Raw genomic sequence first — 230,686 nt, 5'->3', positions numbered from 1 at the left:
CATGATGTATGCTTTCGCGGAACGCATGGCAGCTCCTCTTTCCGACCGTATCATCACAGTGTCGGAGTACGATTTCAAGCTTGCATTAAGTCATCGAATTGCAAAAGCGGATCGGCTGGTCGTCGTGCACAACGGAATTCCGGATATTACGCCTGCGCTCCGGGCCCAACCTGAGAACGGACCGGTTTGTATGGTGATGGTGGCGCGTTTTGAACATCAAAAAGATCATGGAACTCTCATTCATGCTCTAGCCGAGTTGAAAGCATTAGAATGGAAATTGGAGCTCATCGGCGACGGGCCGTTGCGGGAGCAGGTTAAAAACGAAGTAGAGAAGCTCGGTCTTCACGAACGCGTGTCCTTCTTGGGTGCCCGGAAGGATGTGGCGGAGCGGCTGGCGAAAGCACAGATCTTTGTTTTAACTTCCAAATGGGAAGGGTTTCCGCGCAGCATTCTCGAAGCGATGCGCGCCGGCCTGCCGGTCATCGCATCGGATGTGGGCGGTGTGCGCGAAGCGGTCATCGATGGTCAGACAGGTTACTTAATCCCTCGGGGAGACCAAGAACGGTTACAAGAACGCCTCAAACAATTGATCTTAAATCATGAACTGCGAGCCCAGATGGGAACGGCAGGCCGTAGACGCTATGAAAAGCATTTTACCATTGAACGAATGGTAGAAAAAACGTTGGCGGTGTATGAAGATGTTGTCGCTCGTCGTCGAAAGCGATAGAATGAGGGCACAGATGATGAAAGCAGAAGCGTAGATAATGAAAGCAAAAGCGTGGATAATGAAAGTGAAGTTGCGTTTAGGTAAAGATTAAGCAGAGTCGAGGTGAAACCATGCGCCGGTTTCTGGTCACCTACTTTCGTCTAAGCAAAGTGGCGGTCACGGTTGTTGATCTTGTCTTACTCCTCGTTGGCTTTGCGCTGGCGTATCTGTTGCGGTTCGGCTTCGATATCCCGAGAGAAAACATATCACCGTTCATGCAGCTCATTCCAATTATCGTGGGAACGGGATACGTGCTTTTTTCCGTCTACGGCCTTTATTCGATCGCCCGTAAGCCTTACGGAGACATCGTTTTTTCCTTAGGGATCGCCCTTGCCCTGCTTCAATTGATGACGATGGCTGCGACATTTTTGATACGCGAGTTCGCGTTTCCGCGCAGCGTTTTTATGATCGCCTTTGTTCTTCAGTGGGGATTGCTTTCGGCCTGGCGCTATGCGGTGTTGCGCGTTAGAAGGGCGGTTCACGGTGAAAAGCAGGTGCTAATCATCGGGGATCGCGAAAGGATCGAAAGGATTGGTCAAAAGCTGCTCGAAGGGGCGATCGGCTGGTATCGGATTCGCGCGGCTCTCGAGCCGGATCATTATGAAGATCGCCGGGATGTGGTCTGGGACGAGATCGACACGATCGTCATCGGAAACGGCATAGATGAACGGATAAAAGCGAAGATCATCGAAGACGCCATCCGTTCGCACAAACATGTGATGCTCGCACCGGACGCCACAGATATTCTATTCACCCGCCCGCAGTTGATGCTGATCGAAGATGTGCCGATGGTTGGACTGACGGATTTTGGCCTTACGGAAGAGCAGAAGTTGATCAAGCGTGGCTTGGACATCGTGCTTTCGCTCGTCGGACTGATTGTGGCGCTGCCGCTTATGCTCATCATCGCGCTTATGATCAAGGTGACCTCGGAGGGGCCGACCCTCTACGTCCAAGAACGGGTGACCGAAGGCGGCCGGACGTTCAAACTGTACAAATTCCGCACGATGGTCAAGGACGCGGAAAAGCTCACCGGGCCGGTGCTGGCCACAGAGCGGGATCCGAGGGTTACCAAAGTGGGACGATTTCTTCGGGTCACGCGCTTGGATGAGCTGCCGCAGCTTTTTAACGTGCTTAAAGGGGACATGAGCTTTATCGGTCCTCGTCCTGAGCGTCCGCATTTTGTCAAGCAGTTTGAAGCCCAGTTACCGGCCTATACATACCGGCATCGCGTCAAGGCAGGCATTACCGGACTTGCGCAGGTCGTCGGACGGTATGCGACCGAAGTCGAGGATAAACTTGCGTTGGACTTGTACTATATAAAAAATTATTCGCTACTTTTGGATTTGAAGATTTTGATGATCACGCTCAAGGTTGTCCTGACCAAAGAAGCGGCGGCTGGAGTACGACGCAAGTTTATTCAGTCGGAAACACTTGAGCAAAGTGGCGCAGATGTTTGATGACGCAGCCTACATCTGAGATGCTTTCTCTTAAGATTCGTATTGCCCGAGATCCATGTGAGAGAAGCGCGGGAGGTTAGAAATGAACGGAAAGAGGCGCCAAAAGCGTCGATTCGCGGCCCAACGCACGCCCCATCGCGAATCCAGGATGCTATCGTCTTTTTCCCAGTGGATGGTTGCTTTATGGGCATTCGCTCTCGTCGCGTTTCCGTATTACCGGGGCTTATTCTTTTATGAAGACATGCTTTTTGCTGATATGATCATAGGGTTCTGGTCTCTTGCGGGGTTTGCGGTAGGGGGCTATTCTTTGTGGCTGTCGGGCGATGATAGGGGCGTCTGGGCGAGGATGGGAGGCGATCTGCTCTGGCTCCTTGGTGTGACCGCTTCCCTCCTTCTCATGCTTCAGTACGGTATGATGGCTCTCTTAGGAGTGCAGGCTTCGCATGCTTGGGATCAGGCTTACCGTATGGGGACGGTCCTGCTCAGCTTTATTGCTTTAACCGCTCTTTTGGTGGCCGCAGGGGAGAAAGGACGCCGGATCGTCTTTGTCGGTACGGCCATCTCGATCGGCTGGACGGCCTTGTTTCCTTTTTTGACCATTGTTGGACTCACTCGGTTCCCCGATTCGGTGCTCGGGACGCGGTTTTCGTCCGTTTTCCAGTATCCGAATACCTACGGTGCGATGGTGGGGGCCGTCATGTTGATGACGCTCATCGCCTTAAGCGACCCGCCACAGGATCTCCGAGCTTGGCGCTGGCGATTTCCCGCAGCATGGGTGTTGGTCTCATTTTCTGTTGGATTGATTTTCAGCGCTTCGCGCGGCGCATGGGTTTTGTGGCCGGTTGCGTGGTGGCTTGTACTCTGGCTGGTGCCAATCGTTGTGCAGCTTCGCATGATCGTTTTGACGCTGCTGCTTTTTCTCATCGTGGCGCCGATCCTCCCCGTTTTTCCGGCGTGGCAAGAGAAGAGTTCGTGGGTGGTCATTATCGCACCTATGGCGCTTGGCGCTGTCTATGCCGGTACCGTCATTCTTATCGATCGGTGGACACTGCAAAACAGGGTTGTATGGGAACTGTCGTCTGCCGTTTTATCCGCAAAGGCGTGGGAGAAGCGGGCCATCATTCCACTTGTTTCGATGGTTCTGGGTGTCCTGAGCTGGCTTGCACTTCGCTTGCCTCTCGTTTCGCGCGTGATGCCGGAAGCGGTAGCATTGCGGCTTGCTGACATCAGTCTGAGCACACAGAACGTTTCCGAGCGGTTCGTCTTCTTCCGCGACAGCTTGAAGTTGATTCGTGAGCACTGGCTGTTTGGCGCGGGTGGCGATGCCTGGCGCGATGTCTTTTTGCATTATGCTTCTTATCCGTACTATTCTACGCAGACACACAGCTTTATTTTTCAGCTGGCCATTGAAGGGGGAATCGTAGGTGTTCTTCTCTTTGCTGCCGTTCTGCTGTCCGCGTTCGGACTCGGCGTGCGTGCCTATTTCCAGGGCGAGGTTCACGAACGATATCGCGTCGTCAAGGTAGCCGCACCGGCGCTTTATCTGCTGGCGCACGGGCAGATTGACTTCGACTTTTCGTTCGGGTATGTTTTGCTTGTCTTTTTTACTTGGCTTTCGATCCTCGCAGCTTCGGGCCTTACGGTCCAGACGTCGGATTGGACGGTCCGAACGAACGTCTTGGAGCCTCAGGGGATGAGAAATGGCACTCGACTGTGTGCGTCCTTCGTCCGATCATCTCGTTTTGGGGACGTTCTTTTCCTCGGAGCATTAGCAATGGGGCTTATTCATACGGCTCTCACTGTGCGTGAGGGGTATGCCATCCGGCTTGAGCCGGCCGGCCGGAGTCTCGATGACGTCAGGCAGATCATTGATTATAAGGCGCGCGTGCGGTATCTTGACCGTGAGATGCGTTTTATGAAGATCGAGTTTTATCGGCAGGCTTGTGAACAAACCCGTGATCCGTCATATTGCTCAATTGCGCTTCAGGAATTGGAGTCCGTGCACTCGATGTCGGAAAAAGATCCGAGGACGCTCATGAGGCTGGCTCGAATTTATGCGGACATGGGGGAGGAGACGGCCGATCGGCTTTATGCGCAAGCGGTGGAGACGGCCCCCCTCTTTCTTCCGGCTTATGAAGCCCGTTATGAATGGTTGGGAAAGCGGGCGCTTCAGGCGGTCAGATCAACAGTGCCGGAAAACACAATCGGCGCTCAGGGAGAGGCGAACCGGGCGATAGAGATCGTTCAATACGCCGATAAGGAAATGCGGAAAATGCAGCAACGAATCGAAGATGAACGGCGAAGGTTGGACCGCGAGTCGTCGGGACTCAAATATCCGGAGTTTACGGAGACTCCCATGATGCTGGCGTATCGGGGGATCGTGAAGCTCCTTAGCGGTGATATCGCAGCAGGACGGAACATCCTGGAAAATAAGGTGGATCAACTTCGGGATACCGAAGATCGGCTGGATGCGCGCTTGCTTCTTGCGGCTGCAGCAGAACACATGTCGGATCACGATTCGAAAGACAGATGGCTTCAGGATGCGCTGAAGTGGCAATCGCAGCATGAAGTGCTTGGTCAGATCAAGCTGGAGGAGCGATATCATCTTTTTTTGAGGTGGCTCGGAAAATTGTCCATATCGAGTACGAGATAAAAGGAATCCAGCAAAACTTTGGGCGTGCGCAAGCGTATAAGCTATTGGCCGGGAAATGGGCCTGCCAGTGCAATCAGCGCTTCGTATGACGGCGCTGGGGGCATTTGGTAGGGTGGCCTCGCTTTTAGTGAGGGCGAAAACCGCAACTTAAACCGGACATAGCCGTATAATCTATACGGCGTGGCCGGTAAACCTGCGGCTTCGCCCAAGTGGTGCGGAAGTCGCGGAGAAAAAAGGCGGGAAGGAGGCATGCGCTGCCGAACGACGGTTGGCAGGCCGAAGACAAATAAAGATGGTAGAGGAGAGCAAGGAGGTATAAATGCATGCGCGGCAGCAAAGTGCTGTCCATTGTCCTTTCGCTTGCGCTTGCGCTGACGCTTCTGCCCTTCGGAGCGTTCCACGCAAGTGCGGCGAATGCGTCGGTGAGCTTGGTGGGCTCGCAAAAAGTTTACACAGACGAAAAGACGACCAGTGAGTCAATAACCGTTTATTTCAAGCTCGATCCGGCCAATGTAGCCAAGTCAAGCGCATTTTTGTCTCTGGTCGACGATAACGGGAAAAAGTTTAAATTTACGGCTGCGAAAGATCCTAACTATACAGCGAATCCTCCCGTGAGCTTGAATGTTTACGAAAGCAGCGGTGGCGAAAGAACAACTTGGGTTCTTCAAGTCGAACCTGATACTGGAAAAAAGAATGAATTCCAGCTTGTAATCACCCCTGAGGCTGGCCAGGACGGCGTCGGAACGCTGTACCTCCGCATCGATCCGGCATCGCGAAATGATGAGTTCAGCTATACCGAGCTCAAGGTAGCCCAATTTAGCTCGCGGGATCCGCAGATCACCGTGATCGACAAGGATCGGTCTATTAGTGACGAGGGCGGAACCGTTCGATTCCAGCTCAGCGAGGAAGTGCCGTATGTCTTTGATTCCAATAAGACCATTACGTTGACGTTGCCGGATGGCTTTGCGTGGGGCAGCGCGGACGTTGCGGCTATCGTATCCGGCGAGATTGCGAAGACCGACATTGACATTAAGACGAACAACAAAGACCTGAACATCAAGGTTACTCCCAAATATACAGCCAGCAACCCGCAACGCATTATCTTCGAAGTCGAAGCGGGTGTGAATGTCGTCAAGTCTTCCACGGCACGCAAGGGCGAAATTCGTGTTGCCGTATCCAACGCTGAGCCGCGGACCATCATCATCGGAAAATACGGCGACTACGAAGTGACCGTTACGAGTGAACCGGGTGAGATCTGGGCCGGTCGGAAAGTGGAAACCGGTGAAATTGCCGGTAAGATCGTTCTGGAAGAATACCTGGCGGGCTCGCTTGTCGAGGGTCGCACCATCAAGCTGACCCTGCCGGTCGGTGCGGAGTGGCCGGAGAACCCCAACGACGCTTTCGACTACGACAAGGGCTCGAACAAAGCCAAGCTGCGCTGGGCTGGATATGAGCGGCTCGACGGGAAAAACCGCGTCGCCAAGTTTGCGGTTGATCGGAAGTCCACTTCTTCCGGTAAGACTGTCATCGAAGTAAAACAGGTCTTTACGGAAGCCAAGTTTCCTGAAGGGCCGTTAACGGTTGAGGTTACGGGCTCGGGTGTTCCGAGCACGAAAGTGACGCTTGCCAACGTGAAGCATATCGTCAGCGTCGCTTCTGAGAACAAGACGGGTGCTGTGATCGGTGCCCAGGATCAACCGCTTGGTAACATCGTAATTAAGGAAACGGTTGCCGGTGCCCTTCGTGGCGGGAAGTCGATCATTATCAACGCCGGTGACTTCATCACCCAGTTTACTGCCGTGGACCCGGTCGTCGAGGTCCGGAGCGGCGACATTGAACTCGGGAATGCTCGACTTGAGGATGCATCTTACTGGAATCTGGATAAATACTATGAGCTGGGTACTTCAAACCGGAACATTGTAATTGAAGTACGTCGGGCCAGCAATGAACCGAGCGAAATCGTCATCAAAGGCGTCCGGGCGACGATTGATCGTACGGCGCCGGAAGGCGAGATTCCGGTTAAAGTTGCCGGTTCTGCCGTTGTGGATTCGGACGAACCCAGTAAGGTGCTTCGCGACAACGGTAGTGATGATTTTGATTACAAGTACATTGAAGTCAGCCCTGTTCGCGTCGTGACACCCGCTGACAAGTCCAAAGACTACAGGGCCAAGTTTACGATTGATCAGACGTCTTACAGCGTGAATGGCGAGACGAAGACCATGGACGTCGCGCCGTACATTAAGGATAATCGCACCTTCGTGCCGGTGAAGTATGTTGCAGAGGCACTGGGAGTAAAGGATACCGATATTATCTGGAATCCGTACGCGAAGAGCGTGACGATCTTCAAGGGTGACCGCGTCATCCAGATGAAGATCGGCTCGAAGACGCTTCTCGTGAACGGTTCCGCGATCGAGATGGACACCGCGCCGGAGATCAAGAATGCCCGAACGATGCTTCCGATCGCCTGGGTCGCCAAGGCGCTCAACGTCGAGTACAAGTGGGTCGACGATGAGCGTTCGGTAGAGTTCTACAACACCGCCCAGTAATGAAACGGTCACAGATCTGACGAGACGGAAGCCCCCTCTGAATCTTGATTCAGAGGGGGCATTCTTTTATGATGGATGCGTCATTGTTATGACTGGACGTCCAGTCAGAAGGGGGGAGGACGATCGTGTCCCGTCGCCGTCAGGCCGTCCTGGCCTTGATCGCGATCACGGCATTTACCGCCTTGGCTGCGTGCAGCCGGGCTCAGGAGGCGTCCGCGCCGGCGGAAGAACCGATCCGCACGGTAGAAGTGGCGGACGTCACGGAAGGCGTGCTGGACGAAGGGGTGACGTTGAGCGGGAAGGTGAAGGGCCACATCGAGGTCCCGATTCTCCCGAAGGCCTCCGGGCGGATCGAGTCGATCGCCGTGGCGGTCGGAAGCCGGGTGCGCCCGGGCGATCTCCTCATCCAGCTCGAGACCAAAGACGTCATCGCCCAGGTCCATCAGGCGGAAGCGGCCCTCCGGGCGGCCGAAGCCGGCCGTGAAAGCGCCGAAGCGCAGACGACGACGCAGATCCTGGGCGCCGAACAGGCCGTCAAGCAGGCCGAGGAGGGCGTCCTGCAGGCGGAAAAAGGTCTGGCGGCGGCCGAGAACGCCCGTGACCTGGCGAAGAAAAACGCGGAGCGGCTCCGCACGCTTTTTGAAAACGGGCTCGCCTCGCAGGTGGAGCTGGAACAGGCGGAGAACCAGCTGAAGCAGGCGGAGGCCGGCCTGCAGCAGGCCAAAAGCGCCCATGAGAACGCGAAAAAGGCCCTCGAGGTCGCGACGGAGAATCTCAAGATCGCCCGGGAGCGCGTCGCCGTCAAAGCGGCGAATGCTCAGGTCGAACAGGCCCGCGCGGGGCTGGAGGCGGCCCGACGGCTTCTCGAGAACATGCGCGTCACCGCGCCCGTCGGGGGGACGGTGGCCTCGCTCCCCGTCAGCGTCGGGGATATGGTGAGCCCGCAGGTGGTGGTCGCCACCATCGTCGACATGAATCCGGCCATCGTGACGGTCGACGTGCCGGAGCAGGCTTACCGCAGTGTGGCTGTCGGCGATCCGGTCACGGTTGCCGTCTCCGGGGAACGGTTCCAGGGAAAGGTTTCTAAGAAAGATCTGACGCCGAATCCGCAGACGAAGGCGTACCGCGTGGAGATCGAAGTGCCCAATCCGGAGGGGAAGCTCGTCTCGGGCCTGAGCGCGGACGTGACGTTTGCCCCGAAGGGAGCGAAAAAGACGCTTCTCATCCCGGCTGAGGCGTACATGGCGAGCGCCAAGGGCGGAGAAGGGCACGTGATGGTCTACGAAGACGGCATCGTCCGCGAACGGAAGGTCACCGTCGGTCGCATGACGACAAACTACGTGGAAGTCACCTCAGGCCTGAAAGCAGGCGAGAAAGTCGTCATCAAAGGCCAGTATCTCCTCAAAGACGGCGATCCGGTGAAGCTTCAGGGAAGCGAAGGGGAGGAAGATCAGAAAGCGGGGGGCGGGAAGACTTGAGCATTGTCGATTTTTCCGTACGTCGACCGGTCTTCATTACCGTGCTCATCGTCGGTCTCATGATGACCGGCTTTTACTTCCTGCCGACGCTTCCCGTCGAGCTCTTTCCGGAGATGAACCTTCCGGTGGCCGTCGTCGTCACCGCCTATCCCGGCGCCTCGCCGGAAGAGATCGAGAACCTCGTTACCAAACCGATCGAGAACGTCGTCGGGACGGTGGACAACGTCGACAAAGTGGAGTCGCAGTCACAAACCGGTGCCTCGCTCGTCATCGTCCAGTTCAACTGGGGGACAAACATGGACACGGCGCTGATCGATCTTCAACGGCAGGTCGATCGCGTCGTGAACCAGCTGCCGGAAGACGCTCAAAAACCGCTCGTCCTCAAAATCAACCCCAACGACCAGCCGATCATGTTCGTCGGCCTGAGCGGACGGGAACCGCTCAATGTACTGCAGAAAATCGCCGAAGATGACGTCGAGCCGGAGCTCCGCAAGCTGGAGGGTGTGGCTTCGGTCGGCATCATCGGCGGAGAAAAAGAAGAAATTCAGGTGATCCTCAATCCCGAGCGCCTGGAGAACTACGGGCTCACGCCGGCGTACCTTTCGCAGGTGATCGCCCAGTCGAACATCCTCTTTACAGCCGGATCGGTCGAGCAGGGCGACAAGAAGCTTGCCATCCGCTTCGACGCCGAGCTCACCCGGCCCGAGCAGATCGCCGCCGTGCAAATTCCCCTGCCCACCGGGGGGAAAGTCGCGCTCGCCGATATCGCGGACATTCGCCGGGATTTTGCCGAACGAACCCAGGAGGCGACGCTGAACGGCGAGCCGCTCGTCATCCTGAGCATCATGAAATCGACCGGCGGCAATGCCGTGAAAATATCGGACGAGGTCCACAAGGAGATCGAACGGTTAAACGAAACGCTGCCGGAAGGGACAAAGCTCACCGTCATCTACGATGCGGCGACGTTCATCAACCGCTCGATCCGCACCGTCGTCGAGCACGGCCTCGTCGGTGGGGCCATCGCGATGGCCGTCCTGTACCTCTTTCTCGGCAATCTCAGAACGACGCTCATCGTGGGGACGATGCTTCCGGTCTCGGTCATCGCCACCTTCACCCTGATGGCCCTGGGTCACCAGTCGATCAACCTGCTCACGCTCGGCGGGCTGCTCATCGGGATGGGATCGCTCGTCGACTTCGCCATCGTGGCGATCGAAAGCATTCACCGCCATCGCCTCGCCGGAAAAAGCGGCGAAGAAGCGGCCATTATCGGGACCAAGGAAGTCGCCGCCGCCGTGACCGCGTCGGCGCTGGCCCAAACGTCGGTATTCGTGCCGATGCTTCTCGCCACCGGGCTCGCGCGGGAGCTGTTTGCGCCGATGGCGCTGGCCGTCATTTTTTCCCACGTCGCGGCGTGGTTCGGTTCGATCACGTTTGTGCCCATGCTGGCCGGGCGTTTTTTGAAGCAGCACGCGGCCGAAGAAGATAAAGCGCGTCCGCCGCGCTTCCGGGCGAATCCGCTGCGCGCCTTTCAGCACTTCATTAACGGGCTGGAACATCAGTACCGGCGGCTGCTCACCTGGGGGCTGGACCACCGGTTGCTCGTCATCGGGCTTTCTTTTGCCGTCTTTGTGGCGTCTCTGGGGCTCGTCCCCATCATCGGCGCCGACTTCATCCCCCAGACCGATCAGGGCGTGGCCATGGTGGAGCTGGAGCTGCCGGCGGCCACCAAGCTTGAAGAGACCGCCCGAACGGTGGGGGAGCTGGAAGCGATTCTGCTCGGTTTTCCGGAGGTCAAGGAAGTCGCCAGCATGATCGGTTCGACCGCCCAGGGGCAGGTGGCCGGGACGACCGCCTCGAACACCGCCACCCTCTTCGTCAATTTTAAGCCGCGGGCCGAGCGCGAGCGCACGGTTCAGCAGGTGATGAACGCCTTCAACGACCAGGCGTCGAACATCCCGGGACTCACCCTCTCCATCAGCACCCAGATGTCGCTGGCGGCCTCCACCGGCGTTCAGGTGAACATCTCCGGTCCGAACACGCAAGTCTTAGAGGCGCTTTCGAACGATATCCGGAATCGCCTGGAAGCCATCCCCGGGGTGTCCAGCGTCGACAGCAGCATGAAGGTGGCCCGTCCCGAGGTGGCGGTGTACATCGACCGCGCCCGGGCCGCCCAGTACGGCCTGTCTCCGGCGGAGATCATGACCGCCGTTCAGGTGGCCTTCGGCGGGAAAAAGGTGACGGTCATGCGCGACGGGGAAGACGAGTACGACATCATCCTGAAGTTCCCGAAGTCCTGGCAGGAAGAGTACGCCCATCTGGACCGGCTCGTCGTCCGGAGCCAGACGGGCGCCGTCGTCGCGCTGGGCGATGTGGCCCGGGTCGTCACCGAAGGGACGCCGAATGCCATCAACCGCAGCGATTATCAACGCCAGGCGCGCCTCACGGTCTATTCGACCGGAGAACGCTCGCTGGGGGCGCTGACGACCGACATCCAGCGGGTGCTGCAAAGTCTGTCCCTTCCGGAAGGGTATTCGTGGTCGCTGGGCGGAGAAGCCGAACAGATGGGCGAATCGTTCACGTCGCTGACGCAGGCCATGGTGCTGGCCATCCTGCTCATCTACATGATCATGGCCGCGCAGTTCGAGTCGTTCTTCCAGCCGTTCGTCATCATGTTCAGCCTGCCGCCGACGTTCGTCGGGGCGCTCCTGGGGCTCCTGACGCACCGCATGCCCATCAGCGTCACCGCGCTCATCGGGATGATCATGGTCATCGGGCTTGTCATGAACAACGCCATCGTTCTCGTCGATTACACGAACCAGCTGCGCCAGCGGGGCATGAGCGTGAAGGAGGCGCTTCTCACCGCCGGGCCGGTGCGCCTGCGACCGATTTTGATGACGATGCTCGTCACCAACTTTGAGCTCATTCCTTTTGCGTATTTTGGCGGAGAAGGATCTGAAGCGCTCGCGCCGCTCGCCATCGTCGTCATCTACGGCCTGCTTCTCTCGACGCTTGTCACGCTGCTCCTCGTCCCGGCCGTCTACAGCCTGACGGACGAGTTCTTGGGACGCCTGCGCCGCCGTTTTTCGGGGGCTCAGACGATGCCCCGGGCGAAGGATTACCATGTGACTCCATGAGAGGCAATGAGGGGAATGGCGATGAAGACTCGCCCGCCTGAATTGCCGTGGGATCCGGCCCGCAGCAAGCGCGACGCCATCCTGCTTAGCGCGTACAATACGTTTGCAGACTTCGGCTACGCCAACACGAAAATCGAGACGATCGCTGAGCGGGCCGGCGTCGGGAAAGGAACCGTCTACCTCTACTTTAAGAACAAGGGAGATCTCTTCCGCCGAATGATTCAGGAGCTCATCGAGTGGCACCTGACCCTCCTGCGCGAACAGATGGCCGGCCCGCGATCGGCTCTGGAGCGGCTGCGCGCCTTATTTCAGGTCCATCTGGAGCTGATCGCCGGCCGAAAGTATCCCTTAAATCCGCATGGTCGGGAGATCGGCCACGTAGACGAGGAACTCCGCGCGTGGCTTCGCGATGAGACTCAGCGCTTCCTGGCAGATCTTCGGCGGCTCATCGAGGAGGGGATCGCGGAAGGCGTATTTCGCGCCGTCACCCCGGCGCTGGCGGCGCTCTGGCTGTTTGCCACGCTGGGGGTGACGTTCTCCCTCGAGGAGCCCCTTTCCGCCAGGCAGGTGGAGGAGCTGGTGGACCTGGTCGAGCGAGGTTTGCGTGCCCGATGAGGGCGGTGCTCGAAACGGATGCCGATCGAGCATGGAAGCCGGCTTTTAAGGAGGCGATTCTGAGTGATTCCGTATGCGGGTCCGTCGTGGAAGCGGAAAGCCGTGGTCGGCCTCGTCACGCTGGGGCTCGTGTCCGCCCCGCTTCCGCTGCCGTTTTTCGCCGATGCGCCGCTCCCAATCGGCGCCCATGCCCGGGCGGCGGCAGAAGAGAGCGTCTATCGCTCGCTCACGCTCCAGCAGGCAATCGACCGGGCGATTTTCATCGATCGAAACAAGCGCATTCTGGAATACGCGCTCAAAAATCTCGATCTGAACAAAAAAGACCTGGAAGACGCCCGAGACGACCTCGACGACGCGCGGGCCGAGCTCAACAACGCGATCAACGCTCAGTGGAGCATGATCTTAAACTATGCTGAAGCGGCCAGGCAGGGGAAAGCGACGGATCCGCCGATCGACGTCCTGGATCGGCAGCTGCAGGAAATGGAAAAGCAAAGAGACAATCTCGACTACCAGAAAGACACGCTCGACGAAACGCTCGACGAACTCAAACTTCAGCGAAAAAAGCTTGAGCTTCAAGATGCGGAACTGCGCGAAGCGATCACGCTGGCCGTCACGCAGCTTTATACCGGGCTCCTTTCGCTGAACGACAACATCCGGCTTCTTGAGGACAATTTGGATCAGAAGAAAAAAGATCTTGCCGCGGTCACGGCAAAAGAGAACATCGGCATGGCATCCAAAGAAGAGATCGACAAAAAAGAGCGCGAAGTGACCGACGCCGAGCGCACGCTGAGCAATGTGCGCATCCAGTATCACAAGCTGCTGGGGCAGTTCCTGTACCTCCTGGATATTCCGTTCAACCCCGACATCCGGCTCGAACCGGTGAGCCTTCCGGGGGCGGCGACCGTGAACATGCCGGGCGACGTGGAGGCGCTTGCCGCGCAGACGTTCAAGATGCAGCAGGCGGAGCTGGATCGTCGCCTGGCGAAGCAGCAATACGATTTTGCCAAGGAGCAGGAGCGGAAGAACAATCCCGAATACTACAACCGGGACAAAGATCGTTATACGACAAAGAAAAAACAGGCCGAGAACGAGTGGCTGTCCAAAGAAGAACAGTGGCAAAACACCAGACGCGACGTGCTGACGGCCATCGAAAATCTGTATCGGGAGGCCAAGGACGCGGAAGAGGCATACCTTCGGGCGCGTCAGAAATGGGCCGAGGCCAGCCGGGACAAAGACAGCTTGCGCACGCGGTACGAGCTCGGCTTCGTCTCCAAACATGATTATGACGCCTATCAGCTGGCGGTGATGAAAGCGCAGACGGAGATGGACGCGGCGAAGTACCGCTACTTCGTCGCTCTGGCCAAGCTGGACGCCTTGAAACGCGGCTATGTCGACCTCTCCGGCGCTTCCGCCGGCGCGTCCGTTACAGCATCCTGAACCGTTGATTTACAAGCATGAACGCCCGTGCTAAAATAGCGACGTGAATGAACGCTCGTGCTAAAATAGCGACGTGAAAAGCGCGAAGCAGCGGTCAAAGAATCGAAAAGGGGCTCAGACGGATGAAGGACCCGCTTTCTGAATGTCGGTGGCTCCGAAGGTTGAAAGGGGCCGCCGTCCTTTTGTTGTCTGTCATGCTTGCAGGCGGTCTTGCCGTGCCCGTGTTCGACGTCCGAGCCCAGGAAGCAAGCGGTTCACAGGGTGGGCATGAACCGGCTGCCGGCCGTCTTCCGGTGGAGGCTCGCATGCCACTGGATGCCGGGGTCTCCAATGGGCATCCCGGCAACGAAAGCTCCCCACCGGACCCTTCGGGGGCGGCGGAGGCGCCGCCGACCAAAGACGTCCTCGCCGCCCGGGGCGAGGCGCCGGCGCCGGAGGACCTCATCCCCGGCGAATGGATCGTCGCGTGGCGGACGCCGCCGGCGCCGGGCCCGGTTCCCGGGGCGCCGTATGCGGTCGTCGACGTCGACCCGGAGTCCGGAATCGGCCGCATCCGGGCGCTTCCGGGCCGGGAGGGAGACGTCGTTTCGGCCCTCGAGGCCGACGCGAACGTCGTCCGCTACCAGCCGAACAGCCGGGTCCGAGTCAGCGGCGCCGGAGCCGCCCTGCCGCAGGGGCCGGCGTCCGTCCCGCCGGCGATCGAGGCGTCCGCCCTGTCGGCCTTCCATGCGTCCGCCCTTTCGGCCCTCCATACGGCCGCCCTTTCGGCCCAGTGGTACCTTGAGCGGCTTCGGGTGCCGGAGGCGCAGCGAATCGCCGACGGCCGCGGAGTGACGATCGCCGTCGTCGACACCGGCGTCGCCCTCGACCATCCGGCGTTTCGGGGCCGTCTCGAAAGCGGGGTGAACCTCCTCACCGGCGGAACCTCGTACGACGACAACGGCCACGGCACCGCCCTCGCCGGCATCCTCGTCGGCGGCGGGCGCCTTCAGGGGATCGCGCCGGCGGCGAAGGTGCTCCCGATCAAGGCGCTCGACGCCTTCGGAAGCGGCAATTCGTACACCGTCGCCCGGGGCATCCGGGAAGCCGTCGACCGGGGGGCGAAGGTGATCGTCCTGTCGCTCACCGACCCGGTCTATTCGTTCGCCATGGAAAACGCCCTCGAGGAGGCGGAGCGGGCCGGGGTCGTCGTCGTGGCCGCCGCCGGCAACGACGGCGGCAAGGTGCCGTACCCGGCGGCCTACCCGACGGTGCTCGGCGTCGGCGCCCTCGACGAGCGGGACCGGCCGGCGCCGTTTTCCAACCGGGGCGATGCGGTCGACGTCGTCGCCTACGGCGTGAACATTTTCACCGCCCGCCCCGGCGGGTACGACGCCTACTCCGGGACGTCGATGGCGGCGCCGCAGGCCGCCGGCGTGGCGGCGCTTCTCATCTCGAAAAAGCCCGGCCCGGCGGAAGCCGTCCGGGATCAGCTCCGGGCGACGGCGTCTCCGATCCCCGGCGCGCCGCGGCCGTCCGTCGGCTTCGGCCGCGTCGATGCGTATGCGGCGCTGTCGACGTGGCAGGGCGGGCCCGTCACGCCCTACGGGGGCAACACGGCGCCGGACCGGGCGGCGCCGCTTCCGCTGGACAAAGCGGTCGGCGTCGCCGTCCCGCCCGGCGGGTCGGTCTATTTTGCCCTCGACGCCCCGTATGCGGGGAGCGTTTCGCTCACGGCGTCGGGGCTCTCCGTGCCGCTCACCGTGGCCACGGTGGATGCGAAAGGGCAGGCGCAAAAGACGATGCGCCTTGCGGAGGGCGGGAGCACGAGCGTTGCCGTGCCGAAGGGCCGGACGGTCCTCCGCCTGACGAATGGTGATAAGGCGGCGGCCCGGTTCACCCTCCGGGCGAGCTTTACGATCTACACGGCGCCGTACGGGGACAACGGTTCGCCGGCCAGGGCGTATCCGATCGATCTGTTCGAAAGGACGGGGCTCGTCGGGACGCTCCCCCGGGCCGGCGATGAGGCCTGGTTCCGCCTGGAGCTTCCTGAGGACGGCCGGCTTACGGTGCGGGCGGAGACGAACGATCCGGCCCTCGACCTCGTGCTCATGCTCCAGGACGATCGCGCGACGCGGGTCATCGACGACAACGGGCCCTACAACGGCCGGCTGGATGAAGCAGCGGAAGTGCCGGTGAAGGGCGGTTCGGTCCTCAAGGTCGGGGTGCGGAACTTTTACCGCGCCGGCGTGAACGCCGAGTACCGCCTCTCCTTCGACTACCGGCCGGCCGCCACCGTAGCGGCCGCTCGTCCGGATACGCTTCCCAAGTCGAGGGCCCTTTTCTTCGGGAAGTCCGCCTTCGGCGTGGTGCCGCGGGCGGACCGGGCGGAGCATTACCACGTCTACCTCGACCGACCGGGGTTCGTGCGGGTGGACGTCCGCGGGTTTCCGCCGGGCACGGGCGGGACGCTGGAAGCGCTGGACGGAAAGGGGGGCCTGATCGAGCGGGTGCGCCTCCCGGCCGGTCCGGACGAGGGGCGCCTGACGCACGTCTTCATGCTCCCGGCGGGGCTCAGTTATCTCCGGCTTACGGCGGAGCGGCCCTTTACCGATCGCTTCTATGTCCTCCGGGCGACGGCGGCGGACGGGCCGTTCGTCGACATGGCGTCTCACTGGGTACGGGAGGCGCTTTCCGCGCTCAAAGCCCGGGGGGCGGTGGCGGGCTATCCGGACGGGACGTTTCGTCCGGATCGGTCCATCACCCGGGCGGAATTCGTCGCGCTCCTCGCCGGCCGGCTCGGGCTGCCGGCGGCTCGGGCGCCGCTTCCGACGTTTGTCGACCTCCCGGCCGGGCACTGGGCCGCCGACGCGCTCCGGCGGGCGGCGGCCGCGGGGTGGCTTTCGGGCTATCCCGACGGCGGCATCCGGCCGGATCGGCCGATCACGCGGGCGGAGATGGCGGCGATCCTCCGGCAGGCGCTTCGCACGTCTCCCGTTCCCGGCCTCGACCCGGACGTCACGACGGATGCGGCGGCCGAAGCGTTCCGGGACGTGCCCCCGACGCACTGGGCGCTTCCGGCGCTCAGCCTCTTCGTCGAGGCGAAGCGGATGAGCGGCTATCCGGACGGGACGCTCCGGCCGGACGGGACGGCGACCCGCGCCGAAGCGGCGGCGATGATGGCGAAGCTCTGGCCGTAGCGGCGAGGCGCAGCGGCGAGGCGTAGGGGCGAGGCGTCAAAGCGATGCGACGTCCTTCCCTAGAAAAGGCGCCGCACACCCGGTACAATGAAAAAGGCGAAGCGGGCTAAGGTCGCGTGCCGACGCCCCTCGTCCTTCGACGGCGGGGGCGTTCGAGGGTGAAGCGGAGGGCACGACGGTGAAAAGCGGCGGAAGGGTGACGGACGGATGACGATGCGAACGCGGCTTAGGGCGCTCGGGGCGGGGGTTCTCCTGATCGGCGTCGCTTCGTTGGCATACGCCGACGCGAACGCCGGCATCCCCGGCTCGGCGGACGATCCGCTCGTGACGAAAAGCTACGTGGACGAGAAGCTCGAGGCGCTTCGGGCGGAGCTGCGGGGGACGGCGCCTTCTTCCGGCGCCGGGTCGAACGCGCCGGCCGGCGCGCCGACTTCCGGGAGCGGCTCGGGAAGCGGGAGCTCCGGCGCTTCGGGCGGGGGCGCCGCGGTCACGGCGATGCCGTACCAGGTGCTCGCCCTCAAGCCGGGGGACATCCTCCGCGGCGGAAGCGGGACGATGCTCATCGTCCGGACGGGGAAGGCGCTCGCCATCGGCAATGCCGGCGGCAACGGCCTGTCGGACGTGACGGCCGGGATCGACGTCAAGGACGGCCAGCCGGTCAAATACGACCATCTGCTCGTCGTGCCGTCGAAGGACGGCCGGGGCATCCGGGTCGTCGGCGACGCGACGTGCTACGTCACCGTCTGGGGGCCGTATGAGATCGTTCGCGGCGGGTCGGGGCGCTGAGCGGGCGCATAAGCGGCGATCGAGCGGCGTCGAGCGGGCGCATGAACGACGATCGGGCGGCGCCGGGCGGTTTTACGGAAACCCCCGGCGAAAGCCCCGGAATTCATGCCGGGGAGGCGGTCCGGGGCTCGGCGCCGGGACAGGCCCGTGAAGGCGCCGGCGCCGCAAGAAACCGCAAGAAACCGGGTGAAGACGCGTGGCGCTCATGAAGCGATGGGCCGACCGGCTGATCGTCGCCGGCCTGGCCGCCTTCGGGCTTGCGGCGATCGTCGGGACGGTGCGGCACTTCGGCGGCATCGTCGCCTTGGGCGGGGCGGCGCCGGCCGCCGGCGGAGCGGCCGCGGCCGGCGCCGGGTTCTGGCTCATTTGGCGAATGAGCCGCCTTCCGGCCCGCTTCGTCGTCCCGGCGGCGATGCTCATCGCCTTTGGCCTTCGGGCGGTCTGGATCGCGACGGTGCCGACGGCGCCGGTGTCCGATTTCCGCACGATGGCGGAAGCGGCGCGGGCGGTGGCGGGAGGCGACGTCGGTCCGCTTCGTTCGGAGTATTTTCAATTGTGGACGTACCAGGTCCCGTTCGTCCTGGGCGAGGCGGCGCTTTTTCGTCTGTTCGGGCCGGATCTCGCCGTTTTGAAGTGGGCCAACGCCGTCGTCCTGGCCCTCCTTCCGGCCGTCGGCTACGCCCTCGGCCGCTCGGCCGCCGGCGGCGGGCGGTCCTTCGGCGCCGGGCAAACGCGCCGGGCGGGCGGCGCGCCGGCGGGGCCTCCGGCAGACGGCACGGCGGAAGCTGGCGCTCCGGAGCCCGGATCCCGAGACGGTGGGGTCGATGCGCCGGAAGTCGGAAGGACGGATCCCGGACCCCGGCACGGTGCGGTCGGTGCGGCGGCAGCCGGAGGGACGGATCCCGGACTTCGGCACAGTGCGGTCGGCGCGGCGGGAGCCGGGGCGACGGAGGCCGAACCTCGGGACGGCGCGGCGGAAGCGGAAGCGGCGGAGACGGCGGGCAAGCTGGCGGCGCTTCTTTTGGCCGTCTACCCGTCGACGGTGATGATGGCGAGCGTGCTTACGAATCAGCACCTGGCGGCGCTTTTGGCGTACGGGGGGCTGTTCGTCTGGGGGCGGGCGCTTCGGCGCTTAAGCGGCGGAAAGGGAGGTCGCGCCCTCATGCTGACGGGAGCGGCGGGGGCGCTTTTGGCCGCCGGCGATCTCGTCCGGCCGATCGGGATCGTCTTCGTCTCCGCCGCCGTGACGGGCGCCCTTCTATTCGCCGGCGAGCGACCGAGGCTGTCCGGCAAAGAAGGTCGCGCCCGATTCGGTTTTTTCGGGCGGCTCGGTCTTGCCCTCGGGCTTGTCGCCGTCTTTTTCGCCGGGCGCACCGCCGTTTCGGTCGTCCTCGTCACGACCGGCGTGACCGACCGGCCCCTCGGCAATCACGAGCCGCTCTGGAAGTTCGTCGCGGGTCTCAACCGGGAGACGATCGGGCACTTTTCCCGGGCGGATTACGAGGCGGTCATGGGTCTTCCGGCCGGCGAGGCCCGGTCGGCCTTCGAGCGGGCGCTCATTGCCGAGCGGCTTCGGGCGCCGGGGCTGGGGGCGTTTTTCATGGAGAAGGCGGCGTATCTGTGGGGGTTTCCCGATCAGGCGCCGATCTGGAGCGGCTGGGCGCCGCCGAAGCCGGTGCTGGCGGCGGCGCTCGCCTTCGAGCGGGTCCTCTTTCTCCTTGCGGCCCTTGGGCTGGCGGCGTTCGGTCGCCTGCGGCGGCCGGAGATCGGCCCGAAAGCGGCCGTCCTCGCCCTCTTTCTCCTCGGCTATGCGGCGGCGCACCTCGTGATCGAAATCCAGGTGCGCTACCGCTACGACGCGCTCCCGGCGCTCCTTGCCCTCGGGGCCGTCGGGTGGACGAAGCGCCGGCGAAAGTGACGTTCGCCGGCCCCAAGAAGCGAAACGGCTCGAAGAAGCCAAAACGCGTTGGAGGAGCGAGGGGCAATGCTCGAATCCGGTCGGGGGCCCGGTCGACGAAAGAGGAGAAAATGGGCGGTCTTGCTCGCGCCGGTCGTCCTGATCTTGCCGTGCTGGATTTTGGGACCGCCGGCCGCGGCGGGTTTTTCCGGCGCTCCTCCTTCCGGCGGGGATGCTCACCCTGTCTACTATCAGGATAAAGTCGCGGTGCTCATGTTTCATCACCTCGACGAGACGTTCCGTTCCGCTTTTAAAAAAATACGGGATGACGGCCACTAATTTTCTGATCGTGAGCTTTGCAGAGCGGCCACGCCGTTCGGCGGCTTTATCGTATCTGGATTGGCAGGCAATTGAAAATTTGTATCGAGAGGGTTTGGATTTTTACTCTCATACGTACAACATGCATGATTGGGTCATGGGGCGAGGCTGTCCACACCCTTGCGGCAGTGCCCTGACACACCGGCGTTATTTAAGCGATCGTCATCGGATGGAGACGACCCAAGCGTATCGCCGGCGGATTCAAGAAGACCTGTCCGCGGCCAAGCAGGCGCTGGAACAGCACCTGAGCGCGGGCGAAAGGCGCCATGAAGAGCGCTTTTTCGCCTATCCGTACGGCGAAACGAACGCGGATGTGGTGGCGGTGCTTAAAGAGCTGGGATACCGCTGGATGTTTACGACAAGGCCCGGTCTCGTCACGCGGACGTCCGATCCGGTCCGCCTGCCGCGGATCAACGCCGGAGCGCCGGACATCACCGCCGAAAAACTGGAGGAGCGCCTTCGGTCGCTGGCCGGGCGGCGTCCGGCGCTGCCTTGACAGGCGTTCGGGGGTAGGATACAATCTCTAGACAGTTATGGCGCCGGAGACACGCGGACGAAGCTGCGCCTTTTCCTCTGTGGCCGGGGGAAGGCGCTTTTTCGTTCGTTTGTGTGCCTGATCGTCGCGGGTTTTGTCGGCTGCGCCCCTTGGAGCGTTGCGCTGCGGCTTTTGGAGCGTTGCGTTTCGCTTTTTGAAGCGTGTCAGCGAGGACCGCGTCCTCGCCCGGGCCGGCCTTTCGAGCCGGAGCCGCGTCGGTTTTTCAATCCGCAGAAGGGAGGCCCCGTCATGCGCCACCTGAAAGGCCGCCATCTGTTCACCTCCGAATCGGTCACCGAAGGCCATCCGGACAAGATGTGCGATCAGATCAGCGACGCCATCCTCGACGCCGTCCTCGCTCAGGACCCGAACGCGCGGGTGGCGATCGAGACGACGGTGACGACGGGGCTCGTCCTCGTCGTCGGCGAGATGACGACGTCCGGCTACGTCGACATTCCCAAGGTCGTCCGGGATACGGTCCGGGAGATCGGCTACACCCGGGCGAAGTTCGGCTTCGACGCCGACACGTGCGCGGTGCTCACGTCCATCAACGAGCAGTCCCCCGACATCGCCATGGGCGTCGACCGGGCGCTCGAGGCGCGGGAAGGGCAGATGAGCGAAGGCGAGATCGAAGCGATCGGCGCCGGCGACCAGGGGCTCGTTTTCGGCTTTGCCGTCAATGAGACGCCGGAACTGATGCCCCTTCCGATCGCCCTCGCGCACCGGCTCGCCCGGCGGCTCGCCGAAGTGCGGAAGGACAAGACGCTCCCGTACCTCCGGCCGGACGGAAAGACGCAGGTGACGGTCGAGTACGACGGGCCGAAGCCGGTCCGGGTCGATACGATCGTCGTCTCCGCCCAGCATGACCCCGACGTCGATCAGGCGACGATCCGCCGGGACATCCTCGAGCACGTCATCCGGCCGGTCGTGCCGGCGGCGTATCTCGACGCAGAGACGAAGTACTTCATCAACCCGACCGGCCGCTTCGTCCTCGGCGGCCCCCAGGCGGACGCGGGGCTGACGGGCCGGAAGATCATCGTCGACACGTACGGCGGCTACGCCCGCCACGGCGGCGGCGCCTTCTCCGGCAAAGATCCGACGAAGGTCGACCGCTCGGCCGCCTACGCCGCCCGTCACGTGGCGAAAAACATCGTCGCCGCCGGCCTTGCCGACATGTGCGAGGTGCAGATCGCCTACGCCATCGGCGTCGCCCGCCCGGTGTCGATCCGCGTCGATACGTTCGGCACGGGGAAGGTGCCGGAAGGGGTGCTCATCCGCCTCATCGAGCGGCACTTCGACCTCAGGCCGGCCGGCATCATCCGCCGTTTCGACCTCCGGCGACCGATCTACCGCCAGACGGCCGCCTACGGCCATTTCGGCCGGACGGACCTCGATCTTCCGTGGGAGCGGACGGACGTCGCCGAGGCGCTCCGGCGGGACGCCGAAGCGTACGTAAGCGGCGCCCAGGCGGGGAACCTCTGAAGGGCCGTCGCCCGGCGGGGGGCGCCGTCTGCGAAGGGTTGCCGTCCGCTCTCGATCGCCGTCTGCCGCGGCCGGGCGCCGTTTCCGCCTCAGGATCGCTTCCGATGCCGATCGCCCGATCGGCGGCCGGAGGCGATTTTTTGCGCGTTTCTTGTCGTCTACAGGCGAAATTTGGGAAGCATTGCCTAGGCCATATGGAGGATGAAAATTTAAAAAATGCGCCACACGGCCGGCAGACGGCATTCTATCAATGTGATACAATGAAGGCGATGCCGACGAGGTGATCGCCTTCATGGATCGGTGGTCGGAGAACGGGGCGCAGTCCGCCAGCCGGGCCCTCGACCGGGTGCTCCGGCGGGCGATCGAGACGATGGAGATGAGCCGCGATCAGATCTATGAGATCGCGGAGCACGCCCGGGAAGAATACGAGGCGCTCAAAAAGGAGCTCGACGCCGTCCGGGAGGACGTCCGGCGGCACATCGAGCAAAACGACGCCCTGGAACGGGAAGTCAAGAAAATGCGCCGCCGCCTGATGGAGGTGAGCCAGCACTTTCACCGCTACCGGGAGCCGGACATCCGGGAGGCGTATGAGGCGGCCCACCGGGCGCAGATGGCCCTCACGCTCAACCGAGAAAAAGAAATTTTTTTGCGCAAACGGCGGGATGAGCTCGAACTCCGCCTGAAAAACCTCGAGCGGACGCTCGAGAAGGCGGACCGGCTGCTCGCTCAGGTGAGTGTCGTCTTGAGCTACCTGCAGGGGGACATCGCCCGGATGACGGAGGCCCTCGCCTCGGCGGAAAGCGGGCAGCTTTTCGGCCTCAAGATCATCGAAGCGCAGGAGGAGGAACGCCGCCGGGTCGCCCGGGAGATGCACGACGGGCCGGCCCAGTCGCTCGCCCACGTCATCCTTCGGCTCGAGATCATCGAGCGGACGCTGTCAATAGCGGATTAAAACTCCCCAAAAAAATCGCGTTCGATTCCCCACAAACAGCGGATTCAGTTCCCCAAAATCATCGCGCATCATTCCCCAGACGTATGTTCGATCTACGCGGTCACCTCCTCCTTCAGCGCATGGGTCACCCCGGCGCGCAGCTTGTCCTTCATCCGGTAGCTGTTGCCGCGGATGTTGATGGTGGTGGCGTGGTGCAGGAGCCGGTCGAGCAAGGCAGAGGCCAGCACCTGGTCACCGAAGAGTGTCCCCCAGTTGGTGAAGCTGGTGTTGGACGTGATGATCAGGGAGCCATGCTCGTAGCGCTCCGACACGAGCCGGAAGAAGTTCGCGGCGTCCAAGGCGTCAAGCGGCAAGTAGCCGACTTCGTCGCAGATCAGCAGCTTCGGCTGGGTGTAGATGCGCAGGCGCTTGTCCAGCCGTCCCTCTTGGTACGCCCGTCGCAAGTCAGCGACCAGCTTCTGCATGGTCACGAAGTAGACGCTCATGCGCTGTCGAATCGCCTCCATCCCCAGGGCCACCGCAAGGTGGGTCTTGCCCACCCCCGGCGGTCCCAGGAAGATGACGTTGCTGCCCTCCCGGATGAACGTCAAGCCGGCCAGTTCGCGTATTTGTCGCTCATCGACGGACGGCTGGAACGAGAAATCGAAATCTGCAAGGGTCTTGTGATACGGGAAGTTGGCCATGCGGAGTCTGGCGTGCATGTAACGGCTGTATCGCTCCTCCTGCTCAGCATCCAGCAGTCTGTGCAGGAACTCCGCATAGGTCGCCTGGTGCCCCGCTGCCCACTCCACGCACGCCGGCAGCACCGCCGCGGCGCGCTTCAATCCCAGCTCCAGCAGCTGCTCCTCGGCCTTGGCCAAAACCAACGCCTCACTCATTGCCCCTGACCTCCCATCGCGATCTGCTCATAGACGGACAGCTCCCGCTGCTCCACGTCCGGCCCGATTTGCAACCCTGGCACCTTGCCTCGATCCGGATGAGGCGTCCCAGCCGGGATGCCCTTGAAGTGCTCAGGGTCGGTTGAGACCTGGTGCCTGCCTGTGAGCACGCGGTGTTCGGCAATGACCTGCCCGCCGTACTCGATCTGCAGGCGGCCTGACTCAAACTCCCGGACCAGCACGGTGTGCCCCACATACCGCCATGGAACGGTGTACATGTTCGTGTTCCAGGAGATGCGACAATCGCTCATGACCTTGCGCATATCGGCGTACGCCAGCGTGTACCGGCTCTTAGGCAGGGGCTTAAGCGTCTCGGCCTGAAACCGCACCACCGGCTGCTCCCGCGTCGTGCCGTGGATGCGCACATTAGCCACCGTATCCCGCCAGATGGCACCTTGCCGGTTCAGGTCGTCATGGTCCACGAACGAAACCGGCCAGAAGCTGGACCGGATATACCCGATGGGCCGTTCAATCTTCCCTTTGGTGCGACTTCGGTAGGGCTTACAGGCCTTGGGCACGAATCCGTAGTACTTGGCGAAGTCCATGTACGCCGGCTGCCAGTCGACGTGTCCATGACCGTCGTTGGCCACGACCAGCGGGGAGCAGTTGTCGCTGAGCATGACCTTTGGAACCCCGCCGAAGAACTCCAGCGCGTTCCGGAGCGCCTGGAGGATATGCCGTTGGTCCGCCGCTCTGATAAACTCCAGGTAGAGCATGCGGGAGTAGGCGAGGACCATGGCAAAGCACCATACCTTGCGCCGATGGCCCTGCGGATCCAGGTAGGGGAATGCGCCCAGGTCGATTTGCGCTTGTTCCCCCGGAGCCGTCTCAAACCGCACGGTTGCCTTGGCAGAGACAACCGGGCGGAGAGGGTGCATGAACTCGCGCAGTACGGTAATTCCGCCGGTATATCCCTGCTCCCGGATCTCGCGAAAGATTCGCTCCGCATTGAGGACGCCGATACGCATGCGCTGCTCCACATAGGCCTTGTACGGCTCCAGCTTGTGGCCTTTCACCCTACGGCTGCGCGACTTCACCCTCCCCTCCTCCTGCTGCCTCGGCTCACTCACAGCCTTGCGGATGGTTTTGCGGTCATGGCCGTATCTTCTGGCCAGTTCCGAGATGCTGACGCCCTCCTCATACAGCTTCCTGATCTCCATCTTCTCACTCTCCCTCATCACCGGCACCTCCCCAAAAGTGATGGCAGGTGCCATAGTTCGACACAGGGGTGGGGAATTCATCCCGATGATTTTGAGGAAATCATGCCGGTGATTTTGGGGAATCTTTATCCGCTGCTATTGGGGATTTTACATCCGATGTTGACAACGCTCGATGGTGGCGATCTGGACGCCGTCCGGGCGGAGCTTCGGGCGCTTCGGGAAAGCGTGCGGCGGTCGCTGGCCGACGTGCGGCGGATCATCTACGACCTTCGGCCGATGGCCCTCGACGACCTCGGCCTCGTGCCGGTGGTCAAGCGCCTCGTTGAAGAGTATAACGAAAAATACCCTTTTTACATCGAATTCCGGGTGCACGGGCGGGAAGAGCGCCTGAAGCCGATGATCGAGGTGGCCCTGTTTCGCATGATCCAGGAGGCGCTGAACAACGTCGTCAAACATGCCGAGGCGACCCTGGTCCAGCTGGTCCTTGAATTTTTGCCGCTCAAAGTGCGCCTCCGGATCAAGGACAACGGCAAAGGCTTTGACCTCGAGGCGCTCAAGGATCGGCCGACGTTCGGCCTCATGGGCATCCGGGAGCGGGTCAAGCTCCTCCGCGGTGAGATCGACATCCAGACCCGCCCCGGCGCCGGGACGGATCTCCGGATCGAGGTGCCGATCTACGATCAGGGGACCGGAACGGCAAAAGGGCCGGAAGACAAGACAGAGAGGGACGACGGATGAGAGAGAGGCTGCCGATCCGCCTCCTGATCGCCGACGACCACACGCTGTTTCGGGAGGGGTTAAAGCGCATCCTCGAGATGGAAGAAGACCTGGAGATCGTCGGCGAGGCGGGGGATGGCGAAGAGGCGCTCCGGCTCGTGGAAGCGCTTCGGCCGGACGTGATCCTCATGGACATCAACATGCCGAACCTAAACGGCGTCGAAGCGACGCGGGTGATCCACGAGCGGCATCCGGACGCCAAGATCATCGTCCTTTCGATCCATGACGACGCCCAGTACGTCTACCGGGCGCTCCAGCTCGGCGCCACGGGGTATTTGCTCAAAGAAGTCGACGCCGAGACGCTCGTCGAGGCCGTTCGGCTCGTGGCGCGCGGCGAAGGGTACATACATCCGCGGCTGACGCCGATGGTGATCAACGAAATGCGCCGCCTTCGTCGGCTGAGCGAAGGGCTCGTCGGCGAAGAGATCGTCGAGGGGGGCAAAAAGGCCGATCCGTGGCACCGCCTCACGGATCGGGAAAAAGAGGTGCTCCGGCTGATCGTCCGGGGGCTCACCAACCGGGACATCGGCCGGGCGCTCGGCATCAGCGACAAGACGGTGAAAAACCACATTTCGAGCATCCTGTCGAAGCTCCGCATTCCCGATCGAAAGCAGCTCATCATCCGAGCGCTCGAGGAAGACTGGCTGAAGCGCTGAACTGGCCCCTCTTCATCCCGCATAGACATGGGATGAGGAGGGATCGGCGATGACCGAGGCGCTGTGGATCGGCCTTGCGATGGCCGGCTGGCTGGTGCTTCTGGCGCTCATTTTCGGCGGCCTGGCCGTTCGGGCCGCCGGGCGGGATCGGGCGCTCATCATCCGCCTGGAAGCAAAAGACGCCGCCGGGGAGCTGGAGCATGTCGTCGGCAGCCTCGTCCGCTCCGCCCGGCGGCGGGGGGTGGCGATCACGCTGCTCGCCCGGGACGGCGGTTCCCGGGATGAGACGCCCCGGGTGCTGGAGACGCTCGAGCGCCGCTACGCCGGCGCCGTCATCCGGGAACGGGCGCCCCGGCGGGAGGCGGGAGCCGACCGCCGCCCGGACGCCGAGGGACGGGGGTAAGCTCCGAGGGGCGCCGCTCCGGTTTTGCGGCGCTTCGAGATTTGATACAATCCGGATAAACGAAAGCGCCTTCCGGCGGGCGCCGACGACGGGTTCCGGCGGAAAGCCGCGCGGTGCGCATCGGCAAGCGGCTGCGGCGCGCTTCGGCAAGAAGCCGCGGTTCGCTTCGGCAAGAGGCCGTGGTGCGCATCGGCAAGAGGCCGCGGTTCGCTTCGGCAAGCGGCTGCAGTTCGCTTCGGTAAGAGGCCGCGGTGCGTTTCGGCGAGAAGCCGGCGATGGGCCAGAAGGAGCGAAGGCCGGGAAGGCGAAGCCGGAAGCGGGGGCCCGGAAACCGAAGCCGGAAGGTGCGGACCGGGGAGGTCGGGCTCGTTGGCCCGCATCGCGTGGATTACCGATTCGACCGCTTACCTGGAGCCCGCGTTTGCGCAGGAAAAAGGAATTCACATCGTGCCGCTCAGCGTCGTCTTCGGCGACCGGAGCTATCGCGAAGGGGAGGAGATCGACGAGGCGACGTTTTACCGCCTCGTCCGGGAATCGCCGGCGCCGCCGACGACGTCACAACCGTCCCTCGGCGATTTCGTCGCCTTGTACGAGCGGCTGAAGGCGGAATACGACGTCGGCATCGCCGTCCACCTCTCCGGTGGCATCAGCGGTACGGTGGAGACGAGCCGTCAGGCGGCGGCGATGGTCGGCTTTCCGGTACACGTGATCGATGCGAAGATCACCACGTATCCGATGGCGTTTATCTTGAAAGCCGGGATCCGCCTCGCCGAGGCCGGCCGGCCGGTCGAGGAGATCGTCCGCCACATGGAGGACGTCCGGGACCGGATGCGGGCGCTTTTTCTCGTCCGCGACCTTTCCTATCTCCATCGGGGCGGGCGGCTGAACATGGCCCAGTACGTGGTGGGAAGCCTCCTTCAGGTGAAGCCGATCCTCCACTTCGTGGCCGGCCGGATCGTGCCGCTGGAGAAGGTGCGGACGGAGAAAAAGGCCGTCGCCCGGGTGTTCGAGCTTTTCGACGAGGCGGTGCGGAATGTCCCGCGGGCCCGGGTGGCGATCATCCACGCCAACGTGCCGGGGGAGGCGCTCCGCTGGCAGGCGCGCCTCGGCGAGCGTTACGATCACCTCGACGTCGTCGTGTCGACGTTCGGTCCGGTCATCGCCACCCACGTCGGCGAGGGGACGATCGGGTTTGGCTGGTACCCGCTTCGGGAAGGCGAGGCGTGACCGGACGCACGAGGCGGAAGGCTTCGAGTCCCACGACGTATGTTCCTCACGTGCGGCGTGACCGGGCGTACGGGGCGGAAGGGCGCACGGGGCTGAAAGGCGCACGGAGCGGAAGCTCGGGGCCTCAGGACGGCGCGGCCGGGCGCCGGGCGAGGCGGTTTTGGGGCCAAAGGCTTGGGGCATCCGGCGAGGCGGAACCGGCGCATCGGGTGGCGAGATCGAGGCGGAAGCACCGCGGTTCGGAGCGAGCGGGGCAGTGTCGAATCGGGCGGGCGGTGTCGAAAGGAGGGAGGACGGTGGCGGAACGGGTCGTCGTCGGCATGTCGGGCGGCGTCGATTCGTCGGTGGCGGCGCTCCTTTTGAAGCGGGCCGGGTACGACGTCGTCGGCGTGTTCATGCGCAACTGGACGGAGCCGGACGCCGCCGGCCGCTGCACGGCGGAGGAGGATTTTGCCGACGTGCGGCGGGTGGCGGAGGCGATCGGCATCCCGTACTACGCGGTGAACCTGGAGGCGGAGTACCGGGCGAAGGTGTTCGCCTACTTCCTGGAAGAATACCGCCGGGGGCGGACGCCGAACCCGGACGTGATGTGCAACCGGGAGATCAAATTCGGCGATTTTCTCGAGGAGGCCCTCAAGCTCGGGGCGGATTACGTGGCGATGGGGCATTACGCCCGGGTACGCCGGGAAGGGGGGCGGGTGCTCCTTCTCCGGGGCGTCGATGCGGCGAAGGATCAGTCGTATTTCCTCCACCAGCTGTCTCAGGCCCAGCTTTCCCGGGCGCTTTTTCCCATCGGAGCGCTCACGAAAGCGGAGGTGCGGCGGATCGCCCGGGAGGCGGGGCTCGCGACGGCGGACAAAAAAGATTCGACGGGCATCTGCTTCATCGGCGAGCGGGATTTCCGGAAGTTCCTCCAGGCGTATCTGCCGGCTCAGCCCGGCGAGATCGTGAACGTCGACGACGGCCGGGTCCTCGGCCGGCACGAGGGGCTCATGTACTACACCTACGGCCAGCGGCATGGCCTCGGGATTGGCGGCGGATTCGGGCCGGGGCCGTGGTTCGTGGCGGAAAAAGACCTCGTCCACAACCGGCTGTACGTGGCGGCGGGGCGGGATCACCCGGCGCTTTTCGCCACGGCGCTCCTGGCGGAAGACGTCCACTGGATCGCCGGGACGCCGCCGGATCGGGTCTTTCGGGCGACGGCGAAGTTCCGCTACCGGCAGCCGGACCGGCCGGTGGAGGTGGAGGTGCTGGACGAGCGGCGGGCCTTCGTCCGCTTTGAGACGCCGGAGCGGGCGATCACGCCGGGACAGTCGGTCGTCTTTTATGACGACGAGGTCTGCCTGGGGGGCGGCGTGATCGATCGGGTGCGCCGGCCTTACTTTGAAAAGCGGCGCGGGGAATTCGGCGACGTCTTCGATCGGGTTCTCCTGTGACGGGCCAAGGCGGAAAGAGCGGAAGGCAGGGCGACCGAGGGGCCGTCCGTTCCGCCACCGGTGCAAAACGCGGCAGTTCCGGTCGCCTTCCGCCGGTGTACACTGAGAACGGCTCCGACCGGGCCGCTGGCGTCGGGTCGCCCCCGGCCGGGTCGCCGGACGACGCTCCGGCGGGCCGCCGGGCCGCCATCGGCGGGCTGCCGGGTGGCGCTCCGGGCGGGCTGCCGGGCCGCACGCCGGACGGCGCTTCGGCCGGTCGCCGGCCCGACACACCGTTCGGGCCACCGGACCGCCGTCGGCGAGCTGCCGGGCCGCCCCTGGGCGGTCCGCCGGAACGAATCCCGGCGGGCTGCGGCGGCGCCGCCAGGGCGCGGGAAGGGGGCCGATTCTGGGACCCGGGGAGGAAACGGGGATGGAGTGGATCGTCGTCCGGGACTACGACGCGATGTCCGAGGAGGCTGCCCGGCGCATCATCGAACGGATGAAGGCCCAACCCGATCTTGTGCTGGGGCTCGCCACCGGATCGACTCCGGTCGGGACGTACCGGCGCCTCGTCGACGCGTTCCGGCGGGGTGAGATTTCGTTTGCCCGGGTTCGGACGGTGAACCTCGACGAGTACGTCGGCCTCGCGCCGGACCATCCGCAGAGCTACGCCCGCTTTATGCGGGAGCAGCTGTTCGATCATGTCGATCTGCCGGCGGACGCCTGGGACATCCCCCGGGGGACGGCCGCCGACCTCGAGGCGGAGTGCGCCCGTTATGAAGCGCACATCCGGGAACTCGGCGGCATCGATCTGCAGCTTCTCGGGATCGGCACGAACGGCCACATCGGCTTTAACGAACCGGGAACGCCGTTCGATGCCCGGACGCATGTCGTGGCGCTCACCGCCTCGACCCGGGAGGCGAACGCCCGCTTTTTCGAGCGGCCGGAAGACGTGCCGACCCACGCGGTGACGATGGGCCTCGGGACGATCCTCGAGGCGCGGGAGATCCTCCTGCTCGCGAGCGGGCCGTCGAAACGGGAGGCGATCCGGCGCCTGTATCACGAGGGGCCGTTGCCGGATCTTCCGGCGTCGGTGCTGAAGCATCATCCGCGCGTCACCGTCATCGTCGACGAAGCGGCGGCGACGGACATCCGCTGACGGCTCCGAGGCAAGCGGGCCGGCGGGCCGTCCCCGGAAAAGGGCGGCGCCAGGCGACGAAGGGCCGAGCCGGGCCGGGAAAGCGGAACCGGGATGGCGGCGGAAGGATCCGGACGGGCGGAGGTGAAAAAATGGGGCGGATGGCTGCGGTCGCCGTCGGCGCGCTGGCCGTGGCGCTGGCGGCGGCGTTCGTCGGGCTTAAGTTCGGCTTCGCTGACGGGATCGGGCGCTCCGGATCCGCTGTGGAGCCGCCGGGGCTCGGCGCCGGCGGGGCGGGGGCGGTCGCGGGCGGCGGGGCACCGGCGGCGCCGACTCCCCCCCGCCCGGGGGGGAGCGATGCCGCTTCGGGCTCTGAAGGCCCGGGAGCGGGCCGATCGGAGGGCTCCCCGTCTGCCCCGCCGGAGAGCGAGGCGCCGGATCCTGCCGGGAGCGGAACGGGAGCCGGCGGCGCGGGCCTCTCACCGGCGGGCGCGGCCGGGAGCGGCCCTTCGCCGGCAGGCGGGGCCGGGGCGGCGGATCCGTTCAAAGTTCCGGCAGCGGTGACCGAGGTGGCGGATCCCCTGTCGCTCCTCGTCCTGGTGAACAAGGCCCACCGGCTGCCGCCGGATTTTCGCCCGCCGGATCTCGTTCCGGTCGCCATCCCCTTCGACAAGCCGGAAGGCGACGAGGGGCGGCTCATGCGCCGGGAGGCGGCTCGGGCGATCGAGGCGCTCGTTAGGGCCGCCGAAGCGGACGGGATTCGCCTCATCGGCGTGTCGGCCTTTCGTTCGTATGAGCTGCAAAAGCAGATTTTCGAAGCCAACGTGCGGCGGAAAGGCGAGGCGGAAGCCTTGAAGGTCAGCGCTCCGCCGGGGATGAGCGAGCACCAGACGGGGCTCGCCATCGACGTCGCCGATCGTAGCCGCCGCTGCCTGCTCGAGCCGTGTTTTGGAGCGTCGGCGGCCGGCCGGTGGCTCCAGGCTCACGCGCCGACGTTCGGTTTCATCATCCGCTATCCCGAAGGCCAGGAATCGGTCACGGGGTACATGTACGAACCGTGGCATCTGCGCTACGTCGGCGTCGACGCCGCCCGGGCGATCGCGGAGCGGTACGGGACGCTGGAGGCGTATCTCGCCGCCCGGCCACCGGAGCGGGAGGTTTCGGCGCCGGCGGAGCGCCGGGCCGACGGTTCGGCGGAACCGCAGGCGGCCGGAACCGCGGGCTTCCAAGGCGGACCGCCGGAGCGCGGCGGGAGCGGTCCGCCGGAGCGACCGGCGGAAGGGCCGCCCGCGCGGCCGGCGGAAGGGCCGCCCGCGACGGGTCCCGCCGCGCCCGTGTCGGATCCCGCCGCACCGTAGCTTTCTTCCGGCCCTCGGTTCAGAAGAAAAACCCGCCCCAGGGCGGGCTTTTTTGCGCCGGAAAGCCTCCGGCTTGCGGGCGTCCGGTTCCGGTCAGCCGTCGCTCCGGCCGGTCGGCGGCCGGTAGCACATCCACCAGTCGTAGCACTGGATCTCGCCTTTTTTGAGCTGCTCCATCCGTTTCTGGATTTCGGCGACGGAGCCGGCCGGCGGGACGAAGACGTTGGCGCCGATCCACTCGTTGTGGGGCCAGTTGGCCGGCGTCGAGACGCGCTCTTCTTTGGCCACCCGGAGGGCTCGGACGGCCCGGACGATTTCGGGGATGTTTCGGCCGACGTTTTCCGGGTAGGAGAGGATGAGGCGGACGATGCCCTCATCGTCGACGATGAAGACGGCCCGGACCGTGCGGGGGCTCGCCTTCGGCAGCATGTTGAGCCGCCGGGCGACTTCGCCGAGGGGATCGGCGATGATCGGGAAGGTGATCGGGACGCCGAATTTCTGCTGAATCCATTCGACCCATTTCAGGTGGGCGTACACCTGATCGACGGAGAGGCCGATGAGCTCGGTGTTCATTTTCTGAAATTCCGGCAGGTGGCGCTGGAACGACAGAAATTCGGTCGTGCACACCGGCGTAAAATCCCCCGGGTGGCTGAAGAGGACGAACCACCGCCCCCGGTAGTGATCCGGCAGGGTGAGGGTGCCGTGGGTCGTCGCGACCGTCATCGCCGGAAACGGATCCCCGATGACGAGCGGGCGGGGGGGTTCTTCCGAGGCGGCGGTCGGGCGGGCGCTTTCGGCCATCCGCGTGTTCCCTCCTTTGTCGGTCGCCCCCGGCCCGTCTGACCGAAACCGGGCGCTCCCGATTGCGGGCGGGCCGGGCCATCGTCACGCTTTCAACCTATGCGAAGGAGCCCGGAAAGGTGCCCGACATCGCCGTCCCGTCGAGGGCCCGCCCGCGCAAAAATGCAAATGTCAACGCGGCGCGGCGGTTCAGTCGGGGGATGTCCCCCCGGCGTAGGCGGCGATGACGTCGGCCACGGCTTCCGACCGGGCGATGAGCCCGTCCCGCGCCTCGAGCAGGCGGCGGCGGATCGCCTCGGCCTCCGTTTCAAGCGCCGTGACGGCCTGAAGGAGCGCCTCCGGCGTCACCGCCTCGTCGGGGAGCACGCGGGCGAGCCCCCGCCGCTCGAAGGAGCGGGCGTTTTCGATCTGATCGCCGCGGCTTTGCGCCCGGGAAAGCGGGACGAGGAGCATCGGGATGCCGAGGGCCGCGAGTTCAAAGATCGTGTTGGCGCCGGCGCGGCTTACGGCGAGGTCGGCGGCGGCAAAGAGGTGGGGAAGCTCCTCGCGGGCAAAGGCGAACTGGCAGTAGCCCGGCCGCCGCAAGGACGGATCGTACCCTTGTTCGCCGGTCAGGTGGATGATGGCGTAGCGGGCGAGAAAATCGTCGAGGCGCGCCCGGAGCGCTTCGTTGAGCTTCCGGGCGCCGAGGCTTCCGCCGGTGACGAGGAGGACCGGTTTGGCCCGCCCGGACCGGGCCCGGTCCTCGGGGGACGAAAAGCCGCAGAGGCGGCGGCCTTCCTCCCGCCGGCCGTCAAAAAGCGCCTCCCGGACGACGCCGCCGACGAGGCGCACCCGCGGGTGCTTGAGGCGCGCTTTCGTCTCGGGAAAGGTGACGAGCACTTCCCGGACGAAGGGGAGCGCGATCCGGTTGGCGAGCCCCGGCGTGAGATCCGATTCGTGGGCGACGACCGGAAGGCCCCGAAGACGGGCGGCGAGGACGACCGGGACGGCGACAAAGCCGCCTTTGGAAAAAACGACGTCGGGCCGGAGGCGGCCGAGCAGCCGGGCGGCTTCGACGACGCCGACGGCGACGCGGAAGGGGTCTTTGAAGTTTTGCCAGTCGAAATAGCGCCGGAGCTTGCCGGTGGACACGGCGTAATACGGCACGTCGGGCGCGGCGGCGGCGAGGAGCCGGCGCTCGAGGCCGTCCCGCGAACCGATATAGGCGACGTCGATCCCCCGCGCCCGGAGGTGGGGGATGAGAGTGAGGTTCAGCATGACGTGCCCGGCGGTGCCGCCGCCGGTCAGGACCGCTTTCGGCATGAAGGCCCAAGGCTCCTTTCCGGATGTCCGGATCGAATTCTGGCTGGATGGCGCCTTCCATTATGCCATATTCGTTTTGTACGCGCCGCCGGCGCCTTGTATACCGGTGGGGAGCATGTTAGAATCGGGGAAAAGGCAAGCGGCGGGGGACTTCGATGGACGAACAGCGCAATCTGAACCCGCCCGTCGCGTCGACCGGCGCCGACCCCCGTCCCGACCGGGAGGCGCCGGAGGCCGGCGAGGCGGGGGCCATCACCTGCCATCTCCCGAGCGGCCGGCGGGGCAAGATCTCGCCGCAGCTTCGCCGGGATCTCGAGCGGCGGATGAACCGCATCGAAGGGCAGGTTCGGGGCATCAAAGGGATGATCGACGCCGGCGCGTACTGTGACGACATCCTGCATCAGATCACGGCGGTGCAAAACGCCCTGTCGGCGGTGGCCCGTCTTATCCTGGAGAGCCACATCCGGACGTGCGTCATTCCGCGCCTGAAGGAAGACGATCCGGACATCCTGGAGGAGTTTTTGCGGACGGTCCGGGCGATGATGCGGACCGGCGTCTAGGCGCGCCCTGCGGCGATCGGGCGCGGCGCGAAGCGGGAGGCCGCCATGAAGACCATTCGCGATCCGGTCCACAACCTGATCCAGTTCGACCTGAAGACGGAAGGCCTCATCGTCCGGCTGATCGACACGCCGGAGTTCCAGCGGCTCCATCACATCCGCCAGCTCGGCCTTTCGTTTTTCACCTATCCCGGGGCGACCCACACCCGCTTCAGCCACTCCATCGGCGTGGCCCACCTCATGAAGCGGTTCGTCGACCGGCTGCTCGCCGATGAGGGGGCGCGCCGGGCGGCGCCCGGCGGCGAGCGCCTGAAGGAAGATCGGCTGCTTGCCATGGCGGCGGCGCTTTTGCACGACATCGGCCACGGGCCGCTCTCTCACGCCATCGAGGCGGTGACGGGGGTCCACCACGAGGCGTGGAGCCGCCTCATCGTCACCGGCGGCACGGCCGTCACCCGCGCGCTCGAAGCCGAACGGCCGGGGCTTGCCCAGGAGGTCGCCGACGTCATCGGCCGCTCCCACGCCAACCGGGTGATCGTGAAGCTCCTATCCAGCCAGCTCGACGTCGACCGGACGGACTACCTCCTCCGGGATGCCCACATGACGGGCGCCCGCTACGGCGCCCTCGACCTGGAGTGGCTCATCCACTCCCTCCGCCTCGGCGTGTCGGTCCCTCGGGAGGGGAGCGTCGAGGCGGAAGTCGGCCTCGACCTGGAAAAGGGGCTCAGCATCGCGGAAGATTTCATGATGGCCCGCTTCTACATGTACCGCCACGTCTATCTGCACAAGACGACCCGGGCGGCGGAACTCATGGTCCAGCATCTGCTGCTGCGGGCGGCGGAACTCGCCGAGGCGGGGGCGCTTACGCTTCCGCCGGCGCTCGGGGCGGTGCTCGCCCTCCGGGCCCGCCGGGATCCGGAGCAGGCGGCGGAGGCGATCCTCGGGGCGTTCCTCTCTCTGACCGACGCGACGGTGTGGTCGGCGTTTTTCGACTGGCAGGAGCACCCCGACCCCGTCCTTCGGACGCTCAGCCGTCGCCTCGTCGCCCGGGACCTCTACAAAGCGCTTCCGCTTCCGGAAGGGGGCCTGCCGACGGATCGCCTCTACGAACTGCATGAGGAGGCGGCCGATCGCCTGCGGGCCCGGGGCCTCGCCGGGCCGGACGGCCGGCCGATTCCCGGCCGATATGCCCTCTTCCTCGACACCGAAGAGACGATCCCGTACAAAGATCCTTATCTTCTGCCGGCTGGCCGGAGGCCGGCGGCGGTCGGCGGTTCGAAAAAAGAAAGCGACGGTTCGGAAAAAGGCGGCGCCGGCGGGACGGCGGTCGGGGAGGTCCCGGCGCCGGCGGAGGACGATGCCCGGGCTCCGGGGGGCGAAAGCGCCGCGGCGCCGGCGGACGGCGACGCCGAGTCGATGGTCGCCGTCTGGATGATCGACCGGGAGGGCCGGGCGGTGGAGCTTTCCCGGGCTTCGGAGCTCATTCGTTTTCTCCGCGAGCACCGGCACGCCTACCGGCGGGTGTACGTCCCGCGGGAGATCCGGGAAGAGATGGCCGCGCGGCTTCGGGCGCTCCGTTAAAATAGGCCAAAAAACGGCGGCGCCGGCGCCCGGCCGGAAGACGCCGATATCACCGCGGGAAGGGGGGATCGGGGATGGTCGACGTGTTTCGCTCGACCCATGCCCTGCTCAAGATGCTGTCCATCGCGCCGATCGTCGGCCGGAAGAGACTTCAGAAGACGGTGCATCTTCTGAAAGTCTCCGGCGCGCCGTTTCCCTACCCCTTTCAGTACCATCACTTCGGGCCGTACGCCCACACGCTGCAGGAGGCGATCGATCGGCTCGTCGAAGACGGCCTCGTCGAAGAGCGGACGGGCCCGGACGGGTACGAATACCGCCTGACGGAGCGGGGGCGGTCGTTTTTGGCCCGGCTCGAGGCGGACGGGTACCGCTTTCCGATCGACGCCGAGCTCTACCGGTCGCTCATCGCCGAACCGGCGTCGTTTCTGGAGGTGCTCTCCACCTACGCCTATTTTCGCCAGGCGGGCCTTGCGCCGGAGGCGGCCGAGGCCAAAGTGGCCGCGCTCAAGCCCCACCTGGCCGCCCTCCTTCCGGCGGCGGCGGCAGCGTACGCCGCCCGCCTGGAAGGCCGCGCCGGCGGATGACCGCCGGCTTTTGATTTGCCCTCGCAGGGGAGCTGTTTTAAGGAAAGATGTATTTCTGTCATATTGCCCTTCTGCCGCCTTTCCTCTACAATAAACGTAGAAATGCAAAAGGTGTATCAAACACGGGCGCGATCTGTACTGATACACCGAACCGGAAAGGAGGCGGCGGGCGTGGAGACGATCCGCACCCTCGAGTGGAAGGTCGGCGGCCAGCAGGGCGAAGGCATCGACTCCACCGGGGAGATTTTTGCCCGGACGCTCTTTCGTTACGGCTACTACGTGACGACGTACAAGCAGTTCATGAGCCGGATCAAAGGCGGACACACGAACTACAAGCTTCGGGCGACGCCGTACCCGACGCAGCACGCCGGCGACTTCGTCGACATCTTGCTGGCCCTCGACGACGAGACGATTCCGGTCAACCGCCACGAGCTTCGGCCCGGCGCGATCGTCATCCAGGAAGGGAAGGAGACGGCGATTCGGGAAGAGGACGGGTATCTTCTTGCCGTCTTTCCGTTGAAAGCGATTGCAACGGAGCTCGGAAACCCCCTCGCAAAGAACATGATCGCCCTCGGCATGAGCGGCGCCCTCGTGTCGCTGCCGGTGGAAGAGTTTTACGCCTTCATCGAGAAGCAGTTTGAGAAAAAAGGGGAAAAAGTCATCGCCTCCAACAAGGCGGCGGTCGACAAAGGCTACGCCCTCGTCCGGGAGCACCTCGCCGATCGGATGAAGCGCCTCGAGCCGCTTCCGCGGTCGACCGAGCGGCTCTACATCTCCGGGAACGAAGCGACGGCGTTCGGCAGCTTCATGGCCGGCTGCCGCTTCCTCTCGGCGTACCCGATCACGCCGGCGTCGGAGATCATGGAGTGGATGGCGGCGCACCTTCCGGCGGTCGGCGGGACGATCCTCCAGGTGGAAGATGAGATCGCCGGGATCACCTTTGCCGTCGGGGCGGCGTACGCCGGCGCCCGGGCGATGACGTCGACGTCGGGCCCCGGGATGTCCCTGAAGACGGAAGCCCTCGGGATGGCGGCGATGAGCGAGACGCCGATCGTCATCGTCGACTCCCAGCGGGCGGGCCCGTCGACGGGGCTGCCGACGAAGCACGAGCAGAGCGACCTTTTCCACATGCTCTTCGCCACCCACGGCGAGATCCCGCGGATCGTCGTCTACCCATCGAGCATCGAGGACGCGTTCTACGTCGCCGCCGAAGCGTTCAATCTGGCGGAGCGGTATCAGACGCCGGTCATCCTCGCCCTCGACCTCGTCCTTTCGATGAACCGGACGACGATCCCGCGGATCGACGCGAAGCGGGTGCCGATCGACCGGGGGAAGATCGTCACGCCGGAGGAAGCGAAGAAGTACGGCGAGTTCATCTTCAAGCGCTACCGCTTCACCGAAGACGGCATCTCGCCGCGGGCGCTACCGGGCAACCCCTACGGCGTCCATACGGCAAGCTCGAACGAGCACGGCGAGGACGGCTACATCACGGAAGATCCGGTCATCCGGACGAAGATCATGCAGAAGCGGATGGAAAAGGTGAAGACGGCCCGCCTGAGCCGCCCGTTTTACGTCCAGGACGGCGAGGCGGACGTCATGCTCGTCGGCGTCGGTTCGGCCCGAGGCGTGATCGAGGAGGTCGCCCGGCGGCTTCGGGAAGACGACGGCGTGACCGTCGGCGGGCTCTTTATCCAGCAGCTGAAGCCGCTTCCGGTGGAAGAACTTCGGCCCTATCTCGCCGGCAAGCGGATGATCATCACGGTGGAAAACAACTACTCCGGTCAGCTCCTGCAGTGGCTCCGGCAGCATTTCCCGATTCACGACCGGTCGACGGCCATCACCCAGTACGACGGAAATCCGTTCCGGGTGACGCGGGTGGCCGGGGAAGTCAAGGAGGTGCTCGATCGTGTCCGTCGAGCTCAAGAAGCCCACGCTTAAAGATTACAAGGGCGACCAGCCGACGTGGTGCCCGGGCTGCGGCCATTTCAGCGTGATGGCCGGCCTGCAGCGGGCCCTCGTCAACCTCGGCCTCCACCCCCACGAGGTGATCATCGTCTCCGGCATCGGCTGCTCGAGCAAGCTGCCGGAGTACACCCGCGCCTACGGTTTCCACACGATCCACGGCCGGGCGCTTCCGGTCGCCCAGGGGGCGAAGCTGGCGGCGCCGGAGATGCACGTCATCGTCACCGGCGGCGACGGCGACGGCTACGGCATCGGCGCCGGGCACTTCGTCCACGCCGTCCGGCGAAACATGGACATCACTTACCTCGTCATGGACAACAGCATCTACGGCCTGACGAAGGGCCAGACGTCGCCGACGAGCCCCCACAACTTCGTCAGCAAGACGACCGTCAAGGGGAACAAAGAATACCCGATGGACGGGCTTTCGATCGCCCTCGCGAACGGGGCGACGTTCGTCGCCCAGGCCTTCTCCGGCGACGTGAAGCGCATGACGGAGATCATCGAGGCGGCGATCAAGCACAAGGGCTTTTCGCTCGTGAACGTCCTTTCGCCGTGCGTGACGTACAACAAGGTGAATACGTACGACTTCTACCGCGAGCACCTCGTCGACGTGCCGGAGCCGCTCCCGACGCGGGAGGAGGCGATCCGGGTCGTGAAGGAGCACGGCGGCCACGTTCACGGCATCCTCTACGTCGAAAAGCGGCCGGACTTCCAGACCCTCCTCGGCATCGACTGGAAGATGCGGGACATCGCCGCCGGTCCGATGGACGAGGCGACGATCCGGGAGATCGAAGCGGAGTTCATGTGAAACGAAGCGGGGCAAAGAGGGTCCGAGCGAGAAACGCAAAGCGCCGCGGCATGACGCTGCGGCGCTTTGCGTTTGGACGGCGGTTCGGCGATCTCAGCCGACGTACGTCGTCAAAAATTCCCCCTGGATGGCGTAGTAGAGGGTGTTCAGCTCGGCGATCTTCCGGGCGACGGCGCCGGCCCGCTCGAGCGCTTCGAAAAATGCCGCGTCGTCCGCCTCGCCCGCCGCTTCGGCCTCCCGAAAGAGGGCGAGGTAACGGGCCTCGAGGGCCCGGATGCGGTCCGGGATGAGGCCGCTCAGCTTTTCCAGCTCGAGGGCGAGGGCGTCTTTTTCCGCCGGGGTGAACGCCTCGAAGGGCTTTTTGAGCTGCGGGATCTTGAGGCCGAGGTCCGCGTCATCGACGAGCTCGAACGCCGCCTCCGGACGGTCGTGGGCTGCCATGGCCTGACTCCTTTTTTCGGTCGCGTTCTTTTTTATACACTCAGTATACCACACGGAAAAACTTCCGGGAGGGAAGGCGCGTGATCGTCGGCGTCGGCATCGATCTGGTCGACCAGGCCCGCCTCGCCCGCCTGCTCGAACGCCGTCCGCGCTTCATCGAGCGGGTGCTCACGCCGGCGGAACGGGCGGCGCTTCCGGCCGAGGGGCGGCGCCGGCTGGAGTTCGTCTCCGGCCGCTTTGCGGCCAAGGAAGCCCTGGCGAAGGCCCTCGGAACGGGCATCGGCGGGCGGTTTTCCTTTCAGGACATAAGCCTCCTTCCCGGCCCCGGCGGCCGTCCGGCGGTCCGGGTGGAGGGGGACCGGTTGAAGGCGGCGCTCGGCGCCCCGGGCGACGTCCGGATTCACGTCGCCATTTCCCATGAGCGTTCCCACACCGTCGCCGTGGCGATCGTCGAGCGGTGGTCTAGCGCCCCCCGCTTGGACATAGACATGGGATGACGAAGTCCTCGGGAAGGGGTGGAGCGCGTGGCCCGACGGTGGACGGCGCGCATGGTGTGGGCGCTTTTGGCCTTTCTGATGGTGCCGGGCATGCTCGCCGGATGCGGCGGCAAGAAAGACGCCGAGGGGGTGCTTCAGGACCTCGAGCGGAAGGCGAAGTCGATTCAGGGGTATCGGGCGGAAGGGACGCTCACCATCGCCACAGGCGCCCATCCGGTCGACTATGCCGTCGAAGTCAAGCATTTGAAGCCGGCGTACTACCGCGTGTCGCTTTCGAACGCCGCCGGCGGCATCCGGCAGGTGATCGTCAAAAACGACGACGGCGTCTTTGTCGTCACGCCCAACCTCGGGAAGACGTACCGCTTTCAGAGCCGCTGGCCGGAAAACCAGAGTCAGGTCTACCTCTTCGAGTCGCTCGTCCGGAGCATCGCCGCCGACGGCGCCCGCGTGTTCGAGGCGGCGGACGACGGCTACGTCTTCCGGGTGAAGGCCGAATATCAGAACCGCCTCCTTTCGACGCAGAAGATCTGGTTCGACAAGCGGACGCTCGCGCCGAAGCGGGTGGAAGTGCTTGACGCCGACGACCGCCCCCTCGTCGTGCTCGTCTTTTCCCGGTTCGAGTGGAATCCGCCGCTTAGGCCGGAGGATTTCAAGCCCGACGCCGCCGGAGAAAAGCCGTCTTCGTCGGCCGGTGAGACGGCTCCCGCCTCGGCCGGCGTCGAGTACCGGGAGCCCCTCTGGCGGCCGCCGGGGATGGAGCTCATCGGCGTGGAGAAAAAACCCGACGGGAGCTACACCCTCACCTACGGCGGGGCCTTTCGCCTCACGATCTCGGCCCAGCCGGCCCGGGCGGTGGAGGTCGTGGCGCCGAGCGGCGAGCCGGTGTGGCTTTCCGGCGGGGCGATCGGCGTCCTCACCCGGATCGGCGAGCTCACGACGCTCCGGGTGACCGCCGGCGGCGTCGACTACAAGCTCACGACGGTCGACCTGGCCCGGGAGGACCTCCTCCGGGTCGCCGAGTCGCTCCTCGCCCCCGCGGAAAAATAGCGGCCATCCGGCCCGCGGCCTCCTTGCCTCTTCTCCCCGATTCGCGGTAAGATGAAGGAACGAATGCCTTGCCGATGAGGAGAGAGGCCCGTGAGCCGGATCGCCTGCCGTTCGACGACGATCGTCCTCGACCTTTCGGCCCTCCGGCACAACCTGCAGACGATTCGCGCCCGCCTGCCGCAGGGGACCGGCGTCATCGCCGTGGTGAAGGACAACGCCTACGGCCACGGCGCCCGGGAGATCGCCGAGGCGGCCCTCAGGGCCGGGGCCGGAGCGCTGGCGGTGGCCACGGTCGGCGAGGCGCTGGAGCTTAGGGCGGCGGGGATCGGCGCGCCGGTGCTCGTCTTCGGCCCGTATGCGGCCTCGTGCGTCGCCGATGCCCAGGCGCAGGGGCTGACGCTCACCGTGTTTGACCGCCATCAGGTCGACCTCATCCGGCAGGGGCTCTCACCGCTCCTTCCGCCCCTTCGGGTGCACCTCAAGGTCGACACGGGAATGCGCCGCTACGGCTTTCGTTCGCCGGACGAGGCGGCGGACGCCGTCCGGGCTTTAAGAAGCCTCGGCCGGGTGGAGGTCGAAGGGCTCTACAGCCACTACGCCGCCGCCGACGATCTGGACGGCGACTCGGCGGACGGCCAGTTTGCCCGCTTTCAGGCGATGGCGGCCGCCCTCGGGGAGGCGGGGCTTTTGCCGCCGGTGCTCCATTTTTCCAACAGTGCGGCCGCCCTCCGCTATCCGGAGCGGAGCCTTTCGGCCGTCCGGCTCGGCATCGCCCTCTACGGCCTTTCGCCGGCGCCGGGCTTTTTGGAGCGCCTCGGGATCGCGCTCCGGCCGGTGCTCTCGCTACGCTCGTCGATCGCCCAGGTGGTCGACGTGCCGGCCGGCACGGCGGTGAGTTACGGCGGCTCGTACGTCGCCGACCGCCCCCGGCGCCTGGCGACGGTTCCGGTCGGGTACGGCGACGGGTACGATCGGCGGTTTTCGAACCGCGGCGAGGTGCTCGTCGGGGGGCGCCGGGTGCCGGTCGTCGGCCGGGTGACGATGGACGCGATCGTCGTCGACGTGACCGACGTGCCGCAGGCAGCGCCGGGGGAGGAGGTCGTCGTCATCGGCCGGCAGGGGTCGGAGGCGATCACCGCCGAGGCGCTGGCGGAAGCCCTCGGGACGATTCCGTATGAAGTGGTGACGCGGCTTTCCCGGCGGATTCCGCGGGTCGTCGTCGAGGGCGAAGCAGACGGACCCGCGGCCGGCGCGGTCGGGGCATAAAGCCGCCGCCGGCGCGGTCGGAGCGCAAGGCCGGCGCCGCGGCCGGGGCGGTCGGAGCGCCGCCGGCGGCCCGGCGCCCGCCCGGAGCCGGCGCGACACCGTTTGCGGCGGGGCCTGGCGTCTGGTACAATGCTACACAGCGGAAATCGACGCTCTTTCCGGCGCGGGGCCGGGGCGACGGGCGGAGGTGGATCGGTTGGGCAAAGAAGGCGCGGTCAAGCGGATCGTCGTGAGCGTTCCGCAGGACCTTCTGGCCGAGGTGGACGGCCTCGCCGAGCGGGAGCGGTCCAGCCGGAGCGCCTTCATCCGAGAGGCGATGCGGCACTACGTCTGGGAGAAGCGAAAGGAGCACTTAAGAGCCCGGATGGAAGCCGGCTATCAGGAGATGGCCCGGATCAACCTGGTCATGGCGGTGGAAGCGCAGCCGGCGGAAGAGGAAGCCGATCTCACCATTTTGCGCATGGTGAGCGGGGTGTAGGGATGATCGTCCGGCGCGGCGACGTCTTTTTTGCCAATCTTTCCCCCGTGGTCGGCTCCGAGCAGGGGGGCATGCGACCGGTCCTGGTCATTCAGAACGACATCGGCAACCGCTTTAGCCCGACGGTCATCGTCGCCGCCATCACCTCGCAGATCCAGAAGGCGAAGCTGCCGACGCACGTCGAGATCTCGGGCAAGGCCCACGGCCTCGATCGGGATTCGGTCATCCTCCTGGAGCAGATTCGCACGATCGACAAGCAGCGGCTCACGGACAAGATCACCCACCTCGACGACGAGGTGATGAGCCGCGTCAACGAAGCGCTCATGATCAGCCTCGGCCTGGTCGATTTCTGACCGACCGACTCCGGCGCCGGCCCGTCCGCTTCGGGGGTTCCCGAAGCGGTTTTTTGGTGTCGAGATCGTTCGAACGTCCTATAAAACGCCGGCCGAAAGATGTCGATAAACCCTTCCAGAGGGAAATGGAGGGACTGCGATGGGCGATCCGCAGAGCTTCGGCCGGCGCGTCGCCGCCATCGGGCGGCTGGTCGTTCGAACGTTCGTCGCTTGGCTCGGGCGCCTCGGGCCGGTCCTCGGTCGGGGCCTTCAGGCGGTGGGGGCTTCCGCTCGGCGCATGCTTCGGACGATGCAAGGCGCCGGGGCATCGGTCGGGCGGCGGGCGCCGGAGGACCGATCCGGCGGTGCCGGCGTCTCGCCGGGAGACCCGTTGGGGCCGGCGCGGTCGGCGCCTGGCGCCGTGCCGTTTTTCCGCTCGCTCCGGTTTCAGATCTTGGCCCGGTTTTTCATCGTCATCGTCTTCATCGCCATCGGGCTCCAGGCGGTGGTGACGCCGACCATCGCCGCCAAGCTGGAAGAGCGCATCATGGACCAGATGCGCTCCAAGGCGCAAAACACGCTGGCGCGCCTTTCGGCGTTTCACGATATGTTGCTCGATGAGATCAAGGCCGTCGCCCAGTCGTTCGGGAAAACCGAAAGCGAAAACGAGGCGATGCTCACCTTCCTCAACATCAAATCCGCCTCGAAGCAGCTCCGGGAGCTCGCCCTGATCGATCTGGACGGCCGGGTCGTCGCCCGCCTCGGGTTTTCCGCCGACGGGGAGAAGGTCGGCGACGGCGTGAGCTTCAAAAACGAACCCTTTTTCGAAGGCGGCCAGAACAAAGACGGCTACATCGGGCCCCTTGAGCCGAACAAGGCGATCCCGACGCTCTTTGAGATCAACTACGCCGCGCCGGCGCTCGATCTGTTCGACCGGGTGCGGTATGTGCTCGCGGCCAAGGTGAACATCCAGCTCCTCTGGCCGACGCTCCGGGGGCAGTCGGTCCAGGGGCAGACGGTCTTCCTCCTCACCCGCGACGGCCTCGTCGCCGCCGCCGACGACGAGCGGCTCTTGCAGGCGCAAATGTTCGACGCCGAAGGGACGGCGCTCCCCCGGGAGAAGTGGGACCTCGACTTTATTCGCAAGGACGGCGCCGTCGCCCATTACTTTGACCATAAGGCGGAAGCCGAGGCGGGAAAAGTCTTTACGCTGAGGACGAAAAACGCCTTCGGCGAACCGGTGCTCGCGGCGTACGCCGCGGACCCGACGCGGGGCTATGCCGTCTTCGTCGAAATGCCGGAGGCGCTCGCCTTAGGGCCGGTCCGGGACGTGTCGCGGCTCATGCTCATCGTCCTTCTCGCCGGCGTCGTCTTCCTCGTCCTCGGAGCGCTTTTGACGTCCCGATCGGTGACGCGGCCGGTGGCGCGCCTCCTTGAGGCGACGGAAGCGGTCGGCCGAGGGGATCTCACGGTGAAGATCGCCCTGACCCGGCAGGACGAGCTGGGGCGCCTCGCGGCGGCGTTCGACCGGATGGTGGGGGACCTCCGGTCGCTCGTCCGGGCGGTGCAGGCAAACGCCGCCGCTACGGAACAGACGGCGGAGCGCTTTCGGTCGGCGTTCGACGACGTCGCCGCCGCCACGGAACAGGTGGCGCAGACGATCGAGGAGATCGCCCGGGGCGCCGAGGAGCACGCCCAGATCGCCCAGAAGACGGACGAAAGCGTCCACGCCCTCGATCGCCACGGGGCGCTCGTCGCGGAACGGGTCGAGGCGATCCACCGGCGGGCGGAGCAGGCGATGGTGGCCCTCGCCCAAAGCGCCGCCGCCCTCGACGGCCTCGTCGCCGGCGTCGAGCGGGCGTCGGCGACGTCGGCGGAGCACGCCGAGGCGGTCCGGGCGCTCGCCGACAAGATGCGCTCGATCGTGAAGATCGCCGCGGCGGTCGGCGAGATCGCCTCCCGGACGAACCTCCTTGCCCTGAATGCGGCGATCGAGGCGGCCCGGGCCGGGGAGCACGGCCGCGGCTTTGCCGTCGTCGCCGCCGAGGTGCGGAAGCTCGCCGAATCGAGCGCCGAGTCGGCGCGGGAGATCGAAGCGATCGTCCGGGACGTTCTCCGGACGATGGAGGCGGTCGAACAGGCGATCACCGCCGGGGCGGCGGCGATCGCCCGGGAGGGCGAAGGCGCCCGGGCGGCCCGGGACACGTTCTCCGGACTCGAAGCGCTCATGCAGGAGGTCGAGCAGGCGGTCGGCGAGATCGTCCGGGCGGTCGAAGAAGAAAAAGCCCTCATCCGCGCGCTCGCCGAAGAAGCGCAGACGGCGGCCGCCCTCGCCGAGGAGACGTCCGCCGGCGCCGAAGAGGTGGCCGCCTCCTCCGAGGAGACGAGCGCGACGATCGGCGACCTGAAAAAGACGCTGGAGGAACTGGTCGACGCGACCCGATCGCTCCGGGAGCGGGTCGAGCGCTTTCGGGTGTAAGAAAGCCAAACGGGATCGACGGGGCGGTCTTGCCGGACGGCGGGCCGCTCTTTTTTCGTCCGGGCGGGCCGCTCTTTTTTCTTCCGGCCGCGCCGCCGGCCGGCCGTTTTCTCCGGCCCGAAGTTGCGGTATGATGGGCGGGAAAGGAGGGTTCTGCGTTGGGCGGTGAGGCGGTGACGCGCACGATTCCGACGCCGGAGGCGATGCGGGCGTTCGGCCGAAAGCTGGCCGCGGCCCTCCGACCGGGGGACGTTCTGCTCCTGTACGGCGACCTCGGCGCCGGGAAGACGACGTTCGTCCAGGGCCTCGCCGCCGGGCTCGGGGTGGCGGAGCCCGTCCGAAGCCCGACGTTCGTCCTCATCCAGTCGTACCGGGGGGTTTTGCCGCTGCATCACATGGACCTGTACCGCCTTCCGCCCGGGGAAGATCTCGGGTTTGACGAATATCTATCCGGCGACGGGGTGGTCGTCGTCGAGTGGCCGGAGGCCGGGGAAGCGTTCTGGCCGCCGGAGGCGCTTCGCCTCCGCCTCGAAGGGGCCGGCGACGGGCCCCGCCGGGTGCACCTTCAAGCGCCGGCCGACCGGCTTCCGGCGATCCGGGAGGCGATCGATGATGCTGACGCTGGCCTTTGATACGTCGGCGCTCCCCCTGTCGGCCGCCCTCGTCGACGGGGAGCACATCCTGGCGGAGTGGACGGCGGCGGCACGCCTGAACCACGCCGAGGCGCTCTACCCGGCGCTTCAGGCGCTCTTTGACCGGGCCGGCGTCGCCAAGCGGTCCGTCCAATCGATCGTCGTCGCCCGGGGGCCCGGGTCGTACACCGGGGTCCGGATCGGCGTGACGGCGGCGAAAGCGCTCGCCTACGCCCTCGGCGTGCCGCTCACCGGCGTCTCGAGCCTTGCCGCCCTTGCGCTGGCCGTCCCGCCGGGGGTGTCGGGGCGGATCGTGTCGCTCATCGACGCCCGCCGGGGGCGGGCGTATGCGGCGGTCTATCGCTGGGAAGGGGCTCGCCTCGTCCGGGAGCGCGCGGAGGGCGTCATCGAGGTGGCGGCGCTCGTCGCCGAGCTCGCCGACGGAGGTCTCCGGGCGGTAGGAGACGCGCCCTTCGGTGAAGGCGCCGGCGGAGCCGGCGAAAAAGGGGGCGGCGAAGCGGCCGGCGCAGCCGCCGGCGAAGGGGGCGGTGCTTTCGCCGGCGCGGCGTACGCCCGGCGGGGGGCGTTTACGCCGGAGGCGCCGATCTACTGGGTCGCGTATCCGGAGGTGCCGGATGGGGCGGCGGTGCGGGCGGCCTTCGGCGCCCGGGCCGTCCTGGTGCCGCCGGCCTGGGCGGCGCCGCGGGCGGCGCGGCTCGCCTGGGCCGCCCGGTACGGGCTGGGCGAGGCGGTGCCGCCCGGGGACGTGGCGGCGCTTTCGGCCTATCAGCCGGCCTATCTTCTCGCGAGCGCGCCGGAGCGGGCCCGCGCCGGCGAGGGGGGCGGGGGGCGATGACGGCGGAGCCGATCCTCCGGCCGATGACGGAGGACGACGTCCCGGCGGTGGCGGCTCTGGATCGGGCGGTGTTTACCCTGCCGTGGAGCGAGGCGTCGTTTCGCCACGAACTCCGGCACAACCCGCTGGCCCGGTATTTCGTCCTCGAGCAGGCGGGGCGGATTCTCGGCTACGCCGGGATGTGGCTCGTCTTCGACGAAGCCCACGTGACGAACATCGCCGTGGCGCCGGACGTCCGGGGACGGGGCTACGGCACCCGGCTCATGCAGCACCTCATCGACGTGGCGCGGGACCACTCGGTGCGGCGGATGACGCTCGAGGTGCGGGTCACGAACACGATCGCCCAGCGGCTGTACGCCAAGTTCGGGTTTCGGCCGGCCGGAGTCCGGAAAGGGTATTATGAGGACAACGGGGAGGACGCCCTCATCCTGTGGGCGGACCTCGAAGGGGGGACGGACGGTGCCGCGGCGGATTCTCGCCCTCGAGACGAGCTGTGACGAGACGGCGGCGGCGGTGGTGGAAAACGGCGAGCGGGTGCTTGCGAACGTCGTCGCGTCGCAAATCGACCGGCACCGGGTGTTCGGCGGCGTCGTCCCGGAGATCGCCGCCCGGATGCACGTCGAGGCGGTGATCGCCGTCGTCGACGAGGCGCTCCGCCGCGCCGGCGTGCCGCTTTCGGCGATCGATGCCGTCGCCGTCACCCACGGCCCGGGCCTCGTCGGCTCCCTGCTCGTCGGGGTGCAGGTGGCGAAGGGGCTCGCCTTCGCCCGGGACGTGCCGCTCATCGCCGTGCACCACCTTGCCGGGCACATCTACGCCAACCGGTTCGTCCGGCCGCTTCGCTTTCCCCTCGTTGCCCTCGTCGTCTCCGGCGGCCACACGGAAATCGTCTACATGCCGGAGGACGGCGCGTTCGTCCCTCTCGGCGGGACGCTTGACGACGCCGTCGGTGAGGCGTACGACAAGGTCGGCCGGCTCCTCGGCCTTCCGTACCCGGCCGGGCCGCACCTCGACCGCCTGGCGCAGGAGGGGACGCCCCGCTTTTTGCTCCCGAGCCCGCGGCCGCGGGAAGGGGACCGGTATGCCCTGAGCTTTAGCGGCCTGAAGACGCACCTCCGGCGCTTGCTCGAGGAGGCGGAGGCCCGCGGGGAGACCCCGCCGGCGGCGGATGTGGCGGCGAGCTTTCAGCAGGCGGTCGTCGCCGCGCTCCGGGAGGTGGCGGCGGAAGCGCTCCGGGAGACGGGGGCGAGGCAGCTCGTGCTCGCGGGCGGGGTGGCGGCGAATCGGGACCTCCGGGCGGCGCTCCGGGCGCTGGCGGAGGAGGCCGGCGTCGAGTTCGTCGTGCCGCCGCCGGAATTGTGCACGGACAACGCGGCGATGATCGGCGCCTACGCCGACGTGCTGTACGTCCACGGGGTGTTTGCCGACTGGTCCCTCGGGGCGGCGGCCGATCTTCCCCTCGCGGCGGCTTCGCTTCCGGGCCGGCCGACGATCCGGGAGGCGCCGCCCGGGCCGACGAGGAAAGCGGCTGCGGTCATCCCAAGGTTTTCCACAGAACCTGTGGATGTTGGGGATAACCCGGGGATAACCCGGGGATAGCCGGTGGAAAACCGGCGGCTCTTTGGGGACGGCGTTTTTCGACAGCCGGAAAAAAACGAGAGAAAACCGGGGAGCGGCGGGAACGGAGCGCTCCGTTCCGCAAAGGAGCGATCCGGTGCAGCGCGACGGAAGAGAAGACGGGTGCCGCCGGGGGAGGATCCCCCGCCTGGCGGCAAGCGTCGTCGCCATCGGGGTGGTGGTCGCGGCGGCGTGCGGCGCCAAGGGCGCGGTGACGGCGTCGTCCGGCGCCAAGGGCGCGGTGACGGCGTCGTCCGGTGCGAGAGGCGGTGCTGCGGCGTTCGGTCAAGCGGAAGCGAACGTCCAAGGGGAAGGGGCGGCCGGAGCCTCCGCCAAAATCGCCGTCGTCGACGTCGGCGGCCTTTCCTTCGCCGCGCTCGAGCGGCTCGCGGCCGACGCGGCGTTCCGGGCGCTCATCGCCGAGGGGGACTGGGCGCTTTTGACGACCCGCACGCCGTCGAGCCGAAGCCGGGTCAACGTCCTCCGGACGATCGCCTGCGGGCGCCGGGCGGACGTGCGCCTCCCGGCCGAGGCGCCGTGCGGCGCGGCCGGAACGCGGCCGTTTCCGGCGCTCCTTCAGGCGTCCGGGCGAACGGTCGCGGCGGTCACCGTCGAGGCGCCGTCCCTCGGCCTTGAGGCGGAGGACGCCGGCCGGGCGGTGGAAGCGGGGCTCGGCCTTCGCCCGTTTCGCCTGCAGGGGGGCAAAAGCGCTGAAGCGGTGGCGGCGGCGGTGCGGGACGCGGCCGCCGGCGCCGACTGGGCGTGGGTGGCGTTCGATCTGGCCGGCGGCGTCGAGCCGGACCCACGGGCGGCGAGCGTCCTTCGGGCGGTCGTGGAGGCGCTCCGGGAGGAGGCCGACGTTTTTTTGCTTGCCCATCCGACGCCCCGGGAAAGCGGCCGGGGCATCCCCCTCGGTCTTTTCGAAAGGCGCCGTCCGGCTCACGGAGCGCCGCCGGAAGCCGGCGCGACATCGGGGAGGCGGCCGCCGTCGGAGCGCGGCGGATCCCCGAAAGGGCGGCCGATCCCGGTGCGCGACGGGGCGCTCGACGTTCGGGCCCCAGCGGGAACCGGCGGATCACCCGAGGGTCGGACCCCGTCGGGAACGCTCCTCACGGCGGCGACGACCCGATGGCCCGGGATCGTCGCGGCCGTCGACCTTGTGCCCACGTGGGCCGAGCGGCTCGGCCTTCGCAGCGAGCCGTCGGAAGGGGCGCCGGTTCGGCTGGCGGAAGGAGCGCCGATTCGGCCGGTGGACGCCGCCGACGTGCCGAAAGCGCCGGACGGCGCGGCGCTCCCCGGAGCGGCGGGCGCCGCCCGGGCGATCGAGGTTTCCCTCCGACACCTCGCCGCCGTCCGGCAGGCCGTGATGCCCGTCTACGTCAACGCGGCCGTCGGCCTCACCGCGCTCGCCGGAGCGCTCGCCGTCCTCCGGGGGCGCCGGGCGAACCGGCATCCGGCCCGGGGCGCCGGCCTCGGGCGCCGCTTCGTCGCCCTGGCCGCCGGCGTAAGCCTCGGCGTGCCGCTCGCCGATGCGGCGTTCGGCCCCCTTCTCGGCCTCGGCCGGCCGCCGGAGGGCGGACCGCCGCCGGCGGTCGTCGGTCTTCTCTACGGCGGCGTCGCGCTGGCCCTGGCCTGCCTCTGGCTTCGCCTCGGTTTCCGCCGGACGCTCGCCGGCGTGGCGGCGGCGTTCCTCGGGCTTTTTGCCCTCGACCAGCTCGGCGGGTACGCCCAGAGCCGCTACAGCCTCTTCGGCTACGATCCTTTGCTCGGCGCCCGGTTCTACGGTCTCGGCAACGAGCGGATGGGACTCGTGGTCGCGGGAGCGGCCTACCTCCTCGCCCGGATGCGGCCCGCCCTCCCCGTTCGGGCGGCCGTCTATGCCGCTCTTCTTCTCTTTTTGGGAGCGCCCTGGGCCGGGGCCAACTTCGGCGGGTCCGTGGCGTGGCTGGCGGCCCTGCCGGTTCTTTTTCCGGAAAGCGTTCGGCCGGCGGCTCCGCCTCGGCGCCTCCGGCAGGCGGTTTTCGTCGGGGCCGGGGCGGTTCTTCTGGGCGTCGCCGGTCTTTTCGCCTGGCATGCCGTCGCCGAGACGCCGAGCCACCTTTCGCGCCTCGCCGAGGCGGTGGCGGCGGAGGGGGTGGCGCCGCTTCAGGAGACGATCGTCCGGAAAGGGGCGATGAACGTCCGCCTCATGCGGACGTCGCTGTGGGGCCGCCTGTTCTTCGTCGCCTTCATCGTCGCCGCCGCGCTGGTGCTCTTTTGGGCCAGGCGGGCGGCGGGCGTCGAGGCGGCCGAGCGTCGGGGCGCCGTTTCCGCCCTCTGGGTAAGCGCGGTCAACGCCGTCGTGAACGACTCCGGCGTCGTCGCGGCGGCGCTCGGGCTTTTGTTTGCCGTCTATCCGATCGCCGGCGCCGCGGGGGAAGATCCTGGACCGGACGAGGCGTCGCCCCCGGCCGGCGCCGGCTTGGCGCCGGGTCGGTCGCCGTAACGGTCGGAAAGGGGCGATCGCCTAGGTCAGGGCGGCCTGATCGTTCTTGAGGCGCCTCGACAAGACCGGGGAAGGAGGTTCGACATGGCCGGTTCAGACGGTGCGCTCGATCGGGAAAAGGCGGCCCTCCGGCGGGCTTTTCGGGGACAAAAGGTCCCGCCGGAGGTCGCGGCCGACCTTTCCCGGCGGATCGTCGCGCATCTTTTGGCCCACCCGGCGTACCGGGCGGCCGCCGTCGTCGCCGCCTACGCGCCGCTTCCCGGTGAGGTGGACGTCCGTCCCCTTTGGACGGCGGCCTGGGAGGCCGGGAAGACGCTCGCCCTGCCGCGGGTCGAAGGAAGGGGCCGGCCGCTTCGCTTTTACCGCGTCGAGCCCACCGCCGACCTGAGCCCGGGCGCCTTCGGCATTTTGGAGCCGCCGCCCGAGGAGGCGGTGGACGGGGCGGCGATCGACCTCGTCCTCGTGCCGGGGCTCGCCTTTGATCGCCGCGGCGTGCGGCTCGGGTACGGCGGCGGGTTTTACGACCGGACGCTGCCCGGACTCCGGCGGGCGCTCCGGATGGCGCCGGCGTTTCCCTGGCAGGTCGTCGATCGGCTCCCGGCGGCCGCCCACGACGTTCGGGTCGATTTTCTCTTTTTGCCGGACGGACCGGTGCCGATCGCGGGGAGCGAAGGCGCGGAAAAACCGGCAAAGAAGGAAGAGCTTGCCAAAAGCGTAGGGAAAGACGTTGCGGAAGAAAAGGCGGAAGTCCCGGCGGATGGCTTCAAGAAGTCGTCCGGCGAGGCGGACGGCGGATGACACGGCGGGGCCGAACCTCGCCCAGGTGAAAGGTTGGGGCGGGCAACCGGCGCACCGGGTCGCTTCGTCGGGCGCAGTATTCGACCGTATAGGTACAATACCCGGTATAGTATTTTGAATAATGTATAGTATTCACCCTATCCATACTTGACATACCGTATCACGTTCGGTATGATGAACGATGAAGGCGCTTACCGTCTTACTTATCGAAAAAGAATGTTAAGAACAAATTGCAGGCCAAAGACGCGAACTCTGGGAGGGATGGCCATGGAAGAACGGCGCCGGATCGCCGAACCGCCGGTCGGGGCCGAAGGGTGCGGTCACGATCACGCCTGCGGGTGCGCTCATGCGCTCGGAGAGGCGCGGACGCTCACCCGCCGGGAGGTGCTCAAGTTCATCGGTTCCGTCGGCGTCGGCCTCGGGCTGTACCCGATCGTCACGGGGCTCGCCGCCGGGGAGCGGGCGTACGCCAAGGACTGGTCGGTGCCGCCGCGGAAGGTGGTCCAGCTCACCTTTCTCCACACGACGGACATCCACGGCCAGGTGCTGACGCACCCGGAGATGTTTCGGGTGAACGGGAAGAACGTCTTCAAACCGGCCGGCGGCATGGCGCGGCTTAAGACGCTGTTTAAACTCATCCGGGCGGAAAACCCGGGAAACGTTTTTATCGTCGACACCGGCGATTGCTATCAGGGCTCGGCCATCGCCGCCTTGAGCCGCGGCCGGGCGATGATCGACATCATGAACCGCATGGGCTACGACCTCGCGCTTCCGGGAAACTGGGAGGTCGTCTACGGCCCGGCGCGGCTGGTGGAGCTGGCCGTCGGCTACCACTTCCCCGTCATCTGCTCGAACATGGTCTGGGATCAGGAAGGGCTCGATCCCGGCTATCCGCTTTACCCGAACTATTTTATCGCCGAGATGGGCGGCGTCCGCATCGGCTTTATCGGCTACAACGATCCGCTGACGAAAATCCGCCAGGCGCCGGCGTATCATAAAGGCATTCAGTTCAGCTTTCCCGAGGAGACGGCGCCCCGGCTCGTCGATCTCGTCCGGACGCGTTACAAATGCGACATCGTCATCATGCTCGCCCACCTCGGCCTGGCGCAGCAGGTGACGTTTGCCCAGAAACCCGAGGCGAGCGGCATCGACTTCATCTTCGGCGGCGACACGCACCAGCGGACGTACGATCCGATCACCCTCGGCGTGCCGGTGACCGAGGCGGGCGCCTTCGGCTCGTTCGTCGGCCGGCTGGACGTCCTCGTCGAAGACCGGAAGATCAAAGATTACCGCTACGAGCTCATCCCCGTCCTCGCCGAGCGCTACCCCGAAGACGAAGAGGTCAAAAAGGTCGTCCTGGAAGTCCGGAAGCCCTACCGGCCGATCATCGAGCGGAAGATCGGCGAGACGAAATCGTACCTCTACCGCTACAACGTGCTGGAAAACCCGATCGACAACCTCATCACCGACGCCATCCGCGAAGCCACCGGCGCCGACATCGGCATCTCCAACGGCTTTCGCTTCGCGCCGCCGGTCGCGCCGGGGCCGATCACGGTGGAAGACCTCTGGAGCTGGCTCCCGGTCAACGCCCCGATCAAGACCGGCATCGCCACCGGCGAGATGATCTGGCAGTGGATGGAGCGGGAGCTCAACAACGTCTTTACGAACGACATCCCGAAGCGGGTCGGCGGCTGGGTCGTCCGCTTCTCCGGCATGAAGGTGAAAATGTTCATCGACCGGCCGATGGGGAAGCGGGTTCAGTCGATCGAGATCGGCGGAAAGCCCCTCGAGCGGGACAAAACATACTTCGTCGCCGCCTGCGATCGGGAAGGAGACCCGCCGGAGATGCTCTGCCGCCTGAAGCCGGTCAAAGAGCCGAAGGTGCTCGACGTCGACCTGCACACGGTGGTGGAACGGTTTTTGCAAAAGCACAGCCCGATCGACGTCGGCATCGAAGGGCGCGTCGTCGCCCTCGACGCGAAAGACGTGTTCGCTTTTGCGGAGGGGTTTGGTCCTGAGGAGGTGTACAACGAGCCGGTCCCCGGGACGACGTACAGTTTCCGCTGATCAAAAAACGCCGGAACCGCCGGATCGCCCCCGTTTCGCGGGGCGAAGGAAACGCCGGACGCCGTCCGTTTCGCCGATCCAAAGCGATGCCGTTCGCCGCTCGGGACGCCGAGCCAAAGCAACACCGAATGCCGGCGGCGGTAAGCGGTTTCGCCTTGAGTTCCCCCGCCGGTTGCGTTATGATGGGAACACAAGGGGGCATCGGGCTTGGATTGGCGATTCGGCATCTTGTGGATCAGCGACCGCGGCGCCCGCGGGGAGCGGGAAGACCAAAGCCGCGGCATCATCACCGACCTCTTGGAAAAGCGGATCGGCGGCCGGGTGGTCACGTACAAGGTCGTCCCGGACGAGATCGAGACGATCAAGGAGACGATGATCGACATGATCGAGCGGGACGGGGTGGACCTCATCGTCACGACCGGCGGCACCGGCCTCGGTCCCCGGGACGTGACGCCGGAGGCGACGCTTCAGATCGTCGACCGGGTCATCCCGGGCTTCGCCGAAGAGATGCGCCGCCGGGCGTCGCAAGTGTCGCCGAACGAGCTTTTTTCCCGGGCCGTCATCGGCACCCGGAAGCGGACGCTCATCGTCAACCTTCCCGGCGCGCCCCGTTCCGCCGAGATCTGCCTGAGCGCGATTCTGGAATTCATTCCGCCGGCGCTGGAGCTTCTCGCCGGCAAAAGGGGCTGATCCGCCGTGTTTCAAAACATCGGCATCCCCGGGCTCATCCTCATTCTGATCCTCGCGCTCATCATCTTCGGCCCGAGCAAGCTGCCGGAGATCGGCCGCGCCTTCGGCACGACGCTCAAAGAATTTAAAAAGGCGGCCCAGGAACTCACCGACGACGACCAGAAAAAATCTCCGCCGTCGTCCGGCGCCGGCGCCTGATGCCGGCGCTTTTTTTATGCCGGCCGGGGGCATCGGTTGGGCCGGCGACATCCAGGAATATGCAAAAACGACAAATCCGCTCCCCTTGCCTTTTGCCGGGCGGATGATTATGATGAGAAGTGGTGTTAGCACTCGGATCCATTGAGTGCTAACAAGGCCGCGGAGAGCGCCGCGGGCGCGACGAACGAAGATCGAGTGGCAAAGGAGGGATCGCCGATGCTCCGTCCGTTGGGCGACCGCGTCATCGTCGAACCCGCCGAGCGGGAGGAGAAGACCGCGAGCGGCATCGTCCTGCCGGATACGGCCAAGGAAAAGCCGCAGGAGGGCAAGGTCATCGCCGTCGGCACCGGCCGGCTGGAAGACGGCAAGCGGGTGCCGCTGGAGGTCAAGGAAGGGGACCGCGTCATCTTCTCGAAGTACGCCGGCACGGAAGTGAAGTATCAGGACAAGGAATACCTCATCCTTCGGGAGTCCGACATTCTCGCCGTCATCGACTGAGCCCGTCGGCGTTCGCCGTCGGATCCGCCGCGGGTCAGCGGAGAAAAGGTCGACGGCGTCGACCGGCGCGCCGTCCGGCGGCCGGCAGGAGTTGGCCCGGGCCGAAGAAGGCCGGTGATGGGCCGGGTCTCGGACGGCGGGGCACATACGGGGCCGGCGCCTTGGGGCGCGGCCGAAGCGGTCTGTCCATAGACGACACCGAAGGAGAAGGAGGGATCGATCGTGGCCGCCAAAGAAGTCCGGTTTGCGGAAGACGCCCGTCGGGCGATGCTTCGGGGCGTCGACGCGCTCGCGAACGCGGTGAAGGTGACGCTCGGGCCGAAGGGCCGGAACGTCGTCCTGGAGAAGAAATACGGCTCGCCGCTCATCACGAACGACGGCGTGACGATCGCGAAGGAGATCGAGCTGAAGGACCCGTTTGAAAACATGGGCGCCCAGATCGTCAAGGAGGCGGCGACGAAGACGAACGACGTCGCCGGCGACGGGACGACGACGGCGACGGTGCTCGCCCAGGCGATCATCCACGAGGGGATCAAAAACGTCACCGCCGGCGCGAACCCGATGATCATCCGCCGGGGGATCGAACGGGCCGTCGAGGCGGCGGTGGCGGAGATCAAGCGGATCTCCAAGCCGGTCGAAGGGAAGGACGCCATCGCTCAGGTCGCGGCCATCTCGGCGAACGACGAAGAGATCGGCAAGCTCATCGCCGAGGCGATGGAGAAGGTCGGCCAGGACGGCGTCATCACCGTCGAGGAGTCGAAAGGCTTCCAGACGGAGCTCGACGTCGTCGAAGGGATGCAGTTTGACCGCGGCTACATCTCCCCGTACATGGTGACGAACACGGAGCGGATGGAGGCGGAGCTCGAAGATCCGTACATCCTCATCACCGACAAGAAGATCTCGAGCATCCAGGACATCCTGCCGCTCCTCGAAAAGATCGTCCAGCACGGGCGGCCGCTTCTCGTCATCGCCGAAGACGTTGAGGGCGAAGCGCTGGCGACCCTCGTCGTCAACAAACTTCGCGGGACGTTTACGGCGGTGGCCGTCAAGGCGCCGGGCTTCGGCGACCGTCGGAAGGCGATGCTGGAGGACATCGCCATCCTCACCGGCGGCCAGGTCATCACCGAGGACCTCGGACTGGAGCTGAAGTCGACCCGCATCGACCAGCTCGGCCGGGCCAAGCGGGTCATCGTCACGAAGGAGACGACGACGATCGTCGAGGGCGCCGGCGACAAGAAGAACATCGAGGCCCGCATCAAGGCGATCAAGCAGCAGATCGAAGAGACGACGTCGGAGTTCGACAAGGAAAAGCTCCAGGAGCGGCTGGCGAAGCTTGCCGGCGGCGTCGCGGTGATCAAGGTCGGCGCGGCGACCGAGACGGAGATGAAGGAGAAGAAACTCCGCATCGAAGACGCCTTGAACGCCACCCGGGCGGCGGTCGAAGAGGGCATCGTCCCCGGCGGCGGCACGGCGTTCGTCCGGGCGATCGCCGCGGTGGAGAAGCTCGAGGCGGCAGGGGACGAGAAGACCGGGGTGAACATCGTCCTCAAGGCCCTCGAGGCGCCGGTGCGGCTCATCGCCGAAAACGCCGGCTTCGAAGGCTCGGTCATCGTCGAGCGGTTGAAGAAGGAGACCGGGAACGTCGGCTTCAACGCCGCGACCGGTGAGTGGGTCGACATGATCCAGGCGGGCATCGTCGACCCGGCGAAGGTCACCCGCTCGGCGCTCCAGAACGCGGCGTCGGTGGCGATGATGTTCCTGACGACGGAGGCGGCCGTCGCCGAGATTCCGGAAAAAGAAAAAGCCGCGAACCCCGGCATGGGCGGCATGGACGACTTCTGATCCGTCGCCTCGGCGGAGGGGTCCGGCGGAAAAAGCGGGAGCCTTTCGGCTCCCGCTTTTTTGCGTGCGCTCGTTTTGGCGTTCGGCATGGGCCGGTTTTCGCGTTCCACGCCAGGGCGCGATGGGGCGCTTCCCGTTCAGGTTCGGATCGGCGCAGGGGTCGGGCCGATCGAAAAGCGGTCAGTCGTAAAGGGCGAAAAGGGCGATGAGGATGAGCATGACCCCGCTTAAGAGCGTGCCGAATTGTCCGACGGTAAACGGGCCGAGCCGGAGGCGGCTTACGCGTTCCCCGACGGCGACGCCGCCGGCGACGCTTACAAAGCTGCCGATGGCGGTGATGAAGGAAAGCCAGAAGGGCGAGAGGCCGAACAGCCCGGCGCCGACGCCGTTTGTGAGGGCGTTGGCCGAGAGGGCCGCCCCGAGGACGATCGATTCGCCGAGGCCGATCGTCTGGGAGCGGTCGACGTCGACCTGTTCCGGATGCTTCAGGATGCGGGTGAGACACCCGCTCGGTCGGGGGGCCGTCGCTTCGGCGTCTCGATCGGCCGCCCCGGCGCCTCCCCGCTGGCGGGCGCGGCGCTGTTTCGGCCAGTCGCGGGGGACGGCGAGCAGGATGATCCGGAGGCCGATGACGACGAGGAGAAACGAGCCGAGAAAGACCGGAAGCATCCCCGGGAGCACGTCGGCGATCCACCGGCCGAAGAGGATGCCGGCGAGGCTGAAGAGAAAGGCGATGGCGGCGATGAGCGCATTCGAGGGGATGGGGATGCGGATGCGCCGGAGGCCGTAGGTGATGCCGACGCCGAAGTTGTCGACGCTCGAGGAGATGGCGAAACCGACGAGGAGGAGCCATTTCATGGCGGTCGCCCGGTTCGGATCGTCCCTTCCGCGTCCTTCGGGCGGGAAGCCGTCGAACCAGCCGTTCACCTCCTTTGGGCAATGTGGCCGGAGGATTTCGGCACCGGTCGTTCCGGCCGCGAAAAGCCGGGCGAGGCCGGGTCGCATGGGGGACCCGATCACGGACGGGCGGCGGCCGTCCCGGCCTCTCACGGACCGGGCGGCGGCCGTCCCGGCCTCTCACGGACCGGGCGGCGGCCGGGCCGGTGGCTTCGGCGGCGCCGGGCGTGACGCTCACACGATATGCCGCGGGGCAGCGACGGTGCCTGTCCCTTTTTTTCCGCACGCCAGACCGGTACAATGAAAGAAAATGCGGCCTGAGGCGGCGAAAGCGGTGCAGGAGGCGGATCCCGTGCGGCAGGATCGGCAGGCGGTCGACGGGCGACATCCGGAGCTCGGCGCGGTGATCGACGCCGTCTCGGAGGTCGTCATCGGCAAGGCGGATCGGGTGGAACTGGTCCTCGTGGCGCTCCTCGCCGGCGGCCACGTGCTTTTGGAAGACGTGCCGGGGGTCGGGAAGACGCTTCTCGTGCGGGCGGTCGCCTCGGCCCTCGGCCTTCCCTTTCGGCGGCTGCAGTTTACTCCGGACGTGCTCCCGGGCGATGTGCTCGGAACGACGGTGCCGGAAGAGGGCCGCTTTCGCTTTCATCCGGGGCCGATCTTCACCCACGTCCTCATGGCGGACGAGATCAACCGGGCGACGCCGAAGGCGCAAGCGGCCCTGCTGGAGGCGATGGAGGAGCGACGGGTCACGGTCGACGGCGAGACGTATGCGCTGCCGCAGCCGTTTTTCGTCCTGGCGACGCAAAACCCGATCGAGTACGAGGGGACGTATCCGCTGCCGGAAGCGCAGCTGGACCGCTTTTTGTTTCGCCTCTCCCTCGGCTACCCGCATCCGGAAGAAGAGGAACGGCTTCTTTTGCAGTATGGGAGTCGGGCCGAGGTGCCGCTTCCGGAGCCGCATCTCGACCGGGAGCGGTTGCTTCAGCTGATGGCCGAACGGGAAGAGGTGCGGGTGGACGAGGCGGTTCGGCGGCTTCTCTTAGAGCTCGTCGCCCGGACGCGCCGGGATCCGCGCCTTCGCCTCGGCGCCAGCCCTCGGGCGTCGATCGCGTACTTCCGCGCCGTCCAGGCCCGGGCCTTCGTCCGGGGGCGGACGTACGCCGTGCCGGAAGATGTCTTTGCGCTGGCGGTGCCGCTTCTCGCCCACCGGGTGGTCGTCGAACCGGAGGCGGCGTACGACGGCGTGCGGCCGGAAGCGATCATCCGGGAGCTCGCCGGGCTCCCGTCCCGATAAGCCGCCCGGCCGGAGCGGAGGCCGGGAGGCGGTTCCGCCGGCCGCGGTCGGTCGCCGGTGGGCGGGGCGGCGTCGTCGGGCGGATTCGGACGCCGGTCGGCCGGGCTCATTGTCGTACGGGTTCGGATGCGTGTCGGCGGACGGCAGGGCCGGCCGGATTCGGAGCGGCGGGGGAGGGACGGCGGGTGGGGGGCTGGCTTCGACTGATCGGCCTTGCGGCCGCTTTGTTCGGTTACCGGCAGTTTCAGGGCGGCTGGGTGAGCAATTTTTTGCTGGTCACGCTGGCGGCGGCGGCGGGGGTTTCGCTCTGGTCGGCGGCGGCCATCGGGGCCGGCGTCCGCGTCCGACGGACGCTGCCGCCGGGACCGCATGAAGCCGGGACGCTCCTTTTCGTGACGCTGGAGGTGGAGGGACGGCTCCCCCTCGGGCTTTTCTGGCTGGCGGTCGCCGAACGCCTCGACGGCGCGGTCGTCCGCCGGGACGTGCGGCTCTTTTTGGGCCGGCGATGGCGGGTGACGGTCCCGCTCGGGGAACTTCCCCGCGGCCGGCACCGGCTGGGGCCGATCGACGTCGAGGCGGGCGATCTGTTCGGTTTCGTTCACCGCCGGTGGCGCCTCCCGGAGGAGGTGGAGATCCAGGTCCGGCCGAAGCCGCTTCCGGCGACGGCCGTCCTCAAGGAAAGGCGCCGCCTGCGCTGGACGGACGGGACGGGCGAGCCGTCGGAGCTCCGGCCGTTCCGGCCGGGGGACCGGGTGAGTCGGATCCGCTGGAAAGCGTCGGCCCGGGCGGGGGAACTCCTCGTCGCCGACCGATCGCCGGAGGCGGCGGGCCGCGCGGTCGTCGTCCTCGACGTGTTTCGTCCGGCGGAGCCGGAGGCCTTTGAGCGGGATGTGGCGCTGGCGGCGACGTGGCTGAAAGCGCTGGTCTCGGCCGGCGTCCCGGTGGGGCTCTGGACGTGGACGGACGAGGGGCCGCGCTTCATCCCGCCGACCCGGCATCGGGCCCTGGTGGAGCGGATGTGGGAGCTCCTCGTCGACGTCCGGCCGATCGACCGTCCTCCGCCCGGGGAAGGGCCGCGGCTTTCGGCGGCGACGGCGACCATCCCCGTCGGCCGCCGACCGACGGGGATCTAAAGCAGCGATCGGGAAACGGCGCCTCGGTCAATGGGCTCCACAAAGCGGCGGAGCGGGGAAGGGGCGTCGGGAAAGGAGGGGGCGGAATGGGCCGGCGGGCGGTCCGGCTGTACGAAGGGATCGGCTTTGCGCTGTCGGCGGCGCTCTTCGGCCTGATCGTCGCGGCGCTTCCGGCGGTGAGCGACACGGCGCCGGAGGCGCTCGGGCACTTTTACGGGACGGTCGTCCTCGCGCATACGCTCGCCTGGCTCAAGCCCCGGCGCGCCCCGGCCGGTCGGCTGGTTTGGCCGGCGGTCGGCCTCGTCCTCCTCGCCCTCTGGTCGCAGGCGCCGTGGGGGCCGGTCGCGTTCCGGCCGGCGCACTGGCAAGGGCTCGCTCAGGAGATCGTCGCGCCGTCGCTGGCAGACGTGGGCGCGTGGCTCGGGGTCGACGTTCCCCGGTGGGCCGCCGAGCGGGGCCTGCCGTCGCGGGAGGCCCGGACCCTCGCCTTTGACGTGGCGGTCGGCATGGCCGTCTTCGGGCTCGTCCTGCCGGCGGTGCGCCGGCGCCGGCCGCTTCGGGTCATCGGCCCGGCGATCGCGGCGCTGGCGGTGATGGATACGTTTTGGCCCTACGACGGCCGGGAAGCGATCGTGCCGGCGGCCTTTTTGGCCCTTCTTTTGCTCGGGTGGGGCGCCTTCGGCCGGGCGGCGGACGCCAGCGGGGGATGGGAGCGCCCCCGAACGCTGGTGGGGCTGGGCCTCGCGTGGGCGTTCGGCCTCCCGGCTTTTGCCGCCGGGGCGGTGGCCGCCGGGAGTCTTGCGCCGGAGACGGCGCCGGCCTGGCCGGATCCGGTGCCGTTTTTGTCGTCGCTCAAAAAGTCGCCGGGCGGTGCGGCGGCGACGCTCGACGGGTATCGCGGCGGCCTCTCCGCCCTCGGCGGGCCGTTTCGACCGAGCGACCGGCCGATCTTTGCGGTCCGTTCCGCCGACGGCGCTCCCGTGCCCCGGGTGCGGTGGCGGCTTGTGAGCTTGGAACGGTATACCGGTCAGCTCTGGCTTCCGGCGGAGGGAAAAGGAGAGGCCGGGCGGTCGATCCTTCCGGGCCCGGCGCCGTCGGCGGAGGCGGATGGGGCAGCGCGCCTCTGGCGGTATGACCTCGCGCCGGCGATGGCGGTCCATCGGGGGCCGGGGCGGCCGGTCGGTCCGGCCGGCGCGGCGGTCGGGCCGGAGTCCGGCGCCGGCGAGGGGCTCCGGCGGGTGGAAGTGCGGCTTGAGACGCCGGCGACGGCGGCGGTTTACCCGGACGGGGCGGTCGCCCTTGCCCTTCCCCGGGAAGCGGCGGCCGGAGTGCCGGCGCCGGCGACGTTTGATCTGGAGAGCGGAGCGCTCACCCTGCCGCCGACGGACCGGTACGTCGTGGAATTCGTCCCGTATCGGCGGCCGCCGACGGAGGTCCTGCTTCAGGCGTACCGGCTCCGGGCTCAGGCGCTCGGCTTCGCTCCGTCCGAATGGCCCGCGGTGGCGGCGGCGGAGCTCGGTGAGGAGATGGTCCGGGTCACCACCGCCCTCCCGACGACGCTCCCGGATCGGGTGCGGTCGCTTGCCGCAAGGCTCGCCCGGGGGGCCGGGACGCCGGTCGAGATCGCCGAGCGGGTGGAAAGGTATCTTCGGGAAGAGGGCGGATACCGCTATGCGTTCGACGCGCCGGCCCTCGAGCCGGGCGACGATTTCGTCGATCAATTTTTGTTCGCGCTCAAGACCGGCTACTGCGACCATTTCTCGACGTCGATGGTCGTCCTGCTCCGGGCGGCCGGGGTGCCGGCCCGGTGGGTGAAGGGGTTCGGGCCCGGCGAGGTGAGCGCCGACGGCCGGACGATCGTCGTTCGGGCCCGGGATGCCCACGCCTGGGTCGAGGCGTATCTTCCCGGGAGCGGATGGGTGCCGTTCGATCCGACGCCGCCGGAGGGAGGGGGCGTGCCGGAGGGGGTGGAGGCAGACGCGGCGTTCGCTCCGGCGACGCCGTCCGGCGAGGAGCCGCTTCTTCCCCACGATCGGGGCCGGGCGCCGTCCCCGGAGGTGTCCTCCGCTCGGGAAGAAAAGCCGTCGTCGCCGGCCGAATCCGGGGATTCGGCGCCGGCGCCGTCCGGCGAGGACCTCGCCCGAAGCGTTCCGGCGGCCGCCCTTGCCGGCGCCGCGACGGGCGTCTTTCTTCTCGCTCTGGCGCTTCGGGCGGGCCTCGGACTCCGGCACCCGCTTCCGGTTCGACTCCGGCGCCGGGCCGAGCGGGCGCTCCGGCGGCTTTCCCGGCGGTGGATCGCCCCCGGGACGCCGGAGGCGGCGCGGATCGGGGCCGGCGACTTTCGGCCGCTTCTCGGGCGGGTGCCGTCGGAAGCGGCGGCCGCCCTCGCCCGGGCGATCGCCGCCTACGAGCGCCTCGCCTTCGGCGGCCCGGCGCCGGAGGAGGCCCGGGCGGCCTGGGCGGCGTTCCGGACGGCTTGGAAGGCGGTCCGCCGGGCGACACGCCGCCAGGCAAAAAGTGTCCCTTTCCTTGAGACGCTGCGAGGCGTAAAATAAAACCGTTTTTAAAATCGAGTTCCCATCCGTGCGTATAAGCCTGAGAATACGGCTCAGGCGTCTCTACCGGCAGCCGTAAACTGCCTGGCTACGCACGGCGGACGGATGATGGACGCCGATGGGTCGCCTTGGGGCGGCTTTGCCGGCGCACGGCCGCCTCCGCCGGCGGCCGTTTTTTTGCGTTTTATACCGTTTTATGCGCCGGATGCGGCCGCATCGCCGGTGGTCGAACGGGGCGGGGCGACGCGCTTCGGCCGCGTTCGGGATGCCGGGTGCAGATCGCCGCGCCTCGGCCGCGTGCGGGGTGCCGGATGTCGATCGTCGCGCTTCGGCCGCGTGCGGGGTGCTGGGCGCGGATCGCCGGACGACGCGGATGGTCGAACGGACGGAGAGGGGAAGACGATGCAAAAGCGCATGGAGCGGTTTTTCCGCGTTCGGGAGCGCGGCTCGACCGTGCGCCGGGAGGCGGTCGCCGGCGTGACGACGTTTCTCGCCATGGCGTATGCCCTGTTCGTCGTCCCGGCGGTTTTGTCCGAGACCGGGATGGACAAGGAGGCGGTGTTCGTCGCGACGGCGCTCGCGGCGTTCGTCGGGACGATGGTGATGGCGCTCTACGCCAACATGCCCATCGCCCAGGCGCCGGGAATGGGACTCATTGCCTTTTTTGCCTACACGGTCGTCCTCGGCATGGGCATCCCGTGGCAGACGGCGCTGGCGGGGGTGTTCGCTTCGGGACTTCTCTTTTTCCTCCTCACGGTGACGAAAGTCCGGGAGACGATCATCCAGGCGATCCCCCACGAGCTGAAGATGGCCGTCGGCGCCGGCATCGGGCTTTTCATCGCCTTGATCGGCCTCAAAAACGCCGGCATCGTCGTCATCGACCCGGAGGCGGGGCTGCCGAAGCTCGGGACGATTCACGAGCCGCGGACGCTGCTTGCGGTCTTCGGGCTTCTGGTGACGGCGGCGCTTCTCGTCCGGCGGGTCGGCGGGGCGGTCTTCTACGGCATGGTCGCGACGGCGGCCGTCGGCATGCTCGCCGGGCTCATCCCGGTGCCGAAGGGGCTCGGCGACATCGTGAAGCCCGTGCCGAGCATCGCGCCGACGCTGGCGAAGCTCGACTGGCCGGCGCTTTTGCACCCGACGCCGGCGTTCGTCTTCATCGTCCTCACGATCTTCTTCGTCGACTTTTTTGACGCCACCGGGACGATCGTCGCCATCGCCCAGCAGGCGGGGCTGATGAAAAACGGCAAGATCGAAGGCGGCGGCCGGGCGCTCATCTCCGACGCGGTCGCCACGATGGTCGGCGCCTGGCTCGGGACGTCGACGACGACGTCGTACATCGAGTCGTCGGCGGGGGTGGCCGCCGGCGGCCGCACGGGGCTCGCGTCGGTCGTGACGGCGGGGCTCTTTCTCCTCAGCCTCTTTTTTGCGCCGCTTCTTCAGATCGTGACGGCGGAGGTGACGGCGCCGGCCCTCATCGTCGTCGGCGTCCTCATGGCCGGGAACTTGCGGCACATCGACTGGTCGGACCTCGCCGTCGCGGTGCCGGCGTTCCTCACCGTCGCCCTCATGCCGTTTACGTTCAGCATCGCCATCGGCATCGCCGCCGGGTTTCTCGCCTACCCGATCCTCAAGATCGTTCAGGGGCGGGGGCGGGAGGTGCACCCGGTGCTGTACGGGCTTGCGGTCGTCTTCGTCGCCTACTTCATCTGGTTGGCACGGTAAAATTTGCAGCCAAAGAACCCGTTGACACGCGGTGATCGCCGTGCTATATTAGTAAGCGTCGCTCGACGCAAGGTCGTTCGATCGTGGGCGATCGCAAGCGCGGGCGAGCACCGCGTTCCTTGAAAACTAAACAGCACCCGCCCTGTGAGGAAGGCCTTTCCGGGACCGGCGGGCGGCTTAAGGAGCCGGGTGGAGCCGGCGGTCTTGGTCGTCTGTTGGGACTGGGGGGGATTGGAAGGCCCTGGCCTTTGGGCCGGGGATTTACGGAGAGTTTGATCCTGGCTCAGGACGAACGCTGGCGGCGCGCCTAATACATGCAAGTCGAGCGGGGAGGCGGGCGGAAGCTTTTGGGCGGAAGCCTGTCTCTTAGCGGCGGACGGGTGAGGAACACGTAGGCAACCTGCCCTAAAGACCGGGATAACACCGGGAAACCGGTGCTAATACCGGATAGATTGTCCTGGCGCATGCTGGGGCAAGGAAAGGGGCGACCCGCTTTAGGAGGGGCCTGCGGCGCATTAGCTGGTTGGTGGGGTAACGGCCTACCAAGGCGATGATGCGTAGCCGGCCTGAGAGGGTGACCGGCCACACTGGGACTGAGACACGGCCCAGACTCCTACGGGAGGCAGCAGTAGGGAATCTTCCGCAATGGGCGGAAGCCTGACGGAGCGACGCCGCGTGGGGGAGGAAGGCCTTCGGGTTGTAAACCCCTGTTGTCGGGGAAGAAGGGCTGCGTGAGCGGCATTGACGGTACCCGACGAGGAAGCCCCGGCTAACTACGTGCCAGCAGCCGCGGTAATACGTAGGGGGCGAGCGTTGTCCGGAATGACTGGGCGTAAAGGGCGCGTAGGCGGCCTGTTAAGTCTGCTGTGAAAGGCCACGGCTCAACCGTGGGGGTGCAGCGGAAACTGGCGGGCTTGAGTGCAGGAGAGGTGCGCGGAATTCCCGGTGTAGCGGTGAAATGCGTAGAGATCGGGAGGAACACCGATGGCGAAGGCAGCGCACTGGCCTGTAACTGACGCTGAGGCGCGAAAGCGTGGGGAGCGAACAGGATTAGATACCCTGGTAGTCCACGCTGTAAACGATGGGTGCTAGGTGTGGGTGGGGCGACCCATCCGTGCCGGAGTTCACACATTAAGCACCCCGCCTGGGGAGTACGGCCGCAAGGCTGAAACTCAAAGGAATTGACGGGGGCCCGCACAAGCGGTGGAGCATGTGGTTTAATTCGAAGCAACGCGAAGAACCTTACCAGGGCTTGACATCCCGCTGACGGGTTCAGAGATGGGCCTTTCCCGCGAGGGACGGCGGAGACAGGTGGTGCATGGTTGTCGTCAGCTCGTGTCGTGAGATGTTGGGTTAAGTCCCGCAACGAGCGCAACCCCTGCCCTTAGTTGCCAGCGGGTGGAGCCGGGCACTCTAAGGGGACTGCCGCCGACGAGGCGGAGGAAGGTGGGGATGACGTCAAATCATCATGCCCCTTATGCCCTGGGCTACACACGTGCTACAATGGCCGGTACAGCGGGAAGCGAAGCCGCGAGGCGGAGCGGATCCCTGAAAGCCGGTCTCAGTTCGGATTGCAGGCTGCAACTCGCCTGCATGAAGGCGGAATCGCTAGTAATCGCGGATCAGCATGCCGCGGTGAATCCGTTCCCGGGCCTTGTACACACCGCCCGTCACACCATGGGAGTCGGGGGCGCCCGAAGGCGCGGGCAGCGCTGAAGGCGAACCTGGCGACTGGGGTGAAGTCGTAACAAGGTATCCGTACCGGAAGGTGCGGATGGATCACCTCCTTTCTAGGAGCCGGGGCTGGGTGCTGTTTAGTTTTGAGGGAATGCGGAAGCATTCCCGGGTGTCCGGTGGCGATGGCGGAGTGGCCACACCCGATCCCATTCCGAACTCGGAAGTTAAGCACTCCAGCGCCGAAGGTACTGAGGGGGCGACCCCTCGGGAGAATAGGACGCTGCCGGGCACCGCATGAAGAGCGGCGTCTCAGCGAGACGCCGCTATTTCGTTTTAAGAGGAGATTTTAGACGAGGCGGGCCCGAAGCCGGCCGCTTGCGGCGTCGATCAGCATGACGCTGGCGATGACGAGAAGCAAGATGATGCCGACCCGATCCCACGCATAGGCCTGAAGCGCGAACAGAAGCGGGGTGCCGATGCCGCCGGCGCCGACGACGCCGAGGACGGTCGCCGCCCGGACGTTGATCTCAAACCGGTACAGGGCGACGGACGCAAACTCCGGCAAAACCTGCGGGAGGACGGCGTAGAAAAAGACCGCCAGCCGGCCGGCACCGGCCGCCTCCAGCGCTTCGACCGGCCCGGGGTCGATGTTTTCCACCGCCTCGGCGTAGAGCTTGCCGAGCATGCCGATCGAATGGACGGCGATGGCCAGCACGCCGGCAAACGGACCGGGGCCGACAGCGACCAGGAACAGGATGGCGAGGATGAGCTCGGGAAACGTCCGAATGGCGGACAGCACGCCTTTTCCGGTCGCCGGCACGACATCGAAGCGCCGGCCGCGCGAGGCAGCCCAGAAGGCGAAGGGGACGGCGAGGATTGCGGCCGCCGCCGTGCCGAGGAAGGCCATCTCGATGCTCTCCAGGAGGCGGAGGAAGGCTTCGCCGGCATACGACCATTCCGGATGCATCATGCCGAGGAGCATGTTTTTCGCCATGAGGAGGCCCTGGGCGAGGCCGCGGGTGAGTCGTGTCCGGTATCATGTGTAAAAACGGATGGTCCAGGTAACATAAAATGAGCCATCCGGCCCTCTTTGGTAGAATGTGAGACGGAGAAGAAACCACTTCACCAGGAGGGATACCGGATGGCTCAGTACCAGATTACCGTGGACGACGAGATTTTGGAAGGCCTCTTTCAGCGGGATGGAGGCGTGGCAAAGCTGGTGGAGAGTGTGGTCAACCAGATCCTCCAAGCGCAAGTGCAGGAGCATCTGAAAGCGGCGCCATACGAGCGCACGAAAGAACGCCAAGGCTATCGCAACGGAACAGTCACCCGCACCCTGACAACCCGTGTGGGGCGGCTGGTGTTGCGGGTTCCGAGGGTCCGGAATGGCCAGTTCTCCACAGAGCTGTTTGCTCGGTACCAGCGCAGCGAACAAGCGTTCATCATCGCCCTGATGGAGATGGTGGTAAACGGCGTGTCCACCCGGGACGTGGCGAAAGTCACCGAGCAGTTGTGCGGCACGACGTTCTCGAAGTCCACGGTCTCCGAGCTGTGCAAGCGCCTTGATCCCATCGTTCAGGGATGGAATAATCGCAGCCTTGCTGAGCATCGTTATCCGTTCCTGCTGGTGGACGCTTTGGTACTCCGGATTCGGGAGGAAGGGCGTGTTCGCTCTCGAGCGGCCATGATCGCTGTTGGCATCAACGAAGAAGGGTACCGTGAGATTCTTGGCTTGATGTTGGGCGACAGCGAATCGGAGGCCAGCTGGCGGGAGTTCTTTGCCTGGCTGAAGAACCGGGGTCTCCGCGGCGTTGACGTTGTGGTGTCTGACAGTCATGGCGGGCTGGTGAAGGCACTGCAGACGGAGTTTCAGGGATGCACCTGGCAACGGTGCCAGACCCACTTCATGCGCAATATCTTGGACGCCACACCCAAGGCGTTGCAGAAGGAGGTCTACAAGCGTGTACGAGCCATTCTTGATGCGCCCGACCTCAAGACGGCCCGACTGCTCATGAATGAATTTGTGGAGGAGTACGCTGAGAAGGCACCCAAGGCCGTCAAGGTGCTAGAGGAGGGCTTTGACGACGTCACGGCCGTGCTGGTCTTGCCGGATCGCTATCGGCGGCGCTTGCGTACCACGAACGGCGTGGAACGACTCAACGAGGAGATTCGCCGCCGTGAAAGAGTCATCCGCATCTTTCCCAACCGGGAATCCGTGATACGGTTGCTTGGAGCGCTACTCATGGAGATAGACGAGACGTGGACCACTGGGCACCGCTACCTGAATATGGATGAGTATTGGCAGTGGAAGAAGGAACAACAGAAATCCACTGAGCCGGCCATGCTGCACGTTGTGAATGCCTGAGTGACCTGTCCTTTCATTCGCCGAAGAGGGCAATTTACACATGATACTGGACTTGATCCCGCGGGTGCCGAGGTCGAGATCCTGAAGCGTCCAGCCGTACAGGAGGATGAGGATCAGGGCGATGAGGGCAGCCCGCCGGCGCCGCCGGCCGGCGGCCGGGTCCCGGGGCAGCGGGCGGTCCGGGGCGATCATGCGATCCGCCTCCTTAGGCTCTGACTCAGCGCTTCGATGATGAGGACGACGGCGAAGATGAGGAGGATGATGCTCGCCGCCTTGTCGTACTGAAGGAGCTTCATGGCGGTGTTGAGCATAACGCCGATGCCGCCGGCGCCGACGAGGCCGAGGACCGTCGCCGCCCGGACGTTGATCTCAAAGGTATACAGCGTGTAGGAGATGAACGCCGGAAGCACCTGCGGCACGACGGCGTAGCCGAAGAGAACCGGCCGGCTGGCGCCGCCGGCCCAGAGGGCCTCCAGCGGCCCCGGGTCGATCGCCTCGACGGCCTCGCTCGTCAGCTTGGCGATGATGCCGAAGGAGAACACCGTGATCGCGAGGATGCCGGCGGTCGGCCCGAGGCCGACAAGGGCGACGAACAGGGCGGCAAAGAGCAGTTCCGGGATCGTCCGGAGAACGTTCATCACGCCCCGGGCAAGGCCGTAGACGAACCGGTTCGGCGTGACGTTCCGGGCGGCGGTGAAGATGATCGGGACGCTCATCAGGGCGCCGAGCGTCGTGCCGAGGACGGCCATGCGGATCGTCTCGAAGACGGCCGGGAGGACCTTCAGCATGTACGGCCAGTTCGGCGACAAAAACGCCCGGAAAAGCCGCATCATGGGGCCGCTCCCGGAGACGAGCCGGCCAACGTCGAGACCGAGGTGCCACCCGGAAGCGACGAGGGCCGCGGCGAAGAGCAGGGCGGACGCCCACCGCTTGTAGGCCCGGGGCGGCCGGGGAAGGGCCGCTTCCGGCGGCTTGAGCGTTCTTTTCACGGGAGCACCGTCCTTTTGCCGGAGCGCTCCATCACGGAGGCATCGCCGGCCGGAACCTCGTCGGGAAGGCGGAACGCCCCCATGCCGGGGGCCGGCGGCGCGGGGGGTGGCGCCGCGGCAAGCCGTCCGCCGGCCGACGCGCCGGGTCCCGGGCCGGGTTCCGGCTTGCGGTCCGTCGCCGGCGCCGCTTGGGCCGGCGCCTCGGCGCCCGCGCCGGACGCGGGGCGCCAGCCTGCCGCCGGCGCCCCCTCGGCCTTTGTTCCGCCTCCGGGCGTCCATCCGGCGGCGGCAAGTTCCCGTCCGTAGATCTCGGCGAAAACGTCGTCCGTCGCCGCCTCGACCGGGCCGTCGAAGACGATCCGGCCGGCCTTGAGGCCGATGATGCGGTCGGCGAACCGCCGGGCGAGGTCGACGAAGTGGAGGTTGACGACGGTCGTGATGCCGAGCTCCCGGTTGATCCGCTTGAGGTCGTTCATGATGACGTCGGTCGTCACCGGATCCAAGCTCGCCACCGGCTCGTCCGCCAGGAGGATTTTCGGCTGCTGGGCGAGGGCCCGGGCGATCGACACGCGCTGCTGCTGGCCGCCGGAGAGCTGGTCCGCCCGGACGTACGCCTTGTCTTCGAGGCCGACCCGCCGGAGGGCGTCGAAGGCGATGCGGAGGTCGGCTTCGGGAAAAAGGCCGAGGATCGACCGCCAGGCCGGGTGATAGGCGACCCGGCCGGCGAGGACGTTCCGGAGAACGCTCATCCGCTTGACGAGGTTGAAGTTCTGGAAGACCATGCCGATGTCCCGGCGCATCCGCCGAAGTTCCTTCGGCCCGGCCTGAACGATCGAGCGGCCGTCGATGCGGATGTCCCCCTCGGTGATGTCGACGAGGCGGTTGATCGACCGGAGCAGGGTCGACTTGCCGGCGCCGCTTAAGCCGACGATGACGACGAATTCGCCGCGGCCGATCGTGAGGTTCACCCCGTCCAGCCCGACGGTGCCGTTCGGGTAGACCTTTCGCACGTTCTGAAATTCGATCACGGCCATTCGCTCCTTTGCGTCGTCGGTTCTGCCGGCTTCGGGGCGGAAGGCGGCGCCGTCCCAAAAACGCGCCTGCCGCCGACCGTTCGGCCGGCGGTCGAGGCGGCGAGAAGCAGCGGTCATTGATTCAGCAGCCGGTCCGCCTCCCGCACGACGTCAAAATCGCTGTCCTGGGCCGGGGCGTAGCCTTCGTGGCTGTAGATGTCCTGGATGACCTGCTTGCCTTTTTCGTCCTGGGCGATGTCGAGGAAGGCCTGCTTGATTTTGTCCTTCCATTCGGCCGGGAGGCTCGTGCGGACGGAGACGGTGTCGTTCGGGATCGGGTCCGTGTAGGCGAGGATGCGGGTTTTGTCCATGACGGCCGGATCGGCTTTCTGGACGATCGTCCGGGCGTCGTCGAAGCTGAAGGCGGCGTCGACGTCGCCGCGGAGCAGGGCGAGGATCGTCTTGTCGTGGCCGCCGGCTTCGACCATCGTCACGTCCTTCTCCGGGTCGATGCCGTTTTTCTTCAGGAGGACAACCGGGTAGACGTAGCCGGACGTCGATTGAGGGTCGACGTAGGCGATCTTTTTCCCTTTGAGGTCGGCGATCGCCCGGATCGGGGAATCGTGGGCGACGACGATCTGCCCCCGGTAGGTGTCCGAACCGTTCCGGACGGCCTTCAAGAGGACGTCGGCATAGCCCTTTTCCTTGGCCGTGACGTAGCCCTTCGGGTTCAGGAAGCCGATGTCCACCTGCCCGGCGCCCATGCCTTCGATGACGGCGGTGTAGTCGCTCCCGACGAACACTTCCACCGGGACGCCGAGCTTCTCGGACAGAAGGTCGGCGAGGGGTTTCGCCTTGGCGTCGAGGTTTTCTGCCTCCTGCGACGGGACGAGGCCGACGACGAGCTTCTTCGGTTCAGAACCGGCGGTGTTCTGGCTCCCGCCGCAGGCGGCAAGGAGCACGGTCGAAGCGGCGAGAACGACGGCGGCCGCGGCGAGGACGGCCGGAAACGAGGAGCGACGCAATTCATTTTCCCCCTTTCTGGAAAGTTGTAGATGACGAGCCTATTGTAGCATAAAGAATGTAAAGCCATGCCTGATTCCGTGATCAAACTACGAAAACACATGCTATATGCTGTTGATTGCCGCTAAAATTGTTCTCAAGGCCATTTAAACCTAAGATTTTGTCTGCTCTCGTCTGCAATAAGAAGAAATCCTATGCTTTTTGGGCATGCTGAAACAAGCCCATCGAATGTGGACTTTAAAAAATAGTTTTATCTTGTCTCCACGGAATGCACCTATCGTTCTTCTTTTCGTTCGCCTACGTTACAAAAGCAGCATAGAGACGACTTACGACGCCGGCCCATGGGCTGTGTTTGCCAAACACAAATTTAAACTGTCTGGCATGACGAACCACCCGAACGGCAATGGTGATCATGTTTTGAATGACGCTTTTGATGCGCCGCCGGTGGACGTGTTTGCGAAGCGGTGCACCGCCCAGGCGCAAACTCTTCTGCCCGATGATGCGTAGCAGGTTGTATGCAAGCAGGCCAAGGTGAAACACCAGATCATTCGTCCGAAATTTCCCGGACGGTAACCGCTCTAAGTCTAGGTCCGACTTGATTTCACTGTGAAACTGTTCGCTGGTGGCGTGCTCGCGGTACAGTTCGACCACCCGCCACGGGTCACCTTCCAGACTCGTCCAGTAGACGTTTACTTCAATATCCGGCACGAGTAAGATTTGCCCATGCCGGTCCATCGTCCGATGAATGACGTGAAAGACTTGCCGAAGCGGCGATGAAAAGCCCGGTTTTTCTACCTCGCGAACGCCAATGTACTCCTTTTTCCCCTCCCGAGGCTCTGTGCAGGTCCCGTATGTTTGCGCATATTCGAGCCATTCTTCTTCGTTTGTACGGCGGAGATTGACCTTAATGATGTAGTCCACCTTGTGCGCCTGACACACCCTAAGGTTCTCCAGGCTATCATGTCCCGCATCCATGCGGACGAGAAGATCCTTTTGGGTAACGATGCGCGCATAGAGGATGCTTGCGGCGAGGAAGTCAGCGGTATCTTTCTGGACATGGGTGCTTCCTTCTCGGAGTTCTACATGGACACCGTAACCCTCTTGTCCCAGGTAAGCAAAGATCGGTGCATACCCATCGACGCCTTTGTATGTTCGCGATACCCCTTCTTTCTTCGTCCCGGAGTTATCGAAAGGAGAGACGTCAATGTCGAGGGGAATGTATGTCTTATTGCCAACTTTTACCCCCGTCAGCGGGGCATGGACGCGTTGGATGAGCTCCAGTCCTGTGCGGATAAGGATATCGTTCCACTTCTCCAAGTTAGACGCGGCCGCCTCGTCCAGGCGCTGGCGAACCGTGGGGCTGGAAGGAACATGGTTAAGGTTTAAGCAAAGACGAAATGTGTCGTCGTCGCGTACCGTTTCCAGGTAGTCGAAGTCGCTTTTTCCCTGGCAGAGCATGCCGACGTAACTTTTTACGACGTCGGTATGAGAGAAAGTGGGATGCTCGTTTTCGCGAAGGCGTATACGATTCAGTTCGGAGAATACGCGTGAGGCTTCTAACAGTGCACCGACGACGGACAGCCCACCGTGTGCGGTAAGAATGAGGTCATCGGAGAACTCAAACTGAATTTTCAACATGATCACCCCGCAGGTGAAAGGAGGTTGATCTTATATTTCGATGCAAAGCCATGATTTACCTGCTAAAGAAGGGGGGATCAAGGGAGATTGTTCACGGAATCAGGCCATGGTCAACGAATTTTGACCTCCTCCCCGGAATGAATTCCGGGGATTCCCACGGGGAGGTTAGCGCTTGCTCGGCCTCATGCCTTTCGACTTCAGCCTCATCACAGCGCCATCGGGGCCGGGTCAACGGCCCGCCCCGGCTGCGTTCCGCCGAAAGGCGTTACCGCACCGGGCGGCGGCCCTCGAACGGCGGCTTACGCCGCCTCGGCCAGGCCGCTAATTGCAAGACTCACGTTCCAGGCACCGACAACGTCCGCGTGGGCTTCGTAGCCGCACTTCCCGCACCGGAACCGGATGCCGTTTCGGTTCTCTTTTGCGCAGTGCCCGCACCGCGGGCACGTCCGGCTGGTATCCTTCGGGTTCACCCATTCGACGCGGATACCGGCGAGGCGCGCCTTGTAGGCGATAAACTGCTGAAGCCGGTAGAACGACCAGGAATGAAGGGAACGCCCGAAGTCGCGCTTCCGGGTGTTCCGTCTACGAATGCCTTCCAGCTTTTCCATCCGGATGGTGCTCACGCCACGGGCGAGGCACCAGTCCACGATGGCCCGGCTGATCTTGTGGTCCTGGTCTTTCATCCAGCGGGCTTCTTTATCTTTCATCTGGCGGATGGCTTTGAGCGCTTTGGCTTTCCCCATCCGCTTACGGAAAGCGTGGTAGCGTCGTCGGATGTAGGCTGCTTGGTTGCCGTGGAAAAACAGCGTCTCACCTTCGCAATTGACTACGGCCAAGTAGCGAAGACCCATGTCGATCCCGGCGACTTTCCCGGGCACAGGACCGGCTGCCTTCTCCTCGACGGGCAGCGTGACCGAAAGGGCGAGATACCACCGCCCGCGCTTTTCGTACAGCTTTGCCGCTCCCTGTTTCACGTCCCGGCCGAGGCGGGAGAGAATGGCTTCCTGCTTCGCCGTGACCGAAAGCGGCACCCGCACCCGACCCGCCTGCGTCGGAAACGCGGCCGTCCAGAAGTCCCCGACCTTTTTTAGGCGCAGGTTCTGGTTGTTGAACGACGGCCAGAGGACCCGGAACTTCTGAACGTCCCGATGCGCCGCCACGTCCCGGAGCGCCTGATTGATCACGGCCGACGGAAGGTCTCCGGCGAGATACTCCCGCGCCGTCCGGCTGGTGAGCCCTTTCGGCCTTCCGGCGGCGACGAGATTGTTGGCGAAGGCCGTCGTGCGTTCCACGAGTTCCCGATACCGCCGGATCTTCGCCTGCGTCGGGCGGTGCAGACGAAGGCGAAGGGTGATGGTTTGCAATCAGCTCCCTCCTTTTTGTCGTTGTTCTTCATGAATATTTTATCGTTAGTATCAAGGATGTACAACCGGCTTCATCCCCGGAATGAATTCCGGGGATGAAGCCGGCGAGTTCTGTAAACGATCTGTAAAGCCGAGCGAACAATCGGTCTATTTTCCGTCGCGCTTTCCCGGGCAGCCCGGCGCGGCGCGGGATCGATCCGCACGCCTCCACGTCCTCTTTTCAGGGAAACCCCGACCTTTTTCAGGAGAAACCCGGCTTGACACATCCCGGGTTTCTCCTATAATCTTAGTTTGAACGAGACCAATACCTGTATAGGTATTAATTGGTCGAGGCATCCGCTCGATGCGGATGTTCGTCCGAAGGGGGCGAAAAAACGCATGTTTTCGTGGCAACCGGCAGGCATCCCGGAGATCACGCCGGATGAGCTGAAGGCGCGGCTTAAGCAGGGGGAAGACCTCCTCATCATCGACGTTCGGGAGCCGATGGAGGTTGCCATGGGCAAGATCCCGGGCGCGATCAACATCCCGCTGTCCCAGCTTCCCAGCCGGCTCCATGAGATCGATCCGGAAAAGGAAGCGATCCTTGTCTGCCGGAGCGGCAGCCGGAGCTTTTACGCCGCCCAGTTCCTTCAGGCGAACGGTTTTTCCAAGGTGAAAAACCTGGCCGGCGGCATGATCAGCTGGGACGGGGAGATCGAGTAGGCGTCGGCCGCCCGACGAAAGCCGTGCCGCGGAAGCGGCACGCTTTTTTCTGTAAGGAGGAGGATCGATGACGCTTGGTCTTGGGGTGACGCTCTTTTTGATCGGCTTCGTCGGGTCGTTCATCTCCGGCCTCGTCGGGATCGGCGGGTCGATCGTCAAGTACCCGATGCTCCTCTACATCCCGCCGCTTCTCGGCGTCGGGTCCTTTACGGCCCACGAGGTGTCGGGCATCAGCGCGGTCCAGGTGTTTTTTGCCACGCTTTCCGGCGTCTTTGCCCTCCGGAAGGAAAAGGTGCTGAACAAGCCCCTCATCGCCACGATGGGCCTCGCCATCATCATCGGGAGTTTCGTCGGCGCTTTCGGGGGAAAGTTTTTGAGCGGCGATGCCATCAACTTCGTCTACGCCGTGCTGGCGACGATCGCGGCGGTGATGATGTTCGTGCCGAAAAAAGGGCTTGACGACGTTCCGCTCGAGCAGGTGACGTTCAGCCGGCCGCTGGCGGCCGTGTCGGCGTTTTTGGTCGGCGTCGCCTCAGGCATCGTCGGCGCCGCCGGGGCGTTCATCTTGGTGCCGGTGATGCTCCTCGTGCTGAAGATCCCGACGCGGATGACGATCGCGACGTCGCTCGCGGTGACGTTCATCTCGTCGATCGGCTCGACGGTCGGGAAGGTGCTGGCGGGCGACGTGCTCTTTTGGCCGAGCGTGATCATGATCGTCGCGAGCGTCCTCGCGGCCCCGATCGGCGCCCGCCTGAGCACGAAGGTGAACACGAAGGTGCTGCAGGGCATCCTCGCCGTCCTCATCGTGGCGACGGCGGTGAAGATCTGGTCGGATATGCTGTTTTGACCTCGAGGTGACAAAGGCGGCCGTCGATCCCGGATCGCCCGCGAAGATCCGGGCGGAGTGGCCGCTTTGGCCTCGCGGGCGATCGGGAGGCGAATCGGGTCAGGGGTTTCCCGGATGGGCGCTTTGTTTTACAATAAGGAAGAAAAGCCCTGACGCTCGGCCGGACGGGCGTCGCGCGGGCCGGGATGGAGAAAGGAGCGATGGCGATGTTCCACTATACCGTCGAGACGACGAAGTCCGTTGATGAAGCGATTGCCGCCCTTGGCGAGGCGCTCAAGGAACACCGCTTCGGCATCCTCTGGCAGCTCGACCTCACCGAGACGCTCCGGTCCAAAGGGCTGGCGATGGACCGGCCGTACCGGGTGCTCGAAGTGTGCAACCCGAACGAGGCCAAAGCGGCGGTCGATACGGCGGTCGAAGCCGGCTACTTCCTTCCGTGCAAGATCGTCGTATACGAAGACGGCGGGAAGACGAAGATCGGCCTGCCGAAGCCGCCGGTGCTCATGGATCTCGTCGAGCGTCCGGAGCTCAGGCCGATCGCCGAGCGGGTCGAACAAGCCCTCATCCAGGCGATCGACGCGGCGAAGTGAGGCGCGGTTCCGGGGCACCGGGACGGCCGGATGGGATGTCCGTTCGGGACGCGACGGGAGGCACGCCATGGGACACCGGTTTGATCCGCGCCACGCCGACCGTCTGATGGCGCCGGAGCGCCGGGAGGCGCTTCGGCCGGAGGCGCTTCTGGACCTGCTCGCCATCGGTCCGGCGGACGATGTCGCCGACGTCGGGTGCGGGCCGGGGTTTTTCACCCTGCCGGCGGCCCGGCGAACCCGGGGCACCGTCTACGGCATCGATATCGCGCCGGAGATGCTCGAACATCTGGCGGAAAACGCCCGGTCGGCGGGGGCGTCGAACGTCCGTCCGGTGCTCTCGCCGGCGGCGCCGATCCCCCTGCCGGATCACGCCGTCGATCGGGCGATCGCCGCCTTCGTGCTGCATGAAGTGCCGGATCTTTCCGCTGCCTTGGCGGAAATCCGCCGGCTTCTTCGGCCCGGCGGCCGGCTCCTCGTCGTCGAGTGGGATGCTCGGCCGATGCCCGTTGGCCCGCCCCTCGAGGAGCGGCTCCCCCGGGAGCGGCTGCTGGAGGCGCTCGCGGCAGCGGGCTTTCGCGCCGAGGCGGCCGACCACCCGCCCCACGCCTATCGCGTTCTGGCGGAGGTCTGAGGTCGAACCGCCGGGACCGCGGATGGACGGTGGCGCGCCGATCGCCGCTCTCCCCTTCCCCCGTGCGGGAAGGGGATTTTTGTTTCGGACGGATCGGCGGGGGAGGCGCGTTGCCGCCAGGGGTTTTCAAGCCGACGCCGAGGGCGGGATGCGGCGTTCGGCGCTTCCGGCGCCGGCGATGAGGACGACGGCGAGCAGGATGGCGGCGGCGCCGATCGTCTGCCCGGCGGTGAGCCGGTCGTGGAACACGAAGCGCCCGATGACGACGGCGACGACCGGTTCGACGGTGGCGAGCATCGCCGCCCGGCCGGCCTCCATCCGCCGAAGCCCTTCGGTGTACAGGAGATAAGCGAGGGCCGTCGGAAAGAGACCGAACAGAAGGAGGATTCCGAGGACGTCCGGGCGGGCGATGAGCGCCGCCTTTTTCCAGAGGGCGGTCGGAACGGCGAGGGCGAGGAAGGTGACGGCGAACGTATAAAAGACGATCGTCTCCGCCTTCAGGCGGCCGGCCAGCGGCTTGGCGAACAGGCTGTAGAGGGCATAGGCGAAGCCGGAAAGGAGGCCGAGGAAGGCGCCTTCCGCCGGCGGCGGCTGAATCGAGGCGGCCGTGCTGCCAAGTCCGGAGACGAGGGCGGCGCCGACGGTCGAAAGCCCGAGGGCGATGGCCTTTCGGCCGGTGATCGGCTCCTTGAAAAAAAGCCGGCCGAGGAGGACGACGAACGCCGGCCCGGTGTAGAGGAGGGTCGCGGCGATCGAGAGGGAGACGAGGTCGATCGCCTGAAAATAGGCCCAGTTGAAGAGCGCCATGCTGAGGACGCCGGTGCCGAGGAAAGACGGCCACGCCCATCGCGGGGCGGCGAGGGCGGACGGCGCCCGAACGGCGAGGACGCCGCCGAGCCAGAGGACGGTCGCCGCGGCCCGGAGGGCGACGATCTCGAGGGGCGTAAAGCCCCGTTCCTGAAGGCGGTGGACGAAGAGGCCGAGGGTGCCCCAGAGGGCGGCGGCGATGAGGACGAAGAGGGCGCCGGTGGCCGGGGACCGCGGGTTCATGGCGTTCTCCTTTCTCTTCTGCCAGGTTCCGTTTTCGATCAGACCGATTGTAGCATGGAGGGGAGGGGGCGAAAAGCGCCCGTCGGAAGGTTCGGTGCGTCCGGGCGGCCGGCCCGACGACGAGGATGCTTCCGCGCCACCTCCTTCCGGCTAAAGCTCCGGCCGCCGCCGGCCGATACATCCAGCAAAGCGCCGGTGAAGACGGCGGGTGCCCAGATGTCGGAAGGAGGGAGGGCGGATGGAGATCGGGCGCGCCGGCGGCCCGGGCCTCTCACCGGCCGCCCGGCCGGACGCCGCGCCGCCGGTGCCGACGGTTCGGAGCGACGATCCTTCTCGGGGAAAACCGCAGAAGGAGGCCGAGGCGGCCGGCGGCGGGTCGTTTCTCTCGCCGGACGAAGTGCGGCGGGTCGTCGACGGGATGAACGTCATCCTGGAAAAAAGCGGCTCCCACCTCAAATACACCTGGCACGAAAAGCTCGGCGAATATTACGTCCAGATCATCGACGACCGGACGAACGAAGTGATCAAGGAGATTCCGCCCAAGAAGTGGCTCGACCTCGTCGCCGCGATGTACGAGCAACTCGGCTGGATCATCGACCAGCGGATCTGAAGGGCCTTCGGCCCGGCGAAATGAAGCTCGGGCGAAACGGGAAAGCCGACGGAAGGAACCGGCGAAAGGAGGGTTAGGATGGTCTTCGGCCCCATCGGCGCCGGCGGATCGGCCGGCCCCGGCGACATCGGCGACGTCCGGCACTTCTCCGGCCTCGTCTCGGGCCTCGACACCGAAGGGATCATCAAAAAGCTCATGGCCGTCCAGCGAAAGCCCCTCGATCAGCTCCTCCGGGACAAGCAGTGGCTCGCCTGGCAGCGGGAAGCGTACCGGGAAGTCAACCGGAGCCTGCTCGCCTTCCGGGATGCCCTGTCGGCGCTTCGCCTGAGCGGGACGTACCGGCAGCAAAAGGCGCTTCTCAGCCGGGACGACCTCGTCGGCGTCACGGCGACCGGCGCCGCCGTCCCCGGCGTGCACTCGCTCCGAGTGAACCGGCTGGCGAAACCGGCGACGGTTGTCGGAAATGCGATCGCCGGCCGCCTCGCCGGGACCGCGCCGACCGATCCGCTCGGAAAACAGTTCGGCATCGCCGACACGGCGACGCTTGAATTTACGCTGACCTTAACCGATCCCTCGGGCAATCCGCTCGGCAAGGCCACGGTGACCGTGACGGATGCCGGCACGAAGACGATCGCCGATATCGTCCAGGCGATCAACGCCGCCGCCTTCACCGACCCGAACACGAAGCAGCCGGTCGACTTCGGCGTTCGGGCGTCGTACGATCCGACCCTCGACCGGCTGTTCGTCCAGACGCGGCAGATGGGGAACCTCGTGCTGACCCTGGAGGACGTCACGACCGCGACCGGCGCCTCGGGCGACGTCGGCGTCGTCGCGACCCTCTTCGGCGCCCCCGTCGATTCCGCCACCGGGAAGGCAAAGCTCACCGGGACGCCCGGCCAGACGGCGGAGGTCGTCCTGGACGGGGCGACGCTCACGTTTGCCGACAACCGCTTCGCCGCCTTCGGCCTCGACTTCGTCTTAAAAGGCGCCGACGCCGGCGCCGAGACGACGATCACCGTCGTTCGGGACACCGAGGCGATCGTCGATCGGGTGCTCGACTTCGTCAAACGGTACAACGACCTCCTGGACGATCTGAACCGGCGCCTCACCGAGCCCCGCTACCGGGACTACCCGCCGCTTCTCGACGACGAAAAGGCGAAGATGAGCGAAAAACAGATCGAGGAGTGGGAGAAGCGGGCCAAAAGCGGCCTCCTCGCCCGGGATCCGCTTCTCGAGCGGCTCGTGACCGAGATGCGCCGGGCGGTGACGACGCCGGTGGTGATCGGCGGCCAAACCGTCTCCCTCGCCGACATCGGCATCACGACCGGCAACTGGTGGGACCGGGGCCGCCTCGTCGTCGACGAAGGAAAGCTTCGGGCGGCGGTGGCGGAAGACCCGGAGCGGGTGGCGGCGCTTCTTTCGCAAAAGCTCGCTTCCGGCGCGCCGGACGCGGAGAACCGGGATCCGTTCCATCCGCAAAAAGGCCTCGCCGTCCGGCTGTACGACGTCGTCGGCGCGGCCATCAACCGGTTCGTCGACCGGGCCGGCCGGGACGGCGTCGCGGTCGGCGACCAGAGCGTCCTCGGCCGGGCGCTCACCCGCCTCGACGGCCGGATCAATGAGTTGACCCGGCGCCTCAAGGCGATCGAAGACCGGTACTGGCGGGAGTTTACGGCGATGGAAAAGGCGATCCAGCGGGCCAACGTCCAGAGCCTCTGGCTGATGCAGGCGTTCGGCGGCGGGGCGTAGCCGACGGGCGTCGGCGCGGCCGGATGTTTGGTCCCGAAAGGGGACGTGCGATGTACGGCGGAGCGATGCAGTATCGCATGAATCAGGTGCTCACGGCGCCACCGGAGGAACTCGTCCTCCTTTTGTACGACGCGGCGATCAAAAGCGGCCGGCAGGCGGTCCGGGCGATCGCCGAGCGGGATTACGCCGCCGCCAACGACCGGCTGATCCACATGCAGGAGGTCCTTGCCGCCCTCATCCGGGGACTCGATCTCGAGCGGCCGCCGGCCCGGGAGCTCTACCAGCTGTACGACTTCATGACCCGCCACCTGATCGCCGCCAACTTGAAAAAAGACGCGCAAAACGTCAAGGACGTCCTGGCGCTCCTCGAAGACCTCCGGGAGACATGGGCGCAGGCGATCCGCCTCGCCCGGGCCGAAGGGGCGGCCGACCGGGCGGCCGCACCGGACGACGGACGGGTCTAAATCGCCGGAAGCCTTTGACCGGACCGGCGGCGGAGAGGTCCGGCCGGACCGTCCGACCGGTCGGTTCGGCCGGCCGCACCGGAGGCCTTCGGCGGGAAGGAGGGGGCGGATGGAAAAACGGGATCGCCCGGGCGACCGCGCCGGCGCCCCGGATACCTGGCGGGCGCTCACCCGGGAGGCGATCGAGGCGGCCCGGGCGGGAGACGTCGCCGCCGTCGAGCGGGCCCTCCTCGAGCGGGACCGGTGGATCGCCCGGACCGACCCGGCAGCGGTCGCCGGCTGGCCGGAGGGGGAGCGGCAGGCGGCGCTGGCCGATGAGACCACCCTGCGGGCGGCGCTGGCCGAGCTTCGCGATGCTCTTGCCCGCCGGTGGGAACGCCTCGGCCGGAAAAAACAAGCTTCCCGGTACGATCCGGCCGGCGGCGCGGTCGGCGGTTTTTTCGACGATCGGGGGTGAGGCGATGCGGGCGACCTTCGATGCGGCGCGGCCGGGCGGCGGCTGGCAGACGGCGGAGCTCGCTCAGGCGCTCGGGCTCCGGTCTTTTCATCCGGCGGCCGAGACGGCGTCCGAAGCGACGGCGGCGGGTGCGGGCTTTCGGGCGGCGCTTCTTCTCGCCGACGGGCATCCCCTGAGCGGCCTTTGGGCGGAGCTCGAGGCGGCCGGCCGGCGCCTCGTCACCGAGCGTTCGCCGGCGGCCCTCGCCCGCTATCGGGCTGTCGTGCAGGCGTTCGTCGCCCGGGCCCTCGCTGAGGTGGAACCGGCGACGGAGACGACCGTCTCCGGCGGCCGGGCGCGGCGCTTTCGCCTCGTGCGGCAGATCGACGCGGCCCTCCTTCGGCTTGCCGAGGCGCTGACCGCCGCGCCGGCGGTCGAACTCCTCGCCGCCCTCGGCGCGTTGGAGGGGCTGCTCTTGGATCTGATCGCCTGACGACGCCGGGGCGGCGTTGCGCCGGGCGCGGATCGGCGTTAAAATGGGAAAGCCGCGTCGGCGCAAGGAGGTGCAGCGCAGATGAACGGCGGCCCCATTCCCCGGTTCGTCGCCGTCGAGGGCCCGATCGGCGTCGGCAAGACGACGCTCGCCGGCCTGATCCACCGGGAATTCGGGCACCACCTGCTCCTCGAGACGGTGGCGGAAAATCCGCTCCTCCCGCTCTTTTATCAGGATCGGGCCCGGTGGGCGTTCCACATCGAGACGTTTTTTCTCATCGACCGGATGGAACAGCTCGAGGCGATCCGGCCCGTGCTCGCGACCCGGCCGGTCGTCAGCGATTACCACATTTTAAAGAATCTTATTTTTTCTCAGGAGACGTTGACGCCGGCCCAGTACGCGAAGTACGAGACCCTCTACCGGATCTACGTCCGGGACCTGCCTCGCCCGGACGTCATTATCTATCTGGAGGCCGGGCTTTCCACGCTCCTCCGGCGGATCCAAGCGCGAGGCCGGCCGTATGAGCGGGACATGGACCCGGCGTACCTCGATCGCATCCGCCGGCGCTATGCGGCCTACTTTGCCGACGCCCAAAAGCGGCATCCGGAGGCCCGGATCGTGAGGCTGGATACCGAGCGGCACGACTTCGTCCACGATCCGGCCGCCTACCGGTTCGTCATGGAGACGCTGGCGGCCGTGCTCGCGCCGCCGTCCGCCCGGCCGGGCCTCGGCGGCGTCTAGACCGGAGAGGAGCGAAAGCGATGCATGTGGTGGCCGTCGCCGGGATGGTCGGGGTCGGAAAGACGACGCTCGCCCGCCGGCTGGCAGAAGCACTCGGGTACCGCCTGCTCGGCGAGCGGGCGTCGACCAATCCGTATCTGGAGGACTATTACGCGGACTTTCGGCGCTGGAGCTTTAGCGTTCAGGTGTTCTTCCTCGCCGAGCGCCTTCGCGGGCTTGCGGAAGCCCGCCGCGCCGGCGCTTCGGTCGTCCAGGACCGGACCGTCTATGAAGATGCCGAGATTTTCGCCCGTCTGCACCACGAGACGGGCCACATGGACGAGCGCGACTGGCAGACCTATCGCCTGCTGTACGAGACGCTCGTCGATGATCCGACCTTTCGCCATCCGGACCTCGTCGTCTATCTCACCGGCAGTTTTGAAGCGATCTACCGCCGCATCCGGCGCCGCGGCCGCCGGGCAGAACTTTCGATGTCTCGGGCGTACTGGGAGGCGCTCTACCAGCGCTACAACGCCTGGATTCAGACGTTTCACCGCGCGCCGGTGGTCACCGTGTCGATCGACGAATACGATCTTTTCACCGGTCGGGGCGTCGAGGCGCTCCTGGCCCGGCTCGAGGCCGCCCTCCCGCCCCGGCGGTCGGCCGCCCCGAAAACGGGTCATCAACGGTTCATTCCGAGCGGGTGATCCGTTCGTCCGTTCCGGCGGGTCGACCCGTTCGATCGTCCCGGAAGGGTCGGGCCGCCCGGCCGTTCCGGGGGTTCGATCCGCTCGGCCGATCCGGGGAGGCCGATCCGTTCGGTCGCCCCGGTGGACCGACCGGTTCGGCCGAACCGAAAAGATGCTTTCGAAAAAACGCTCCGCGTGACGGGGCGTTTTTTCGTTCGGCCGCCTTCGGTCGAAGGTCGGCGCGGAAGGTCGGCCGCCTGGGGGCGCGGCCCGGCCGTCAGGGCCGGTGGCGGCGTTTGGCCGGCGGGAGGTAGTCGATGTGGAATTCGACGTCCCGGAACCGCTTCGGCAGCATGAGCAGCCGGTGGACGACGAAGCCCATCGACAGCCGCTCCCACCACGAAGAAAGCGGCCAGCCGAAGTGGACGACGAGCGGACGGTCCGGGAAGGCCGCCCGGATCTTGGCGAGGATGGCCTCCATTTCCTGGACGGTGCCTCAGAGGTTCGAATACGGGAGGATGAAATGCCCCGGCCCCCGTCGTTTCGGCGGCCGGAGGCGCAGGGGCGACAGGGTGATGACGACCTCCTGGCCGTCCCCCGGGACGTATTCCCGCGGCCGAGCGAAGCGGACGTCGAGGCGGCCGGCGGACCGGGCGGCGAGGGCGGAGAGGAGTTCGTCGACCGTCTGGTACCGGCGCTCGTAGCGGGCGTCGGGGTCGGCCCACCAGCGGGCGGCGGCCGCGCCGAGGGCGATCAACAAGGCCGCCGCGGCGGCCCAAAGGGCGGTGCCGTGCGGTTTGGAGGAGGCGACGTAGACGAAGGCGGCGAAAAACGCGATGATGAGGAAGAGATTTTTCGCCAGGCTCGTCCGGTAGCGCCGCATGCGGGCGTATCCTTCGGTGATGCGGAAGGTGACCAGGCCGAGGAGGTTCAGGACGAAGCTGGCCAAAAGTCCGATGGCAAACATGTCGGCGATCAGGTTCGCCGAACCGGCGGTGATGAGGATGAGGGCGGTGAAGGCGCCGGAGAGAAAGAGGATGATCCGGTGGTGGACGCCGAAGCGGTTGGTCCTGAGAAGGGCGGCGAGGCCGTAGCGCTCGGCGATGACGGTGATGAGCTCGGTGCCGCCGACGAAGGCGGTGTTCATGGCAAAGGCGAGGGCGAAGGCGGCGGCGAGGATCATGGCGACGGCCATCGGCGCGCCGCCGACTTCGAGGGCGTAGGTGGCGACGAGGCCTTCGACGTGGGCGCCGGGGTCCGGCACGTGGGCGATGGCGAGGATGCCGACGGCCGGGATGAGAAGGCCGTTTAGGACGACGAGGAAGCGGTAGGCTTGGCGGATCGTCTGCCAGTTTTCGACGACTTTTTGCGTCTGAAGCACCGTCTCGATGCCGGAGTAGGCGAGAATCGTCGAACCGACGCCGACAACGAGGGCCCCCAGCGTCGGAACGAAGCCCCGTTCGCCCAGGTTGGCCGCCGGGCGGAGAAGGCCGGCTTGGATGCGGCCTGTGGCGGCGCCGTCCAAGGCGCCGGCGCCGAGCATCGCCGCGGCGACGAGGGCGACGCCGAGGAAGAGGAAGACGGCAAAGGTCGTCCAGACGTTCGTCCGGATGCCGGCGAGGTTGAGGGCGGTCAGAAGCCAGACGATGGCGAGGGCGAGGGGAAGCTTGATCGGCGCGAGGAGGCCGAAGACGGCGGCGGCGTTTTCGACGGCGCTCACCGCCGAAAGGGCCGCCATGTTGACGTAGTCGACGAGAATCGAGGCGACGGCGACCATCGACAGCGTCCGGCCGAAGACGAGGTAGGTGAGGGTGTAGACCCCGCCGCCCTTTTGGCCGAGGCCCTCCAGCACCTCGGCGATCTCCGTCATGCTGAAGGCGTAGAGGGCGATCAGGACGGCGGTCAGGACGAGGTAGAACATCGCGTCATAACCGACGTAGCGAAACGCCTCGCCCGGCCCGTAAAACACCGAGGCGAGAAGGTCCATCATCGCGACGGCGGCGATGCCGACGAAGCCGACGTACGTCCGGCCGCCCCGGGCGTAGGTGATGCCGCCGCGGGCGGCGAGGGCGAGCATCAGGGCGGCAAAGAGGGCCGCGCCGCCTGTGGCGAGCAGCCAGAGTCCGCTTGCCTGCACGGGGAACGCTCCTTTCACCGGCCGAGGGCGAGGCGAAGGACGTAAAGGACGACGAAATGGGCGGGGTAGTAAGCGTACGGCACCCACCACGGGCCGCGGGGAAGGCCGAGGGGAAGCCGCGCAAGGAGCCAGAGGAGCGGGACGGTGAGCCAGGCGCCGAAGGTGAGGGCGAGCTCGGCCGGGGTGCGGCCGGGCTGGACGTTGAGGGCGAGCCAGACGGCGAAGAGGGCGGCCCCGTCCGCCAGCCGTTCAAGCGGCGGCGCCCCGGGTTTGGCTTCCGCAAGGCGCGCCGAAAGGACGACGGCAAGCACGCCCACCACCCCGTAGTCGACGAAGGGCGCCAGGAGGAAGACGGCCCCCAGCTCGATCCAGGCCCGGCGCCGGAGCGCGTCCCACGCCAGCGCCCCCAGAAGCAGGGTGAAGAGGATGTTCCAGTAGAGAAGGACCGGACGGCCGGCATACGTCGGCCAGAAGAAGACGACAAACCCGAGCTGAGCGACGAGGGCAAAGGGGAGAAGCCGCCGGACGTAGCGGCGGACGGGAAACCCCCGGGCGAGGGAGGCCCCCATGAAGAGGGCGAAGATCGGGTAGACGACCCGTCCCGGGAGCCGGAGCCAGAGGTCGCCCGGCGCCGTCCACGCCGCCCAGTGGTCGAACGCCATCAGGAGCAGGGCGATCCACCGGACGAGTTCCCGGCGGGGACCGGTGGGAAAAAGAAACGCCCCCCACCCGCCGCCCGCGGCGGCCGTTCGGCCGCCTTCATGACCGGGCGGTGCGGGACGGGAAGGCGATGCGTTCGTGCTCGAAAGTTCCGCCACGTTGACCGCCCCTTTCATCTTCCGTATTGTACCACGTTCCCGGAAGGCGGCCAACGCCGGGGAAACGGCGGCCCGCGCGGGGGCGAAAAGGGGCCTGGCCCTCCTATCCTTTGAGGCCGGCGTCCGCCCCGATCGCCCGCCGGGTCCTTCCCCAGGCGGCGAAGAGGAAGAAGAGGGCGATGAGGGGCCCGACGACGATGAGCGTGCCGGCCGCGGAAAGCTGCCAGTTGGCGCCGGCCTCGGCCGCCTGCGTGAATTTTGCCAGGCCCACGGTCACGGGCCGGACCGCGTCGTCGTCCGTCACGATGAGCGGCCAGAAAAACTCGTTCCAGTGATAGCTCACGGAAAAGAACAGGAAGGCGAGGAGGCTCGGCAGCGCCAGGGGAACGTAGACGTGCCGGAGCACCTGGACGAGCGAGGCGCCGTCGATGCGGGCGGCATCTTCATACGCCTGCGGGACGCTTCGAAACGCCTGCCGGAGCAAAAAGACCGCCATCCCGGAGCCGAAGTAGGGGATCATGATCGCCCAGAGGGTGTTCAAAAGGCCGAGGGACTTCATCGTCAGATAGTTCGGCAGGACGAGGGCGTTCATCGGCAGCATCATCTGGAGCAAAAAGAGGAAAAAGAGGGCGTCGCGGCCGAAAAACCGGAGCCGCGCAAAGGCGTAAGCGGCCGGGACGGCGAGGAGCACCTGAACGAGCGCGACAACGACGACGATGACGAAGGTGTTCAGGTAGTACCGGCCGAACGGAGCGTACGACCACGCGGCGGCGAGGGCCTCGAAGGTGAGGCGGGAAGGCAGGAGGCTCCGGCCGACGCTTTCGTCGAGGGGCCGGAAGGCCGTGACGGCGGTCCAGAGAAGGGGAAGCGCCCAGACGATCGCCAAAACGACGGCGATCCCCGTCGCGGCGGCCGCCCCGAGGGCGCCCGGGCGAAACCGGAACCGTCCGGCGCGGTCGGCCCTGAGCGCGAAAGTGGCCCGCGGCCGCCCGGACGAAACCGAACCGGACGCGGCCGCCTCGTCTTCCCCCGCTTTCGACTCCGCTCCGATGGACCGTCGTTCTCCCGCCGCATCGACCCTCCCGGCGTCTGCCCGATTCTCCCCGGCCGCCCCGGTCCTTTCGCCGGCCGCCCGATTCCCTTCGGCCGCCGCTTTTCTCCCGCCTGATGGATGGGGCGTCCCCCCTTCCGAAGCCTCGGCCCCGCCGCCCGCCGGAGCCGCTTTGCCTTCCGCCGGCGGGGCTTCGGGGACGATCCAACTGCGCTCAAGCGACACCGTCATCCCTCCCGAAAAGCCGCTCCAGGCCGTAGACTTGGACGCCGGCGATGAGGCCGGCCAGGCCGAGGAATACGGCGGCCGTGGCGGCCGCCCGCGGCCAGTCGCCGTAGAAAAAGGCGGTCAGGTACATCTGATAGAGAAGCAGGTTGGTGGCGTTGTTCGGGCCGCCCTGCGTCATGACGAAAATCGGGTCGATCGTGCTCAGGGCGTGCAGGAGGCTGACCGTTCCGACGAAGATGATCGTCGGCCAAAGAAGCGGCAGACGGATCATGAGCGTGAGGCGCCCTTCTCCGGCGCCGTCGAGGCGGGCCGCCTCTTCGACGTCTCTGGGGATCGTCGAGAGGCCGGCGAGGAACACGAGAAGGTTGAACCCCATCTCGCGCCAGACCTCCACGACCGCCAGGGCCCAGAGGGCCGTCTCCGGCCTTCGGAGCAGGGCCGGATCGGTCAATCCGAGGCGGTCGGCGAGGACCGCGAGGAGGCCGTACTGGGGCGTGAACATGAACAGCCAGATCGCTGCGGCGCTTACCACCGGAAGCGCCAGCGGGAGCACCCAGACCCCTTCGAGCGCCCGCCGAAATCGCCCCGGCCGGCCGTGGATCCAGAGGGCGAGGAAAAACGCGATCGCCATCGCCGGAAGGGAGGAGTAGGCGAGAAAACGAAGCGTCGCCCCGAGGGAGAGCCGGAAGACGGGATCCCTCCAGAGATCCCCGAACGCGCGGCCGATGCCGCCTTCCGCGGTCCCCGCCAAAAGAAGCGTCTTCAGCACCGGATAGGTGCTGAAGACGGCGACGAAGAAAAGGGCGGGGGCGATGAGGGCGTACGGGAAGAGGCGCCGCCAGAAGGCCGCGCCGGCGGACGCGGCCGGGAGGGCGGCGCGCCGGGAGAGAGGCCGGGAAAGGTCCGCCATCGCGTTCCCTCCCGCCGGGTCAGCGAGCGACTTTTTGCAGGATGCGATCGGCGTCCTGCTGGGCCCGGGCAAAGGCGTCGTCGACGGTCGCCGCGCCGGTGAGGACCGCCTGGATCGCGTCCGCGACGATCTTTTGCACCTGCGGCCGCTGATAGGGGGCAAATTCGGGGTGGGCGTATTCCAGCTGCTTCAGCGCGACTTCCGCCTGCGGCCGCTCGGCGACGTATTGTTTCCAGCGGTCGGTTTCCGTCGCCGCTTTCCGGACCGGCGCGTATCCGGTGTCGATGGACCAGCGGGCGGCGATTTCGGGGGAGACCATCCACTGGACGAAGGTCCAGGCCGCCTCCTTATGCGTCTCCGGAATGCCCTTCAGGATGTAGAAGTTGCCGCCGCCCGTCGGGACGCCGTACTGCTTGTCTTTCGGCAGGAAGGCGACGCCGACGTCGAAGTTGGCCTGTTTGAGGATGGCGCTCAGGCTTCCGGTGGAGTGATACAGGAAGACCGTCTTTCCGGCGGTGAAGTCGGTTGAGGCGGCGGACCAGTCGATCACGCCTTCCGGCATCACGCCCTCCCGATGGCTCAGGTCGACGAGCCACTGCATTGCCCGCTTTGCCGCCGGCGTGTCGACGAAGACCTTCGTCGGGTCGCCGTCATAGAGGCCCTGTCCCGCTTCGAGCGCCAGGGCTTCAAAAAGCCAGGTGCTCACGCCGGAGATGGGGATCTCGACCCCCCAGCGGGCGACCTTTCCGTTTTCCCGGCGCATCGTCTTCTTCGCCGCGTCGACGAGCTCATCCCACGTCTCCGGCGGCTTTTCCGGGTCGAGGCCCGCCTCTTTCAGAGCCGTCTTGTTGTAATACATGACCGGCGTGCTCCGCTGAAAGGGAATGCCCCACGTCTTGCCTTCCATCTGGGAGTTCAGCATGAAGGCGGGGAAAAAGTCCTGCGGGTCGAAGCGAAGGGCGGGGTCGGTTTTGGCAAAGAGGTCGTCGAAAGGCTGGATCGCGTCGATTTCCCGCAGGTAGGCGAGGTCCTGGGAGAGGGAGATGACCACGTCCGGCGGGTTGCCGCCTTTTAAGGCGGTGACGATTTTGGCCGTGTTGTCGGCGTAGTTGCCGGTGAAGACCGGTTTGACGCGGATGCCGGGATGCGTCCGGTTGAACTCGTCGACGAGGCCGTTCATGATTTCCGTGAGGGGACCGGTGACGCCGACGGGGTAGAAAAACGTAAGCTCGACCGGCCGGGAAGAAGCCGTTTCGGCCGGGGGAGCGCCGGCGCTTTGGGACGTCGGCGCCGCGTTCGTCGGGGCGCTGTCTCCGGTCGGCCGTCCGCCCTGACCGCAGCCGGCGGCGGCGAAGGAAAGGACGGCGACGAGAAGCAGCGCAAAAAGCCGCGGGCGGAAGATGGGGGGCATGACGGTGCCTCCTTTTGCCGCATGAAAGTCCGGACCGGCCAGAGGGGGCGGAGCGCGCCGCAAATGGAGATTAAGTGCTTAACCCGCGGCGCCCCGGTCTACCCTTCGGTCCCTCCCCCAGGATAGTCGAATACTGTCAAGAGGCGATGAAGACATTGTAAAGATGACGTAAAGGTTCGGTAAAAATGGCGCGAACCGTCGCTTCGCGCGCCGACCCGAAGCGCTGGCCGGACGCGCCGGGGGAAGCCGGCCGACCCGGCGATGGGGTCCGATTCACCGAACAAGGAAGCAAGGCATGATGGAAGGTATAATGAAAACAGGCCCTTTGCCGGAATCGCGGTTTGCGGATTCATGATCCGGAAAGGAGGCGAGGGGATGGCGGCATCCCGCGGCGGATCGGGGCGGCGGGCCATCCTCGTGAGCGCCTGCCTCCTCGGGCACCCGGTGACGTATACCGGCGACGACAACTTCGTCGACGACCCGAGGCTCCGGCGTTGGCTGGCCGAAGGTCGCGTCATCGCCGTCTGCCCCGAAGTCGCCGGCGGGCTTTCGACGCCGCGGCCGCCGGCCGAAATTCGCGGCGATCGGGTGGTGACGGTCGACGGTCGCGACGTGACCGAAGCGTTTCAAAAAGGGGCCGAAGCGGCCCTCGCCCTGGCACGGCATTTTGACGTCGCCCTGGCCCTCCTCAAACAGTCGAGCCCGTCGTGCGGCAGCCGGCGGATCTACGACGGCACCTTCAGCGGCCGCAAGATCCCCGGCGAAGGGGTGACGGCTCGGAGGCTCCGGGAAGCCGGGATCCCCGTCTTCGGGGAAGACGAGCTCGACCGGGCGGAAGCGGCCCTCCGGGCGGCGGAAGGACCGTCGGCGAACGGACCTTCCGATGCCGAGCCGGAAGCGCCGAGGCGGGGTTAGACTTCGACGTCCGAAGCTGCTAAAATAAAAAAGAAACACGCCCGATCGCTCGGCGCCCGACGGGGCGCCGCCTTTGTGTTCTGGGGGGATGGTCGTGCGCGTCATCATGCGCATTCCGGAAAAAAAAGAATTCACCTTTTCCGGTCCGAAAAAGGTGCGGGAGATCCTTCGGGAGCTCAAGATGAATCCCGAGGCGACGCTCGTCATCAAAGGGAATACGCTCCTTACGCTCGACGACGTCGTGGAAGACGGGGAGGAGATCGAAGTCCGTTCTGCCATCTCCGGGGGGTGAAGGCATGCGACTTTGTAAGGTGTGCAAGGAGAAGGCGGTGATCGAGCTTCCCCAGCACAACACCGCCTTCTGCCGGGAGCATTTTCTCGCGTACTTCGAAAACCAGGTGCGGCGGGCGATTCAAGACTTTCGGATGTTCACGCCGGACGACCGGATCCTCGTCGCCGTCTCAGGCGGAAAAGACAGCCTCGTCCTCTGGGAGGTGCTCCTTAGGCTCGGCTATCAGGCCGACGGCCTCTACATCGACCTCGGCATCGGCGACTACTCCGTCGCCTCGCGGGAAAAGGCGGAGGCCTTCGCCGCCGCCCGGGGGGCGACGCTCCGGATCGTCTCCCTCAAGGAGCAGTACGACGTCACGGTGCCGGAGCTGGCCCGCTCGCTTCGGCGGCCGGCCTGTTCCGGATGCGGCCTCGCCAAACGGTATCTTTTTAACCTCGAGGCGGAGAAGGGCGAGTACGACGTCCTGGCGACGGGGCACAACCTCGACGACGAGGCGGCGACGTTGTTCGGGAATGTCCTGCACTGGAACCTCGAGGCGCTCCGGCGCCAGTCGCCGGTTCTCGAGGCGGAAAACGGCTTTCGCCGCAAGGTCAAGCCGCTCATCCGCCTGACGGAGCGGGAGACGGCCGCCTACGCCATCCTTACCGGCATCGACTACATCGTCGAAGAATGTCCGCACGCCGTCGGCGCCCGGAGCCACGTCTACAAAGAGCTCTTAAACCAGCTGGAGCTTCGCTCACCGGGCGCCAAACGGCAGTTTCTGCTCGGCTTCTACGAGCGGGGGCGGGCGGCGATCGAAGGGGCGACGGAGCGGCCGGAGGTGCGCCCTTGTAAGGTTTGCGGCCAGCCGACGGTGGCGGAGGTCTGCTCGTTCTGCCGCATGATGCAGCGGGTCGGCGTGGACGAAGTGCGGCTCATGACCGCCGCCGGCGTCGAGTAAGCCTGCGGTTTTGGAGATCGATGCCGCGGTTCAGGCGTCCGGCGCCGGCGACTGCCGCAGGGAGGATCGGGGACATGGGGCGTTCGTTTTTTCGCCGGCTCGCCCGGGGGCTCGCCTGGGCCGTCGGGGGTCTTTTCGTGCTCGGGCTGGGGGCGGGTTGCGGACCACCGGAGGCGGCGCCGGAGGGACCCGGCTGGACCGCCTCCGGCGCCGGTCGCCTCATCGAGGTCGTCCGCCTGGCCTACGGGACGGCTCCGGACGAAGTCGGCTTCAACGCCTTTCGCGACGAGTGGATCGACCAGGGGCCGATGAGCTTCGACGTCTTCGACGATCAGCTGTTTCTCCTTGACACCGCCAACCGGCGCATCCTCATCCGGCCCCTTTCGGAGGCGGCCGCCGGCCGCTATCCCGAGACGCTGGCGGTGCCGGAGGCCTGCTGGCTCAGGGACCTCGACGTCGGGCCGGCCGGCGAGCTCGGCGTCCCCGGGGTTATCCCCGATCGCCCGGTCCTTCGGGTCTTCGACCTCTGTCACGAGGCGGTGCGGACTTTGGACCTTGAGGCGGGCCGCTGGTCGGAACCGGAACCGATGGCCGAGGCGGACGCGTTCATGCGGTTCGGGCGCCCCGGGGCGGCCTGGTCGGCGGAACGGATGGCGGACGGGGCGATCCGTATCGCCGTTCAACCGCCGGCGGGAACTCCGTACGCCTTCACCGTGGAAGGGCGGCCGCTTCTCGAACAGGCGATCCTCGTGAGGGCCGTCCCGGACGGAGGGATCGTCGAGGCGGTGCTTCGGCGATCGACCGAGACCGAACTACGGGAGGCCCGCTCGGTCGGCTTTTTCGGCACGGACGGAAGCCTCCGGGCGTCTTTTCGCCTGCCCGTCGAGCGGACGATCTTGACACCGGGCCGGGACGTCCGCTTTGCCGAAGAGGCGCTTTTTTGGATGGCGCCGGAAAAAGACGGCGTCCGCCTTTACCGCCTGTACCTCGGCGAAGGGGCCAGCCGCCTCTTTTGAGCGGCCGACTCTTCTGAGGGAACGGCCGCCCGGCGAACGGGCGCCCTTGCGTCCGGGCGCGCGATGTGGTATAGTGACCCCATAAGCTTGGCGCCTGCGAAAGGCCGCGGGTTCGCACGGCCGCGAGCTTATGCCATTTTTTCAAGGAAGGGAAGACGGTTCGTGTATCAAGGACGGGTCAAGTGGTTCAACGCCACGAAGGGGTATGGCTTCATCGAGCGGGACGGCGGAGAGGACGTCTTCGTCCACTACACCGCCATCGTCGGTGAAGGGTACAAGACGCTCGAGGAAGGCCAGCGGGTCTCCTTCGACATCGTGCAAGGCGCTCGCGGTCCGCAGGCGGCCAACGTCGTCAAGCTCTAAGCCGCGGCCATCGTTCGATCCTGACGGCGATCGCCGTCCGGGATGAATCCCCGGCGCCCATCGGCGGCCGGCGGCGGATGCCTCATTGCACGATCGGGCAGACGCCGAAGAGGCGAATGAACGTCGACAAAAGCCAAACGGTGCGCCCTCCGAAGCGCGGTACGGAGGGCGCTTTCTGTTGACCGGCGCATCACCCGGGCGTTCTTTTCGCGGCCGATCCGCTGGATGATTTTTTGTCGTTTGACGCCGCCGGGCGAATCGCGTTATACTCAGGGTACCAGCGAAGGCGCCCGAAAGCGCTTTCGGAAAGGGGTCTTGGCGATGCGGTTTTTGATCCGCGGCGAAAACGTCGAGGTGACGGAGGCCTTACGGGCCTACGCGGAAAAGCGGCTCGGCGGCGTGCTGGAAAAGTACTTCGCCGAGGACGCCTCTCTCACCGCCCACGTGACGATGAAGGTCTACCGGGACGGGCACCGGGTGGAGGTGACGATTCCGACGCCCGGCCTCATCCTCCGGGCCGAGGACAAGACCGGAGACATGTATGCGGCGGTGGACAACGTCGCCGAAAAGATCGCCCGCCAGATCCGCAAGTACAAGACGCGCCTTCACCGGAAGCCGCGGGAGTCGGACGGCCTCAAGGGGCTCTTTCGAGAGACGGCCGAGCCTTCGGACGTCGCGCCGGCAGAGGAGGCGCCCCGCATCGTTCGGGTGAAGCGCTTTGCCTTAAAGCCGATGGCCGCAGAAGAGGCGGCGCTGCAGATGGAGCTTCTCGGCCATACCTTCTACGTCTTCCAGAACGCCGAAACCGACCGCATCGGCATCGTCTACAAGCGCCGGGACGGAAGCTACGGTCTCATCGAGCCGGAGTGGGCGTAAGGGCCTCATCGAGCCGGAGCGGGCGTAAGGCGCTCATGCCGGACAGGATGAGCGGCCGGACGGGATGAGCGGCCCAGGCCCAGGCCGGCCAGTCGTCCGGAAAGCCAAAAAAGGCAAAAGAGCGGTCGTAACGCCGGCGGCGCTTTTCGCGCCCATGGCGGGGGCGCCGCGGGCAGGGAAGCGGGACAACCGGACGGGCGAGGGGAAACGAAGGCGGGGGCCTTCGTTTCTTGTTTTTTCACCGTTTGCTTTGCTACAATCAAACCAGGTTTTCCGGAAGGGGTCTTCGGCCGATGATCGGGCTCATCCGTCGCCTCCTCCCGTCTCGGGACGAGCGGGAGGTGAGGCGGTATATGCAAAAAGTCGAACGGATCAACGCGCTGGAGCCGGAGATGGAGCGGCTTTCCGACGCCGAGCTTCGGGCGAAGACGGACGAATTCCGCCGGCGGCTCGAAGGCGGACAGACGCTTGACGATCTTCTCATCGAGGCGTTTGCCGTCGTCCGGGAGGCGTCGAAGCGGACCCTCGGCCTCCGGCACTTCGACGTCCAGCTCGTCGGCGGCATGGTGCTTCACGACGGCCGCATCGCGGAGATGAAAACCGGCGAAGGGAAGACGCTTGTCGCGACGCTGCCGGCGTACCTGAACGCGCTCCTCGGAAAGGGCGTCCACGTCGTCACGGTCAACGACTACCTCGCCGCCCGAGATCGGCGGGACATGGGCCGGATCTACGAATTTTTGGGCCTCACCGTCGGCCTGAACGTCCCGGGGATGAGCCACGCCGAAAAGCAGACGGCGTACCAGGCGGACATCACCTACGGGACGAACAACGAGTTCGGCTTCGACTATCTCCGGGACAACATGGCCCTGACGAAGGAACAGATCGTCCAGCGGCCGCTTTACTACGCCATCATCGACGAGGTCGACTCGATCCTCATCGACGAGGCCCGGACGCCGCTCATCATCTCCGGGATGGCCAAAAAAGACAGCGGCCTCTACTACGCCGTCGACCGCTTCGTCCGGGGGCTTCAGGCGGACGAAGACTACACCGTCGACATCAAAGCCCACTCCGTCGCCCTGACCGAGCGGGGCGTCGCCAAGGCGGAGCGATACTTCGGCATCGACAATCTGTATGACCCGGCGCACATGGATCTCAACCACCATATTCTGCAGGCGCTCAAGGCCCACGTCCTCATGCGCCGGGACGTCGACTACGTCGTCGAAGACGGCCAGGTGATCATCGTCGACGAGTTCACCGGCCGGCTCATGTACGGCCGGCGGTACTCCGACGGCCTGCACCAGGCGATCGAGGCCAAGGAAGGCCTTCGGGTGCAGGAAGAGACGATGACGCTCGCGACGATCACGCTGCAAAACTATTTCCGCCTGTACCAGAAGCTCGCCGGGATGACCGGCACGGCCAAGACGGAAGAAGAAGAGTTCAAGTCGATCTACGGCATGGACGTCGTCGTCATCCCGACGCACAAGCCGATGATCCGGGTCGATGCCCCGGACGTCGTCTTCAAGACGGCGGAGGCGAAGTTTTACGCCGTCGTCGAGGAAATCGTCCGGCGGCACCTGACCGGCCAGCCGGTCCTCGTCGGGACGGTCTCCATCGAGGTGTCGGAGCACCTGTCCGAGATGCTCCGGGACGTCCGCCGGTATCTCCCGCGAGTGGAAAAGCGGGGTCGGGCGCTCCTGGAGCTCCTCGCCGACGACGGGCGGCCGGAGTGGGCCGAGCTGAAAAAGCGCCTCAGCCGGCCGGCGGCCGTCCGGCCGGAGGACCTGGAGCCGTACGAGGCTCGCCTCGGCGAGCTCAAAGGAGCGGTCCGCGAAGCGTTCGAAGCGTTCCGGACGGCGGTCGTCACCGCCGAGGCCATCCGCCGCGGCATCCCGCACGAGGTGCTGAACGCCAAGCACCACGCCCGCGAGGCGGAGATCGTCGCCCGCGCCGGCGAGCGGGGGGCGGTGACGATCGCGACGAACATGGCCGGCCGCGGCACCGACATCAAGCTCGGCCCCGGCGTCGCCGAACTCGGCGGGCTTGCGATCATCGGCACCGAGCGGCACGAGGCCCGGCGGATCGACAACCAGCTCCGGGGCCGCGCCGGCCGTCAGGGGGATCCCGGCCACTCGCAGTTTTTCCTCTCCCTCGAAGACGAGCTCATGCAGAAGATCGGCGGCGAGCAGGTCAAGCAGCTCATGGAGCGCTTCCGCTTTCCCGACGACGAGCCGATCGAAAGCCCCCTCGTCACCCGGGCGATCGAGTCGGCCCAGAAGCGGATGGAGGCCCTCAACTTCGACCGGCGCCGGATCGTCCTTCAGTACGACAACGTGCTGAACGAACAGCGGGAGATCATCTACAAGCAGCGGCGGGAGGTCCTTTTTTCCGACGACGTCAAGCCGATCGTCCTCGGCATGATCGAAAGCCACATCCGCCGCCTCGTCGAGGCCCATCTCACCGACGACCTCGTCCCGGAAGAGTGGGATCTCCCGGCCTTGGTGGCGGCCCTGAACGCCTCCGTCTTCGAGGAGGGAGACGTCGAGCCGGAAGCGCTCCGGGGCCTCGATCGAGAAGCGATCTTAGGCCGCCTCGTCGAGCGGGCCCGAGTCCGTTATGAGGAGCGGGAGGCGGCGATCACGCCGGAGGTCATGCGGGAGTTCGAAAAGGTCGTCCTCCTCCGGGTCGTCGACGCCAAGTGGATGGACCACATCGACGCGATGGACCAGCTCCGGCAGGGCATCCACCTCCGGGCTTACGCGCAGACGGACCCGCTTCGGGAGTACCAGTTTGAAGGCTTCGAGATGTTCAAGCAGATGATCGCGAGCATCGAAGAAGAGGTCACGACGTATATGATGAAGGCGCAGGTCGGCGCCGGTGCCGTCGTCCGGGTGGCGGTGGCGGAGGCCCAGGCCGCCGGTGCCGAAGGCGTTCGCCCGCGAAGCGGGGGGGCGGACGCCGTCCGAAAGTCACCCGGGGCGGTCGAGGCCGTGAAGCCCCCGATCGGGACTCTGGACGTCCCGTCGCCCCGGTCTCCGGTCGACTTAAACGGCGGCGACGAGAAGAAAAAAAAGCCGATCGTCAAGGGGCCGAAGATCGGCCGAAACGACCCGTGCCCCTGCGGAAGCGGGAAGAAATACAAGCACTGCCACGGAAAAAACGTCTGAGCGCCCCGTCGCCCCGGGTTGAGGCCGAACCCCGGACGTCGAACCAAACGTCTCTACCCCGTCTCTCCGAGGTGATGAGGATGGATCTGTACGAACTGCGCCAGGAAGCGCGTCGGCTGTTTGAGCGGCTTTGGGCCTTAAGGGGGTCTCTTTGACCCCGACGGGAAGCGGGCGCGCCTGGAGACCCTGGAAGCCCAGATGGGCGCGCCGGATTTCTGGTCGGACCCCGAGCGGGCGCAGCAGATCTCGGCGGAGGCGCATGCCCTTCGGGAAACGCTCGAGGCGTATGAAGATCTCGTCCGGAAAAAGGACGACATCGAGGCGCTCCTCGAGCTGATCAAAGAAGAAGAAGATCCGGAGCTCGTCCGGGAGCTCGAGGCGACCGTCAAGGCTCTCGCCGGAGCGCTCGAGGCGTACGAGCTCGAGCTCATGCTCTCCGGCCCCTACGACGGGAAAAACGCGATCCTCGAGATTCATCCCGGCGCCGGCGGCACCGAGTCCCAGGACTGGGCGTCGATGCTCTTCCGCATGTACCAGCGGTGGGCGGAAGACAGGGGATTTAAGGTCGAGGTGCTCGACCTGCTTCCGGGCGAGGAGGCCGGGATCAAAAGCGTCTCGCTTCTCGTCAAAGGGAAAAATGCCTACGGCTACCTCAAAGGCGAAAAAGGCGTCCACCGCCTCGTGCGCATCTCGCCGTTCGACGCCTCCGGGCGGCGGCACACGTCGTTTGCCTCGGTGAGCGTGCTGCCGGAGATCGACGAAGACGTCCACGTCGAAATCCGGGACGAAGACCTCCGGATCGACACGTACCGCTCGAGCGGCGCCGGCGGCCAGCACGTCAACATGACCGACTCCGCCGTCCGCATCACGCACCTGCCGACGGGCATCGTCGTCACCTGCCAGTCGGAGCGCTCCCAGATCCAAAACCGCGAACGGGCGATGAAGATCCTCCGGGCGCGGCTTCTGGAACGGGCGCTCGAAGAACGGGAAAAAGAGCTCAAGGCCCTCGCCGGTGAGCAGAAAGAAATCGCCTGGGGCAACCAGATCCGCTCGTACGTCTTTCACCCGTACAGCCTGGTCAAAGACCACCGCACCGGCGTGGAGGTCGGCAACGTCCAGGCGGTGATGGACGGCGAGCTCGATCCGTTCATCGATGCCTACCTCCGGTGGCAGGCTGCCGGCGGACGGCCGGCGGCGCCGGCGGAAGCGGCGAATCAGGCGGAGTAAAAGTTACACTGGTGTGTCACGCCGTTCTGTGCTATAAGATAAGCACATGGATTCATTCACACGCGGGGGCCGCGCGTGAAGGCGCGGCTCCGGCGTGGTATCCCGTCGGAGAACGGCGTGGCCTTCTTTCGGAGAACAGCCGAGGCGAGGGGAGCGAAGGGGAGTTGAGCCGAGTGCGGTGGATGATGTGGGCGAAGCGCGCTGCCGCGGGGGCGGCGCTTTTTGTCCTTCTGGGGCTCGTCGCCTGCGGCCGCCCGACCGGCGGGGCCGGCGAGGCGGGGTCGGGGGCTTCGGCGCCGGCCGAAGCGCCGGCGGCCACAGGGCCGGCGTCGGGCGAGAAGCCGTCCGGCGCGAAGGCGATCGGGATCACGCAGATCGTCGAGCATCCGTCGCTCGACGCCATTCGGGAAGGCATCCTCGAGGGGCTGGCGGAGGCGGGGTACGTCGAGGGGAAGACGCTTCAGGTCGACTATGAAAACGCCCAGGGCGACCGATCGATCGCGACGGCGATTGCGGAAAAATTTGCCGCTTCTCCGCTCGATCTGGTCATCGCCATCACCACGCCGTCGGCTCAGGCGGTCAAAGAGGCGGTCACCGACAAACCGATCGTCTTTGCCGCCGTCACCGACCCCGTCGCCGCCGGCCTGGTGGAAGCCCTCGACCGGCCGGGGGAACGGATCACCGGCTCCAGCGACCAGACGCCCGTCGATCTCGAGCTCGACCTCATCCGGAAAGTGCTTCCGGACGCCCGGACGATCGGCATCGTCTATCACTCCGGCGAAGTGAACGCCGAAGCGCAGCTCCGGGCGACGGAAGCGGCGGCCCGCGATCGGGGGCTTGCGATCGAAAAGCGGGGCGTGACCGCCGCCGCAGAGGTGCCGCAGGCGGTGGCGTCGATCGCCCGCCGGGTCGACGCCTTCCTCATTCTGAACGATAACCTCGTCGTCTCGGCCGCCGACGCCTACCTCGATGCCGCCGGCGAGGCCCGGAAGCCGGTGTTCGCCTCCGATCCGGACACCGTCGCCAAGGGCGCCGTCGCCACCTACGGCATCGACCAGCGGGCCCTCGGTCGGCGGACGGGCGAGATCGCGGCGCGGATCCTCGGCGGCACGCCGCCATCGGCGATCCCGGTCCTCGTCGTCCGGGACACCGAGCTCGTCGTCAACCGCCGGGCCCTCGAGCGGCTCGGCATCGTCCTTCCGGCGGCGTTGGAGGCCGAGGTCAAGGTCGCGTACTGACGTCGCGGACGGTGCGGCCCGGGGCACAGCGAAACGTCACAACCGATTGCAAAAAGCCGCCGGCAGGCGCCCTGCCGGCGGCTTTTTTAAAGGGGGGCTACCGGTGCGCGAAGCGGGAGAGATTCGCATCGAAGAGCTCGTCGGCGAAGCGGCGGAGCAGGCGGCCTATCGCCTCATGCATCAGCTCAGGCACCACCTGAACGAAGCGGATTACCGGGCGCATCTCAGGGCGATGCGGGCCTTCGGTTACCGGCTGTTCGGCCTCTTCGTGGAGGACGCCCTCGTCTCCCTGGCGGGCGGGTACATCCTCCACAGCTTTTATAACGGCCGGTACTTCTACCTGCTCGACCTCGTCACCGACGTCTCTCGCCGGTCCCAGGGGTACGGCGAGAAGCTTCTGGCGTACGTCGAGCGGTGGGCGGAAGAACAAGGGTGCGAAAAGTTAGAAATCACAAGCGGCCTGGCGCGGGAGGAGGCCCACCGCTTCTACGAAGAGAAGATGGGCTACTTGAAGGCGAGCTACATCTTTCGGCGGGCGTTTTGATTTCGGCGGGCGTCGTGGCGCCGAACCGCAGGCCAGGCCAGGGCCGCCCCTGACCGCCGGATGGACCGCGGTCGGGCGGACGTTTTGTCTTCCGAACGATGCGGATGCCGGTTCTCCTGAGTCGGGGCGGGCGCCGTGTCGTCCGCGATGGGGCGCCCCACGGGCGGGGTGGCGCCGGCTTGCGGACGCCGGATCGTCCGCGGGCGGTCGGGACGCCGGGCGATTTTTGCCCGGTGTTTTTTTGTCGATCCGGTCGAACCGCCTCGTCTTTTCATGCTATAATAGATCCGGCTACATACGAGAATTCGACCGTATTTTTCCCGGGCAATAACGCGTCGAATTCGCCCGTCAAAGGAGTGCCTGCCGTTGATCGAAATGGACAGCGTGACGAAGGCCTACCGGAACGGCGTCGTCGCCTTGCGGGACGTCACCCTCTCGATCAAGGCCGGCGAGTTCGTCTACCTGACCGGGCCGTCGGGCGCCGGCAAGTCGACGTGGCTCAAACTCGTCTATCGGGAAGAGCGGCCGACCAAGGGGACGATCAAAGTGGGCGGCTTCGATCTGACGAAGCTCAAAGCGCGGCAGGTCCCTGAGCTCCGCCGGTCGATCGGCGTCGTCTTTCAGGACTACCGCCTGATCGACCGTCTGACGGTGGCAGAAAACATCGCCTTTGCCCTGGAAGTGCTTGAGCTGCCGGAACGGGAGATCCGTCGCCGGGTGGCCGAGCTCCTCGATCTCGTCGGGCTAGAGGCCCATGCCCGCCGGTTTCCCCGGGAACTTTCCGGCGGGGAGCAGCAGCGGGTGGCGATCGCCCGGGCGCTGGCGCCGAAGCCGAAGCTCCTCATCGCCGACGAACCGACGGGCAACCTCGATGAGGAGACGGCAGCGTCGATCGTCCGGCTGCTCATGGAAATCAACGCCTTCGGCACGACGGTCGTGATGGCGACCCATGACCGGGCGCTCATCGAACGGTTTCCGCGCCGGACGATCCGGTTGGAAGGGGGCCGCGTCGCCTACGACCGACCGGCGCGGCAGGTTCGGGAGGCGGTCGGACGGTGAGGCTCAGGACGATGCGCCGGCACGTCCGGGACGCGTTCCGGGCCGTCTGGCGCAACCGGTGGATGAGCCTCGCGGCGGTGAGCACCGTCGCGGTGGCGCTCTTTCTCGTCGGCGTCTTTGCCGCCATCGCGCTGAACGTCCAGCATCTCACGGAGCAAATGGAACGACAGGTCGAAATCCGCCTCTTTCTCAAGGACGGCACCGGACCGGAGGCGGTCGCGGCGCTGGAGGCGGCGATCCGGGCGATGCCGGAAGTGGCGGACGTCCGCTTCATCCCGAAGGACGAAGGCCTGCGGCAACTGAAGGCAGATTATAAAGATATGGCAGATTTGTTTGATGGTTTGGAAGAGGACAACCCCCTGCCGGATGCCTTTGTCATCAAGGCGAAATCGCCGGAGGAGACGGCGACCGTCGCGGAGCGGCTGGCGGCGCGCCCGGAAGTGGAGACGATCCGTTACGGCAAGGAGTGGATCGACGTCTTCTTCCAGACGACGGCTTTCCTTCGTCGGGCGATGCTCGTCATCGTCGCGGGCCTCGTCGGCGTGGCGACGTTTCTCATCGCCAACACGATCCGGCTGACGATCGTCCACCGGCGGGACGAGATCGAGGTGATGCGCCTCGTCGGGGCGACGCGGATGTACATCCGCTGGCCCTTTTTCATCGAAGGGGCCTTCATCGGCCTCGCCGGCGCGCTTCTTCCCCTCGGCGCGCTCGCCTACGGCTACGACGCGCTGCTTGCGCGAATTCGCCTGCCTTTCGTGACGCTTCTTCCTTTTTCCGCCGTCGCCGAGCCGCTTGCGGCGCTCATCGTCGGCCTCGGCTTTGGCATCGGCGTCGTCGGCACGCTGGCCTCGATCCGGAAGTTCCTCCGCGTCTGAGGATGCGGGCGGGTGCCGCCGACACCGCGAAGCGAACGCGAAACGGGGAAGCGAAAGAGGAGAAAGGGAGAGGATCGTGCCACGCGCCACCGGACGGCTCATCGTCGCCTTGGTCGCCTTCATCGCCGTCTTCGCGCTGGGCTCAGGCCGCGCGCTCGGCCTGAGCGAAGCGGAGATCCGGAAGGCCCTCGAACTAAACAAACAGAAGCAGGCCGAACTCAAAACCCAGTCCAAGCGGGTCACGGAGGCGCTTCAGGCCAACCGGGCGGAGCAAAAGCGCCTCGGTCAGGAGATCCGCTACCTCGACCTCAAGATGAATGAGGCGGAGACCCGACTGCGCAAACTTCACGGCGAAATCGCCCGGACGGAAGCCGACGTGGCGAAGACCGAAGCGGCCCTTCGGGACGCCGAGGCGCGGATCGCGGCGCGGCAGGCGATCCTGAAGAAACGGGTGCGGGCGCTTTACGAGCGGGGGCCCGTCTCGTACTGGGAAGTCCTCTTCGGCGCCCGGTCGATGGGGGATTTTTTGAGCCGGCTGGTGCTCATGGGCAAGGTCGTCGCCCACGACGAAGCGCTGCTGGAAGCCAACCGCCGGGATCGGGCCTTGATCGCCGAGAAGAAGGCGGAGCTCGACCGGCTGCTTGCCGCCCTCCGGCAAAAGTACGCCCAGGTTCAGGCGGAAAAGGCCCGTCTGGCGAGCCTGCAGAAGGAGCGGACGGTCCAGATCGCCCAGCTCCAGGCCCAGGCGGTCGATTACGAAAAGGAACTCGAGAAGTACGACCAGCAGCTTTCGGCCCTCGTCAAGGAGTACAACCGCCTGAACCAGGCCCTGACGAAGGTCTACTGGAGCGGCGGTCAGCTCGCCTGGCCGGTGCCGGGTTACTTCGCCATCTCGTCGCCGTTCGGCTATCGGATCCACCCGATCACGAAGCAGCGAAGCTTCCATTCCGGGATCGACATCCCGGCGCCGGAGGGGACGCCGATCGCCGCCGCCGAGGCGGGGAAGGTCATCCTGGCGGAGTATTACGGCGGCTACGGGAACACGATCATCATCGACCACGGCGGCGGCATGTCGACCCTCTACGGCCACATCCGCCCCGGCGGCATCAAGGTGAGCGTCGGTCAGGTCGTAAGCCGCGGTCAGACGATCGCCGAGGTCGGGTCGACGGGCCTTTCGACGGGACCGCACCTCCATTTTTCCGTGCTTAAAAACGGGGATTACGTCAATCCGATGAATTACTTGGGTCGTTAAGGTATAATACAGCTATCCGGACGGCAAACAGACGCCTCGGGCGTCTGTTTTATGCTTATTGATGGGGGCGGTCAGATTGCATCATCGCGGGCGGCTCCGCCTGATCGGCGCGCTCCTCGTCGGCGCCCTTCTCGGCAGCGGGGCGACCGTGTTCGTCCTCGGCGGCTGGGGGGCCGGGGCGCAACTCCCTTTTGGGGCTCTGGCCGGCGACGTGCCGACGCCGCCGGTGAAGGCGCCGGCCGAGTTTCGCCGGCTGGTCGACGCGTATGCGATTTTGCGCGACGGATACGTCGACAAACAGGCGGCGACGCCGGATCGGCTCATCGACGGCGCCATCCGGGGCATGGTGTCGTCGCTCGACGATCCGTACACGACGTACCTCGACCCGGAGGAACTCAAGCAGTTCGAAGAGTCGCTGTCGAGCTCGTTTGAGGGGATCGGCACGGAAGTGACGATGATCGGCGGTAAGCTCACCGTCGTCTCCCCGATCAAGGGGTCGCCGGCGGAGAAGGCCGGGATCCGTCCGAACGACCAGATTTTGAGCGTCAACGGGGAGTCCCTCGAAGGGCTTTCGCTTCAGGAGGCGGTGAAAAAGATCCGCGGCCCCAAAGGGACGAAGGTCGTGCTCGAAATCGTCCGGAGCGGGATGAGCGAACCGATCACGATCACCGTCGTCCGGGACACGATCCCCCTCGAGAGCGTCCACAGCAAGCTGTACGACGTCCAGGGCGTGAAGCTCGGCTGGATCGAGATCACTTCGTTTGCCGAAAACACCGCCCAGCGCTTTTTCGAAGAGATGAAGCGGCTGGATCGGGAGGGCGCCCGGGGCTTCGTCATCGATGTGCGCGGGAACCCCGGCGGCTACCTCGAGGCGGTCACCGGCATCCTGGAGGAGCTCGTTCCTCGGGAAGGGATCCTGTACCAGGTGGAAGATCGGAACGGCGAGCGGCAGGTCTACCGGTCCAAGCTTAAGGGTGACGGGCGGCCTCTTGTCGTCCTGATCGACGAAGGAAGCGCCAGCGCCTCGGAGATCCTCGCAGCGGCCTTAAAAGGCGCCGGCTATCCGGTCGTCGGGACGCCGTCCTTCGGCAAGGGAACGGTGCAGGTGACGCGGGATCTCACCGGCGGCGGATCGATCAAACTCACCGTCGCCAAGTGGCTGGCGCCGGACGGGACGTGGATCCACAAAAAAGGCGTCCAGCCGACGGTCGCGGTGAAACAGCCGGATTATTTTCACCTGCCTCCGCTCACCGTCGAGGCGCCTCTCAAGCGGGATATGAACGATCAGGCGGTGGCGGTGCTGCAAAAAATGTTAAACGCCCTCGGGCTCCCGGTCGACCGGACGGACGGGTATTTCGACGCGTCGACGGAGGCGCAGGTGCGGGCGTTTCAGCAGCAGGAGGGCCTGCCGGTGACGGGCGTCGTCGACGGGGCGACCGGCGCCCGGCTGTCGGAACGGCTGTACCAGAAGATCAAAGACCCGGCAAACGACGTGCAGCTCAAAAAGGCGCTCCAGGTGCTCGCTCAGGAGGTCCGGACCCGGACGGCTCGGTGAAGCGGCCGGATGAAACCGGCGAAGACGGACGGTCGGCCGGCGCGGCAGGTCGGGCGGAAAGAAGGGGGGATCGGCAGCATGGGCGGCTGGCTCTGGTTGGCCGCGGTGGCGGTGTGGGCGGCGGGCTGGACGGCGCTCGCGTTTCGCTGGCAAAAAGGGCTGGAGCGCCGAACGTTCGGCCTTCGACTGGAGGCGCCGCTCGTCCGCATGGGGGCGTCGCTCCGCTTCTGGCTGACCGCGAGCGCCGGCGCGGCGGGGGCGGCGGTTCTCCTGCCGCCGCTTCCGCCGCCGGAAGCCCTCCTCGGCGTGACGGCCCTTTCCCTCGGCGCCTCCGTTTTCCTTCTCCCGCTGGCCCGACCGGCGCCGGCGGCCGCCGTTCTGGCCGCCGCCGGGAGCCTGATCGCCTTCGCCGGTCCGCGCTTCGCCGACCCGTCGGCGCCGCCCGAAGCCGTTTGGGTTTTCAACCTTCTGCCGAAAGCCGGATCGGTCCGGGAGGCGCTGTCGTCGGTCCAGGCGGCCGCGGCGGCCCTGGCGGCGACGGCTCCCGCCGCGTGGCTGGCCCTGGGCGCCGTGGCGCTGGCGGCCGAAGGGGTGGCTTTGGGGACCGCGCCCGCAGGGCTTTATGCGCCCTACGCCACCCGGACGGCCCGGGGCGGCGTGGAGACCGGCCGGCAGCTCGTCCTCGCCTGGGGGGCGCCGCTCTGGGGGGGCGGCGGACCGCTTCCGGTCGCCGGCGTAAGCGTCTTACGCTGCCCCGGCGCGGTTCCGGGGCAAGCGCGCCGGCAGGCGGCGCGGCGTCGGCTGGGCGGCGCCGCGCTTCTCGGCCTCCTCGCCTGGGCCGCGTGGGCCGCCCCGGCGGCGCCGGCGGATGGTCTGGCGGCTGCGGTCCTCCTCGCCTTCGTCGACCGGTGGTCCGGTCGGCCGATGCTTCGGGAGAAGGCGGTGCGGCCGGATGACGCGGGCGGTCTCGTCGTCCTCGCCACCGTTCCGGGCTCGCCGGCCCGGCGCCTCGGCATCCGACCGGGGTGGCGGGTGCTCGAGGTCAACCGCCGGCCGGTCCGGACGGCAGACGACGTCTATTTCGCCTTAAGGGCGCAGCCGTACGCCCGTTTCGTCCTGCTCGACGAGCGCGGCGAGCGGCTCTTTCGGGAGTCGCCCCGCTATGCCGGGGCGCCCCACCTGTTCGGTCTGATCTTTGCTCCGCCGTCGGCGCCCGCCATTCCCGTGCCGAAAACCGTGTTCGGTCTCCTTCGGCTGCCCGTCGCGCGGCCGGGCCGGCCGACCGAGCAGGCGCCGGCCGAGGAGGCGACGATCTGAACGAAAGACGGCGGGAAGAGATGGCGGCCCGGACGGTCTGCCGGGAGGGCTCGAGGAAAGGTGGCCTGAAGCGCGGAAAGGGGGGATTGACATGGCGACGGCGACCGGCCGCCGGTTTGAGCTCGTGGCGCCTTACGAGCCGCGCGGCGATCAGCCGAAGGCGATCCGGGCCCTCGTCGAGGGGATCCGGGCCGGCAAGCGGTTTCAGACGCTTCTCGGCGCGACCGGCACCGGCAAGACGTTTACGATCGCTCACGTCATCGCCGAAGTGCAAAAGCCGACGCTCGTCATCGCCCACAACAAGACGCTTGCCGGGCAGCTGGCGAACGAGTTTCGCGCCTTTTTTCCCCACAACGCCGTCGAATATTTCGTGAGCTACTACGATTACTATCAGCCGGAGGCGTACGTGCCGGAGACGGACACCTACATCGAAAAAGACGCCAGCATCAACGACGAAATCGACAAGCTCCGCCACTCGGCGACGAGCGCCCTCTTCGAGCGGCAGGACGTCATCATCGTCGCTTCGGTGTCGGCGATCTACGGCCTCGGCGACCCGGCGGAATACCGGGACCTCGTCCTTTCGCTTCGGGTCGGGATGGAAAAGCCCCGGGACGAGGTGCTCCGGAAGCTCGTCGACATCCAGTACACCCGGAACGACTACGACTTCCACCGGGGGACGTTTCGCGTCCGGGGCGACGTCGTCGAGATCTTCCCCGCCTCCCGAAGCGAGCAGGCGATCCGGGTGGAGTTTTTCGGCGACGAGATCGAGCGGATCGCCGAGATCGACGTTCTCACCGGCGAGATCACCGGCTTTCGGGAGCACGTCGCCATTTTCCCGGCGTCCCACTACGTCACCCGTCGGGAGACGCTCGAGCGGGCGATCCGGAGCATCGAGGGGGAGCTCGAGGAGCGGCTCGGGGAACTCCGGGCGGCCGGGAAGCTCCTCGAAGCCCAGCGGCTCGAGCAGCGGACCCGCTACGACATCGAGATGCTCCGGGAGCTCGGCTACTGCCCGGGGATCGAAAACTATTCCCGGCATCTTACCGGACGGGCGCCGGGGGAGCCGCCGTATACGCTGCTCGATTATTTCCCTGACGATTTTCTTCTCGTCATCGACGAGTCTCACGTGACGATCCCGCAGCTTCGGGGAATGTACAACGGGGACATGTCCCGGAAGCTGACCCTCATCGAGCACGGCTTCCGGCTGCCGTCGGCGGCGGACAACCGGCCGCTCAAGTTTGAAGAATTCGAGGCGCGGATCCGCCAGGCGATCTTCGTCTCGGCGACGCCGGGGCCGTACGAGCTGGAAAAGGCGCCGGACGTCGTCGAGCAGATCATCCGCCCGACCGGCCTCGTCGATCCGGAAGTCGTCGTCCGGCCGACGGCCGGTCAGATCGATGACCTCGTCGAGGAGATCCGCCTCCGCATCGAGCGGGACGAGCGCGTGCTCGTGACGACCCTCACCAAGCGGATGGCGGAGGACCTCACCGACTACCTGAAGGAGCTCGGCATCAAGGTCCGCTACATGCACTCCGACATCCAGACGATCGAGCGGCTCGCCCTCATCCGGGACCTCCGCCTCGGCGTCTTCCACGTCCTCGTCGGCATCAACCTCCTCCGGGAAGGGCTCGATATCCCGGAGGTGAGCCTCGTGGCGATCCTCGACGCCGACAAGGAAGGCTTCCTCCGGAGCGAGACGTCCCTCATCCAGACGATCGGCCGGGCGGCCCGGAACGCGAACGGGAAGGTCATCCTCTATGCCGACCGGATCACGGAGGCGATGCGCCGGGCGATCGACGAAACGGAGCGGCGGCGCCGGATCCAGCTCGCCTACAACGAAGCCCACGGCATCACGCCGGAGACGGTCCGGAAAAAGGTGCATGACGTCATCGAAGCGACCCGGGCGAAGGAGCCGAAGACGGACTACATCGCCGAGATCCGCCGGGCGAAAACCGCCGAAGCCCGGGAGAAGCTCATCGCGCGCCTCGAGCGGGAGATGAAGGAGGCGGCGGACGCCCTCCTCTTCGAACGGGCGGCCGAGCTCCGGGACCTCATCATCGAGCTCAAGGGGGAGGGTGCATGGCGCAAGACAAAATCGTCGTCAAAGGGGCACGCGTCCACAATCTAAAGAACATCACCGTCGAGATCCCCCGCGGCAAGCTCGTCGTCCTGACCGGCCTGTCCGGTTCCGGCAAGTCGTCCCTCGCCTTCGACACGCTGTACGCCGAAGGGCAGCGCCGCTACGTCGAATCGCTTTCGGCCTATGCCCGGCAGTTTCTCGGCCTCATGGACAAGCCGGACGTCGACAGCATCGACGGGCTGTCGCCGGCGATCTCCATCGACCAGAAGACGACGAGCACGAATCCTCGCTCGACGGTCGGCACGGTGACGGAGATCTACGACTACCTCCGGCTGCTTTTCGCCCGGATCGGCCGGGCGACGTGTCCGACCCATGGTCTCGAGATCGAAGCGCAGACCGTGGAACAGATGGTCGATCGCCTTATGGCCCTTCCGGACGGAAGCCGCTTCATCGTCCTCGCCCCCCTCGTCGAAGGGCGAAAGGGCGAGCACGTCAAGCTTCTCGAAGCCGTCCGGCGACAGGGGTTTGCCCGGGTGCGGATCGACGGGGAGATCGTTTCCGTCGAGGAGACGCCGAAGCTCGACAAAAACAAAAAGCACACGATCGAAGTCGTCGTCGACCGGCTGGTGAAAAAAGCCGGCATCGAAAGCCGTCTCGCCGACTCCCTCGAGACGGCCCTCAAGCTCGGCGACGGCAAGGTCCTCGTCGACGTCGTCGGGGGCGAGACGCTCGTCTTCAGCGAAAAATACGCCTGCCCGATCTGCGGCTTCAGCCTGCCGGAGCTTTCGCCGCGGCTTTTTTCGTTCAACAGCCCCTTCGGCGCCTGTCCGAGCTGCGATGGCCTCGGCGTGAAGCTCGAGGTCGACCCGGAGCTCGTCGTCCCGGATCCCGACCGAAGCCTGAACGAAGGGGCGATCGCGCCGTTTGCCGAGGCCCGGGGGACGTACTACGAACAGCTCCTCGCGGCGGCGATGGACCACTTCGGCATCGACGGCGACGTCCCCTACCGGGCGCTCCCCGAGGCGACCCGGCGGCTCCTCCTCTACGGCAGCGACGAGCGGTTCCCCTTCCGGTACGAGAGCGACTTCGGCATCGTCCGGGAGGGAGCGGTGCGCTTTGAGGGGGTGATCCCGAACCTCACCCGCCGCTACCGGGAGACGGACTCGGAAGCGGTCAAGCAGTGGATCGAGTCGTACATGAGCGAGCGGGTGTGCGAGGCGTGCGGCGGCAGGCGCCTTCGGCCGGAAGCGCTGGCGGTCAGAATCGACGGCCGGTCGATCGACGACATCGTCAACCTCCCCCTCGGCGAGGCGCTGGCGTTTTTCCGGGCCCTTCCGGAGAAGCTCTCGCCGAAAGAGCGGGAGATCGCCCGGCTCATCCTGAACGAAATCACCGCCCGGCTTCAGTTTCTCATCGACGTCGGCCTCGACTACCTTACCCTCGCCCGCTCGTCCCGGACGCTCTCCGGCGGCGAAGCGCAGCGCATCCGGCTCGCGACGCAGATCGGCTCGAAGCTCACCGGCGTCCTCTACATCCTCGACGAGCCGAGCATCGGGCTCCACCAGCGGGACAACGCCCGGCTGATCGCCGCCCTGAAGGCGATGCGGGACCTCGGCAACACCGTCGTCGTCGTCGAACACGACGAAGACACGATGCGGGCGGCGGACTACCTGATCGACATCGGCCCCGGCGCCGGCATCCACGGCGGCGAAGTCGTCGCCGCCGGGCCGCCGGAGGAGGTCGCCCGGCATCCGACGTCGATCACCGGCCAGTACCTCTCGGGCCGGCGGTGGATCCCGCTTCCGGTGCGGCGCCGGCCGCCGGGGGAGCGGTGGCTCGTCGTCCGGGGCGCCCGGGAGCACAATTTGAAAAACATCGACGTCGCCGTGCCCCTCGGCCTGTTCGTCGCCGTGACCGGCGTTTCGGGATCGGGGAAAAGCACGCTCGTCAACGAGATCCTCTACCAGGCCCTCGCCCGGGCGCTCCACGGCGCCAAGGCCAAGCCCGGCGCCCACGACCGGATCGACGGGCTCGAGCACCTCGACAAGGTGATCGCCGTCGATCAGAGCCCGATCGGCCGGACGCCCCGGTCGAACCCGGCGACGTACACCGGCGTCTTCGACGACATCCGAGCGCTGTTCGCCCAGACGCCGGAGGCCCGGGTCCGGGGATATCAGAAGGGCCGCTTCAGCTTCAACGTCAAGGGCGGCCGCTGCGAGGCGTGCCGCGGCGACGGCGTGATCAAGATCGAGATGCACTTCCTCCCGGACGTCTACGTGACGTGCGACGCCTGCAAGGGGAAGCGGTACAACCGGGAGACGCTCGAGGTTCGCTACAAAGGGATGACGATCGCCGACGTCCTCGAGATGACCGTCGACGAGGCGCTTCAGTTTTTTGCCGACGTGCCGCGGATCGCCCGGCGGCTCCGGCTGCTTCAGGACGTCGGCCTCGGCTACATCCGCCTCGGCCAGAGCGCGACCACCCTCTCCGGCGGCGAGGCGCAGCGGGTCAAGCTCGCGGCGGAGCTCGGCCGGCGGCCGACCGGCCGGACGCTCTACATCCTCGACGAGCCGACGACGGGCCTCCACAGCGAGGACGTCCGGCGGCTCATCGAGGTTCTCCAGCGCCTCGTCGACGGCGGGAACACCGTCGTCGTCATCGAGCACAATCTCGACGTGATCAAGTCGGCCGACTACCTGATCGACCTCGGGCCGGAAGGGGGCGACGGGGGCGGGACGATCGTCGCCGCCGGGCCGCCGGAGGCGGTGGCGGCGGTGCCGGAATCGTACACCGGCCGCTATCTCGCCCGGGTGCTCGAGCGGGATCGGGCCCGGCAGGCGGCGGCCCAACGTCGCGTCGAGGTCGGGTAAGACCGGTTGGAAGGCGGGTCAGGACGGGAGGGAGGGGCGGACATGGAGGACGGCCGCGAAGAAGAAGCCCGGCGGTCCATTCCGGTTCGGAAGCTCGTGGAGCGGTTTCGCTTCGACGTCCTCGCCGGCGAGGCGGGCCTCGACCGGCCGGTCGTCACCGGCGACATCCACCGGCCGGGGCTCGCCGTCGCCGGTTACTTTGCCCACCATCCGGTGCGGCGGATCCAGGTGCTCGGAAAGACCGAGATGACGTTTGCCGCGGAGCTCGCCCCGGAGGTGCGCCAGTACCGGTTCGCCAAGCTGATGCACCCGGCGACGCCGTGCCTCATCCTCGCCCACGGCGTCGAGGCGCCCCCGGAACTCGTCGCGGCGGCGGCGGATCGGGCCGTGCCGCTTCTTTCCACGCCGATCAAGACGACGAAGCTCATCAGCCTCCTCACGGACTTCCTCGACAAAGCCCTTGCGCCCCGGACGACGATGCACGGCGTCCTGGTCGAGGTGTACGGCATCGGCATCCTCCTCATCGGCCAGAGCGGGATCGGCAAAAGCGAGACGGCCCTCGAGCTCATCAAACGGGGGCACCGGCTCATCGCCGACGACGCCGTCGAGATCCTCAAGACGGCCGAAGGGGAGCTCATCGGCGAGGCACCGCCGCTCATCGAAAATCTGCTGGAGATCCGCGGCCTCGGCATCTTGAACGTCATGGCCCTTTTCGGCGCCGGCGCCATCCGGCTCAGGAAAAAGATCTCCCTCGTCGTCCGGCTCGAGTACTGGGACTCCCGGAAGCGCTACGACCGCCTCGGGCTCGACGAGGAAAAGATCCGCATCCTCGACACCGAACTGCCCCTCGTCGTCATCCCCGTCCGGCCGGGCCGAAACCTCGCCGTCATCGTCGAAGTGGCGGCGATGCACTACCGGCTGAAGCTCATGGGGATCCACCCGGCCCGGGAGTTTGCCGAGCGCCTCGATCGGGCCATCGCCGCCGGCGCCGAGGAGGCGAGAAAGCTGGCCCGGATTTTTGAAGAAGCGTACGACTGACCGGAACGAAGCCCACCACGGATCAAAGCGAGGGCAGACCGGCGCCTCGGCCGTGGCCGAGGCGCGAACAGGAGGGACGGGATGATTCTGTCCGGCGCACCGTTCGATCCGATCGCGTTTCGCCTCGGGCCCCTCGCGGTGCACTGGTACGGCATTCTGATCGGCACCGGCGCCCTCGTCGGGCTCTTCGTCGCGGTCCGGGAAGGCCGCCGCTTCGGCGTCGCCGAAGACTTTTTTTACGACCTCCTTCTCCTCGGCGTGCCGGTGGCGATCGTCTTCGCCCGGGCGTATTACGTCCTCTTTCAGTGGCCGTACTACGCCGCCCACCCGGAAGACATCGTCGCCGTCTGGAAAGGGGGGCTCGCGATCCACGGCGCCCTCATCGGCAGCGGGCTCGTGGCGCTCTTTTACGCCCGCCGGCGGCGGGTGTCCGTCTGGTGGCTCCTCGACGTCGCGGCGCCGAGCCTGATCATCGGCCAGGCGATCGGCCGCTGGGGGAACTTCATGAACCAGGAAGCCCACGGCGGTCCCGTCTCCCGGGCATTTCTCGAATCGCTCCACCTGCCGAACTGGATCATCGAGCAGATGAACATCGGCGGGACGTACTATCACCCGACGTTTCTGTACGAGTCGATCTGGGATTTTCTCGGCTTCCTCCTGCTCATCACCGTCCGCCGCCGGCTTTCGCTTCTCCGGGGCGAACTCATCGCGCTGTACGCCATCTGGTATTCCGTCGGTCGAACGTATATCGAAGGGATGCGAACCGATTCGCTGATGCTCACGCCGACGATCCGCATGGCCCAGGTGATGGGCCTCCTCCTCATCGCCCTCGGCGTGGCGGTCATCGTCTTTCGCCGCCGGCAGCCCGATGCGACGCGGTACGACGCCCCGCCGGACCGCCCGGCCCCGCCGGACGTCCTCTGAGACGCCGGCGGGTTTGTTTTGGGTTCTCCGGATGAAAGCCCTTCCGGCGTTTGACTTTTCCCGCCCCGTCCCTTACAATGAGAGCATCCTTTAGTCTGCTACCATATTATCAGTATAAAGTATGGTGAAAAAATGGACGGCGCCTATGCGTTCGAAAAACCCCTCGGGTTCCACGACCGGCCGCCGGCGCTGATGGCGCGGATGGAGGCTTTGACGGCGCGGTGGCTGGAGCTGTTCGCCCGCTACGGGTACCGGCGGGTGTCGACGCCGGCGCTGGAGTTCCAGGCGACGATCGGCCGCTACGCCCGGGTGGCGCCGGCAAAGATGTTTCCTTTGTTTGATGCCGAAGGGCGCCTCGTCGTCCTCCGGCCGGACATGACGACGCCGATCGCCCGGCTGGCGGCCTCGACCCTCCGGTCGACGCCCCTTCCTCTGCGGCTGTCGTACGCCGAACCGGTCTTCCGCTTGCCGCAGGCGGGAGAGGAAGGTCAGGCAGAGCGCTGGCAGGTCGGGGTGGAGCTCATCGGCGTCGGGCCGGGAGCCGGCGATCTGGAAGCGCTCGTCGTCGCGGCGGAGGCGCTCATCGCCGCCGGCGTTCCGGAGCCGGCGTTCGTCGTCGGCGATGCGGCGCTCGTGCCGCTCGTGTTCGCGGCGCTCCGGCTTAAGGAGGCGGAGCGGTCGGCCCTCGAGACGGCGCTTCTCCGGCGGGATTTCGCCGCCTTTTCTTCCGTCGCCGGTCGGATCGGCGGCGACGTCGGGGCGGCGCTCGCGGCGCTCATCGGCCCGCTTCAGCCGGAGCGGGCCGATGCGCTCGGCCGGTCGCTTCGGGCGCTCACCCGAGCGTCCGGCGACGCGGCGGCGGTCGACGCGGCCCGGGCGGTCGAGGAGCGGCTTTCGGCGCTCCTCGACCTTCTGGCCGATGCGGCGTCCCTGTTTCCCGACGTCCGGTGGCTCGCCGATCCGGCGTTTGTGCCGGATCTCGAATACTACACCGGCATCGTGTTCGAAGGCTACGGCCGGGGCGCCGGCGCGCCCCTCGTCCGGGGCGGCCGGTACGACCACCTCCTCGGCCGCTTCGGCCGGGAGGCGCCGGCGACGGGCTTTGCCCTCGACCTCGAGCGGACCCTCGCCATCGTCGAGGTGCCGCTTCCGTCCCGGCCGCGGACGGCGATCCGAATTCAGAAAGGGAATCGGCGGCAGGCGTTCGAAGAGGCCCGTCGTCGGGTCGCCGCCGGAGAGACGGTGGAGCTGGTGGAGGAAAGGGAGGATCGGGTCGGCGATGCGGGCGGTGCGTCCGGCGCGACCGGCGAAGGCGGCGCCGGACACCGGGCAGGCGGCGCCCGGACCGGAGAAGGAGGGGCGGGCGATGGGCGCTAGCGAGCGGTGGGACGGGCTTCGGATCGTGCTGCCGAAGGGGCGGGTGCTCGGGGAGGCGCTTCAATTGCTTCGGGCGGCGAAGATCGGCGTGCCGCCGGAGGGGGAAGACTCCCGGCGGCTCATCATCGACGTTGGCCGGGCGGCGTCCGGGGCGGTCGGCGCGCCGCTTCAGTTCATCCTGGCCAAACCGGTGGACGTGCCGATCTACGTCGAAGACGGCGCCGCCGATCTCGGCATCGTCGGCAAGGACGTCCTCCTGGAACTGGAGCGGGATGTGTACGAACTGCTCGATCTCGGCATCGGGGCTTGTCGGCTTTCGGTCGCCGGCCTCGGCGCCCCTCTGCCCCCGACCCGGTCGATGCCCCGGGTGGCGACGAAGTATCCGCGGACGGCGCGGCGGTTTTTTGCCGCCCGGGGCGAGCAGGTCGAGATCATCGCCCTGTCGGGGTCGATCGAGCTCGCGCCGCTCCTCGGCCTCGCCGAGCGGATCGTCGACATCGTCTCGACCGGGCGGACGCTCCGGGAAAACGGCCTCCGGGAGTTCGAGGTGATCGCGCCGATCACGAGCCGGCTGATCGCGAACCGGGCGAGCCTCCGCCTGAAGGCGGACGCCGTCGGCCGTTTTCAGGCGGCCCTGGCGGCGGTCGTCAGCTCGGCGGGCGGGACGGCCGGGGGCGGGGCGCCGGCCGCGTCGCCGGCGGACGAACGCGGGGGGCCGGCTGTCCGGCCGGATTTCGCCGGGGACGGCGCCCGACGAGGGGACGCCGACGGTGCGGGCGTCCGGCCGGAGTCGGCCGGCGACGGAGCGGTTCTCGGGCGGCCGTTCAGCCGGTGAGGGAGGAAGCCGATGGTGACGTTCGAGCTTTACCCGGCGGTGGACATCCTGGGCGGTCAGGCGGTCCGCCTCGTGCAGGGGGATTTTGAGCAAAAGACGGTCTACGGCGCCCCGGAGGCGGCGGCCGAGGCATTCATCGCCCGGGGCGCCCGGTGGCTTCACGTCGTCGATCTCGACGGAGCGCGAAGCGGCCGGCCGGTGAACGTCGGGCCGATTGCCGCCATCGTCCGCCGGGCCGCCGCCCGCGGCGTTCGGGTGCAGGTCGGCGGAGGGCTCCGGACGCTCGAAGACATCCGGCGCGTCCTCGCCCTCGGCGTCGCCCGGGTCATCGTCGGGACGGCGGCGATCGAGGCGCCGGACGTGCTGGCGACCGCCGTTCGGGAGGCCGGCGAGGCGGTGGCCGTCGGGGTCGATCTTCGGGAGAATCGAGTGGCGGTCCGGGGCTGGGCCGAGACGAAGGACGCCGCGGCGGAAGACGTGCTGCGGAGGATCGCCGCCGCCGGCGTCCGGACGGTGATCGTGACCGACATCCGTCGGGACGGGACGCTGGCCGGCGTCGATGCCGACCGGATGGCCTCCCTCGCCCGGGCGAGCGGGCTTCGGGTGATCGCTTCCGGCGGCGTTCGGAGCGTCGACGACGTCCGGCGCCTTTCGGCCCGCTTGCGCGACGGGGTCGTCGGGGCCGTCATCGGCAAGGCCCTGTACGCCGGGACGCTGGACCTCGCCGCGGCCCTTCAGGCCGCCGCCGAGGCGGATCCGGCCGTCGGGGAAGATTCGGGAGAAGAGGAGGACGGCCGATGAGCGAAGCGAGATGGATCATCCCGTGCCTGGACGTCCGGGACGGCCGGGTGGTCAAGGGCGTCGCCTTTCAGGGGATGGTCGACGTCGGCGATCCGGTGGCGCTTGCCCGGCGCTACGACCGGGAAGGGGCCGATGCGGTGGCGCTTCTCGACATTACGGCGACGGTCGAGGGGAGGGAGACGTTCGTCGACGTCGTCCGGGCGGTGCGGGCGGCGCTTTCGGTGCCGCTCATCGTCGGCGGCGGCATCCGGGATCGGGCGGACGTCCGGCGGATCCGGGCGGCCGGGGCCGACTTCGTCTCGATCGGGACGGCGGCTGTCGAACGGCCGGAAGTCGTCGAAGCGGCGGCGGAGGAGATCGGCGCCGAGGCGGTCGTCGTCGCCCTGGACGCGGCGTGGGACGCCGGACGAGGGACGTGGGTCGCCGTCACCCACGGCGGCCGAAGGCGGACGGACCGGCCGGCGACGGCGCTCGCGGCGGAGTGGGCCTGCCGGGGCGCCGGGTGGGTGCTCCTGACGAGCGTCGACGCCGACGGGACGAAGGCGGGGTTCGATCTTCCCCTCATCCGAGCGGTCGCCGAGGCGTCGGGGCTTCCGGTGATCGCCTCCGGCGGCGCCGGCGCGATCGAGCATTTCGTGGCCGTGTTTCGGGAGACGCCGGCCCGGGCGGCCCTCGCCGCCTCGGTCTTTCACCGGGGGGAGATCGCCCTGCCGGCGCTCAAGGCGGCGCTCGGAGACGCCGGCATCGCCGTCCGTCCGGCGCCGGCGGCCGGCGCGCCGGAGGGCGGGACGTCATGATCCGTCCCGACGACGTCCGGTTCGGTCCTGACGGCCTCATCCCGGCCGTCCTCGTCGACGCCCGCACGAAAGACGTGCTCACCCTCGCCTACATGAATGAGGCGGCGCTCAAAAAGACGCTCGAGACGGGGGAGACGTGGCTGTACAGCCGGTCCCGCCAGGCCCTCTGGCACAAAGGGGCGACTTCCGGCCACCGGCAGACGGTCGTCGACCTTAAGCTCGACTGCGACGGCGATGCGCTCCTCGTCTCGGTCATCCCCCACGGCCCGGCGTGCCACACCGGCGCGCCGACGTGCTTTCACCGGCCGCTGGCCGCCCGGACGCCGGACGGGCGCCTCGCCCCGGCCGGGGGTTTGGAGGAGAGGGCGGAGGCAGAGAGGAAGGCCGAAGGCAAAGCGGCGGCGGAGCCGGTGGCGGCAGTCGACGCCAAAGCTTGGGCCCATCCGGCAACGGATCGAGCAGCCCGAACCGTGGCGGCCGGCGCGCTTTCGGCGGACGGATACGGCGCCCTCGGCCGGGCGCTCGGGGCCCTTTCGGCGCGGATCGAGGCGCGGCGGCATGCCTCGCCGGAGGCGTCGTACACGGCCTACCTGCTGGCGCAGGGTCGGGATAAGATTTTAAAAAAACTGGCCGAAGAGGCGGCGGAAGTGCTCCTTGCGGCGAAGGACGGTCGCCCGGAAGCGCTGACGGAAGAGGTGGCGGATCTTCTGTACCACCTTGCCGTCCTGTTCGCCGAAACGGGGCTTTCGCCGGCGGCGGTGGCCGCCGTGCTCGAGGCTCGGGCTCGCCCCGCCGCGGACGCCTTCGTGCCTCGGAGCGCCGGCCGGTCGAGGCGACCGTCGAAGGAGGACGGGCGATGATCGTTCAGCGATTTGAACTGGCAACGCTTTCCCCGGACGCGCGGCGCCGGCTGCTTCGCCGGAGCGAACGGGAGATCCACCGGGAACTCGAGGCGGCCCGGGCGATCTTGGACGCCGTCCGGGAACGGGGCGATGCGGCGCTCATCGAGCTGACGGAGCGGTTCGACGGGGTGCGGCTTACGCCGGCGGCGATGAAGCTCGACCGGGCGGAGATCGCCGAGCGGGCGGAGGCGCTCCGGCGGGTGCACCCGGCCCTCGACGAGGCGATCCGCGTCGCCGCCCGGCAGATCGAAGCGTTCCATCGGGCGCAGCTCCCGAAGCCCGTGTGGTGGACGGAAGTGTCGCCGGGGGTGTTTGCCGGCGAACGGGTGACGCCGATCCCCGACGTCGCCGTGTACGTCCCCCGGGGGAAAGGGTCGTTTCCGTCGGTGCTCCTGATGCTGGCGGTGCCGGCGCGGGTGGCCGGCGTGCCGCGGCGGATCGTCCTCACGCCGCCGGCGCCGGGCGGCGGCCTCGATCCGGCGGTCGTCCTCGCGGCCGATCACGCCGGGGTCGACGCCGTCTACACCGTCGGCGGCGCCCAGGCGATCGCCGCCGTCGCCTTCGGCACGGAGACCGTGCCGAAGATGCATAAAGTGATCGGGCCGGGAAACGCCTACGTGACGGCGGCCAAACGGCTCCTCGTCGGGACGATCGACATCGGGATTTTGGCCGGCCCGTCGGAAGCGATCGTCCTCGCCGACGGGTCGGCGGACCCGGAGCGGGTGGCCCGGGACTGGCTGAACGAGGCGGAGCACGGCCCGGATTCGGCGGCGCTCCTCGTGACGGACGACGGGGCGCTTTTAGAGGCCGCCGAGGCGGCCCTTCGGCGCCTTCTGGGGCGGCTTCCGGAGGGGCGGCGGCGGTTTGCCGAGGCGGTCTTTCGGACGTACGGCGGCGGGGTGATCGCCCGGTCGATGGACGAGGCGATCGCCTTCGTGAACGACTATGCGCCGGAACACCTCGTGCTTCACGTCCGGGATCCGCACGCCCTTCTCTGGCGTTTGGAGCACGCCGGCGAAATTTTGCTCGGCCCGTGGACGCCGATCGCCCTCGGGAACTTCGTCGTCGGCACGAACGCCATCCTCCCGACCGGTGGCCACGCGAAGACGACATCTGCCGTGTCGGTGTGGGACTTTTTGAAACGGACATCCCTCGCGTGGGCGACGGAAGCCGGCTACCGGCGGCTTCGGCCTTACGCCCGCCTGCTGGCGGAAGTGGAAGGGTTTCCGGCCCACGCCCTGGCCCTCGAGGACGAAGAGGCGACCGGAGCGGCTCGGCCGGGGGAACCGGCGGTCGGCCCGGTGGAGGAGGAAGGGGCGGCCGACGGGAATCGGCGCGGATAAGCGGATAGGAAGGAGATCGGCGGTGGAGGGAGAGACGATTCGCGTCCGGCGGACGACCCGGGAGTCGGCGATCGACGTCGCCGTCGCGTTCCGACCGCCGTCGCCGGAAGTCAAGGCGCGGCTGAAGACGCCGCTTCCGTTTTTTAACCACATGCTCGAGCACATCGCCTGGCGCGGCGAGCTCGACCTTTCGGTGGAGGTCCGGCTCGACGGGTTTTTCCTCGCCCATGTCGTCACAGAAGACGTCGGCATCGCCCTCGGCCGGGCGATCCGGACGTACGTCGAGCGGCATCAGGGGCGGGGGCTTTCCGGCTACGGATTTGCCTACGGGGCGATCGACGAGGCGCTCGCGCGGGCGGTCGTGAGCTTCGAGTCCCGGGCGGGCTTTTTCTTCGACGCCGGGGCGGTGACGCTCCCGGAGGCGACGGAAGGGGTCCGGAGCGAAGATCTGATCGCCTTTTTTGAGGGGTTCGTGCAGGGGGCGCTGGCGACGGTGCACCTCGATCTGTTGAAAGGCCGGCCGCGGCACGGGCACCACCTGTGGGAGGCGGCATTTCGCGCCTTCGGCCAGGCGCTCGCGTCCGCCCTCGCCCGGCGGCCGGAACGGGCCGGCCTGTTCGCCGGCGTCGCCGGCGCCATCGGCTGGGAAGTGACGGTGGAGGAGGCGCCGGAAGGCGGAGAGCGGCCCGGCGAAGGCTGATCGCGGCGGATCCGGCGTTCAGGAATGCCGGCGCCTTCGGACATGCGGCGGGCCGGCGGCCTCGCCGAGCTCGGGTCCATCGTCCGTCGGGGAGTGCCCGGCGCCTTTCGCCGCGTCCGGTTCCGGCCGCCGGCGGACGGGCCCTCGCCACCTCCGACGCCGTGTGGTACACTGAAACGGGAGCTTGAACGCTCCGAACGTGGGAACGGAAGGGAGGATGCCCGGTGGGGGAACGGCCGGCGCCGGACGCCTTGCGGGCGATCCGGCAGGCGCTTCTGGCCGGCGATGCGCCGGCGGCCGCCGGCTTGGCCGAGGCGCTGCTCGAGGATGCCGGCACCCTCGATGCCCTGGTCGAAGCGGCGGCGCTCTTTACGGAATACGGGCTGCACGACGCCTCGCTCCGCCTCATCCTCGGCGCCCTCGGCCGGCAGGGGCTCACCTTTCCACCGCCGTACGCCGCGTCGATTCGGGCCCTCCCGGCGCGGGCGTATTACCTCTTGGCGCAGAATTTCGTCAACTACGGTGATTTTCTGCATGCCCGTCTCGCCCTCGACCGGATGGAGGCGGCCCTTTCCCGCTCACCGTTTGAGCCGGACGGCGATCTGCAGGGATTCCGAGCTTATCTCGAATCGGAAATCCGGCGCACGATCCACGAAAATACGCCTCGAGAGCACATCCCGGCGCTGGAGCGGGCGGTGCTTCACTACGAGGCGGAGCGCTACCTTCAGGCGGCGGCGGCGTTTCGGGCGCTTCTCGAGTCGGCGCCGGACGTCCGGCCGGCGTGGCGCCGCCTCGTCCAGTGTTACCGCCGGCTGGATTTCGTCGAGTCGGCGGAAGCGACGTTTCAGGAAGCCCTCCAGCGCTTTCCGGACGACGTCGAGCTCATGGCCGATTACGCCATCTTTTTGCATGAACAGGGACGGCGCCGGGAGGCCCGGCGTTTTGCCCGCCGGCTGCGGACGATCCTGCCCCTTTCCCTCGACGTCCGGTATCGCCTCGGCCTGGCCTTGGGCATCCTAGGCGAAGACGATCGGGCGTATGCGCTCCTTCATGGTCTCTTCCGGCGGGCGCCGGACGAAGTTCACCCGGGCGTGCTTCATTACCTCGCCGTCGCCGCGTACAACACCGGCCGGTGGGAGGAGGCCCGGCGCTTCTGGCGCCTCCTCGCCGGCCGGACGGAAGGCGGCTGGGTCGGGGCGGCGATGCTCCGCTATCTCGACCGGGCCGAGCGACGGGCCCGCAAGGCAGCGCCGGCCCGTCAGGGGGCTCTGAGCGGACCGGGCGGATCGCCCGGCGCGGAGGCCTCGAAGGCGCCCGGCCGGCACCGGAAGCGGCTTTCGTACCGCTACCCGCCGGATGAAGCGGTCTTCGAGCGGTGACGGCGGTCTTTGAACGGGGACGGGCGGGGTGAGCGAAAGAAGCGGCTTTTCCGAAAAGCGGTCGGGAAAAGCGCCCTCCCCGGAACGGGGCCTTCCGGTAAGGGGCCCGACCGACGGTGGTTTCCCGGTACGGCGGTCCGGGATCGGTTTGGCTTTACAAACCGAAGGCGATGGGGTATGATGATGGCGTAGCCAAATCGATACTTATCGATCTAGCCGGCCGGCTCCGCCGCGGCCTGGCCCGGCCGCAAGGGAGCCGCAAAGGAGGGAAAAAGCCGATGAACGACCGCCTCTACGACGTCGCCATCCTCGGCGCCGGTCCGGCCGGAATGACCGCCGCCGTCTACGCCGCGCGGGCCAACCTGTCGACGCTGCTCATCGAACGGGGGGTGCCCGGCGGGCAGATGAACGACACCGCCGACGTGGAAAACTATCCGGGCTACGAGAACATCCTCGGGCCGGATCTCGCCACCAAGATGTTCGAACACGCCCAGAAGTTCGGCGCCGAGTACGTCTACGGCGAGGTGACCGGCCTCGAGCCGGACGGCGACGTGAAGATCGTCCGGACGCACGACGAGACGTACCGCGCCCGGGCGGTGATCATCGCCACCGGCGCCACGCCGCGGCGTCTCGGCGTTCCGGGGGAGGACCGGCTCGCCGGCCGGGGCATTTCCTGGTGCGCGGTGTGCGATGGAGCGTTTTTCAAGGATAAAAACCTGATCGTCGTCGGCGGCGGCGACTCGGCGCTCGAGGAAGGGACGTATCTCACCCGCTTTGCGAAGAAGGTGACCGTCGTCCACCGGCGGGACAAATTCCGGGCCCAGAAGATCCTTCAGGATCGGTTTTTCGCCAATGAAAAGACGGACGTCATCTGGAACCACGTCGTCGTTGAAATTCTCGGGGAGAAGCGCGTCGAAGGGGTCGTCCTGAAAAACGTCGTCACCGGCGAGACGACGACGATGCCGATCGACGGCGTCTTCATCTACGTCGGCCTCGATCCGCTGAGCGAGCCGTTTCGATCCCTCGGCATCACGAACGAGGCCGGCTACATCGTCACCGACGAAGAGATGCGGACGAAGATCCCCGGCGTCTTTGCCGCCGGCGACGTCCGGGAGAAAAAGCTCCGGCAGATCGTGACCGCCACCGCGGACGGCGCCATCGCCGCCCAGGCGGCGCAACAGTATCTCGAGTCGCTTCACGACGCGGCGATTGTTAACAAATCTTAATGTCACCGTAACGGACCTGAAACAAAGGACGCCTATAATGGGAGGCGTAGTGACCCCCTTTAAGATAAATCCCCTGCCTAGCCGCGGGCGTCCCCCTGCGGCGCTTTTTTTGTCTTGGGAACCGTGGTCTTCGGAACCGGTTCGCGCCCCGGTTGCCCCCGAACCGGGGCCGTGCTATGCTTAGGGCGTTCGGAGGGAGGGAGGACGGTGCGGCGGGTCGTCAACTGCCTCATCACCGACGGGAATCGGCTTTTGATGCTGCAAAAACCCCGCCGCGGATACTGGTACATCCCGGGCGGCAAGGTCGAGCCGGCGGAAAGCCTCGGCGAAGCCGTCCGCCGGGAGGTGGAGGAGGAGACGGGGCTCGTTCTGACGTCCGCCCACCTCCGGGGCGCCTTCGTCATCGACGTTCAGGCGGACGGGGAGCTTCAGGACGAGTGGATGCTCTTTACCTTCGTCGCCGACGGCTGGTCCGGAACGCTCAAGGACGAGGCGGCGGAAGGCGTCCTCGCGTGGCAACCGATCACGGCCCTGGACCGGCTGCCGATGCCGGCCGGCGACCGGATCGTTCTCTCCCGCCTCGTCTTCGACCCCGCCGGTCGTCTGCCCCTCACAGGCCGGTTCGTCTACACGCCCGACGAAGCGCTGCTCGCCTATGCGTTTGATCCGACCGAAGCCCGCGCAGCCGACGCGGACGGCGTCCGGCCGAGGTGAGGGCGATGCTCCTTCTCATCACCGGCATGAGCGGTGCCGGGAAGACCGTCGCTTTGAAAAGCCTCGAGGAACTCGGTTTTTTTTGTGTCGACAACCTGCCGCCAGTCCTTTTGGAAAAATTCGCCGAACTCATCCGGCAGTCGGCCGCGGCGCCGAACGCGGCGGTCGTCGTCGACCTCCGGGGCGGCCCCTTTTTTGACGACCTCCTGAGCGCTTTGGAAACGCTCGACGAGCGGGAGATCGGCTACACGCTCGTCTTCCTCGAGGCGCGGGACGACGTCCTCATCGCCCGGTACAAGGCGGCCCGAAAGCCTCACCCCCTCGCTCCGGATCGACCGGTCGGCGAGGGCATCGCCCGGGAGCGGGCGATGCTGGCGGACGTCCGCCGGCGGGCGGATCAGGTGATCGACACGTCCGAGATGCGCCCGGAAGACCTCCGGGCCCTGCTCGCCCGGCGGTTCGCCCCGGCGGCCGGCGGGGCGAAGATGCGGCTTCATCTCGTTTCGTTCGGCTTCAAATACGGTCCGCCGCCGGATGCCGACCTCGTCTTCGACGTCCGCTTTCTCCCCAATCCCCACTACGTGCCGGAGCTTAGGCCCAAGCCGGGGACGGATCCGGACGTCGCCGCCTACGTCCTCGACCGCCCGGAGACCGGCCAGCTGATGAACCGGCTGATCGACTTCCTCGAGTTCGTCCTGCCTCAGTACGAACGGGAAGGGAAAGCGGAACTCGTCGTCGCCGTCGGCTGCACCGGCGGCCGGCACCGTTCCGTCGCCGTCGCCGAGGCGATCGCCCGGCACTTCGCCGACCGCTGGCCGACGAAGATCATCCACCGGGACGTCGACCGGGGGCGCCGGAGCGGCGAAGACGCATAAAGAAAAACCATCCGGGGAGAAAAGAGGGAGAGCCATGGGGCATGCGCCAAAGCGCCGCGTCGTCGCCATCGGCGGCGGGACGGGGCTATCCAGCCTTCTTCGGGGCCTGAAGGCCGGTCCGTTTGCGATCACGGCCATCGTCACCGTCGCCGACGACGGCGGGAGCACGGGGCGGCTTCGGGCGGAGATGGACATCCCGGCGCCGGGGGACATCCGGAACGTCCTCGTCGCGCTGGCGGAAAAAGAATCGCTCCTTTCCGCACTCATGCAGTATCGCTTCCGCACGAACGGCGCCCTGTCGGGGCACGCGCTCGGCAACCTCCTCATCGCCGCCATGAGCGACATCACCGGCGATTTCGCCCAGGCGGTGCGGGCGCTCTCCCGCGTCCTCGCCGTCCGGGGCGTCGTCCTGCCGGCGGCCAACGCCCCCCTTCGCCTCAAGGCGGAGCTCGCCGACGGCACCGTCGTCGAGGGGGAGTCGAACATCCCGAAAGCCGGACGGCCGATCCGGCGGGTGATGATCGACCCGCCCGATGCGGCTCCCCTTCCGGAGGCGCTTCAGGCGATCCGGGAGGCCGAGCTCATCCTTCTCGGGCCGGGGAGCCTGTACACGAGCCTCATCCCGAACCTCCTCGTGCCGGGCCTCGTCCAGGCGATCGCCGAAAGCCGAGCCCCCAAGGCGTTCATCGTCAACCTCATGACCCAACCCGGCGAGACCGACGGCTACACCGCCCTCGACCACGTCGCCGCCGTCGAGGCCCACAGCGCGCCGAAGCTGTTCGACGTCCTCGTCGTCAACACCGGCCCCATCCCCGAGCCGCTCGCAAGGCGCTACCGGGAGGGAGGTCAGGAGGCGGTCCGGGTCGATCGGGAGGTGCTCCGCGCCCGAGGGTACCGCCTGATCGAAGACGATTTCGTCCTCGCCGACCCGAAGACGGGCCTCATCCGGCACGACGCCGTCAAGGTCGGCGAGCGGCTCCTTTCGGCCCTCTTTTAGACGAAAGGGGGCGTCGTCGTGTCGTTTGCCCGGGAGGCGAAAAATGAGCTCACCCGCATTCAGGATCTCCCGGCCTGCTGCCGGCGGGCGGAGCTTTCCGCGCTCGCCCGCCTGAACGGCCGCATCGTCGACGATGAAGACGCCGGCCGGCCGGCGATCGAGATCGCGACGGAAAATGCCGCCATCGCGCGGCGGATCTACGTCCACGTCCGGGACGTCCTCGGCGCCCCCGGCCGGGTCATCGTACGGAAAAATCGGCGCCTCCGGAAAAACAACACGTATGTCATCCGGCTGCCGCTCCCGCCGGAGGCGGTCGCGGAGCGCCTCGGCCTCCGGCTCGATTCCGTCGCCGGCGCCTTCGTCGGTGCCCCGACGGAGGAGGTGACGAAAAAAACATGCTGCAAGCGGAGCTACCTCCGGGCGGCCTTTCTCGCCCGGGGGTCGGTCAACGCGCCGTCGGCCCACTCCTACCATCTCGAGCTCACCGCCGGCGACGGCGACCACGCCGACCGGCTGGAGGCGCTCTTCCGCCACTTCGGCCTTTTCCCCCGTCGACTCGTTCGGCCGAAGGGAACGATCCTGTACCTCAAAGAAGGCGACCAGATCACCGAGTTTTTGAGCTTGATCGGCGCCCACAATTCGCTCTTTCGCTTTGAAGACGTCCGCATCATGAAGGACATGCGGAACACGATCAACCGCCTGGTGAACGCCGAGACGGCCAACCTGAACAAGGCGGTCCGGGCGGCGATGGCCCAGGTGCGGGACATCACCCTGATCCAGGAGACGATCGGCCTCGAGTCGCTGCCGCCGAAGCTCCGGGAGGTCGCCGAGGCGCGCCTCCGGCACCCGGAGGCCAATTTGAAGGAGCTCGGCGAACTCCTCCCCGGCGGGCCGGTCAGCAAATCGGGCATCAACCACCGCTTGCGGAAAATCCATGAAATCGCCATGAAGATTCAGTCGACACGGCGTCCGATGTGATATAATAAAACCATCATTCCCTTCGCTGAGGTCAACGAGCGCATCCCGCGGGGCAGAAGGAGGCGGGGGCGGTGCTGGAGAGACGGGTGCGCGTCAATCTGAAAACCGGCCTGCAGGCGCGGCCGGCGGCGATGTTCGTCCAGGAAGCGAACCGCTTTCAGGCGGAGATCTGGCTGGAAAAAGGCGACAAGCGCGTGAGCGCCAAAAGCATCATGGGCGTCATGAGCCTCGCCATCGCGCCGGGGACGGAGATCGTCCTCAAGGCCGAAGGCCCGGACGCCGACGAGGCGCTCAAGCGGCTTTCCGCCTTCGTCGCCGAAGAAAATCTCACCTTTGCCTGAGCGTGGTTTTGGCGGTTCAGGAAACGGAGGCCATTGGCAGCGCTCTCCGGCGGCTTCGTCGGGGGTCCGCACCGGCAGGCGGACGCCCGACGGCCGGCGGGGCTCCGCCCGGGCGAAAGCCCGGGCGGTTTTATGTGTTGGTGCCCGTGAGGGAGGGCTTGCGCCCGGGAACGCCGCACCGCCCCGCCGCATAGGAAAGAGCGAACGTCTCGGCAAAGGGGCGAAAGCGCGTGCAGATCGTCGTCGTTCGTCGGGGAGATTCCCTTCCTGCGTTCGCCCGCCTCTACGGCACGACCGTGCCGGCGCTCATGGCGCAAAACGGCCTAGAAGCGCCGGCATGCCTCGCCGTCGGGCAGGCCCTCCTCGTGCCCGGGCCGGCGACGATCATCGTCCGGCCCGGCGACACGCTCGCGTCGATCGCCGAGCGGACCGGCATTCCGCCGGACGCGTGGGTGGCGAAAAACCGCCTCGCCCATGCGGCGGCGCTCGTCCCCGGGATGCGCCTTGGGGTGCCGGAGGTTCCCCCGCCGGTCATCGAGGCCCATGCCTACCTCGAGCCGCGGGGCGATCGGCCGGAGCGGGACCGGGCCGTCGTTCAGGAAGCGGCGCCGACTCTGACGGCGGTGAACGTATTTTACGCCCAGATGACCGCGGCCGGCGGCCTCGTCCTCCCGGCCGACAAGGCGGTTCGGGACGCCCTGGAGGGGACGCCGGCGGCGCCCGTCCTCGTCGTCGCGCCGATCGAAGGCGGTTCCTTCCGACCGGAGATCGTCCGGGCGTTCTGGCGGGACCCGGCGTGGCAGGAGGCGCTGGCCCGGCAGCTCGTCGCCGTCGCCCGGGAGCGGGGCTACCGCGGCGTGCAGTTCGATTTCGAAGGCCTCGCGCCGGACGATTTCCGGCGGCTCGCCGCCTGGCTCAAAGGGGCAGTGCTTCGCCTCGGCCGGGCGGGGCTCGTCGTCTCCGTCGCTCTTCCGCCGCCGCAGCCCGGCGATCCGGCGGAGGCCTACCGGACGATCGGCGCCCTCGTCCACACCGTCACCCTGAAAACAGACGCCTGGGCTCACGCCGACGGCCCGCCCCAGCCGATCGCCCCGCTTCCGGAATTGGAAGCGGCCGTCGCGGAAGCCGTGCGGGTGCTGCCGCGGAAAAAGCTCCTTCTCGGCGCGCCGCTTTTCGGCTACGACTGGGCGCTTCCGGCCGTTCAGGGGCGGACCCGCGCCCGGGCCCTTGGCCTCGGCGACGCCTTACGCCTCGCCTGCACCGCCGGCGCCGAGGTGGCGTACGACGAGCGAGCGGAGGCGCCGGTCTTTCGCTACCGCGACCCGGCCGGCCGCGCGCACCTCGTCTGGTTCGAAGACGTCCGCTCGCTCTCCGCCAAGTTCCGCCTCGTCCGGCGCTACCGGCTTCGCGGCCTCTCCTTCTGGGCGCTCGGCCGGCCGGCCCCGGCGGCGTGGGCGCTCCTTAGGGAGGCTTTTTCCGTTCGGGCGTGGCCCAAATAAAAAACCGGCGCGCTGCGAATAAAAAAACGCCGCTCCGGGCGGCGCGCGCCTCGGGCAGCGTCAGCGTTCCGAAAGGCCGAGGTCCTTCCGGGAGGCGATGACGTGATCGATGATGCCGTAGGCCCGGGCCTCCTCGGCGGTCATGAAGAAATCCCGATCGGTGTCTCGCTCGATCCGCTCGAGGGGCTGGCCGGTCCGCTCGGCGAGGATGCGGTTTAATTTGTCGCGAAGCTTCAAGATCCGCCGGGCGCCGATGGCGATGTCCGCCGCCGGTCCCCGGACGCCGCCCAGCGGCTGATGAATCATGATTTCGGCGTTCGGCAGGGCGTAGCGCTTCCCCGGCGTCCCGGCGGCGAGCAAAAACGCCCCCATCGACGCCGCCAGCCCGAGGGCGATCGTCACCACGTCGGGCTTGATGAACTGCATCGTGTCGTAGATCGCCAGCCCCGCGGAGATCGATCCGCCGGGGCTGTTGATGTACAGGGCGATGTCCTTGTTCGGGTCTTCCGCCGCGAGAAAGAGGAGCTGGGCCACGACGAGGTTCGCCACCTCGTCGTCGATCGGCGTGCCGAGGAAGATGATCCGATCCCGAAGCAGCCGGGAGTACAGATCGTAGGCCCGCTCCCCGCGGCTCGTCTGTTCGATCACCGTCGGAACGTAGACCATGATCGACCTCCGCCCGCGCCGTCGAAGGGTGTCAAGCCGGGAAAAGAAATGTCGAAAGATCAGAAGTTTTGGAATGAGGCAGGATTTCCCTTTCCCGGCGTCGAACCGAATCGACAGGACTGTTTCTGCGGAAACTCAAGCGCCTTCAGACCTTGGTGAGCGGATCAAGCCGGCATACCAACAGAGAGAGGTGAGCGCGATGCTGGATTTCAAACCCCGCCGAACGTTCGCCCGTCCCGACGTGGCGCTCCTCGATCGCCTGATCGCTTCCGGTGTCCGCGTCACGGTCCACTACGACGGCATCGACGGCCGGCCGGCCGCCGCCACCGGACGCCTCGTCGAACGCATCGAAAAGGCGGCGGTCGTCGTGCACCAGATCGGGAACCTCGGAGCCGATCGGCTGATCGTCGTTCACCTCGACCGACTGCGGGCCGTGGAGACGGCGCCACCGTCAACGCTTTGGTTTGCCGGGACGGACGGGGAATGAACACAAAAGCCGTCCGGCTTCGCCGGCTCCATCGCTCGGCGCATCGACCGCACGGCATCGTCTCAGGGCATAAAAAAATGGCGCACCCGGAGGGACTCGAACCCCCGCACTTGGCTCCGGAGGCCAACGCTCTATCCAGCTGAGCTACGGGTGCATCCATGTGACGAAGATCATTATATCCGCCGGACGCGGTGAAGGCAAGATGTTAATTTTGCATTTACCGCGGCCGGCGTTTCTTTTTGACAGCGGGCCCTGGCCGGCCTATCATGGAAACGAAGCCTCGATCCATCTTGGGAAGAAGGATATGTATCGCCTTTTGGGGACGTTTTAAGTCTCGAGGGACAAAAAAAGTCCCGAAAGGCGCGAAAGGAGGGCTTCGGTGTCCGGCGATCTCGAGGCGGCGCTCGGGCTGTTTGAACGGCTGCTTCCGGAATTCCGTCCATCCCTCGCCCGGCGGCTTTCGGCGCTCGAGGCGATCGCCCTCTTCGGCCCCGTCGGACGCCGGGCGCTGGCCGAGCGGCTGGGGCTTACGGAACGGGTCCTCCGGGCGGAGATCGAGGCGCTGGAGCGCCAGGGGCTCGTCGTCGTCGGTGCCCGCGGCGTCGTCGCCAGCCCGGATGGGTTAACCCTCCTCGAGGCGTTCGAACCGCTCGTCGATGCGTTCAGCGCTCTCCGCGTCCTCGCCCGGACGGTGGAGCACCTCCTCGGCCTGAAGCGGGTCGTCGTCGTCCCCGGCGACGTCGCCCGGCAGCCGGACGACCTCGCCGCGGTCGCCCGGGCGGCGGCCATCGCCCTGGAGCGGGCGATGAAGGAGGCGCGGGTCATCGCCGTCGCCGGCGGGACGACGATGGCCGCTGTCGCCGAGGTCTTTCGGCCGCGGCGCAAACATCCGGAGGTGACCTTTGTCCCGGCCCGGGGCGGCCTCGGCGAACACATCGACATCCAGGCCGACACAATCGCCGCCCGGCTGGCGGATCGCGCCGGCGGTCGCTTCGTCCGCCTCGGCGTGCCGGATCAGCTGTCGCCGGAGACGATCCGGGCGATGCTGGAGGAGGCGGACGTCCGCCGCCGGCTCGACGAGGTCCGCCGGGCGGAAGTCGTCTTCCACGGCATCGGCGATGCCAAGACGATGAGCCTCAGGCGGCGGGCGGATGCGGCACTCCGGGCGGAACTCGAGCGGCGCGGCGCCGTGAGCGAGGCGTTTGGCGCATACTACGACGGAGACGGGCGCCTCGTCGCTCAGATGCCGACGATCGGCCTTTCCATCGAAGAGCTTCGTGCCAAGCGGTGCGTCGCCGTCGCCGCCGGCCGTCCCAAGGCGGCGGCGATCATTTCCCTGGCCAAGACCGGCCTGTTTCAGGAGCTGATCACCGACCAGGGGGCGGCGGAGGCCATCCGGGATGGGCTGGCCCCGCCGCCGTCCGACTGACCGCCGGCCGTCCGATTGACAGACGGCGGTTTTTCGAAAATAATACGCAAAGGAGGAGCCTTCCATGGTCCGCGTGGCCATCAATGGCTTCGGCCGGATCGGCCGCCTCGTCTTTCGCGCCGCCCTCCGGCATTCGACGTACGAGATCGTCGCCGTCAACGACCTCGCCGACGCCGAGATGCTCGCCCACCTCCTCCGGTACGATTCGGTCCACGGCCGCTTTCCGGGGTCGGTCGAGGTGACGGCGGACGGCTTTCGTGCCGGCGGCCGGGACGTTCGGGTGACGTCGGAGCGGGATCCGGCGCACCTCCCGTGGCGCGACCTCGGCGTCGACATCGTCGTCGAGTCGACGGGGCGGTTTACGAACGCCGAAGACGCGCGAAAACACCTTCAGGCCGGGGCGAAGAAGGTCATCATCTCGGCGCCGGCGAAAGGGGAGGACGTCACCGTCGTCCTCGGCGTGAACGAGTCGGTCTACGATCCGGCCCGGCACCACATCCTCTCGAACGCCTCCTGCACGACGAACGCCCTGGCGCCGGTGGCCAAGGTGCTCCACGAGGCGTTCACCATCCGGCGGGGCCTCATGACGACGGTCCACTCCGTGACGAACGACCAGCAGATCCTCGATCTCGCCCACAAAGACTTTCGCCGGGCGCGGGCGGCGGGGCTTTCGATCATCCCGACGACGACGGGGGCGGCCCGGGCCGTCGGCAAGGTGCTTCCGGAGCTCGCCGGCAAGCTGAACGGCATGGCCTTCCGGGTGCCGACGCCGAACGTCTCGGTCGTCGACCTCGTCGCCGAGGTGGAAAAGGACGTCACCGTCGAGGCGGTCAACGCCGCTTTGGCGGCGGCGGCCGAAGGGCCGATGAAGGGCATCCTCGCGGTCTCCCATGAACCGCTCGTGTCCCGGGACTTCAACGGCGATCCCCATTCGTCGATCGTCGATGCGCCGTCGACGATGGTCCTGGACGGCCGGATGGTCAAGGTGATCGCGTGGTACGACAACGAGTGGGGCTACGCCAACCGGGTCGCCGATCTCGTCGACATCGTCGTCCGCCGGGGCCTCGCCTGACGGCGGCCCGGCCCCTTCGGACGACCGCCCGGATCTCGCCTCATCTTCCGTCGGTTCCTGCCCGCCGGCCGTTCCGACCCCGCCCGACGGCCGCCTTGCGCGGGCGGCCGGTGAAGTCGACCGGGCGGCCCCTTTCCGGTCCCCTTTTTCGGTCTCCCGCCCCGCCCGGCGCATCCTTGGGGAAGGAGGAACCGCGATGCTTGCCACCCTTCAGGATGTCGACGTCGCCGGGCGCACCGTCTTTGTCCGGGTCGATTTTAACGTGCCCCTCGACGGGGGCCGCATCGCCGACGAGACCCGCATCCGGGCGCACCTGCCGACGATCGAGGCGCTCTCGGACCGTCGGGCGAAGATCGTCCTCGCGAGCCACCTCGGCCGGCCGAAGGGCGCGCCGGATCCGGCCCTTACCCTCGAGCCGGTGGCCGAACGGCTGAAAGCGCTCCTCGGTCGGACGGTCCGGTTCATCCCGGCGGTCGCCGGCCCGGAGGTCGATGCGGCGGTGCGAACCCTCCGGGAAGGGGAAATCCTGCTTCTGGAAAACGTCCGCTTTCACCCCGGCGAGACGAAAAACGATCCCGAGCTTTCGGCGGCCTGGGCGGCGTGGACGGACGTCTACGTCGGCGACGCCTTCGGTTCCGCCCACCGGGCGCATGCCTCCACCGTCGGCATCGCCGAGCGGGCGCCCCAGGCCGTCGCCGGGCTGCTCATGGAGCGGGAGATCCGGATGCTCACCCGGGTGCTGGAGGCGCCGGAGCGGCCGTTCGTCGCCATCGTCGGCGGGGCGAAGATCAAGGACAAGATCGGCGTTTTGAAAAACCTCCTGGCCAAGGCCGACGCGGTCCTCGTCGGCGGCGGCATGGCGAACACGCTCCTCTTCGCCGAAGGGGCGTCCCTCGGCGCCTCCCTCCTCGAACCGGAGGCGGTCGACGTCGCCCGGGCGCTTCTCGACGAAGCCCGCGCGCTCGGAAAGCCGCTCATGCTGCCGGAAGACGTCGTCGTCGCCGACCGGTTTTCAGCCGACGCCCGGACGGACGTCGCCGACGCCCGGGCGGTTCCGGACGGCTGGCAGGCCCTCGACATCGGCCCCCGGACCCGGGAGCGGTTCCGGGAGGTCATCCTCGGCGCGAAAACGGTCGTCTGGAACGGACCGATGGGCGTTTTTGAGCTCCCGCCGTTTGCCGAAGGGACCCGGGCGATCGCGGAGGCGGTGGCCGCGTCGGGCGCCATGTCGGTTGTCGGCGGCGGCGATTCCGTCGCCGCCTTAAACGAAACCGGCCTCAAGGATCGGATCACCCACGTGTCGACCGGCGGCGGCGCGACGCTCGAGTTTCTGGAAGGAAAAACGCTCCCGGGCGTCGCGGTGCTCATGCGCCGGCCGTGACGGCGCCGGTCCCGAAACGGCGTCCGCCGGAGTCCGAGCTTCGCCCGTTCTTTCGGCGACGGAAGCATCCGCCGGGCCGACCGGTCCGGTCCATCCGGTCCGGCCGGCTCGGCCCGAACTGAGAAAGGGACGACGTCATGCGAACACCGCTCATTGCCGCCAACTGGAAGATGCACAAGACGTGGCCGGAAGCGGCGACCGATTTCACCGCCCTCGAGGGGGAGCTTTCCGCCCGGAAGGCGGCCCAAGCGGCGCTCCCGGACGTCGTCGTCTGTCCGCCGTATCCGATGCTGGCGCTTTACCCGCTCCTTTTCCCCGGTGGCGCTTCTTTTGCCCTCGGCGCTCAGAATGTCCATCACGAAGCCTCCGGCGCCTACACCGGCGAGGTGAGCGCGCCGATGCTCACCGTCCTCGGCGCCGCCTACGTCATCGTCGGCCACTCCGAACGGCGGCGGGATTTCGGCGAAGACGCCGTCGTCGGGGCCAAGGTCGCCCGGGCGCTCGAGCACGATCTTACGCCGATCGTCTGCGTGGGCGAGACGCTGGACGCCCGCCGGGCCGGGGAGACGGAGGCGGTGGTGGGGGCGCAGCTTGCCGCGGCGCTCGCCGCCGTGACGCCGGAAGCGGCCGCCGCCGGCCGTCTCGTCATCGCCTACGAGCCGGTCTGGGCGATCGGGACCGGAGAGGCGGCGACGCCGGAGGCGGCGCAGGCGGTCGCCCGGTTCATTCGGGCCGAAGTGGCGGAACGCTTCGGCGCACAGGCGGCGGAGGCGACGCGAATCCTCTACGGCGGGAGCGTCACGGCGGACAACCTCGGCGGTTTTCTCGCCGAGCCCGACATCGACGGCGCCCTCGTCGGCGGGGCGAGCCTCGACGTCCGGCATTTTCTCCGGCTCGTCGACCTCGCCGCCGGCCGTCCGGCGGATCGGACCGCTCATGACGGCGGATGAACGGAGGCTGCCGGTGAACGGTCCGGCGCGGCCGGTGAACGCTCGGGCTGAGAGGCGCCCGGCTTTGCGGCGCCGCTTTGCCGGCGCCGGCCGGATTCGAACGGGGCCGACCGGACGTTGACCGATGTTGCGCCATGCTGCGGGCGGAAGGAGGGATTCCTGTGGCCGAACGCCGGCGCCCGAAGCCGCTCGCCCTCATCATCCTGGACGGGTTTGCCCTTCGGGAAGAACGCCACGGCAATGCCGTCGCCCAGGCCCGGAAGCCGAATTTCGATCGGTACTGGGCGACGTATCCGCACACGACGCTTCAGGCCTCCGGGGAGGCGGTCGGCCTTCCGCCGGGGCAGATGGGAAACTCCGAGGTCGGCCATCTCAACATCGGTGCCGGCCGGATCGTCTACCAGGACCTGACGCGGATCGACCGGGCGATCGAGGGCGGCTCCTTTTTCGACAACCCGGCGCTTCTCGCCGCGGTCCGGCATGTTCAGGCCTTCCCGGAGCGGACGCTCCACCTCGCCGGGCTCGTCTCCGACGGCGGCGTCCATTCGCATCTCCGGCATCTCCTCGCGCTGCTCGAGCTCGCCCGGCGGCACGGCCTGAGGCGGGTGGCGGTTCACGCCTTCCTCGACGGCCGCGACACGCCGCCGGCGAGCGCCATCGGATATCTGGAAGCGGTGGGCGCCGCGATGCGCCGCCTCGGCGTCGGGCGCATCGCCACCGTCGCGGGGCGCTACTACGCCATGGACCGGGACCGGCGGTGGGAGCGGACGGAAAAGGCCTACCGGGCGATGGTCGACGGCATCGGCGAGACGGCGGACGATCCGATCGAGGCCGTCCGCCGGTCATACGACCGGGGCGTGACCGATGAGTTCGTCGTCCCGACGGTGATCGTCGAAGCGGGCCGGCCCGTCGCGCCCATCCGGGACGACGATGCGGTCGTCGTGTTCAACTTCCGGCCGGACCGGGTGATCCAGCTTTCGCAGGCGCTCGGGAACGCCGATTTTGCCGGCTTTGACCGGGGGCCGTCACGGCCGGCGGCGCTCCTTTTGGTCACGATGACCCGGTATTCCGAGGACGTCGCCGCGGAAGTCGCCTTTCCCCCGGAGATGCCGGCCGACACCTTCGGCGAAGTCATCAGCCGGGCGGGGCTTTCGCAGCTTCGCATCGCCGAGACGGAAAAATACCCGCATGTGACGTACTTTTTCAGCGGCGGCCGGGAGGAACCGTTCCCCGGCGAGCGGCGGGTGCTCATCCCCTCGCCGAAGGTCCCGACGTACGACTTGAAGCCCGAGATGAGCGCCTACGAGGTGACCGACGCCCTCCTCGCCGAGCTCCGGACCGACCCGCCCGACGTGATCATGCTCAACTTCGCCAACCCGGACATGGTCGGCCACTCGGGGAAGCTCGAGCCGACGATCCGGGCGGTGGAGGCGGTCGACGACAACCTCGGTCGCGTCGTCGAGGCGGTCCTCGCCCTGGGCGGGGTGGCCGTCATCACCGCCGATCACGGGAACGCCGACGAGGTGCTCGACGCCGAAGGGCGGCCGGTGACGCAGCATACGACCAACCCGGTGCCGTTCATCGTCACCCGCTCCGACGTCCGCCTCCGGGACGGCGGCATCCTCGCCGACATCGCGCCGACGATGCTGGAGCTCCTCGGCCTTCCGCAGCCGGCGGCGATGACCGGCCGCTCGCTCCTCCTGGCTCCGGTCGAAGCGGCGCCGTAAGCGGCCCCGTCAGCGAAAGACGGCGCCGAAAGCTTCTCCGTCTGGGAAAGACGGTGGCGGGAGCAAAGCCGAACGGGGAGAAGGCGTCGATCCGGGCGCGGCCCGACGGGCATACGGCCGCTTGCGACCTGTGTCTATCCCGCCGGCCGAGATCAAAGGGAGCCCGGACGCCTTGCGGACGGCACGGCGCCTCGTCCGTGCAGAAAGGAGACATCCATGAGCACACCGCAGACGATCATCGAAGAGGTGTACGCCCGGGAGGTGCTCGACTCCCGCGGCAACCCGACGGTCGAAGTCGAGGTACATTTGAGCGGCGGCGCCGTCGGCCGGGCGATCGTCCCGTCCGGCGCGTCGACCGGGAAGCACGAGGCGATCGAGCTCCGGGACGGTGGCGCCCGCTACCTCGGCAAAGGGGTCGAGGTGGCCGTGGAGAACGTCGAAAGCGAGATCGCTGAGGAGATCGTCGGCCTGGACGCCCGGGCGCAGGCGGAAGTCGATGCGGCCCTCATCGCCGCCGACGGCACCCCGAACAAAAGCCGCCTCGGCGCCAACGCCATCCTCGGCGCCTCGATGGCGGTCGCCCATGCGGCGGCGAACGCCCTCGGCCTTCCGCTTTACGCCTACCTCGGCGGTCCCTTGGCCCGGCTTTTGCCGGTGCCGATGATGAACATCCTGAACGGCGGGAAGCACGCCGACAACCCGATCGACTTTCAGGAGTTCATGATCGTCCCGGCCGGGGCGCCGTCGTTTCGGGAGGCGCTCCGGATGGGGACGGAGGTCTTTCACACCCTGAAAAAAGTCCTCGCCGAGCGGGGGCTTTCCACCGCCGTCGGCGACGAAGGCGGCTTTGCGCCTGAGCTTCGCTCGGCGGAAGAGGCCCTCGAGACGATCCTTTTGGCGATCGAGCGGGCGGGATACCGCCCCGGCGAGGATGTCGCCATCGCCCTCGACTGCGCCGCGACGGAGCTTTACGACGGGTCCCGCTACGTCTTTCGCGGCGAGGGGACGACCCGGACGAGCGAGGAACTCGTCCAGTACCTGGAGAAGCTCGTCCGGGATTATCCGATCGTCTCGATCGAAGACGGCCTCGCCGAAGACGACTGGGACGGCTGGCGGATGCTCACCGATCGGCTCGGCCGCCGGGTGCAGCTCGTCGGCGACGATCTGTTCGTGACCAACGTCGAGCGGCTCAAAACCGGCATCCGGACCGGCGCCGCCAACGCCATCCTGGTGAAGGTCAACCAGATCGGCACCCTCACCGAGACGTTTGACGCGATCGACACGGCCCGGCGGGCCGCCTACCGGACGATCATCTCCCACCGCTCCGGCGAGACGGAAGACGTCACCATCGCCGATCTCGCCGTGGCGACGAACGCCGGTCAGATCAAGACCGGCGCCCCGTCCCGGACCGACCGGGTGGCGAAGTACAATCAGCTCCTCCGCATCGAAGAAGCCCTCGGCGACGCCGCCCGCTTTGCCGGCTGGAGCGCCTTCGGACGGGAGGGGGAAGGGCACGCGTGAAGCCTCTGCAAAAGCCCTAAAGTCGCAAAAAGCACGGGAACGCATCGTTCCCGTGCTTTTTTGGTGCGCCCGGCATGGGCGATGTCGGGCCGATGGCCTTTCCATCTATGGGTGGCGGACGGCGATGCCGAGAAGGTCCAGGGCGTCCTGAAACTCCTTTGCCGGCGGGCGATCGGTGATGATGAGCTGGATGCGTTCGAGGGGATCGATCAGGTAAAACGCCGTTTTGCCGAATTTGGTATGATCGGCGACGAGGATTCTCTGTTCGGCCTGCCTGAGCATCATTTTGCGAATTTCGCCTTCGTATTCATTGGAATCCATCAGGCCCTTCTCCGGATGCACGGCAGTCGGCGAGATGAACGCTTTATCGGCGAAATACGTTTTTAAGCTTTCCGTCGCCGCGTAGCCGACGTGCGACAGCGAGGGCGATCGGAGCGTGCCGCCGGTGCTCACCACCTTGATCGGTTCCAGGTCGGCGAGCTCGATTTCCACCTTCAGGGCATTCGTGATGACGGTTACTTTTTTCCGCATTCGTTTAATCAGCCGGGCGATGAAGAGCGAAGACGTGCTCGCATCGAGCATGATCGTATCGCCGGGCTGGATGAGTTCCGCGCTCAGCACGGCCATTTGCTTTTTTTCTTCGACGTAAGAAATTTCTCGGAGAGAGAGGGGATACTCCTTGGTCACATATTCGGACAAATACGCCCCGCCGTGGGTCCGGACCAGCAGGCCTTCTTTTTCCAGCCTTTCCAGATCTCGGCGGATCGTCTCTTCGCTGACACCGAAGCGCTTGCTGAGGTCAGAGACGACGACATTGCCCTGGAGCAGGAGCAGCTCCATGATTTTTTTTCTCCGTTCGACGCCAAGCACGGCCTTCACTCCCAAGCAGCATGGTCGAAGTCCAGTCTCATTTTAAACTTAGAAATCGCCATCGCAAGCAAGCGGTCGCAAGACAGCATAAAAGCAAAGAAAAACAGAACAAAAACCAAAGAATTTTGGTTGGAAGTCTTGACTTTGCTTCCGTTGTTCATTTATTATCAATATTGATGACCAAATCGATCTGGAGGGGGAGCGGGATGCGGAGATCCGGATGGATGCTACTTACGCTGCTCGTGCTGCTGGTGACGGCGGCGTGCGGTGCGAAGGAGACGGCCAATCCGGCGCCGCCGAAAGCGGCCGAAGGGGCCAAGCTCGAAGGGGTTCCCGAAGGGGTTCAGGGGAACATTCGCGTCGCCGTCATTCGGAATTTGCCGTCGGACGATCACACGAAGCAATTCCTCGATGGCGCGCGGAGCGAAGGCGAGGCGTTCGGCTTTAAGGTGGACACGTTTATCGCTGAAAACGATGACGCCAAGTTTCAAGATCTCGTCGCACAGGCGATTCAAAAAGATTACGCCGGTCTGATCATCTCGCACGGGAAAAAAGATTATTCGTACGATATGATCAAACCGGCTCTGGACAAAGGGATGAAAGTCGTCACGTTCGATACGATCATTGACAAAAACGGCGAGACGCTGCCGGGGGTCACGACGACGTTTCAGAACGACCATATGCTGGCGGCCCTGTCCCTGGAAGCGCTCATCGACGCCTTTCCGGACCGCAAACCGGCGCGCGTGATCAAGCTCTGGTTCGGCGGCGTCCCGCCGCTCGATCGCCGGGAGGAGATCTACAAAAAGTACGAAGAAGACGGGAAGATCCAGACCGTGGAGACGATCGGGCCGACCAACTTCCAGGATGTTCAGGGCGACATCGCGAACAAGGTCGGCGCCGTGCTCGCGAAATACCCGCCGGGATCGGTCGATGCCATCTGGGCGTCCTGGGATGAGATGGCCAAGGGGGCGTACAAGGCGCTGCAAGAAGCAGGGCGCAAGGACATCAAGCTGATCTCGATCGACATCTCCAACCAGGACATCAACCTGATGCGGGAGCCGGGGAGCCCGTGGGTCGCCACGGCGGCGGTCGACCCGAAGGTGATCGGGATCATGGATATGCGGCTTTTGGCCAAAAAACTGGCAGGCGAACCGACGCCGGACACCTATGAACTGGAGCCGAAGCTGATCCGAAAGGAGCAGCTCAAACCCGACACCAATATGACCAACCTCAAGGACGTCGTGCCCGGCTGGGGCCAGGCGGACGACTTTAACGAAGCGTGGATGGAGACGCTCCGCGAACATTTCGGGAAGCGTTAAGGTGACGGTCGATGGCGCATGTGCTTTCGGTGCACGATCTCTCTCTTTCCTTTCCGGGCGTGCAGGCCCTCCGCGGGGTGGACGCCGAGTTTCGCACCGGCGAGGTGCACGCCGTCGTCGGGGCGAACGGGGCCGGGAAGTCGACGCTGATGAAGGTGCTCTCCGGCCTCTACACCCACTACACCGGGGAAATCCGCCTCGACGGCCGTCCGGTGCGAATCCACAACCCGGCGGAAGCCCGGGCGCTCGGCATCGACATCGTCTACCAGGAGGTCGATGCCGCCCTCGTTCCGTCGGTGTCGGTGGCGGAAAATATCGCCCTCGACTGGCTCACCCACGGCGCCGGAAGCCGGAGGGCGTGGGTTCGCTGGCAAGACGTCTACGCGCTCGGGAAGGAGGCGCTGGCGACGCTGGGCATCGAACTCGACGTTCGGCGCCCGGTCGCCTCGCTCAGCCTGGCGGAAAAGCAGCTCGTCCTCATCGCCCGTTCGATCGTCGAGCGGAGGCGCTTTCTCATTCTGGACGAGCCGACGGCGGCCCTGAGCGCCCAGGAAAGCCAGGAACTGTTCCGCGTCATCCGGGACCTCGTCCGCCGGGATCGGATCGGCGTCCTGTTCATCTCCCACCGCATTCCCGAGCTTTATGCGATCGGCGATCGGATCACGATCATGCGCGACGGCCAGGTCGTCCATCGCGGACGGCTGAACGAGATTCAACCGGAAGCGATCGTCCGGGCGATGCTCGGAAGAACGCTTTCGGCCTCCCCTCCGGCGCGAAAGAAGCCTTGTTCTGACGAACGTCCCATCCTGGCCGTACAAGGGCTGGCCGATCGGGAGGGCCGCATCGACCAGGTCTCTTTCCACGTTCGCCCGGGGGAAGTGGTCGGCATCGCCGGCCTGGTCGGCGCCGGGAAAACCGAACTCTGCCAGGCGCTGATCGGCGCCCGCCCGATCCGCCGCGGAGCGATCGTCCTGCGCGATCGCGCGGTGCGCTTGAGAAACCCCGGGGAAGCGGTTCGGCACGGGATCGTCCTCGTCCCCGAGGAAAGGCGGAAGGAAGGGCTGTGGCTCGATGCGTCGGTCGCCTGGAACTTGACGATCGCCGCGCTCGATCGCATGAGTCCCTGGGGGATCCTCCGCACCGGAGCGATCGAGCACGAAAGCGAAGCGATGATCCGAACGCTGGGGATTAAAACGCCTCATCCCCACCAGGCGGTCGCTTACCTTTCGGGCGGGAACCAGCAGAAGGTGGTGATCGGCCGGTGGCTCCTCCGGCAGGCAGACGTCTACCTCTTCGATGAGCCGACGAAGGGGATCGACGTCGGCGCCAAAGCCGAAATCCTCGACCTCATCCGCCGGCTGGCCGAAGCGGGGAAAGCGGTCCTCTACGCGACGAGCGAATTTGCCGAGCTCCTTCAGGTGGCCGACCGCATTTACGTCATGTACGCCGGAAAAATCGTTCGGGAGCTGGCGGGCGAAGAGGCGACCGAGTCGAAACTGCTGTACTACGCGTCGGGAGGCATGTAGGTGAAACGCGGGACCGGTTTTTCGTGGGGCGCCTTCTTCGGCCGGTGGGGCGTCCTGATCGCGATCGGGCTCATCACCGTCGTCTTTGCTGCCCTGCTTCCGACCTTTCTTTCGCCGTCCAACCTCATTTCTATTTTACGGAGCATCTCCATCGTGACGGTGATTGCGATCGGGCTCACGATCGCCCTGGCGGTGAACGGCCTCGACCTGTCGATCGGGTCGACTGCGACGCTGGCGAGCTCTCTCGTCGTTTCGTTTTTCGTCTGGTACAGCCTGCCGTTTTCGATCTCGCTGGCGCTGGCGCTGATCCTGTCGCTCAGCGTCGCGCTGGTGAACATCCTCCTCATCGTCAAGTTCCGCATCCCGGATCTCGTGGCCACGCTGTCGACGATGTTTATCTTTGAAGGCATCGCGATGACGTACACCGGCGGTGGTTCCATCAGCGAAGGGATGCCGCGGCTCGACGGGACGCCGACGTACGGGACGATCCCGCCGCTTTTCAAGGCGCTCGGCCAGGTGCCGGCGATCATCGTCATCATGCTCGTCGCCGTCGCCCTCGTTCACATTTTCTTAAACCACACCCGCTACGGGCGCCTGATGTACGCGACCGGCGGCAATCTGGAGGCGGCCCGGCTGGCGGGCATCCCGGTCGACCGGTATCGGGCGCTCGCCTATGTTCTGTCCGCGCTGTTTGCCGCCGTCGGCGGGATCCTGATCGCCTCCCGGATCGGCTCCGCTCAGGTGAACGCCGGCGCCGGCTACCTCATGCCCGCTGTGGCCGCGGCCTTCATCGGCTTTTCGTTTGCCGGGCAGGGCAAGCCGAACGCCATCGGCACGTTTGCCGGGGCAGTTTTGATCGGCGTTCTGGAAAACGGGCTGGTGATGATGTCGGTTCCGTATTATTCCATGAACATCGTCAAAGGGACGATCCTGGCGCTGGCGCTTGCCTCGACCTACTGGCATAAGAAGCATTGAGGGAGGGGTCCCGTTGCGCTTTGATCGCTTTTTCGTCCTGCAGCCGGACGATGCCATCGCGTATGCCAAGGAGCGGGGCTTTTTTCCGGTCGATGCCGAACTCGAAAGCGAAGAAATCGGCGACGGAAACATCAATTACGTCTTTCGGCTGCGGGATCGGCGGTCGGGCCGGTCGCTCATCATCAAACAGGGGGGCGAGACGGCCCGCATCTCCGACGCGTTTCGCATCACCCCCGATCGCGTCCGGATCGAGTACGAGATGCTCAAGCGTTATAACGAACTCGCCCCCGGCCTGGTCCCCGAGGTCTATGCGTATGACGAGGTGATGCACGCCTTTGCCATGGAGGATCTGTCTCGCCTTTCGATCATGCGGCGCGCGCTCATGGAGCACCGGAAGCTGCCCCACTTTGTCGAACACATCACCACGTTTCTGGTGCAGACGCTGTTTTATACGACGGACATCGCCATGGACCCGAAGGAGAAAAAGGCGCTCGTTCAGCGATACATCAATCCGGACCTGTGCGAGATCACCGAAGACCTCGTGTACACAGAGCCGTTTACGGACGCCAAGCGGCGGAACGATCCTTATCCGCCCAACCGGGAATGGATCGAACGGATGATATACGGCGACGGCGAACTCCGCCGGGAAGTCGCCAAGCTGAAATGGCAGTTTATGACCGAAGCGCAGGCGCTCATCCACGGCGACCTGCACACCGGATCGATCTTCGTCGACGAGCGGGAAACCAAGGTGATCGATCCGGAGTTCGCCTTTTTCGGTCCGATCGGCTATGACGTCGGCAACGTCGTGGCCAATTTGATGTTCGCCTGGGCCAACGCCGAGGCGACGATGGAAGACGAAGCGGCGCGCCTCGATTACCTGCACTGGCTGGAGCAGGCGATCGCCGGCGTCGTCGACCGTTTCCGGGCCAAGTTTCTCGCCGCTTGGCATCAGGACGCCCGGGACCCGCTGGCCCGGGGCATTGGGGTAGCGGAGGATTACGTCGATCGCGTCATCGTCGACAGCGCCGGCGTGACAGGCCTGGAGCTCGCCCGCCGCATCATCGGCCTGGCCCACGTCAAAGACATCACGTCCATCTCGGACCCCGAGAAGCGCCTGAAGGCGGAGCGGACGCTCCTCAGGGCGGCAAAAGTCTTTATCATCGATCGGTACCGCCATCTCGATGGGTCGGCCTTTGTGGTGACGCTAAAGACGGCGCATCGTGAAGAAGAGAAAGCGGAAAAAAGAATGTAAGCTTATATTTTTTGGGAGGAAAAGTCCGGATGTCCGCACCTCAAGAATCCTATATCCGCTGGGAGAACGACCGTCTCATCCTGCTGGATCAGACGCGGCTGCCGCAGGAGAAGCATTTCCTCGCCCTCGATTCGGTGGAAGGGGTCTTCGAAGCCATCCAGAAGCTCCGCGTGCGCGGTGCCCCGGCGATCGGGGTGGCGGCCGCTTACGGGCTGGTCATCGGCGTGCGGGAGGCGCCGGAGGCGTCGTTTGATGCATTTTACAATCATTTATTAAAACAAAAAGAGTTTCTTGCCGCTTCGCGCCCGACCGCGGTCAATTTGTTCTGGGCGCTTGACCGGCTGGAAAGAAAGGCGCTTTCGTTGCGGGAGCGACCCGTTCGAGAAATCAAGCAGGCGCTCCTCCAGGAAGCCCGGGCGATTCAGGACGAAGATCGGGCGATGACGGAAGCGATCGGGAGACACGGTCTTTCATTGCTGCAGGACGGTATGGGGGTGCTCACGCACTGCAATACCGGCAAACTGGCAACGGCGGGCATCGGGACGGCCGTCGCACCGATTTACCTTGCCAAAGCGCAGGGGATGAAGATCCGCGTGTTTGCCGATGAGACGCGGCCACTTTTGCAAGGGGCTCGGCTTACCGCATGGGAGCTGATGGACGCCGGGATCGACGTGACGCTGATTACAGACAGCATGGCGGCCGTGGTGATGAGGCGGGGCTGGGTCGATCTCGTCATCGTCGGCGCCGACCGCATCGCAAGAAACGGTGACGTGGCCAACAAAATCGGCACGTACGGGCTGGCTCTCCTGGCCAAAGCTCACGGTATCCCGTTCTACGTGGCCGCGCCGAGTTCGACGATTGACCTCGAGACGGCGACGGGGGATGAGATCGTCATTGAAGAGCGGGATCCGGACGAAGTGCGGACGTGCTACGGTTGCCGGATCGCTCCGGCAGGCGTGAGCGTTTATAACCCCGCTTTCGATGTGACGCCGCATGAGCTTGTGGCGGGCATCATCACCGAGAAAGGAATGATTCGGCCGCCATATAGCAAAACCCTACCGCATTTATTGGAGAGGTAAATTTACCGGGGAATCATAAGAAAGCGAGGGTCTTCGTTTGCGCGGATCGGAAACGCCGGAAGAACATGTGCGTCAGGAGATTTGCCGGGTCGGAAAACTCCTTTTTGAACGCGGGTTTGTCGCCGGCACGGAGGGAAATATTTCGGTCCGATTGTCGGAACAGGAGGTGCTCGTTACCCCGACCCGCGTCAGCAAGGGCATGATGACGCCGGAAATGCTGGTCAAGGTCGATCTTTTCGGACGCCTCGTGGAGGGCCATCGATCCCCAACATCTGAGCTGAAGATGCATCTTCGCATTTACCGGGAACGCCCGGACGTCCAGGCGGTCGTTCATGCGCATCCGCCGTATGCCACCGCCCATGCCGTTGCCGGGATCCCGCTGGATCGGGCATTTTTACCCGAGTCGGTCATCTACGTCGGCGAGGTGCCGATCGCGCCTTACGGTCTCCCATCCACGGAAGAAGTGGCTGAAGCCATCGCCCCGTATCTTCGCGATCATCACGCGCTCCTCTTGGAAAACCACGGGGCAGTGGCTTGGGCCGATGATCTGTGGTCAGCTTATTTTTTGCTGGAAAACGTCGAGCAGATGGCGAAGATCCACTTTCTGGCCCGCACCCTCGGGCGGATTCGGGGGCTTTCGCACGCACGGGTTCAGGAACTCGAGTCAATCAAAGAGGCGATGGGCAGTTTTGTCCGTTCGCCGGGGGGATTTCCCTGTCCTTCTGGAGTGGATATTTGTGCGGAAGACTTCGAACAGGGATCGAAGCCAAGGTCGGAAAAAGGCCGGTGATATGCCGGCCTTATTTTCTCCGGCACCCGGCCCATCATTGAAGCCAATGTGGCGCTGAGCGTCAAGATGGCGCACCACGAAGGTCGTTCACTCAGGCGATGAAACAAACCGTCACCGGAGTCGACCGCCAAAATTCCCGCTTCTTGCGCGGCCTTTCAGGCTATGTTAGACTACAGGCGACAACGGCGCGCCCCAGGCGGCCGCCGGCTCCGTGGAGGGTCGATCATGCTGGCGACGATTTTGACCGTCCTTCTTCTCATCAACGCCCTCATGCTCATCGCCGTCATCGTGCTGCAGGCGGGAAAAAGCGCCGGGCTGAGCGGCGCCATCACCGGCGGTGCCGAGCAACTTTTCGGCCGGCAGAAGGCCCGGGGGATCGACGGCCTGCTCCACAACCTCACCCGGATCCTCGCCGTGACCTTTATGCTGCTCGCGATGGCCGTCGCCTATCTCGTGAAGTGATCCGTCCCAACGTTCGGGCCGGCATCCTCGCCGGCCGCGCCGATCCGCCGCCTCGCCGGAAAGAGGTGGCGTTTTTCATAAGCCAACCCTAGCGGCGGCTTGGACATCAAGGAGGGGTCGGGCGTGAACGCCGTCGCCCGCTCGCCGTCGCCGTTCTTCTGGACGGGCGGTCCGATCGGTCTCCTCATCTTGCACGGATTTGCCGGGACGCCGTCGGAGATGCGGCCGATGGGGACCTTCTTTCATCGGCTGGGGTATACGGTGCATGCGCCCCTGCTTCCGGGGCACGGCGAGACGCCGGAGGCGCTCCGCCGGACGCGCTGGACGGACTGGGTCGACGGCGCCCGGGCGGCCTACCTTCGGCTCGCCGAGGCGGCGCCGGGCGGCGTCGTCGTCGCCGGGCTGTCGATGGGCGGAGCGATCGCCCTCCTCATTGCACGGGAGCTTGCCCCGCGGGCGGCCGTCGTCCTCGCGGCCCCGCTCCGATTTCGCGATCGCCGGGCTTACCTCGCCCCGCTCGTCCACCGCTTTTACCCGTATCGGCCGCGAGAAGGCAAAAAGCCGCCCCATATCGAGGCGCATCTCGTGCCGTATGATCGAATCCCGGTGCGGTCAGTGGTGGAGCTTTGGCGCCTTCTTCGGGTCGTCCGGCGGGAACTGCCCGACGTTCGCGTGCCGCTTTTCATCGCCCAAGGCCTTCGGGATGAGACGATCTTTCCGCAAGATGCGGAGCGGATCTTTCGCCGCGCCGGCACGCCGCCGGCCAAAAAGGCGCTCGTCTGGTATCCGGAGGCGTCCCATCTGATCGTCCTCGAACGGGAAAAGGAAACCCTCTTTCGGGACATCGCGCGGTTTCTTCATACCCATGTCCCCGGCGCGCCGGCGCCGCCGGAATCGGGCGGGGCGCCGGTTTGATCGAAGGGGCACCCGGGTTTTTCCCGGCCGCGGCCAGACATACTGGTAACAACGCGGTGCCTAAAAGTCGCCGGACAAAGGTTTTCTCCGCCAGCCGGCAGGGCCCGCCGGAAGCGGCGCGGCGTCCGGAGAAAGGGCGGCCCGCGGGGAAGCGAAGGGCGGACGAATCGTCCGGCTCTTCTCAAAGGAGGACAAGACGGTGGAGTCCGAGCTGATCGCCCTGCTCAAATCGACCATTCGCGGCCGGCCGATGCGGCGGGCCGAGATCGAAGCGGCCCTCGGCATCCAAACGCCGGAGGCGGCGGAACGCCTGAGCGACCTCCTTCGCCGCCTCGAAGCGGAGGGGAAGATCGTCCGCACCCGGGCCGGCCGCTACGGCCTGCCGGAGATGATGAACCTCGTCCGGGGGACGATCGAAGGACACCGCAAGGGGTTTGCCTTCCTCATCCCCGACACCCCGGGGGAGCCGGACGTCTACATCCATCCCGGCGACTTAAACGGCGCCTGGCACGGCGACCGGGTCCTCGTCCGGATCAACCGCCGCGCCGAAGAAGGCCGGCGGATGGAAGGGGAAGTCGTCCGCATCCTCGCCCGGGCGAAGAAGGAGATCGTCGGGACGTTTCACAAGACGCCCGGCGGCGGTGCCGTCGTCCCGGACGACCGGCGGATCGGCGACGTGATCTTCGTCCCGCCGGACGGGACGCTGAGCGCCCGGCAAGGGGATAAGGTCGTCGTTCGGATCGAACGCTACCCGACGGAGGACGTCACCGCCCTCGGCCGCGTCGTCGAAATCCTCGGCGCCGAAGGGGAGCCCGGCGTCGACATTCGTTCCATCATCCGGAAGTACGAGCTGCCGGAGGCTTTTCCCGACGACGTCCTGGCGGAGGCCCGGGCGCTGCCGCAGGCGGTGCTCCCGGAAGAGCGGATCGGTCGGCGGGACCTGACCGCGCTCATGACGGTGACGATCGACGGCGAAGACGCGAAGGACATCGACGACGCCGTCTCCCTCGAGGTCCTCGGGGACCGGGTGCGGCTTTACGTCCACATCGCCGACGTCGCTCACTACGTCCGGGAAGGGACGGCCCTCGACCGGGAGGCGTACCGGCGCGGGACGAGCATCTACCTCGTCGACCGGGTGATCCCGATGCTTCCGCCGGAGCTTTCCAACGGCATCGCGAGCCTGAACCCCGGCGTCGATCGGCTGGCGATCACCTGCGAGATGACGTTCGACCGGACCGCCCGGCGCCTCGATTACGCCTTCTACCCGAGCGTCATCCGCTCCGACGCGCGCCTCACCTATACCGACGTCAACCGCCTGCTTCGGGAAGGCGCCGTCCCGCCCGACGACCCGCTCCATCCGTTTGCGCCGATGCTCCTCGAGATGGCGGCGCTGTCCGAGCGGCTTCGGGCCCGCCGCATCGAGCGGGGGGCGATCGATTTCGACCTGGAAGAGCCCCACATCGTCCTCGACGACCGGGGCCGGCCGATCGACGTCCGGCCGCGGGAGCGGGACAAGGCGGAGATGCTCATCGAAGACTTCATGCTGGCGGCCAACGAGACGGTGGCCGAGCACATCGCTTTCCGGGACCTCCCCTTCCTCTACCGCATCCACGAGCCGCCGGACCCGGAGAAGATCCAGGCCTTTCTTGAGTTCATCAGCGCCTTCGGCTACATCGTCCGGGGCGCCCCGGGCCGCGTCCAGCCCCGGGCGCTGCAGGCGATCCTGAACGAAGCCCGCGGCGAGCCGGAGGAGGCGATCATCGCTCAGGTGCTTCTTCGGTCGATGCAGCAGGCCCGGTATGCCGCGACGAACGAAGGGCATTTCGGCCTCGCCGCCGAATACTACACCCATTTCACCGCGCCGATTCGGCGCTATCCGGACCTCGTCGTCCACCGGCTGCTCCGGCGGTACGAGTTCGACCGCGATCTCGATCCGACCGCCCTCGCCGCCATCCGGGAAGCGCTTCCGGACATCGCCGAGCAATCGTCGATTCGCGAACGGGTGGCAATGGAGGCGGAGCGGGAGACCGACGCCCTGAAGATGGCCGAATATATGGCCGGGCGGATCGGCGACGAATTCGACGCCGTGATCAGCGGCGTGACGTCGTTCGGCCTCTTCGTCCGGCTCCCGAACACGATCGAAGGGCTCGTCCACGTCAGCACGATGGGGGACGACTACTATCACTTCCACGAGCGGCAGTACGCCCTCATCGGGGAACACACCGGGAAGACGTACCGCCTCGGCGATCCGGTCCGCGTCCGCTGCGTCGGCGTGAACATCGCCGAGCGGACGGTCGATTTCGTCCTCGTCGAGGAAGGAACGGCCCGCGCTCGCCAGCGTTCGGAAGGCCGGGTCAAGGTCATCCGCGCCGCCCGACCGGTGGGCGATCATGCGGCCGGTTCCGCCCGGGAGAAAGGGAGCAAGAAAAAGCGGGGCCGGTCCCGGGCCAAAAAGCATCCCTCTAACCCGGACGCCGCACCGCCCGCATCGCCCGGCGGGGGGCGGCGAAAAAAGCGGTCCAAGCGCTGAACCAAGGGGGGAGGAGGCGGTGGAACGCCAGGAGGAAGGGAAAAAACTCCTCGCCCAGAACCGGAAAGCCCGCCACGATTACTTTATCGAAGAGACGTTTGAGGCGGGCATCGTCCTCACCGGCACCGAAGTGAAGTCCGCCCGACAGGGGCGGATCAACCTCAAGGACAGCTACGCGTACGTCAAAAACGGGGAACTCTACGTGCTGAACATGCACATCAGCCCCTACGAGCAGGGCAACCGCTTCAACCACGACCCGCTCCGGACCCGGAAGCTGCTCCTTCACCGGCGGGAAATCGACCGGCTGATCGGCAAGACGCGGGAGGAGGGCTACACCCTCGTCCCGCTTTCCGTCTACCTCCGTCGCGGCTGGATCAAAGTCGAACTTGCCCTCGCCAAAGGGAAAAAGCTCCACGACAAACGGGAAGCGCTTCGGGAAAAGGCGGTCCGCCGGGAGGCGGAGCGGGCCTTCCGCGGCCGGCTCAAATAAGCGCCGGGCCGCCCGCTTTGCCGGCCCGCCTTCGCCCGGCGGACGATCTCCCCTAAAGAAGAAAACGAAGAAGAAAGGAGGGCCGGCATGGCCGACGAACGCCTTGTGGCCGAAGGGGCCGCCGTTCCGGGCGCCCAAAGCGGGCGGTCCGCGGACCCAGGCGGCCCGGATCGTCCAAAGGAAGTGGCGCTCGAGCGAGCTGGCCGCGCCGCGGGGGAGGGCGAAGCGCCGCCCGCGGGAGCCGAACCCGCCGCGGGGTCGGGCGGCTCCGGGCCGGAGCGAAGCGCCGTCCGCGACGGCCAGGGCGTGCGGGTGCTTCGGATCGAACGGCTGGACCGCCGGGGGTTCGGCCAGGCGGAGGTGGAACGGCAGGGGCGCCTTCGCCCCGTCGCCGTCCCCTACACCCTCCCCGGCGAGACGGTGCGGGCGGTCCTCACCGACTGGCGGTTCAAAGGCCACCGGATCGCCGCCGTTCAGACGGTCCTCGAACGACATCCGGCCCGCATCGAACCCCGCTGTCCCCACTTCGGCACGTGCGGCGGCTGCACCTGGCAGCACATCGATTACGCGGCGCAGGTCGCCTTCAAAACGGAACGGGTTCGCGATCTCCTCGAAGCCCACGGCCTTCCGGCCGACGTCGTTCGTCCGGCGGTCGGCATGGACGAGCCGTGGCATTACCGGAACAAGATGGAATTCACCTTTGCCCCGGACGGCGCGCTGGGCTTAAACCGCCTCGGCCATTACGATCGGCCGGTGCCCCTCGACGTCTGCTATATCGCCCACCCGCACATGTTCCGGATGGCGGCCGAGACGGCCGCTTGGGCCCGGGCGCACGGCCTTCCGGGATACGACAAGCGGCGCCACGAGGGGCTTTTGCGCTACCTTATGGTCCGGCGCGCCCGATCGGACGGCGCCGTTCTCGTCGCCCTCTTTGCCGCCCGGCTGCCGGACGATCCGGCGCTTCAGGCCGCCGCCCGCGACTGGGTGGCGCGGCTTCAGGCGGCGGCGGATGATGCGGGCTTTCGCCTAGCCGGCCTCTACTGGGTCGCCTACCGGGGGCTTTCCGACGCCGTCGGCTATGATGACGTCCGCCTCCTGGCCGGCGAGGGGGTCCTCGTCGATACGCTGGGCGGGATGCGCTACCGCCTCCTGCCGCAAACGTTTTTTCAAACGAACCCCGTGCAGGCGGAAGCGCTCCTCGAGGCGGCCCTCGCCCTCGCCGAACCGGAGCCGGACATGCGGGCGATCGACCTCTTTTCCGGCGTCGGGACGTTCACCCTCCCCCTCGCTCGGAAGGTGTCCGCGGCCGTCGGGGTCGAACTCGTCCCGGAATCGGTCGAGGCGGCGTGGGAGAACGCCCGGGAAAACGCCGTGCCGAACGTCACCTTCCTCGCCGACGACGTCCGGCGGGGGCTCGACCGGGCGGTGGAGCACCTGGGCGGCCGGGTCGACCTCCTGTTCCTCGACCCGCCCCGCTCCGGCGCCGGCGGCAAGGTGATGCGAAAGATCGGCCGCCTGGGGCCGCCGGCGGTCATCTACGTTTCGTGCAACCCGGAGACGTTTGCGCCGGACGTCCGGGAGCTTTCGGCCTTCGGTTACCGGCTCGTCGCCGTTCAGCCGGTGGACATGTTTCCGCAGACGGCCCACGTCGAGCTCGTCGCCCGGCTGGAACGCGCGGGCCGGGACTCGGAGCAAACGCCGCGGAACCAGGAACCGGACCGAAGCTAGGTCAAACCCGAAGGACAAGGAAAAAGGCGGGAAGACCCGCCGGTGGCTTGGGAGAAGACGAAAGCGGGGGAAGCCGTCCTTGTCGTCCAGCGAAGCCTTCGGCCCGGCGGCCTCGTCGTCCTTCATCGGTCCGATGCTTCTCGGCGTCGCCGGCGGGATCGTTTTTGCTTTGCTCGTTTTCTTCCTCGTCCGCCGCTTCGTCGGTCGCGGGCACGAGGACGCGGCCGATTTTCGGGAGCGGCTCGGTCGGCTCGAGAAGGCCGTCGACGACCTCCGGGCGTTCCTTCGGGACGAGGCGGTCCGCGACCGGTTGCAGGCCGAAGAAGCCGCCCGGGCCGGACGGGAAGAGCTTGCCGCCTCGATCCGCAGCCTCGGCGCGATGCTTGCCGAGCGCCTCGACGGCGATCTTCGCAAGCAGCACGCCACCCTCGGCGAGATGGCGGAGCGGCTGACGGCGCTCCTTTCGTTAAACGAGACGAAGCTCGAACGTCTGCGGGAAGCCGTCGAGGCGAAACTCGAGCGGCTCCGGCAGGACAACGAACAAAAGCTCGAGGCGATGCGCCGGACGGTCGACGAAAAGCTCCACGAAACCCTCGAACGGCGCCTCGGCGAATCGTTCCGGCAGGTGAGCGAACGGCTCGAGCGGGTGCATCAGGGGCTCGGCGAGATGCAGGCCCTCGCCGCCGGCGTCGGCGACCTCAAACGGGTGCTCACGAACGTGAAGGCCCGGGGCTTTCTCGGCGAAATCCGGCTCGAGGGGCTCCTTTCGGAGATCCTCACCGCCGATCAGTTTGAGCGGCAAGTGCCGCTCGGCCCCCGCGGCGAGCGGGTCGACTTCGCCATCCGGCTGCCGGGGAAGGGCGAAGGGCCGGTGTGGCTTCCGATCGACAGCAAATTCCCGCTGGAAGACTACCAGCGCCTCCTCGAGGCGGAAGAGGCCGGCGACCGCCAGGCCGTCGACGAGGCCCGGCAGAAGCTCGAGGCGCGCCTTCGGGCCGAAGCCCGGTCGATTCAGGCGAAATACGTCCATCCGCCTCAGACGACCGAATTCGCCCTCCTCTTCGTGCCGCTCGAGGGGCTGTACGCGGAAATCCTCCGCCGGCCCGGCCTGTTCGAAGCGCTCCAGCGGGAGTTTCGCGTCGTCGTCGTCGGACCGACGACGGCCGCGGCCCTCCTCCACAGCCTGCAGATGGGCTTCCGCACGCTGGCCATCGAGCGGCGTTCCGGCGAGGTGTGGCGGCTTCTCGGCGCGGTGAAAAACGATTTTGCCCGCTTTGCCGAGCTCCTGGACAAAACGCAAAAAAAGCTGCAGGAAGCGAGCCACTCCCTCGACGACGCGACGAAAAAAACCCGGACGATCGTCCGGCGCTTAAAGGACGTCGAGGTCCTCCCCGAGGCGGAGGCCGGCCGCCTGCTGATGGCGGGGGAAGAAGACGGGTGAGGCAAAGGAGCGCTCGGTCGGCGTCGCGGTGTTCCGGCGGCGTTTCGGCGGCAACGCCGGTGGTCTTGGCCGGCGCATCGGCCCGTCGCGGTTTCGGGGCGTCCCGACGGCGGATGGACGCCCCCTCCATCGCCGCCCCAGGCCCCCGAAAACCTGCAGAAAGGAAACGGGTGGGGGCCCTTGCTTTTTCTTCAGGAAATGTGCTATGATCAAATTTGCCCCTAGGGGGCTTAGATGGGGGCGTTCTGGGTTCGACGGGGGTCGATCGAGCAACCGTAGCGAGCCGGGGGGCCGCGTCCCCGCAACAACGCGGACGGCCAATAAGTGCCAACAAGAACGAACTCGCTTTAGCCGCTTAATCCGGCTAACCCCGCCCGTCGGATTGCCCGCGTCTGACGGTGCGGGGCCGGCTTAGCGGGCTACGCGGCCGGCCTTTCGCCCGGAGGCCGCCGAAGAGACCGAATCGGGCAGGCCGCAGGACGATCCGGCTCAGGGGAGCGCCTGCGGCGTCACAAAACCTGAGCTGCGCTCGGAGAAGCGGTTGTGGCGAGGCCTTCGGACGGGGGTTCGATTCCCCCCGCCTCCACCATACATACCCGGCGATCCGGAGGCCGGCCGGGGGCCGTCGATGGGGATCGGGTGACAGAAAAACCGAAGCGCGGGGCATCGCCCCGCGCTTTTTGCGTGTCTTTTCCCTTAAAGGGCTTCCCGTCAGAGGGAGAAAAGCGCCTTCAGTCCGCCCAGGTCGAGGCCCTTGCCGACGTAGAAGGGGCCGAACTCGCCGAAGCGGGCGCTCACCTCGTCGAAGCGCATTTCGTAAATGATCTTTTTGAAGTGGATCGGATCCGGCGCGTACAGCGTCACGCCCCACTCCCAGTCGTCGAGCCCCTGGGAGCCGCTGATCACCTGGGTGACCCGGCCGCGGAACTTTTTGCCGATGTCGCCGTGGGAGTGCATCATCCGCGCCCGCTCTTCCTGAGGCAGCATGTACCAGTTGTCGGCGCCGGCGCGTTTTTTGCTCATCGGATAGAAGCAGACGTAACCGTCCCGGTGCACTTTCGGATAGAGGCGGGCCTTCGCCCACGGGTCTTCCTCCGGATTGCCGGTGTATCCGCCGAGCTCGACGATCGAGTAATAGCCGTACGCCGGTCGGAGAAAGTCGGCGAGCGTCGTCCGGTTGAAGGCCGTCTTGACGGCGAGCAGCTCATCCAGCGTCGGACGGAAATGGAGAAAAAGGAGGTCCGCCTTCTGCCCGACGATCTGAAAGACGCCGTAGGACCCCCGGCCTTCGTCTTCGACCTTCTGCCAGTCGGTCAGGAGCGCCTCCAGCGCCTCAAGGGCTCGGGCGCGATCGGCCGCCGGCGCGGTCTTCCACGCCCTCCAATCGATCGTTCGAAAATCATGCACGACGTGCCAACCTTCGACGGTGTGGGCCGGTTCGGGCATCGTCATCCCTCCGGTTCGGTCGTGGGTCCGGGCCGGCTTGCCCGGCCCCCCGGATGTATTGTACCATAAGGGCATCGAAAATAGCGGCAGGCGGTGGGTGGGGTGGACGGGATCGACGTTTCGAGCCTGCGGCGGCGGTTTTCCGGCCGAAGGGAGGAGGGCGGGGAACGGCTCTACGGCTTTGCCGAGCTGGAGCCCTATGCGGTCTTCTTGCCGGTGGTCGAACGGGACGGAGAGGCGCACCTTCTCTTCGAAGTGCGGGCCCGGACGCTCCGGCGGCAGCCCGGCGAGGTGAGCTTCCCCGGCGGGCGGGTGGAGCCCGACGACGCATCGCCGGCGGAGACGGCGCTTCGGGAGGCGGCGGAGGAGCTCGGCCTTTCGCGGGAGCGGCTGTCGCTCTGGTCGAAGCTCGGGATTCTTCTTCCGCCCTATCAGGCGGCCGTTCACGCCTACGTCGGCGAGATCCCGGCGTCGGAGGCGATCCGGCCGAACCCGGCGGAGGTCGATCACGTCTTCACCGTTCCGGTCGGCTGGTTTTTGGTCCATCCGCCGGAAGTGTACGAGGCGACCCTCACCCTGCTTCCCGGCGACGATTTTCCGTTCGAGCGGATCCCCGGCGGCCGCAGCTACCCGTTCCGCCGGCGGACGATCCCGGAACTCTTTTACCTCACCGACCGCCACGTCATCTGGGGGCTCACCGCCCGTCTCGTGCACATCTTCCTGCAGCTTGTGCAAAAAATGCCAGAGCCGTAGGGTTTGACAAAACCGCGCCGCCGTGTATAATAGGGAAGCGTGACCGCCGGCGGGATCGGGCTGGCCGGCGTCGGAACGCGGGCGAAACGGCGGGGGCAGCCGGTGTCGGAGGCATGCAGCCGACCGAAGTCCATGACCCTGCCGGGGATGAACCGGACGGCAAACGGCGGGCCGAAGAAAGGGTCAGGCCGAGGCCGAGGAAGAACGAGGAAGAAAAGATCGTTCCGAGCGAGGAAGAAAAGATCGTGCCGAGTTAGTTAAACGGTATAACGGCGCACTCGTAATGCGCAGTTCGGAGTTCGACTCTCCGACTCGGCACCAGCTTCGACGATGAGCAAGGGGAAGCCTTGCTTTTTATTTTTGCTTGCCGTTTGTTTGGCGTTGTCCCCCTGCCGTTTTTCGCCGGCCTTCCCCTCGGCGGCTATGCCCTTGGATCTCGCGGCGGTCATGCTCCCGGCGTCGGGCCTCGGCCGCCTTCTTGGGCTTCGGCCCGGTCGGGTCTCATCGGCAAACGGGGGAGCGAGGTCCATGACGCCGTACGTCACGCTGTCGGGGCCGGGAACGGCCGAGTGGACGGTCGAGCGGTCGCGCTTTATCGCTTACGCCCGCCCGGCGGAGAGCGAAGCGGAAGCTCGAGAATTTATTCAATCGATTCGAAAAAAACACTGGGACGCGACCCACAACGTGAGCGCTTACGTCGTCGGCGTCGCCCATCGGATCCAGCACGCCGACGACGACGGGGAGCCGGCCGGCACCGCCGGCCGGCCGGTGCTGGAGGCGCTCCTGGCTCGCGAAGTGACCAATGCCGTCGTCGTCGTCACCCGCTACTTCGGCGGCATCAAGCTCGGCGCCGGCGGGCTCATCCGGGCCTATCGCAAATCGGCCCATCTCGGCCTTCGGGCCGCCGGCCTCATCCGCCGGCGACCGGCAGTGCGGTACCGCCTGACGCTGTCGTACGCCGACGTCGAGGCGGTCCAGGCGGCCCTTGCCCGGGCGGGCTTCCGTCCGGCGGACGTCGCTTACCTCGACGTCGTGGGGCTCGTCTTTGCCGTTTTGCCGGATGAGACCGAGGCGTTTTTCTCCGCCGTCTCCGCCGCGACCCGGGGGCGGGGGCGGGCCGTCGCCGACGGCGCCACCTGGCTCGACGAGCCGATCGTCCCGGCGGACGACGAGGGATAGGCCGGCGCCACCCCATCGGGACGGAAAAAGGGCCGGGATCGATGCCGGAAAGGACAGGGATCGACGATGGACGGACGGCGCCGGACGGTCGGCCTTCGCCGGACGGCGTTTTTCCGGTCGAAAGCCTCGCGAAGGCCTTCGGAGCCGCCGGAGGCGTGGAGCGATGAGGCGCGCCTCGCGTACAACATGGAAAAAAGCATCCAAAACGGCATTTTCGCCGCCATCGCCGCGGGCATTTTCTCGAGCTTTCTCCCGCTGTTTGCCATCGAAGCGCTGCACGCGACGGACTACCAGGTGGCGCTTCTTTCGTCTTTGCCGCAGCTTGTGAACTTCCTCGTCCTCATCCCCGGGGCGCTCTGGCTGGCGCGGCTTAGGCGCCTCAAGCCGTTTACGGCGGCGAACCTCGGCCTCGGCAAGGTCTTCATGCTCCTCGTGGCCCTGGCGCCGGTGCAGCCGTGGCTCGACCCGGCGTGGTGGGTCGTCCTCTTCGTCGCCCTCATGAACGTCCCGACGGCGTTGGGCGCCCTCGGCTGGCAGGCGTTCATCGGCGCCCTCATCCCGCCGGAGCGGCGGAATCGCTTTTTCAGCCGCCGGAACCGGGACACGACCCTCTGGACGATGCTCGTCGTCCTCGCGTCGGGCCTCATTCTGAACGCCTTTGACAAGCGATCTCCCGGCCCGTACCAGGCGTTCATCGCCCTGGCCGCTCTGTTCGGTTTTCTGGAGACGGCGGCGCTCGTTCAGCACGTCGAAACGGCGACGCCGGAGGACGGCGTTCGGGGGATGGGGGCGTTTCGCGGGCTGTTTCGGTCGCCGGCATACGCCCGCTTTTTCTTTGCCGGCCTGTTTTTCAACTTCGCCTGGCAGATGGCGTGGCCGCTTTTTAATCTGTACAACGTCAAGGTCGTTCAGGCGACGGCCCTCTGGCTGGCGCTCTTTACCGTCGCCAACCAGCTGTCCCAGATCATCGCCTTCACCGCCTGGGGACGCCTCGCCGAGCGCTTCGGCAACGGCCCGATGCTCGCGGTGACGGCCGTCGGTATGGCGACGGCGCCGACGCTCACGGTGCTTTCGACGTCGCCGGTCTATCTGATTTTTGTCAATTTTTTCACCGGACTTTTCGTCGCCGGAACCGTGCTCCTTCTCTTCAACGAACTCCTCGCCGTCTCACCGGCGGAGAAGCGGACGGCGGCGGTGGCGCTTTTCAACGTTGGCGTCGGCGCCGTCGGCTTTCTCGCGCCGCAGGTCGGCGTCTGGCTCGCCGGCCTCGTCGGCCTCCACGGGGCGATGCATCTGTCGTCGCTCCTTCGGCTTCTTGCCGCCGGCGTCTTCGCCTGGGGAGCGGCCCTGGCCGCCCGGGCTCCGGAGCCGAGGGTCGGGGCCAAGCCGACGGAAGCCGAGCGGACGGGGTGAAGCCGGAGCGCCGAAGCGGCGCCGCCGGGTGGTTGCATTCTGCCCGGCGGCGCGTTATAGTAAAAGAGAGTGAATGAGCATTCATTCAAGAGCGGCGCGGCTGGGGATGTGGACAGGCGGAAAGTCGACGCGGTCATTCCAGGCAAACGGGGAGGGATCCGATTGCGGCGCATCACGCGGGCGGCGGTGCTCGGGGCCGGCGTCATGGGTGCGGGCATCGCGGCGCACCTGGCCAACGTCGGCCTCCGGGTGCTCCTCATGGACATGGTGCCGAAAGCGCTTACGGACGAAGAACAGGCCCGGGGGCTTACGCTCGAGGACCGGGCGGTGCGAAACCGCCTGGCGGAGGCGGGAAAGGCGCGGCTTCTTAAGGAAAGCCCGTCGCCCCTCTATACCCCTCAGGCCCTCGACTTGATCGAGACGGGCAACTTCGAAGACGACCTTCACCGCCTGAGCGAGGTCGACTGGATCATCGAGGTCATCGTCGAGGATCTCGGCGCAAAGCGGGCGCTCCTCGAGCGGGTCGAGCCATACTGGCGGGAAGGGACGGTCGTCAGCACGAACACCTCCGGCATTTCGATCGCCCGCATGGTCGAGGGCCGGAGCCCGGCCTTCCGGCGGCACTTCCTCGGCACGCACTTTTTCAACCCGCCGCGCTACCTGCCGCTGCTCGAGCTCATCCCGCATCCGGAGACGGACCCGAAGATCGTCGAAGACATGCGGCGGTTTGCCGAAGTCAAGCTCGGCAAGGGCGTCGTCGTCGCCAAGGACACGCCGAACTTCATCGCCAACCGGATCGGCACCTACGGCCTTCTGGTCACCTATCGGGCGATGGAGGCGATGGGGCTTTCGGTGGAGGCGGTCGATGCCATCACCGGCGAGGCGATGGGCCGGCCGAAATCGGCGACGTTCCGCACCCTCGACGTCGTCGGCCTCGATACGTTCCTCCACGTCGCGAACAACGTCGTGGACAACGTCTCCGATCCGGACGAAAAGGCGGCCTTCCAGGCGCCGGACGTCTTCCGGACGATGGTCGAGCGGGGGCTCGTCGGCCAGAAGCGCGGCGCCGGCTTTTACAAGCAGGTCCGGGAAAACGGCGAGAAAAAAATCCTCGCCCTCGATCTTGAGACCCTCGAGTACCGGCCGCGGCAGGCGTTTTCCGCGCCGTCGCTCGTCGCCGGCCAGGGGAAAGATTTAAAGACGCGGCTTGAACTCCTCCTGTTCGCCGACGACGTCGCCGGCCGGTTCGCGTGGGAAGTGACGAAAAAGACGCTCCTTTACGCCGCCGCCAAGGTCGGCGAGATCGCCGACAGCCCGGCCGACATCGACCGGGCGATGAAGCTCGGCTTCGGCTGGAGCCTCGGGCCGTTCGAGCTCTGGGATCTCCTCGGCGTCCGGCGGGTCGCCGAGCGGATGAAAAAGGAGGGCGAGACGCTCCCGGACTGGGTCGAGGCGCTCCTCCGGGAACCGGAACCGGCGTTCTACCGCCAGGAGGGGACCGAGGTGGTCATCTTCGGCCGCGGCGGCTACGCGCCCTTCGTCCTCCCGCCGGAGGCCCTCTCCTTAAAGCGCCTCAAGGCGGCCGGGCGGACGATCGGCGGTAACCGGAGCGCCTCCCTCGTCGACCTCGGCGACGGCGTCCTGGCCCTCGAGTTTCACAGCAAGGGGAACGCCCTCGGGACCGACATCGTCGCCGTGGCGAACGAAGCGTTCCGCCTCCTCGACGACCACTTCGACGGCCTCGTCATCGGCAACGAAGGAAAAAACTTCAGCGCTGGCGCAAACCTCATGCTCATGCTCATGGAGGCCGAAGACGAAAACTGGGACGAGATCGACCGGCTCGTCCGGGAGTTTCAGGCCTTTACGCTTCGGATCAAGTACGCCCGCCGGCCGGTCGTCGCCGCGCCGTTCGGCATGACGCTGGGCGGCGGCTATGAGGTGGCGGCGGCGGCGGACCGGATCGTGGCGGCCGCCGAGACGTACATGGGCCTCGTCGAGACGGCCGTCGGCCTCATCCCCGCCGGCGGCGGGACGAAGGAGTTCCTCCTTCGCATGGTCGAGCGGGTGCCGGAGGGGGTCAAGCTGGACCTTCAGCCGCTGGTCAACCACGCCCTCGAGACGATCGCCATGGCCAGGGTGTCGACGAGCGGCGAAGACGCCCGGCGCCTCGGCTACCTCCGACCGACCGACGTGATCGTCCCGAACCGGGAGCACCTTCTCGCCGAGGCGAAGCGGGCGGTCCTCGAGCTCGTCCGGACGGGCTATACCCCGCCGGCGCCCCGGAAGATCCCCGTCGTCGGCGAGCCGGGCTACGCGACGATGCGCCTCGGCATCTACCAGCTGCAAAACCGTCGGGCGATCACCGACCACGACGTCGTCATCGCCGACAAGCTCGCCTTCGTCCTCGCCGGCGGGCGGGTGCCGAAGGGGACGCTCGTGGACGAGCAGTACCTCCTCGACCTCGAGCGGGAGGCCTTTTTGAGCCTGATCGGCATGCCGAAGACCCAGGCCCGCATGGCCCACATGCTGAAGACCGGAAAACCGCTCCGGAATTAATCCGGAATTCGAATGCCGCTCCGCTCGAAAGGGCGTTCGCCCGGCATCGGACGGGGGGCGCCCGCGATGGATCGGCCCGGTCCCGGTTCGGAGTTCGTCGGGGGAGGGCCCCGGTTCGGAGTCCGCCGGTCCTGAGCCGTAAGGCCCGGGCAAGGGACCGGCGGCTCCGACCGGCGGGGCCCGATCCGGAAAAGCGAAAGGGCGTCGGGATTCGGCGCCGGAGGAGGGGAAGTTGCATGCGAGAAGCCGTCATCGTCGCCGGCCTTCGGACGGCTGTCGGCAAGGCGCCGCGGGGGGCGCTCCGTCATTACTCGCCGGTGAAGATGGGCGCCGAAGTCGTCAAGGCGCTCCTCGCCCGGGTGCCCCAGCTCGACCCGCGGGAGATCGACGACGTCATGGTCGGCTGCGCATTCCCGGAAGGGGAACAGGGAATGAACCTCGGCCGGAACATCGTCCTCGCGGCGGGGCTGCCGACGAGCGTGCCGGGGATCACGATCAACCGCTACTGCAGCTCCGGGCTGCAGACGATCGCCTTTGCCGCCGAGCGGATCATGCTCGGCCAGGCGGACGTCATCCTCGCCGGCGGCGTCGAGAGCATGAGCCTCGTGCCGATGGGCGGTCACGTCGTCGCACCGGATCCGGACCTCATGACGGTGATGCCGGAGGCGTACATGGCGATGGGCCACACCGCGGAGGAAGTCGCCCGGCGCTTCGGCGTAAGCCGCGAAGACCAGGACGCCTACGCCCTGGAAAGCCATCGGCGGGCCCACGCCGCCATCGCCGAAGGAAAGTTCAAAGACGAGATCGTCCCGCTTACCGTCGTCGAAAGGCGGTACGAAAACGGCCGCGTCGTGGAGACGACCCGCGTCTTCGACACCGACGAAGGCGTACGGCCGGACACGTCTCTTGAAAAGCTGGCGGCCTTAAAGCCGGCTTTTCGGGAAGGCGGCACCGTCACCGCCGGCAACAGCTCCCAGACGAGCGACGGCGCGGCGTTCGTCCTCGTCATGTCCGCCGAAAAAGCCCGCGCCCTCGGCCTTCGCCCGCGCCTCATCTACCGCTCCTTTGCCGTCGCCGGCGTCGATCCGGACATCATGGGCATCGGACCGGTGTTTGCCGTGCCGAAGGCCCTGAAGATCGCCGGCATCGACCTCGACGACGTCGATCTCATCGAGCTGAACGAGGCGTTTGCTTCCCAGACGCTCTACGTCATCCGGGAGCTCGGCCTCGATCGGGCGAAGACGAACGTCCTCGGCGGCGCCATCGCCCTCGGCCATCCCCTCGGGGCGACCGGCGCCAAGCTCACCGTGACGCTGATGCACGAACTGGAGCGCCGCGGCGGTCGCTACGGCGTCGTCACGATGTGCATCGGCGGCGGCATGGGCGCCGCCGGCGTCTTCGAGCGGCCGGAGAGCGCCTGAGGCCCCGGCGCGGCGGCTAAGCGACGATCATGACGCGCCGACGCCTGAGTCGACGTCGATCCGGAAGGAGGAACGCGCATGGACATCGTCAAAGGTGGATCGTATCTCATCGCCGCCATCCCGCCGGAGCGGGTCTTTACGCCGGAAGACCTCACCGAAGACGAACGGATGATTGCCAAGACGGCCCGGCAGTTCGTCGAAAAAGACGTCCTCCCGGTGCTCGAGGAGATCGAGGAAAAGCACGCCTTCGAACATTCCGTCCGGCTGATGAAAAAAGCCGGCGAGCTCGGGCTTCTCGCCGGCGACGTGCCGGAAAAATACGGCGGCCTCGGCCTTCCGAAGACGACGACGACGCTTCTGGCCGAGACGCTGGCGCCGGCCCGCTCCTTTGCCCTGACGATCGGAGCGCACACCGGCATCGGGACGCTGCCGATCGTCTTTTTCGGCACCGAAGCTCAGAAGCAGAAGTACCTCCCGGCCCTCGCCAGCGGGGAGAAGATCGCCGCCTACGCCCTCACCGAAGCGGGCTCCGGCTCGGATGCCCTCGGCGCCCGGACGAAGGCCGTCCTGAACGACGCCGGCACCCACTACATCCTGAACGGCGAAAAACAGTGGATCACCAACTCCGGCTTCGCCGACGTGTTCGTCGTCTACGCCAAAGTCGACGGCGAAAAATTTACCGCCTTCATCGTCGAGCGGGACTTCCCCGGCGTCCGGACCGGCCCGGAAGAAAAGAAGATGGGCATCAAGGGTTCGTCGACCCGCACCCTCATCCTCGAAGACGTGCCGGTGCCGGTGGACAACGTCCTCGGCGAAGTCGGCCGCGGTCACGTCGTCGCCTTCAACATCCTGAACATCGGCCGCTTCAAGCTCGCCGCCGGCGCCGTCGGCGCCGCCAAGCGGGTGATCGAGCTTTCCGCCCGCTACGCCAAAGAGCGGAAACAGTTCGGCCGGCCGATCGCCGACTTCGCCCTCATCCAGGCGAAGCTCGGCGAGATGGCGATCCGCACCTACGCCGCCGAGAGCATCCTCTACCGGACCGCCGGCTACTTCGACGAGATGCTCCGGGCGCTCGGCGACAAGGTGGACGACGGCCGGGAAGTCGCCCGGGGGATCGCCGAGTACGCCATCGAAAGCTCGGTGAACAAGGTCTACGCCACCGAAGCCCTCGACTACGTCGTCGACGAAGGCGTCCAGATCCACGGCGGCTACGGTTACATGGCCGAATACGAGGTCGAAAAGGCGTACCGGGACAGCCGCATCAACCGCATCTTCGAAGGGACGAACGAGATCAACCGCCTGCTCATCCCCGACATGCTCCTCAAAAAGGCGATGCGGGGCGAGCTCGACCTCCTCGGCGCCGCCCGGCGGCTCGAAGACGAGCTTCTTGCCGTCGGCGCCGCCGACATCCCGGAAGGCCCCCTCGGCGAGGCCCGGGCGCTTCTTGAGCAAGGGAAGAAGATCTTTCTCTTCGTCGCCGGCACGGCGGTCCAGAAGTACGGCCAGGCCCTCGAAGCGGAGCAGGAGCTTCTCGCCGCGGCTGCGGATCTGGCCATCGACCTCTTCGCCCTCGAGTCGAGCCTTCTCCGGGCGGAGAAAGCCCTCGCCCGAAACGGCGAGGCCGAGGCCCGCGGGCACATCGACCTCGCCCGGGCGGTCGCCCACACCCACTTCGACCGGATCGAACGGGTCGCCCGAGAAGCCCTCGCGGCGATGGAGGAAGGCGATCTCCTCCGAACGCAGCTGTCGGTCCTCCGGAAGCTCACCCGCCGGACGCCGGCGAACCTCGTCGCCCTCCGGCGGACGATCGCCCGGCGGGTGCTCGCCGCCGATGGCTACGCCGTCCGGGCCTGAACCGGCCGGTCGGGCGTCCCACGCCGGTGCGGGTTTTCCGCCGATGAGGCCCGACACCAGAAAACGCGGCGGAACGCTCCGCCGCGCATTTCTCGGCTCGCCTCCCTCAGCCGTCCCGGCGGCCGATTTCGAACAGCCGCGCAAAGGCGCGGCTTTTTTCTTTCCGCCGCTTCCGCTCGGCGACCCGCTCCGGCGCCCCATCGTAGAGGAGGCGCTCTTCTTCCGTTTCGGGGTAGACCGGAGGGACCGGCGCCGGGCACATGGCGTCGTCTAGGGCGACGAACGTGGCGAAGGCCGTCGCCGCGACCTCCCGCTCGCCGCTCAACATATCCTCGGTGATGACCTTGACGAACACTTCCATGGACGTCGTCCCCGTCCAGGTGACGAACGCCTCAAGGGTGACGGCATCGTTTTGGGCGATCGGCCGGAGAAAATCGATCGAGTCGATCGATGCCGTGACGACCTGCCGGCGGCTGTGCCGCATGGCGGCGATCGCCGCCACGTCGTCGATGTCCCGCATGAGTTCGCCGCCGAAGAGCGTTCCGTGGCGGTTCGTGTCCTTGGGAAAAATGAGGCGCGTCTTCACCACCCGGCTTTCGCGGCACGGCTTGGCGCCGGGCGCCCGCCCGGCGTGGGCGGTCGGGTTTGGTTCCTCCCGCTCGACAGATCGATGCAAAACGTTCCCTCCTTCAGCTCTAAAGGGAGCTTTCGGCTCGGCGTGGTCGAACGACGGATAAGGGGGTCGCACGCCGAAAACGGGGTTGCATGCCTTAAAGGGGGTTCCGTGCCGGAAAGGTGGTCCCGTGCCGGAAAGGTGATAGAATACGGAGAGAGGAAGCGGAAAGGAGGACGGCGGTGCTTACCTTGTATCATTATCCCAAATGCGCCACGAGCCGCAAGGGAAAGGCATGGCTGGACCGGCATGGCCTTTCGTACCGGATCGTCGACATCGTCGCCGAGACGCCCGACATCGAGACGCTTCGGGATCTCTGGCAAAAAAGCGGCCTTCCCCTTGACCGGTGGTTCAATCCTTCGAGCGGGCTCTACCGGGAGCTCGGCCTCAAAGACCGGCTGCCGTCGATGAGCGACGACGAAAAACTTCGCCTCCTCGCCGCGCATGGAAAACTCATCCGGCGACCGGTGATCACCGACGGAAAGCGGGTGACGATCGGGTTTGATGAAGCAACGATGGAGCGGGTCTGGCTCCGAGGCGAAGGGGCTTGAGACCAGCGCCGTCGGCCCGGAAGCGGAGGCCGTCGCCGTCTTCAAAGCCCTCGGGCACGAAGCGCGCTACCGGATCTTGCAGCTTCTTCTGGAGCGGCGGCAGTTTTGCGGCGACCTCGTCGCCGAGCTCGGGCTCGCCCAGTCGACGGTGTCGCACCATCTCAAGATCCTCCGGGAAGCGGGGCTCGTCGTCACCGAGGAACGGGGGCCGTGGGTCTGCTACGAAGTCGACGTCCGGCGCCTTCGGTCGGTGCTCGCCGGGCTCCTTTTTCAGCTCGACGGAGCCGACCCGCCGGCGGCCGGCGCGCCGGACGAAAATTAAATTGCTCTTAGTCTTAACTTGTCTTCGTCAGGGAATTCCCCTATAATAGGAGGCGCCCGTGAACTTCTTCCCATGAGGCGATCCTTTAAAATTCCCGTGAAAAGGAGGACTCCGATGCAGGGGACGGAGACGACGGCCATCGTCAGACTCGGCGAAGCGCTGCCCGACCTCGTGCTGCCGGCGTACTTTCCCGAGACGAAGACCGAAGGCGAGATTCGCCTCGGCCCGTCGGCGCCCGAGAAGCGGTGGACGGTGCTGGTTTTCTACCCGGCGGACTTTACGTTCGTCTGCCCGACGGAGCTCGCCGACTTCGCCCGGCACTATGACGCCTTCCGGGCCCTCGGGGCGGAAGTCGTCGGCGTGAGCACCGACACCGTCTACACCCACAAGGCGTGGCTGGAGTCGGAGAAGCTGCTCGAAGGCGTGCGCTTTCCGATGGCGGCGGACCACGCCGGGCGGCTTGCACGGGCGCTCAACATTTACAACGAGACGGACGGGACGGCGCTTCGGGTGTCAATAGCGGATTAAAACTCCCCAAAAAAATCGCGTTCGATTCCCCACAAACAGCGGATTCAGTTCCCCAAAATCATCGCGCATCATTCCCCAGACGTATGTTCGATCTACGCGGTCACCTCCTCCTTCAGCGCATGGGTCACCCCGGCGCGCAGCTTGTCCTTCATCCGGTAGCTGTTGCCGCGGATGTTGATGGTGGTGGCGTGGTGCAGGAGCCGGTCGAGCAAGGCAGAGGCCAGCACCTGGTCACCGAAGAGTGTCCCCCAGTTGGTGAAGCTGGTGTTGGACGTGATGATCAGGGAGCCATGCTCGTAGCGCTCCGACACGAGCCGGAAGAAGTTCGCGGCGTCCAAGGCGTCAAGCGGCAAGTAGCCGACTTCGTCGCAGATCAGCAGCTTCGGCTGGGTGTAGATGCGCAGGCGCTTGTCCAGCCGTCCCTCTTGGTACGCCCGTCGCAAGTCAGCGACCAGCTTCTGCATGGTCACGAAGTAGACGCTCATGCGCTGTCGAATCGCCTCCATCCCCAGGGCCACCGCAAGGTGGGTCTTGCCCACCCCCGGCGGTCCCAGGAAGATGACGTTGCTGCCCTCCCGGATGAACGTCAAGCCGGCCAGTTCGCGTATTTGTCGCTCATCGACGGACGGCTGGAACGAGAAATCGAAATCTGCAAGGGTCTTGTGATACGGGAAGTTGGCCATGCGGAGTCTGGCGTGCATGTAACGGCTGTATCGCTCCTCCTGCTCAGCATCCAGCAGTCTGTGCAGGAACTCCGCATAGGTCGCCTGGTGCCCCGCTGCCCACTCCACGCACGCCGGCAGCACCGCCGCGGCGCGCTTCAATCCCAGCTCCAGCAGCTGCTCCTCGGCCTTGGCCAAAACCAACGCCTCACTCATTGCCCCTGACCTCCCATCGCGATCTGCTCATAGACGGACAGCTCCCGCTGCTCCACGTCCGGCCCGATTTGCAACCCTGGCACCTTGCCTCGATCCGGATGAGGCGTCCCAGCCGGGATGCCCTTGAAGTGCTCAGGGTCGGTTGAGACCTGGTGCCTGCCTGTGAGCACGCGGTGTTCGGCAATGACCTGCCCGCCGTACTCGATCTGCAGGCGGCCTGACTCAAACTCCCGGACCAGCACGGTGTGCCCCACATACCGCCATGGAACGGTGTACATGTTCGTGTTCCAGGAGATGCGACAATCGCTCATGACCTTGCGCATATCGGCGTACGCCAGCGTGTACCGGCTCTTAGGCAGGGGCTTAAGCGTCTCGGCCTGAAACCGCACCACCGGCTGCTCCCGCGTCGTGCCGTGGATGCGCACATTAGCCACCGTATCCCGCCAGATGGCACCTTGCCGGTTCAGGTCGTCATGGTCCACGAACGAAACCGGCCAGAAGCTGGACCGGATATACCCGATGGGCCGTTCAATCTTCCCTTTGGTGCGACTTCGGTAGGGCTTACAGGCCTTGGGCACGAATCCGTAGTACTTGGCGAAGTCCATGTACGCCGGCTGCCAGTCGACGTGTCCATGACCGTCGTTGGCCACGACCAGCGGGGAGCAGTTGTCGCTGAGCATGACCTTTGGAACCCCGCCGAAGAACTCCAGCGCGTTCCGGAGCGCCTGGAGGATATGCCGTTGGTCCGCCGCTCTGATAAACTCCAGGTAGAGCATGCGGGAGTAGGCGAGGACCATGGCAAAGCACCATACCTTGCGCCGATGGCCCTGCGGATCCAGGTAGGGGAATGCGCCCAGGTCGATTTGCGCTTGTTCCCCCGGAGCCGTCTCAAACCGCACGGTTGCCTTGGCAGAGACAACCGGGCGGAGAGGGTGCATGAACTCGCGCAGTACGGTAATTCCGCCGGTATATCCCTGCTCCCGGATCTCGCGAAAGATTCGCTCCGCATTGAGGACGCCGATACGCATGCGCTGCTCCACATAGGCCTTGTACGGCTCCAGCTTGTGGCCTTTCACCCTACGGCTGCGCGACTTCACCCTCCCCTCCTCCTGCTGCCTCGGCTCACTCACAGCCTTGCGGATGGTTTTGCGGTCATGGCCGTATCTTCTGGCCAGTTCCGAGATGCTGACGCCCTCCTCATACAGCTTCCTGATCTCCATCTTCTCACTCTCCCTCATCACCGGCACCTCCCCAAAAGTGATGGCAGGTGCCATAGTTCGACACAGGGGTGGGGAATTCATCCCGATGATTTTGAGGAAATCATGCCGGTGATTTTGGGGAATCTTTATCCGCTGCTATTGGGGATTTTACATCCGATGTTGACACGGGGGACGTTCATCGTCGATCCGGACGGCATCCTCCGGGCGCAGGAAGTGACGTGGTACGACGTCGGCCGGAACGCCGAAGAGACGCTCCGGCTTCTGGAGGCGTTCGACTTCGTGCGGAAGAATCCCGGCGTCGCCTGCCCGGCCGGCTGGCGGAAGGGCGAAAAGGCCCTCCGGCCCGGCATGGATCTCGTCGGCAAGGTGGCGGAGGCGCTCAAGTGAAGCGGTGCCGGCCCGGATGCGGGCCGGCGTCTTTTTTGCCCGTTTGCATCGAAGGGGCGAACGTCGTATGATGGGCATGAAGACGGAGAGGAGGGTGTGAGGGTGGAATTTCCCGCGGAACTCCGGTATTCCCGGGAGCACGAGTGGGTCCGCGTCGAGGGCAACCGAGCGTACATAGGGATTACCGACTTTGCGCAAGATGAGCTCGGGGACATCGTCTACGTCGAGCTTCCGGAAGTCGGCGCGACCGTGACGGCCGGCGAACCGTTCGGCACCGTCGAATCGGTGAAAACCGTCTCCGAGCTGTATGCCCCCGTCTCCGGGACCGTCGTCGAGGTCAACGCTCGGCTGGCCGATGAACCGGAGCTCGTCAACCGGGCGCCGTACACCGACGGCTGGATGATCGTCGTCGAGATGAGCCGCCCGGAAGAGCTCGCGGCGCTTCTCGACGCCGAGGCCTACCGAACTCACATCGGCGAATGACGGATGCGCTCACCGCCGGGCCGGATCGCCGGCAGAAGAAAAACCGCCGTTTCGGCGGTCTTTTCTTTAGGCGGTCTTTTCGAAGATGGGCCCTCGGACGCCGATCGGGTCGCGCGGGCGGCCGCCGGCCCCAAAGCCGTGCGCCGGCGCCCCGGCTTACAAGCGGCCGACTTCCGACCGGCCCGCAAGCCGGAGGCCGCCCGGCCGGCTCTAAAACCGCCGGTCGCCGGTGACATCGGCGCTTAAAAACTCATGCAAGAAAAGGGGAACTGCGACGAGAAGGACGCCGACGGCGAGCATCTTCCACGGCAGCGTCGGCGCCAGGAAAAAGAAAACGACCGCGAGGACGGCGACGAGATAGTGAAACACGGTCCACTCCTCCCCCGGCGATCATCGTCCGGCCACATGTCATCGTTTGGTCACATTATAACACGCCGGTGAACGCCCGTAAAGCGAACGCATTCATCCGTCGATTTTCGGGTGCGCCGGTGAAGGAGACATCGCCATGAGCTGGTGCTGCGGCGCGATGATGGTCGGCTCGATCGGGCGCCTGAGGCGAAACGGCATCGTCTTCGATCGCGTGCCCCTCGTCTACTGCCCGGTCTGCCGCCGGTTCGACGTCCATCCTCTGGTCGCCGACGCCTTTGATCTCCTCCTCGATTACGCGGAAGCCGACGGCGCCCGCGTCGTCGACGTCGCCGAGCTCCTCCGGTACGACGAGGCGGCGCTCCGGGCGGCCCAGCCCTTCTGGGACGACGGCGACGCCGAGGCGCTCGTCGAGGGGCTGATCGATCAGGCGCTCGATCTCCTTTCGGCCGCCCGGGCGCTCGACGATCGCCTGTGGCGGCGGGAGCTCCACGACCGCCTTCGGCGGCTTCTCGAGCTTCGGGTTCGGATTCAGGCTGAGAACCGGCAGGCCGACGGCTGAACGTCCGGCGATCGGTGGCGGCCGGGGAGACGGCCCGCCGAGGGGTCATCGGGGCGTTTTGCGGGCCGGCCATTGGAACGGTTCGCAAAAGAAAAACCCTGTCGGTTTGTCCTCGTTTGCTTCTGTAATTGAGAATCAGTTGAAAACGCCGGCGCCGTGCGGTACAATGGGATCGGAACCACTTCATGCAAACGGAGGCGACACGATGGCGCGACCGGAATTAAAGATAGAAAATCTGCATGTCGCGGTCGACGGCAAGCCGATCATCCGCGGGCTCGACCTCGTCATCCGCGGCGGGGAAGTGCACGCGATCATGGGCCCGAACGGCACCGGCAAGAGCACGCTGGCGCAGGCGCTCATGGGGCACCCCCGCTACGAGGTGACCGCCGGGACGGTGACGCTCGACGGCGAAGACGTCCTGGCGATGTCCGTCGACGAGCGGGCGCGAAAAGGCCTCTTTCTCGCCATGCAGTACCCGAGCGAAGTGAGCGGCGTGTCGACGAGCGACTTCCTCCGGACGGCGATCAACGCCCGGCGGGGAGAAGGAAACGAGATCCCGCTCATGGAGTTCGTCCGGAAGCTCGACCGGGCCCTAAAGACGCTCGAGATGCCGCAGGATATGGTCCGACGGTCGCTCAACGAAGGGTTTTCCGGCGGCGAGAAGAAGCGGAACGAGATTCTCCAGATGATGCTCCTCGAGCCGAAGATCGCCATCCTCGACGAAGTCGACTCCGGCCTCGACATCGACGCCCTGAAGATCGTCGCCAGGGGCGTCAACGAGATGCTGTCGGAAAACCTGGGCGTCCTCGTCATCACCCACTACCAGCGCCTCCTCAATTACATCCGGCCGCACTTCGTCCACGTCCTCATGCAGGGCCGGATCGTCAAATCCGGCGGGCCGGAGCTCGCGGAAGCGCTCGAGGCGAAAGGGTACGACTGGATCAAAGAAGCGCTCGGCATCGTCGACGAGACGGTCGGGCAGGAGGTGTGACGATGGCGCCGACCGACGTGCGGGACGCTTATGCGGAGCTGGCGGAAAAGCTCCTTCAGGGGCTTCCGCCGGGAGAGCCCGCCTGGCTTCAGGACGCCCGGCGCCGGGGGGCGGAGGGCCTAAGGGCGCTTCCGTTTCCGGCGTCGGAGAAGATCCACATCGCCCCCTGGCCGTGGACGGCGTTCGAGCCGGGGTCGCCGTCCGAGGGAGCGGCGCCGGCCGGGGACCTGCCCGAGGCCGTCCGGCGGTCGTTCGATGCCGGTGCGCCGGCGCTCGTCCTTCTGGACGGGGGCCGGAGCGTCGCCTTTGACCTCGAGGCGGCCGAGGCGTCGGGGGTCGTCGTCGCCGACCTCCGAGCGGCCCTCGCCGACGAGCGGCTTCAGCGGTATCTTTTCGGTCTCGTCGGCCCGGAAGACGACCGCCTGGCCGCCCTTTCGGCGGCGACGTTCCAGGGGGGCGCCTTCGTCTACGTGCCGCGGGGCGTCGCCTTCGACCGGCCGGTTCAGCTCGTCGTCTGGTCCGGTGAGCGGGGGCAGTCGGTGCGCCTCGTCATCGTTGTCGAGGCCGGGGCCTCCCTCGAACTCATCGAAACGCATCTTTCGCCGGACGGGGTGCCGACCGTCCACCACAGCGTGACCGAACTTTATGTCGCAGACGGCGCCCGGCTCCGCTACGTCGCCTTGAGCCGCCTCGGCCGCGGGGCGGTCGATCACGGACGGCGGGTCGCCCGGGTCGGCCGGGACGGCGAGATCATCTGGGCCATCGGCGAGGTCGGCCACGCCGACACCTTTGCGCCGACGGTGGCGCGCCTCGAAGGGGAGGGCGCCCGGACCGAACTGTATATGATCGGCATCGGCACCGGCGAGCAGCGGGGCGTCTTCGACCTTCGGGTGCGGCACCTCGGCCGCCACACCGAAAGCGCGATCCTCGCCAAGGGGATCCTTCTCGATCGGGCGCACCAGGTGTACAACGGCGTGACGAAGATCGAAAAGAAGGCGACGAAATCGAGCGGCGAGCAGACGGAGCGGCTGCTCATCCTGAGCCCGGAGGCGCGGGGCGACGCCAATCCGATCCTCCTCATCGAGGAAAACGACGTCAAGGCCGGCCATGCGGCGAGCGTCGGGCGGATCGATGAGGGCCAGCTTTACTACCTCATGTCCCGGGGGCTTCCCCGGCGGGAGGCGGAGCGGTTGCTCCTTCACGCCTTCCTCGATCCGGTGATCGCCCGCGTGCCGCTTCCGGCCGCCCGGGACCGCCTCGTCGAGGCGATCGAGGAGAAGATCGGCCGATGACGGACCGCACCGCGCGTCGCCCGCTCGTGCCGAAGGCACTCCGCGCCGACTTTCCGATCTTCGATCAGACGATCGCCGGGAGGCCCCTCGTCTACCTGGACAGCGCCGCGACGGCGCAAAAACCCCGGGCGGTCCTCGAGGCCATGACCCGCTTCTATGAGCGGGACTACGCCAATGTCCACCGGGCCGTCCACACCCTCGCCGGCCGGGCGACCGAAGCGTATGAGGCGGCCCGGGAGGCGGTCCGACGCTTTCTCGGCGCCCGATCGGCGGCGGAGATCGTCTTTACCCGGAGCACCACCGGGAGCCTGAACCTCGTCGCCCAGGCGTACGCCCGGCCGCGGCTCGGCCCCGGCGACGAGATCGTGCTCACGCCGCTCGAGCATCACGCGAACCTCCTCCCGTGGCAGCGGGTCGCCCGGGAGACCGGCGCCCGCCTCGTCTTTATCGAGCCGACGGACGACCTCCGGATCACCGAGGCGGCGATCGATCAGGCGATCTCCCCCCGGACGAAGATCGTCGCCCTGGCCCATGTCTCGAACGTGACCGGCGCCGTCGCCCCGATCGCCTACGCCGCCCGGCGGGCCCACGCCGTCGGCGCGGTGATCGTCGTCGACGCCGCCCAGAGCGCCCCGCACCTTCCGCTCGACGTCCGGGCGCTCGACGTCGACTTCCTCGCCTTCTCCGGCCACAAGATGCTCGGCCCGACGGGCATCGGCGTCCTCTATGCCAAGGAAGAGCACCTTCGCTCCATGGAGCCGTACGAAGTCGGCGGCGAGATGATCGACCGGGTGACGCTTTTCGATGCGACGTGGCGGGAGCCGCCGTGGAAGTTTGAAGCGGGGACGCCGCCGATTGCCGAGGCGATCGGCCTCAGGGCGGCGATCGAATACCTCGAAGCGATCGGCATGGACGCGATCGAAGCCCACGTCGTCCGCCTGACGAATCTGGCGGCGGAGGCGCTGGCGAACGAGCCGGGGGTCGTCGTCTACGGTCCGCGGACCGACCGGCACGCGGTCGTCGCCTTCAACGTCGGCCGCATCCACGCCCACGACGTCTCCACCGTCCTCGACGCCGAAGGGATCGCCGTCCGGGCCGGCCACCACTGCGCCCAGCCGCTCATGACGCGGCTGTGCGTGCCGGCGACGGTCCGGGCGAGCTTTTACCTCTACAACGACGAGGACGACGTCGAACGGCTCGTCGTCGGCGTCCGCCGGGTAAAGGAGTTTTTCGGCGATGTCTTTGGAGAACCTGTACCGGGAGATCATCCTGGATCACTATAAGCACCCCCGGAAGCGGGGGACGCTGGAGGGGCCCGGCGTCCTTGCGGTCGAGCTCAAAAACCCGTCCTGCGGCGACCGGATCACGCTCTACGTCCGGCGGGAGGACGATCGCCTCGCGGCGGTCCGCTTCGTCGGCGAGGGATGCTCGATCAGCATGAGCTCCGCTTCGATGATGTCGGCGCTGGTCGAGGGGAAGACGGCGGACGAGGCGGAAGCGCTCGCCCAGGCGTTTTTCCGCCTCGTGCAGGGGGAGCCCCTGGACCCGGCGACGGAGGAGGCGCTCGGGGACGCCGTCGCCCTTCAAGGGGTGCATCAGTTTCCGGTTCGGATCAAGTGCGCGACGCTCGCCTGGAAGGCGCTGGAGCGCGCCCTCGCCGAAGGCGGCGCGGCGGCCGAATCGCCCGCCGGAACGCCGGCGCCGTAAGCCCGTTTTCCATCATGCGATCCGAAGGAGGGAGCGCCGATGGTCCACGACGTGCCCGTAAGCTCCGAGTACCGCTACGGCTTTCGGGACCCGGACGTCGCCGTCTACCGGGCGCCGAAGGGGCTGACCCGGGATCTCATCATCGACATCTCGAAGATGAAGGGCGAGCCGGATTGGATGACGGAGTTCCGGCTGAAGGCGCTCGACATCTTCCTCGCCAAGCCAATGCCGACGTGGGGGCCGGACCTTTCGGCCATCGACTTCGACAACATCACCTACTACGTCAAGCCGTCGGAGCGCCGTGGCCGGTCGTGGGACGAGGTGCCGGAGGAGATCAAAAAGACGTTCGAGCGCCTCGGCATCCCGGAGGCGGAGCAGAAGTTCCTCGCCGGCGTCTCGGCCCAGTACGAGTCGGAAGTCGTCTACAACAACATGAAAAAAGAGCTCGAGGAGATGGGCGTCATCTTCCTCGACACCGACACGGCGCTCAAGGAATACCCCGAGCTCTTCCGGCAGTACTTTGCGACCGTCGTCCCGCCGTCCGACAACAAGTTCGCCGCCTTAAACAGCGCCGTCTGGTCCGGCGGGACGTTCATCTACGTGCCGAAGGGCGTCAAGGTCGAGGTGCCGCTTCAGGCGTACTTCCGCATCAACTCGGAAAACATGGGCCAGTTTGAGCGGACGCTCATCATCGTCGACGAGGGGGCGTTCGCCCACTACGTCGAAGGGTGCACGGCGCCGGTCTACTCGACGGATTCGCTCCACGCCGCCGTCGTCGAGGTGATCGTCAAGCGCGGCGCCCGGGCCCGGTACACGACGATCCAGAACTGGTCGACGAACGTCTACAACCTCGTCACGAAGCGGGCGATGACCGAGGCGTACGCGACGATGGAGTGGGTCGACGGCAACCTCGGCAGCAAGGTGACGATGAAGTACCCGGCGGTGATCATGAAGGGCGAAGGCGGTCGGGCGGACATCCTCTCGATCGCCGTCGCCGGGAAAAACCAGGTGCTCGACGCCGGCGCCAAGGTCCACATGCTCGCGCCGAACTGCACCGCGACGATCGTCTCGAAGTCGATCAGCAAAGACGGCGGCGCGGTCAACTACCGCGGCCTGGTGAACTTTGGCAAAAACGCCCGCGGCTCGAAGGCCAACGTCAAGTGCGACACGCTCATCCTCGACGACCGGTCCATCTCCGATACGATTCCGTACAACGAAATCCGGACCGACGACGTCGTCCTCGAGCACGAGGCGACGGTGTCGAAGGTGAGCGAGGAGCAGCTCTTCTACCTCATGAGCCGGGGACTGACGGAGCAGGAAGCGACGCAGATGATCGTCATGGGCTTCATCGAGCCGTTCACGAAGGAGCTGCCGATGGAGTACGCCGTCGAGCTGAACCGGCTCATCGCCTACGAGATGGAAGGGAGCATCGGCTGATTTCTCCCCAGGTTTCCTGCCGAAGCCGGCCGAAGGGGCGGCCGATCGCCGCCCGCCAGGCGGCGCGGTCGCTTGCTTGAACGGAGCGTTCTCCCGGTCCCTGCCGGACATCCGGCAGGGACTTTTGCGTGCCGCCGCCCGGCCCCGCCTCCGTCCCGGGATGGGCGACGGGCCGGCGCCATCGTCTCGAGGTCCGGCGTGGCGCTTTGCCCGGCAGCCGACCGGTGACGACTTTATCGGGCCCGCGTGGCGCATCGCCCGGCGCTCGATCGGCGCGGCGCTTCGTCCGGCGTCCGGCGGCCGGCCGTTGAACTCGGCGACCCGAAGGCGTATGCTTGGGTCGATCGGGGGGATGGCGTTGCGCGTGACGCTCATCCATTCGAACGACGTTCACAGCCGCTTCGACCGGATGCCGAAGATCGCCGGCTACGTCGAACGCCTCCGGCGGGAGCGCCGGGGCGAGGCGGTCTTTTTGCTCGACGGCGGCGACCACATCGACCGGGCCCATCCGCTCACGGAGGCGACGGCCGGCGGCGCCAACGTCCGGGCGCTCAAGGCGTCCGGCTACGATTTCATCACGATCGGGAACAATGAAGGGCTTTCGCTCCTGCCGAAGGCGCTCGACGCCCTCTACCGCGGCGCGCCGTTTGACGTCCTCGTCGCCAACCTGTTCGACCGAAGCGGCCGGCGGCCGGCGTGGGCGCGGCCGTTCGCCGTCCGGACGGTCGGCGGCCGGGCGATCGGCTTCATCGGCGTGACGGTGCCGTTTTTTTACTACGCGCTCCTCGGCTGGCGGGTGGAGCCGCCGGAGGTGGCGCTGGCGGAGCTCGTTCCGCGCCTCAGGCCGGACGTCGATGCGCTCGTGCTCCTTTCGCATCTCGGTTTGTTTGCCGACCGGGAGCTGGCGAAGCGCTTTCCCGCGCTCGACGTCATCCTCGGCGGCCACACCCACCATCGCCTTCCGGAGGGGGAGCGGGTCGGCCGGACGACGATCATCCAGGCCGGCCGCGGCGGCGCCGAGGTCGGCCGGGTGGACCTCGTTTTCACTTCGACCGGGCTCGTCGTCCGGGCGCGGACCGTCGCCGTGGACAAGGAAGCGCCGCATCCGGCAGTCGCCGCGGCGATCCGGGAGGCGGAGGCGGCCTCGGCGGCGAACCTCGAGCGGCCGGTGGCCCGCCTCGCCCGGCCGCTCGGCGTCTCGTACGTGGCGGAATCGCCCCTCGCGAACGTCCTCGCCCGGGCGATCCGCCGGGCGACGGAGGCGGACGTCGCCTTTGTGACGAGCGGCCTTCTCCTTCACGGCCTTTCCGCGGGCGTCGTCCCCTATGCGGCCGTTCTCTCGGCCTGCCCGCACCCGATCTCCCCTTGCGTTATATCGCTGCGGGCATTAGAATTAAAGCAAATTCTAAGCGATGCCCTTCGGCCGTCCCGGATGACGGCGGAGGTGCGGGGGTACGGCTTTCGGGGGCGCGTCCTCGGCCACCCGGCGGTCGACGGCATCGACGTCGAGGTGGCGGAAGCGGGCGACCGGCGTGCGGTCGTCGCTCTCCTGAAGGACGGCCGGCGCCTCGCCGACGAAGAGGTCCTCCGCGTCGCGACCGCCGACATGTTCGTCTTCATGCGCGCGTATGATGGCCTTCACCACCGGCCGGAAGCGGTGACGTACTGCGCTCCGTTTTACCTCCGGCACTACCTCGCGGAAGAGCTCGGCCGGAGCGCCGACCACACCGAAGCCGAGCGGCCGCGCTTCCGGCGGCGCGCACAAGACGCTGGCGGAGAGGGGTTGGACGGATGAAGTTTGTCGACGATGTGTTCAAGCTGTACCGGGAACAGCTCGTCGAGCATCCCGACGGGCCGCTGGAAGTGGTGCTGCAATTATTTTCGGATCATGAGCGGGAAGATCTTCTGCGGTTCATCGAAGGGATGAGCGACGACGAACTGTTCCAGATGGTATCGCTGTACGTCGTCGAACTGCTCAAGCAGAAGCTCATGCAGGAGGGCTTACGGCCGCCCCAGGACGCGACCCCCGTCGATCCCAACCTGCACTGACCGTCGGCCTCGCGGCGTCTTCCCCCGCCGCTCCCGGCATAAGGTAAAACCGGGGGGAGCGCGATGGCGAGGCCGACGGCCTTTCGGCGGCGCTTCCGGCGCCGCTCGATTTTTTTTCTCGTCTTCACGGCGGCGCTCGTTCTCTTCGTCCAAGGATTTTACCTCATCGAGCGGCGGATGATGCCGATTATCCGGAGCTACGCCGAGGTCCGGGTCGTCCAGATCGCCGAGCAGGCGATCATGCAGGCCATAAGAAGCCGCCTCGACGAGATGCCGAACGGCCGGGACCTCCTGATCAAAACGATCGATCCGAACCGTGGCGTCATCGCCATCAGTCTCGACGCCGGCGGCGCCGCCCGAGTGCAGGCGCTGGCGGAGGAGAGCATGCGCCGGACGCTGGGGACGCTCTCCCGGCAGCGGATCGACGTCCCGCTGGGCGTCGCCCTCGGGAGCGAAGTGCTGGCCAACACCGGCCCACGAATCCCGGTGACGATCGTCCCCATCGGCGCGGCGGAAGTGGAGCTCGAGCCGGCGGTGGAGGAGACCGGCATCAACAACGTGCTTTTGACGCTTTATTTGAAGATCAAACTCCGCATGCGGGTGATCATTCCGTTTGCCTCAAACGAAAAGACGATCGAACAGCGGATCGCCGTCGCTCAGGAGCTCATCGTCGGCCAGGTGCCGCTTTATTATTTCAAAAACGGGGCCCCGTCGCCGATCCCGGTTCTGCCGCCGCCGGATTTGCGACCTTCCGGGGCCGGCGCCGGGTCCCCTTCCGCCGGCGCCCCGTCCGGCCCGTCGTCGGGGGCCGCGCCGGACCGTCCGCCTACGCCGGCCGCGCCGCGGTAGCGGTCGCTAAGGGCCGGTGCGCTCCCGCGGCCGGGCCTTTTCCCGTTCCAGCCGCTCGAAGCGCCGGAGGTGGGGCGTCGGATCGAAGGCCCATTCCCGGCGACCGTCGTATTTGTACATGCCGAAATGGAGGTGCGGCGGGAATTTGCCCTGCGTCCCCGGGGGGCCGTAGCCGGAGGAGCCGACGTAACCGATGACCTCGCCGGGCCGGACGATCTTCCCCGGCCGGACGCCGGGGGCGAAGCCGGACAGATGGGCGTAGTAGTAGTAAATGTTGTTGAGATCGCGGATTCCCACCCGCCAGCCGCCGTAGACGTTCCAGCCGGCGACTTCGACGACGCCGTACGTGGCGCTCCGGACGGGGGTCCCGTACGGGGCGAAGATGTCGGCTCCCTCGTGAAAGCGGCGGCCGCCGAAGCCCCGGGGCTGCCCCCAGGTGTTCGTATAGCTGTAGGGGCGCCGGCGGTCGACGACGAACGCCGTGTCGAACAGGTCGAGGCGGCCGAAGGCGGCGTAGAGGGCTTCAAACGCCTGAAGAATCTTCCGGTCTTTGTCCGACGGATAGAGATCGGCGAGCGCCTGCGTCCAGTCGTTCCCGGCGTCCCGGAGGCGTTCGGCGAGAACGAGGAGGACGTCCAGGGGCGAGCGCTGGTCGGCAAAGCCGTCGCCGTCGCCGTCCCGGCCGAGGCCGCCGAAGAGGGCGATCGTGCGCGGGTCGGTGTCCTCCGGGTCGGGGTTGGTCGGCCCGGCCCAGAGGGGGGGTGGAAAGCGGAAGGCGATCGGCCCGTCGCTTCGTTTTTTCTGAAGGGAGCGGGCAAACTGATCGACGGCCGCAAGCCGCGTCCAGGGGACGTCGGTCAAGGCGGCGACAGACCGGTAAAGGGCCATCCGCTCGGCATAGGCCGCCTCGCTCCTTTCCCCGGTCGTGTTTGCGGTCGCGGCGCCGAACGCCGGAACGAGCGTTCCGGCGACGAAGACGGCGAAGATCGCCAGACCGAGACGGTGCGGACGCACCCGATCCCCCCTTTCTGCGATTTTGGCCTCTTTGAGCCGTTTCGTTATAATAGCACCATAGCGCGGTGCCGGCACCGGTCGGCGCCGGAGAAGAGGTGAACGGCGTGCCGGAAGGACGGAGCGAGATGAGAAAGCCGGCGTGGCTTCGGTCGCACCTCGCCCGGGAGGCCCTTCAGACCGAAGCCGCCTTCCGCAAGGTCAAGACGGCCCTTCGGACCGGGGCGCTCCATACGGTGTGCGAGGAAGCGCGCTGTCCGAATTTGCATTCGTGCTGGAACGCCGGGACGGCGACGTTCATGATCCTGGGCGACCGGTGCACCCGGTCCTGCCGGTTCTGTGCCGTCACCCCCGGCCGGCCGCTTGCCCCCGATCCGGAGGAGCCGGAGCGGGTGGCCGAAGCCGCCCGGGCGATGGGGCTTCGGTACGTCGTCGTCACGTCGGTCGCCCGGGACGATCTTACGGACGGGGGCGCCGGGCATTTTGCGGCGACGATCCGGGCGCTCCGGTCCAAAATTCCGGGGGTTGGGGTCGAGGTGCTCACCCCGGATTTCGGCGGGGATCCGGCGGCGCTCCGGACCGTCCTCGAGGCCCGTCCGGACGTGTTCAACCACAACGTCGAGACGGTGCGGCGGCTTACGCCGTCGGTCCGGGCCAAGGCGACGTACGAGCGGTCGCTATGGGTCCTCCGGGAGGCGAAGCGCCTCCGGCCCGAGATCCCGACGAAATCGAGCCTCATGGTCGGTCTCGGCGAGACGTGGGAGGAGCTCATCGAAACGATGGACGACCTCCGGGCGAGCGGCGTCGACATCCTGACGATCGGCCAGTATCTCCGCCCCTCCCGGCGGCAGCTTCCCGTCGTGCGTTACTATGCGCCGGAGGAGTTCGAACGCCTGCGGGAAGAAGGCCTCCGGCGCGGCTTTGCCCACGTCGAGGCCGGGCCGCTCGTCCGAAGCTCGTATCACGCCCGAGAACAGGCGACGGCGGCCGGCGCCGTGCGCTTTCTCGAGTCGGGAACCGAACGGCTCGAAGTGTAGTCTGTCCCGCCTTCGGCGTTTTTGTCGCCGGTCGCTTGACGGAGGTGATGGCGCTGAAAGAGGACAAACCGTCGCCGGCGCCCCCGGCGGCAGGGGCCGCCGGTTCTGAAGCCGGCCGGCGCCTCGTCCATCTGTCCCACGGGGTTTTTGAGGTGGTGCTGGACGTTCGGGGTGGCTGGAACGCCGAGGCGTTTCGCGCCCGCTATCAGGACGTGTTGAACAAGTACGACTATATCGTCGGCGACTGGAGCTACGACCAGCTCCGCCTGAAAGGGTTTTACAGTGACAAAAATAAGGGCGTGCCGCCGGAACAGCGGATCAGCGCCCTCGATCATTACGTTCAAGAATACTGTAATTTTGGCTGTCGTTATTTTGTCGTGCGGCGTCTCAAGCTCGGGCGCGGCGGCTAAGCGATCACTTCTTCGAGAAAAGACCGGAGCGCCGCCGCCGCCTCGGCGTCGAGGCCGAAGGCGTCTTCCAGGAGCCCCGGCTCGGCGAGGTCGTCTTCGCCAAGGATGGCAAAGCGATTCCGCTGCATGTCGAGGACGAGGCGTTTGCCGAAGAAGCGGTCGGTCTTGACGATGGCGAGGTCGAACCGTCCGGTTTCGTCGAAAAAGCTGACGAAACGGACGTCGGCGGTGATGTCTTCGTCGTAGAGAAATTGCCGCTGCACGATGGACAAACCTCCCTGGCGTTCGGGATTGACGGAGCGGGATCGGATGGCGGGGGATCGGTCGGAGCGGCCATCCAGTCGTTCCGTAGGATCCGGCCCGATCGGGCGTGCGGGCCGTTTTGCGGATTCTGGGGCATCGGCGCGGCGACGTCCTGACGGCGGGCGGCGCCGGTTCGGGGGGAGTCGATCGGCGATGGGAGTCGAACCGCGATGATGGAAGTGATGCAAGGGGTCCTCATTCTCGTCTTTATCGCCGTTGCCGTCGGCCTCGTGATCGCCTTTGCCCGGCGACGGCCTTGAGGCGGTTCGGGAGGCCGGGCTGGGGCGAGACCGGAGAGACGGAAAAGCAGAGGGGGAAGGAGGAAGAGGGTGTACCGGACGACGCGGCTTCGGCTCAAGGCGGCGCTGGAAGACGTGGACCGCCTCGTCGCATCGCTTCCGGCCCTGCTGGCGTGGGCCGAGGCGCACCGGGGCGATCGGACCGGCGCCGTGGCGCCGGCCGATTTCGCCCTCGAACGGGCGGTGGAGCGGCTGTTTCAGTCGATGAGCGACGTCGGTCTCATCGTCGTCGAGTGGGTCGTGCACCGGGAGGCCGGCGGTTTTGAGGCGATGATCGACATCCTCCTCGAGGAGGGGGCTGTGCTCCCGCAGGCGGCCGACGGGCTCAGAAAGCTAACCGCCGCCTACCGGACGGTGAGTCGGGAGTACCTCAGCCGGTCCCTCGACGCAGCGGCCCTCCTGGCGGAGATCCGGCCGGCGCTTCAGGCTTTCGTCGACGAGGTGCGGGCCTTTCTCCGGGCTGAAGGCGTCGCCTTGGAGGATTCTGCCGGTCCCGCCGTCGACGCGAGCGCCGGCGGCGGGGCGGGGGAGGGATGACGGTGCGGTACCGGGGCTGGCTCCTCGATCTGGACGGGACGCTCGTCCGGGGGACCCGGCCGCTCCCGGGCGCCGGGGCGTTCCTCGACGCCCTTCGGGCGGCCGGTGCGGCCTTTTTGATCTTGACGAATAACGCGACCCGGACGGCGGCGGCGGTCGCCGGGGCGCTTACGGAGGCGGGGCTTCCGGTGCGGCCGGAGGAGGTGCTCACCTCGGCGGACGTGCTGGCGGAGGTGCTGGCCCGGCGGTATCCCGGCGGCCGGGTGCTCGCGATCGGCGAAGCCGGGCTTTACGAGCCGCTTCGGGCCCGGGGCCTTCGGGTCGTCGAAGCGGGCGCCGACCCGGCCGGGCCGGTGGACGCCGTCGCCGTCGGCCTCGACCGGACGCTCACCTACGGAAAGCTGACCGCGGCGCTCCGGGCGCTCGCCGCCGGGGTTCCCTTTTATGCCACGAATTGCGACCTGCGCCTGCCGGGGGAAGACGGGTGGCTCCCGGGAAACGGCTCGATCGTCGAGCTGCTTCGGGTCGCCTCCGGCCGGACGCCCCGGGTGGTGGGAAAACCCCGTTACCCGATGCTCCGGGCGGCCCTCCGGCGCCTTGGCCTTCCCCGGTCGGACGTCGCCCTCGTCGGTGACAACGTCCTGACCGACATCGCCGCCGGTCGGCGCGCGGGGATCGACGCTTACCTCGTCGAAACCGGCGTGCCGCCGGCGAAAGGCGCCCTCCGGCGGTATCCGCCGGCCGGCCGAGTCCCGAATCTGGAGGCGCTCCGGTCGCTTTTGACCGGCCCCTGAAGGCGCCGGAAGACGCCCGGCGTGACGCATCGACGCCGATCGTCCGCCGCGGTCCCGTCCGCCTAAGGCCGCCGGTAACCGGCTCGGGTGTGGGCGAGGCGGCTTGCCGCCGCGGCGGCGATGGCGCCGACGATGTCGTCGAGGAAGGTGTGGACGGCGCCGTCGGCATGGTCGTTCAGCCGTTTTAAGATGCCCGGCTTGACCTTGTCGACGTAGCCGTAATTCGTAAAGCCGATGCTCCTGTAGACGTTGACGATGGCGAGGGCGAGGACTTCGTCAATGCCGTAGAGGCTTTCGTCTCGCTCGACCATCGTCTGAAGCGGCTCGAGGAGCTTTTTTTGTTCCGCCAGCATGTCGAGCTGGATACCGGTGAGGATGGCGTTCTGGATCTCCCGTTTTTCCAGGACGCGGGCGACGTTCGCCTGGCACTCCTCGAGGGTGAGGTCCGGATGGTACGGTTTTTGCAAAAAATAAACGAGCTCCGCGAGGTCCCGGAGCGTCACCCCCCGGGCTTCGAGAAGTTCCAGCGCCCGCGCCTTTAAGGTTTCGTCGTCCGGCACGGATCGTCCCCCTTTCGCAGGCATAGAGTGAAACGGGGGGATGCGCAGTGTGGGAGCGGGCTTGGACGGCGGACATCCGCCGGAGGCTGATGGACGAAGGGGCGCCGGGCAGTCTGCGTTCGAGCGACTCGCGAGCGGGGGCGTCGGCCGTTCTTCGGCCGGCGCCGGAGGAACTCGGCCGGTGGCTGGCCCGGCGGCACGCTCTCACGTACGGGATGCCGGCGCCGGCGAGCCGGGTGCAGGTGGGCCGGTGGATCGACGGCTGGGTGGCGGCCCTCCGGGCGGCGGCGCCGGCGGTCGCCACCGGCACGGCGCCTGGCGCCGCGTACGCCCATCAGCTCGGGCAAGCGCTTCTGTATTACTTGCATGATTCTGGATACGCGGCGCGGGCCGTCCGCCGACCCGGGCACCGGGCAGCGGTGCTGAGCCCGTTTGCTCCGGAGGCCGTGGCGGCGGAGGCGGAGGGCGGCGAGGTCCCGTACGTCGCCGACTGGCCGGAGGCGGAAGTCGGCGACGCCCTAGGCTGGACCGCGCTCCATTTTCCGCCGGAAGAGGCGGAGGCGTACGCGGCGGCCTTTCTCGAGGCGTACCGCCGGGCGTTTGCCCTGCCGGAGGATGCGGGGCCGTTCCTCTACGCCCGGATGGCCTATCCGGCGGTCTGGCTCGAGGCACTGGGGGCGCCGGAGGCGCCGGAGCAGGCCGCCCGGCTGGCGGCAGCCTTTCGCCAAGAAAAAAAGCGCACCGCATCGGTGGCGCGCATCCGGCGGCTTCTCGCCTCGATCGGCCTTTCGGCGCCGGCGATCGACTGGCTGGAGGTGGGGCTGGAAGCGGTCGGCTGAGGCGACGCGCCGCAGCAGACGGCGAAGGGGCCCCCCTGAGTGGCAGCCCGAGGCGGGCAATCGAGGCGGGCGGCCGAGACGGTCCGAGGCGATCGGCCGAAACGATAGGCCGCGCCGGTCGTCGCGGGGGGCCCCCGCTCAGGAGACGTGTTCGACGGCGCGAATCTCCGGCACGGCGGCCGTGATCGCCTGCTCCAGGCCCGCCTTCAGGGTGTGCTCGCGGCTCGGGCAGATCAGGCACGTGCCGGTGAGGCGGACTTTGACGACGTCGCCTTCAACGGCGACCAGTTCGACGTCCCCGCCGTCCTGCTGGATCGCCGGCCGCAGGCGGCGAAGGATGCGTTCGATGCGAGCTTCGATCATCGTCGCCACCTCGTTGAGGATGGTTCTTAAAACCATTATAAGCGATTTTCGGCCGACCGGCCAGCGTCCGGTCGGCCGTTTTTTGCGGCGGGCGCCACGTCGGCCGGAGAATTTGGTATGATGGGTGTCGGCCGGCCCACGGTGGCGGGCGCCGCCCCGGCCGGCGCCATGAGGAGGATGGACGATGTTCGGCATCGTCGAGTTTTGCGAGAGCAACCTCGCCTCCGGGACGGAGGCGGTCGCCGAGGCGCTGGAGGCGGAGCCGGGCGTCGACGTCGTCCGCTACGCTTGCCTCGGCTACTGCAGTGAATGCTTTCTCCAGCCGTTTGCGTTGGTCAACGGCGCCTTCTTCGCCGCCGAGTCGCCGGAGGTGCTCCTTTACGCCATTCGACGGGCGCTCGAGGCCGACGCCGCCGGCCCTTGCGATTCGACCGGCTCCGGAGAGGAAGGGGCGGGGCGGTTCGAGGCCGAAGGACCGTCGGGGCCGTAGATGCGGATGACGTTGTAGAAGGTGTCCCGCTCGACCGGGATCTTGCCGGCGCCCTGGATGAGCCAGACGAGCTCGTCGCGGGTGAGGGCCGTCTGGGTGAGGGCGCCGACGGCGTGGCTGATCCGCTCCTCGACGAGGGTGCCGTGAAGGTCGGAGGCGCCGAAGGTGAGCGACAGCTGGGCGAGCTGGGTGCCGATGTTGATCCAGTACGATTTGATGTGTGGGACGTTGTCCAGCATGAGGCGGGCGACGGCGATCGTCCGGAGGTCGTCGAAGGCGGACGTCCGCTTTTTGATGCCCGCGGTCACTGAGCGGGGCTGCATCGCGAGGGGGATGAAGACGAGGAAACCGCCGGTTTCGTCCTGGAGTTCTCGGATGAGGCGCATATGTTCGAGGCGCTCTTCGAGCGTTTCGATCGGCGAGCCGTAAAGCATCGTCGCATGGGTTTTGAGGCCGAGGCGGTGGGCCGTCCGGTGGACGCTCAGCCATTCGTCGACCGTCGCCTTGTCGGGGCTCATCTTCCGGCGGTAGCGCTCGGAGAGGATTTCCGCGCCGCCGCCCGGCAGGGTTTCGAGGCCGGCGTCGATGAGGATCTTGAGGACGTCTTCGACCGGACGGCCGGAGAGCTTGCTGAAAAAGACGATTTCCGCCGCGGTGTACGCCTTGATCGTCACCGACGGGTAGTGGGTTTTGAGCGTCCGGACGATGTCGACGTAGTAGTCGAACGGGACGAGGGGGTTGTGGCCGCCGACGATGTGGAATTCCCGGATGTTCGGGTTCATCCGTTCCCGGACGTATTGAAGGACGTCTTCGGGCATCATCGTGTAGGCGCCTTCTTCGCCGGGCTTGCGTTTAAAGCCGCAGAAGGCGCAGCTTGCTTCGCAGACGTTCGTCGGGTTGATGTACATGTTTTCGATAAAATACGCGTAATCGCCGTTCAGCCGACGGTTGACGAGGTCCGCCAGCCGGCCGACGGTGAGGAGGTCCGGCGAGCGGTAGAGCACGAGGCCGTCTTCCACGCTGAGGCGCCGGCCGGCGAGCACTTTGTCGATGATCGGCTCGAGGGCCGGGTCGAGCACCGCCCAGTCGCGCATCGCGCACGCTCCTTTCGCAAGGTCTGATGAGTCGTTCCGTCCGCCGAAGCTTGTCCGCACCGGTCCGTCCGCCGCGCTCCGGGCGGAAGACCGGCGACGTCCGGGAGCGGGTTCAGTACGTCCGGAGGATGCGGTAGAGGGTGTCCCGCTCCGTTGGAATGCGCCCGGCCTCCCGGATCATGCGGATGAACGATTCTTTGGGCGTCATCTGCGGCGTCTTGGCGCCGGCGTCGTGGACGATTTGTTCTTCCATGACCGTCCCGTCCAGATCGTCGACGCCGAAGTAGAGGGAGACCTGCGCGAGCTTCAGCCCGATCATCATCCAGAAGGCGCGGATGTGCGGGACGTTGTCCAGGAGGAGGCGGGCGACGGCAAGAATTTTAAGGTCGGTGAGGCCGGTCGTCTCGCCCTCCAGGTGGTACTCCCGGGCGAGGGCGGTGTTCTCCGGGTGAAAGGCGAAACCGAAAAAGGCGTCGAAGCCGCCGGTCTCGTCCTGCAGCGCCCGAATCCGGAGCAGGTGGTCGACGACGTGCTCCGGCCGCTCGATGGTCCCGTAAAGGATCGAGGCGTTGGAGCGAAGGCCCAGCCGGTGGGCTTCCCGGTGGATCTGAAGCCAGCGGTCGGCGTCGGTCTTGTGGCCGGCGATGATCGAACGAACCTCGGGGTGAAAGATCTCGGCGCCGCCGCCCAAGATCGAGCCCAGGCCGGCGTCCCGGAGCCGGGAAAGAACCGTCGGAATGTCCATCTTGAAGACCCGGGCGAGGTAGTCGAGCTCGACGGCGGTAAACGCCTGAACGTGCACTTCCGGGAGGTGCGTTTTCGCCAGCCGGAGCATGTCTTCGTAGTAGGAAAACGGGAGGCGCGGGTTGACGCCGCCGACGATGTGGAGCTCGGTAAATCCTTTGCCCTTGAGCTCCAAAAGCTTCTTCTCGATCTCGTCGAGCGACAGGGCGTAGGCCCGCGGGGAGTCCGGCTTGACGCCGAAGGCGCATAATTTGCAATCCAGATAACAGATGTTCGTGTAGTTCAGGTGGGCGTTGACGATAAAGTAGACGTGGTCGCCGTTTTTCTTCCGCCGCACGAAGTCGGCCATCCGGCCGAGGGCCAGGAGGTCGTTCGACCGCATGAGGCGCAGGCCGTCTTCGTAGGTGAGCCGCTCGCCGCGGTACACTTTTTCCTCGATGTCGACGAGCGTGTCGGTGGAGATCGCCACGGCGCTCCCCCTTTCCTCCCCTCCCGATATAGGCTCATTATACGCCTTTCGTCCACCCCCCGCCAGCCGCGAACGGGTCGCGCCGGGAGCTTCCCTTGTTTTCCCTGTGGCGATGTGTTATACTGAACGCATCGGTTCAAAAAAAGGACATATATCGAACGACGAGGCGCGGGGAGGGATGACGATGGTGACGCTCACCGAGCGGGCGAGCGCGAAGATTCGGGAACTGATCGCCCAGGCGAACGTTCCCGCCGGGTATCTTCGGATCGGCGTCCAGCCGAGCTGTTGCAGCGGGTTTTCCTACGGGCTGGCCCTCGATACCGAACGGCGGGACGACGATCGGGCGATTGACGTCGCCGGCGTGACGGTCCTCGTCAAGGAAGGCGAGCTCCGGTACGTCGACGGCGTCGAGATCGACTACGTGGACGACGGCCCCGAGACCGGCTTTACGGTCTTCAACCCGAAGCTTGTGCCGTCGTGCGGTTGCGGCGCTTCGTACACGTTGCCGGAGGAGGCGGAAGTCTGAGCGTCGAATGGGGTTTTGGAGGCGCCGAACCGCCGTAGGCCTGCTGCGCGCAAGCAGCAGGCTTTTTTCATGGCGGCTTCTGGGGCGTCGTTCGGGGAAACACGATTTGTCTTGCTTTTCGCCGCCGGAGGTTGTAAAGTACTAAGGAAGGGCTGCGGGGAGCAATAATGTGAACAAATGCACAAGATGTGGCAATGGTTCCCGACCGCCTCGGGGTGCGCGGCGGGCACACTACGGGAGAGGACCGGACAGAACGGCTAAAGGGGTGGCGGATGTGGCGACTCCGCGGATCGTTATTCTGGGGGCCGGGTACGGCGGTCTGATGGCGGCGACGACGCTCATGCGGACGCTGGAAGACGGGGAAGCGGACGTCTGGCTGATCAACAAGCACGATTACCACTACATGACGACGCACCTGCACGAGCCGGCGGCGGGGACGGCGGCCGATGAGAAGGTCCGCGTGCCGCTTCGGGACGTCCTCGACTTCGAGCGGGTGCATTTCCGCCAGGGAACGGTGAAGCGCTTCGATCCGGCGGGTCGGATCGTGGAGCTCGAAGACGGCGAGACGATCCCGTTTGACTACCTCGTCGTCGCTCTGGGCAGCGAGCCGGAGACGTTCGGCATCGAGGGGCTTAGGGAGCACGCTTTTGCGATTCGGAGCCTCAATTCCGTCCGGGTCATCCGGGAGCACATCGAGTACATGTTTTCCCTCTACCGGGCCCGGGGCGAAGATCCGGCGTACACGACGATCGTCGTCGGGGGGGCCGGCTTTACCGGCATCGAGTTCGTCACGGAGCTCGCCGAGCGGCTGCCCCGGCTGGCCCGAGCCTACGACGTGCCGGAGGAGGCGGTCCGGCTCGTGAGCATCGAGGCGGCGCCGACGATCCTTCCCGGCTTCGACCCGTCTCTCGTCGCCTACGCGGAGGCGAAGCTTCGGGAAAAGGGCATCGAGGTCCACACGAACACGCCGATCAAAGCGTGCACGCCGGAGGGCGTGGTGCTTCAGGGGGATCGGGAGATTCGGGCTAAGACGGTCGTCTGGACCGGCGGCGTGCGGGGCAATCGGATCGTCGAAGCGAGCGGACTCGAGGTGATTCGGGGCCGGGTGAAGGTCGACCCGTATCTTCGGGCCCCTGGGTACGATCATATTTTCGTCGTCGGCGACAGCGCCGTCGTCTTCGGCGAGGACGGCCGCCCGTATCCGCCGACGGCCCAGATCGCCGTGCAAGAGGGGCGGGCGGCCGCCCTCAACCTCGCGGCCATCCTCCGCGGGACGCCGATGCAGCCGTTTAAGCCGAACATCCAGGGGACGCTTGCGTCCCTCGGCCGGTGGGAAGGCATCGGCATCGTCGGCAAGCGGCGCTTTTACGGCCTCATCGCTTCGCTCCTGAAACGGGGGTCGGACCTTCGGTATCTCTGGCAGCTCGGCGGCATGCCGATCGTGCTGAAGAAAATTCGCTACTTTTTCGCCTGACGCGATCGGTTTGGGGGCGGGCGGCGGGTTGATGGCCGCGGCGGAAGGCCCCGATTCGGCCACAGCCGATCGCTCCGGCGCGGAATCGCCGACCCCAGGAGGGATCCGATGTTCAGCTGGCTGCAATTTATTGTTTCGCTTCCGCTTTTTTTCGTTCTCTTTTTCGCCCTCGGTTTTATCCTCAACATGGTTTTGAAGACAACCTGGCTTCCCGGCGTCCTGAGCGTGTTCGTTCCGATCGCCGCCTATCTCGCCCTCGGGCGCCTGACGTGGGTCGACGTCGTCGTCTTCGCCTTCGGCATCCTCGGCGCCTGGACGAGCGGCGGCGTCATTCACTACCTTCGTACGCACGGATACCGGATGTACTAGCGATCGTATAAATCCCCCCTTCGGCGGCCACACTGGTGGCCGGAGGGGGGATTTTTCCAATGGGTCAGGCGGGCCGCGGCCCGTTTACCCGGGTCTGGTCGGCGGTCGCGGGGCTCTTGGTCCTGACGCTCGCCGGCCTCGAGCCGTCGCCGCCGGCGACCGGCCAGGCGGGAGCGCCTGTGGTGGCGGCGGCCGGCCTTTCACGCGATCCGGCGTTCGCTCCGGCCGCCGGCGACGGCGCCCTCGCTGGCCGGCGTAAGGCGCCGGCGGCGTTCGCTTCGGAAAGCGGCGCCGGCGACGGCGCCTTCGAAGGGACGGTGAAGAGGGCGTCTCCCCCGTCCGAAGGGGAAATCCCGCTGCCGCACGGCCCGACCAGGGCCGGGGCCGGCGATCTCGCCGCTCTGGCGGCTCGCCGGCCGTCGGCGACCGGTGATCCGACGTTCGGCCCCGTAGCGGCACCACCCCCGGAGGAAGCCCCCGCCGTCGGAGCCGATTCTGCTTCTCAGGCGCCCGTCCCGAAGGCGGCTTTGCCGCGGGAAGGTCCGGACGCCGGCCGGGACGGATATCCACGCTACCGCGTCGTCGCCACCGGCTACACCGCCGGCAAAGAATCGACCGGCAAAAGCCCGGGCGACCCCGCCTACGGCATCACCTACTCCGGCGTCCGGGTGCGGCGGGACACGTTTTCGACCATCGCCGCCGATCCGACTGTCTTTCCGATCGGGAGCATCCTCTATATCCCTGAGTACGGCTACGGCGTCGTCGCCGACACCGGGAGCCGGATCAAGGGGTACCGGATCGATCTGTATTTTCCGACGGTAGATGCCGTCTACCGGGAGTGGGGCAAGCGGACCGTGGAGGTGACGCTCCTCGTCCGGGGCGACGGCCGCCTGACGGAAGGGGAACTCGAGGGGCTCAATGCCGACGCCGAGGCGGTCCTCCGGCGGCTTTGGACCGACGCCGAAGCGGCGCCGGACGCGCGCTAGGTCCGGCGCCGCTTAGCGGGCGATGAGCCACCCGACAAACACGCCGAGGACGAGCCCGCCGAGCACTTCGCTCGGCTTGTGGCCAATGATTTCTTTTAAGCGTTTGATCTCTTCTTGGGCACTCCGGCGGAATTCCTCGCCGAGGGCGCCGTTTTCAAAAATGAGGCGGTTCAACCAGGCGGCGTGCTCGCCGGCGTGGCGCCGGACGCCGGCGGCATCGAACATGACGATGGCGGTCGTCAAAAAGGCGAGGGCAAAGACGGATGAGCGGACGCCGTCGACGAGGGCGATCGCCGTCGAAAGGGCGCTCATGCCGGCGGTGTGGGAGCTCGGCATGCGCCCGGGGCTGATGAGGAGCGTCCAGTCTAGCGTCCGGTTGGCGAGGTAGTTGAGGGGCACTTTCAAAAGCTGCGCCAGCGCCACCGCCGTCACGGCGGCGACGAGCGGAACGTTGTCCAGGAGGGCAGCGATCGGTTCCATCGTCGGCCGTCGCTCCTTTTTTGGGGCACGCCCGGCGCCGGTCGGTGCGGACGATCGGGAAAAAGCCGGGGCTCGGCGCCCCGGCGGCTTGCCTCGAGCAGGGGTTCGTGTTAAGCTGGGAAAAACCGGTTTCTCCGGTCGGGCAAACGACTTCGGCCGTCCCCAGTATACCCGATCGGGCGGCGGCGGTGCAAGGGAAAGGGTCCTTCGGCCCTCTAGAGGCGCACGCTCGGCCGGAGGGCGTCCAGCCAGCGGTCGACGGCGAGCAGGTACGCGACCCACCCCGGCGCATCGAGGAGCTGCCCGAACCAGGGGAACGGCTCCGGATTCGGAAAGGTCGCGATCAGCCGGGCGAAGGCGTCCCGATCGATCCACGTCCAAAGAGGCGCCTCCGCCGTCCGAAGGCGGGCTTCGGCCAGCGCTCGAACGCCTTCGGCAAAGCGCGGGTGGAAGGTCTTCGGAAAGGGGCTTTTCCGCCGCGCCCGAATGGACGCCGGGACGATCCCCGCGAGGGCTTCCCGGAGAAGCGCCTTCGGCCGGCCGCCGGCGACCTTGAGCGACCACGGGAGCCGCCAGACGGCCTCGACGAGCGGGCGGTCGAGGAAGGGCAGCCGGGCGTCGAGGCCGAAGAGGCGGGTCATGCGGTCTTTTCGCTCGAGGAGGACCGTCCCCCAGCGGGTGAGGTTGACGTAGCCGAGGAGCCGAAGGCGGGCCTCTTCCGCTTCCGGGTCGCCGTCCGGGGTGGCCTGAAGCGCCCGAAGCGCCGCCGGCGGCGCGAGTTCGAGGAGCGCCTCCTGCCACGACGCGCGGAGGTAGACGTCCGGCGCGAGGATGGCCCGGACGTCGGGGCGGAGATACTGAAGGCGCCGGTCGATGTTTTTGGCCCACGGAAAAGCGGCGAGCGCCCGGGCTTCCGGGTCGAAAGTCCACGGATAGCCGCCGAAGAGCTCATCGGCGCCTTCCCCGGAGAGGACCGCCCGGCGGCTTTGGGCGACCGCTTCGGCAAAGAGAATGAGCGCCGCATCGATGTCCGCCATTCCCGGAAGCCCGCGGGCCCAGAGGGACCGCTCGAGGGCGCCTAAGAGGGCGTCGGCGTCGAGGACGACGGTCGTGTGGCGGCTTTTCGTGTGGCGGACCATCTCGCCGATGTACGGCGAGTCCCGTTCGGGGACGGTGGCCGTCGGGTGGAAGAAACGTTCGTTGTCTTCGTACTCGACGGAAAACGTCTCCACCGGCCGGGGGACGATCTCGGCGAGCAGGGCGACGAGGGCGCTCGAATCGAGGCCGCCGGACAAAAACGCCGCCGTCACATCCCCTCCTGCGGCGCGGCGGACGGCGGCGCGAAGGAGAGGCAAGACCGCTTCGACCGCTTCTTCCGTCTTCATCGGCCGCTCGAGGGGCGGGAGGCCGGCAAGGGACCAGTAGGTGCCCCGCTTCGTCCCGGCCGGGCTTTCCAGCCGATACGTCCCGGGCCGGAGTTGGAACACGTCTTCCAGGAGGCCGTGCTCCGGCGGGCGGTACGGCCCGAGGGCGAAGAGGACGTTCAACCCTTCGGGGCCGAGCCGCGGCCGGAACGCCGGGTGGACGAATAAGGCGGCGGGGTCCGAGGCAAACAGGAGCGTGTCCGCATGGCGGTAGCCCCATACCGGCCGGTAGCCGAGGGGATCGCGGGCCAAAAAAAGCGTCTTTTGCGCCGGGTCCCAGGCGACGACGGCAAAATCGCTCCCCGCCGCCAGCAGGGCCAAAACGGGATCAGCCAGCAGGGCTTCCGGCGGCGCGGCGGCGAGGGGGTGACCGAGCCAAAGGGCCCAGCGTCGGGGCGTGAGCGGGTTTTCCTGAAGTCGACGGTCCCGGGAGGGCGGGCCGTCCGCCTCTTCGTCCGGCAGGATGCGGATGAGGGGGCGGTCCGGATGCCGAAGGATGGCGACGGCGGCCCGGTCGTCGGCGATCACCGTCATCGCCGCCGTCCGCCGAAGGCCGTGGGCCGCTGGCGGTTCGGTCGATCCGAGGCGGGAGCGGAGCCCGTCGAGCATCATCGTCGCTTCCCGGGCCAGCCGTTCCGTCGGGGCAGGGGAGTCGAAGGCGATGACGCCGGCAAACGCGTCCATGGTCGTCGCTCCTTTGTCGGGTGGGTGGGGCCGGCATCGCCTGGATGCCGACGTCTTCCCTCGGGTGCTTCGCCGTAACGCTATGTTCGGCGCCCCTTGTCTTATGCCGGTCGCTACGAGCTTGAAGCTTAGGGGCCGGGACTAAAGCGCAGGGCATCCGGCGCCGGGGCGAAGCCGTCTGGCGCGAGGAAAGGGGTGAAGCGGATGCCGAACCACCGTGCCGCCGTGCGTTTCGTGCTTGCGCCGGATAAATTCAAAGGGACCCTGACGGCGGCGGAAGCGGCGGCGGCGATGGCGGCGGCGCTTCGGGCGGCCTGGCCGGAGGCCGAAGCGGTATCGATCCCGATGGCCGACGGCGGCGAAGGGACGCTGGAGGCGATTCTTCAGGCCCGCGGCGGACGGCGCGAGATCGCCTTCGTCGAAGACGCTTCCGGCGTGATGGGGCCGGTCGAATACGGCGTGGTGGACGGGCCGGGGGGGCCGGTGGCGGTCGTCGAAAGCGCCCGGATCGTCGGACGGACGGCGCGGCCGGTTCCCGTCCTCCGGCGGACGACGGTCGGCCTCGGCCGGCTTATCGCCCATCTCCGGGATGCGGGCTTTCGCCGCTTCTGGATCGGCCTCGGCGGGAGCCTCACGAACGACGGCGGCCTCGGCCTTCTCGCCGGCCTCGGCGCCCGCTTTCGCGATGCTGCCGGGCGAGAACTCGATCCGGCGGCGGAAAGCCTTTTCGCTCTCGCCGAGGTCGACCTTGCGCCCGCCCTGGAGAAGGTGGCCGACCTCGAGCTTTCCGTCTTCGCCGACGTCGGGGCGCCGCTCGTCGGCCCGGACGGCGCGACGTTCGTCTTCGGGCCGCAAAAGGGGCTCCCGGCGCTGTCGCTTTCGGAGGTCGACGCGGCCGTCCGGCGGTTTGCGGAGCGGGTGTGCGACGCGCCGCCGCCCTGCCCGGGAGGATCGGAGGCGGCCATCGGCGTCCCCGGCGCCGGCGCCGCCGGCGGCCTCGGTTTTGCCCTGGCGCGCCTCGGCGCCCGCCTTCTCCCCGGCGCCGACGGCATCGCCGAGCTCGTCGGCCTTGAGGCGGTGATCGCCGGCGCCCATTTCGTCGTCACCGGCGAGGGGCAGACGGACCGCCAGACGCTTTTCGGCAAGGTGCCCGCCGCCGTCGCCCGCCTCGCCCGGCTGCACGGCCGGCCGGTTTTCCTCCTTTCGGGGCGCATCGCCGTCGGGCGGGAAGGGCTCGGCGATCGGTTTGCCGCCGCCCTGGCCACCGTGCCGCCGGAGTGCGCGGCCGATCCTCCGACGCCGGCCGTCGCCCGAAGTCGGTTGGAAGCGCTTGCTTACGAACTGTTTTCCGCCCTTCGGGCCGCGCGGACGTCGTTCGGCGCCTGACGGACCATCTCAAGGCGCGGGGCGGAGCGGGGCGAAGCGGTGGGGTGGGGCGAAGTCAGGGCCCTTCGCCGGCGTGCCCGGTGCATCCATCGTCACGGCCCTGGATCCGACGCGGGAAAGGAGACCGATCGATGCGGCGCGACGAAGCGCTTTTGACCGTTTTTGAGACCGTCGAACGCCTGAGGCATTATCACGCGGCGGCGGGGCTCATGGGCTGGGACATGCAGACGATGCTTCCGCCCGGCGGCGTCGAAGCCCGGGCGGAGACGATGGGCTTTTTCGGTGCCGAAAGCCAGCGGCTCCTCACCGAGCCGACCTTCGTCGCGGCGCTGGAGCGGCTGGAAGCGGAGAGAGACGCGCTTTCTCCGGAGGAGCGGCGGATGGTCACCGTTCTTCTCCGGGACGTGCGGCGGCTTCAGAAGATTCCTCCGGAGCGCTACCGGGCCTTTCACGTCCTCGCCGCCAAAGGGGAGTCGATCTGGCGGGAGGCCCGGGCAGAGAACGACTTCGGCGCCTTTTTACCCGTGCTCCGGGAGCTGATTCAGCTTGTGCGGGAGTTTATCGACTATCTGGAGCCGGCCGGCCACCCGTACGACGCCCTCCTCGACCAGTACGAGCCGGGGCTTACGGTGGAGCGGGTCGACGCCCTCTTCCGGCCGCTTCGAGAGGCGCTCCCGCGCCTCATGGCGCTTGCCGCCTCGGGAGAGACCCCGGATCGGTCGTTCCTCAAAGGCCGCTTTCCGAAAGAGGCGCAGCGGGCGCTATCGCTTCGCCTCTCGGAGGCAATCGGCTTCGACTACCGCCGGGGTCGCCTCGACGAAAGCGCCCACCCGTTTACGATGGGCATCGAGCCGACGGACGTCCGCATTACGACCCGTTACTTTGAAGACGATCCGTTTTCGTCGCTCTTTTCCACCCTGCACGAGGCGGGGCACGGCATCTACGAGCAAAATCTGCCGACTTCCCTCGCCCGCTACGGCCTCATGGCCGCCGCCTCCATGAGCATCCACGAATCCCAATCGCGCTTTTATGAAAACGTCGTCGGCCGGAGCCTGGCGTTCTGGCGATACGCGGCGCCGATCGTGGCAGAGCAGTTCCCGGCGCTTGCCGGCGTCGAGCCGGAGCGTCTCTTCCGGGCGGTGAACGTCGTCACCCCCTCCTTCATCCGCGTCGAGGCGGACGAAGTGACGTACAACCTCCACATCGTGCTCCGGTATGAGCTGGAGAAGGCCCTGTTTGCCGGGGAGCTGGAGGCCGAAGATCTGCCGGCGGCGTGGAACGCGAAGATGGAGGAGCTTCTCGGCCTCACGCCGCCGGACGACGCCCGGGGCGTGTTGCAGGACGTGCACTGGAGCTCCGGCCTGTTCGGCTATTTTCCGTCCTACGCCCTCGGGAACCTCTACGCCGCCATGCTCACCGAGGCCCTGCTCCGGGACCTTCCGGATTTTCACGACCGGATCGAACGGGGCGACTTTGCGCCGATTCGGGCGTGGATGACCGAACATGTTCACGCCCACGGAAACCGGTACGATCCGCTGGAGCTCCTCAAGCGGGCCACCGGCCGGGAACCGGACCCGGCCCCGCTTCTTCGCTACCTCGAGGACAAGGTGCGGGCGGTCTACCGGCTCTGACTTCGCCGGCGTCGCCGGAATTCGCTCCCGCAAATTACCACCCCCATTCCGCCGGCCGTCCGCTATACTGGCCTCATGAAAGGAGGCAGGCCCATGCGGACGGCTTGGGCGCTGGCCGCCTTCCTGGCGCTGGCGGCGATCGGGCTGCCGGCGGGGGCGGTGGCGGCGCCGACGCTGAAGATCGGCGATGCCGGCGGTTACGTCTACGATCTTCAGCACCGCCTCGATCAGCTCGGTCTGTATGCGGGGCCTCAGGACGGCCGTTTCGGGCCGGGGACGGAGCAGGCGGTGCGGCGATTTCAGGCGGCCCACGGCCTCGCCGTCGACGGCATCGTCGGCCCCCGGACGTGGGCCCGGCTGTACGGCGTGACGTTCACCGCCCGGGAGATCGACCTCATGGCGCGGATGGTGACCGCGGAAGCGGGCGGAGAGCCGTTCGCCGGCCAGGTGGCCGTCGCGGCGGTCATCCTGAACCGGGTCCGGCATCCGGCCTTTCCGTCGACGGTGGCCGGCGTCCTGTTTGAGCCGCGGGCGTTTGAATCCGTCGCCAACGGGTACTTCTTCCGGGTCACGCCGACGGCGTCGGCCTACCGGGCGGTCTACGCCGCCCTCCGGGGCGACGATCCGACCCATGGCGCCCTCTATTTCTACAATCCGGCCCAAACGACCTCCACCTGGATTCGGAGCCGGCCGGTCACGGCCCGCATCGGAACGCATCTTTTTGCCCTATAGGTCCTTTTGCTCTGTTCCCCGGCGTTTCGGGCAAGTTGGGGGAGAATGCGACACATCCTCGGAGCTCCGTCAGTCCGACCGTTGACAACGTCTCGTCCGGTCGACTACGATGAAAGAGAACGCAGGCGAAAGCCCGCCGCTGGCGGGCTTTTGTCATGTTGTCGAAAGAGGAAGTCGAAAGATGTCGTCGAAAGGGACGCCGCCGGAGGTGCAACTTCGCCGGCGACAACCCGTCTAAAAGATTGAAGGCAGGGGACGAAGCGATGCGCTGGCCGGCGGGGGATCGGCGGTTTCTTCTCAGGGCATGGAATCGGCCTTTTTTTGCCATGCTCCTCGTCCTCGTTCTGGCCGGGTGTGCGGCCGGCGGCGGGGCCGAGCGAGGGACGGCGGGCCCGCTTCGGGTGCTTGTCGCGGGTTACGCCTTCGATGAGTACGCGACGCTGTACCTCGTGGCGCACCCGGAAGCGTCGATCGAGCGGACGCTCCTTTCGCTTCCGGAGCGGACCGATCGGCTTGACTATCTGCAGACACTCCTCGAGCGCTACCGGGCGGCGCTCTCCGGCGACGGCGGGCCGCCGCCGGATCTCGTCGTCGTCGATCCGGACCTGTACCCGGTTCTGGCCAGAAACGGCCTCCTCCGGCCGCTTGATGATCTTTTGCGGGAACCGGAGTTTAAGCCGGAGGCGCTGGCGCCGATCGTCGTCTCCGGGCTCACGGTGGACGGCCACCTGTACGGCCTGACGCCGACGTTTGCCGCGACGGCGATCGTCTACAACGCCGACGCGTTTCGCCGCGCCGGGGTCGAACCGCCGTCCGACGGCATGTCGTGGACCGCATGGCGGGAGCGCCTCGCCGCCGTCGTCGCCCGCGCCGGCGGTCCCCTGCGGTACGGCCTTTCCCTCGGCAACGGCCCGTTTTCGACGCTGTATGATCTCGCCGAATACCGCGTGGCGCAAGCCGGCGGCGGCCTCTTTTCCGCCGACGGAAAGCCGACGCTCGACCTTCCGGCCCGCCGGGAGGCGTGGGCGGATCTTCTCCGCTGGCGCCGGGAAAATTGGCTGGCCCCTTCCGTCTACGAGCAACTTTCCGCCGAGGGGTCGGCGCCGGCGGAACCGCTGTATGCCGAAGATGATTTTCTCACCGGCCGGGCAGCGGCGATGGTGGTGACGTTTTACGACCTCAGGCGGCTCATCGATCTCTTTAGCGGGGAGAACGTGTACGTCGGCGACCGGTGGGTCCGGCCGGCGTTTTCCTGGAACGTTGTCGGTTTTCCCCGGCCGGACGACGGCCGGGCGGTCGGTGGGCCGTTCTGGCCGAGCCTCATCCTGACCGTAAATGCCAAAAGCGACCATCCCGAACGGGCGCTCGATTTCCTCCGCTTTGTCCTGAGCGACCGGGTCGCCGAAGCCAAGCGGAGTACGGATCTTTGGGAGCTTCTCACCCGCGTCGACGCCAACCGGCACCCGGCGTGGGAAGGACTTCACCTCTCGGCGTTCTGGTCCGATGCGCCGGCGCCCCTTCCCTCGCCGTACGCTCCGCCCGGCGTCCCGGAAGAGACGTACGTGCAGGCGGAAGGGCTGCTCCGGGAGGCCTTTTCCCGCCTTTCGGCCGGCCCAGCCGGGCCGGAGGCGGTGGCGCAGGCGCTCGCGGAGGTGGAACGGCGGCTTCGGGCGTGGTCGGCACCGGCAGGACGATAGGGGCCGGAGGCCGTCGCCTTTGTCGGCGGAACGATCGGCGACGGCAGAATCGGCAGGGGATGGCCGGTCGGCGGCCGGAAACGTTCGCCGCTTGTCAAACGGCGTCGCATCGGATATCCTACGGAGGGAGTCACCCGGGAACACGGGCGCGGAAAAAGAGAGGCGGGCGCCTTGTGGCGCCGGCCGATGGGGGAGCCAGCGATGGACGTGATGGACAATCGACCGGCCGGCGGCTGGTGGCGGCGGGGGTGGTTTTGGGCCCTGGTCGCCCTTGTCTTCGCCGTCGTCGGGGGCGCCGGTTACGCGATGTGGCGGATCGACCACGCGCTGGACAAGATGACGGCCGGCGAAGGGAACGAAGCCGACGGCGTCGGGTCGGCGGAGGCCGTCGCCGAGCGGCCGCCGGAAAAGCCGTTTACCGTCCTCCTCCTCGGCACCGACACCCGGCCGGACCTCGGTTCGCTGAACACCGACGTGATCATGCTCGCCGTGGTCAATCCGGCGGAGCGGAAGATCACGCTCCTTTCCATCCCGCGGGACACCCGGGTGATGATCCCGGGGTACGGTTACGCGAAGATCAACGCCGCCTACGCCATCGGCGAAAACCGGAAGGCCCGAGCCGAGCGAAACGGAAAGCCGGTGACCGACACCGGGCCGAGCCTCGTCAAAAAAACCGTCAGCGGGTATTTTGGCGTTCCGGTCGACCGGTACGTGCTTCTCGACTTCGTTGCCTTCAAGGAGATCATCGACGCTTTGGGCGGCATCGACGTCGACGTCGAGCGCCGGCTCGTCTACCACGACCCCACCGACGGCACGGTGATCGACCTCTACCCCGGCCTGCAGCATTTGAACGGCGAGCAGGCCCTCGGCTACGTCCGCCACCGGCATGACGATCGGGGGCCGAAGTACTACTCGAGCGATTTTGATCGCAACCGGCGGCAGCAGATCGTCATTCAAAAGGTGGCGGACAAGGTCAAATCCATCCAGGGCGTCACCCGCTTTTTCACCTTGCTCGACATCGTGAGCGACCACGTCCGGACCGACTTTACGAAAAAAGAAATCCGCTCGCTTCTTTCGGCCTTCCTCGGCGTCGGCTCGGAGGCGATCACGACGATCGAGGCGCATCCGTACGGCTTTTACTCCGCCGGCGGAGCGTACGTCGCTTTTCCGGAGGAAGAGCTGAAGCGCATCCGGGAGACGCTGTGGCAGGCGCTTGGGCTCGATCCGGAAAAAGGGATGGCGCTCATCGACCCGGCCAACGACCGGCAGGGGGGCGGCGGTTCGTCCGCCGGGAGCAAAAAGACGGCGCCGGCCAAGCCCGCGCCGGCCCAATCGGCGCCGAGCCGGAAGACGCCTTCCTCCGGGGCGGTCGGTTCCACTCCGGAGAAAAGTTCCGGGCCTTCCGATGAGGGAGCGCTGGCGGCGCCGCCGTCGTCCGGCGGGTCAGCGTCGAATTCGCCGCCACCGGATGCTGCGCCGTCGAACGAAGGGACGCCGGAGAGCGATGTTTCGCGTCAGGGCGGTTCTCCGGACGCCCCCCTCACGCCGAGCGACGGGACGGTGCCGCCGGCGCCGCCGGCAGACGGCGCTCCGGCTCCGCCCGAGCCGGCCGAAAGGCGGCCGTAGGCGGACCGGACGCAGGATGTTGGACACCGCGCGACGGCGCGGTTTTTTTGTTCGGAGGGTTGTTGCTTAGATTTTTTGTTTAGAAGGGTTGATCCGCTCGGAGGGTGGAGGATGGACGCCTTTGAACGCGGGGGGTGGTGGACGGTCGTCGTCCGGCCCGATGAAGACGGAGAGACGCTGGGAAGGGTCATGCGCCGGCGGTTTGGGCTCACCGGACGCCTGTACCAGCGGATCGTCCATGCCCGGGCGTTTCGCCTAAACGGCCGGGTGTCCCACACGGCGGCGCGGGTTCGGGCGGGCGATCGGATCAGCGTCCGCATCGCGCCGCCGGAAAGCTACGGCGTCACGCCGGAGCCGATCCCGATCCGGGTCGTTTATGAGGATGCCCACTACTTTGCCGTCGACAAGCCGCCGGGGATGCTCGTCCACCCGATCGGCCGGGACGGCGAGCCGGGGAGCGGCGGAACGCTCGCCGCCGCCGTCGCCGGCTGGCTTCAGGCCCGGGGCATTCGCACCCGCATCCGTCCGGTCAACCGCCTCGACCGGGAGACGAGCGGCCTCGTCCTCTTCGCCCGGCACGCCCTCGCCCACGCCCGCCTGGACGCACCGCTCCGGCGCGGGATGATCGACCGGCGCTACCTCGCCGTCGTTCACGGTGTGCCCGATCCGCCGGAAGGGGAGATCGACGCTCCGATCGCCCGGGATCCGGCGCATTCGGAGCGGCGAATCGTCGCGCCGGACGGGCAGCCGGCCCGAACCCGCTACCGGACGCTGGCCGTCTATGCGGGGGCGGCGCTCCTCGACGTGGCCTTGATGACCGGCCGGACGCACCAGATCCGGGTTCACCTGTCGCACCTCGGCCATCCTCTTTTCGGCGACCGAACGTACGGCGGCCGGGAGCATCCGGCGGCGCCGCTCGGGCGACAGGCGCTTCACGCCTATCGCCTGGCGTTTCATCATCCGTTTGAGGATCGGCCGGTGACCATCGAAGCGCCGCTTCCGCCGGATCTCGAACGCCTGCTTCAGGCCCTCGCGAACCAGGGGTCCGGCGCGGTATAATCGCGGTAGTCGGCCGCCTGAGGCCTGGCCCTGCGACCGCCTGCAGGAGACCGGTCGACGCGGAAAGGAGGATGGGCATGGCGTGGGCCACATTTTTGACGCCGGACGGCGCGCTCCGCTGGGGCTTTCGCTCTGGGGATCGGTATGTCGCCCTCGACGAGGCGCTCGGCTTTGCGTCGCTTCATGCGTTCATCGCCGCCGGGGAGGCCGCCTGGCGGGCGGCGGAGGCGACCCTGCAGGCGGCGGAGGCGGGGCGGCTCAAGCTTCCGGCGTACGCGCCGGACGAGGTGACGCTCGACGTTCCGCTTCGAACGCCGTATCCGATCGTCTGCGTCGGGAAAAACTACGCCGATCACGCCCAGGAGATGGGCGGCGGGGAACTGCCGTCGGCGCCGGTCTTTTTCACCAAGGCGCCGACGGCGCTTCTTCCGCCGGAGGCGGCGATCGACCCCCACGTCGGCGTCACCGAAGCCTTGGACTACGAAGGGGAACTCGCCGTCGTCATCGGCAAAAGTGGCCGGGACATTCCGCCGGAGCGGGCGCTCGAGCACGTTTTCGGCTACACGATCCTGAACGACGTCACGGCGCGAGATTTGCAGAAAAAGCATGTGCAGTATTTTAAGGGGAAGAGTTTGGACACCTTTGCTCCGCTCGGGCCGGAGATCGTCCCGCGGGCGGCGATTCCCGATCCCCGGGCGCTCGTCGTCCGCACGACCGTCAACGGCGAGCTCCGGCAAAACGGTTCGGTGCGGGACCTCCTCTGGCCGATCGAGGCCCTGATCGCCGAACTTTCCCGGGGCATGACGCTTCCGGCGGGGCTTATCCTCGCCACCGGCACGCCGAGCGGCGTCGGCGCCGGCTTTTCGCCCCCGCGTTTTCTTAAGCCCGGAGACGAAGTCGTCGTGGAGATCGACGGCATCGGCCGGCTCAAAAACCGCGTCGCCGCGCGACCGGTAGCGTGAGCGTCGGCCGGGTTTCGTCAAGCGCTCTGTTTTCGTCATGAACGTCGCGGGCCGGCTTAAGCGCCGGCGCTCCGCCACGGGCGGAGCGGGGGCGGCGTCAACGCCGCCCGGCCGCCCTCCGGGTCGCGCCCGCAAGATGCGCGGCCCCGGGAAACGGCGCCCGGAGGCTCACGCCCGACCTCCGGGGCGGGCGTCCGGGCCTTCCAACGGGGCGGTCGCCGGTCGAAGGAGGCCGTGATTGGGACGGAGGGGAGGCGGCGATGGAGGAGCAGGAGCCGAAAAACGCGCCCCGGCGGCGCTTTTCGCGCTTTCAGCTCGTCGTCCGGCCGGACGAAGAAAGCGAGCGGATCGCCGAGCGCATCCGGGAAGCGCTCCTTCGGTCCGGCTTTGAGCTGGCGGAGGCGCCGGAGCTCGTCATCGCCGTCGGCGGCGACGGGACGATGCTCGAGGCGTTTCACCGCTATTACCCGAAGGTGCCGGAGGCGGCCTTCGTCGGCCTGCACACCGGGACCCTCGGCTTTTACGCCGACTGGAAGCGGTACGAAGCCGACTGGATGATCGAGACGATCCTGAAGACGGAGGCGCCGCGGATCGTCGAGTACCCGCTCGTCGCGGCGATCTTCGAATACAAAGACGGCCGCCGCCACCGGCACCTCGCTTTGAACGAGACGATCGTCCGGTCGAAGACCCTCTCGACGTTCGTCGTCGACGTCTGGATCAACGGCGACCGGTTCGAGACGTTTCGCGGCGACGGCCTCATCCTTTCAACGCCTTCGGGCTCGACCGCCTACAGCCATTCCGTCGGCGGGAGCATCCTCCACCCGTCGATCGCGGCGCTGCAGGTGTCGGAGCTTGCGGCGATCAACAACGTCGAATACCGGACGCTTGGCCGGTCGTTCATCCTGCCGCGGCATCACGTGCTCGACATCTACCCGATGCACCCCGACGGCGAGATGCTCGTCGGCGTCGACGGCAACGTCTTTTACGCCCAAGGCGTCGTCCGCATCCAGGCCCACGTGGCGGAAGAAAAAGTTCGTTTTGCCCGCTACCGCGACTTTCCCTTCTGGCAGCGGGTGCGGATGAAGTTCCTGGGCGACTGATGCATAAAATACCATTTGACATGGTGCCGCCGCCGTGATATATTAGCTATTGTCACTGACGGCTCTGCCGTCGAACGCTCCTTGAAAACTGGATCGTGGGCGAGGCAAAGGTGGAAGGGCGCACGGTGGATGCCTCGGCGCCAGGAGCCGATGAAGGGCGCGGCAAGCGGCGAAATGCCCCGGGGAGCCGCAAGCGGGCCGGGATCCGGGGGTGCCCGAATGGGGGAACCCGCCAGGGTGGAGCCCTGGCATCCTGCGCTGAATCCATAGGCGCAGGAGGGCAACCGGGGGAACTGAAACATCTCAGTACCCCGAGGAGAAGAAAGCAACCGCGATTCCCCGAGTAGCGGCGAGCGAAAGGGGAGGAGCCCAAACCGGACGGAAGTCCGGGGTTGTAGGACCGGGCCGCATGGGAGTGACAAAGAGAGGGCGTAGGCGAACGGACCTGGAACGGTCGGCCGGAGAAGGTGAGAGCCCTGTAGCCGAAACGCTCTTTCCTCCTGGCCCGGCTCCTGAGTACCGCGGGACACGAGGAATCCCGCGGGAAGCGGGGAGGACCACCTCCCAAGGCTAAATACTCCCTGGCGACCGATAGCGGAGGAGTACCGTGAGGGAACGGTGAAAAGCACCCCGGGAGGGGAGTGAAAGAGGACCTGAAACCGTGTGCCCACAAGCAGTCGGAGCCCGTCGATGGGTGACGGCGTGCCTTTTGCAGAATGAGCCGGCGAGTGACGCTTGCATGCGAGGTTAAGGCCTTCAGGGCCGGAGCCGGAGCGAAAGCGAGTCTGAAGAGGGCGGGAGTATGCAGGCGTCGACCCGAAACCGGGTGATCTACCCATGTCCAGGGTGAAGGTCGGCGAAATCCGACTGGAGGCCCGAACCCACTGGTGTTGCAAAACCAGGGGATGAGGTGTGGGTAGGGGTGAAAAGCCAACCGAACCCGGAGATAGCTGGTTCTCCCCGAAATCGCTTGAGGGCGAGCCTCAAGGGGAGCGCCTGGGAGGTAGAGCACTGATTGGGTGCGGGGCCCGCGAGGGCTACCAAGCCCTGTCAAACTGCGAATGCCCGGGCGTGGTCCTTGGGAGTCAGACGGCGGGGGATAAGCTTCGTCGTCGAGAGGGAAAGAGCCCAGACCGGCCGCTAAGGTCCCGGAGTTTGCGCTTAGTGGGAAACGATGTGGCGCTGCGAAGACAACCAGGATGTTGGCTTAGAAGCAGCCATCATTCAAAGAGTGCGTAATAGCTCACTGGTCGAGTGGCGCTGCGCGGAAAATGTAACGGGGCTAAGCGCGACACCGAAGCGCCGGGCACGAGGAGTGCGGTAGGGGAGCGTTCCCTGGGCGTAGAAGCGCGACCGGGAGGGCGCGTGGAGCGCAGGGAAGCGAGAATGCCGGCGTGAGTAGCGAGAAGGTCGGTGAGAATCCGACCCGCCGAAAGCCCAAGGGTTCCTGAGGAAGGCTCGTCCGCTCAGGGTAAGTCGGGACCTAAGGCGAGGCCGCGAGGCGTAGCTGATGGGAAACGGGTGGAGAATCCCGTACCGCTCCCGGCCGTTTGAGCGACGGGGGGACGCAGGGGGTCCGAAGGCGCGCGCGGGATGGAAGAGCGCGTCCAAGCGGCGAGGGTGGTGCGCAGGCAAATCCGCGCGCCGGAAGCCTGAGCCGTGACGGGGAGGGAAGGCGAGTACCGAAGGCCTTCCGGATCGCACTGCCGAGAAAAGCCTCTAGCGAGGCCTGGGAGCGCCCGTACCGGAAACCGACACAGGTGGGCGAGGAGAGGATCCTCAGGCGCGCGAGCGAACTCCTGCTAAGGAACTCGGCAAAATGGCCCCGTAACTTCGGGAGAAGGGGCGCCTGTCTTGGAAGGCAGGCCGCAGAGAAGTGGCCCAGGCGACTGTTTAGCAAAAACACAGGTCTCTGCGAAGCCGTAAGGCGACGTATAGGGGCTGACGCCTGCCCGGTGCTGGAAGGTTAAGGGGAAGGGTTAGGGTATAGGCCCGAAGCTCTGAACCGAAGCCCCAGTAAACGGCGGCCGTAACTATAACGGTCCTAAGGTAGCGAAATTCCTTGTCGGGTAAGTTCCGACCCGCACGAAAGGCGTAACGACCTGGGCGCTGTCTCGGCAGGAGGCTCGGTGAAATCGTAGTCCCTGTGAAGATGCAGGGTACCCGCGACTAGACGGCAAGACCCCGTGGAGCTTTACTGCAGCCTGATATTGTGGTTTGCCGCCTTCTGTACAGGATAGGTGGGAGCCTGGGAAGCGTCCTCGTCAGGGGGCGCGGAGGCGGCGGTGGGATACCACCCTGGAGGCGGCGGACGACTCACCCGCGGCCGTGAGCCGGTCGGGGGACCGTGTCAGGCGGGCAGTTTGACTGGGGCGGTCGCCTCCTAAAGGGTAACGGAGGCGCCCAAAGGTCCCCTCAGCGCGGATGGAAATCGCGCGGAGCGTGCAAAGGCGAGAAGGGGGCTTGACTGCGAGACCGACGGGTCGAGCAGGGACGAAAGTCGGGCTTAGTGATCCGGTGGTGCCGAGTGGAAGGGCCATCGCTCAACGGATAAAAGCTACCCCGGGGATAACAGGCTGATCTCCCCCAAGAGTCCACATCGACGGGGAGGTTTGGCACCTCGATGTCGGCTCATCGCATCCTGGGGCTGGAGCCGGTCCCAAGGGTTGGGCTGTTCGCCCATTAAAGCGGTACGTGAGCTGGGTTCAGAACGTCGTGAGACAGTTCGGTCCCTATCTGTCGCGGGCGGAGGAAATTTGAGGGGAGTCGTCCCTAGTACGAGAGGACCGGGACGGACGCACCGCTGGTGTACCAGTTGTGCCGCCAGGCGCACCGCTGGGTAGCCAAGTGCGGACGGGATAAGCGCTGAAAGCATCTAAGCGCGAAGCCCACCCCAAGATGAGATTTCCCACCGGCTTGACCGGGTAAGACCCCTCGTAGACGACGAGGTCGATCGGTCCGAGGTGGAAGCGCGGTAACGCGTGAAGCTGACGGATCCGAATCGGTCGAGGCTTTGCCCCCCACGATCCGGTTTTGAGGGAGCGTTCGCTCCCGCTTACATTCCGCAGTAGCTCAACGGTAGAGCATCCGGCTGTTAACCGGAGGGTTGCAGGTTCGAATCCTGCCTGCGGAGCCATTTTGTGCCACCTGGATAGGTGTCCGAGTGGTCGAAGGAGCACGACTGGAAATCGTGTGTACGGCGAACAAGCCGTACCGTGGGTTCGAATCCCACCCTATCCGCCATCTCGGATGCGGTGCTGTGGTGTAGGGGTTAACACACCGGTCTGTCACACCGGAGATCGCGGGTTCAAGTCCCGTCAGCACCGCCATCCCGGCTCGGTAGCTCAGTTGGCAGAGCAGAGGACTGAAAATCCTCGTGTCGGCGGTTCGATTCCGTCCCGAGCCACCACTGCCGGTGTAGCTCAAGCGGTAGAGCAACCGCCTTGTAAGCGGTCGGTTGGGGGTTCGAGTCCCTTCGCCGGCACCACCGATGGCGGAAGGCCGACGGAAAGCGATGGAGGGCCGTCGTTGGTCGTCGTGGGCGTTTGCGGTTCAGGCCGTAAAACACCGCGGAGGTCGAGAGACGCTCGGGGATGGTCGCCGGATCGGCGAGCCACTGTGCGGACGTAGTTCAGCGGTAGAACACAACCTTGCCAAGGTTGGGGTCGCGGGTTCGATTCCCGTCGTCCGCTCCATGCCGGGGTGGCGGAACTGGCAGACGCATGGGACTTAAAATCCCAGGGTAGGTGTCTACCGTACCGGTTCGAGTCCGGTCCTCGGCACCAATGGCTGGCGACGTACGCTCATCCGAAGCGCAATCAGCGGAAGGGGAGCGGGTCGCGTCGCAACAAACAGATGAAGAACGGATGCGCCCGTAGCTCAGTCGGATAGAGTGTCTGACTACGAATCAGAAGGTCGGGGGTTCGAATCCCTCCGGGCGCGCCATTTCTCTTTTTTTCTGCTTTTTTCTGCCGGTGTGGCGGAATTGGCAGACGCGCGCGACTCAAAATCGCGTGGGGCACCCCCCCGTGGAGGTTCGACTCCTCTCACCGGCACCACCTTAGAATTTGTGCGGTTTTGCGGGTATGGAAGGAAATGGTTTTCGCGGAAGCAGGCCTGTAGACCCACGCGACTCAGGGAAAATGCCGCGCTTGATTTCGGGAGAATCGAGTGGGGCAGTTCTAGCTTAACCTTGGGAGTATCGCGTGGCAAGCTGGCGGCCGCATTTATTGCACTAGAGGAACATTTTTTTGTGCATTTTTTTATGTGTCCTTTAGGTCGCTCCGTTATGTAATCGCTTACAATAACCGCCTAAAATCGATTCTGCGGCTTGTTTCAAAGGCGCCCAGGTATATTTATATTCTATCCCCCTTTGCCTTTCGACGCTCTACAGGGCATTTTTTCGCCTCTGACGTGATGCCGCCCTTTTGCTGCCCATTTTATGCAAAGACAAAGAGACCGGCACCGGTCGGCTAATGTGGGGGGGACCCCCAAGCAAGCACTTTACGATGTATGATTTGCGCCGAGCAAACGGAACGCTCGGCCCAAACAATGGCGCTGCCGAAGTCGGCAGCGCTTTTTGGTGTGGCCACGGGACGAGGCTTCCGGCTGGACGATGCTGTTTCCGGGAATGTTCATCGAGGGCCCATGCGCAGGGCGCCGTCGAGGCGGATGACCTCGCCGTTCAGCATCGGGTTTTCGATGATCGCGGCGACGAGATGGGCAAATTCGTGGGGCCGGCCGAGGCGCGGCGGGAAGGGGATCTGCTCCGCCAGCGACGCCCGGGCTTTTTCCGGCAGGCCCTGCATCATCGGCGTGTCGAAGACGCCGGGAGCGACGGTGACGACGCGGATGCCGTACCGGGCGAGCTCCCGGGCGAGGGGGAGGGTCATCGCCGCGACGCCGCCTTTGGCGGCGCTGTAGGCGCTCTGGCCGATCTGGCCGTCGAAGGCGGCGATGCTGGCGGTGTTGATGAGGACGCCCCGTTCGCCTTCTTCGTTCGGCGGGTTGGCCTGCATGGCGTCGGCGGCCAGCCGGACGACGTTGAAGGTGCCGACGAGGTTGATCTCGATCACCCGGCGGAAGCGGGCGAGGTCGTGGGGGCCGTCTTTTCCGATCACCTTCTCGGCGATGGCGATGCCGGCGCAGTTGACGGCGCCGTGGAGGGCGCCGAAGCGCTCCCGGGCGAGGTCGATCGCCCCGCGGACGCTCGTTTCGTCGGTGACGTCGGTCCGGGCGAAGGCGGCCCGATCGCCGAGGCGATCGGCAAGGCTTATGCCGGCTTCTTCGTTCAGGTCGGCGATCACGACGCGGGCGCCCTGCGCGACGAGGCGCTCTGCAGCGGCGGCGCCGAGGCCGGAGGCGCCACCGGTGATGAGAAAGACGCTGTCCTGGATGTGCATCGGGATCTCCTTTCTAGGCGATCGGCTCGCCCTGAGCATCCAGATGGTGTTTGAACCGCTCCCGGAGGGCGCGCTTTAAAAACTTGCCGGTCGACGTGCGGGGGATCTGGTCGACGAAGACGATGTCGTCGGGGAGCTGCCACTTGGCAAATTTCGGCCGGAGGGCTTCGTAGAGCGACGTTTTCATCGCCTCATCCGGCGTGTGGCCCGGTTTCAGAACGACGACGGCGAGGGGCCGCTCCTGCCACTTCGGATGCGGCACGGCGATGACCGCCGCCTCGAGGACGGCCGGGTGGGTCATGAGGGCGTTTTCGAGCGCCATCGTGCTGATCCACTCGCCGCCGGATTTGACGAGGTCTTTGTCCCGGTCTTTGATCTCGACGTAGCCGTGCGGGTCGATGGTGACGATGTCGCCGGTCCGGAACCAGCCGTCGTCCGTCCAGCGGTCGGCGGCCTCCGGAGCGTTGTGATAGGCCGCGGCGATCCACGGGCCCCGGACTTCGAGCTCGCCCATCGCCTCGCCGTTCCACGGGACAAGCCCTTCGGGCCCGCGGGCGCGGATCTCGACGAGGGGGACCGGCCGGCCCTGTTTGGCCCGAAGCCGGTAGCGCGCGTCCTCCGGGAGAGCCGCGGTCTCCGGCGAGAGGAAGGCGATCGTCCCGAGGGGCGTCGTCTCGGTCATGCCCCAGGCGTGAACGACGGTGAGGCCGTGGCGCTCCTGAAAGCCGCGGATCATCCCTTCCGGGGCGGCGGCGCCGCCGACGAGGAGGGCCCGCAAGGCGGAAAGATCGTAGGCGCCGGGATTCTGGTCGAGCATCTGGAGGACGCCGAGCCAGATCGTCGGCACGCCGGCGGTGAGCGTCACCCGCTCCGCCTGAAACGCCTCGAGCAGGCTCGCTGGATCGAGGTGCATGCCCGGGAGGACGTGCTTTGCGCCGACGAGGGTCGTCGTGTAGGGGAGGCCCCAGGCGTTGACGTGAAACATCGGGACGACCGGGAGCACGGCGTCGGACTCCCGAACGCCGAGGCCGTCGGCCATGGCCGAGACGATCGAGTGAAGGACGAGGGCCCGGTGGGAGTAGACGACGCCTTTCGGCCGGCCGGTCGTGCCGGAGGTGTAGCACATGGCGGCGGCGTCCCGCTCGTCGAGTTCGGGTTCGACGAAGCGGGCGGGATCGGCGCCGGCAAGCAGGGCTTCATACGGCCGCAGACCCTCGGGGAGGGAGGCGTCCGCCGGGACGCCGGCGACGAACACGTGCCGGACGGTCGGCAGCGGCCCGATTTTTTCCAAAAGGGGAAGGAGCGTCTGATCGACGATGAGCGCCCGGTCGTCGGCATGTTCGATGATGAAGCGGAGGTCTTCCGGCGGAAGCCGCAGGTTCAGCGTGTGGAGGACGGCGCCGGCCAGGGGGATGCCGAAGTACGCCTCGAGGTGTTCGTGCTGGTTCCACATGAGCGTCGCGACCCGATCGCCCCGGGCGAGGCCGAGATCCCGGAGCGCGACGGCGAGCCGCTTGGCACGGTCGATGAACTCGGCATAGGTGTAACGGAAAAACGTCCGGTCCGGCCGCCGATCGACGATCTCCCGGCGGGGAAAAAGCGTTTCGGCGCGCCGGAGGAGGTGGGTCAGGGTCAGGGGAAAATCCATCATGAGCCCCTGCATGGCGGTGCTCCTTTCCTCGAAGCGGTCGTCATATCTTGATTTTAACATATGGAGGAATCGGGCGGCAGCCGTCGATGAAGCGAGCGCGATCCTGGGCGCGGGGCCGGTGCGGACGTTTTGGTCGATTACGCTCCCGCTTTCGCTTCCGGGCGTCGTCGCCGGCGTCGTGCTCGTGTTCAGCATGTCGATGAGCTCCTACGTGACGCCGGCCCTCCTCGGCGGCGCCAACGTGCCGATGCTGCCGGTGGTCGCCTACGATGAGATTTTGAACCTGCTCCGCTGGACGTACGGAAGCGCCATCTCGTACATTCTGCTGGGGACGACGCTCCTTTTGGTGACGCTGTTTTCCCGGGCGATGGAACGGGGGCGGTTCCGGGAGGTGTTTCGATGACCGGACGTTCTTTCGCCCGCTTTGCCCATGCGGTCGTCGTTTTTGGGGTCGTGTTGTTTATTCTCATGCCCGTCTTGGTGGTCATCCCGGCGTCCTTTACGGCGGCGAGCTATCCGAGCTTTCCGCCGCAGGGGTTTTCGCTTCAGTGGTACTGGAAGATTCTCGATCGGCCGGAGTTCGTGGCGGCTTTCCGGAATTCGGTCGTCTTTGCCTTCCTGGCCGCGCTGGCGTCGGTCGTCCTGGGGACGGCGGCCGGCCTCGGCATCGCCCGCGGGACGTTTCCCGGCAAGACGGCCCTCGTGACGTTCATGACGGCGCCGCTTACGGTGCCGCAGCTCGTCCTCGGCATCGCGCTCCTCATCTACTTTACCGGCCCCCCGGCGAAAGCCTCAGAATTCATTCCGGGGATGAAGCCGGTTGTGCGTTCTTGACACTGACGATAAAATATTCATAAAGAACATAGACAGAAAGGAGGAAGCTGATTGCAAACCATCACCCTTCGCCTCCGTCTCCATCGCCCGACGCAGGCGAAGATCCGGCGGTATCGGGAACTCGTGGAACGCACCACAGCGCTGGCGAACAACCTCGTCGCCGCCGGGAGGCCAAAGGGGCTCACCAGTCGGACGGCGCGGGCGTATCTCGCCGGTGACCTTCCGTCGGCCGTGATCAACCAGGTGCTTCGGGACGTGGCGGCGCATCGGGACGTTCAGACGTTCCGGGTCCTCTGGCCGTCGTTTAACAACCAGAACCTGCGTTTAAAGAAGGTCGGGGACTTCTGGACGGCATCGTTTCCAACGCCGGCCGGCCGGGTTCGGGTGCCGCTTGCGGTAACCCCTGAGCAGGCCGCCCTCCTCGAACGCCTCGGCCGGGACGTCTTGCAGGGAGCGGCGAAGCTGTACGAAAAGCGCGGTCGGTGGTTCCTCGCCCTTTCGGTCACGCTGCCCGTCGAGGAGAAGACGGCTGGGACTGAGTCCGGGAAAATTGCCGGGATCGACATGGGGCTTCGTTATCTCGCGGTCGTGAACGCGGGCGGGGAGACGCTCTTTTTCTCTGGCGATCAGGCAGCCTACGTCCGCCGCCGGTATCACGCCCTTCGCCGGCGGATGGGGAAAGCGAAAGCTTTAAAAGCGATCCGTCAAATGAAGGACAAAGAGGCCCGCTGGATGAAAGACCGGGACCACAAGATCAGCCGGGCCATCGTCGATTGGTGCCTCGCCCGTGGCGTGGGCATCATCCGGATGGAGAAGCTGGAAGGGATTCGCCGGCGGAACACCCGGAAGCGCGACTTCGGGCGATCGCTTCATTCCTGGTCTTTCTATCGGCTTCAGCAATTCATCGCCTACAAGGCGCGCCTCGCCGGTATCCGCGTCGAGTGGGTCAACCCGAAGGATACCAGCCGGACGTGTCCGCGGTGCGGGCACTGCGCTTCGGAGAACCGAAGCGGGATTCGGTTCCGGTGCCGGAAGTGCGGCTACCAGGGCCACGCCGATGTCGTCGGCGCCTGGAACGTGAGCCTTGCGATGAGCGGCCTGGCCGAGGCGGCGTAGGCCGCCGTTCGAGGGCCGCCGCCCGGTGCGGTAACGCCTTTCGGCGGAACGCAGCCGGGGCGGGCCGATGACCCGGCCTGGATGGCGCTGCGATGAGGCCGAAGCTGAAAGGCATGAGGCTGAGCAAGCGCTAACCTCCCCGTGGGAATCCCCGGAATTCATTCCGGGGAGGAGGTCAAGCCGCTTTATCTGAGCGGAACGCCCCTGGGGTTCTGGATCGCGCACGTGCTCATCACGTTTCCGTATGTCGTGCGGTTCGTTCTGGCCGGCTTGAGCGGGTACGATGCGACGCTCGAGCGGGCGGCCCAGATCCTCGGGGCCCGGCCGCTTCGGGTGTTCTGGGATGTGACGCTTCCGCTGCTTCGGCCGGCGATCGTCTCCGGCGGGATGTTCGCTTTTCTGACGTCGTTCGACAACGTGACGGTGTCGCTGTTCCTCGTCTCGCCGAAGATGCGGACGCTGCCGACGGAGATTTTTTCTCATATGCAGGATGCGTACTCGCCGATCGTCGCCTCGGTCTCGAGCGTCGTCGTCCTGATTTCGGTCGTTTTCATCGCCGTCCTGGAGCGGCTTTACGGCGTCGGGCGGCTGTTTGCGTCGCACTGAGCGGATGGTTTGCGTTGCGCCGAGCGGGGATAAGCGTGGCCCGCGTCGGACGGATTTTAAGCGTTAAAGGGAGCGGACTTCGGGCGTCGCGCCGGGCGGGCGCGGCCGGGTCGCGTGGCGAAAAAGGGGGGGCGAAAACGGGGGCGATGGATCAAACGCTGGACCTCCTCGTCGTCGGCGGCGGCATCGTCGGGCTGGCGACGGCCTATCGGTTTTTGGAACGCCGCCCCGATGCGACGGTCGTCGTGCTGGAGAAAGAGGACGACGTGGCCCGGCACCAGACGGGCCGAAACAGCGGCGTCATCCATTCGGGGATCTACTACCGCCCGGGGAGCCTGAAGGCCCGCTTTGCCCGGGAGGGCGGGGAGGCCCTGTTTTCGCTGGCAAAAGCGTGGGGGCTTCCGCACGCCCGGCCGGGAAAGGCGCTCGTCGCCCGAGACGAGGCGGAGGCGGAGCGGCTCGAGGCGCTGTATGTCCGCGGGAGGCAAAACGGCCTTCGGGTCGAGTGGATCGGCCCGGACGACCTCCGGACGAAAGAACCGCACGTCCGGGCGCACCGGGCGCTCTGGGTGCCGGAGACGGGGGTGATCGACTTTGCCGCCGTGGCGCGGGCGCTCCGGGAGGAGATCGTCCGCCGGGGCGGCGCGGTGCGAACCGGCCACCGGGCGCTGGCCTTGTTCGACGAGGGGGCCCGGGTGCGGGCGGTCGTCCGGCGGCAGGACGGGGACCGGGCGGTCGAGGACGTCTTTTTTGCCCGGCGGGCGGTGAACGCCGCCGGCCTTTGGTCCGACCGGCTGGCTCGGGCGAGCGGGCTTCGGCCGCCGGTCCGGATCGTGCCGTTTCGCGGCGAGTATTTTGAACTTCGGCCGGAGCGCCGGTCGCTCATTCGGGGGCTCGTCTATCCGGTGCCGGATCCGCGCCTTCCGTTTCTCGGGGTGCATTTTACCCGCGGCGTCGACGGGGCGGTGCACGTCGGCCCGAACGCGGTGCTGGCGTGGGCGCGGGAAGGGTACGACCGTCGGGCCTTCGACTTCAAAGAGGCGGTCGACCGGCTGAAGGGGCCGGATTTCTGGCGCATGGCGTGGCGGTATCGCGGCCTCGGCCGGGAGACGATGCTCCGGTCGTGGAGCCGGGAACGCTTTCTCCGGGAGGCTCGGACCCTGGTGCCGGCGCTGGGGGCGGAGGACTTGGTCCCGGGAGGCGCCGGCGTTCGGGCCCAGGCGGTCCGGCGGGACGGGACGCTGGAGGATGATTTTGTGCTGCTCGAGACGGGCCGGATCGTCCATGTGCTGAACGCGCCGTCGCCGGCGGCGACGGCGGCCCTCGCCATCGGCGAGGCGCTGGCGGTGAAAATCGATCGGGCGACCCGCATCGGAGAAAAGAAGTGAATCCTTTTTTCCGTATTGACTCGGCGAAATCCATAAAATAAAATGAAGACACCGTCGGAACGTTTTGACCCCAGCCCTCGGCTCAGAAGGGCGGTCGACCGGTCCCGCTCTGTCGGCGGCCGGGGAGCGGGGCCGGAAAGGGGGCGGAAGCGGTCGCGAAAGGAAAGCGGCTGAAGCAGATCGTTTACCTGTAATGAGCGATCGTTCGTTCACCTTCCGTTGTCGAAGGGCGGATCGCTCGTCAGGGGGTGGGATGTCGAACCGGTTGCGCCGAAGATCGATGGTTGAGCGCCGCATCGCGACGTGACCGCAATGAAGCTGCAAAAAGGACAAAGGCCAGGGGAGGGCGGCGGGATAATCGGACAGGGGATCGAACTTTCTCCCGAAGTCGAGCGCCGGCAGCGGCGCCGAGCGGTGGCGTCGAGCATCATCGGCACGACGATCGAGTGGTATGATTTCTTCGTCTACGGGACCGTGGCCGCGCTCGTCTTTCCGAAGCTCTTCTTTCCCGGCAACGATCCGTATGTCGCTCTGATGCAGACGTTTTTGACCTTCGCGATCGGGTTTCTCGCACGCCCCCTCGGCGGAATGTTCTTCGGGCACTTCGGCGATCGGATCGGCCGCAAGACGAGGCTCATCGTGACGATCGTCCTCATGGGGGCGGCGACGACGCTGATGGGGCTGATGCCGACCTATGAACACATCGGCCTCTGGGCGGCGGTGCTGATCACGCTGCTTCGCTTCCTGCAAGGCTTTTCCGTCGGCGGCGAATGGGCCGGGGCGGTCATCTTGGCGCTGGAGTGGTCAGAGCGTCCGAAGCGGGGGCTCATGGCGAGTCTGCCTCAGATGGGCGTGCCGTTCGGCCTCATCCTGTCCTCGGGGGTCGTGTCGCTGACGATCGTCTTGACGGGCGATGCGTTCGACGTGTGGGGCTGGCGGATTCCGTTTCTCCTCAGCTTCATCCTGCTCGTCCTCGGCGTGTGGATGCGCCTTTCGGTGATGGAGACGCCGATTTTTCAGCAGGTGTTGAACACGCGCCGGACGGCGCGGGCGCCGCTTTTGGAGACGTTTCGCCGGCATCCGGCCTCGCTCTTTTTCGGTTTGCTGGCCAATCTACAAGTTTTTGCAACGTTTTATATTTTCAATACTTATTTTGTTAGCTACGGAGCAACGATTCTTCAGATGCCCAAAAATCTGTTCGTCAACGCGACGCTGGTGGGAGCGATCGTGCTGATGTTGACCATCCCGATCGCCGGGTTTTTGTCGGACCGGGTGCCGCGGCGGTCGGTCGTCTTGTTCGGGTATGCGCTGACGGTCGTCTACGCGTACCCTTACTTTGCCCTCGTCAATACGAAATCGCCCGGCGCCATCGTCCTGGCGGCGGCGATCGGGCTGATGCTGTTTGGCATTTTCTACGGGCCGATTGCGGCGGTGAACACCGAGAACTTTCCCCCGGCCCTGCGGTATACCGGATCGTCGCTCATCTATCAGGTGGCCGGGGCGACGGCCGGCGGCTTTTCGCCGATGATCGCCACCTATTTGCTGAAAACGTTCGGAACGACCCATGCGATCAGCGCCTACATCGCCCTCGTCGGCGTGCTGTCGCTCATCGGGACGGCGGTGCTCAAAACCGTCGCGGAGCGGGAGATGCGCTGGGTCGGCGGGGAGACGGCGGCGGCAGAACAGCCGGCGGAATGACGGTCCGGAAGGGACGGTCGGCCGGATCCGCCGCAAGGCGGCCGCCATGTTTGCCGGTCCAAGGCTTGGATGGACGCAACGAGCGGTTTCGATGAGCGGTGAGGCCCGATCCATTCTGGAAGGGATCGAAGATGCCGGCGATGAGCATGCAGAGTGCGCACGAAAAGGAGGAACGTCGATGCTTTTGACGCGGATGGCGGAAAAAACCCTTCAGCGCGAAGGGGTCCCGTATCGGGCGCCGCTTACGCCGGCGATGTTTCTCGAGCGATCGGCGGTGGCGTATCGGGACGTCGTGGCGGCGGTCGACGGCGATCGCCGCCTGACGTACTCCGAGCTCCACGAGCGGGTGCACCGGCTGGCCAACGGGCTGGAACGGTTGGGCGTCGGGTATGGCGATCGGGTGGCCGTGCTGGCGCCGAACACGCGGATGGCGCTGGAGGCGCACCTGGCCCTACCGCTCATGGGGGCGGTGATCGTGCCGATCAACATCCGCCTGAAGAGCGCGGAGATCGCTTATATCCTCGATCATTCCGAGGCGTCGGTGCTCCTGATCGACGCGGCGCTTTATCGGGACCATGCGGCGATGCTGGCGGAACGCCGGCTCCGGCACGTGATCTTCGACGGCGAGGCGGCGGTCGACGGCACGCCGCCCTGGGCCCGGCACGACTATGAAGGTCTTCTGAATGCGGCGCCGGCGGAGATCCGGCCGGTGGCGGTTCGGGACGAATGGGACCTCATCAGCCTGCATTACACGAGCGGCACGACGGGCCGCCCCAAAGGGGTGATGCTCCATCATCGCGGCGCTTTTTTGAACGCTTTGGCGGAAGTGATCGAGGCAAAGATGCAGTCGGAAGACGTCTATCTCTGGACGCTGCCGATGTTCCATGCGGCCGGATGGTGTTTTCCGTGGGCGGTCACCGCCGTCGGGGCGACGCACGTGCTCCTTCCGAAGGTTGATCCGGAGCGGATCGTGGCCCTCATCGAGGCGGAGGGGGTGACCCACTTCAGCGCCGCGCCGACGGTGCTGACGATGATCGCTCAGCACCTGGAGCGGACGGGGCGGGCATTTCCCAGGCCGGTGCACATCATCACCGCCGCGGCGCCGCCGTCGCCGGCGCTTCTTCGGCAGATGGAAGGGCTCGGCGCCCGAATCACCCACGTCTACGGGCTGACGGAAGTTTACGGCCCGTTTACCGTGAACGCGTGGCGGAAGGCGTGGGAGACGCTCCCGCTGGAAGAACGGGCCCGGCTGAAGGCGCGGCAGGGGGTGCCGTACGTCGGGCTGGGGGACGTGGACGTCGTCGATGCCGAGATGCGGCCGGTGCCGGCCGACGGCGAGACGATGGGCGAAGTCGTCATGCGGGGAAACGGCGTCATGCTCGGGTATTACAAGGATCCGGCCGCGACGGAAAAGGCGTTTGCCGGGGGCTGGTTCCATACGGGCGATCTCGGCGTGATGCATCCGGACGGCTACATCGAGCTTCGGGACCGGGCGAAGGACATCATCATCTCCGGCGGTGAAAACATCAGCTCGATCGAAGTGGAGCGGGTGCTCCTCGAGCATCCGGCGGTGCTGGAAGTGGCGGTCGTCGGCGTTCCGGACGAAAAATGGGGAGAAGTGCCGAAGGCGTTCGTCACCTTGAAGCCGGGCCGCACGGCTACGGAGGCCGAGCTCATCGCCTTCTGCCGGGAGCGCCTCGCCCACTTTAAGTGCCCGAAGACGATCGAATTCGGCGAGTTGCCGAAGACGAGCACCGGGAAGATCCAGAAGTACGTCCTCCGGGAACGGGAATGGCAGGGGCGCGACCGGCGCATCTACGGGGGAGGGGAAGGCCGGTGAGCGAAGGGCGGTCGATCAGCCGGTTTCCGATCCCGGATCCGTCGGCCCTGCCGGAGGACGTGCGGGCCCGCATGGAGGCGGTCCGGGCGAAGACGGGGTTTTTGCCGAACGTCTTTCTCGCGCTGGCCCACCGGCCGGAGGAATTTCGCGCCTTTTTCGCCTATCACGATGCGCTCATGGAGCGGCCGGGGGGCCTCACCAAGGCGGAGCGGGAGATGATCGTCGTCGCCACGTCGGCGGCCAACCGCTGCCTGTACTGCGTCGTCGCCCACGGGGCGATTTTGCGCCTTCGGTCGAAAAATCCGCGTCTTTCGGATCAGTTGGCGACCAACTACCGCCGGGCGGAGATCACGCCGAGGCAGCGGGCGATGCTCGATTTTGCCATGAAGGTGGCGCTCGCCTCGGCGGACATCACCGACGCGGACATCGAGGCGCTCCGGGAGGCGGGTTTTTCCGACGACGAGATCTGGGACATCGGCGCGATCGCGGCGTTTTTCGCCATGAGCAATCGCCTGGCGAACATGAGCGGCCTTTGGCCGAACGAGGAGTTCTATGGGATGGGGCGCTAAGTGAAAGGAGTGACACGATGGCGGCGCTTGTCCACGTGGAGAAAAAGGGGCCGCTTGCGCGGGTGCGGATGGACGATGCCGGCCGGCACAATACGCTGACGGTCGAGATGATGACCGAGCTTAAGGCCAGGCTCGAAGCGATCGCCGCGGCCCGGGAGACGGTCGTCGTCATCTTGGAAGGGCGGGAGAATGTGTTTTCCGCCGGCCATCACCTCGGAGAAATTCAGGAGCGGGATCTTCACGGGGTGCATGCGCTTTTTGAGCTGGGGTATGCGCTCAAACGGGTGATTCGGGAGATGCCGCAGGTGGTGCTGGCGAAGGTGCGGGGGCTCGCCGTGGCCGCGGGGCTGGAGCTGGTGGCGGCGAGCGACCTGGCGGTGGCCGCCGAGACGGCCCGCTTCGGAACGACGGGCATTCGCTGGGGGCTTTTCTGCAGCACGCCGGGGGTGTTTTTAAGCCGGAACGTGCCGCGGAAGAAGGCGGCGGAGATGCTCTTTACCGGTCGGCTGTACAGCGCCGAAGAGGCCAAGGCGATGGGGCTCGTCAACGAGGTGGCCCCGGACGAGCGGCTGGATGCGGTCGCCGAGGAGCTGGCCCTGCAGGTGGCCGCCCACAGCCTGGACGTCGTCGAGCTCGGAAAACGGCTGTTTTACCGGCAGTATCCGCTGGACGAGTGGACGGCGCTCGCTTATGCGACGGAAGTGATCGTCCGCAACAGCAAACATCCGGACGCCGTGGCGGGCATTCAGGCGTTTTTGGACAAGCGGACGCCGTCGTGGCAGGACGGGATCGAGCGGCCGGCCCCGGCGCCGAAATGAGATGCGATGATCGAGGATCGAGGGGTTGAACGGTGAAGATGGAGCAAAGGTTTCGGGCGCTCGTCGTCGAGCGGACGGCCGACGGCGGCGTCGCCGCGGCCGTCCGGGAGCGGACGACGGACGATCTGCCGGAAGGGGAGCTCCTCGTCCGGGTGGCGTACTCGAGCGTGAACTACAAAGACGGCCTGGCGATCCGGCCGGACGGGAAGATTCTCACCCGCTACCCGATGGTGCCGGGGATCGACCTCGCCGGCGTCGTCGTCGCCTCGGAAGACGATCGGTTTCGTCCCGGGGATCGCATCCTCGCCACCGGGTACGGGCTCGGCGTGTCGCACGAAGGCGGATTTAGCGAATGGGCGCGCCTGCCGGCCGACTGGGCCGTCCCGCTTCCGGAGGGCATGACGCTCAAAGAGGCGATGGCCCTCGGAACGGCCGGCTTCACGGCGGCGCTGTCGGTTCACCGGCTGTTGGAATGGGGGCTTACGCCGGAGCGGGGGCCGGTGCTCGTCACGGGGGCGACGGGCGGCGTCGGGTCGATGGCGGTGGCGATCCTGGCCCGGATCGGGTTTACGGTCGTGGCCAGCACCGGGAAAACGGAAGCCCATGATTTTTTGCGGCGGCTTGGGGCCTCCGAAGTGCTCGATCGGGAGGCGGTGGCGGCCGAGAGCCGGAAGGCACTGGAAAAAGAGCGGTGGGCGGCCGCCGTCGACCCGGTCGGCGGCCGGACGACCCCGTCGGTCTTGAAGGCGATCCGCTACGGCGGGGCGATCGCCTTAAGCGGTCTCGCCGGCGGAAGCGCGCTCGAGACGACGGTGTTCCCTTTTATCCTTCGGGGGGTGAGCCTCCTTGGCATCGATTCCGTCTACTGCCCGATGTCCCTTCGGGAGGAGCTTTGGCGTCGTCTGGCGGGACCGTGGAAGCCGCCGGAGCTTCTCGCCATGACCCGGGAGGTCGGACTCGACGGGATCATCGAGGCGCTTGAGGCGATCCTTCGCGGGGCGGTTCGAGGGCGGATCGTCGTGCGGCTGGGAGGAGAAGAACAAACTTGAATTCGAAAAGGAAGGATACCCGTGAAAATCAAAGCGTATGTTTTAAGGGAAATGGGGTTACCCGGTCCGTACGAGAAAAGTCGACCGCTCCGTCTCGAGACGGTGGTGCTCGATCCTCCAGGTCCGGGAGAAGTGCTGGTCCGGATTCGGGCGACCGGGCTTTGCCATTCGGATTTGTCCGTGATCGACGGCAGCCGGCCGCGGCCGATGCCGATGGTTCTGGGCCATGAAGCGGCGGGAGAAGTGGTCGACGTCGGCCCGGGCGTGACGGATCTTCGTCCGGGAGACCATGTGGTCAGCGCTTTTGTCCCGAGTTGCGGGCACTGTTTGCCCTGTCAGGAAGGTCGGCCGGCGATGTGCGAGCCCGGAAACGCGGCCAACGTCGCCGGAACGCTATTGAGCGGAGAAATCAAGCTCCATCTTGACGGCGAGAAGCTTCACCATCATCTGGGCGTCTCCGGGTTTGCCGAATATGCCGTCATGGACCGCCGCTCCCTGGTCAAGGTCGATCCGGATCTTCCGTTTGACACGCTGGCGGTGTTTGGCTGCGCGGTGCTCACCGGCGTCGGGGCCGTCGTTAACACCGCCCGGGTTCCGGACGGGAGCACCGTCGCCGTCGTCGGTCTGGGCGGCGTCGGATTCAGTGCGCTTTTGGGGGCGCAGCTGGCCGGAGCGCGGCGGCTGATCGCGGTGGACATCCACCCGAAAAAACTGGAGCTGGCCACCGATTTCGGGGCGACGGACGTGTTCGATGCCCGAGATCCGGACGTCGTGCGACAGATTCGGGAGCTCACCGGCGGAGGGGTCGATTTCGCCTTTGAAACCGCCGGGTCGGTCGACGCGATGTCCGTCGCTTACGGGATCACCAGGCGCGGCGGCACGACGGTGACGAGCGGCTTGCCGCACCCGGATCACCAGTTCGCCTTTCCGCTGGTGACGATGACGGTAGAGGAACGGACGGTGAAAGGGTCGTATATGGGGAGCGCCGTTCCGGCCCGAGACATTCCCCGCTACATCGAGCTGTACCGACGCGGGAAGCTGCCGATCGAAAAACTTTTGTCCGATCGGGTGCCGTTTGAACGGTTGAACGAAGGGTTCGACCGGTTGCGCCGCGGAGATGCGGTGCGGCAGGTGGCGGTGATGCCATAGCGGCGGGCGGCGGCATTTCGTCGCGAGGCGCCGCATACCGTAACGGAAGGAGGTTCCCACATGCGTTTCGATCGCCCGTTCGAACGCTATGTCGTCGGCGAGCGACACCGAAGCCGCGGCCGGACGGTGACGGAGGCGGACATTGTCGCCTTTGCCGGCGTATCGGGGGACTTTTTCCCGCTTCACGTCGACGAGACGTATGCCAGGCGGACGCGCTTTGGCCGGCGGATCGCCCACGGGATGCTGACGCTTTCTTTGGCGACCGGTTTGTATACGCTTTCACCGGAGTGGGTGATCGCGTTTTACGGGCTGGATCGGGTGCGTTTCGTCCGGCCGGTCGGGATCGGCGAGACGATCGCCGTCGAAAGCGAAGTGGCGGGGCTCCTCGATCGGGATCCGGCCTCGGGCATCGTCGTCGTCGACCAGACGATCGTCAACGCGCGGGGGGAGGCGCTCGTTTCCGGCCGGATCCGCATGCTCGTCCGCAAAGAAAGCGCGTCGACCGGGGAACGCGAATAGGGGGCGAGAGCGTGCCGCATCCCACCGGGGAGGAGGCGTACCGGCTGCCGCGATTTGCCCGGCAAGCGCTTCGGGCGCGGTTTCGCTGGGAAATACCGGAATTCTTTAACCTGTCGGTCGATACGGTCGAGCGGTGGGCGCGGCGGACGCCGGAACGGGAGGCGCTCGTCGAACCCGGCGGGCGGACGCTGACGTACGGGGCGCTGGCGGATCTGGCCGCCCGCCTGAGCGCCGTGTTTGCCGCGCGTGGGATCGGAAAGGGGGACGTCGTCGGGGTGCTCGTGCCGCCGTCGGTCGAGGCGGCGCTGGCGCACCTTTCGCTTTACCGCCTGGGGGCGATCGTGCTGCCGCTTTCGCCGGTGTTCGGGGAGGCGGCCCTCCGCTACCGTCTCGAGCATTCCGGCGCGAAGGCCCTCATTGTCGGCCGGCGGTCGCTGGACGTTCATGAGACGCTGTTTCGGACGGCCGGCGTCGACGCGTGGCCGGCCGACCGCCTGCCGGCCTGGGCGGAAGAAGCCCGCCCGGCGAATCCCGCGGCGACCCGGGCGGACGACCCGGCGCTCCTCGTCTATACGTCGGGAACGACCGGACCGCCGAAGGGGGCGCTGCTTCCGCACCGGGTGCTGCTCGGACATCTTCCCGGGTTTTACCTGTACTCAAACTTCCCGCAATTTCCGGCTCGTTACTGGTCTCCGGCCGAGTGGGCGTGGGTCGGCGGATTGCTCGACGTTTTGTTTCCGGCCTGGTTTTACGGCTTTACGGTGATCGCCTACCGGGCGCCCAAGTTCGATCCGGAAGCGGCGTTCCGGCTCCTCGAGACCTACGCCGTGACGCACACGTTTCTCTTTCCGACGGCGCTCAAAATGATGCGGGCCTCAGGATACCGGCCGAAACGCCTGGCCCTCCAAAGCGTCCACGCCGGCGGCGAGCCGCTCGATCCGGAGCTTCAGGCGTGGAGCGCGGAGACGTTCGGGCTTCCGATCAATGAGTTCTACGGCCAGACGGAAGCCAACCTCCTCATCGGCCACTGTCATCCGGTCGATCCGCTCCGGCCGGGTTCGATGGGCCTGGCCTATCCCGGGCACGAGGTCGTCCTTCTGGATGAGTCCGGTGCGCCGGTTTCTCCCGGGACGGTGGGCGAAATCGCCCTCCGGTTGCCGGATCCGGTGGCGTTTCTCGGCTACTGGAAAAACGACGCGGCGACGGCGGAAAAAACGGCCGGGGGATTTTTGCGCACCGGGGACCTCGCGGTGCGGGACGAGGAAGGCTATTTCTGGTTCCGGGGACGGAAGGACGACATCATCAATGCCGCCGGGTATCGTCTCGGCCCCCACGACATCGAAAGCGCCCTTCTTCGGCATCCGGCGGTGGCGATGGCGGCGGCGATCGGCGTCCCGGATCCGGTGCGGGGGGAGCGGGTGGCGGCTTACGTTCAGCTCGTCTCGGGAGCGAAGCCTACGGAAGCGCTGGCATCGGCGCTCAAGGCGCTGGTCCGAAACGCGGTCGGACACCACGCGGTTCCCGGGGAGATCCGTTTCGTCGAGGCGCTGCCTCTTACGCCGACGGGCAAGCTCATGCGGCATGTCCTTCGGGCGGAGGCTCGCGCCCGGGCTGCCGAAGCGGGGGAGGCGCCACCGTTCGGCGGCGGGCCTTCGGACCCGAACGGCGGAGAAAAGGCCGAAGACCGGGCTTAGATGCCCCGGCGGGCCGATATGCGCGGGCGGTCCCCCGTGTTCCGTCGGACCGTTACGCGTCGACAGACCGCATGTCGTCAAGGAGACATGTCGTAAAGGAGAGGTCTTCCATGGATGACGGGGAAAATTTCGTTGCGCCGGGACCGGACGCCCCGGAGCCGACCGGGCCGAAGGCGGCCTTTCCGGACGGCGAGATGCGGGCGGCGGTCTTCTACGGCGTCGGCGAACGGATGCGGATCGAACGCCTGCCGATCCCGAAGCCCGGTCCCGGCGAGGTGCTCGTCCGCGTCGCCGCCTGCGGCGTCTGCCATTCGGACCTGCATGTGCTCCGCGGGGAGATCGCTTTTCCGACGCCGGCGGTGCTCGGCCATGAAATCTCCGGCACGGTGGCCGCCGTCGGGCCGGGGGTGACGGCGGTCGCGGTCGGCGATCGGGTGGTCGGCACGTTCATCCTCCCGTGCGGCCGCTGCGAGGCGTGCGCCGCCGGACGGGACGACCTGTGCGAAAATTTCTTTCGTTACAACCGTCTGTCCGGCCGGCTGTACGACGGGCGGTCCCGCCTTGCCTTTCCCGACGGCCGCCCGATCGCCATGTACTCGATGGGCGGGCTCGCGGAGTATGCGGTGCTGCCGGAGACGGCGGTCTACCGCCTCCCGGACGGGCTTCCGCTTCATCCGTCGGCCGTCCTCGGCTGTGCGGTCATGACGGCCTACGGGGCCGTCCGCCACGGCGGGGACGTCCGGCCGGGAGAGACGGTGGCGGTCGTGGCGGTCGGAGGGGTCGGGCTGAACGTCGTTCAGTGGGCGCGACGCTTTGGTGCCCGGACCGTGATCGCCATCGACGTGGAACCGGCCAAGCTCGAACTCGCCCGTCGCCTCGGCGCGACCGAAGCGGTGCTTGCCGAGGAAGCCCGGGAAAAGGTGCGAGCGATGACCGGCGGAAAGGGGGTGGACGTCGCCTTTGAAGCCTTGGGCCGGCCGGAGACGGTGGAGCTTGCCCTTTCCCTCGTTCGGGACGGCGGCCGCCTGGTCGCCATCGGCCTCGCTGCGGGAGAAGCCAAAGCCGAAGTGCCGATCACGCATCTCGTGCGGCGGGGGCTTTCGATCCGGGGCTCTTACGGTGCCCGGGTGAGGCAGGATCTGCCGACGATGCTCGCCCTCGTCGCAGACGGGGCCATCGACCTGGCGGGGACGGTGACCCGCGTCTACGATCTCGCTGCCGTCAATACGGCGTACGCCGATCTCGCGGCGCGGAAGATCGCCGGACGTGCCATCGTGCGCATGGCGGAAGGAGGAGAGTCCCGTGACGCTTGAAACGCTTCCGTCGCTTGACGCCGCGGAAATGGCGCGGCAGCGGCGCCGAGCCGCCATCTCCAGCGTCATCGGAACGACAATCGAATGGTACGACTTCTTTCTGTACGGAACGATGGCGGCGCTCGTCTTCCCGCAGCTCTTCTTTCCGAAGGGCGACCCGTACGTGGCCTTGATGCAGTCATTTACGACGTTTGCGCTCGGATTCGTGGCTCGGCCCGTCGGCGCGGCGATTTTCGGACATTACGGCGATCGCCTCGGGCGAAAGACGACGCTCGTGGTGACGCTCCTTCTCATGGGCCTGGCCACCGCCTTCATCGGCCTCATGCCGACGTACGACGCCGTCGGTCTCTGGGCGGCGGTCATCGTCACCGTCCTTCGTCTGATTCAAGGGATCGGCATCGGGGGCGAATGGGGCGGCGCGATCCTCCTCTCGATGGAGTGGGGGGATGAACGCCGCAGGGGATTTATGGCAAGTTTGCCGCAGATGGGCGTGCCGTTCGGCTTGTTGCTCTCTTCGATCGTGACGACGCTCACGATCGCCGCCACCGGCGACGCGTTCGGCACGTGGGGCTGGCGGATTCCGTTTCTCTTGAGCCTCATCCTCGTCGCCGTCGGGCTTTATGTGCGCCTTAAAGTGTACGAGTCGCCGCTCTTTCAAAAGGCGCTGGCCCAGAAGGCGATCAGCCGCGTCCCGGTCGGCGAGGTGCTCGTCAAGCATCCGGGAGAAATCGTCTGGTCGATGCTCGCCCGGGTGGTGGAAAACGGTTCGTTCTACATCTTCGTCACCTTCATCATCAGCTACGGAACGACCTACCTCGGCATGGACAAAAGCGTCTTCGTCAACGCCACGATCGTCGCGGCGCTGGCCAACATGATCGCGATCGCTTTCTTCGGCCACTTGTCGGACCGGATCGGCCGGAAGCGGACGTATCTGATCGGCGTGCTCATGATGATCCTTTGGGCTTTTCCGTATTACGCCCTTGTCAACACGAAAAACGTCGGATTCATTTTTCTGGCGACGATCATCGCGATGTTCTTGCACGGGATCCTGTACGGGCCGCAGGCGGCCCTCATCGCGGAAAACTTTCCGACGCGGCTTCGCTACAGCGGCGCCTCGCTGGGATATCAGCTCACGGCGATCATCGCCGGCGGTCCGGCGCCGCTCGTAAGCACGTGGCTCTTGAAAACGACCGGCTCGTCGGCGGCGATCTCGCTGTATGTCATCGTCCTCGGCCTGATCTCCCTTGCCGGAACGGCGATGTTAAAAGACCGGACGGAAGCGCCGCTGGAATGAGGGCAGGCTTCACCTCGGCAGAAGCCGTCGTCGGACGACAAAGCTTTCGGAAAGCGCAAAATACCTCTTAAGCGAAGGCGGAAAAGACGTCGCGCGGCGGCGCCTCTTGGCGCCGCCGTTTCATTAAAATTTCCTTGGAACCTTCCGATACACTTCTTACCGGAAACCGCCGTACATAAGGCATCCAGAAAGTGCCCCATCAGGCATGCATCAGACCCTCCGTAAGACACGCATCAGGCGTCTCGTCAGGTCCGCATCAGCGGTTCCGACACCGGCCGTCGGATCATGAGCGGCCACCGGATCGTGAGCGGAAAGATGGGAGGAAGATCGATGGAAAAGGCACAGTCTCGCCGGCGCATCATCGGGTATGCGGTATTGAGCGTCTTGTTCGCGCCGCTGGTCTGGTTCTTGTATGTCACCGGAATCGCTCGCCTCGTCGATGCCGGGACGCTCGCCGGTGCCTTTTTCGCCTGGCCGGTGCTCCTTTGGGTTTTTGTTTACTTGGCAGGCACGCTGGGGATGCTGCACGCCTTCTGGGTCGCGCTTGAGCATGGTGCTTCGGAAACCGTTTACCGCTGGCTTGTCGGGTTTCCGCTCGCCTTTCTTCTTTGGATGTTGATCTATGCGCCGATCGGGGTTGGGATCACCGCGGGCCGTCTTGCGGACGTCTCGCCGCTTCAGTTTTGGGCCCTGGAGTCGTTCGGCATCGGCGCGGCGGTGCCGGTGACGCTTATCTTCTACGTGCTCATCGTGTTCGAATACGAAAAAGTCTTTGCCGAAAAGGCGTTTCGGCACCGGTCAACCGGGTTGTTTTCCTCCTCGGTCCGGCTTGGGGCCGGGATTTTCCTGCAGCTTCTGGCGACGATCCTCATGAGCAGCGCTTCGGCCGTCGCCCACCTGGAGACGTTCCAGCGGTCGGCCGACTGGCTCGTCATCGGCCGGACGCTTCTTCTGAGCGACATCGGCAACCTCATCCTGGGGACCCTGTTTGTCAGCATCGCCATGCGGGCGTCGCACCGGGCGCTCCGGGAGGTGGCCCGGGCGATGCAGGAGGCGGCGCAGGGCGAGGCGGACCTTACGGTCGCCGTGCCGGTCCAGACGATGGATGAGACCGGCACCCTCGCCTGGTGGTTCCGGCAGTACGTCGCCAAGCTCCGGGCGGCGATCCGCCAGGCCCAGGAAATGGAGCGCACCAGCGGGTCGTTCATCGCCGAAGTGCAGGAGATGGCGGATCAACTCGGCGCCGTGTCGGAAGAAGTGAGCCAGGTGATCACCCAGCTCGCCGAAGCGACGGAAAAGCAGACGCAGCGCATCCAGAACGCTTCGGAAGCCGTCGACGGCGTCAAGGAGCGGCTCGTTCGGATGGCGGAAGGGGCGGAGACGGTCCGGACCCTCTCCGGCGAAAGCCAGGCCAAGGCCGAGCGCGGCGTCGAGGCGGTCGAGGCCCTGGTCCTCGACGGGCGCGAAGTCTTGAAGGCGAACCAGGAGATGCGCTCCGTCTCCGACCGGGTGACGGAGATGACCCGCGAGATGGTGGAGGTGCTGGCGCAGATCCAGGAGATCGCCACCCAGACGCAGCTTCTGGCCTTGAACGCCTCGATCGAGGCGGCCCGGGCGGGGGAGCACGGCCGGGGCTTTGCCGTCGTAGCGGAGGAGATCGGCAAACTCGCCGTCCAGTCGGCCGGTTTCGTGAAAAAAGTGCGGGAAACGCTCGACGAGGTGGCCGAAGGAGCGCGGCAGCTTTCCGAGCAGGTGAACGAGGAAAGCGGCCTCCTCCGGCGGCACATCGAGCGGCTCGAAGAGACGGGACGGCTCTTCCCGGTCGTCGCTGAGCAGGCGAAAAAGACGGACCGGGCGATCGGCGAGCTTTCGGACGGCTTGAAATCGATCGAGGCGTACGCCGCCCAGGTCGCCGCCTCCCTGGCCGAAGTGGTCGCCTTTGCCGAGGAGTCGTCGGCGTCGGCGGAAGAAGTCGCCGCCTCGAGCGAGGAGACGGGGGCGCTGGCGGAAAATCTCCGCGGGCAGATCGCCGCCCTCAAAGAGGGATTCGACCGCCTGACGGAGACGCTGAAGCAGTTTAAGCTGTGACGGCTCATGGCGCGTGACGCGTTCCGGCGCGCGACGGTATGCGGCATGCGAGACTTGCGGCATGGGCGACTTTCGGCGGGCGACGGCTTCGGGCAAACGACCTTTTCGACGTGCGACCGCTTTCGGCGCGCGACGGTTTGAGGGCCGGCACGGGTCGCCGGATTCCGGACGCGGGGAACGCCGTGCCGGCGGGCGGCCGATGGGCGCGGGAAGGCCCGCGAAGCGGAGCGGCCTTGCGCTCATCGGCTGCCGGTGTTTTCACGGTTGCAGCGCAAAAATAAATAGCCCCATCCTATAGACGAACGGCCAGGAGATGATTATAATCTTAAGCAGGTTTGCCACCACCATCCGAAAATTTTGTGAATGGATGGGGGAAAAACAAAGGGGGTTGTCGATCGATGACGAAACGGACATGGCCCGTTCGGGGGCGCTGGCTCCTCCTGCTGGCGGCGTTCTTGTTCGTCCTTGCCGGTTGCGGCACGGGCGGAAAGGGAACGTCCGACACCGGGTCGCCGCAGGCGTCGACGCCCTCCGGCGGAGAGGCGGCCAAGGGTGAGGCGGCCAAGGGTGAGGTGAAAATCGGTCTCAACCTGGAGCTTTCCGGCAACGTCTCGTCCTACGGCACGTCGGCGGCGAACGGCGCCGAGCTTGCGGCGGAGGAGCTGAACAAGCAGGGCGGCATCGACGGCATGACGATCAAGCTCGTCAAGCAGGACAACCGCTCCGACAACGCCGAGTCGGCGAACGTGGCCGTGCGGCTCATGACGCAGGATAAGGTGTCGGCGATCATCGGCGCGGCAACGTCCGGCAACACGAAGGCGATGATCCAGCTGTCGACGGAGAACAAGGTGCCGGTCGTCTCGCCGGCGGCGACGGCGGCGTCGGTGACCGTCGACGAGAAGACGGGCCAGGTCCACCCGTACATGTTCCGGGCGTGCTTCATCGACCCGTTCCAGGGGAAGGTCGCGGCGCAGTTCGCCCTGAACGATCTGAAGGCGAAGACGGCGGCCGTCTACATCGACTCGTCGAGCGACTACTCGAAGGGGCTCGCCGCCTCCTTCATCGATACTTTCAAGGCCGCCGGCGGCACGATCGTCGCCGAAGAGTCGTACGTCCAGAAGGACACCGACTTCCGTTCGACGCTCACCCGCATCAAGGACAAAAATCCGGACGTCCTCTACGTTCCGGGGTACTACGAGGAAGTCGGGCTCATCATCAAGCAGGCGCGGGAGCTCGGCTACACCGGCCCGATCGTCGGCGGAGACGGCTGGGGTTCGCCGACGCTCCTCGAGCTCGCCGGGAAAGAGGCGCTCAACAACACGTTCTTCAC

199 protein-coding genes, 11 tRNA genes, 3 rRNA genes, 1 other RNA gene, 4 pseudogenes and 1 riboswitch (2 of these 219 only partly in view) are annotated in these 230,686 nt (G+C 66.6%); of the genes and pseudogenes, 181 read left to right on the top strand and 37 right to left on the bottom strand.

The window, feature by feature from the left end; translation table 11 throughout:
* The 14 genes from K2M58_RS11580 to K2M58_RS11515 all read left to right on the top strand — a co-directional run.
* On the top strand, positions 1-727 hold the 3' portion of the coding sequence (locus K2M58_RS11580; RefSeq protein WP_220677664.1) for a glycosyltransferase family 4 protein. 386 nt of this gene lie to the left of the window's left edge; only the last 727 of its 1,113 coding nucleotides appear in the window; the start codon falls outside the window, past its left edge; it ends in the stop codon at positions 725-727.
* Between the two features lie 110 nt (positions 728-837).
* Complete coding sequence (locus K2M58_RS11575) at positions 838-2,223, top strand: sugar transferase (RefSeq protein WP_220677663.1); 1,386 nt, start codon at positions 838-840, stop codon at positions 2,221-2,223.
* A gap of 148 nt (positions 2,224-2,371) precedes the next feature.
* Complete coding sequence (locus K2M58_RS11570; RefSeq protein WP_220677662.1) at positions 2,372-4,876, top strand: O-antigen ligase family protein; 2,505 nt, start codon at positions 2,372-2,374, stop codon at positions 4,874-4,876.
* A 323-nt stretch (positions 4,877-5,199) separates the two neighbouring features.
* Complete coding sequence (locus tag K2M58_RS11565) at positions 5,200-7,422, top strand: copper amine oxidase N-terminal domain-containing protein (RefSeq protein WP_220677661.1); 2,223 nt, start codon at positions 5,200-5,202, stop codon at positions 7,420-7,422.
* Positions 7,423-7,547: 125 nt separating this feature from the next.
* Complete coding sequence (locus K2M58_RS11560) at positions 7,548-8,900, top strand: efflux RND transporter periplasmic adaptor subunit (protein ID WP_220677660.1); 1,353 nt, start codon at positions 7,548-7,550, stop codon at positions 8,898-8,900.
* On the top strand, positions 8,897-12,034 hold the full coding sequence (locus K2M58_RS11555; RefSeq protein ID WP_220677659.1) for an efflux RND transporter permease subunit: 3,138 nt from the start codon (positions 8,897-8,899) through the stop codon (positions 12,032-12,034). The genes K2M58_RS11560 and K2M58_RS11555 overlap by 4 nt, the downstream gene beginning before the upstream one ends.
* A 21-nt stretch (positions 12,035-12,055) precedes the next feature.
* Positions 12,056-12,649, top strand: coding sequence for a TetR/AcrR family transcriptional regulator (locus tag K2M58_RS11550; RefSeq protein WP_220677658.1), 594 nt, complete (start codon positions 12,056-12,058; stop codon positions 12,647-12,649).
* Positions 12,650-12,712: 63 nt separating this feature from the next.
* Positions 12,713-14,086 (top strand): TolC family protein, encoded by a 1,374-nt coding sequence (locus K2M58_RS11545; protein WP_220677657.1) that lies wholly within the window; start codon positions 12,713-12,715, stop codon positions 14,084-14,086.
* 305 nt (positions 14,087-14,391) lie between these two features.
* Entirely contained in the window at positions 14,392-17,265 is a 2,874-nt protein-coding gene (locus K2M58_RS11540) for a S8 family serine peptidase (RefSeq protein ID WP_220677656.1), read from the top strand.
* Positions 17,266-17,472: 207 nt separating this feature from the next.
* A complete protein-coding gene (locus K2M58_RS11535; protein ID WP_220677655.1) occupies positions 17,473-18,051 on the top strand; it encodes a hypothetical protein in 579 nt (192 codons plus the stop codon).
* 205 nt (positions 18,052-18,256) lie between these two features.
* Positions 18,257-19,969, top strand: a complete 1,713-nt coding sequence (locus tag K2M58_RS11530; protein WP_220677654.1) for a hypothetical protein — start codon at positions 18,257-18,259, stop codon at positions 19,967-19,969.
* 211 nt (positions 19,970-20,180) lie between these two features.
* The gene (locus K2M58_RS11525; protein ID WP_289628252.1) at positions 20,181-20,822 is read left to right on the top strand and encodes a polysaccharide deacetylase family protein; all 642 of its coding nucleotides are present in this window, start codon (positions 20,181-20,183) and stop codon (positions 20,820-20,822) included.
* A 288-nt stretch (positions 20,823-21,110) separates the two neighbouring features.
* Positions 21,111-22,343 carry a methionine adenosyltransferase gene (metK, locus tag K2M58_RS11520; RefSeq protein WP_220677652.1) on the top strand — a complete coding sequence of 411 codons (1,233 nt, stop codon included), beginning with the start codon at positions 21,111-21,113 and terminating at the stop codon, positions 22,341-22,343.
* 292 nt (positions 22,344-22,635) lie between these two features.
* A complete protein-coding gene (locus tag K2M58_RS11515; RefSeq protein WP_220677651.1) occupies positions 22,636-23,295 on the top strand; it encodes a histidine kinase in 660 nt (219 codons plus the stop codon).
* A 92-nt stretch (positions 23,296-23,387) separates the two neighbouring features.
* Here K2M58_RS11515 and istB (K2M58_RS11510) read toward each other — a convergent pair whose 3' ends face one another.
* Positions 23,388-24,173 carry an IS21-like element helper ATPase IstB gene (gene istB, locus K2M58_RS11510; protein WP_220676869.1) on the bottom strand — a complete coding sequence of 262 codons (786 nt, stop codon included), beginning with the start codon at positions 24,171-24,173 and terminating at the stop codon, positions 23,388-23,390.
* On the bottom strand, positions 24,170-25,447 hold the full coding sequence (istA, locus tag K2M58_RS11505; RefSeq protein WP_252393391.1) for an IS21 family transposase: 1,278 nt from the start codon (positions 25,445-25,447) through the stop codon (positions 24,170-24,172). Before istA (K2M58_RS11505) ends, istB (K2M58_RS11510) begins: the two co-directional genes overlap by 4 nt.
* A 54-nt stretch (positions 25,448-25,501) precedes the next feature.
* Between istA (K2M58_RS11505) and K2M58_RS11500 the strand changes: the two genes are divergently transcribed.
* The 7 genes from K2M58_RS11500 (at position 25,502) to K2M58_RS11470 (ending at position 32,370) form a co-directional block, all read left to right on the top strand.
* Positions 25,502-26,131 (top strand): sensor histidine kinase, encoded by a 630-nt coding sequence (locus K2M58_RS11500; protein ID WP_220677650.1) that lies wholly within the window; start codon positions 25,502-25,504, stop codon positions 26,129-26,131.
* 8 nt (positions 26,132-26,139) lie between these two features.
* Complete coding sequence (locus K2M58_RS11495) at positions 26,140-26,826, top strand: response regulator (RefSeq protein WP_289628285.1); 687 nt, start codon at positions 26,140-26,142, stop codon at positions 26,824-26,826.
* A 49-nt stretch (positions 26,827-26,875) separates the two neighbouring features.
* Complete coding sequence (locus K2M58_RS11490; protein WP_220677648.1) at positions 26,876-27,229, top strand: hypothetical protein; 354 nt, start codon at positions 26,876-26,878, stop codon at positions 27,227-27,229.
* A 369-nt stretch (positions 27,230-27,598) separates the two neighbouring features.
* On the top strand, positions 27,599-28,456 hold the full coding sequence (locus K2M58_RS11485; protein ID WP_220677647.1) for a DegV family protein: 858 nt from the start codon (positions 27,599-27,601) through the stop codon (positions 28,454-28,456).
* Between the two features lie 296 nt (positions 28,457-28,752).
* Positions 28,753-29,892, top strand: coding sequence for a tRNA 2-thiouridine(34) synthase MnmA (mnmA, locus tag K2M58_RS11480; RefSeq protein ID WP_289628251.1), 1,140 nt, complete (start codon positions 28,753-28,755; stop codon positions 29,890-29,892).
* 412 nt (positions 29,893-30,304) lie between these two features.
* Entirely contained in the window at positions 30,305-31,033 is a 729-nt protein-coding gene (nagB, locus tag K2M58_RS11475; RefSeq protein WP_220677646.1) for a glucosamine-6-phosphate deaminase, read from the top strand.
* A 131-nt stretch (positions 31,034-31,164) separates the two neighbouring features.
* A complete protein-coding gene (locus K2M58_RS11470; protein ID WP_220677645.1) occupies positions 31,165-32,370 on the top strand; it encodes a M15 family metallopeptidase in 1,206 nt (401 codons plus the stop codon).
* Between the two features lie 93 nt (positions 32,371-32,463).
* On the opposite strand, the gene K2M58_RS11465 is transcribed toward K2M58_RS11470, so the two are convergent.
* Together K2M58_RS11465 and K2M58_RS11460 are read right to left on the bottom strand one after the other, a co-directional pair.
* Positions 32,464-33,171, bottom strand: coding sequence for a peroxiredoxin (locus K2M58_RS11465; protein WP_220677644.1), 708 nt, complete (start codon positions 33,169-33,171; stop codon positions 32,464-32,466).
* A 189-nt stretch (positions 33,172-33,360) separates the two neighbouring features.
* Positions 33,361-34,476 (bottom strand): undecaprenyldiphospho-muramoylpentapeptide beta-N-acetylglucosaminyltransferase, encoded by a 1,116-nt coding sequence (locus tag K2M58_RS11460; protein ID WP_220677643.1) that lies wholly within the window; start codon positions 34,474-34,476, stop codon positions 33,361-33,363.
* A gap of 155 nt (positions 34,477-34,631) precedes the next feature.
* Here K2M58_RS11460 and K2M58_RS11455 point away from each other — a divergent pair, with 155 nt between their 5' ends.
* The 5 genes from K2M58_RS11455 (at position 34,632) to K2M58_RS11435 (ending at position 39,968) form a co-directional block, all read left to right on the top strand.
* Complete coding sequence (locus tag K2M58_RS11455) at positions 34,632-35,036, top strand: metal-sensitive transcriptional regulator (protein ID WP_220677642.1); 405 nt, start codon at positions 34,632-34,634, stop codon at positions 35,034-35,036.
* Between the two features lie 45 nt (positions 35,037-35,081).
* On the top strand, positions 35,082-36,614 hold the full coding sequence (locus K2M58_RS11450) for an HD domain-containing protein (protein ID WP_220677641.1): 1,533 nt from the start codon (positions 35,082-35,084) through the stop codon (positions 36,612-36,614).
* Positions 36,615-36,688: 74 nt separating this feature from the next.
* Complete coding sequence (locus K2M58_RS11445; RefSeq protein ID WP_066441273.1) at positions 36,689-37,198, top strand: hypothetical protein; 510 nt, start codon at positions 36,689-36,691, stop codon at positions 37,196-37,198.
* Positions 37,199-37,369: 171 nt separating this feature from the next.
* Positions 37,370-39,136: a 2-oxoacid:acceptor oxidoreductase subunit alpha gene (locus K2M58_RS11440; RefSeq protein WP_252393477.1), complete on the top strand. Its 1,767-nt coding sequence runs from the start codon at positions 37,370-37,372 to the stop codon at positions 39,134-39,136.
* Positions 39,105-39,968: a 2-oxoacid:ferredoxin oxidoreductase subunit beta gene (locus tag K2M58_RS11435; RefSeq protein WP_066199183.1), complete on the top strand. Its 864-nt coding sequence runs from the start codon at positions 39,105-39,107 to the stop codon at positions 39,966-39,968. The genes K2M58_RS11440 and K2M58_RS11435 overlap by 32 nt, the downstream gene beginning before the upstream one ends.
* A gap of 93 nt (positions 39,969-40,061) precedes the next feature.
* On the opposite strand, the gene K2M58_RS11430 is transcribed toward K2M58_RS11435, so the two are convergent.
* Positions 40,062-40,409: a hypothetical protein gene (locus tag K2M58_RS11430; RefSeq protein WP_220677639.1), complete on the bottom strand. Its 348-nt coding sequence runs from the start codon at positions 40,407-40,409 to the stop codon at positions 40,062-40,064.
* Positions 40,410-40,489: 80 nt separating this feature from the next.
* Here K2M58_RS11430 and acpS point away from each other — a divergent pair, with 80 nt between their 5' ends.
* The 17 genes from acpS to groL all read left to right on the top strand — a co-directional run bounded on the left by acpS (position 40,490) and on the right by groL (position 58,191).
* Positions 40,490-40,906 (top strand): holo-ACP synthase, encoded by a 417-nt coding sequence (acpS, locus tag K2M58_RS11425; RefSeq protein WP_220677638.1) that lies wholly within the window; start codon positions 40,490-40,492, stop codon positions 40,904-40,906.
* A 27-nt stretch (positions 40,907-40,933) separates the two neighbouring features.
* Entirely contained in the window at positions 40,934-41,953 is a 1,020-nt protein-coding gene (locus tag K2M58_RS11420; RefSeq protein ID WP_220677637.1) for a LolA family protein, read from the top strand.
* Positions 41,954-42,043: 90 nt separating this feature from the next.
* Positions 42,044-43,219 carry an alanine racemase gene (alr, locus tag K2M58_RS11415; RefSeq protein WP_220677636.1) on the top strand — a complete coding sequence of 392 codons (1,176 nt, stop codon included), beginning with the start codon at positions 42,044-42,046 and terminating at the stop codon, positions 43,217-43,219.
* A gap of 196 nt (positions 43,220-43,415) precedes the next feature.
* Positions 43,416-43,697 carry a CopG family ribbon-helix-helix protein gene (locus K2M58_RS11410; protein WP_252393476.1) on the top strand — a complete coding sequence of 94 codons (282 nt, stop codon included), beginning with the start codon at positions 43,416-43,418 and terminating at the stop codon, positions 43,695-43,697.
* A gap of 2 nt (positions 43,698-43,699) precedes the next feature.
* Entirely contained in the window at positions 43,700-44,050 is a 351-nt protein-coding gene (locus K2M58_RS11405; RefSeq protein WP_066199199.1) for a type II toxin-antitoxin system PemK/MazF family toxin, read from the top strand.
* Positions 44,051-44,189: 139 nt separating this feature from the next.
* Complete coding sequence (locus K2M58_RS11400) at positions 44,190-46,508, top strand: methyl-accepting chemotaxis protein (RefSeq protein WP_220677635.1); 2,319 nt, start codon at positions 44,190-44,192, stop codon at positions 46,506-46,508.
* A 203-nt stretch (positions 46,509-46,711) separates the two neighbouring features.
* The gene (gene tsaE / locus K2M58_RS11395) at positions 46,712-47,140 is read left to right on the top strand and encodes a tRNA (adenosine(37)-N6)-threonylcarbamoyltransferase complex ATPase subunit type 1 TsaE (RefSeq protein WP_220678914.1); all 429 of its coding nucleotides are present in this window, start codon (positions 46,712-46,714) and stop codon (positions 47,138-47,140) included.
* Positions 47,118-47,996, top strand: a complete 879-nt coding sequence (tsaB, locus tag K2M58_RS11390; RefSeq protein ID WP_220677634.1) for a tRNA (adenosine(37)-N6)-threonylcarbamoyltransferase complex dimerization subunit type 1 TsaB — start codon at positions 47,118-47,120, stop codon at positions 47,994-47,996. Before tsaE ends, tsaB begins: the two co-directional genes overlap by 23 nt.
* Positions 47,993-48,493: a ribosomal protein S18-alanine N-acetyltransferase gene (gene rimI, locus K2M58_RS11385; RefSeq protein WP_066199206.1), complete on the top strand. Its 501-nt coding sequence runs from the start codon at positions 47,993-47,995 to the stop codon at positions 48,491-48,493. Before tsaB ends, rimI begins: the two co-directional genes overlap by 4 nt.
* Positions 48,456-49,595, top strand: coding sequence for a tRNA (adenosine(37)-N6)-threonylcarbamoyltransferase complex transferase subunit TsaD (gene tsaD / locus K2M58_RS11380; RefSeq protein ID WP_252393475.1), 1,140 nt, complete (start codon positions 48,456-48,458; stop codon positions 49,593-49,595). Before rimI ends, tsaD begins: the two co-directional genes overlap by 38 nt.
* Positions 49,596-49,710: 115 nt before the next feature.
* Positions 49,711-52,098, top strand: coding sequence for a hypothetical protein (locus K2M58_RS11375; RefSeq protein ID WP_220677632.1), 2,388 nt, complete (start codon positions 49,711-49,713; stop codon positions 52,096-52,098).
* 84 nt (positions 52,099-52,182) lie between these two features.
* On the top strand, positions 52,183-52,896 hold the full coding sequence (locus K2M58_RS11370; RefSeq protein WP_220677631.1) for a 5-formyltetrahydrofolate cyclo-ligase: 714 nt from the start codon (positions 52,183-52,185) through the stop codon (positions 52,894-52,896).
* A gap of 267 nt (positions 52,897-53,163) precedes the next feature.
* Positions 53,164-54,963, top strand: coding sequence for a bifunctional metallophosphatase/5'-nucleotidase (locus tag K2M58_RS11365; RefSeq protein WP_220677630.1), 1,800 nt, complete (start codon positions 53,164-53,166; stop codon positions 54,961-54,963).
* A 207-nt stretch (positions 54,964-55,170) separates the two neighbouring features.
* Complete coding sequence (locus K2M58_RS11360; protein ID WP_066199220.1) at positions 55,171-55,653, top strand: MogA/MoaB family molybdenum cofactor biosynthesis protein; 483 nt, start codon at positions 55,171-55,173, stop codon at positions 55,651-55,653.
* Between the two features lie 6 nt (positions 55,654-55,659).
* On the top strand, positions 55,660-55,851 hold the full coding sequence (tatA, locus tag K2M58_RS11355) for a twin-arginine translocase TatA/TatE family subunit (RefSeq protein ID WP_066199225.1): 192 nt from the start codon (positions 55,660-55,662) through the stop codon (positions 55,849-55,851).
* Positions 55,852-56,067: 216 nt separating this feature from the next.
* Complete coding sequence (gene groES, locus K2M58_RS11350) at positions 56,068-56,349, top strand: co-chaperone GroES (protein WP_066199228.1); 282 nt, start codon at positions 56,068-56,070, stop codon at positions 56,347-56,349.
* A gap of 222 nt (positions 56,350-56,571) precedes the next feature.
* A complete protein-coding gene (gene groL / locus K2M58_RS11345) occupies positions 56,572-58,191 on the top strand; it encodes a chaperonin GroEL (RefSeq protein WP_272999956.1) in 1,620 nt (539 codons plus the stop codon).
* A gap of 180 nt (positions 58,192-58,371) precedes the next feature.
* Here groL and ytaF read toward each other — a convergent pair whose 3' ends face one another.
* A complete protein-coding gene (ytaF, locus tag K2M58_RS11340) occupies positions 58,372-59,118 on the bottom strand; it encodes a sporulation membrane protein YtaF (protein ID WP_354667517.1) in 747 nt (248 codons plus the stop codon).
* 322 nt (positions 59,119-59,440) lie between these two features.
* Here ytaF and K2M58_RS11335 point away from each other — a divergent pair, with 322 nt between their 5' ends.
* From K2M58_RS11335 to rrf, 6 genes are all read left to right on the top strand, one after another.
* On the top strand, positions 59,441-60,385 hold the full coding sequence (locus K2M58_RS11335) for an AAA family ATPase (protein ID WP_252393474.1): 945 nt from the start codon (positions 59,441-59,443) through the stop codon (positions 60,383-60,385).
* A 185-nt stretch (positions 60,386-60,570) separates the two neighbouring features.
* Entirely contained in the window at positions 60,571-61,518 is a 948-nt protein-coding gene (locus K2M58_RS11330; RefSeq protein ID WP_220677628.1) for a DUF58 domain-containing protein, read from the top strand.
* Between the two features lie 86 nt (positions 61,519-61,604).
* Entirely contained in the window at positions 61,605-64,073 is a 2,469-nt protein-coding gene (locus K2M58_RS11325) for a transglutaminase-like domain-containing protein (protein WP_220677627.1), read from the top strand.
* 10 nt (positions 64,074-64,083) lie between these two features.
* A riboswitch (purine riboswitch) is annotated at positions 64,084-64,184 on the top strand.
* A 303-nt stretch (positions 64,185-64,487) separates the two neighbouring features.
* Positions 64,488-65,798 (top strand): NCS2 family permease, encoded by a 1,311-nt coding sequence (locus K2M58_RS11320; protein WP_220678912.1) that lies wholly within the window; start codon positions 64,488-64,490, stop codon positions 65,796-65,798.
* A 260-nt stretch (positions 65,799-66,058) separates the two neighbouring features.
* Positions 66,059-67,588, top strand: a 16S ribosomal RNA gene (locus tag K2M58_RS11315).
* A 59-nt stretch (positions 67,589-67,647) separates the two neighbouring features.
* Positions 67,648-67,764 (top strand): 5S ribosomal RNA (rrf, locus tag K2M58_RS11310).
* A 57-nt stretch (positions 67,765-67,821) separates the two neighbouring features.
* Here the strand turns inward: rrf and phnE (K2M58_RS11305) are convergent.
* Positions 67,822-68,475: pseudogene (phnE, locus tag K2M58_RS11305) on the bottom strand (phosphonate ABC transporter, permease protein PhnE); the annotation flags it as partial.
* Positions 68,476-68,616: 141 nt separating this feature from the next.
* Between phnE (K2M58_RS11305) and K2M58_RS11300 the strand changes: the two are divergent.
* Positions 68,617-69,840 carry an IS256 family transposase gene (locus K2M58_RS11300; RefSeq protein WP_220676936.1) on the top strand — a complete coding sequence of 408 codons (1,224 nt, stop codon included), beginning with the start codon at positions 68,617-68,619 and terminating at the stop codon, positions 69,838-69,840.
* 188 nt (positions 69,841-70,028) lie between these two features.
* Here the strand turns inward: K2M58_RS11300 and phnE (K2M58_RS11295) are convergent, their stop codons facing one another.
* The 5 genes and pseudogenes from phnE (K2M58_RS11295) to K2M58_RS11275 all read right to left on the bottom strand — a co-directional run bounded on the left by phnE (K2M58_RS11295) (position 70,029) and on the right by K2M58_RS11275 (position 75,867).
* The gene (phnE, locus tag K2M58_RS11295) at positions 70,029-70,829 is read right to left on the bottom strand and encodes a phosphonate ABC transporter, permease protein PhnE (RefSeq protein WP_220677625.1); all 801 of its coding nucleotides are present in this window, start codon (positions 70,827-70,829) and stop codon (positions 70,029-70,031) included.
* A 296-nt stretch (positions 70,830-71,125) separates the two neighbouring features.
* Positions 71,126-71,857, bottom strand: a pseudogene (gene phnC, locus K2M58_RS11290) (phosphonate ABC transporter ATP-binding protein); the annotation flags it as partial.
* 119 nt (positions 71,858-71,976) lie between these two features.
* Positions 71,977-72,867, bottom strand: a complete 891-nt coding sequence (locus tag K2M58_RS11285) for a phosphate/phosphite/phosphonate ABC transporter substrate-binding protein (RefSeq protein WP_220677623.1) — start codon at positions 72,865-72,867, stop codon at positions 71,977-71,979.
* 295 nt (positions 72,868-73,162) lie between these two features.
* The gene (locus tag K2M58_RS11280) at positions 73,163-74,503 is read right to left on the bottom strand and encodes an IS1380 family transposase (protein WP_220677622.1); all 1,341 of its coding nucleotides are present in this window, start codon (positions 74,501-74,503) and stop codon (positions 73,163-73,165) included.
* 299 nt (positions 74,504-74,802) lie between these two features.
* Positions 74,803-75,867 (bottom strand): RNA-guided endonuclease TnpB family protein, encoded by a 1,065-nt coding sequence (locus K2M58_RS11275; RefSeq protein ID WP_220677621.1) that lies wholly within the window; start codon positions 75,865-75,867, stop codon positions 74,803-74,805.
* 378 nt (positions 75,868-76,245) lie between these two features.
* Between K2M58_RS11275 and K2M58_RS11270 the strand changes: the two genes are divergently transcribed.
* The 4 genes from K2M58_RS11270 to K2M58_RS11255 all read left to right on the top strand — a co-directional run bounded on the left by K2M58_RS11270 (position 76,246) and on the right by K2M58_RS11255 (position 78,637).
* Complete coding sequence (locus K2M58_RS11270; RefSeq protein WP_252393473.1) at positions 76,246-76,569, top strand: rhodanese-like domain-containing protein; 324 nt, start codon at positions 76,246-76,248, stop codon at positions 76,567-76,569.
* A 67-nt stretch (positions 76,570-76,636) separates the two neighbouring features.
* Complete coding sequence (locus K2M58_RS11265) at positions 76,637-77,416, top strand: sulfite exporter TauE/SafE family protein (RefSeq protein ID WP_220677620.1); 780 nt, start codon at positions 76,637-76,639, stop codon at positions 77,414-77,416.
* Positions 77,417-77,622: 206 nt separating this feature from the next.
* Positions 77,623-78,006, top strand: a complete 384-nt coding sequence (locus tag K2M58_RS11260; RefSeq protein WP_220677619.1) for a DUF302 domain-containing protein — start codon at positions 77,623-77,625, stop codon at positions 78,004-78,006.
* A gap of 67 nt (positions 78,007-78,073) precedes the next feature.
* Positions 78,074-78,637, top strand: coding sequence for a class I SAM-dependent methyltransferase (locus K2M58_RS11255; RefSeq protein ID WP_220677618.1), 564 nt, complete (start codon positions 78,074-78,076; stop codon positions 78,635-78,637).
* A 126-nt stretch (positions 78,638-78,763) separates the two neighbouring features.
* Here the strand turns inward: K2M58_RS11255 and K2M58_RS11250 are convergent, their stop codons facing one another.
* A complete protein-coding gene (locus K2M58_RS11250; protein WP_220677617.1) occupies positions 78,764-79,687 on the bottom strand; it encodes a DMT family transporter in 924 nt (307 codons plus the stop codon).
* Positions 79,688-79,925: 238 nt separating this feature from the next.
* Here K2M58_RS11250 and K2M58_RS11245 point away from each other — a divergent pair, with 238 nt between their 5' ends.
* From K2M58_RS11245 to K2M58_RS11215, 7 genes are all read left to right on the top strand, one after another.
* Positions 79,926-80,297 carry a flagellar protein FlaG gene (locus K2M58_RS11245; protein ID WP_220677616.1) on the top strand — a complete coding sequence of 124 codons (372 nt, stop codon included), beginning with the start codon at positions 79,926-79,928 and terminating at the stop codon, positions 80,295-80,297.
* 78 nt (positions 80,298-80,375) lie between these two features.
* Positions 80,376-82,046 (top strand): flagellar filament capping protein FliD, encoded by a 1,671-nt coding sequence (gene fliD / locus K2M58_RS11240; RefSeq protein ID WP_220677615.1) that lies wholly within the window; start codon positions 80,376-80,378, stop codon positions 82,044-82,046.
* 50 nt (positions 82,047-82,096) lie between these two features.
* Positions 82,097-82,510, top strand: a complete 414-nt coding sequence (fliS, locus tag K2M58_RS11235; RefSeq protein WP_220677614.1) for a flagellar export chaperone FliS — start codon at positions 82,097-82,099, stop codon at positions 82,508-82,510.
* 109 nt (positions 82,511-82,619) lie between these two features.
* Complete coding sequence (locus K2M58_RS11230; RefSeq protein WP_220677613.1) at positions 82,620-82,967, top strand: hypothetical protein; 348 nt, start codon at positions 82,620-82,622, stop codon at positions 82,965-82,967.
* 4 nt (positions 82,968-82,971) lie between these two features.
* Positions 82,972-83,439 (top strand): DUF327 family protein, encoded by a 468-nt coding sequence (locus tag K2M58_RS11225; RefSeq protein WP_220677612.1) that lies wholly within the window; start codon positions 82,972-82,974, stop codon positions 83,437-83,439.
* Positions 83,440-83,520: 81 nt separating this feature from the next.
* Positions 83,521-84,180 carry a deoxynucleoside kinase gene (locus K2M58_RS11220; RefSeq protein ID WP_220677611.1) on the top strand — a complete coding sequence of 220 codons (660 nt, stop codon included), beginning with the start codon at positions 83,521-83,523 and terminating at the stop codon, positions 84,178-84,180.
* A gap of 20 nt (positions 84,181-84,200) precedes the next feature.
* Positions 84,201-84,866 (top strand): deoxynucleoside kinase, encoded by a 666-nt coding sequence (locus tag K2M58_RS11215; RefSeq protein WP_220677610.1) that lies wholly within the window; start codon positions 84,201-84,203, stop codon positions 84,864-84,866.
* A gap of 259 nt (positions 84,867-85,125) precedes the next feature.
* Here K2M58_RS11215 and K2M58_RS11210 read toward each other — a convergent pair whose 3' ends face one another.
* From K2M58_RS11210 to K2M58_RS11185, 6 genes are all read right to left on the bottom strand, one after another.
* Positions 85,126-85,329: a hypothetical protein gene (locus tag K2M58_RS11210; RefSeq protein ID WP_220677609.1), complete on the bottom strand. Its 204-nt coding sequence runs from the start codon at positions 85,327-85,329 to the stop codon at positions 85,126-85,128.
* A gap of 15 nt (positions 85,330-85,344) precedes the next feature.
* Positions 85,345-86,985 carry an APC family permease gene (locus tag K2M58_RS11205; protein ID WP_220677608.1) on the bottom strand — a complete coding sequence of 547 codons (1,641 nt, stop codon included), beginning with the start codon at positions 86,983-86,985 and terminating at the stop codon, positions 85,345-85,347.
* Positions 86,986-86,999: 14 nt separating this feature from the next.
* Positions 87,000-87,803 carry a TraX family protein gene (locus K2M58_RS11200; RefSeq protein ID WP_220677607.1) on the bottom strand — a complete coding sequence of 268 codons (804 nt, stop codon included), beginning with the start codon at positions 87,801-87,803 and terminating at the stop codon, positions 87,000-87,002.
* A gap of 103 nt (positions 87,804-87,906) precedes the next feature.
* Positions 87,907-89,079, bottom strand: coding sequence for a carbohydrate ABC transporter permease (locus K2M58_RS11195; protein WP_252393472.1), 1,173 nt, complete (start codon positions 89,077-89,079; stop codon positions 87,907-87,909).
* Positions 89,069-89,992: a carbohydrate ABC transporter permease gene (locus K2M58_RS11190; RefSeq protein WP_220677605.1), complete on the bottom strand. Its 924-nt coding sequence runs from the start codon at positions 89,990-89,992 to the stop codon at positions 89,069-89,071. Before K2M58_RS11190 ends, K2M58_RS11195 begins: the two co-directional genes overlap by 11 nt.
* A gap of 19 nt (positions 89,993-90,011) precedes the next feature.
* The gene (locus tag K2M58_RS11185; protein WP_220677604.1) at positions 90,012-91,403 is read right to left on the bottom strand and encodes an ABC transporter substrate-binding protein; all 1,392 of its coding nucleotides are present in this window, start codon (positions 91,401-91,403) and stop codon (positions 90,012-90,014) included.
* A 375-nt stretch (positions 91,404-91,778) separates the two neighbouring features.
* On the opposite strand from K2M58_RS11185, the gene K2M58_RS11180 reads away from it, so the two are divergent.
* The 34 genes and pseudogenes from K2M58_RS11180 to K2M58_RS11010 all read left to right on the top strand — a co-directional run bounded on the left by K2M58_RS11180 (position 91,779) and on the right by K2M58_RS11010 (position 129,715).
* The gene (locus tag K2M58_RS11180) at positions 91,779-92,318 is read left to right on the top strand and encodes a 2-thiouracil desulfurase family protein (RefSeq protein WP_220677603.1); all 540 of its coding nucleotides are present in this window, start codon (positions 91,779-91,781) and stop codon (positions 92,316-92,318) included.
* 88 nt (positions 92,319-92,406) lie between these two features.
* Positions 92,407-92,610: a ubiquitin family protein gene (locus K2M58_RS11175; RefSeq protein WP_211258053.1), complete on the top strand. Its 204-nt coding sequence runs from the start codon at positions 92,407-92,409 to the stop codon at positions 92,608-92,610.
* A gap of 37 nt (positions 92,611-92,647) precedes the next feature.
* Complete coding sequence (locus tag K2M58_RS11170) at positions 92,648-93,550, top strand: PP-loop family protein (protein WP_220677602.1); 903 nt, start codon at positions 92,648-92,650, stop codon at positions 93,548-93,550.
* Positions 93,551-93,624: 74 nt separating this feature from the next.
* Positions 93,625-94,566, top strand: a complete 942-nt coding sequence (locus tag K2M58_RS11165; RefSeq protein ID WP_220677601.1) for a hypothetical protein — start codon at positions 93,625-93,627, stop codon at positions 94,564-94,566.
* 162 nt (positions 94,567-94,728) lie between these two features.
* Positions 94,729-94,929: a cold-shock protein gene (locus K2M58_RS11160; RefSeq protein WP_066202908.1), complete on the top strand. Its 201-nt coding sequence runs from the start codon at positions 94,729-94,731 to the stop codon at positions 94,927-94,929.
* Between the two features lie 321 nt (positions 94,930-95,250).
* Positions 95,251-95,805 (top strand): ribosome hibernation-promoting factor, HPF/YfiA family, encoded by a 555-nt coding sequence (gene raiA / locus K2M58_RS11155; protein WP_220677600.1) that lies wholly within the window; start codon positions 95,251-95,253, stop codon positions 95,803-95,805.
* A gap of 293 nt (positions 95,806-96,098) precedes the next feature.
* Positions 96,099-98,969 carry a preprotein translocase subunit SecA gene (gene secA, locus K2M58_RS12750; protein WP_289628250.1) on the top strand — a complete coding sequence of 957 codons (2,871 nt, stop codon included), beginning with the start codon at positions 96,099-96,101 and terminating at the stop codon, positions 98,967-98,969.
* A gap of 80 nt (positions 98,970-99,049) precedes the next feature.
* A protein-coding gene (gene prfB / locus K2M58_RS11140) for a peptide chain release factor 2 (protein ID WP_220678909.1) occupies positions 99,050-100,196 on the top strand; the annotation gives its coding sequence in 2 pieces (ribosomal slippage) (positions 99,050-99,121 and positions 99,123-100,196; 1,146 coding nt in all).
* A gap of 173 nt (positions 100,197-100,369) precedes the next feature.
* The gene (locus K2M58_RS11135; protein WP_252393625.1) at positions 100,370-101,434 is read left to right on the top strand and encodes an ABC transporter substrate-binding protein; all 1,065 of its coding nucleotides are present in this window, start codon (positions 100,370-100,372) and stop codon (positions 101,432-101,434) included.
* Positions 101,435-101,537: 103 nt separating this feature from the next.
* Positions 101,538-101,978 (top strand): GNAT family N-acetyltransferase, encoded by a 441-nt coding sequence (locus K2M58_RS11130; RefSeq protein WP_220677598.1) that lies wholly within the window; start codon positions 101,538-101,540, stop codon positions 101,976-101,978.
* 366 nt (positions 101,979-102,344) lie between these two features.
* Positions 102,345-103,037, top strand: coding sequence for a cell division ATP-binding protein FtsE (ftsE, locus tag K2M58_RS11125; protein WP_220677597.1), 693 nt, complete (start codon positions 102,345-102,347; stop codon positions 103,035-103,037).
* Positions 103,034-103,915, top strand: a complete 882-nt coding sequence (gene ftsX, locus K2M58_RS11120; RefSeq protein ID WP_220677596.1) for a permease-like cell division protein FtsX — start codon at positions 103,034-103,036, stop codon at positions 103,913-103,915. Before ftsE ends, ftsX begins: the two co-directional genes overlap by 4 nt.
* Positions 103,916-103,991: 76 nt before the next feature.
* Complete coding sequence (locus tag K2M58_RS11115; protein ID WP_220677595.1) at positions 103,992-105,167, top strand: murein hydrolase activator EnvC family protein; 1,176 nt, start codon at positions 103,992-103,994, stop codon at positions 105,165-105,167.
* A gap of 76 nt (positions 105,168-105,243) precedes the next feature.
* On the top strand, positions 105,244-106,722 hold the full coding sequence (locus K2M58_RS11110) for a S41 family peptidase (protein ID WP_252393471.1): 1,479 nt from the start codon (positions 105,244-105,246) through the stop codon (positions 106,720-106,722).
* A gap of 9 nt (positions 106,723-106,731) precedes the next feature.
* Entirely contained in the window at positions 106,732-108,039 is a 1,308-nt protein-coding gene (locus tag K2M58_RS11105; protein WP_220677593.1) for a PDZ domain-containing protein, read from the top strand.
* A 91-nt stretch (positions 108,040-108,130) separates the two neighbouring features.
* On the top strand, positions 108,131-110,167 hold the full coding sequence (uvrB, locus tag K2M58_RS11100; RefSeq protein WP_220677592.1) for an excinuclease ABC subunit UvrB: 2,037 nt from the start codon (positions 108,131-108,133) through the stop codon (positions 110,165-110,167).
* Positions 110,119-112,989 carry an excinuclease ABC subunit UvrA gene (gene uvrA, locus K2M58_RS11095; protein ID WP_220677591.1) on the top strand — a complete coding sequence of 957 codons (2,871 nt, stop codon included), beginning with the start codon at positions 110,119-110,121 and terminating at the stop codon, positions 112,987-112,989. The genes uvrB and uvrA overlap by 49 nt, the downstream gene beginning before the upstream one ends.
* 42 nt (positions 112,990-113,031) lie before the next feature.
* A complete protein-coding gene (hprK, locus tag K2M58_RS11090) occupies positions 113,032-114,027 on the top strand; it encodes an HPr(Ser) kinase/phosphatase (protein WP_220677590.1) in 996 nt (331 codons plus the stop codon).
* Between the two features lie 81 nt (positions 114,028-114,108).
* Positions 114,109-114,951, top strand: coding sequence for a prolipoprotein diacylglyceryl transferase (gene lgt, locus K2M58_RS11085; protein WP_220677589.1), 843 nt, complete (start codon positions 114,109-114,111; stop codon positions 114,949-114,951).
* Positions 114,952-115,083: 132 nt separating this feature from the next.
* On the top strand, positions 115,084-116,328 hold the full coding sequence (locus tag K2M58_RS11080) for an ATP phosphoribosyltransferase regulatory subunit (protein ID WP_220677588.1): 1,245 nt from the start codon (positions 115,084-115,086) through the stop codon (positions 116,326-116,328).
* A pseudogene (gene hisG, locus K2M58_RS11075) lies at positions 116,318-116,989 on the top strand (ATP phosphoribosyltransferase); the annotation flags it as partial. The gene K2M58_RS11080 and the pseudogene hisG, both read left to right, overlap by 11 nt.
* A gap of 186 nt (positions 116,990-117,175) precedes the next feature.
* Positions 117,176-117,964, top strand: a complete 789-nt coding sequence (hisA, locus tag K2M58_RS11070) for a 1-(5-phosphoribosyl)-5-[(5-phosphoribosylamino)methylideneamino]imidazole-4-carboxamide isomerase (RefSeq protein ID WP_220677586.1) — start codon at positions 117,176-117,178, stop codon at positions 117,962-117,964.
* Complete coding sequence (locus K2M58_RS11065) at positions 117,961-118,761, top strand: imidazole glycerol phosphate synthase subunit HisF (RefSeq protein WP_220677585.1); 801 nt, start codon at positions 117,961-117,963, stop codon at positions 118,759-118,761. Before hisA ends, K2M58_RS11065 begins: the two co-directional genes overlap by 4 nt.
* Positions 118,758-119,621, top strand: a complete 864-nt coding sequence (gene hisI, locus K2M58_RS11060; RefSeq protein ID WP_220677584.1) for a phosphoribosyl-AMP cyclohydrolase — start codon at positions 118,758-118,760, stop codon at positions 119,619-119,621. Before K2M58_RS11065 ends, hisI begins: the two co-directional genes overlap by 4 nt.
* Complete coding sequence (gene hisD / locus K2M58_RS11055) at positions 119,618-121,006, top strand: histidinol dehydrogenase (protein WP_220677583.1); 1,389 nt, start codon at positions 119,618-119,620, stop codon at positions 121,004-121,006. Before hisI ends, hisD begins: the two co-directional genes overlap by 4 nt.
* A gap of 22 nt (positions 121,007-121,028) precedes the next feature.
* Positions 121,029-121,706, top strand: coding sequence for an imidazoleglycerol-phosphate dehydratase (locus K2M58_RS11050; protein WP_220677582.1), 678 nt, complete (start codon positions 121,029-121,031; stop codon positions 121,704-121,706).
* A 224-nt stretch (positions 121,707-121,930) separates the two neighbouring features.
* A complete protein-coding gene (locus tag K2M58_RS11045; protein WP_220677581.1) occupies positions 121,931-123,085 on the top strand; it encodes a tetratricopeptide repeat protein in 1,155 nt (384 codons plus the stop codon).
* Positions 123,086-123,363: 278 nt separating this feature from the next.
* Positions 123,364-124,311: a thioredoxin-disulfide reductase gene (gene trxB / locus K2M58_RS11040; protein WP_220677580.1), complete on the top strand. Its 948-nt coding sequence runs from the start codon at positions 123,364-123,366 to the stop codon at positions 124,309-124,311.
* A 207-nt stretch (positions 124,312-124,518) separates the two neighbouring features.
* On the top strand, positions 124,519-125,025 hold the full coding sequence (locus tag K2M58_RS11035; RefSeq protein ID WP_220677579.1) for an NUDIX domain-containing protein: 507 nt from the start codon (positions 124,519-124,521) through the stop codon (positions 125,023-125,025).
* Between the two features lie 5 nt (positions 125,026-125,030).
* Positions 125,031-125,900, top strand: a complete 870-nt coding sequence (rapZ, locus tag K2M58_RS11030; protein WP_220678908.1) for an RNase adapter RapZ — start codon at positions 125,031-125,033, stop codon at positions 125,898-125,900.
* A gap of 34 nt (positions 125,901-125,934) precedes the next feature.
* Positions 125,935-126,897: a gluconeogenesis factor YvcK family protein gene (locus K2M58_RS11025; protein WP_220677578.1), complete on the top strand. Its 963-nt coding sequence runs from the start codon at positions 125,935-125,937 to the stop codon at positions 126,895-126,897.
* 18 nt (positions 126,898-126,915) lie between these two features.
* Positions 126,916-127,875 (top strand): DNA-binding protein WhiA, encoded by a 960-nt coding sequence (gene whiA, locus K2M58_RS11020; protein ID WP_220677577.1) that lies wholly within the window; start codon positions 126,916-126,918, stop codon positions 127,873-127,875.
* 71 nt (positions 127,876-127,946) lie between these two features.
* The gene (locus K2M58_RS11015; protein WP_220677576.1) at positions 127,947-128,216 is read left to right on the top strand and encodes an HPr family phosphocarrier protein; all 270 of its coding nucleotides are present in this window, start codon (positions 127,947-127,949) and stop codon (positions 128,214-128,216) included.
* 230 nt (positions 128,217-128,446) lie between these two features.
* Complete coding sequence (locus K2M58_RS11010; protein WP_220677575.1) at positions 128,447-129,715, top strand: LysM peptidoglycan-binding domain-containing protein; 1,269 nt, start codon at positions 128,447-128,449, stop codon at positions 129,713-129,715.
* 60 nt (positions 129,716-129,775) lie between these two features.
* On the opposite strand, the gene clpP is transcribed toward K2M58_RS11010, so the two are convergent.
* Entirely contained in the window at positions 129,776-130,381 is a 606-nt protein-coding gene (gene clpP, locus K2M58_RS11005) for an ATP-dependent Clp endopeptidase proteolytic subunit ClpP (RefSeq protein ID WP_220677574.1), read from the bottom strand.
* 199 nt (positions 130,382-130,580) lie between these two features.
* On the opposite strand from clpP, the gene K2M58_RS11000 reads away from it, so the two are divergent.
* Positions 130,581-130,868, top strand: a complete 288-nt coding sequence (locus tag K2M58_RS11000) for a hypothetical protein (protein WP_220677573.1) — start codon at positions 130,581-130,583, stop codon at positions 130,866-130,868.
* Positions 130,869-130,946: 78 nt separating this feature from the next.
* Here K2M58_RS11000 and K2M58_RS10995 read toward each other — a convergent pair.
* Positions 130,947-131,022 (bottom strand) — tRNA-Arg (locus K2M58_RS10995).
* A gap of 225 nt (positions 131,023-131,247) precedes the next feature.
* Here K2M58_RS10995 and K2M58_RS10990 point away from each other — a divergent pair.
* The 6 genes from K2M58_RS10990 (at position 131,248) to eno (ending at position 138,948) form a co-directional block, all read left to right on the top strand.
* Positions 131,248-132,297 (top strand): sugar-binding transcriptional regulator, encoded by a 1,050-nt coding sequence (locus tag K2M58_RS10990; protein ID WP_220677572.1) that lies wholly within the window; start codon positions 131,248-131,250, stop codon positions 132,295-132,297.
* A 64-nt stretch (positions 132,298-132,361) separates the two neighbouring features.
* A complete protein-coding gene (gene gap, locus K2M58_RS10985) occupies positions 132,362-133,369 on the top strand; it encodes a type I glyceraldehyde-3-phosphate dehydrogenase (RefSeq protein WP_220677571.1) in 1,008 nt (335 codons plus the stop codon).
* Between the two features lie 196 nt (positions 133,370-133,565).
* Positions 133,566-134,750, top strand: a complete 1,185-nt coding sequence (locus K2M58_RS10980) for a phosphoglycerate kinase (protein WP_220677570.1) — start codon at positions 133,566-133,568, stop codon at positions 134,748-134,750.
* 137 nt (positions 134,751-134,887) lie between these two features.
* Entirely contained in the window at positions 134,888-135,700 is an 813-nt protein-coding gene (gene tpiA, locus K2M58_RS10975) for a triose-phosphate isomerase (protein ID WP_220677569.1), read from the top strand.
* 161 nt (positions 135,701-135,861) lie between these two features.
* Positions 135,862-137,427, top strand: a complete 1,566-nt coding sequence (gene gpmI, locus K2M58_RS10970; RefSeq protein ID WP_252393470.1) for a 2,3-bisphosphoglycerate-independent phosphoglycerate mutase — start codon at positions 135,862-135,864, stop codon at positions 137,425-137,427.
* Positions 137,428-137,643: 216 nt separating this feature from the next.
* Positions 137,644-138,948 (top strand): phosphopyruvate hydratase, encoded by a 1,305-nt coding sequence (gene eno, locus K2M58_RS10965; RefSeq protein ID WP_220677567.1) that lies wholly within the window; start codon positions 137,644-137,646, stop codon positions 138,946-138,948.
* Positions 138,949-139,053: 105 nt separating this feature from the next.
* On the opposite strand, the gene K2M58_RS10960 is transcribed toward eno, so the two are convergent.
* Positions 139,054-139,818 (bottom strand): DeoR/GlpR family DNA-binding transcription regulator, encoded by a 765-nt coding sequence (locus tag K2M58_RS10960; RefSeq protein ID WP_289628249.1) that lies wholly within the window; start codon positions 139,816-139,818, stop codon positions 139,054-139,056.
* 224 nt (positions 139,819-140,042) lie between these two features.
* On the opposite strand from K2M58_RS10960, the gene K2M58_RS10955 reads away from it, so the two are divergent.
* The 13 genes from K2M58_RS10955 to ssrA all read left to right on the top strand — a co-directional run bounded on the left by K2M58_RS10955 (position 140,043) and on the right by ssrA (position 154,914).
* A complete protein-coding gene (locus tag K2M58_RS10955; RefSeq protein WP_245637718.1) occupies positions 140,043-141,137 on the top strand; it encodes a sugar ABC transporter substrate-binding protein in 1,095 nt (364 codons plus the stop codon).
* A gap of 11 nt (positions 141,138-141,148) precedes the next feature.
* Positions 141,149-142,663: a sugar ABC transporter ATP-binding protein gene (locus K2M58_RS10950; RefSeq protein ID WP_220677565.1), complete on the top strand. Its 1,515-nt coding sequence runs from the start codon at positions 141,149-141,151 to the stop codon at positions 142,661-142,663.
* Positions 142,664-143,638 (top strand): ABC transporter permease, encoded by a 975-nt coding sequence (locus K2M58_RS10945; RefSeq protein ID WP_220677564.1) that lies wholly within the window; start codon positions 142,664-142,666, stop codon positions 143,636-143,638.
* 13 nt (positions 143,639-143,651) lie between these two features.
* Positions 143,652-144,890 carry an S-methyl-5-thioribose kinase gene (mtnK, locus tag K2M58_RS10940; RefSeq protein ID WP_220677563.1) on the top strand — a complete coding sequence of 413 codons (1,239 nt, stop codon included), beginning with the start codon at positions 143,652-143,654 and terminating at the stop codon, positions 144,888-144,890.
* Between the two features lie 29 nt (positions 144,891-144,919).
* The gene (gene mtnA / locus K2M58_RS10935; RefSeq protein WP_220677562.1) at positions 144,920-145,969 is read left to right on the top strand and encodes an S-methyl-5-thioribose-1-phosphate isomerase; all 1,050 of its coding nucleotides are present in this window, start codon (positions 144,920-144,922) and stop codon (positions 145,967-145,969) included.
* A gap of 67 nt (positions 145,970-146,036) precedes the next feature.
* On the top strand, positions 146,037-146,759 hold the full coding sequence (locus K2M58_RS10930) for a class II aldolase/adducin family protein (protein WP_252393624.1): 723 nt from the start codon (positions 146,037-146,039) through the stop codon (positions 146,757-146,759).
* Between the two features lie 228 nt (positions 146,760-146,987).
* Positions 146,988-147,221, top strand: a complete 234-nt coding sequence (gene secG, locus K2M58_RS10925; protein WP_220678907.1) for a preprotein translocase subunit SecG — start codon at positions 146,988-146,990, stop codon at positions 147,219-147,221.
* 123 nt (positions 147,222-147,344) lie between these two features.
* Positions 147,345-148,136 carry an alpha/beta hydrolase gene (locus tag K2M58_RS10920; protein WP_220677560.1) on the top strand — a complete coding sequence of 264 codons (792 nt, stop codon included), beginning with the start codon at positions 147,345-147,347 and terminating at the stop codon, positions 148,134-148,136.
* A 199-nt stretch (positions 148,137-148,335) separates the two neighbouring features.
* Positions 148,336-150,666 carry a ribonuclease R gene (gene rnr / locus K2M58_RS10915; protein ID WP_220677559.1) on the top strand — a complete coding sequence of 777 codons (2,331 nt, stop codon included), beginning with the start codon at positions 148,336-148,338 and terminating at the stop codon, positions 150,664-150,666.
* Positions 150,667-150,685: 19 nt separating this feature from the next.
* The gene (gene smpB, locus K2M58_RS10910; RefSeq protein ID WP_220677558.1) at positions 150,686-151,156 is read left to right on the top strand and encodes an SsrA-binding protein SmpB; all 471 of its coding nucleotides are present in this window, start codon (positions 150,686-150,688) and stop codon (positions 151,154-151,156) included.
* An 87-nt stretch (positions 151,157-151,243) separates the two neighbouring features.
* A complete protein-coding gene (gene rlmD / locus K2M58_RS10905) occupies positions 151,244-152,884 on the top strand; it encodes a 23S rRNA (uracil(1939)-C(5))-methyltransferase RlmD (protein WP_220677557.1) in 1,641 nt (546 codons plus the stop codon).
* A gap of 79 nt (positions 152,885-152,963) precedes the next feature.
* On the top strand, positions 152,964-154,325 hold the full coding sequence (gene rmuC, locus K2M58_RS10900) for a DNA recombination protein RmuC (protein ID WP_252393469.1): 1,362 nt from the start codon (positions 152,964-152,966) through the stop codon (positions 154,323-154,325).
* A gap of 236 nt (positions 154,326-154,561) precedes the next feature.
* Positions 154,562-154,914: a transfer-messenger RNA gene (gene ssrA / locus K2M58_RS10895) on the top strand.
* Positions 154,915-155,036: 122 nt separating this feature from the next.
* Here the strand turns inward: ssrA and hemQ are convergent.
* Positions 155,037-155,771 (bottom strand): hydrogen peroxide-dependent heme synthase, encoded by a 735-nt coding sequence (gene hemQ, locus K2M58_RS10890; protein WP_220677556.1) that lies wholly within the window; start codon positions 155,769-155,771, stop codon positions 155,037-155,039.
* Positions 155,772-155,873: 102 nt separating this feature from the next.
* On the opposite strand from hemQ, the gene K2M58_RS10885 reads away from it, so the two are divergent.
* From K2M58_RS10885 to K2M58_RS10855, 7 genes are all read left to right on the top strand, one after another.
* Positions 155,874-156,524: an NUDIX hydrolase gene (locus K2M58_RS10885; protein ID WP_220677555.1), complete on the top strand. Its 651-nt coding sequence runs from the start codon at positions 155,874-155,876 to the stop codon at positions 156,522-156,524.
* Between the two features lie 247 nt (positions 156,525-156,771).
* Positions 156,772-156,845, top strand: a tRNA-Thr gene (locus K2M58_RS10880).
* Positions 156,846-157,052: 207 nt separating this feature from the next.
* Positions 157,053-157,703, top strand: coding sequence for a YigZ family protein (locus K2M58_RS10875; RefSeq protein ID WP_220677554.1), 651 nt, complete (start codon positions 157,053-157,055; stop codon positions 157,701-157,703).
* A gap of 66 nt (positions 157,704-157,769) precedes the next feature.
* The gene (locus K2M58_RS10870; RefSeq protein ID WP_220677553.1) at positions 157,770-159,116 is read left to right on the top strand and encodes an MFS transporter; all 1,347 of its coding nucleotides are present in this window, start codon (positions 157,770-157,772) and stop codon (positions 159,114-159,116) included.
* Positions 159,117-159,278: 162 nt separating this feature from the next.
* Positions 159,279-161,672 (top strand): 3-hydroxyacyl-CoA dehydrogenase/enoyl-CoA hydratase family protein, encoded by a 2,394-nt coding sequence (locus K2M58_RS10865; RefSeq protein ID WP_220677552.1) that lies wholly within the window; start codon positions 159,279-159,281, stop codon positions 161,670-161,672.
* Positions 161,673-161,908: 236 nt separating this feature from the next.
* On the top strand, positions 161,909-163,093 hold the full coding sequence (locus K2M58_RS10860; RefSeq protein WP_220677551.1) for an acetyl-CoA C-acyltransferase: 1,185 nt from the start codon (positions 161,909-161,911) through the stop codon (positions 163,091-163,093).
* Between the two features lie 78 nt (positions 163,094-163,171).
* Positions 163,172-164,947 (top strand): acyl-CoA dehydrogenase family protein, encoded by a 1,776-nt coding sequence (locus K2M58_RS10855; RefSeq protein WP_220677550.1) that lies wholly within the window; start codon positions 163,172-163,174, stop codon positions 164,945-164,947.
* Between the two features lie 106 nt (positions 164,948-165,053).
* Here K2M58_RS10855 and K2M58_RS10850 read toward each other — a convergent pair whose 3' ends face one another.
* Positions 165,054-165,536 (bottom strand): acyl-CoA thioesterase, encoded by a 483-nt coding sequence (locus tag K2M58_RS10850; protein WP_252393622.1) that lies wholly within the window; start codon positions 165,534-165,536, stop codon positions 165,054-165,056.
* 266 nt (positions 165,537-165,802) lie between these two features.
* On the opposite strand from K2M58_RS10850, the gene K2M58_RS10845 reads away from it, so the two are divergent.
* From K2M58_RS10845 to K2M58_RS10835, 3 genes are all read left to right on the top strand, one after another.
* The gene (locus K2M58_RS10845; protein ID WP_066202775.1) at positions 165,803-166,171 is read left to right on the top strand and encodes an arsenate reductase family protein; all 369 of its coding nucleotides are present in this window, start codon (positions 165,803-165,805) and stop codon (positions 166,169-166,171) included.
* The gene (locus K2M58_RS10840) at positions 166,125-166,493 is read left to right on the top strand and encodes an ArsR/SmtB family transcription factor (protein WP_220677548.1); all 369 of its coding nucleotides are present in this window, start codon (positions 166,125-166,127) and stop codon (positions 166,491-166,493) included. The genes K2M58_RS10845 and K2M58_RS10840 overlap by 47 nt, the downstream gene beginning before the upstream one ends.
* Positions 166,494-166,607: 114 nt before the next feature.
* A complete protein-coding gene (locus K2M58_RS10835; RefSeq protein ID WP_220677547.1) occupies positions 166,608-167,021 on the top strand; it encodes a redoxin domain-containing protein in 414 nt (137 codons plus the stop codon).
* Between the two features lie 92 nt (positions 167,022-167,113).
* On the opposite strand, the gene istB (K2M58_RS10830) is transcribed toward K2M58_RS10835, so the two are convergent.
* Positions 167,114-167,899: an IS21-like element helper ATPase IstB gene (istB, locus tag K2M58_RS10830; RefSeq protein ID WP_220676869.1), complete on the bottom strand. Its 786-nt coding sequence runs from the start codon at positions 167,897-167,899 to the stop codon at positions 167,114-167,116.
* Complete coding sequence (istA, locus tag K2M58_RS10825) at positions 167,896-169,173, bottom strand: IS21 family transposase (RefSeq protein ID WP_252393391.1); 1,278 nt, start codon at positions 169,171-169,173, stop codon at positions 167,896-167,898. Before istA (K2M58_RS10825) ends, istB (K2M58_RS10830) begins: the two co-directional genes overlap by 4 nt.
* Positions 169,174-169,227: 54 nt before the next feature.
* On the opposite strand from istA (K2M58_RS10825), the gene K2M58_RS10820 reads away from it, so the two are divergent.
* Positions 169,228-169,506, top strand: coding sequence for a thioredoxin domain-containing protein (locus tag K2M58_RS10820; RefSeq protein ID WP_220677546.1), 279 nt, complete (start codon positions 169,228-169,230; stop codon positions 169,504-169,506).
* Between the two features lie 102 nt (positions 169,507-169,608).
* Positions 169,609-169,989, top strand: coding sequence for a glycine cleavage system protein GcvH (gene gcvH / locus K2M58_RS10815; RefSeq protein WP_066202760.1), 381 nt, complete (start codon positions 169,609-169,611; stop codon positions 169,987-169,989).
* Positions 169,990-170,199: 210 nt separating this feature from the next.
* Here the strand turns inward: gcvH and K2M58_RS10810 are convergent, their stop codons facing one another.
* Positions 170,200-170,358: a hypothetical protein gene (locus K2M58_RS10810; protein ID WP_156423580.1), complete on the bottom strand. Its 159-nt coding sequence runs from the start codon at positions 170,356-170,358 to the stop codon at positions 170,200-170,202.
* Positions 170,359-170,494: 136 nt separating this feature from the next.
* Between K2M58_RS10810 and K2M58_RS10805 the strand changes: the two genes are divergently transcribed.
* The 9 genes from K2M58_RS10805 (at position 170,495) to yunB (ending at position 179,242) form a co-directional block, all read left to right on the top strand.
* Positions 170,495-170,917 (top strand): hypothetical protein, encoded by a 423-nt coding sequence (locus tag K2M58_RS10805; protein ID WP_220677545.1) that lies wholly within the window; start codon positions 170,495-170,497, stop codon positions 170,915-170,917.
* Between the two features lie 205 nt (positions 170,918-171,122).
* Positions 171,123-171,908, top strand: a complete 786-nt coding sequence (gene sufC / locus K2M58_RS10800) for a Fe-S cluster assembly ATPase SufC (RefSeq protein ID WP_220677544.1) — start codon at positions 171,123-171,125, stop codon at positions 171,906-171,908.
* A 2-nt stretch (positions 171,909-171,910) separates the two neighbouring features.
* Positions 171,911-173,200 (top strand): Fe-S cluster assembly protein SufD, encoded by a 1,290-nt coding sequence (sufD, locus tag K2M58_RS10795; protein WP_220677543.1) that lies wholly within the window; start codon positions 171,911-171,913, stop codon positions 173,198-173,200.
* On the top strand, positions 173,197-174,483 hold the full coding sequence (locus K2M58_RS10790) for a cysteine desulfurase (protein WP_220677542.1): 1,287 nt from the start codon (positions 173,197-173,199) through the stop codon (positions 174,481-174,483). The genes sufD and K2M58_RS10790 overlap by 4 nt, the downstream gene beginning before the upstream one ends.
* Positions 174,437-174,907, top strand: a complete 471-nt coding sequence (gene sufU / locus K2M58_RS10785; RefSeq protein WP_220677541.1) for a Fe-S cluster assembly sulfur transfer protein SufU — start codon at positions 174,437-174,439, stop codon at positions 174,905-174,907. The genes K2M58_RS10790 and sufU overlap by 47 nt, the downstream gene beginning before the upstream one ends.
* A gap of 39 nt (positions 174,908-174,946) precedes the next feature.
* The gene (gene sufB, locus K2M58_RS10780) at positions 174,947-176,344 is read left to right on the top strand and encodes a Fe-S cluster assembly protein SufB (protein ID WP_220677540.1); all 1,398 of its coding nucleotides are present in this window, start codon (positions 174,947-174,949) and stop codon (positions 176,342-176,344) included.
* Positions 176,345-176,696: 352 nt separating this feature from the next.
* Entirely contained in the window at positions 176,697-178,139 is a 1,443-nt protein-coding gene (locus K2M58_RS10775) for a bifunctional metallophosphatase/5'-nucleotidase (protein WP_220677539.1), read from the top strand.
* Complete coding sequence (locus K2M58_RS10770; RefSeq protein WP_220677538.1) at positions 178,136-178,393, top strand: DUF6154 family protein; 258 nt, start codon at positions 178,136-178,138, stop codon at positions 178,391-178,393. Before K2M58_RS10775 ends, K2M58_RS10770 begins: the two co-directional genes overlap by 4 nt.
* Before the next feature lie 63 nt (positions 178,394-178,456).
* A complete protein-coding gene (yunB, locus tag K2M58_RS10765) occupies positions 178,457-179,242 on the top strand; it encodes a sporulation protein YunB (RefSeq protein ID WP_220677537.1) in 786 nt (261 codons plus the stop codon).
* Between the two features lie 6 nt (positions 179,243-179,248).
* On the opposite strand, the gene K2M58_RS10760 is transcribed toward yunB, so the two are convergent.
* Positions 179,249-180,256, bottom strand: coding sequence for a M23 family metallopeptidase (locus K2M58_RS10760; protein ID WP_220677536.1), 1,008 nt, complete (start codon positions 180,254-180,256; stop codon positions 179,249-179,251).
* Positions 180,257-180,360: 104 nt separating this feature from the next.
* On the opposite strand from K2M58_RS10760, the gene lipA reads away from it, so the two are divergent.
* Entirely contained in the window at positions 180,361-181,290 is a 930-nt protein-coding gene (lipA, locus tag K2M58_RS10755) for a lipoyl synthase (protein ID WP_289628248.1), read from the top strand.
* 47 nt (positions 181,291-181,337) lie between these two features.
* Positions 181,338-181,700, top strand: a complete 363-nt coding sequence (locus K2M58_RS10750) for a YutD family protein (RefSeq protein ID WP_220678905.1) — start codon at positions 181,338-181,340, stop codon at positions 181,698-181,700.
* Here K2M58_RS10750 and K2M58_RS10745 read toward each other — a convergent pair.
* Complete coding sequence (locus K2M58_RS10745; protein ID WP_220678904.1) at positions 181,697-181,966, bottom strand: DUF3055 domain-containing protein; 270 nt, start codon at positions 181,964-181,966, stop codon at positions 181,697-181,699. The two genes, K2M58_RS10750 and K2M58_RS10745, sit on opposite strands and share 4 nt — an antisense overlap.
* Positions 181,967-182,332: 366 nt before the next feature.
* Between K2M58_RS10745 and K2M58_RS10740 the strand changes: the two genes are divergently transcribed.
* Both K2M58_RS10740 and K2M58_RS10735 read left to right on the top strand, forming a co-directional pair.
* Positions 182,333-182,839 (top strand): hypothetical protein, encoded by a 507-nt coding sequence (locus K2M58_RS10740; protein WP_220677534.1) that lies wholly within the window; start codon positions 182,333-182,335, stop codon positions 182,837-182,839.
* A complete protein-coding gene (locus K2M58_RS10735; RefSeq protein WP_220677533.1) occupies positions 182,836-183,633 on the top strand; it encodes an HAD-IIA family hydrolase in 798 nt (265 codons plus the stop codon). Before K2M58_RS10740 ends, K2M58_RS10735 begins: the two co-directional genes overlap by 4 nt.
* A 62-nt stretch (positions 183,634-183,695) precedes the next feature.
* Here K2M58_RS10735 and K2M58_RS10730 read toward each other — a convergent pair whose 3' ends face one another.
* Complete coding sequence (locus tag K2M58_RS10730) at positions 183,696-184,217, bottom strand: phosphatidylglycerophosphatase A family protein (protein WP_220677532.1); 522 nt, start codon at positions 184,215-184,217, stop codon at positions 183,696-183,698.
* Positions 184,218-184,240: 23 nt separating this feature from the next.
* On the opposite strand from K2M58_RS10730, the gene K2M58_RS10725 reads away from it, so the two are divergent.
* Positions 184,241-185,032, top strand: coding sequence for a hypothetical protein (locus K2M58_RS10725; protein ID WP_220677531.1), 792 nt, complete (start codon positions 184,241-184,243; stop codon positions 185,030-185,032).
* A 138-nt stretch (positions 185,033-185,170) separates the two neighbouring features.
* Here K2M58_RS10725 and K2M58_RS10720 read toward each other — a convergent pair whose 3' ends face one another.
* Complete coding sequence (locus K2M58_RS10720; protein WP_220677530.1) at positions 185,171-185,395, bottom strand: NifU family protein; 225 nt, start codon at positions 185,393-185,395, stop codon at positions 185,171-185,173.
* 184 nt (positions 185,396-185,579) lie between these two features.
* Here K2M58_RS10720 and K2M58_RS10715 point away from each other — a divergent pair, with 184 nt between their 5' ends.
* A complete protein-coding gene (locus K2M58_RS10715) occupies positions 185,580-185,885 on the top strand; it encodes a DUF1450 domain-containing protein (protein ID WP_220677529.1) in 306 nt (101 codons plus the stop codon).
* Here the strand turns inward: K2M58_RS10715 and mqnE (K2M58_RS10710) are convergent.
* Entirely contained in the window at positions 185,774-186,979 is a 1,206-nt protein-coding gene (gene mqnE, locus K2M58_RS10710) for an aminofutalosine synthase MqnE (protein ID WP_220677528.1), read from the bottom strand. The genes K2M58_RS10715 and mqnE (K2M58_RS10710) overlap by 112 nt on opposite strands.
* A gap of 112 nt (positions 186,980-187,091) precedes the next feature.
* Complete coding sequence (mqnE, locus tag K2M58_RS10705) at positions 187,092-188,192, bottom strand: aminofutalosine synthase MqnE (protein WP_220677527.1); 1,101 nt, start codon at positions 188,190-188,192, stop codon at positions 187,092-187,094.
* A gap of 178 nt (positions 188,193-188,370) precedes the next feature.
* On the opposite strand from mqnE (K2M58_RS10705), the gene K2M58_RS10700 reads away from it, so the two are divergent.
* The 4 genes from K2M58_RS10700 (at position 188,371) to K2M58_RS10685 (ending at position 191,547) form a co-directional block, all read left to right on the top strand.
* Positions 188,371-188,718, top strand: a complete 348-nt coding sequence (locus K2M58_RS10700; RefSeq protein ID WP_220677526.1) for a HesB/IscA family protein — start codon at positions 188,371-188,373, stop codon at positions 188,716-188,718.
* A 274-nt stretch (positions 188,719-188,992) separates the two neighbouring features.
* Positions 188,993-190,192, top strand: a complete 1,200-nt coding sequence (locus K2M58_RS10695) for an NAD(P)/FAD-dependent oxidoreductase (RefSeq protein ID WP_220677525.1) — start codon at positions 188,993-188,995, stop codon at positions 190,190-190,192.
* Between the two features lie 108 nt (positions 190,193-190,300).
* A complete protein-coding gene (locus tag K2M58_RS10690; RefSeq protein WP_220677524.1) occupies positions 190,301-190,561 on the top strand; it encodes a YuiB family protein in 261 nt (86 codons plus the stop codon).
* A gap of 401 nt (positions 190,562-190,962) precedes the next feature.
* Positions 190,963-191,547 (top strand): 3D domain-containing protein, encoded by a 585-nt coding sequence (locus K2M58_RS10685; protein WP_252393621.1) that lies wholly within the window; start codon positions 190,963-190,965, stop codon positions 191,545-191,547.
* 12 nt (positions 191,548-191,559) lie between these two features.
* Here K2M58_RS10685 and K2M58_RS10680 read toward each other — a convergent pair whose 3' ends face one another.
* Positions 191,560-192,027: a divergent PAP2 family protein gene (locus K2M58_RS10680; RefSeq protein WP_066441121.1), complete on the bottom strand. Its 468-nt coding sequence runs from the start codon at positions 192,025-192,027 to the stop codon at positions 191,560-191,562.
* Between the two features lie 215 nt (positions 192,028-192,242).
* Positions 192,243-194,135 carry an asparagine synthetase B family protein gene (locus K2M58_RS10675; RefSeq protein ID WP_220677523.1) on the bottom strand — a complete coding sequence of 631 codons (1,893 nt, stop codon included), beginning with the start codon at positions 194,133-194,135 and terminating at the stop codon, positions 192,243-192,245.
* A 204-nt stretch (positions 194,136-194,339) separates the two neighbouring features.
* Here K2M58_RS10675 and K2M58_RS10670 point away from each other — a divergent pair, with 204 nt between their 5' ends.
* The 18 genes from K2M58_RS10670 (at position 194,340) to K2M58_RS10585 (ending at position 208,386) form a co-directional block, all read left to right on the top strand.
* Positions 194,340-195,521 (top strand): glycerate kinase family protein, encoded by a 1,182-nt coding sequence (locus tag K2M58_RS10670; RefSeq protein WP_220677522.1) that lies wholly within the window; start codon positions 194,340-194,342, stop codon positions 195,519-195,521.
* Positions 195,522-195,652: 131 nt separating this feature from the next.
* Positions 195,653-197,152, top strand: coding sequence for a carboxypeptidase M32 (locus K2M58_RS10665; RefSeq protein ID WP_220677521.1), 1,500 nt, complete (start codon positions 195,653-195,655; stop codon positions 197,150-197,152).
* Positions 197,153-197,245: 93 nt separating this feature from the next.
* Entirely contained in the window at positions 197,246-197,884 is a 639-nt protein-coding gene (locus tag K2M58_RS10660; RefSeq protein ID WP_220677520.1) for a cell wall hydrolase, read from the top strand.
* A 263-nt stretch (positions 197,885-198,147) separates the two neighbouring features.
* Positions 198,148-199,581: an ABC transporter substrate-binding protein gene (locus K2M58_RS10655; protein WP_220677519.1), complete on the top strand. Its 1,434-nt coding sequence runs from the start codon at positions 198,148-198,150 to the stop codon at positions 199,579-199,581.
* A gap of 201 nt (positions 199,582-199,782) precedes the next feature.
* Positions 199,783-201,207: an LCP family protein gene (locus tag K2M58_RS10650; protein ID WP_220677518.1), complete on the top strand. Its 1,425-nt coding sequence runs from the start codon at positions 199,783-199,785 to the stop codon at positions 201,205-201,207.
* 111 nt (positions 201,208-201,318) lie between these two features.
* On the top strand, positions 201,319-202,266 hold the full coding sequence (locus tag K2M58_RS10645) for an RluA family pseudouridine synthase (protein ID WP_220677517.1): 948 nt from the start codon (positions 201,319-201,321) through the stop codon (positions 202,264-202,266).
* Between the two features lie 77 nt (positions 202,267-202,343).
* Complete coding sequence (locus K2M58_RS10640) at positions 202,344-203,228, top strand: fumarylacetoacetate hydrolase family protein (RefSeq protein ID WP_220677516.1); 885 nt, start codon at positions 202,344-202,346, stop codon at positions 203,226-203,228.
* A gap of 260 nt (positions 203,229-203,488) precedes the next feature.
* Positions 203,489-204,328 (top strand): NAD kinase, encoded by an 840-nt coding sequence (locus K2M58_RS10635; protein ID WP_066202670.1) that lies wholly within the window; start codon positions 203,489-203,491, stop codon positions 204,326-204,328.
* A gap of 102 nt (positions 204,329-204,430) precedes the next feature.
* A 23S ribosomal RNA gene (locus K2M58_RS10630) occupies positions 204,431-207,349 on the top strand.
* A 40-nt stretch (positions 207,350-207,389) separates the two neighbouring features.
* Positions 207,390-207,464: transfer RNA gene (locus K2M58_RS10625), tRNA-Asn, on the top strand.
* 13 nt (positions 207,465-207,477) lie between these two features.
* Positions 207,478-207,571, top strand: a tRNA-Ser gene (locus K2M58_RS10620).
* Positions 207,572-207,581: 10 nt separating this feature from the next.
* Positions 207,582-207,657 (top strand) — tRNA-Asp (locus tag K2M58_RS10615).
* A gap of 4 nt (positions 207,658-207,661) precedes the next feature.
* Positions 207,662-207,737: transfer RNA gene (locus K2M58_RS10610), tRNA-Phe, on the top strand.
* A gap of 2 nt (positions 207,738-207,739) precedes the next feature.
* A tRNA-Thr gene (locus K2M58_RS10605) sits at positions 207,740-207,815 on the top strand.
* Between the two features lie 133 nt (positions 207,816-207,948).
* Positions 207,949-208,023 (top strand) — tRNA-Gly (locus K2M58_RS10600).
* A gap of 1 nt (position 208,024) precedes the next feature.
* A tRNA-Leu gene (locus K2M58_RS10595) sits at positions 208,025-208,113 on the top strand.
* An 83-nt stretch (positions 208,114-208,196) separates the two neighbouring features.
* A tRNA-Arg gene (locus K2M58_RS10590) sits at positions 208,197-208,273 on the top strand.
* Between the two features lie 25 nt (positions 208,274-208,298).
* Positions 208,299-208,386, top strand: a tRNA-Leu gene (locus K2M58_RS10585).
* Positions 208,387-208,962: 576 nt separating this feature from the next.
* Here K2M58_RS10585 and K2M58_RS10580 read toward each other — a convergent pair.
* Complete coding sequence (locus tag K2M58_RS10580) at positions 208,963-209,730, bottom strand: 3-hydroxyacyl-CoA dehydrogenase (protein ID WP_220677515.1); 768 nt, start codon at positions 209,728-209,730, stop codon at positions 208,963-208,965.
* A gap of 13 nt (positions 209,731-209,743) precedes the next feature.
* Positions 209,744-211,393, bottom strand: a complete 1,650-nt coding sequence (locus K2M58_RS10575; RefSeq protein WP_252393468.1) for a long-chain fatty acid--CoA ligase — start codon at positions 211,391-211,393, stop codon at positions 209,744-209,746.
* Here K2M58_RS10575 and K2M58_RS10570 point away from each other — a divergent pair.
* The 17 genes and pseudogenes from K2M58_RS10570 to K2M58_RS10490 form a co-directional block, all read left to right on the top strand.
* Complete coding sequence (locus tag K2M58_RS10570) at positions 211,380-211,784, top strand: ABC transporter permease (protein WP_220677514.1); 405 nt, start codon at positions 211,380-211,382, stop codon at positions 211,782-211,784. The two genes, K2M58_RS10575 and K2M58_RS10570, sit on opposite strands and share 14 nt — an antisense overlap.
* The gene (locus tag K2M58_RS10565; RefSeq protein WP_220677513.1) at positions 211,781-212,215 is read left to right on the top strand and encodes an ABC transporter permease; all 435 of its coding nucleotides are present in this window, start codon (positions 211,781-211,783) and stop codon (positions 212,213-212,215) included. The genes K2M58_RS10570 and K2M58_RS10565 overlap by 4 nt, the downstream gene beginning before the upstream one ends.
* 51 nt (positions 212,216-212,266) lie before the next feature.
* Positions 212,267-213,331, top strand: a complete 1,065-nt coding sequence (locus K2M58_RS10560; protein ID WP_220677512.1) for an RNA-guided endonuclease TnpB family protein — start codon at positions 212,267-212,269, stop codon at positions 213,329-213,331.
* A gap of 180 nt (positions 213,332-213,511) precedes the next feature.
* A pseudogene (locus K2M58_RS10555) lies at positions 213,512-213,937 on the top strand (ABC transporter permease subunit); the annotation flags it as partial.
* A gap of 146 nt (positions 213,938-214,083) precedes the next feature.
* Positions 214,084-215,325, top strand: a complete 1,242-nt coding sequence (lhgO, locus tag K2M58_RS10550) for an L-2-hydroxyglutarate oxidase (RefSeq protein ID WP_220677510.1) — start codon at positions 214,084-214,086, stop codon at positions 215,323-215,325.
* Between the two features lie 414 nt (positions 215,326-215,739).
* Complete coding sequence (locus tag K2M58_RS10545; RefSeq protein WP_252393466.1) at positions 215,740-217,023, top strand: MFS transporter; 1,284 nt, start codon at positions 215,740-215,742, stop codon at positions 217,021-217,023.
* 178 nt (positions 217,024-217,201) lie between these two features.
* The gene (locus tag K2M58_RS10540; protein WP_252393465.1) at positions 217,202-218,863 is read left to right on the top strand and encodes an acyl--CoA ligase family protein; all 1,662 of its coding nucleotides are present in this window, start codon (positions 217,202-217,204) and stop codon (positions 218,861-218,863) included.
* On the top strand, positions 218,860-219,432 hold the full coding sequence (locus tag K2M58_RS10535; protein ID WP_220677508.1) for a peroxidase-related enzyme: 573 nt from the start codon (positions 218,860-218,862) through the stop codon (positions 219,430-219,432). Before K2M58_RS10540 ends, K2M58_RS10535 begins: the two co-directional genes overlap by 4 nt.
* A gap of 17 nt (positions 219,433-219,449) precedes the next feature.
* Complete coding sequence (locus K2M58_RS10530; RefSeq protein WP_220677507.1) at positions 219,450-220,250, top strand: enoyl-CoA hydratase-related protein; 801 nt, start codon at positions 219,450-219,452, stop codon at positions 220,248-220,250.
* A gap of 38 nt (positions 220,251-220,288) precedes the next feature.
* Positions 220,289-221,299: an acrylyl-CoA reductase family protein gene (locus K2M58_RS10525; protein WP_220677506.1), complete on the top strand. Its 1,011-nt coding sequence runs from the start codon at positions 220,289-220,291 to the stop codon at positions 221,297-221,299.
* Between the two features lie 21 nt (positions 221,300-221,320).
* Positions 221,321-222,448, top strand: a complete 1,128-nt coding sequence (locus K2M58_RS10520) for a zinc-dependent alcohol dehydrogenase family protein (RefSeq protein ID WP_220677505.1) — start codon at positions 221,321-221,323, stop codon at positions 222,446-222,448.
* A gap of 60 nt (positions 222,449-222,508) precedes the next feature.
* A complete protein-coding gene (locus tag K2M58_RS10515; protein ID WP_220677504.1) occupies positions 222,509-222,967 on the top strand; it encodes a MaoC/PaaZ C-terminal domain-containing protein in 459 nt (152 codons plus the stop codon).
* Positions 222,968-222,978: 11 nt separating this feature from the next.
* The gene (locus K2M58_RS10510) at positions 222,979-224,661 is read left to right on the top strand and encodes an AMP-binding protein (RefSeq protein ID WP_220677503.1); all 1,683 of its coding nucleotides are present in this window, start codon (positions 222,979-222,981) and stop codon (positions 224,659-224,661) included.
* Between the two features lie 110 nt (positions 224,662-224,771).
* The gene (locus tag K2M58_RS10505) at positions 224,772-225,974 is read left to right on the top strand and encodes a zinc-binding dehydrogenase (protein ID WP_220677502.1); all 1,203 of its coding nucleotides are present in this window, start codon (positions 224,772-224,774) and stop codon (positions 225,972-225,974) included.
* Positions 225,975-226,002: 28 nt separating this feature from the next.
* The gene (locus tag K2M58_RS10500; RefSeq protein WP_220678900.1) at positions 226,003-227,268 is read left to right on the top strand and encodes an MFS transporter; all 1,266 of its coding nucleotides are present in this window, start codon (positions 226,003-226,005) and stop codon (positions 227,266-227,268) included.
* Positions 227,269-227,598: 330 nt separating this feature from the next.
* Positions 227,599-229,356: a methyl-accepting chemotaxis protein gene (locus K2M58_RS10495; protein WP_220677501.1), complete on the top strand. Its 1,758-nt coding sequence runs from the start codon at positions 227,599-227,601 to the stop codon at positions 229,354-229,356.
* Between the two features lie 398 nt (positions 229,357-229,754).
* Positions 229,755-230,686: the 5' portion of an ABC transporter substrate-binding protein gene (locus tag K2M58_RS10490; RefSeq protein ID WP_220677500.1), read on the top strand. The gene runs 316 nt beyond the window's last position; only the first 932 of its 1,248 coding nucleotides appear in the window; it begins with the start codon at positions 229,755-229,757; its stop codon lies beyond the right edge, outside the window.

The organism is Hydrogenibacillus sp. N12 (assembly GCF_019645935.1).
GTDB classification, from domain to species: Bacteria; Bacillota; Bacilli; order Thermicanales; family DSM-22653; genus Hydrogenibacillus; species Hydrogenibacillus schlegelii.
Note: the sequence above shows the minus strand (reverse complement) of the source record. Positions and strands in the feature narration are given on the sequence as shown.

Coding starts and splice junctions, on each gene's coding strand:
- rimI (WP_066199206.1), top strand. CDS start 47,993: ATGACGGCGGAGCCGATCCTCCGGCCGATGACGGAGGACGACGTCCCG.
- K2M58_RS11255 (WP_220677618.1), top strand. CDS start 78,074: ATGGGACACCGGTTTGATCCGCGCCACGCCGACCGTCTGATGGCGCCG.
- K2M58_RS11365 (WP_220677630.1), top strand. CDS start 53,164: ATGGAAGAACGGCGCCGGATCGCCGAACCGCCGGTCGGGGCCGAAGGG.
- K2M58_RS10665 (WP_220677521.1), top strand. CDS start 195,653: ATGCGGCGCGACGAAGCGCTTTTGACCGTTTTTGAGACCGTCGAACGC.
- K2M58_RS11025 (WP_220677578.1), top strand. CDS start 125,935: ATGGGGCATGCGCCAAAGCGCCGCGTCGTCGCCATCGGCGGCGGGACG.
- K2M58_RS11280 (WP_220677622.1), bottom strand. CDS start 74,503: ATGTTGAAAATTCAGTTTGAGTTCTCCGATGACCTCATTCTTACCGCA.
- K2M58_RS11570 (WP_220677662.1), top strand. CDS start 2,372: ATGCTATCGTCTTTTTCCCAGTGGATGGTTGCTTTATGGGCATTCGCT.
- tsaE (WP_220678914.1), top strand. CDS start 46,712: ATGCGGGCGTTCGGCCGAAAGCTGGCCGCGGCCCTCCGACCGGGGGAC.
- K2M58_RS10735 (WP_220677533.1), top strand. CDS start 182,836: ATGACGGTGCGGTACCGGGGCTGGCTCCTCGATCTGGACGGGACGCTC.
- K2M58_RS11530 (WP_220677654.1), top strand. CDS start 18,257: ATGAAGCGATGGGCCGACCGGCTGATCGTCGCCGGCCTGGCCGCCTTC.
- K2M58_RS10750 (WP_220678905.1), top strand. CDS start 181,338: ATGGCGCTGAAAGAGGACAAACCGTCGCCGGCGCCCCCGGCGGCAGGG.
- K2M58_RS11190 (WP_220677605.1), bottom strand. CDS start 89,992: ATGGCGGACCTTTCCCGGCCTCTCTCCCGGCGCGCCGCCCTCCCGGCC.
- lgt (WP_220677589.1), top strand. CDS start 114,109: ATGATTCTGTCCGGCGCACCGTTCGATCCGATCGCGTTTCGCCTCGGG.
- K2M58_RS10650 (WP_220677518.1), top strand. CDS start 199,783: ATGGACGTGATGGACAATCGACCGGCCGGCGGCTGGTGGCGGCGGGGG.
- K2M58_RS11405 (WP_066199199.1), top strand. CDS start 43,700: ATGATCGTCCGGCGCGGCGACGTCTTTTTTGCCAATCTTTCCCCCGTG.
- K2M58_RS10720 (WP_220677530.1), bottom strand. CDS start 185,395: ATGATCGAAGCTCGCATCGAACGCATCCTTCGCCGCCTGCGGCCGGCG.
- sufC (WP_220677544.1), top strand. CDS start 171,123: ATGGCGCGACCGGAATTAAAGATAGAAAATCTGCATGTCGCGGTCGAC.
- K2M58_RS11220 (WP_220677611.1), top strand. CDS start 83,521: ATGAACGGCGGCCCCATTCCCCGGTTCGTCGCCGTCGAGGGCCCGATC.
- K2M58_RS10840 (WP_220677548.1), top strand. CDS start 166,125: ATGAAGCAACGATGGAGCGGGTCTGGCTCCGAGGCGAAGGGGCTTGAG.
- K2M58_RS11105 (WP_220677593.1), top strand. CDS start 106,732: ATGAAACCGGCGAAGACGGACGGTCGGCCGGCGCGGCAGGTCGGGCGG.
- K2M58_RS11470 (WP_220677645.1), top strand. CDS start 31,165: ATGGGGCGGATGGCTGCGGTCGCCGTCGGCGCGCTGGCCGTGGCGCTG.
- K2M58_RS10570 (WP_220677514.1), top strand. CDS start 211,380: ATGAGCCCCTGCATGGCGGTGCTCCTTTCCTCGAAGCGGTCGTCATAT.
- K2M58_RS11185 (WP_220677604.1), bottom strand. CDS start 91,403: ATGCCCCCCATCTTCCGCCCGCGGCTTTTTGCGCTGCTTCTCGTCGCC.
- K2M58_RS10505 (WP_220677502.1), top strand. CDS start 224,772: ATGGATGACGGGGAAAATTTCGTTGCGCCGGGACCGGACGCCCCGGAG.
- K2M58_RS10675 (WP_220677523.1), bottom strand. CDS start 194,135: ATGGACGCGTTTGCCGGCGTCATCGCCTTCGACTCCCCTGCCCCGACG.
- K2M58_RS10980 (WP_220677570.1), top strand. CDS start 133,566: ATGCTTGCCACCCTTCAGGATGTCGACGTCGCCGGGCGCACCGTCTTT.
- K2M58_RS11210 (WP_220677609.1), bottom strand. CDS start 85,329: ATGGAGGCCATCCTCGCCAAGATCCGGGCGGCCTTCCCGGACCGTCCG.
- K2M58_RS10730 (WP_220677532.1), bottom strand. CDS start 184,217: ATGCCTGCGAAAGGGGGACGATCCGTGCCGGACGACGAAACCTTAAAG.
- clpP (WP_220677574.1), bottom strand. CDS start 130,381: ATGGTCTACGTTCCGACGGTGATCGAACAGACGAGCCGCGGGGAGCGG.
- raiA (WP_220677600.1), top strand. CDS start 95,251: ATGCGGTTTTTGATCCGCGGCGAAAACGTCGAGGTGACGGAGGCCTTA.
- K2M58_RS10540 (WP_252393465.1), top strand. CDS start 217,202: ATGCTTTTGACGCGGATGGCGGAAAAAACCCTTCAGCGCGAAGGGGTC.
- K2M58_RS11460 (WP_220677643.1), bottom strand. CDS start 34,476: ATGCCGAAAGCGGTCCTGACCGGCGGCGGCACCGCCGGGCACGTCATG.
- K2M58_RS10565 (WP_220677513.1), top strand. CDS start 211,781: ATGACCGGACGTTCTTTCGCCCGCTTTGCCCATGCGGTCGTCGTTTTT.
- gap (WP_220677571.1), top strand. CDS start 132,362: ATGGTCCGCGTGGCCATCAATGGCTTCGGCCGGATCGGCCGCCTCGTC.
- rapZ (WP_220678908.1), top strand. CDS start 125,031: ATGCTCCTTCTCATCACCGGCATGAGCGGTGCCGGGAAGACCGTCGCT.
- K2M58_RS11515 (WP_220677651.1), top strand. CDS start 22,636: ATGGATCGGTGGTCGGAGAACGGGGCGCAGTCCGCCAGCCGGGCCCTC.
- K2M58_RS11565 (WP_220677661.1), top strand. CDS start 5,200: ATGCGCGGCAGCAAAGTGCTGTCCATTGTCCTTTCGCTTGCGCTTGCG.
- istB (WP_220676869.1), bottom strand. CDS start 24,173: ATGAGTGAGGCGTTGGTTTTGGCCAAGGCCGAGGAGCAGCTGCTGGAG.
- K2M58_RS11450 (WP_220677641.1), top strand. CDS start 35,082: ATGAAGACCATTCGCGATCCGGTCCACAACCTGATCCAGTTCGACCTG.
- K2M58_RS11370 (WP_220677631.1), top strand. CDS start 52,183: ATGGCCGGTTCAGACGGTGCGCTCGATCGGGAAAAGGCGGCCCTCCGG.
- K2M58_RS11445 (WP_066441273.1), top strand. CDS start 36,689: ATGGTCGACGTGTTTCGCTCGACCCATGCCCTGCTCAAGATGCTGTCC.
- K2M58_RS10580 (WP_220677515.1), bottom strand. CDS start 209,730: ATGCACATCCAGGACAGCGTCTTTCTCATCACCGGTGGCGCCTCCGGC.
- hisA (WP_220677586.1), top strand. CDS start 117,176: ATGGTGACGTTCGAGCTTTACCCGGCGGTGGACATCCTGGGCGGTCAG.
- K2M58_RS11175 (WP_211258053.1), top strand. CDS start 92,407: ATGGTCGTGCGCGTCATCATGCGCATTCCGGAAAAAAAAGAATTCACC.
- sufU (WP_220677541.1), top strand. CDS start 174,437: ATGTCTTTGGAGAACCTGTACCGGGAGATCATCCTGGATCACTATAAG.
- K2M58_RS10640 (WP_220677516.1), top strand. CDS start 202,344: ATGGCGTGGGCCACATTTTTGACGCCGGACGGCGCGCTCCGCTGGGGC.
- K2M58_RS11165 (WP_220677601.1), top strand. CDS start 93,625: ATGGGGCGTTCGTTTTTTCGCCGGCTCGCCCGGGGGCTCGCCTGGGCC.
- K2M58_RS10690 (WP_220677524.1), top strand. CDS start 190,301: ATGTTCAGCTGGCTGCAATTTATTGTTTCGCTTCCGCTTTTTTTCGTT.
- K2M58_RS11550 (WP_220677658.1), top strand. CDS start 12,056: ATGAAGACTCGCCCGCCTGAATTGCCGTGGGATCCGGCCCGCAGCAAG.
- K2M58_RS11230 (WP_220677613.1), top strand. CDS start 82,620: ATGGAAAAACGGGATCGCCCGGGCGACCGCGCCGGCGCCCCGGATACC.
- K2M58_RS10525 (WP_220677506.1), top strand. CDS start 220,289: ATGGAGCAAAGGTTTCGGGCGCTCGTCGTCGAGCGGACGGCCGACGGC.
- lhgO (WP_220677510.1), top strand. CDS start 214,084: ATGGATCAAACGCTGGACCTCCTCGTCGTCGGCGGCGGCATCGTCGGG.
- eno (WP_220677567.1), top strand. CDS start 137,644: ATGAGCACACCGCAGACGATCATCGAAGAGGTGTACGCCCGGGAGGTG.
- K2M58_RS11400 (WP_220677635.1), top strand. CDS start 44,190: ATGGGCGATCCGCAGAGCTTCGGCCGGCGCGTCGCCGCCATCGGGCGG.
- fliD (WP_220677615.1), top strand. CDS start 80,376: ATGGTCTTCGGCCCCATCGGCGCCGGCGGATCGGCCGGCCCCGGCGAC.
- K2M58_RS10655 (WP_220677519.1), top strand. CDS start 198,148: ATGCGCTGGCCGGCGGGGGATCGGCGGTTTCTTCTCAGGGCATGGAAT.
- K2M58_RS11320 (WP_220678912.1), top strand. CDS start 64,488: ATGGAGCGGTTTTTCCGCGTTCGGGAGCGCGGCTCGACCGTGCGCCGG.
- hprK (WP_220677590.1), top strand. CDS start 113,032: ATGGAGGACGGCCGCGAAGAAGAAGCCCGGCGGTCCATTCCGGTTCGG.
- K2M58_RS10515 (WP_220677504.1), top strand. CDS start 222,509: ATGCGTTTCGATCGCCCGTTCGAACGCTATGTCGTCGGCGAGCGACAC.
- K2M58_RS10950 (WP_220677565.1), top strand. CDS start 141,149: ATGGCGCATGTGCTTTCGGTGCACGATCTCTCTCTTTCCTTTCCGGGC.
- K2M58_RS10530 (WP_220677507.1), top strand. CDS start 219,450: ATGGCGGCGCTTGTCCACGTGGAGAAAAAGGGGCCGCTTGCGCGGGTG.
- K2M58_RS11245 (WP_220677616.1), top strand. CDS start 79,926: ATGGAGATCGGGCGCGCCGGCGGCCCGGGCCTCTCACCGGCCGCCCGG.
- groES (WP_066199228.1), top strand. CDS start 56,068: ATGCTCCGTCCGTTGGGCGACCGCGTCATCGTCGAACCCGCCGAGCGG.
- istA (WP_252393391.1), bottom strand. CDS start 169,173: ATGGCACCTGCCATCACTTTTGGGGAGGTGCCGGTGATGAGGGAGAGT.
- trxB (WP_220677580.1), top strand. CDS start 123,364: ATGAACGACCGCCTCTACGACGTCGCCATCCTCGGCGCCGGTCCGGCC.
- K2M58_RS11065 (WP_220677585.1), top strand. CDS start 117,961: ATGAGCGAAGCGAGATGGATCATCCCGTGCCTGGACGTCCGGGACGGC.
- tpiA (WP_220677569.1), top strand. CDS start 134,888: ATGCGAACACCGCTCATTGCCGCCAACTGGAAGATGCACAAGACGTGG.
- K2M58_RS11465 (WP_220677644.1), bottom strand. CDS start 33,171: ATGGCCGAAAGCGCCCGCCCGACCGCCGCCTCGGAAGAACCCCCCCGC.
- K2M58_RS10775 (WP_220677539.1), top strand. CDS start 176,697: ATGGCGTTGCGCGTGACGCTCATCCATTCGAACGACGTTCACAGCCGC.
- K2M58_RS11225 (WP_220677612.1), top strand. CDS start 82,972: ATGCGGGCGACCTTCGATGCGGCGCGGCCGGGCGGCGGCTGGCAGACG.
- secA (WP_289628250.1), top strand. CDS start 96,099: ATGATCGGGCTCATCCGTCGCCTCCTCCCGTCTCGGGACGAGCGGGAG.
- K2M58_RS10680 (WP_066441121.1), bottom strand. CDS start 192,027: ATGGAACCGATCGCTGCCCTCCTGGACAACGTTCCGCTCGTCGCCGCC.
- fliS (WP_220677614.1), top strand. CDS start 82,097: ATGTACGGCGGAGCGATGCAGTATCGCATGAATCAGGTGCTCACGGCG.
- K2M58_RS11080 (WP_220677588.1), top strand. CDS start 115,084: ATGGACGGCGCCTATGCGTTCGAAAAACCCCTCGGGTTCCACGACCGG.
- rlmD (WP_220677557.1), top strand. CDS start 151,244: ATGGCCGACGAACGCCTTGTGGCCGAAGGGGCCGCCGTTCCGGGCGCC.
- metK (WP_220677652.1), top strand. CDS start 21,111: ATGCGCCACCTGAAAGGCCGCCATCTGTTCACCTCCGAATCGGTCACC.
- sufD (WP_220677543.1), top strand. CDS start 171,911: ATGGCGCCGACCGACGTGCGGGACGCTTATGCGGAGCTGGCGGAAAAG.
- K2M58_RS10870 (WP_220677553.1), top strand. CDS start 157,770: ATGGACGGACGGCGCCGGACGGTCGGCCTTCGCCGGACGGCGTTTTTC.
- tsaB (WP_220677634.1), top strand. CDS start 47,118: ATGATGCTGACGCTGGCCTTTGATACGTCGGCGCTCCCCCTGTCGGCC.
- K2M58_RS10645 (WP_220677517.1), top strand. CDS start 201,319: ATGGACGCCTTTGAACGCGGGGGGTGGTGGACGGTCGTCGTCCGGCCC.
- yunB (WP_220677537.1), top strand. CDS start 178,457: ATGGCGAGGCCGACGGCCTTTCGGCGGCGCTTCCGGCGCCGCTCGATT.
- K2M58_RS10700 (WP_220677526.1), top strand. CDS start 188,371: ATGACGATGGTGACGCTCACCGAGCGGGCGAGCGCGAAGATTCGGGAA.
- K2M58_RS10575 (WP_252393468.1), bottom strand. CDS start 211,393: ATGCAGGGGCTCATGATGGATTTTCCCCTGACCCTGACCCACCTCCTC.
- K2M58_RS10770 (WP_220677538.1), top strand. CDS start 178,136: ATGAAGTTTGTCGACGATGTGTTCAAGCTGTACCGGGAACAGCTCGTC.
- K2M58_RS10790 (WP_220677542.1), top strand. CDS start 173,197: ATGACGGACCGCACCGCGCGTCGCCCGCTCGTGCCGAAGGCACTCCGC.
- sufB (WP_220677540.1), top strand. CDS start 174,947: ATGGTCCACGACGTGCCCGTAAGCTCCGAGTACCGCTACGGCTTTCGG.
- K2M58_RS11455 (WP_220677642.1), top strand. CDS start 34,632: ATGGACGAACAGCGCAATCTGAACCCGCCCGTCGCGTCGACCGGCGCC.
- K2M58_RS10635 (WP_066202670.1), top strand. CDS start 203,489: ATGGAGGAGCAGGAGCCGAAAAACGCGCCCCGGCGGCGCTTTTCGCGC.
- K2M58_RS10855 (WP_220677550.1), top strand. CDS start 163,172: ATGGACATCGTCAAAGGTGGATCGTATCTCATCGCCGCCATCCCGCCG.
- K2M58_RS10500 (WP_220678900.1), top strand. CDS start 226,003: ATGGCGCGGCAGCGGCGCCGAGCCGCCATCTCCAGCGTCATCGGAACG.
- K2M58_RS11265 (WP_220677620.1), top strand. CDS start 76,637: ATGACGCTTGGTCTTGGGGTGACGCTCTTTTTGATCGGCTTCGTCGGG.
- uvrA (WP_220677591.1), top strand. CDS start 110,119: ATGGCGCAAGACAAAATCGTCGTCAAAGGGGCACGCGTCCACAATCTA.
- K2M58_RS11525 (WP_289628252.1), top strand. CDS start 20,181: ATGCTCACCCTGTCTACTATCAGGATAAAGTCGCGGTGCTCATGTTTC.
- K2M58_RS11180 (WP_220677603.1), top strand. CDS start 91,779: ATGGCGGCATCCCGCGGCGGATCGGGGCGGCGGGCCATCCTCGTGAGC.
- K2M58_RS11270 (WP_252393473.1), top strand. CDS start 76,246: ATGTTTTCGTGGCAACCGGCAGGCATCCCGGAGATCACGCCGGATGAG.
- K2M58_RS10660 (WP_220677520.1), top strand. CDS start 197,246: ATGCGGACGGCTTGGGCGCTGGCCGCCTTCCTGGCGCTGGCGGCGATC.
- K2M58_RS10955 (WP_245637718.1), top strand. CDS start 140,043: ATGCTACTTACGCTGCTCGTGCTGCTGGTGACGGCGGCGTGCGGTGCG.
- istB (WP_220676869.1), bottom strand. CDS start 167,899: ATGAGTGAGGCGTTGGTTTTGGCCAAGGCCGAGGAGCAGCTGCTGGAG.
- K2M58_RS10805 (WP_220677545.1), top strand. CDS start 170,495: ATGAGCTGGTGCTGCGGCGCGATGATGGTCGGCTCGATCGGGCGCCTG.
- K2M58_RS11300 (WP_220676936.1), top strand. CDS start 68,617: ATGGCTCAGTACCAGATTACCGTGGACGACGAGATTTTGGAAGGCCTC.
- K2M58_RS11490 (WP_220677648.1), top strand. CDS start 26,876: ATGACCGAGGCGCTGTGGATCGGCCTTGCGATGGCCGGCTGGCTGGTG.
- istA (WP_252393391.1), bottom strand. CDS start 25,447: ATGGCACCTGCCATCACTTTTGGGGAGGTGCCGGTGATGAGGGAGAGT.
- nagB (WP_220677646.1), top strand. CDS start 30,305: ATGGAGTGGATCGTCGTCCGGGACTACGACGCGATGTCCGAGGAGGCT.
- mqnE (WP_220677528.1), bottom strand. CDS start 186,979: ATGCGCGACTGGGCGGTGCTCGACCCGGCCCTCGAGCCGATCATCGAC.
- uvrB (WP_220677592.1), top strand. CDS start 108,131: ATGGCGACGGCGACCGGCCGCCGGTTTGAGCTCGTGGCGCCTTACGAG.
- K2M58_RS10495 (WP_220677501.1), top strand. CDS start 227,599: ATGGAAAAGGCACAGTCTCGCCGGCGCATCATCGGGTATGCGGTATTG.
- K2M58_RS11000 (WP_220677573.1), top strand. CDS start 130,581: ATGCTGGATTTCAAACCCCGCCGAACGTTCGCCCGTCCCGACGTGGCG.
- K2M58_RS11535 (WP_220677655.1), top strand. CDS start 17,473: ATGACGATGCGAACGCGGCTTAGGGCGCTCGGGGCGGGGGTTCTCCTG.
- hisD (WP_220677583.1), top strand. CDS start 119,618: ATGATCGTTCAGCGATTTGAACTGGCAACGCTTTCCCCGGACGCGCGG.
- mtnA (WP_220677562.1), top strand. CDS start 144,920: ATGTCCGCACCTCAAGAATCCTATATCCGCTGGGAGAACGACCGTCTC.
- K2M58_RS11575 (WP_220677663.1), top strand. CDS start 838: ATGCGCCGGTTTCTGGTCACCTACTTTCGTCTAAGCAAAGTGGCGGTC.
- K2M58_RS11250 (WP_220677617.1), bottom strand. CDS start 79,687: ATGAACCCGCGGTCCCCGGCCACCGGCGCCCTCTTCGTCCTCATCGCC.
- K2M58_RS11325 (WP_220677627.1), top strand. CDS start 61,605: ATGGGCCGGCGGGCGGTCCGGCTGTACGAAGGGATCGGCTTTGCGCTG.
- K2M58_RS10670 (WP_220677522.1), top strand. CDS start 194,340: ATGCCGAACCACCGTGCCGCCGTGCGTTTCGTGCTTGCGCCGGATAAA.
- K2M58_RS11215 (WP_220677610.1), top strand. CDS start 84,201: ATGCATGTGGTGGCCGTCGCCGGGATGGTCGGGGTCGGAAAGACGACG.
- hemQ (WP_220677556.1), bottom strand. CDS start 155,771: ATGCCCGAACCGGCCCACACCGTCGAAGGTTGGCACGTCGTGCATGAT.
- K2M58_RS11260 (WP_220677619.1), top strand. CDS start 77,623: ATGTTCCACTATACCGTCGAGACGACGAAGTCCGTTGATGAAGCGATT.
- K2M58_RS11540 (WP_220677656.1), top strand. CDS start 14,392: ATGCCACTGGATGCCGGGGTCTCCAATGGGCATCCCGGCAACGAAAGC.
- K2M58_RS10715 (WP_220677529.1), top strand. CDS start 185,580: ATGTTCGGCATCGTCGAGTTTTGCGAGAGCAACCTCGCCTCCGGGACG.
- hisI (WP_220677584.1), top strand. CDS start 118,758: ATGATCCGTCCCGACGACGTCCGGTTCGGTCCTGACGGCCTCATCCCG.
- K2M58_RS10860 (WP_220677551.1), top strand. CDS start 161,909: ATGCGAGAAGCCGTCATCGTCGCCGGCCTTCGGACGGCTGTCGGCAAG.
- K2M58_RS10875 (WP_220677554.1), top strand. CDS start 157,053: ATGACGCCGTACGTCACGCTGTCGGGGCCGGGAACGGCCGAGTGGACG.
- K2M58_RS10835 (WP_220677547.1), top strand. CDS start 166,608: ATGCAGGGGACGGAGACGACGGCCATCGTCAGACTCGGCGAAGCGCTG.
- K2M58_RS11430 (WP_220677639.1), bottom strand. CDS start 40,409: ATGGCAGCCCACGACCGTCCGGAGGCGGCGTTCGAGCTCGTCGATGAC.